This is a genomic window from Krasilnikovia cinnamomea, from assembly GCF_004217545.1.
Taxonomy (GTDB): domain Bacteria; phylum Actinomycetota; class Actinomycetes; order Mycobacteriales; family Micromonosporaceae; genus Actinoplanes; species Actinoplanes cinnamomeus.
In genome coordinates this window covers 7,119,461-7,350,146 of the sequence record NZ_SHKY01000001.1, presented here as the reverse complement: position 1 = coordinate 7,350,146, position 230,686 = coordinate 7,119,461, and the positions used below count along the sequence as shown (strand labels likewise).

192 protein-coding genes, 1 tRNA gene and 3 pseudogenes (2 of these 196 cut by a window edge) are annotated in these 230,686 nt (G+C 72.9%); 103 read left to right on the top strand and 93 right to left on the bottom strand.

Annotated elements, in window-relative coordinates; genetic code table 11:
- From pgi to EV385_RS32400, 10 genes are all read left to right on the top strand, one after another.
- On the top strand, positions 1-519 hold the end of the coding sequence (gene pgi / locus EV385_RS32445; protein WP_130512905.1) for a glucose-6-phosphate isomerase. It extends 1,113 nt beyond the left edge of the window; the window shows 519 of its 1,632 coding nt (coding positions 1,114-1,632); its start codon lies beyond the left edge, outside the window; its stop codon occupies positions 517-519.
- Between the two features lie 72 nt (positions 520-591).
- Positions 592-1,716: a winged helix DNA-binding domain-containing protein gene (locus EV385_RS32440; protein ID WP_423203144.1), complete on the top strand. Its 1,125-nt coding sequence runs from the start codon at positions 592-594 to the stop codon at positions 1,714-1,716.
- A gap of 110 nt (positions 1,717-1,826) precedes the next feature.
- Positions 1,827-3,182, top strand: coding sequence for a carbohydrate-binding protein (locus tag EV385_RS32435; protein ID WP_207230037.1), 1,356 nt, complete (start codon positions 1,827-1,829; stop codon positions 3,180-3,182).
- 215 nt (positions 3,183-3,397) lie between these two features.
- Entirely contained in the window at positions 3,398-4,492 is a 1,095-nt protein-coding gene (locus tag EV385_RS32430; protein WP_130512903.1) for an LLM class flavin-dependent oxidoreductase, read from the top strand.
- Positions 4,489-5,139, top strand: a complete 651-nt coding sequence (locus EV385_RS32425) for an FMN reductase (protein WP_130512902.1) — start codon at positions 4,489-4,491, stop codon at positions 5,137-5,139. Before EV385_RS32430 ends, EV385_RS32425 begins: the two co-directional genes overlap by 4 nt.
- Before the next feature lie 11 nt (positions 5,140-5,150).
- Complete coding sequence (locus tag EV385_RS32420) at positions 5,151-5,720, top strand: histidine phosphatase family protein (protein WP_130513713.1); 570 nt, start codon at positions 5,151-5,153, stop codon at positions 5,718-5,720.
- 103 nt (positions 5,721-5,823) lie between these two features.
- Positions 5,824-6,825, top strand: a complete 1,002-nt coding sequence (locus tag EV385_RS32415) for a LacI family DNA-binding transcriptional regulator (RefSeq protein ID WP_130512901.1) — start codon at positions 5,824-5,826, stop codon at positions 6,823-6,825.
- Between the two features lie 141 nt (positions 6,826-6,966).
- Positions 6,967-7,809, top strand: coding sequence for a hypothetical protein (locus tag EV385_RS32410; protein ID WP_130512900.1), 843 nt, complete (start codon positions 6,967-6,969; stop codon positions 7,807-7,809).
- Between the two features lie 177 nt (positions 7,810-7,986).
- The gene (locus EV385_RS32405; protein WP_130512899.1) at positions 7,987-10,779 is read left to right on the top strand and encodes a helix-turn-helix transcriptional regulator; all 2,793 of its coding nucleotides are present in this window, start codon (positions 7,987-7,989) and stop codon (positions 10,777-10,779) included.
- Between the two features lie 159 nt (positions 10,780-10,938).
- Entirely contained in the window at positions 10,939-11,187 is a 249-nt protein-coding gene (locus EV385_RS32400; protein ID WP_130512898.1) for a hypothetical protein, read from the top strand.
- A gap of 60 nt (positions 11,188-11,247) precedes the next feature.
- On the opposite strand, the gene EV385_RS32395 is transcribed toward EV385_RS32400, so the two are convergent.
- Both EV385_RS32395 and EV385_RS32390 read right to left on the bottom strand, forming a co-directional pair.
- On the bottom strand, positions 11,248-12,255 hold the full coding sequence (locus EV385_RS32395; protein ID WP_130512897.1) for a TerC family protein: 1,008 nt from the start codon (positions 12,253-12,255) through the stop codon (positions 11,248-11,250).
- An 82-nt stretch (positions 12,256-12,337) separates the two neighbouring features.
- Complete coding sequence (locus tag EV385_RS32390) at positions 12,338-13,111, bottom strand: dioxygenase family protein (protein WP_165449682.1); 774 nt, start codon at positions 13,109-13,111, stop codon at positions 12,338-12,340.
- Positions 13,112-13,499: 388 nt separating this feature from the next.
- On the opposite strand from EV385_RS32390, the gene EV385_RS32385 reads away from it, so the two are divergent.
- The 5 genes from EV385_RS32385 to iolB all read left to right on the top strand — a co-directional run bounded on the left by EV385_RS32385 (position 13,500) and on the right by iolB (position 18,784).
- Positions 13,500-14,150 carry a GOLPH3/VPS74 family protein gene (locus EV385_RS32385; RefSeq protein WP_130512896.1) on the top strand — a complete coding sequence of 217 codons (651 nt, stop codon included), beginning with the start codon at positions 13,500-13,502 and terminating at the stop codon, positions 14,148-14,150.
- A 36-nt stretch (positions 14,151-14,186) separates the two neighbouring features.
- Positions 14,187-15,713: an APC family permease gene (locus tag EV385_RS32380; RefSeq protein WP_130512895.1), complete on the top strand. Its 1,527-nt coding sequence runs from the start codon at positions 14,187-14,189 to the stop codon at positions 15,711-15,713.
- A gap of 43 nt (positions 15,714-15,756) precedes the next feature.
- Positions 15,757-16,353, top strand: a complete 597-nt coding sequence (locus tag EV385_RS32375; protein WP_130512894.1) for a GNAT family N-acetyltransferase — start codon at positions 15,757-15,759, stop codon at positions 16,351-16,353.
- A 133-nt stretch (positions 16,354-16,486) separates the two neighbouring features.
- Positions 16,487-17,728: an MFS transporter gene (locus tag EV385_RS32370; protein WP_130512893.1), complete on the top strand. Its 1,242-nt coding sequence runs from the start codon at positions 16,487-16,489 to the stop codon at positions 17,726-17,728.
- A 123-nt stretch (positions 17,729-17,851) separates the two neighbouring features.
- Positions 17,852-18,784 (top strand): 5-deoxy-glucuronate isomerase, encoded by a 933-nt coding sequence (gene iolB / locus EV385_RS32365; protein ID WP_130512892.1) that lies wholly within the window; start codon positions 17,852-17,854, stop codon positions 18,782-18,784.
- A gap of 6 nt (positions 18,785-18,790) precedes the next feature.
- Here iolB and EV385_RS32360 read toward each other — a convergent pair whose 3' ends face one another.
- Together EV385_RS32360 and paaI are read right to left on the bottom strand one after the other, a co-directional pair.
- Positions 18,791-19,450: a TetR/AcrR family transcriptional regulator gene (locus tag EV385_RS32360; protein WP_130512891.1), complete on the bottom strand. Its 660-nt coding sequence runs from the start codon at positions 19,448-19,450 to the stop codon at positions 18,791-18,793.
- Positions 19,447-19,860 carry a hydroxyphenylacetyl-CoA thioesterase PaaI gene (paaI, locus tag EV385_RS32355; protein WP_130513711.1) on the bottom strand — a complete coding sequence of 138 codons (414 nt, stop codon included), beginning with the start codon at positions 19,858-19,860 and terminating at the stop codon, positions 19,447-19,449. Before paaI ends, EV385_RS32360 begins: the two co-directional genes overlap by 4 nt.
- A gap of 97 nt (positions 19,861-19,957) precedes the next feature.
- Here paaI and paaN point away from each other — a divergent pair, with 97 nt between their 5' ends.
- The 11 genes from paaN to EV385_RS32300 all read left to right on the top strand — a co-directional run bounded on the left by paaN (position 19,958) and on the right by EV385_RS32300 (position 30,089).
- The gene (gene paaN, locus EV385_RS32350) at positions 19,958-21,643 is read left to right on the top strand and encodes a phenylacetic acid degradation protein PaaN (RefSeq protein WP_130512890.1); all 1,686 of its coding nucleotides are present in this window, start codon (positions 19,958-19,960) and stop codon (positions 21,641-21,643) included.
- Positions 21,636-22,856 (top strand): thiolase family protein, encoded by a 1,221-nt coding sequence (locus tag EV385_RS32345; RefSeq protein ID WP_130512889.1) that lies wholly within the window; start codon positions 21,636-21,638, stop codon positions 22,854-22,856. Before paaN ends, EV385_RS32345 begins: the two co-directional genes overlap by 8 nt.
- Positions 22,856-23,638 carry an enoyl-CoA hydratase/isomerase family protein gene (locus tag EV385_RS32340; RefSeq protein WP_130512888.1) on the top strand — a complete coding sequence of 261 codons (783 nt, stop codon included), beginning with the start codon at positions 22,856-22,858 and terminating at the stop codon, positions 23,636-23,638. Before EV385_RS32345 ends, EV385_RS32340 begins: the two co-directional genes overlap by 1 nt.
- On the top strand, positions 23,635-24,498 hold the full coding sequence (locus tag EV385_RS32335; RefSeq protein ID WP_130512887.1) for a 3-hydroxyacyl-CoA dehydrogenase family protein: 864 nt from the start codon (positions 23,635-23,637) through the stop codon (positions 24,496-24,498). The genes EV385_RS32340 and EV385_RS32335 overlap by 4 nt, the downstream gene beginning before the upstream one ends.
- Positions 24,495-25,436, top strand: a complete 942-nt coding sequence (paaA, locus tag EV385_RS32330; RefSeq protein WP_130512886.1) for a 1,2-phenylacetyl-CoA epoxidase subunit PaaA — start codon at positions 24,495-24,497, stop codon at positions 25,434-25,436. Before EV385_RS32335 ends, paaA begins: the two co-directional genes overlap by 4 nt.
- Positions 25,429-25,725: a 1,2-phenylacetyl-CoA epoxidase subunit PaaB gene (gene paaB / locus EV385_RS32325; protein ID WP_207230036.1), complete on the top strand. Its 297-nt coding sequence runs from the start codon at positions 25,429-25,431 to the stop codon at positions 25,723-25,725. The genes paaA and paaB overlap by 8 nt, the downstream gene beginning before the upstream one ends.
- Before the next feature lie 7 nt (positions 25,726-25,732).
- The gene (gene paaC, locus EV385_RS32320; RefSeq protein WP_130512885.1) at positions 25,733-26,644 is read left to right on the top strand and encodes a 1,2-phenylacetyl-CoA epoxidase subunit PaaC; all 912 of its coding nucleotides are present in this window, start codon (positions 25,733-25,735) and stop codon (positions 26,642-26,644) included.
- Complete coding sequence (gene paaD / locus EV385_RS32315) at positions 26,641-27,144, top strand: 1,2-phenylacetyl-CoA epoxidase subunit PaaD (RefSeq protein ID WP_207230035.1); 504 nt, start codon at positions 26,641-26,643, stop codon at positions 27,142-27,144. Before paaC ends, paaD begins: the two co-directional genes overlap by 4 nt.
- 1 nt (position 27,145) lies before the next feature.
- The gene (gene paaE / locus EV385_RS32310; RefSeq protein ID WP_130512883.1) at positions 27,146-28,204 is read left to right on the top strand and encodes a 1,2-phenylacetyl-CoA epoxidase subunit PaaE; all 1,059 of its coding nucleotides are present in this window, start codon (positions 27,146-27,148) and stop codon (positions 28,202-28,204) included.
- 112 nt (positions 28,205-28,316) lie between these two features.
- On the top strand, positions 28,317-29,339 hold the full coding sequence (locus EV385_RS34705; protein ID WP_207230034.1) for a methyl-accepting chemotaxis protein: 1,023 nt from the start codon (positions 28,317-28,319) through the stop codon (positions 29,337-29,339).
- A gap of 114 nt (positions 29,340-29,453) precedes the next feature.
- Positions 29,454-30,089: an SAM-dependent methyltransferase gene (locus EV385_RS32300; RefSeq protein ID WP_242625196.1), complete on the top strand. Its 636-nt coding sequence runs from the start codon at positions 29,454-29,456 to the stop codon at positions 30,087-30,089.
- Between the two features lie 129 nt (positions 30,090-30,218).
- On the opposite strand, the gene EV385_RS32295 is transcribed toward EV385_RS32300, so the two are convergent.
- The 10 genes from EV385_RS32295 to EV385_RS32250 form a co-directional block, all read right to left on the bottom strand.
- Entirely contained in the window at positions 30,219-30,968 is a 750-nt protein-coding gene (locus tag EV385_RS32295) for a maleylpyruvate isomerase family mycothiol-dependent enzyme (protein ID WP_130512882.1), read from the bottom strand.
- A 125-nt stretch (positions 30,969-31,093) separates the two neighbouring features.
- Positions 31,094-31,552: a hypothetical protein gene (locus EV385_RS32290; RefSeq protein ID WP_130512881.1), complete on the bottom strand. Its 459-nt coding sequence runs from the start codon at positions 31,550-31,552 to the stop codon at positions 31,094-31,096.
- Between the two features lie 16 nt (positions 31,553-31,568).
- Entirely contained in the window at positions 31,569-32,741 is a 1,173-nt protein-coding gene (locus tag EV385_RS32285) for an acyl-CoA dehydrogenase family protein (RefSeq protein WP_130512880.1), read from the bottom strand.
- Between the two features lie 43 nt (positions 32,742-32,784).
- Positions 32,785-33,822: a YeiH family protein gene (locus tag EV385_RS32280; RefSeq protein WP_130512879.1), complete on the bottom strand. Its 1,038-nt coding sequence runs from the start codon at positions 33,820-33,822 to the stop codon at positions 32,785-32,787.
- Positions 33,822-35,375 (bottom strand): long-chain-fatty-acid--CoA ligase, encoded by a 1,554-nt coding sequence (locus tag EV385_RS32275; protein WP_130512878.1) that lies wholly within the window; start codon positions 35,373-35,375, stop codon positions 33,822-33,824. Before EV385_RS32275 ends, EV385_RS32280 begins: the two co-directional genes overlap by 1 nt.
- The gene (locus tag EV385_RS32270; RefSeq protein WP_130513707.1) at positions 35,372-35,956 is read right to left on the bottom strand and encodes an RBBP9/YdeN family alpha/beta hydrolase; all 585 of its coding nucleotides are present in this window, start codon (positions 35,954-35,956) and stop codon (positions 35,372-35,374) included. Before EV385_RS32270 ends, EV385_RS32275 begins: the two co-directional genes overlap by 4 nt.
- A gap of 2 nt (positions 35,957-35,958) precedes the next feature.
- Complete coding sequence (locus EV385_RS32265) at positions 35,959-37,284, bottom strand: MFS transporter (RefSeq protein ID WP_130512877.1); 1,326 nt, start codon at positions 37,282-37,284, stop codon at positions 35,959-35,961.
- A 115-nt stretch (positions 37,285-37,399) separates the two neighbouring features.
- Complete coding sequence (locus EV385_RS32260) at positions 37,400-38,452, bottom strand: beta-keto acid cleavage family enzyme (RefSeq protein ID WP_130512876.1); 1,053 nt, start codon at positions 38,450-38,452, stop codon at positions 37,400-37,402.
- A gap of 29 nt (positions 38,453-38,481) precedes the next feature.
- Positions 38,482-39,387 (bottom strand): TauD/TfdA dioxygenase family protein, encoded by a 906-nt coding sequence (locus EV385_RS32255; RefSeq protein WP_130512875.1) that lies wholly within the window; start codon positions 39,385-39,387, stop codon positions 38,482-38,484.
- Positions 39,388-39,408: 21 nt separating this feature from the next.
- A complete protein-coding gene (locus tag EV385_RS32250; protein WP_130512874.1) occupies positions 39,409-40,395 on the bottom strand; it encodes a quinone oxidoreductase family protein in 987 nt (328 codons plus the stop codon).
- Between the two features lie 167 nt (positions 40,396-40,562).
- Between EV385_RS32250 and EV385_RS32245 the strand changes: the two genes are divergently transcribed.
- Complete coding sequence (locus tag EV385_RS32245; protein WP_130512873.1) at positions 40,563-41,576, top strand: AraC family transcriptional regulator; 1,014 nt, start codon at positions 40,563-40,565, stop codon at positions 41,574-41,576.
- On the opposite strand, the gene EV385_RS32240 is transcribed toward EV385_RS32245, so the two are convergent.
- The 3 genes from EV385_RS32240 to EV385_RS32230 form a co-directional block, all read right to left on the bottom strand.
- Positions 41,562-42,869: an MFS transporter gene (locus tag EV385_RS32240; protein ID WP_207230031.1), complete on the bottom strand. Its 1,308-nt coding sequence runs from the start codon at positions 42,867-42,869 to the stop codon at positions 41,562-41,564. The genes EV385_RS32245 and EV385_RS32240 overlap by 15 nt on opposite strands.
- Before the next feature lie 57 nt (positions 42,870-42,926).
- Positions 42,927-44,282 (bottom strand): MFS transporter, encoded by a 1,356-nt coding sequence (locus tag EV385_RS32235; RefSeq protein WP_207230030.1) that lies wholly within the window; start codon positions 44,280-44,282, stop codon positions 42,927-42,929.
- Positions 44,283-44,564: 282 nt separating this feature from the next.
- A complete protein-coding gene (locus EV385_RS32230) occupies positions 44,565-46,163 on the bottom strand; it encodes a methyl-accepting chemotaxis protein (protein ID WP_130512871.1) in 1,599 nt (532 codons plus the stop codon).
- A 137-nt stretch (positions 46,164-46,300) separates the two neighbouring features.
- On the opposite strand from EV385_RS32230, the gene EV385_RS32225 reads away from it, so the two are divergent.
- Positions 46,301-47,161 (top strand): ABC transporter substrate-binding protein, encoded by an 861-nt coding sequence (locus EV385_RS32225; protein ID WP_165449681.1) that lies wholly within the window; start codon positions 46,301-46,303, stop codon positions 47,159-47,161.
- Positions 47,162-47,180: 19 nt separating this feature from the next.
- Here EV385_RS32225 and EV385_RS35865 read toward each other — a convergent pair whose 3' ends face one another.
- The 8 genes from EV385_RS35865 to EV385_RS32185 are packed head-to-tail and all read right to left on the bottom strand — an operon-like array spanning position 47,181 to position 52,702.
- Entirely contained in the window at positions 47,181-48,152 is a 972-nt protein-coding gene (locus EV385_RS35865) for a 3-oxoacyl-[acyl-carrier-protein] synthase III C-terminal domain-containing protein (protein WP_130512869.1), read from the bottom strand.
- Positions 48,145-48,396: an acyl carrier protein gene (locus EV385_RS32215; protein WP_165449680.1), complete on the bottom strand. Its 252-nt coding sequence runs from the start codon at positions 48,394-48,396 to the stop codon at positions 48,145-48,147. The genes EV385_RS35865 and EV385_RS32215 overlap by 8 nt, the downstream gene beginning before the upstream one ends.
- A complete protein-coding gene (locus EV385_RS32210) occupies positions 48,389-49,003 on the bottom strand; it encodes a ferritin-like domain-containing protein (protein ID WP_130512867.1) in 615 nt (204 codons plus the stop codon). The genes EV385_RS32215 and EV385_RS32210 overlap by 8 nt, the downstream gene beginning before the upstream one ends.
- Entirely contained in the window at positions 49,000-49,587 is a 588-nt protein-coding gene (locus EV385_RS32205) for a 4'-phosphopantetheinyl transferase family protein (RefSeq protein ID WP_130512866.1), read from the bottom strand. The genes EV385_RS32210 and EV385_RS32205 overlap by 4 nt, the downstream gene beginning before the upstream one ends.
- Positions 49,574-50,671, bottom strand: a complete 1,098-nt coding sequence (locus tag EV385_RS32200; RefSeq protein ID WP_130512865.1) for an SDR family oxidoreductase — start codon at positions 50,669-50,671, stop codon at positions 49,574-49,576. Before EV385_RS32200 ends, EV385_RS32205 begins: the two co-directional genes overlap by 14 nt.
- Positions 50,668-51,552 carry an aminoacyl--tRNA ligase-related protein gene (locus EV385_RS32195; protein ID WP_130512864.1) on the bottom strand — a complete coding sequence of 295 codons (885 nt, stop codon included), beginning with the start codon at positions 51,550-51,552 and terminating at the stop codon, positions 50,668-50,670. The genes EV385_RS32200 and EV385_RS32195 overlap by 4 nt, the downstream gene beginning before the upstream one ends.
- On the bottom strand, positions 51,549-51,815 hold the full coding sequence (locus EV385_RS32190; RefSeq protein ID WP_130512863.1) for a hypothetical protein: 267 nt from the start codon (positions 51,813-51,815) through the stop codon (positions 51,549-51,551). The genes EV385_RS32195 and EV385_RS32190 overlap by 4 nt, the downstream gene beginning before the upstream one ends.
- Positions 51,812-52,702: a diiron oxygenase gene (locus EV385_RS32185; protein WP_130512862.1), complete on the bottom strand. Its 891-nt coding sequence runs from the start codon at positions 52,700-52,702 to the stop codon at positions 51,812-51,814. The genes EV385_RS32190 and EV385_RS32185 overlap by 4 nt, the downstream gene beginning before the upstream one ends.
- A gap of 167 nt (positions 52,703-52,869) precedes the next feature.
- Between EV385_RS32185 and EV385_RS32180 the strand changes: the two genes are divergently transcribed.
- The 3 genes from EV385_RS32180 to EV385_RS32170 all read left to right on the top strand — a co-directional run bounded on the left by EV385_RS32180 (position 52,870) and on the right by EV385_RS32170 (position 57,076).
- Entirely contained in the window at positions 52,870-53,805 is a 936-nt protein-coding gene (locus EV385_RS32180; RefSeq protein WP_130512861.1) for a DUF3419 family protein, read from the top strand.
- Complete coding sequence (locus EV385_RS32175) at positions 53,802-55,250, top strand: DHA2 family efflux MFS transporter permease subunit (RefSeq protein ID WP_242625195.1); 1,449 nt, start codon at positions 53,802-53,804, stop codon at positions 55,248-55,250. Before EV385_RS32180 ends, EV385_RS32175 begins: the two co-directional genes overlap by 4 nt.
- Positions 55,251-55,351: 101 nt before the next feature.
- On the top strand, positions 55,352-57,076 hold the full coding sequence (locus EV385_RS32170; RefSeq protein ID WP_130512860.1) for a N,N-dimethylformamidase beta subunit family domain-containing protein: 1,725 nt from the start codon (positions 55,352-55,354) through the stop codon (positions 57,074-57,076).
- A 32-nt stretch (positions 57,077-57,108) separates the two neighbouring features.
- On the opposite strand, the gene EV385_RS32165 is transcribed toward EV385_RS32170, so the two are convergent.
- On the bottom strand, positions 57,109-59,490 hold the full coding sequence (locus EV385_RS32165) for an MMPL family transporter (RefSeq protein ID WP_130512859.1): 2,382 nt from the start codon (positions 59,488-59,490) through the stop codon (positions 57,109-57,111).
- Positions 59,491-59,649: 159 nt separating this feature from the next.
- Here EV385_RS32165 and EV385_RS32160 point away from each other — a divergent pair, with 159 nt between their 5' ends.
- The 10 genes from EV385_RS32160 (at position 59,650) to EV385_RS32115 (ending at position 69,290) form a co-directional block, all read left to right on the top strand.
- Entirely contained in the window at positions 59,650-60,954 is a 1,305-nt protein-coding gene (locus EV385_RS32160; protein ID WP_130512858.1) for a flavin-containing monooxygenase, read from the top strand.
- A gap of 11 nt (positions 60,955-60,965) precedes the next feature.
- Positions 60,966-61,823, top strand: a complete 858-nt coding sequence (locus EV385_RS32155) for a hypothetical protein (protein WP_130512857.1) — start codon at positions 60,966-60,968, stop codon at positions 61,821-61,823.
- Complete coding sequence (locus EV385_RS32150) at positions 61,820-62,317, top strand: hypothetical protein (RefSeq protein ID WP_130512856.1); 498 nt, start codon at positions 61,820-61,822, stop codon at positions 62,315-62,317. The genes EV385_RS32155 and EV385_RS32150 overlap by 4 nt, the downstream gene beginning before the upstream one ends.
- Positions 62,310-63,872: an amidophosphoribosyltransferase gene (gene purF, locus EV385_RS32145; RefSeq protein WP_130512855.1), complete on the top strand. Its 1,563-nt coding sequence runs from the start codon at positions 62,310-62,312 to the stop codon at positions 63,870-63,872. The genes EV385_RS32150 and purF overlap by 8 nt, the downstream gene beginning before the upstream one ends.
- Positions 63,869-65,668: a fatty acyl-AMP ligase gene (locus EV385_RS32140; protein ID WP_130512854.1), complete on the top strand. Its 1,800-nt coding sequence runs from the start codon at positions 63,869-63,871 to the stop codon at positions 65,666-65,668. Before purF ends, EV385_RS32140 begins: the two co-directional genes overlap by 4 nt.
- The gene (locus EV385_RS32135) at positions 65,655-65,951 is read left to right on the top strand and encodes an acyl carrier protein (RefSeq protein ID WP_130512853.1); all 297 of its coding nucleotides are present in this window, start codon (positions 65,655-65,657) and stop codon (positions 65,949-65,951) included. The genes EV385_RS32140 and EV385_RS32135 overlap by 14 nt, the downstream gene beginning before the upstream one ends.
- 35 nt (positions 65,952-65,986) lie before the next feature.
- On the top strand, positions 65,987-66,289 hold the full coding sequence (locus EV385_RS32130) for a DUF6506 family protein (RefSeq protein ID WP_130512852.1): 303 nt from the start codon (positions 65,987-65,989) through the stop codon (positions 66,287-66,289).
- A gap of 185 nt (positions 66,290-66,474) precedes the next feature.
- Positions 66,475-68,136, top strand: a complete 1,662-nt coding sequence (locus tag EV385_RS32125) for a substrate-binding domain-containing protein (RefSeq protein ID WP_130512851.1) — start codon at positions 66,475-66,477, stop codon at positions 68,134-68,136.
- A 94-nt stretch (positions 68,137-68,230) separates the two neighbouring features.
- Complete coding sequence (locus EV385_RS32120) at positions 68,231-68,851, top strand: RNA polymerase sigma factor (RefSeq protein WP_130512850.1); 621 nt, start codon at positions 68,231-68,233, stop codon at positions 68,849-68,851.
- Positions 68,826-69,290: a hypothetical protein gene (locus EV385_RS32115; RefSeq protein ID WP_130512849.1), complete on the top strand. Its 465-nt coding sequence runs from the start codon at positions 68,826-68,828 to the stop codon at positions 69,288-69,290. The genes EV385_RS32120 and EV385_RS32115 overlap by 26 nt, the downstream gene beginning before the upstream one ends.
- Before the next feature lie 29 nt (positions 69,291-69,319).
- Here the strand turns inward: EV385_RS32115 and EV385_RS32110 are convergent, their stop codons facing one another.
- Positions 69,320-71,977 carry a CHAT domain-containing protein gene (locus EV385_RS32110; protein WP_130512848.1) on the bottom strand — a complete coding sequence of 886 codons (2,658 nt, stop codon included), beginning with the start codon at positions 71,975-71,977 and terminating at the stop codon, positions 69,320-69,322.
- Positions 71,978-72,151: 174 nt separating this feature from the next.
- Here EV385_RS32110 and EV385_RS34155 point away from each other — a divergent pair, with 174 nt between their 5' ends.
- The 3 genes from EV385_RS34155 (at position 72,152) to EV385_RS32095 (ending at position 74,257) form a co-directional block, all read left to right on the top strand.
- Positions 72,152-73,432: a S8 family peptidase gene (locus tag EV385_RS34155; RefSeq protein ID WP_165449679.1), complete on the top strand. Its 1,281-nt coding sequence runs from the start codon at positions 72,152-72,154 to the stop codon at positions 73,430-73,432.
- Positions 73,433-73,474: 42 nt separating this feature from the next.
- Complete coding sequence (locus EV385_RS32100; protein WP_130512847.1) at positions 73,475-73,849, top strand: hypothetical protein; 375 nt, start codon at positions 73,475-73,477, stop codon at positions 73,847-73,849.
- 171 nt (positions 73,850-74,020) lie between these two features.
- The gene (locus EV385_RS32095; RefSeq protein WP_130512846.1) at positions 74,021-74,257 is read left to right on the top strand and encodes a hypothetical protein; all 237 of its coding nucleotides are present in this window, start codon (positions 74,021-74,023) and stop codon (positions 74,255-74,257) included.
- Between the two features lie 34 nt (positions 74,258-74,291).
- On the opposite strand, the gene EV385_RS32090 is transcribed toward EV385_RS32095, so the two are convergent.
- From EV385_RS32090 to EV385_RS32080, 3 genes are all read right to left on the bottom strand, one after another.
- Positions 74,292-75,281: a hypothetical protein gene (locus EV385_RS32090; RefSeq protein ID WP_130512845.1), complete on the bottom strand. Its 990-nt coding sequence runs from the start codon at positions 75,279-75,281 to the stop codon at positions 74,292-74,294.
- Between the two features lie 159 nt (positions 75,282-75,440).
- On the bottom strand, positions 75,441-76,475 hold the full coding sequence (locus EV385_RS32085) for a PIG-L family deacetylase (protein WP_130512844.1): 1,035 nt from the start codon (positions 76,473-76,475) through the stop codon (positions 75,441-75,443).
- Between the two features lie 31 nt (positions 76,476-76,506).
- Positions 76,507-77,592, bottom strand: coding sequence for an SGNH/GDSL hydrolase family protein (locus EV385_RS32080; protein WP_130512843.1), 1,086 nt, complete (start codon positions 77,590-77,592; stop codon positions 76,507-76,509).
- Positions 77,593-77,774: 182 nt separating this feature from the next.
- Here EV385_RS32080 and EV385_RS32075 point away from each other — a divergent pair, with 182 nt between their 5' ends.
- Positions 77,775-78,182, top strand: coding sequence for a VOC family protein (locus EV385_RS32075; protein WP_207230029.1), 408 nt, complete (start codon positions 77,775-77,777; stop codon positions 78,180-78,182).
- Between the two features lie 50 nt (positions 78,183-78,232).
- Positions 78,233-78,877: a nitroreductase family protein gene (locus EV385_RS32070; RefSeq protein ID WP_130512842.1), complete on the top strand. Its 645-nt coding sequence runs from the start codon at positions 78,233-78,235 to the stop codon at positions 78,875-78,877.
- Here the strand turns inward: EV385_RS32070 and EV385_RS32065 are convergent, their stop codons facing one another.
- From EV385_RS32065 to EV385_RS32050, 4 genes and pseudogenes are all read right to left on the bottom strand, one after another.
- A complete protein-coding gene (locus EV385_RS32065) occupies positions 78,878-79,675 on the bottom strand; it encodes an energy-coupling factor ABC transporter ATP-binding protein (RefSeq protein WP_130512841.1) in 798 nt (265 codons plus the stop codon).
- Positions 79,672-80,385: a cobalt ECF transporter T component CbiQ gene (cbiQ, locus tag EV385_RS32060; protein ID WP_423203143.1), complete on the bottom strand. Its 714-nt coding sequence runs from the start codon at positions 80,383-80,385 to the stop codon at positions 79,672-79,674. Before cbiQ ends, EV385_RS32065 begins: the two co-directional genes overlap by 4 nt.
- Positions 80,386-80,388: 3 nt before the next feature.
- A pseudogene (locus EV385_RS32055) lies at positions 80,389-80,777 on the bottom strand (PDGLE domain-containing protein); the annotation flags it as partial.
- Entirely contained in the window at positions 80,774-81,496 is a 723-nt protein-coding gene (locus tag EV385_RS32050; protein ID WP_130512838.1) for an energy-coupling factor ABC transporter permease, read from the bottom strand. The gene EV385_RS32050 and the pseudogene EV385_RS32055, both read right to left, overlap by 4 nt.
- 233 nt (positions 81,497-81,729) lie before the next feature.
- Here EV385_RS32050 and urtA point away from each other — a divergent pair, with 233 nt between their 5' ends.
- The 5 genes from urtA to urtE are packed head-to-tail and all read left to right on the top strand — an operon-like array spanning position 81,730 to position 86,372.
- Entirely contained in the window at positions 81,730-82,947 is a 1,218-nt protein-coding gene (gene urtA, locus EV385_RS32045) for an urea ABC transporter substrate-binding protein (RefSeq protein WP_130512837.1), read from the top strand.
- A 19-nt stretch (positions 82,948-82,966) separates the two neighbouring features.
- Positions 82,967-83,842: an urea ABC transporter permease subunit UrtB gene (gene urtB, locus EV385_RS32040; protein ID WP_130512836.1), complete on the top strand. Its 876-nt coding sequence runs from the start codon at positions 82,967-82,969 to the stop codon at positions 83,840-83,842.
- Positions 83,839-84,942: an urea ABC transporter permease subunit UrtC gene (gene urtC, locus EV385_RS32035; protein ID WP_130512835.1), complete on the top strand. Its 1,104-nt coding sequence runs from the start codon at positions 83,839-83,841 to the stop codon at positions 84,940-84,942. The genes urtB and urtC overlap by 4 nt, the downstream gene beginning before the upstream one ends.
- Positions 84,939-85,688 carry an urea ABC transporter ATP-binding protein UrtD gene (gene urtD / locus EV385_RS32030; RefSeq protein ID WP_130512834.1) on the top strand — a complete coding sequence of 250 codons (750 nt, stop codon included), beginning with the start codon at positions 84,939-84,941 and terminating at the stop codon, positions 85,686-85,688. Before urtC ends, urtD begins: the two co-directional genes overlap by 4 nt.
- Entirely contained in the window at positions 85,689-86,372 is a 684-nt protein-coding gene (gene urtE, locus EV385_RS32025) for an urea ABC transporter ATP-binding subunit UrtE (RefSeq protein WP_130512833.1), read from the top strand.
- Positions 86,373-86,572: 200 nt separating this feature from the next.
- On the opposite strand, the gene EV385_RS32020 is transcribed toward urtE, so the two are convergent.
- On the bottom strand, positions 86,573-87,766 hold the full coding sequence (locus EV385_RS32020; protein WP_130512832.1) for a collagen-like domain-containing protein: 1,194 nt from the start codon (positions 87,764-87,766) through the stop codon (positions 86,573-86,575).
- Positions 87,767-88,217: 451 nt separating this feature from the next.
- Here EV385_RS32020 and EV385_RS32015 point away from each other — a divergent pair, with 451 nt between their 5' ends.
- A complete protein-coding gene (locus tag EV385_RS32015) occupies positions 88,218-88,508 on the top strand; it encodes a DUF1540 domain-containing protein (RefSeq protein WP_207230028.1) in 291 nt (96 codons plus the stop codon).
- A gap of 109 nt (positions 88,509-88,617) precedes the next feature.
- On the opposite strand, the gene EV385_RS32010 is transcribed toward EV385_RS32015, so the two are convergent.
- On the bottom strand, positions 88,618-88,860 hold the full coding sequence (locus tag EV385_RS32010) for a hypothetical protein (RefSeq protein WP_130512831.1): 243 nt from the start codon (positions 88,858-88,860) through the stop codon (positions 88,618-88,620).
- 44 nt (positions 88,861-88,904) lie between these two features.
- Positions 88,905-90,434, bottom strand: a complete 1,530-nt coding sequence (locus EV385_RS32005) for a two-component system sensor histidine kinase NtrB (RefSeq protein ID WP_165449678.1) — start codon at positions 90,432-90,434, stop codon at positions 88,905-88,907.
- A 374-nt stretch (positions 90,435-90,808) separates the two neighbouring features.
- On the opposite strand from EV385_RS32005, the gene EV385_RS32000 reads away from it, so the two are divergent.
- The 4 genes from EV385_RS32000 (at position 90,809) to EV385_RS31985 (ending at position 93,660) form a co-directional block, all read left to right on the top strand.
- Complete coding sequence (locus tag EV385_RS32000; protein WP_130512829.1) at positions 90,809-91,348, top strand: DUF1269 domain-containing protein; 540 nt, start codon at positions 90,809-90,811, stop codon at positions 91,346-91,348.
- Between the two features lie 30 nt (positions 91,349-91,378).
- Complete coding sequence (locus EV385_RS31995) at positions 91,379-92,398, top strand: hypothetical protein (RefSeq protein WP_130512828.1); 1,020 nt, start codon at positions 91,379-91,381, stop codon at positions 92,396-92,398.
- Between the two features lie 167 nt (positions 92,399-92,565).
- On the top strand, positions 92,566-93,102 hold the full coding sequence (locus EV385_RS31990; RefSeq protein WP_130512827.1) for a hypothetical protein: 537 nt from the start codon (positions 92,566-92,568) through the stop codon (positions 93,100-93,102).
- A gap of 141 nt (positions 93,103-93,243) precedes the next feature.
- Complete coding sequence (locus EV385_RS31985; protein ID WP_130512826.1) at positions 93,244-93,660, top strand: hypothetical protein; 417 nt, start codon at positions 93,244-93,246, stop codon at positions 93,658-93,660.
- 13 nt (positions 93,661-93,673) lie between these two features.
- On the opposite strand, the gene EV385_RS31980 is transcribed toward EV385_RS31985, so the two are convergent.
- Positions 93,674-94,582 carry a metallophosphoesterase family protein gene (locus EV385_RS31980; RefSeq protein ID WP_242625193.1) on the bottom strand — a complete coding sequence of 303 codons (909 nt, stop codon included), beginning with the start codon at positions 94,580-94,582 and terminating at the stop codon, positions 93,674-93,676.
- 129 nt (positions 94,583-94,711) lie between these two features.
- Between EV385_RS31980 and EV385_RS31975 the strand changes: the two genes are divergently transcribed.
- Positions 94,712-95,353, top strand: a complete 642-nt coding sequence (locus EV385_RS31975; RefSeq protein WP_130512824.1) for a 4'-phosphopantetheinyl transferase family protein — start codon at positions 94,712-94,714, stop codon at positions 95,351-95,353.
- Positions 95,354-95,408: 55 nt separating this feature from the next.
- Complete coding sequence (locus EV385_RS31970; RefSeq protein ID WP_130512823.1) at positions 95,409-95,969, top strand: DinB family protein; 561 nt, start codon at positions 95,409-95,411, stop codon at positions 95,967-95,969.
- 4 nt (positions 95,970-95,973) lie between these two features.
- On the opposite strand, the gene EV385_RS31965 is transcribed toward EV385_RS31970, so the two are convergent.
- The 8 genes from EV385_RS31965 to EV385_RS31930 form a co-directional block, all read right to left on the bottom strand.
- Entirely contained in the window at positions 95,974-98,682 is a 2,709-nt protein-coding gene (locus tag EV385_RS31965) for a cation-translocating P-type ATPase (RefSeq protein WP_207230027.1), read from the bottom strand.
- Between the two features lie 7 nt (positions 98,683-98,689).
- Complete coding sequence (locus EV385_RS31960; protein ID WP_130512822.1) at positions 98,690-98,872, bottom strand: aquaporin; 183 nt, start codon at positions 98,870-98,872, stop codon at positions 98,690-98,692.
- 70 nt (positions 98,873-98,942) lie between these two features.
- Positions 98,943-99,458, bottom strand: a complete 516-nt coding sequence (locus tag EV385_RS31955) for a hypothetical protein (RefSeq protein ID WP_130512821.1) — start codon at positions 99,456-99,458, stop codon at positions 98,943-98,945.
- A 130-nt stretch (positions 99,459-99,588) separates the two neighbouring features.
- Positions 99,589-100,143: a Uma2 family endonuclease gene (locus tag EV385_RS31950; protein ID WP_242625192.1), complete on the bottom strand. Its 555-nt coding sequence runs from the start codon at positions 100,141-100,143 to the stop codon at positions 99,589-99,591.
- A gap of 87 nt (positions 100,144-100,230) precedes the next feature.
- The gene (locus EV385_RS31945) at positions 100,231-101,439 is read right to left on the bottom strand and encodes a globin domain-containing protein (RefSeq protein ID WP_130512820.1); all 1,209 of its coding nucleotides are present in this window, start codon (positions 101,437-101,439) and stop codon (positions 100,231-100,233) included.
- Between the two features lie 104 nt (positions 101,440-101,543).
- Entirely contained in the window at positions 101,544-102,008 is a 465-nt protein-coding gene (locus EV385_RS31940) for an NUDIX domain-containing protein (protein ID WP_130512819.1), read from the bottom strand.
- A complete protein-coding gene (locus EV385_RS31935; protein WP_130512818.1) occupies positions 102,001-103,137 on the bottom strand; it encodes an MAB_1171c family putative transporter in 1,137 nt (378 codons plus the stop codon). Before EV385_RS31935 ends, EV385_RS31940 begins: the two co-directional genes overlap by 8 nt.
- Complete coding sequence (locus EV385_RS31930) at positions 103,130-103,690, bottom strand: toxin (RefSeq protein WP_130512817.1); 561 nt, start codon at positions 103,688-103,690, stop codon at positions 103,130-103,132. The genes EV385_RS31935 and EV385_RS31930 overlap by 8 nt, the downstream gene beginning before the upstream one ends.
- Positions 103,691-104,006: 316 nt before the next feature.
- Here EV385_RS31930 and EV385_RS31925 point away from each other — a divergent pair, with 316 nt between their 5' ends.
- The 3 genes from EV385_RS31925 (at position 104,007) to EV385_RS31915 (ending at position 105,691) form a co-directional block, all read left to right on the top strand.
- The gene (locus tag EV385_RS31925; RefSeq protein WP_130512816.1) at positions 104,007-104,471 is read left to right on the top strand and encodes a helix-turn-helix domain-containing protein; all 465 of its coding nucleotides are present in this window, start codon (positions 104,007-104,009) and stop codon (positions 104,469-104,471) included.
- 63 nt (positions 104,472-104,534) lie between these two features.
- Positions 104,535-104,855, top strand: coding sequence for a PadR family transcriptional regulator (locus tag EV385_RS31920; protein ID WP_242625191.1), 321 nt, complete (start codon positions 104,535-104,537; stop codon positions 104,853-104,855).
- Positions 104,852-105,691: a hypothetical protein gene (locus tag EV385_RS31915; protein WP_130512815.1), complete on the top strand. Its 840-nt coding sequence runs from the start codon at positions 104,852-104,854 to the stop codon at positions 105,689-105,691. The genes EV385_RS31920 and EV385_RS31915 overlap by 4 nt, the downstream gene beginning before the upstream one ends.
- A 66-nt stretch (positions 105,692-105,757) precedes the next feature.
- Here EV385_RS31915 and EV385_RS31910 read toward each other — a convergent pair whose 3' ends face one another.
- The 5 genes and pseudogenes from EV385_RS31910 to EV385_RS31890 all read right to left on the bottom strand — a co-directional run bounded on the left by EV385_RS31910 (position 105,758) and on the right by EV385_RS31890 (position 113,676).
- Positions 105,758-106,825, bottom strand: coding sequence for an ABC transporter ATP-binding protein (locus tag EV385_RS31910; protein ID WP_130512814.1), 1,068 nt, complete (start codon positions 106,823-106,825; stop codon positions 105,758-105,760).
- A gap of 167 nt (positions 106,826-106,992) precedes the next feature.
- A pseudogene (locus tag EV385_RS31905) lies at positions 106,993-108,474 on the bottom strand (ABC transporter permease); the annotation flags it as partial.
- A gap of 92 nt (positions 108,475-108,566) precedes the next feature.
- Positions 108,567-109,607, bottom strand: coding sequence for an iron ABC transporter substrate-binding protein (locus EV385_RS31900; protein WP_242625190.1), 1,041 nt, complete (start codon positions 109,605-109,607; stop codon positions 108,567-108,569).
- 54 nt (positions 109,608-109,661) lie between these two features.
- Complete coding sequence (locus EV385_RS31895; protein WP_130512811.1) at positions 109,662-112,340, bottom strand: non-ribosomal peptide synthetase; 2,679 nt, start codon at positions 112,338-112,340, stop codon at positions 109,662-109,664.
- A 34-nt stretch (positions 112,341-112,374) separates the two neighbouring features.
- Complete coding sequence (locus EV385_RS31890) at positions 112,375-113,676, bottom strand: acyltransferase family protein (protein ID WP_130512810.1); 1,302 nt, start codon at positions 113,674-113,676, stop codon at positions 112,375-112,377.
- Positions 113,677-113,870: 194 nt separating this feature from the next.
- Here EV385_RS31890 and EV385_RS31885 point away from each other — a divergent pair, with 194 nt between their 5' ends.
- The 3 genes from EV385_RS31885 to EV385_RS31875 all read left to right on the top strand — a co-directional run bounded on the left by EV385_RS31885 (position 113,871) and on the right by EV385_RS31875 (position 117,753).
- On the top strand, positions 113,871-115,172 hold the full coding sequence (locus tag EV385_RS31885) for an extracellular solute-binding protein (RefSeq protein WP_165449677.1): 1,302 nt from the start codon (positions 113,871-113,873) through the stop codon (positions 115,170-115,172).
- Positions 115,169-117,109, top strand: coding sequence for a putative bifunctional diguanylate cyclase/phosphodiesterase (locus EV385_RS31880; RefSeq protein WP_130512808.1), 1,941 nt, complete (start codon positions 115,169-115,171; stop codon positions 117,107-117,109). Before EV385_RS31885 ends, EV385_RS31880 begins: the two co-directional genes overlap by 4 nt.
- 83 nt (positions 117,110-117,192) lie before the next feature.
- The gene (locus EV385_RS31875) at positions 117,193-117,753 is read left to right on the top strand and encodes a DUF2087 domain-containing protein (RefSeq protein ID WP_130512807.1); all 561 of its coding nucleotides are present in this window, start codon (positions 117,193-117,195) and stop codon (positions 117,751-117,753) included.
- Positions 117,754-117,812: 59 nt separating this feature from the next.
- Here EV385_RS31875 and EV385_RS31870 read toward each other — a convergent pair whose 3' ends face one another.
- Positions 117,813-118,190 (bottom strand): hypothetical protein, encoded by a 378-nt coding sequence (locus EV385_RS31870; protein ID WP_130512806.1) that lies wholly within the window; start codon positions 118,188-118,190, stop codon positions 117,813-117,815.
- 394 nt (positions 118,191-118,584) lie between these two features.
- Here EV385_RS31870 and EV385_RS31865 point away from each other — a divergent pair, with 394 nt between their 5' ends.
- On the top strand, positions 118,585-120,567 hold the full coding sequence (locus tag EV385_RS31865) for a SpoIIE family protein phosphatase (RefSeq protein WP_130512805.1): 1,983 nt from the start codon (positions 118,585-118,587) through the stop codon (positions 120,565-120,567).
- Positions 120,568-120,646: 79 nt separating this feature from the next.
- On the opposite strand, the gene EV385_RS31860 is transcribed toward EV385_RS31865, so the two are convergent.
- Positions 120,647-123,937, bottom strand: a complete 3,291-nt coding sequence (locus EV385_RS31860; protein ID WP_130512804.1) for an Ig-like domain-containing protein — start codon at positions 123,935-123,937, stop codon at positions 120,647-120,649.
- 272 nt (positions 123,938-124,209) lie between these two features.
- Here EV385_RS31860 and EV385_RS31855 point away from each other — a divergent pair, with 272 nt between their 5' ends.
- Positions 124,210-125,961, top strand: coding sequence for an alpha/beta hydrolase (locus tag EV385_RS31855; RefSeq protein ID WP_341273983.1), 1,752 nt, complete (start codon positions 124,210-124,212; stop codon positions 125,959-125,961).
- Between the two features lie 5 nt (positions 125,962-125,966).
- Here the strand turns inward: EV385_RS31855 and EV385_RS31850 are convergent, their stop codons facing one another.
- A complete protein-coding gene (locus EV385_RS31850) occupies positions 125,967-127,172 on the bottom strand; it encodes an FAD-dependent monooxygenase (RefSeq protein ID WP_130512802.1) in 1,206 nt (401 codons plus the stop codon).
- Positions 127,169-127,321: a hypothetical protein gene (locus EV385_RS34150; RefSeq protein WP_165449676.1), complete on the bottom strand. Its 153-nt coding sequence runs from the start codon at positions 127,319-127,321 to the stop codon at positions 127,169-127,171. The genes EV385_RS31850 and EV385_RS34150 overlap by 4 nt, the downstream gene beginning before the upstream one ends.
- A gap of 29 nt (positions 127,322-127,350) precedes the next feature.
- Between EV385_RS34150 and EV385_RS31845 the strand changes: the two genes are divergently transcribed.
- Positions 127,351-129,453, top strand: a complete 2,103-nt coding sequence (locus tag EV385_RS31845; RefSeq protein ID WP_130512801.1) for a DUF8189 domain-containing protein — start codon at positions 127,351-127,353, stop codon at positions 129,451-129,453.
- Between the two features lie 84 nt (positions 129,454-129,537).
- On the opposite strand, the gene EV385_RS31840 is transcribed toward EV385_RS31845, so the two are convergent.
- From EV385_RS31840 to EV385_RS31810, 7 genes are all read right to left on the bottom strand, one after another.
- A complete protein-coding gene (locus EV385_RS31840) occupies positions 129,538-131,046 on the bottom strand; it encodes a glycosyltransferase family 39 protein (RefSeq protein WP_130512800.1) in 1,509 nt (502 codons plus the stop codon).
- A complete protein-coding gene (locus tag EV385_RS31835; protein WP_130512799.1) occupies positions 131,043-133,892 on the bottom strand; it encodes a stealth conserved region 3 domain-containing protein in 2,850 nt (949 codons plus the stop codon). Before EV385_RS31835 ends, EV385_RS31840 begins: the two co-directional genes overlap by 4 nt.
- A 90-nt stretch (positions 133,893-133,982) precedes the next feature.
- Entirely contained in the window at positions 133,983-135,035 is a 1,053-nt protein-coding gene (locus EV385_RS31830; RefSeq protein WP_130512798.1) for a hypothetical protein, read from the bottom strand.
- Positions 135,032-136,891, bottom strand: a complete 1,860-nt coding sequence (locus tag EV385_RS31825; RefSeq protein WP_130512797.1) for a stealth family protein — start codon at positions 136,889-136,891, stop codon at positions 135,032-135,034. The genes EV385_RS31830 and EV385_RS31825 overlap by 4 nt, the downstream gene beginning before the upstream one ends.
- Positions 136,892-137,248: 357 nt before the next feature.
- The gene (locus tag EV385_RS31820) at positions 137,249-138,181 is read right to left on the bottom strand and encodes a hypothetical protein (RefSeq protein ID WP_130512796.1); all 933 of its coding nucleotides are present in this window, start codon (positions 138,179-138,181) and stop codon (positions 137,249-137,251) included.
- Positions 138,182-138,322: 141 nt separating this feature from the next.
- On the bottom strand, positions 138,323-139,885 hold the full coding sequence (locus EV385_RS31815; protein WP_165449675.1) for a methyl-accepting chemotaxis protein: 1,563 nt from the start codon (positions 139,883-139,885) through the stop codon (positions 138,323-138,325).
- Positions 139,886-140,047: 162 nt separating this feature from the next.
- Positions 140,048-140,752 (bottom strand): PilZ domain-containing protein, encoded by a 705-nt coding sequence (locus tag EV385_RS31810; RefSeq protein WP_130512794.1) that lies wholly within the window; start codon positions 140,750-140,752, stop codon positions 140,048-140,050.
- Between the two features lie 465 nt (positions 140,753-141,217).
- On the opposite strand from EV385_RS31810, the gene EV385_RS31805 reads away from it, so the two are divergent.
- The 15 genes from EV385_RS31805 (at position 141,218) to EV385_RS31735 (ending at position 163,839) form a co-directional block, all read left to right on the top strand.
- Positions 141,218-142,552, top strand: a complete 1,335-nt coding sequence (locus EV385_RS31805; protein WP_423203142.1) for an MFS transporter — start codon at positions 141,218-141,220, stop codon at positions 142,550-142,552.
- 150 nt (positions 142,553-142,702) lie between these two features.
- Positions 142,703-144,091, top strand: coding sequence for an MFS transporter (locus tag EV385_RS31800; protein ID WP_130512793.1), 1,389 nt, complete (start codon positions 142,703-142,705; stop codon positions 144,089-144,091).
- 115 nt (positions 144,092-144,206) lie between these two features.
- A complete protein-coding gene (locus EV385_RS31795; RefSeq protein WP_130513697.1) occupies positions 144,207-147,878 on the top strand; it encodes a nitrate reductase subunit alpha in 3,672 nt (1,223 codons plus the stop codon).
- Complete coding sequence (gene narH, locus EV385_RS31790; protein WP_130512792.1) at positions 147,878-149,551, top strand: nitrate reductase subunit beta; 1,674 nt, start codon at positions 147,878-147,880, stop codon at positions 149,549-149,551. The genes EV385_RS31795 and narH overlap by 1 nt, the downstream gene beginning before the upstream one ends.
- The gene (narJ, locus tag EV385_RS31785; RefSeq protein WP_130512791.1) at positions 149,548-150,192 is read left to right on the top strand and encodes a nitrate reductase molybdenum cofactor assembly chaperone; all 645 of its coding nucleotides are present in this window, start codon (positions 149,548-149,550) and stop codon (positions 150,190-150,192) included. The genes narH and narJ overlap by 4 nt, the downstream gene beginning before the upstream one ends.
- Positions 150,189-150,932: a respiratory nitrate reductase subunit gamma gene (gene narI, locus EV385_RS31780; protein ID WP_130512790.1), complete on the top strand. Its 744-nt coding sequence runs from the start codon at positions 150,189-150,191 to the stop codon at positions 150,930-150,932. Before narJ ends, narI begins: the two co-directional genes overlap by 4 nt.
- Before the next feature lie 157 nt (positions 150,933-151,089).
- Complete coding sequence (locus EV385_RS35860; RefSeq protein ID WP_130512789.1) at positions 151,090-152,178, top strand: methyl-accepting chemotaxis protein; 1,089 nt, start codon at positions 151,090-151,092, stop codon at positions 152,176-152,178.
- Between the two features lie 70 nt (positions 152,179-152,248).
- Positions 152,249-152,773 carry a SigE family RNA polymerase sigma factor gene (locus EV385_RS31770; protein WP_130512788.1) on the top strand — a complete coding sequence of 175 codons (525 nt, stop codon included), beginning with the start codon at positions 152,249-152,251 and terminating at the stop codon, positions 152,771-152,773.
- Positions 152,770-153,405 (top strand): hypothetical protein, encoded by a 636-nt coding sequence (locus tag EV385_RS31765; protein ID WP_130512787.1) that lies wholly within the window; start codon positions 152,770-152,772, stop codon positions 153,403-153,405. The genes EV385_RS31770 and EV385_RS31765 overlap by 4 nt, the downstream gene beginning before the upstream one ends.
- The gene (locus EV385_RS31760; protein WP_130512786.1) at positions 153,402-154,469 is read left to right on the top strand and encodes an amidoligase family protein; all 1,068 of its coding nucleotides are present in this window, start codon (positions 153,402-153,404) and stop codon (positions 154,467-154,469) included. Before EV385_RS31765 ends, EV385_RS31760 begins: the two co-directional genes overlap by 4 nt.
- 190 nt (positions 154,470-154,659) lie before the next feature.
- Positions 154,660-156,267 carry a cache domain-containing protein gene (locus EV385_RS31755; protein WP_165449674.1) on the top strand — a complete coding sequence of 536 codons (1,608 nt, stop codon included), beginning with the start codon at positions 154,660-154,662 and terminating at the stop codon, positions 156,265-156,267.
- 159 nt (positions 156,268-156,426) lie between these two features.
- Entirely contained in the window at positions 156,427-158,457 is a 2,031-nt protein-coding gene (locus tag EV385_RS31750) for a SpoIIE family protein phosphatase (protein WP_165449673.1), read from the top strand.
- Positions 158,458-158,985: 528 nt separating this feature from the next.
- Positions 158,986-160,263 (top strand): helix-turn-helix domain-containing protein, encoded by a 1,278-nt coding sequence (locus EV385_RS31745; protein WP_165449672.1) that lies wholly within the window; start codon positions 158,986-158,988, stop codon positions 160,261-160,263.
- Between the two features lie 268 nt (positions 160,264-160,531).
- Positions 160,532-162,109 (top strand): methyl-accepting chemotaxis protein, encoded by a 1,578-nt coding sequence (locus EV385_RS31740; RefSeq protein ID WP_130512782.1) that lies wholly within the window; start codon positions 160,532-160,534, stop codon positions 162,107-162,109.
- Between the two features lie 152 nt (positions 162,110-162,261).
- Positions 162,262-163,839: a methyl-accepting chemotaxis protein gene (locus EV385_RS31735; RefSeq protein ID WP_130512781.1), complete on the top strand. Its 1,578-nt coding sequence runs from the start codon at positions 162,262-162,264 to the stop codon at positions 163,837-163,839.
- 30 nt (positions 163,840-163,869) lie between these two features.
- Here EV385_RS31735 and EV385_RS31730 read toward each other — a convergent pair whose 3' ends face one another.
- Positions 163,870-166,104, bottom strand: coding sequence for a molybdopterin oxidoreductase family protein (locus EV385_RS31730; protein WP_130512780.1), 2,235 nt, complete (start codon positions 166,102-166,104; stop codon positions 163,870-163,872).
- A 119-nt stretch (positions 166,105-166,223) separates the two neighbouring features.
- Positions 166,224-167,021 carry an AlbA family DNA-binding domain-containing protein gene (locus EV385_RS31725; protein ID WP_130512779.1) on the bottom strand — a complete coding sequence of 266 codons (798 nt, stop codon included), beginning with the start codon at positions 167,019-167,021 and terminating at the stop codon, positions 166,224-166,226.
- A gap of 106 nt (positions 167,022-167,127) precedes the next feature.
- On the opposite strand from EV385_RS31725, the gene EV385_RS31720 reads away from it, so the two are divergent.
- A complete protein-coding gene (locus EV385_RS31720; protein WP_130512778.1) occupies positions 167,128-167,739 on the top strand; it encodes a class I SAM-dependent DNA methyltransferase in 612 nt (203 codons plus the stop codon).
- Positions 167,740-167,789: 50 nt separating this feature from the next.
- Here EV385_RS31720 and thpR read toward each other — a convergent pair whose 3' ends face one another.
- Positions 167,790-168,371, bottom strand: a complete 582-nt coding sequence (gene thpR / locus EV385_RS31715) for an RNA 2',3'-cyclic phosphodiesterase (protein WP_130512777.1) — start codon at positions 168,369-168,371, stop codon at positions 167,790-167,792.
- 167 nt (positions 168,372-168,538) lie between these two features.
- On the opposite strand from thpR, the gene EV385_RS31710 reads away from it, so the two are divergent.
- Positions 168,539-169,399: a M15 family metallopeptidase gene (locus tag EV385_RS31710; protein WP_242625188.1), complete on the top strand. Its 861-nt coding sequence runs from the start codon at positions 168,539-168,541 to the stop codon at positions 169,397-169,399.
- Between the two features lie 151 nt (positions 169,400-169,550).
- Positions 169,551-172,205: a glycoside hydrolase family 3 N-terminal domain-containing protein gene (locus EV385_RS31705; RefSeq protein ID WP_130512776.1), complete on the top strand. Its 2,655-nt coding sequence runs from the start codon at positions 169,551-169,553 to the stop codon at positions 172,203-172,205.
- A gap of 22 nt (positions 172,206-172,227) precedes the next feature.
- Here EV385_RS31705 and EV385_RS31700 read toward each other — a convergent pair whose 3' ends face one another.
- Positions 172,228-173,610 carry an NADP-dependent succinic semialdehyde dehydrogenase gene (locus EV385_RS31700; protein WP_130512775.1) on the bottom strand — a complete coding sequence of 461 codons (1,383 nt, stop codon included), beginning with the start codon at positions 173,608-173,610 and terminating at the stop codon, positions 172,228-172,230.
- Between EV385_RS31700 and EV385_RS31695 the strand changes: the two genes are divergently transcribed.
- From EV385_RS31695 to phoU, 5 genes are all read left to right on the top strand, one after another.
- The gene (locus EV385_RS31695; RefSeq protein WP_242625187.1) at positions 173,567-175,000 is read left to right on the top strand and encodes an amidohydrolase family protein; all 1,434 of its coding nucleotides are present in this window, start codon (positions 173,567-173,569) and stop codon (positions 174,998-175,000) included. The genes EV385_RS31700 and EV385_RS31695 overlap by 44 nt on opposite strands.
- A 12-nt stretch (positions 175,001-175,012) precedes the next feature.
- On the top strand, positions 175,013-176,392 hold the full coding sequence (locus EV385_RS31690; protein ID WP_130512774.1) for a type I glutamate--ammonia ligase: 1,380 nt from the start codon (positions 175,013-175,015) through the stop codon (positions 176,390-176,392).
- A gap of 41 nt (positions 176,393-176,433) precedes the next feature.
- Positions 176,434-176,781 carry a PadR family transcriptional regulator gene (locus EV385_RS31685; RefSeq protein ID WP_242625186.1) on the top strand — a complete coding sequence of 116 codons (348 nt, stop codon included), beginning with the start codon at positions 176,434-176,436 and terminating at the stop codon, positions 176,779-176,781.
- Entirely contained in the window at positions 176,778-177,857 is a 1,080-nt protein-coding gene (locus EV385_RS31680; protein WP_130512773.1) for a hypothetical protein, read from the top strand. The genes EV385_RS31685 and EV385_RS31680 overlap by 4 nt, the downstream gene beginning before the upstream one ends.
- Positions 177,858-178,010: 153 nt before the next feature.
- Positions 178,011-178,652, top strand: a complete 642-nt coding sequence (phoU, locus tag EV385_RS31675; RefSeq protein ID WP_130512772.1) for a phosphate signaling complex protein PhoU — start codon at positions 178,011-178,013, stop codon at positions 178,650-178,652.
- Positions 178,653-178,699: 47 nt separating this feature from the next.
- On the opposite strand, the gene selB is transcribed toward phoU, so the two are convergent.
- The 5 genes from selB to EV385_RS31650 all read right to left on the bottom strand — a co-directional run bounded on the left by selB (position 178,700) and on the right by EV385_RS31650 (position 186,170).
- The gene (gene selB, locus EV385_RS31670) at positions 178,700-180,604 is read right to left on the bottom strand and encodes a selenocysteine-specific translation elongation factor (RefSeq protein ID WP_130512771.1); all 1,905 of its coding nucleotides are present in this window, start codon (positions 180,602-180,604) and stop codon (positions 178,700-178,702) included.
- A gap of 1 nt (position 180,605) precedes the next feature.
- Positions 180,606-181,913, bottom strand: a complete 1,308-nt coding sequence (gene selA / locus EV385_RS31665) for an L-seryl-tRNA(Sec) selenium transferase (RefSeq protein WP_242625185.1) — start codon at positions 181,911-181,913, stop codon at positions 180,606-180,608.
- A gap of 92 nt (positions 181,914-182,005) precedes the next feature.
- Complete coding sequence (locus EV385_RS31660; protein ID WP_130512770.1) at positions 182,006-183,721, bottom strand: alpha/beta hydrolase; 1,716 nt, start codon at positions 183,719-183,721, stop codon at positions 182,006-182,008.
- A 37-nt stretch (positions 183,722-183,758) separates the two neighbouring features.
- Complete coding sequence (locus EV385_RS31655) at positions 183,759-184,475, bottom strand: CPBP family intramembrane glutamic endopeptidase (protein ID WP_130512769.1); 717 nt, start codon at positions 184,473-184,475, stop codon at positions 183,759-183,761.
- A gap of 141 nt (positions 184,476-184,616) precedes the next feature.
- Entirely contained in the window at positions 184,617-186,170 is a 1,554-nt protein-coding gene (locus tag EV385_RS31650) for a CBM96 family carbohydrate-binding protein (RefSeq protein ID WP_242625184.1), read from the bottom strand.
- A gap of 224 nt (positions 186,171-186,394) precedes the next feature.
- Here EV385_RS31650 and selD point away from each other — a divergent pair, with 224 nt between their 5' ends.
- Positions 186,395-187,396, top strand: a complete 1,002-nt coding sequence (selD, locus tag EV385_RS31645; RefSeq protein ID WP_130512768.1) for a selenide, water dikinase SelD — start codon at positions 186,395-186,397, stop codon at positions 187,394-187,396.
- Between the two features lie 5 nt (positions 187,397-187,401).
- Here selD and EV385_RS31640 read toward each other — a convergent pair whose 3' ends face one another.
- Positions 187,402-188,976, bottom strand: a complete 1,575-nt coding sequence (locus EV385_RS31640; RefSeq protein WP_242625183.1) for a tetratricopeptide repeat-containing diguanylate cyclase — start codon at positions 188,974-188,976, stop codon at positions 187,402-187,404.
- Between the two features lie 131 nt (positions 188,977-189,107).
- Between EV385_RS31640 and EV385_RS31635 the strand changes: the two genes are divergently transcribed.
- Positions 189,108-189,326: a hypothetical protein gene (locus EV385_RS31635; RefSeq protein ID WP_130512767.1), complete on the top strand. Its 219-nt coding sequence runs from the start codon at positions 189,108-189,110 to the stop codon at positions 189,324-189,326.
- A gap of 1 nt (position 189,327) precedes the next feature.
- On the opposite strand, the gene EV385_RS31630 is transcribed toward EV385_RS31635, so the two are convergent.
- The 6 genes and pseudogenes from EV385_RS31630 to EV385_RS31600 all read right to left on the bottom strand — a co-directional run bounded on the left by EV385_RS31630 (position 189,328) and on the right by EV385_RS31600 (position 196,246).
- Complete coding sequence (locus EV385_RS31630) at positions 189,328-189,837, bottom strand: hypothetical protein (RefSeq protein WP_130512766.1); 510 nt, start codon at positions 189,835-189,837, stop codon at positions 189,328-189,330.
- Between the two features lie 313 nt (positions 189,838-190,150).
- Positions 190,151-190,244: transfer RNA gene (locus EV385_RS31625), tRNA-Sec, on the bottom strand.
- A gap of 137 nt (positions 190,245-190,381) precedes the next feature.
- Entirely contained in the window at positions 190,382-191,320 is a 939-nt protein-coding gene (gene nrfD, locus EV385_RS31620) for an NrfD/PsrC family molybdoenzyme membrane anchor subunit (protein ID WP_130512765.1), read from the bottom strand.
- Positions 191,321-191,364: 44 nt separating this feature from the next.
- Positions 191,365-192,279, bottom strand: a complete 915-nt coding sequence (locus EV385_RS31615) for a 4Fe-4S dicluster domain-containing protein (RefSeq protein WP_130512764.1) — start codon at positions 192,277-192,279, stop codon at positions 191,365-191,367.
- Positions 192,275-195,535: pseudogene (gene fdh, locus EV385_RS31610) on the bottom strand (formate dehydrogenase); the annotation flags it as partial. The gene EV385_RS31615 and the pseudogene fdh, both read right to left, overlap by 5 nt.
- 60 nt (positions 195,536-195,595) lie before the next feature.
- Positions 195,596-196,246, bottom strand: coding sequence for an adenylate kinase (locus tag EV385_RS31600; RefSeq protein WP_130512761.1), 651 nt, complete (start codon positions 196,244-196,246; stop codon positions 195,596-195,598).
- 167 nt (positions 196,247-196,413) lie between these two features.
- On the opposite strand from EV385_RS31600, the gene pepN reads away from it, so the two are divergent.
- Together pepN and EV385_RS31590 are read left to right on the top strand one after the other, a co-directional pair.
- Positions 196,414-198,846 carry an aminopeptidase N gene (gene pepN / locus EV385_RS31595; RefSeq protein WP_130512760.1) on the top strand — a complete coding sequence of 811 codons (2,433 nt, stop codon included), beginning with the start codon at positions 196,414-196,416 and terminating at the stop codon, positions 198,844-198,846.
- 49 nt (positions 198,847-198,895) lie between these two features.
- The gene (locus tag EV385_RS31590; protein WP_130512759.1) at positions 198,896-199,780 is read left to right on the top strand and encodes an LLM class F420-dependent oxidoreductase; all 885 of its coding nucleotides are present in this window, start codon (positions 198,896-198,898) and stop codon (positions 199,778-199,780) included.
- Positions 199,781-199,870: 90 nt separating this feature from the next.
- Here EV385_RS31590 and EV385_RS35855 read toward each other — a convergent pair whose 3' ends face one another.
- The 8 genes from EV385_RS35855 to EV385_RS31550 all read right to left on the bottom strand — a co-directional run bounded on the left by EV385_RS35855 (position 199,871) and on the right by EV385_RS31550 (position 214,825).
- Positions 199,871-201,925: a GGDEF domain-containing protein gene (locus EV385_RS35855; RefSeq protein ID WP_130512758.1), complete on the bottom strand. Its 2,055-nt coding sequence runs from the start codon at positions 201,923-201,925 to the stop codon at positions 199,871-199,873.
- 136 nt (positions 201,926-202,061) lie between these two features.
- Positions 202,062-204,104 carry a GGDEF domain-containing protein gene (locus EV385_RS35850; RefSeq protein ID WP_165449670.1) on the bottom strand — a complete coding sequence of 681 codons (2,043 nt, stop codon included), beginning with the start codon at positions 204,102-204,104 and terminating at the stop codon, positions 202,062-202,064.
- Between the two features lie 94 nt (positions 204,105-204,198).
- The gene (locus EV385_RS35845; RefSeq protein ID WP_130512756.1) at positions 204,199-206,289 is read right to left on the bottom strand and encodes a GGDEF domain-containing protein; all 2,091 of its coding nucleotides are present in this window, start codon (positions 206,287-206,289) and stop codon (positions 204,199-204,201) included.
- Between the two features lie 137 nt (positions 206,290-206,426).
- The gene (locus tag EV385_RS31570; RefSeq protein ID WP_130512755.1) at positions 206,427-207,167 is read right to left on the bottom strand and encodes an EAL domain-containing protein; all 741 of its coding nucleotides are present in this window, start codon (positions 207,165-207,167) and stop codon (positions 206,427-206,429) included.
- 157 nt (positions 207,168-207,324) lie between these two features.
- Positions 207,325-210,864 carry a Neogenin gene (locus tag EV385_RS31565; protein ID WP_130512754.1) on the bottom strand — a complete coding sequence of 1,180 codons (3,540 nt, stop codon included), beginning with the start codon at positions 210,862-210,864 and terminating at the stop codon, positions 207,325-207,327.
- Between the two features lie 102 nt (positions 210,865-210,966).
- Entirely contained in the window at positions 210,967-211,893 is a 927-nt protein-coding gene (locus EV385_RS31560) for a sensor histidine kinase (protein WP_130512753.1), read from the bottom strand.
- 59 nt (positions 211,894-211,952) lie between these two features.
- Entirely contained in the window at positions 211,953-214,199 is a 2,247-nt protein-coding gene (locus EV385_RS31555) for a hybrid sensor histidine kinase/response regulator (RefSeq protein WP_130512752.1), read from the bottom strand.
- Positions 214,200-214,312: 113 nt separating this feature from the next.
- The gene (locus tag EV385_RS31550) at positions 214,313-214,825 is read right to left on the bottom strand and encodes a hypothetical protein (RefSeq protein ID WP_130512751.1); all 513 of its coding nucleotides are present in this window, start codon (positions 214,823-214,825) and stop codon (positions 214,313-214,315) included.
- Between the two features lie 195 nt (positions 214,826-215,020).
- Between EV385_RS31550 and EV385_RS35465 the strand changes: the two genes are divergently transcribed.
- Genes EV385_RS35465 through EV385_RS31535 form a run of 3 tightly spaced genes read left to right on the top strand, consistent with a single transcriptional unit; the run spans position 215,021 to position 220,440 of the window.
- The gene (locus EV385_RS35465) at positions 215,021-215,524 is read left to right on the top strand and encodes a hypothetical protein (protein ID WP_242625182.1); all 504 of its coding nucleotides are present in this window, start codon (positions 215,021-215,023) and stop codon (positions 215,522-215,524) included.
- Between the two features lie 27 nt (positions 215,525-215,551).
- Complete coding sequence (locus tag EV385_RS31540) at positions 215,552-219,340, top strand: hypothetical protein (protein ID WP_130512750.1); 3,789 nt, start codon at positions 215,552-215,554, stop codon at positions 219,338-219,340.
- On the top strand, positions 219,337-220,440 hold the full coding sequence (locus EV385_RS31535) for a metallophosphoesterase family protein (protein ID WP_242625181.1): 1,104 nt from the start codon (positions 219,337-219,339) through the stop codon (positions 220,438-220,440). Before EV385_RS31540 ends, EV385_RS31535 begins: the two co-directional genes overlap by 4 nt.
- Before the next feature lie 7 nt (positions 220,441-220,447).
- On the opposite strand, the gene EV385_RS34145 is transcribed toward EV385_RS31535, so the two are convergent.
- Positions 220,448-221,056: a 2'-5' RNA ligase family protein gene (locus EV385_RS34145; RefSeq protein WP_165449669.1), complete on the bottom strand. Its 609-nt coding sequence runs from the start codon at positions 221,054-221,056 to the stop codon at positions 220,448-220,450.
- A gap of 215 nt (positions 221,057-221,271) precedes the next feature.
- On the opposite strand from EV385_RS34145, the gene EV385_RS31525 reads away from it, so the two are divergent.
- The gene (locus tag EV385_RS31525) at positions 221,272-221,913 is read left to right on the top strand and encodes a hypothetical protein (RefSeq protein ID WP_130512749.1); all 642 of its coding nucleotides are present in this window, start codon (positions 221,272-221,274) and stop codon (positions 221,911-221,913) included.
- A 24-nt stretch (positions 221,914-221,937) separates the two neighbouring features.
- Here EV385_RS31525 and EV385_RS31520 read toward each other — a convergent pair whose 3' ends face one another.
- Together EV385_RS31520 and EV385_RS31515 are read right to left on the bottom strand one after the other, a co-directional pair.
- The gene (locus EV385_RS31520; RefSeq protein ID WP_130512748.1) at positions 221,938-222,456 is read right to left on the bottom strand and encodes a DUF6879 family protein; all 519 of its coding nucleotides are present in this window, start codon (positions 222,454-222,456) and stop codon (positions 221,938-221,940) included.
- Positions 222,457-222,569: 113 nt separating this feature from the next.
- Positions 222,570-222,983, bottom strand: a complete 414-nt coding sequence (locus tag EV385_RS31515; protein WP_130512747.1) for an NUDIX hydrolase — start codon at positions 222,981-222,983, stop codon at positions 222,570-222,572.
- Positions 222,984-223,230: 247 nt separating this feature from the next.
- Here EV385_RS31515 and EV385_RS31510 point away from each other — a divergent pair, with 247 nt between their 5' ends.
- From EV385_RS31510 to EV385_RS31495, 4 genes are all read left to right on the top strand, one after another.
- Complete coding sequence (locus tag EV385_RS31510; protein ID WP_130512746.1) at positions 223,231-224,589, top strand: hypothetical protein; 1,359 nt, start codon at positions 223,231-223,233, stop codon at positions 224,587-224,589.
- Entirely contained in the window at positions 224,586-225,146 is a 561-nt protein-coding gene (locus tag EV385_RS31505; RefSeq protein WP_130512745.1) for a flavoprotein, read from the top strand. Before EV385_RS31510 ends, EV385_RS31505 begins: the two co-directional genes overlap by 4 nt.
- A 62-nt stretch (positions 225,147-225,208) precedes the next feature.
- A complete protein-coding gene (locus EV385_RS31500) occupies positions 225,209-225,439 on the top strand; it encodes a hypothetical protein (RefSeq protein WP_130512744.1) in 231 nt (76 codons plus the stop codon).
- A 36-nt stretch (positions 225,440-225,475) separates the two neighbouring features.
- Positions 225,476-226,132 carry a DUF2461 domain-containing protein gene (locus EV385_RS31495; protein ID WP_130512743.1) on the top strand — a complete coding sequence of 219 codons (657 nt, stop codon included), beginning with the start codon at positions 225,476-225,478 and terminating at the stop codon, positions 226,130-226,132.
- Between the two features lie 3 nt (positions 226,133-226,135).
- Here EV385_RS31495 and EV385_RS31490 read toward each other — a convergent pair whose 3' ends face one another.
- From EV385_RS31490 to EV385_RS31475, 4 genes are read right to left on the bottom strand one after another with little or no spacing between them, the layout of a single operon-like run.
- A complete protein-coding gene (locus tag EV385_RS31490; RefSeq protein WP_242625180.1) occupies positions 226,136-227,278 on the bottom strand; it encodes a glycosyltransferase family 4 protein in 1,143 nt (380 codons plus the stop codon).
- Positions 227,275-228,084 carry a glycosyltransferase family 2 protein gene (locus tag EV385_RS31485; protein ID WP_130512742.1) on the bottom strand — a complete coding sequence of 270 codons (810 nt, stop codon included), beginning with the start codon at positions 228,082-228,084 and terminating at the stop codon, positions 227,275-227,277. The genes EV385_RS31490 and EV385_RS31485 overlap by 4 nt, the downstream gene beginning before the upstream one ends.
- Positions 228,085-228,112: 28 nt before the next feature.
- The gene (locus EV385_RS31480) at positions 228,113-229,258 is read right to left on the bottom strand and encodes a glycosyltransferase family 4 protein (protein WP_130512741.1); all 1,146 of its coding nucleotides are present in this window, start codon (positions 229,256-229,258) and stop codon (positions 228,113-228,115) included.
- A gap of 18 nt (positions 229,259-229,276) precedes the next feature.
- Positions 229,277-230,569 (bottom strand): lipopolysaccharide biosynthesis protein, encoded by a 1,293-nt coding sequence (locus EV385_RS31475; RefSeq protein ID WP_130512740.1) that lies wholly within the window; start codon positions 230,567-230,569, stop codon positions 229,277-229,279.
- 109 nt (positions 230,570-230,678) lie between these two features.
- Here EV385_RS31475 and EV385_RS31470 point away from each other — a divergent pair, with 109 nt between their 5' ends.
- Positions 230,679-230,686, top strand: partial view of a hypothetical protein gene (locus tag EV385_RS31470; RefSeq protein WP_130512739.1) — the start only. 733 nt of this gene lie beyond the right edge of the window; only the first 8 of its 741 coding nucleotides appear in the window; its start codon is at positions 230,679-230,681; its stop codon lies off the right edge, out of view.

The following is a 230,686-nucleotide window of genomic DNA, read 5'->3' as shown; positions in this document are numbered from 1 at the left end:
ACCGGGGAGATCTTCTGGGGTGAGCCCGGCACCAACGGCCAGCACGCGTTCTACCAGCTCATCCACCAGGGCACGAAGCTGATCCCGGCCGACTTCATCGGCTTCAGCCAGCCGAACCACGACCTCGGCGAGATGCACGACCTGTTCATGTCGAACTTCCTCGCGCAGACCGGCGCGCTGGCCTTCGGCCGCACGGCCGAGCAGGTGCGGGCCGAGGGCGTGCCCGAGGCGCTGGTGCCGCACAAGGTCATGCGGGGCAACCACCCCACCACCACGATCCTCGGCCGCGAGCTCACCCCGGCCGCGCTGGGCCAGCTGATCGCCCTGTACGAGCACATCGTGTTCACGCAGGGCACCATCTGGGAGATCAACCCGTTCGACCAGTGGGGCGTGGAACTGGGCAAGGTCATGGCCAACCAGCTGGCGCCGAAGCTGACCGCGCCCGAGGCGCCGCCCGCCACCGACGACTCGTCGACCAACGCGCTGATCGCCCGCTACCGCGCCCAGCGCGGCCGGTAAGAACTGAGAAAGGGCGGCCCGCATCGGGCCGCCCTTTCTGTCGGTACCGCGTCGTAGGCTGCCGCCGTGAAGATCTCCGCAGCCGACGCCCTCGATTTACGTACGCGCAGCCTGCTGCTGCGCGCGCATCCGGCCGGGTCCCCGGGTGACGTGGCCGGGATCGTGGAGTGGTTCGGCGCGATGCAGGCGCAGGACCTGGCGAGCGGGCAGTGGTCGCTGGGCGCCCGGCTGCCCGGCAGCACCCTGGCCGACGTGACCGCGGCCCTGGAGCGCCGCGAGGCGATCCGCACCTGGCCGATGCGGGGCACCGTCCACCTCGTCCCACCCGCCGACGCGCACTGGATGCTCGACCTCATGGGCGTGCGTGCCCTCGCCGGGGCCGCCAAGCGCCGGGCCTTCCTCGGGCTCGATGAGCGCACCGCCGAGCGCAGCGTGGAGGTGCTGGGCGCCGCCCTGGCCGGGGGAAACCGGCTGACCCGGTCGCAGTGCATGGCGGCACTGGCCGACGCGGGCGTCGAGGTCGAGGGTCAGCTGGGCTACCACCTGCTCTGGTATGCCAGCCAGCGCGGCGTCACCTGCATCGCACCGAACATCGGCAAGGAGCAGACCTTCGTCCTGCTCGACGAGTGGGTGCCCGCGCCGCGCCGGCCCACCCGCGAGGAGGCGCTCGGCATCATCGCGTTGCGCTACTTCCGCAGCCACGGCCCGGCCCCCCGCAAGGATTTCGTCGGCTGGACGGGCCTGACCGTGACCGACGCCAAGGCGGGCATCGCGGCGGCCGGGTCGGCCCTGGCCACGGTCGAGGTGGACGGGGCCGAGATGATCGCCGACGCGGCGCTGCTGGACGCGGGCACGGACCGGCTCGACGCCGCCACGGTCGATCGCGGCGACGAGTGGTGGGCGCTGCCGGGCTTCGACGAGTTCCTGCTCGGCTACAAGGACCGCTCGCTGATGGTCGACGACGACCACAAGCAGGCGATCATCCCGGGCGGCAACGGCGTCTTCCGGGCGACGATCGTGCGCGCGGGCCGGGTGGTCGCCACCTGGACCCGCACCCTGGGCCGCTCGGCGGTCGCCGTGGACGTGGTGCCCCTGGTCGCGCTGCGGGCGGGGGAGCGGCGCCGCGCCGAGCAGGCCCTGGAGCCGTACGCCGCGTTTCACGGCCGGCCGTTGCGGGTGCGCTGGCCACAGTCCTGACCAGCGGCCGAGACATCGCCGTCCGCGAATCTGTTAACAACCCTTGTAAATACTGTTCACAAACGTCAATATGTTTGGCACCAGCCTGGATCGCGGACTTCAGGAGTGCCATGAGAACTCGACGTCGGGCGTTCGCCCTGATAACCGGTGCGGCCATGACCATCGCGATGGCGGTGGCGGTCGCGCCCGACGGCATGGCGGCCGTCTCCGCCGGGGACGCCGCGGCGGTCGCGTGCAGCGCCACGGTGTGGGCGGAGGGCAACACGTACACCGCCGGCACCCAGGTGACCTACCAGGGCCACCTCTATCGGGCCCTGGTCACGCACACCGCCCACCCGGGTGCGGGCTGGAACCCGGCCTCGACCCCGTCACTGTGGACCGATCTCGGTGCCTGCACCGGCGGCACCACCCCGCCGACCACGACCCCGCCCACCACCACGCCACCGACCACCACCCCGCCGACGACGACCCCGCCGACGACGACCCCGCCCACGAGCACGCCGCCGACCGGCGGGACCTGCGCGGTGAAGTCCCGCCCGGCCGGCAAGGTCCTCGTCGGATACTGGGAGAACTGGGACGGCGCCAGCAACGGCGTGCACCCCGGCCTCGGCTGGATCCCGATCACCGACACCCGGCTCGCCCAGCACGGCTACAACGTCATCAACGCCGCGTTCCCCGTGATCCGCGCCGACGGCACGGTGCTGTGGGAGGACGGCATGGACGCGGGCGTGAAGGTCGCCACCCCGGCGGAGATGTGCCAGGCCAAGGCATCGGGCGCGACCATCCTCATGTCGATCGGCGGCGCGGCGGCGGGCATCGACCTGAGTTCCAGCGCGGTCGCCGACCGGTTCGTCGCGACCATCGTGCCGATCCTGAAGAGGTACAACTTCGACGGCATCGACATCGACATCGAGACCGGCCTCACCGGCAGCGGCAGCATCGGCACGCTGTCGGCCTCGCAGGCCAACCTCATCCGCATCATCGACGGGGTCCTCGCGCAGATGCCGTCGAACTTCGGCCTGACCATGGCCCCCGAGACCGCGTACGTGACCGGGGGCAGCGTGACCTACGGCTCCATCTGGGGCTCCTACCTGCCGATCATCAAGAAGTACGCCGACAACGGCCGCCTGTGGTGGCTCAACATGCAGTACTACAACGGCAGCATGTACGGCTGCGCGGGCGACTCGTACCAGGCGGGGACCGTGCAGGGCTTCGTCACCCAGACCCAGTGCCTCAACGCCGGCCTGGTCGTGCAGGGCACCACGATCCGCGTCCCGTACGACAAGCAGGTGCCCGGTCTCCCCGCCCAGCCGGGAGCGGGCGGGGGGTACATGAGCCCGTCGCTGGTCTCCCAGGCGTACGGCGCCGTCAGCGGGATCAAGGGCCTGATGACCTGGTCGGCGAACTGGGACGGCTCGCGCGGCTGGACGTTCGGCGACAACGTCCGGGCGCTGCAGGGCCGCTGAAACGGCCTAGTTCCGGTGATCTTGGGGACTTCGGGTTGGCAGCTGACCCGGAGTCCCCAAGTTCTCGGGCGGCTCGATGGGCCCGTGCTGGAGACTCGGCGTGAGGGCGCTCACCGTACACATCTTGTCTGACTGTGAAATAGTTGACGAGTCAAGGATGTTGTGCGGGGCAGTCCGGGGCGCGCCCGTCCCCGGCCCGAGGCTCAGGAGCGGTCATGCAGTTCGGGATCTTCACCGTCGGCGACGTCACGCCCGATCCGACCACCGGGCGGGCGCCCAGCGAGCACGAGCGGATCACCGCGATGGTGGCGATCGCCCGCAAGGCCGAGGAGGTCGGGCTCGACGTCTTCGCCACCGGCGAACACCACAACGAGCCGTTCGTGCCCTCCTCGCCCACCACCCTGCTCGGCTACATCGCGGGGCAGACCTCCACCCTGCTGCTGTCCACGGCCACCACGCTGATCACCACCAACGACCCGGTGAAGATCGCGGAGGACTACGCCATGCTGCAGCACCTGTCCGGCGGCCGGGTCGATCTCATGCTGGGGCGCGGCAACACCGGGCCGGTCTACCCGTGGTTCGGCAAGGACATACGGGCCGGCATCCCGCTCGCCATCGAGAACTACGCGCTGCTGCACCGGCTCTGGCGCGAGCACACGGTCGACTGGTCGGGCAAGTTCCGTACCCCGCTGCAGTCGTTCACCTCGACGCCGCGCCCACTCGACGGGATCCCGCCGTTCGTCTGGCACGGCTCCATCCGCAGCCCGGAGATCGCCGAGCAGGCCGCGTACTACGGCGACGGATTCTTCGCCAACCACATCTTCTGGCCGCCGTCGCACACCCAGCGGATGGTCGAGCTGTACCGCGAGCGCTTCGCCCACTACGGCCACGGCGACGCCGACCGGGCCATCGTCGGCCTCGGCGGGCAGGTGTTCATGCGCCGCAACTCGCAGGACGCGATCGCTGAGTTCCGGCCGTACTTCGACAACGCCCCGGTGTACGGCCACGGTCCGTCGCTGGAGGAGTTCACCGAGCAGACCCCGCTGACCGTCGGCAGCCCGCAGCAGGTCATCGACCGCACCCTGGGCTTCCGGGAGTACGTCGGCGACTACCAGCGCCAGCTGTTCCTGCTGGACCACGCCGGGCTGCCGCTCAAGACCGTGCTGGAGCAGCTCGACCTGCTCGGCGAGATCGTGCCGGTCCTGCGCCGCGAGTTCGCCGCGCGCCGGCCCGCGCACGTGCCCGACGCGCCCACCCACGCGTCCCTGCTGGCTGCCCGCTCGCAACCGGAGGAGGTCACCGCATCATGACCGAGCGCACCGAGCGCAGGACCGGCGGAATCAGCCGGCCGGAGCGCACCCTGGTCGTGGTCAGCGCGGGGCTGACCCGGCCCTCGTCCACCCGCCTGCTGGCCGACCGGCTGGCCGCCGCCACCGTGGCGGCGGCCGACCGCGACGGCGCCCGGCTGACGGTCCGCGTGATCGAGCTGCGCGAACTGGCGCACGACATCACCAACCACCTGCTCACCGGCTTCGCCCCGGCGGCCCTGGCGGACGCCCTGGAAGCCGTGGCACACGCGGACGCGCTGATCGCGGTCACGCCGATCTTCAGCGCCAGCTACAGCGGGCTGTTCAAGTCGTTCTTCGACGTGCTGGAGCCCGACACGCTGGCCGGCAAGCCGGTGCGGGTCGCGGCGACGGCGGGCACCGCCCGGCACTCGCTGGCGCTGGAGCACGCCCTGCGGCCGCTGTTCACGTACCTGGGTGCGGTCGTCGTGCCGACGGCCGTGCTGGCCGCCAGCGACGACTGGGCCGGCGCGCAGGCGCAGGGCCCGCTGCGGGCGCGCATCGACCGGGCGGCGGGCGAGCTGGCGCGGGAGGCGGCCCGCCGCCAGCCGGCCGTGGTCGCCGACCCGTTCACCCTGACCACCTCGTTCGAGGAGCTGCTGGCAGGCTGACACCCATGACCATGGAGCGGATCGTGCTGATCCGGCACGGGCAGACGCCGTGGAGCGCGGCCGGGCGGCACACGTCGTACACCGACGTCGAGCTGACCCCGGCCGGGCAGGACCAGGCCCGGGCGCTCGGTGCCCGGCTGGCCGGGCACCGCTTCGCCGCGGTGCTGTGCAGCCCGCGGGCCCGGGCCCGGCGCACCGCCGAGCTGGCCGGGCTGGCCGTCACCGAGGTCACCGACGACCTGGCGGAATGGCACTACGGCGAGTACGAGGGGATCACCACCGCGCAGATCCACCAGACGCGGCCCGGCTGGTCGCTGTGGACCGACGGGTGCCCCGGCGGGGAGTCCCCGGAGCAGGTCGGCGCCCGGCTCGACCGGGTGCTGGCGCGCGCCCGTACCCTGCTGGCCGGCGGCGATGTCGCGCTGGTGGCGCACGGCCACGCGCTGCGGGTGGCCGGTGCCCGCTGGATCGGCCTGCCGCCCAGCGGGGGCGGCCGGCTCCGGCTGGACACGGCCACGCTGTCCGCGCTCGGCTTCGAGCACGGCGCCGAGGTCCTGGACACCTGGAACGCCGCCGGCTGAGCGCCCCACATCGACCGCCCGCGTCGCCGCCGACGCAGGTCAGTACCGTGGACCCGTCGCCCGGCGCGGGCGGCGGCCGGGCACGGGAAGGAACGGCGGGCGCATGGCCGACGACAGGGTCCGGCGGGTCACCAGCGCGGACGTCGCCCGCGAGGCGGGAGTGTCCCGCGCCACGGTCAGCTACGTCCTCAACGACACTCCACACCAGAGCATCCCGGCGGAGACCCGGCGCCGGGTGCTGGAGGCCGCCGCGCGGCTGGACTACGCGCCCTCGGCGGCGGCCCGGACGCTGCGCAGCGGGCGTTCCGACGTGGTGCTGTGCCTGCTGCCCGACTGGCCGGTCGGGCCGGAGGTCGGCGCGCTGCTCGGCAACCTTTCCGCCGCGCTGGCCCGCCGGGGGATGACGTTCGTGGCGCACCCGTCCACCCGCGAGGACCGGCCGATCGCGGAGATCTGGAAGGCGATCACCCCGGCCGCGGTGCTGGCGTTCGAGGACCTGTCGGCCGCCGAGATCGCGGCGATGCGCGCCGCCGGGGTGGCGTCGCTGGTCGCGCTGCTGGGCCGGTCCCGGCGGCGCCCCGGCGAACTCGAGGTGCCGCAGCAGCGGGTGGGCCGGCTGCAGGCCGAGCATCTGGCCGCGCTCGGGCACCCGCGCCTCGGGTACGCGTACCCCGACGACCCTCGGGTGGCCATCTTCGCCGAGCCGCGCCGGGACGGGGCCCGGGCGGCCTGCGCGGGGCTGGGACTGCCCGCTCCGGTGAGCCGTACGGTGCCGCTCGACGGTGCCGCCGCGGCGGCGGTGGTGCGGGACTGGCGCGACGCCGGGGTGACCGCGGTGTGCGCGTACAACGACGAGGTGGCGCTGGCCGTGCTGGCCGGGCTACGCGCCTGCGGCCTGACCGCGCCGGGCGACCTCGCGGTCATCGGGGTGGACGACATCGTCGCGGCCCGCCTGGCCGACCCGGCGCTGAGCACGGTCACCACGGACCAGGCGGCGCTCGCGGAGTACCTGGCCGCGACGATCGTCGAGGTGATCCACGGGCGGCCCGCCCCGCCGGGACCGGGGGAGGACATCACCCGGGTCGTGCGGCGCGCGTCGACCTGAGCGCGCCTGTCACCCGGAAGGTCACCAGCACCCTCGCTTGTCGACGTTCGACCTCCGGGACCGGCCCGCCTGACTACCGTGGGCGGCGAAGCACGCGATCCCTTCGGCGAATCGGGGCCTCGGATGGCATCGTGGCGGGCCGTGGCGGCTGTGGTGAGTGCGGTCGTGCTGACCGCCGCGGGTGCGGTGGCCGGCACCGCGGTGGGCGCGCCGGCCCGGGCGGCGGCGCCGGGGCGCGCGATGTGGCTGTGGAACCGTGCCGATCCCGCCACGGTCATCACCTGGGCCACGGACCACGACGTGCGGGAGATCTTCACGTACGTCGAGCCCAACGTCGCCGCCAGCGGCGACCTGACGCGGCTCAAGGACCTCAAGAAGCGCGCCGACCGGGCCGGTATCACGCTGTCGGCGCTCGGTGGCGAGCCGGGCTGGGTGTTCGACATCGAGGGCGCGCGGGCCTGGCAGAAGTCCGCGCTCGGCACCAAGCTGTTCGCGCGCAGCCACGTCGACGTGGAGCCGTACGCGCTCAACGCCTGGAGCACCGACCAGCCGGGCACGGTGGCCGCGTTCGTCGCGTTGCTCGACGCGCTACAGGCCGACGACGCCCGGCCGCTCGAGGTCGACGTGCCCTTCTGGTACGACACCATCCCGTTGGAGGGCGGCACGCTGGCCGACGCGGTGCTGGCCCGCGTGGACGCCGTCACCGTGATGAGCTACCGCGACACCGCCACCGGCCCGAACTCGATCATGGACGTGGGCGCCGACATGCTGCTGCGCGGCGGCGCCGCCGGGATCCCGGTACGGCTGGCCGCCGAGACCGCGTCCCTGCCGGACTGCCCGTACTGCACCTTCTTCGAGGAGGGCCAGCAACGGCTGGCCAACACGTTGGACGACGTGGACGTGGCCGCCGCCGGCTACCCCGCGTTCGCCGGCATCGCCGTGCACCACTACGGATCGTGGAGCACGCTGCGGGACTCCCCGTAGTCGCGACATCCTGCGGCACAGGGCGCCGGGAACCGGAAGAAGAACGAGAACAAGAACACGCTGTGACAAGATCGACGGATCGCTCTATGCAAAATCATTGATGTGACACGGCGCCTCTTCCTAGGCTGAGAGCGATCAGCCATCGGCCAACCTGGGGAGACGGCCCTGGATACCCGCATGCAGCCGGACGAGACCGCCCTGTTCGGGCGGGCGTCGCTGCTGGCGGCGATCGCGGGCCGCCTCGCCGCCGGGGGCGGCGTCGCGTTGCACGGCCCGGCCGGCATCGGCAAGACCGCCCTGCTGGACGCCGTGAGCGCCGCCGCCACGGCCCGGGGGGACCTGGTGCTGCGGCTGCGCCCGGCGCGCACCGAACGGGCCGTGCCGTACGCGGGCGTCGCCGACCTCGTCGACCAGGTCCCGCCGCCCGCCGCCGCGGCCCTGCCCGGCGCCCAGCGGGCCGCGCTGGCCGCCCTGCGTCAGGGCGTGTCCTCCCGGACCGCGGGTACCGTGCTGGCCCGCCGTCTCGTGCTGCCGCTGCTGCTGGCCCAGTGCGCGCGGCTGGCCCCCGTGCTGCTGGTGCTCGACGACGTGCAGTGGCTGGACGCCGAGTCCGCCGAACTGATCGGCTTCGCGATGCGTCGCCGCCCCGGCCCCCGGGTGCGGGTGCTGGCCGCGCAGCGCCTGCCGGACGCGGCGGGGCGGCGCCGCGCCGTACGGCTGTGCCCGGCGCCGGTCAGTGAGCTGGCGGTGCCGCCACTGTCCGCCGACGACCTGACCGCCCTGCTGGAGGCCCACGGTCTGCCCTGCCGCACGGCCAGCCGGTTGCACGAGGCCAGCGGCGGCAACCCGTTCCTGGCGCTGGCCCTGGGCGCGGCGATGCCACCCGGCCCGGCGTGGCGGCCGGCGCCCCTGCCCGAACCCGCGCGCGCCCTGCTGCGCGAACGGGTCGCGGCGCTGCCCGCCGAGGTCGCCGACACGCTGCTGCTGGCGGCGCTGGCCACGGAGCCGACGGCCACCGTGCTGATCCGGGCCGGGCGCGAGGACGCCGAGCGGGAACTGCGGCTGGCGGCGGCCGCGGGCGCGGTGGAACTGGACGGCGACGCCATCCGGTTCGTCCCGCCCGCGCTGGCGCAGGTGCTGGCCGAGGATGCGGGCGCCGCCCGGCGCGCCGCGGTGCACGGCGCACTCGCGGCGGCGGCGGTCGGCGCCACGGACGCCGTGCGGCACCGGGCGCTGCAAAGTGGCCGGCCCGATTCCGAGGTGGCCCGCGCCCTGGCCGCCGAGGCGCAGCGGGCCGCGAGCCGCGGCGCCGGTCGCAGTGCCGCGGAGCTGTACCTGCTGGCCGCCGACCGGTGCCCGCACGCGCTGGCGGCGCACCGGCTGGACTGGCTGGTGGCCGCCGCCCGCACGGCGGCCACCGCGGGCGCTCCGGCGCTGGCCGGGCGGGCCGCGGAGGCCGTGCTGGCCGCCGAGGCGCCGCCCGAGCACCGGGTCCGGGCCCGGCTGGTCCTGCTCGACCTGGCCGGGCAGGCCCTGGCCGACATGGGGGAGATGTTCGCCGCGGCCCTGGTGGAGGCGGGCGACGATCCCGGGCTGGTGGGCCCGGTGCGGCTGCGGCTGACCTGGGCGGCGATGGTGGCCGGCGACCTGGACGCGACGATCGCCGAGGCCGGGCGGACGGTCACCGCGGCCCGGCTGGCCGGCGACCCCACCACCGAGGCGATGGTGCTGAGCACGCTGGCTCAGGCGCAGCGGCTGCGCGGCGAGCCGGAGTGGACGCGCACCCTGCAGCGGGCACTGGCGCTGCCCGCCGATCAGGTACCGGGCTGGCTGCATCTCGGGCCGCGGTACCTGGCCGCCCGCTTCGCCATGGTCGACGACCGGCTCGACGAGGCGCGCGCCGACCTGCTGCGGCTGCTGGCGGTCGCCGAGCAGGACCGTACGGGCGAGGCGCTGGTGGAGGTGCTGCGCAGCCTGTCCGAGGTGGCCACGCGGGCCGCGCGCTGCCGGGACGCGCTGCGCTACGCGCACCGGGCGGTGGCGTGCGCCCAGCGGGCGGGCCTGAGCCCCGGACCGACCTGGTACACCGCCGCGGTGGCGGAACTGGCCGGGGGCAGCCTCGCCGCGGCGGCCGGTTTCGCCCGGCGCGGGGTGCGCGCCAGCGAGCAGGAGGGCGACAGCATCTATCTGCTCCGCAACCTGCACGCGCTGGGCCAGGCCGAGCTGCGGGCCGGGAACACGCGGGCCGGGGTGGACGCGCTGCGCCGGCTGCGCGACCTGGAGTCGGTGGGTGCGACCGATCCGATGATCGTGCGCTGGCACGGTGATCTCGCGGGTGGGCTGGCCGCCCTGGGCGAGCACGCGGAGGCCGCCGCCACGCTCGCCGAGGCCCGGGCGGCGGCGTACCGGCTGGCGGGGGCGCCGGGCATGGCCGGGTATCTCGACCGGGCCACCGCCGTGGTGCTCTCCGAGAGCGGGCAGGCCGACTCGGCGGTGGTGCTCTCGGCCGCCGCGGCGCGGCACTTCGAGCAGCTGCGGCAGCCGATCGAGCAGGCGCACGCGCTGCTGGTGCAGGGCGGCGCGGAGCGGCGTCGCCGCCGGTACGCCGCGGCCCGGGTCGCGATCGGGGCCGCCCTGACGATCTTCCTGCAGGTCGAGGCGAAGCCGTGGGCGGAACAGACGGAGCGGGCCATGGCCGGCACCTCCACCCCGTTGACCGGCACGACCCCGGCCGACCTGGGACTGACCTCGATGGAGGCGCGGGTCGCGGCGATGGTCCGCGACGGGGCCAGCAACCGGGAGATCGCCACCCGGCTGTTTCTCAGCGTCAAGACCGTCGAGGCCACCCTCACCCGGGTCTACCGCAAGGTCGGCGTGCGTTCGCGTACGCAGCTGACGTCGCGGCTGACCGGACTGGGGCCGATGACGGGCGCCGTGGCCGGGCCGGTGCGGCCCGCAGTGGACGCCTGACTTACGCAGGGTGACCTGCCGCACAGGGTCACGTGGTGGCTGTCACCCCCGTAGCGAGAGTTTTACCTGGCTGATGCAGGGAAGAACGATTCCGGGTCGATTGTTGAACCCACAGGCAACGATGCCTCGCCGATAACCCAACGTGAGGAGGGCTCTTTCATGGACTTCGCGACCCGGATCCGTGCCGCCCAGCTCCGCCGGGCGCACCGCCGGATCGAGCGGAACGCCCGGCGGGAACTCGAGACGGAACTCGCGGCGGTTGTGACCCCCGCGGAGCGGACCGAGCTGGCGGTGACGCTGAACCGGCACCGCCCGCAGGAGGTGTGGGAGATCCGCGAGATCCTCGACCGGCAGGACCAGGCGCGTCAGCACCGCGCCAGCGGCCCGGGCGGCCTGCGCGCCGCCTGAGTGCCGTACCGATCAAGGACGCCGCACCGCCCCGGCCATGGTGGCCGGGGCGGTCTGCGTTCAGTGTTCGGCGGGCCGCTGGTCGCGGGCGTGGCTGCGAACGCTGCCCGCGTGCGCGATGGCGTCCGGGTCGCGCCGTACCTTGATCAGACTCGCCACCGTCGTGATCACCAGGACCGCCACGATGACGGCCAGCGACACCGGGGTGCTGATCTCCGGGATCTGTGGGCTGATCGCGGTGTGCGCCCAGTGCAGCACCAGCTTGACCCCGATGAACGCGAGGATCACCGACAGGCCGGTGGACAGGTACACCAGCCGGTCCAGCAGGCCCTTCACGAGGAAGAACAACGCCCGCAGGCCGAGCAGCGCGAACGCGTTGGCCACGAAGACGATGTAGGCGTGTTGCGTGACCCCGAAGACGGCCGGGATGGAGTCCAGCGCGAACAGCAGGTCCGTGCTGCCGATCGCGATGAGGACGATGAACAGCGGGGTGGCCACGCGCCGGCCGTCGACGCGGGCGAACAGCTTGCCGCCGACGTACTCGTCGGTGACCGGCAGGATCCGCCGGGTGGCCCGCACGAGGGCGTTGTCCTCGATGCTGGGGTCCTCGTCGCGGTGCCGGAACAGCTGCACCGCGGTCCAGATGAGCACCAGCCCGAAGATCAGGAACATGAAGGAGAACAGCGACAGCAGGGTCGCCCCGAGCGCGATGAAGATCACCCGCAGCACCAGGGCGATGATGATGCCGAACGTCAGCACCTCCTGCTGGTACTTCTCCGGTACCGCGAAGGTGCTCATGATGATGACGAAGACGAACAGGTTGTCGACCGACAGGCTCTTCTCGACGATGTAACCCGCGAAGTACTGCGCCCCCAGGTCCCAGCCGGCGACGCTCGCGAACACCAGGCCGAAGGCGACCGCGATGGCGATGTAGAACACCGACCACGCGGCGGCCTCGCGGAAGCCGACGACGTGTGGGCGCAGAATGCCCATGGTCAGATCCAGCGCAAGCAGCGCGACGATGACCGCTATGGTCAGCGTCCAGCCGAGCGCGGTGACCTCCAACATGATCGGCGAACCTCCGGGCATCGAGACGTCAGATGCCACCGATTTTCCCGGTTCCCGCTGGGAAAACCCTGAAAGTCCGTGGTCAGGCCATGATCAGCGAGCGTTTCGCGAGGCCCATCCAGAAGCCGTCGATCGGCTGCCCGGGGGCCCGCTCCGGATCTCCGGAGGCGCCCAGGGCCAGGAACACCGGGGCGAAGTGTTCGATCGTGGGGTGGGCGTAGGGCATGCCGGGGGCCCGCTCGCGGAAGTCGGCCAGCTCGTCGACCGCCCCGCGGGCCAGGGTCTCGGCCGCCCAGGAGTCGAACTCGCGCGACCAGCCGGGGGCGGGGGCGTCGGTCCGGAAGTCGCGCAGGAACGGCAGGCCGTGCGTGGTGAAGCCGGAGGCGACGATGAGGACCCCCTCGTCGCGCAGCGGGGTCAGCCGCCCGCCGAGCTCCAGCAGCCGGTCCGGCTCCAGGGTGGGCAGCGACATCTGCAGCACGGGGATGTCGGCGTCCGGATACATGACCTTGAGCGGGACGTACGCGCCGTGGTCGAGACCGCGGTCGGTGCGGGCGACCGTCTCGGTGTCCGGCATCAGCGCGGCCACCCGGTCGGCGAGCTCGGGCGCGCCGGGGGCCTGGTACTGGACCTGGTAGTAGCGGGGGGCGAAGCCGCCGAAGTCGTACACGAGGGGGACCGGGGTGGTGGCGCCCAGCATGAGCGGCGCCGACTCCCAGTGCGCCGAGGCGACGAGGATCGCGCGGGGGCGGGGCAGCCCGGCGGCCAGGGCCTGCAGCTGGGCCACCCACAGCGGGTCGTCGGCCAGCGGGGGCGCGCCGTGGCTGAGGAACAGCGCGGGCATGTGGGTGTTCATGACAAGTCCTTCAGGTTGACGCTTCAACTAAACCGACAGTACGCCGGTTTATTTGATTCGTCAACTAACGCCGCCTTGATCGCGTCGCTCGCGTGAAGTTCCTGTTACGCCCACCGCAACAGTTGCCGGCGGCTGCCTATCCCCGCAGCTCCGTGCGGGGTGTCGACGTTCATCTACGCAACGTCCACATCGGACGCCCGATCTGTCCGCCGTGGACATTGCGCACTGCCAGTGGCGCTGGCATGCTACGCGATGTCGCGCGGGGACAGCGCACCGTGATGAAGGGATGGACACACCCGGCCCGGGGCGGCCACCGACGCGGCGACGAACCGTACCTGCCGACGCACCGCCCGCCGGGCGGCGACAGCCGGCCGAGAGGAGACGGGCAGTGGCGTCACCGCCGCAGCTACCACTCGCCGACGACCTGTTCCTCGCCGCCCACGACACCCCGCGCGGCCGGTGCCTGCTCAGCCCCGCCACCCTCGGCCTCGGCCTGGCCGCCGGCCTGCTGGCCGAGCTCATCCTGTGGCGGCGGCTGGACCTGCGCGACGGGCGGATCACCATAGTGGACGACCGGCCCACCACCGACGCCGCCACCACGGCCGTGCTGGAACAGCTCATCCGGGAGCCGCAACACCGGCAGGTCCGCGAATGGATCTCGTTCCTGGCCACCGGGGTCGCCACCGACCTGGTCGCCCGCCGGCTCAGCCGCGCCGGGCTCGTCCACCGCCACGAGCGGCGCGGGCTGCGGGGCCACCGGGTCACGTACGTGCCGGTGGACAACGCGGTCGCGGGCTGGCCCGGCAGCCGGGTTCGCACGGCGGTCGGCCGCGGTGAGCTGCTCGACATCCCCGACCTCGTGCTGGCCGGGCTCATCCTCGCCACGGGCCTCGACCAGCACCTGCTCGTCACGTACGACGCTCGCGAGCGTGAGCACCTGTTCGACCAGCTACGCCGCCGGCTGCCGGCCATGCTCCAGGAGCTGGTCGGGCACGCCGAGGCCGCGGTGGGCGACGCCGTGATGGCCCGCCGCGCCTGACACCCACCCATCCCTCACCCCCTGCTGGAGACGCGCGTGTCCACCACCGCAACCACCACCGCCCCGGCGGTCAGCAACCTCTCCACCGCCCTGGCCCGCGACCGCCTCGGCGTCGCCGCCGTCGTGTTCTTCGTGATGTCGGCGGCGGCACCCCTCACGGTCGTCGCCGGCGTGGTCCCCACCGGCCTGGCCGTCACCGGCCTCACCGGCATCCCGGTCGCGTTCGCCGCGGTCGCCCTGGTGCTGGCGGTGTTCTCGGTCGGCTACGTGGCCATGGCCCGGCACATCGCCAACGCGGGCGCGTTCTACGCCTACGTCTCCCGCGGGCTGGGCCGCCCGCTGGGCGTCGGCGCGGCGTGGGTCGCGCTGGTGGCGTACAACATGTTCCAGATCGCCGCGTACGGCGGGTTCGGCGCGATCGCGGCGCCGCTGTTCGCGGACTGGTTCGGCGTCGACGTGCAGTGGTGGGTGCTGGCGCTGGGCGCGTGGGCCCTGGTCGCCGTCCTCGGGGTACGCGACGTCGCGGTCAACGGAAAGGTGCTGGCCACGCTGCTGGTCGCCGAGATCGTGCTCGTCGTGGCGTTCGCCCTCGCGGACGTGAGCTCTCCCGGGTTCCAGCCCGCCGCGGCCCCGCTCGACCCGAGCGGCCTGGTCGGCGCGGGAGCGGGCGCCCTGCTGGTCATGGCGGTCACCGGGTTCGTCGGCTTCGAGCAGTCCGTGGTCTTCAGCGAGGAGTCCCGCGACCCCCGGCGCACCGTGGCGCGGGCCACCTACCTCGCCATCACCCTCATCGCCGTCCTGTACGGCTTCGCCGCCTGGGCGATGATCTCGGCGGCCGGTCCCGAGGCGGTGAGCCGGGCCGGTACCGAGGGTCCCGAGCTGTTCTTCAACCTGGCGGCCGACCGGATCGGCACCCTGGCGCTGCACCTGGGCCACGCCCTGTTCCTGACGTCCCTGATCGCCGCCATGATCTCCTTCCACAACATCATCGCCCGGTACACGTTCTCCCTCGGCCGCGAAGGGGTGCTCCCGCGCGCGTTCGGCCGGACCGTGCCGGGCACCGGCGCGCCGAAGAACGGCTCCCTGGCGCAGTCCGCCCTCGGCCTGGTGGTCATCGGGCTGTACGCGTTCGCGGGCTGGGATCCGCTGGTCCAGCTGTTCTTCTGGGGCGGCACGGGCGGCGGCATCGGAGTCCTGCTGCTGATCACGCTCACCTCGGTCGCCGTGCTCGGGTACTTCGCCCGCCAGCCCGCCGGCGAGGACGCCTGGCACCGGGTCGGCGCGCCACTGATCAGCACCGCGTTGCTGCTGGTCATGACGTACCTGGCGCTGACCAACATCGCGATCCTGTTCGGCGTGGCGCCCGGATCCGCACCCACCTGGGTGGTGCCGCTGGCCTTCGGGACCGTCGCCCTGGTGGGGGTCGCGTGGGCGCTGATCCTGCGCACCGCCCGCCCCCAGGTGTACGCCGGGATCGGCTTCGGCGCCCGCAGCGTCACCGCGGCCCCGCGCGGCTTCGCGGCGGTCCTCGGACAGGCCGGCGAGCAGGAGGCAAAGCGGTGAGCGCGACAGTTCCGGCCCGGCCCGCACAGCCGGAGGCCCGGCGATGAACGCGGCGATCCGCCCGGCCGCCGCCGCCGAACTCAGCGCCGTGGGTGCCCTGGTCGCGCTGTCGTTCGACCGGCTCGACGCCAACCACTACCTGGTTCCGGACGGCGGTGACCGGCTGCGCGTCATGGGTGACTACTTCACCCTGTACACCGAGCACGCCGCCGGGCACGGCCGCGTCGACGTGGTGCCCGGAGCCGACGGCCCGGCCGCCACGGCGGTGTGGTTCGACCGCACCGGCAAGACGCCCGAGCCGCCGTCGTACCATGCCCGGCTCGCCGCGCTGGCCGGGCCGTACCTGGAGCGGTTCCGGGCGCTCGACGAGCTGTTCGACACGCACCACCCGGACGAGCCGCACTGGCATCTGGCGTTCCTGGCGGTGCACCCGGGTGCGCAGCGCCGGGGGCTGGGCGGGGCGCTGATGGCGCACACCCACGCCGAGCTGGACGCGGCCGGGGTGCCCGCGTACCTGGAGGCCACCAACGGCGACAACGTCCGGTTGTACCGGCGGCACGGCTACACCGACATGGCGACGTTCGAGATTCCGCTGCCCGACGGGACGCCGTTCTTCCGCATGTGGCGGCCCGCGTCCTGATCCTGGGCGCCGACCCGGGAGAACGGCCGTTCTCCCGGGCGGCCCGCCCTCGACGGTGCGGACCCCTCCGGCCACCGGTCCCGGTGATCGACCATCATCAGGGGATCAGCCGCGGCGGAAGGACACCCTCCTGATGGCCACCACCCACGTCGAGTCGACCGCCGACCTTGCGGCCCTGCACCGCCGCACCCTCGCGGTCGTCATGGCGTCCCAGGTGTTCAGCGGCGCCGGACTCGCCGCCGGCGTCACCGTCGGCGCATTGCTGGCGCAGTCGATGCTCGGCACCACCAGCCTGTCCGGCCTGCCCTCCGCCCTGTTCACCGCGGGTTCGGCGGCCGCCGCGCTGCTGATCGGACGCCTGTCGCAACGCCTCGGCCGGCGCGCCGGCCTGACCGCGGGCTACCTGGCCGGGGCACTCGGCGGGGTGGGCGTCGTGCTCGCCGCCAGCCTCGACAACGTCCCGCTGCTGCTGGTGTCGCTGCTGGTCTACGGCGCGGGCACCGCCACGAATCTGCAGGCCCGGTATGCCGGTGCCGACCTGGTCGGGCCGGACCGGCGCGGCCGCGCGGTCAGCGCCGTACTCGTCGCCACCACCCTGGGCGCGGTCGTCGGCCCCAACCTGGTCACGGTCACCGGCCGCGCCGCCGAACAGTGGCACATCCCCGCGCTGGCCGGGCCGTTCGTGCTAGCCGCCGTCGGCTACGGCATCGCCGCGGCGGTCCTGTTCGTCCTGCTGCGGCCCGACCCGCTGCAGGTCGCCCGAGCCCTGCCCGGGGGTGAGGCCGTCCCGGGGCCGGGCGATTCACCGGGGCGCTCGCCGCGGTTCAGGGCGAGCGTCACCGCGGGCGCCGCCACGATGGTCCTCACCCAGCTGGTCATGGTCGCGGTCATGACGATGACTCCGGTGCACATGCAGGACCACGGCCACGGGCTCGGCGCCACCGGCCTGGTCATCGCCGTCCACATCGCCGGGATGTACCTGCCGTCGCCGATCACGGGTGTCCTCGTCGACCGGGTCGGGCGCATCCCGGTCGCCGTGGCGTCCGGCGTCACGCTGCTGGCCGCCGGCGTCGTCTCGGCGACCGCACCCGAGTCCTCCGTAGCCCTGCTCACCCTGGCCCTCGGGCTGCTCGGCCTCGGCTGGAACCTCGGTCTGGTCTCCGGCACCGCCATCGTCACCGACGCGGCGCCCCCGAGCACGCGGGCGAAGACCCAGGGCACCGTCGACCTCTGCGTCGCGCTGTCCGGCGCCGGGGGCGGCATCGCCAGCGGCATGATCATGAGCGCGACCAGCTACGCCACGCTGTCGGTCATCGGCGGCGTGCTCGCGCTGGCGGTCATCCCGTTCGTGGCGTCGAGCGGCCGGCGCCCGTAGCTATTGACGCGGCGGGCCGGGACGCTCTTACATCGATGTCAGTGAGGGCGTACGTCTGACCTGCCCCCCATTCCGGCGTGCCGGCCGCGCTCAGCTCACCCGACCGTCCTGGAAGGGAACCGGATGCCCCCGGACGACGCACCGCGCGAGATCGGCCCTCTGGTGCCCCGGGGCAGTACCGGGCAGCCGCCGTTCGAGCTGGTCGTGACACCGGAGTCGGCCGGCTGGCGGTACTGCGGGCTGCGCGTGCTCGACCTGTCGGTCGGCACCCGGGCGACGTTCACGACCGGCGCCGACGAGATGCTCGTCCTGCCACTGGCCGGTGGTTGCGACGTCACCTGCGACGACGAGCGGGTCACGCTGACCGGCCGCGACTCGGTGTTCTCCCGGATCAGCGACTTCGCGTACCTGCCGCGGGAGGCGACCGTCACGGTGCGCGCCCCCAGCGGCGGCCGGTTCGCGCTGCCCGGCGCGCGGGCGAGCCGCCGGCTGCCGTTCCGCTACGGGGCCGCCCAGGACGTCGCGGTGGAACTGCGCGGCGCCGGTCAGGCCAGCCGCCAGGTCAACAACGTCTGCACCCCGGAGACCTTCGACGCCGACCGGCTCATCGTGTGCGAGGTGATCACGCCCGGCGGCAACTGGTCGTCGTACCCGCCGCACAAGCACGACGAGCCGCGCCCGGGGGAGGCGCCGCTGGAGGAGATCTACTACTTCGAGGTGGGTGCGTCGCCGTCCGGCGCGGCGGGGGTGGGATACCAGCGCGCGTACGGCCACCCGGACCGCCCGATCGACGTGTGCGCCGAGGTGCGCGGCGGCGACGCCGTGCTGATCCCGTACGGATGGCACGGCCCGACGATGGCCGCGCCCGGCTACGACCTGTACCACCTCAACGTCATGGCCGGGCCGGGTCAGCGGCGGTGGCTGGCCTGCGACGACCCGGCCCACGCGTGGGTGCGCGCCGCCTGGTCCGGCCAGCCGGTCGACCCGCGCCTGCCGATGACCTCCGCGACGGCTCGCCGGCGCCGCCGGCCCGGCCCGGCGAGCGGACTCCGGTAGCCGAGCTCAGGGCCGGGTGCGCAGCCCGTCGAAGGCGATCGCGGTGATCGTGTCGGCCAGCGGCTCGGCGGCGCCCCGGGCGGGGCTGTACCACTCGATGAGCGAGTTGACCATGCCGAACAGCAGGCGGGCCGCGGTCGCGGGGTCCACGTCTGGGCGCAGGGCGCCGTCCGCCTGGGCCTGTTTCACGAGATCGGTCACGATCGCGTCGAAGACCCGGCGGCGCAGCAGCGCCTGCTGCTCCACGGCCGTGTTGCCGCGCACCCGCAGCAGCAGCGTCACGTACTCCAGCCGGTCGGCGAGCACCAGCACGCTGCGGCGGATCAGCAACTCCAGGCGTTCGATCGCGGGGGTGTGCCCGGCGCGGACCTCGTCGGCGGCCTCGAACAGCCCGTCTAGGGCGTGGTCGACCGCCATGCGCAGTAGCTCCTGCTTGCTGCTGACGTGGTGGTAGATGCTCGACTTGGTGATGCCGAGGCGTTCGGCCAGCTCGCCCATGCTGGTGGCCTCGTAGCCGCGTTCGTTGAACAGCCGCACGGCGGCGGTGAGCACGGCGTCCTGGTCGTGACCGGGGCGCCCGCGGCGGGGCCGGGCGCCCTCGCGCGGGATCCGCTCGGCACGCGGGAGCGGGGAACGCGCCGGCGGGTTGCCGGCGGCCCCGGTCATCGGGGCGCCCCGGGCGCGCGCACGACGTGGCTGCGGCCGCGGAACTCGGCCACCACCTCGTCGGTGCCCTCGCGGGTCACGGTGACGTCGTAGATGCCGGTGCGGCCCTGCCGGACGCGTTCGCGGGCCTGCGCCACGAGCACCTCGCCCGTGCGGACCGGCCGCAGGAAGGCGATGTCGGCGCCGGCGGCCACGGTGACCGGGCCGTGGCTGTTGCAGGCGCAGGCGAACGCGGTGTCGGCCAGCAGAAACACGAATCCCCCGTGGGCGATGTCGTGGCCGTTCACCATGGCTGGAGTGACCGGCATCCGGACCTCGGCGGCGCCGTCGGCGGCCCCGATCAGTTCCATGCCCAGGCCGCGCGAGGCGGCGTCGCGGTCGAACATCTCGTGCGCTGCGGTCCGTGCCATCCTCACCCGCTCTCCCTCGGCTGGACATCCGAAACCCTTGATAACCAACCGACCGGACGGTAGATATTTAGGGTAAGCCAACACCTCAGGAGGCCAGATGACAACCCCCGCCGATCTCTACGAGCAGCATCGCGAGCTGCTGGATCAGGCGATCGCCGCGGCCGGCGCCCGGGACTACTGGTCGGCTTATCCCGAATCACCCAGCAAATCCGTGTACGGGGAGGACGCCGCCCCCGCCGGTGAGCGGGCGTTCACCGCCCTGCTCGGCAAGCAGTTCCCGATCGAGGTTCCCGGCGCCACGGGCACCGTCTCCACGGAGCGCTCGCCGTACGGGATCGAGCTCGGCGTGAGCTACCCCCGGGCCGACCCGGCCGCCCTGGTCGCGGCGGCCCGCGCCGCGACCCCGGGCTGGCGCGCCGCGGGTCCGTACGGGCGGGCCGGGGTCGCCGCCGAGATCCTGCGCCGGATCAACGCCCGCTCGTTCGAGCTGGCGCACGCGGTGCAGCACACCACCGGCCAGGCGTTCGTCATGGCGTTCCAGGCGGGCGGCCCGCACGCCCAGGACCGCGGCCTCGAGGCGGTGGCGTACGCGCTGGCCGAGACCACCCGCGTCCCGGTCGTCTCCACCTGGGCGAAGCCGCAGCGCGGTGGTGAGCCGCTGCGGCTGGCCAAGACCAGCACGGTGGTCGGGCGCGGCGTCGGCCTGGTGATCGGGTGCAACACCTTCCCCACCTGGAACGGCTACCCCGGCCTGTTCGCCAGCCTGGTGACGGGCAACCCGGTCATCGTCAAGCCGCACCCGGGCGCGGTGCTCCCGCTGGCCATCACGGTGCAGATCGCCCGGGAGGTGCTGACCGAGGCCGGCCTGGACCCCAACGTGGTGACCCTCGCGGTGGAGGAGCGCGGCGACGGCATCGCCGCCACCCTCGCCACCCACCCGGACGTCCGGATCGTCGACTTCACCGGCTCCAGCGAGTTCGGCAACTGGCTGGAGGCCAACGCCCGTCAGGCCGTGGTCTACACGGAGAAGTCCGGCCTCAACACGGTCGTCGTGGACTCCACCGACGACTACAAGGCCATGCTGCGCAATCTGTCGTTCTCGCTGTCGCTCTACAGCGGCCAGATGTGCACCACCCCGCAGAACTTCCTCGTGCCGGCGGGCGGCTTCGACACCGACGCCGGGCGGCGCAGCCCCGACGAGTTCGCGGCCGACCTGGCCGCGGCGCTGGACAAGCTGCTCGGCGACCCGAAGCGGGCCGCGGGCACGCTCGGCGCCATCGTCAACGAAGGGGTGCTGGCCCGGATCGCCGAGGCGGGCTCCGCCGCCGGGGTCGTGCACCCCTCCACCGCGGTCGCCGACGAGCAGTTCCCGAACGCGACCATCCGCACCCCGGTGGTCGCGCGACTCGACGCCGCCGACGAGAAGATCTACACCCGGGAGTGGTTCGGCCCCGTCTCGTTCGTCATCGCCACCGAGTCCACCGCGCACAGCCTGCGGGTGTTCACCGAGACGGTGCGCCAGCACGGCGCGCTGACCGCCGCGGTGTACTCGACCTCTCCGCAGGTCGTCGAGCAGGCCCGGGAGGCCGCCCTGGACGCGGGCGTGCACCTGGCGGAGAACCTCACCGGCGGGGTCTTCGTCAACCAGACCGCGGCGTTCAGCGACCTGCACGGCACGGGCGCCAACCCGGCCGCCACCGCGTCGCTGACGGACGCGTACTTCGTGACCGGCCGCTTCTTCACGGTGCAGTCGCGCCACCACGTCGAGGCCGCTGATGCCTGAGGCGTTCCTGGTCGGCGGGGTCCGCACGCCGCAGGGCCGCTACGGCGGCGCCCTGGCGGGCGTGCGCCCCGACGACCTGGCCGCCCTCGTCGTCGGGGCGGCCGTGCGGCGCGCCGGGGTGCCGGTCGACGCCCTCGACGAGGTGGTGCTCGGCGCGGCGAACCAGGCCGGCGAGGACAACCGCAACGTCGCCCGGATGGCGGTGCTGCTGGCGGGCCTGCCGGACGCGGTGCCCGCGTACACGGTCAACCGGTTGTGCGCCAGCGGCCTGACCGCGATCGGCGCGGCCGCGCAGGCCGTCCGCGCCGGTGACGCGGACGTCGTGGTGGCCGGTGGCGTCGAGTCGATGACCCGCGCCCCGTGGGTGATGGCCAAGCCGGGCACGCCGTGGGCGCGCCCCGGCGAGGTCGCCGACACGTCCCTGGGCTGGCGTTTCACCAACCCCCGGTTCGCGGAGGCGGACCGGGCGGTGCCCGGCGACGCGGGCCCGGAGCAGCGCCGGGTGACCCTGAGCATGGGTGAGACCGCGGAGGAGGTCGCCGCCCTGGACGGGATCTCCCGCGCGGACAGCGACGCGTTCGCGCTGCGCAGCCACCAGCGCGCCGTGGCCGCGATCGACGCGGGCCGCTTCGGCGACGAGGTGGTGCCCGTGCCGGTGACCGGCGGCGAGTTCGGCACGGACGAGATCCCGCGCCGCGACACCAGCCTGGAGCGCCTCGGCGCCCTGCGCCCGGTGTTCCGGCCCGGCGGCGTGGTCACGGCCGGAACGTCCTCGCCGCTGTCCGATGGCGCGGCCGCCGTGGTGGTGGCCAGCGCCGACGCGGTCCGCCGGTACGGTCTGACCCCCCGCGCCCGCGTCGTCACCACGGCCAGCGCCGGCGTGTCGCCGCAGCTCATGGGCCTGGGCCCGGTGCCGGCGACCGAGCAGGCCCTGGCCCGCGCGGGCTGGCAGGTCGGTGACCTCGACGCGGTCGAGCTCAACGAGGCGTTCGCGGTGCAGGCCCTCGCCGTCATCCGTCGCCTCAAGCTCGACGAGGACCGGGTCAACGCCGACGGTGGGGCGATCGCGCTCGGTCACCCCCTGGGCTGTTCCGGTGCCCGGCTGGCGGTCACCCTGCTGGGCCGCATGGAACGCGAGAACGCCCGCCGGGCCCTGGCCACCCTCTGCGTGGGCGTGGGCCAGGGCGTGGCGATGCTGCTGGAGCGGCCCTGATGACGGCCACCGGAGCGACCGCCGCCCACGACGCCGCGTCAGCGTCACCGGGCGGCACCCTGCTGGTCGAGGAGCTCGCCGACCGGGTCGTGGTCACCCTGCACCGGCCCGAGGCGCGCAACGCCATCAACGCCGCGATGGTCCGCGACCTGCACCAGGTCTGCGCCGCCCTGGAGGAGCGGCCCCGGCTGCTGATCCTCACCGGCCACGGCGGCACGTTCGCCGCCGGTGCGGACATCGCCGAGCTGCGCGAACGCGGCCGCGACCAGGCGCTGCAGGGCATCAACAGCCGGCTGTTCGACCGGATCGCCCGGCTGCCCATGCCCACTCTCGCCGCGGTCGACGGGTACGCCCTGGGCGGCGGCGCGGAGTTGGCGTACGCCTGCGACCTGCGGCTGGCGTCTCCCTCGGCGACGTTCGGCAATCCGGAGCCGGGGCTGGGGATTCTCGCCGCCGCCGGGGCGTGCTGGCGGCTGCGGGACCTGCTCGGCGCGTCGGTCGCCAAGCAGGTGCTGCTGGCCGGGCGGCGGCTTTCCGCGGACGACGCGTACCGGCTGGGGCTGGTGGCGGAGGTGGTGCCCGCCGAGGAGCTGCTCCCGCGCGCGCACGCCCTGCTCGACCGGATGGCCCGCAGCGGCCCGCTGGCGCTGCGGCTCACCAAGCTGGTCGCCGACGCCTCCGGGGCCCACCCGGTCACCGACGATCTGGCCCAGGCCATCCTGTTCGAATCCGATGACAAGCGCGCCCGGATGGACGCCTTCCTGACGGGAGAGCGGCCGTGAACGCCGTACCGAAGATCCTCGCGGTGGTCGGCGGCGGCCGGATGGGTGCCGGGATCGCCCAGGTGTTCGCGGCGGCCGGGGCCACCGTCACGCTCGTGGAGCGGGACCCGGCGGCCGCCGCGGCGGCCCGCGAGCGGATCGCGACCGGACTGCGCCGCGCCGCCGAGCGGGGCCGCCTCGCCGACGACGCCACGGTCGTGCTGGACCGCGTCGAGGTGGCGGCCGAGGTGGCCGCCGTGCCCCCGGCCGCCGAGCTGGTCATCGAGGCCGTCCCGGAGGACGCGGCACTCAAGACGCGGGTGCTGGCCGCCGCCGAGGCGGTGGTGGGCGAGCACGCCGTGCTGGCCACCAACACCAGCTCGCTGTCGATCGGCGGCCTCGCCGACGGTCTGCGCCATCCCGAACGCCTGGTCGGCATGCACTTCTTCAACCCCGTGCCGGCCAGCGACCTGGTGGAGGTCGTGGTCGGGCCGCGCACCGCCGACGCCGTCCGCGACGCCGCGGTCGGCTGGGTGGGTGCCCTCGGCAAGACCGAGGTGGTGGTCCGTGACTCACCCGGCTTCGCGACCAGCCGCCTCGGGGTGCTGCTCGGCCTCGAAGCCATCCGGATGCTGCAGGAGGGCGTCGCTTCCGCCGAGGCCATCGACCGGGCCATGGAGCTGGGCTACCGGCACCCGATGGGCCCGCTGCGCTCGACCGACCTGGTCGGCCTCGACGTGCGCCTGGCCATCGCCGAGCACCTGCAGCGCGAGCTGGGGGACCGGTTCGCGCCGCCGCAACTGTTGCGGGACAAGGTCGCCCGTGGCGAACTCGGCCGTAAGAGCGGGCAGGGCTTCTACACCTGGGGGGAGGCGCGATGACGACCGATGCGCAAGAGCGGGTCTTCACCGAGACCATCGAGAAGGATCAGCGGGTCGAGCCGCGCGACTGGATGCCGGACGGCTACCGCAAGACGATGATCCGGCAGATCGCGCAGCACGCGCACTCCGAGATCATCGGAATGCAGCCCGAGGGGGAGTGGATCACGCGGGCGCCGTCGCTGCGGCGCAAGGCGATCCTGCTGGCCAAGGTGCAGGACGAGGCCGGGCACGGGCTGTACCTGTACTCGGCGGCCGAGACCCTCGGCGCCGACCGCGGCGACCTCACGGTGCGGCTCATCGAGGGCCGGCAGAAATACTCGTCGATCTTCAACTATCCGACGCTGAGCTTCGCGGACGTCGGGGTCATCGGCTGGCTGGTCGACGGCGCCGCGATCTGCAACCAGGTGCCGCTGTGCCGCAGCTCCTACGGGCCGTACGCGCGGGCCATGATCCGGATCTGCAAGGAGGAGTCGTTCCACCAGCGGCAGGGCTACGAGCTGCTGCTGACCATGATGGGCGGCACCGCGGCGCAGCGGGCGATGGTGCAGGACGCGGTGGACCGGTGGTGGTGGCCGTCGCTGATGATGTTCGGGCCGCCGGACGCCGACTCGCCCAACACCGCGCAGTCGATGGCGTGGAAGATCAAGCGGCACACCAACGACGAGCTGCGGCAGCGCTTCGTCGACATGACCGTGCCGCAGGCGCAGGCGCTCGGCGTCACCCTGCCCGACCCGGATCTGCGCTGGAATCCCGAGCGGGAGCACTACGACTTCGGCGCGGTGGACTGGTCGGAGCTCAAACGGGTGATCTCCGGCGACGGGCCGCTCAACCGGCAGCGGATCGCGCGGCGCCGCGAGGCCCACGAGGACGGCGCCTGGGTTCGTGAGGCGGCGGCCGCCCATGCCGCGAAGCGCGGAGGAGGCGCAGGCAATGACTGACGAGATCCGGCACGAGTGGCCGCTGTTCGAGGTGTTCGTGCGCGCCAAGCGGGGCCTGAACCACGTGCATGTCGGCTCGCTGCGCGCCGCCGACCACGAGATGGCCCTGCACCACGCCCGGGACCTGTACACCCGCCGCAACGAGGGCGTCAGCATCTGGGTGGTGCGCGCCGACCAGGTGGCCGCCTCCCAGCCGGGGGAGAAGGAGGCCTTCTTCGCGCCCAGCGGGGACAAGGCGTACCGGCATCCGACGTACTACTCCATTCCCGAGTCCGTACCGCACATCTGAGGCCGCCATGGGTTTCGACGTCGCCTACGAGGCGCTCACCGATCACGAGGACGATGCCCGCTGGGCGTACGGGACGGGCTTCGCCGACCCGCTGTCGGGGGTGGACACCGCCGTGCCCGACGGCGCTGACCGGGAGCGGCTGGCCGCGTACTGCCTCATGCTCGGCGACGACGCGCTGATCATGTCGCACCGCCTGCAGCAGTGGGTGACCCGCGCGCCGGAACTGGAGGACGAGCTGGCACTGGCCAACATCGGGCTGGACCTGCTCGGCCAGGCGCGGCTGCTGCTGACCCGGGCCGGGCAGGTGGAAGGGGCGGGGCGCGACGAGGACGCGCTGGCGTACCAGCGGGGCGCGCCGGAATTCCGCAACGTGTGCCTGGCCGAGCGGGCGGACGACGACTTCGCCCACCTGGTCGCGCGGTTGCTGGTGTTCGCGACGTGGCGGCTGGCGCTGTTCGACCGGCTGGCCGCCACCCGTGACCCCATGCTGGCCGCGATCGCCGCCAAGGGCGTGAAGGAGCTGACCTATCACCGCGAGTGGGCGGCGCAGTGGGTGGTGCGGCTCGGCGACGGCACGGCGCTGTCGCACGAGCGCATGCGGGCCGCCGCCGACGCGGTGGCGCCGCTGACCGGTGAGCTGTTCCGGCCGCACCCGGTCGAGTCGGACCTGGCGGCGGACGGTCTCGCGGTCGACCCGGCGGGGCTGCGCGGCGAGTTCGACGCGGTCCTCACCCAGGTGCTGACCGCGGCGACGCTGACCGGCACCGTCCCGACGGCGCCGGCCGGCGTGGCCGCCGCGCCGGGCGGGGCCGTCTACTCCGGGGCTGCCGGGCGGCACGGCGAGCACACACCGGCGCTGGCCGAGATTCTCGACGAGATGCAGGCGCTGGCCCGATCCGTGCCCGGGGGTGCCTGGTGAGCGCCCCGACGGTCACCGCCGCGGCCGTGGCGGCCACGGTGACCGACCCGGAGCTGCCCCAGCTGACCCTGGCCGACCTCGGCATCCTGCGCGGCGTCGAAGAGGTGGGCGGCCAGGTCCTGGTGACCGTCACCCCCACCTATTCGGGGTGTCCGGCGATGGAGGCGATCCACGCCGACCTGCGGGCCGCACTGCGCGACGCCGGGTTCGCCGACGTCGAGGTGCGCACGGTGCTGACGCCGGCCTGGACCACCGACTGGATCACCGAGGCGGGCCGGGCCAAGCTCGCCGCCGCCGGGATCGCGCCGCCCGGCCCCGCGCCCCGGCGCTCCAGCGGTCCGGTGCCACTGGTGCTGGGCTCCCGTCCCGGGGCGGTGCCGTGCCCCCGGTGCGGGCACACGTCCACCGAGCAGGTGTCCGCGTTCAGCGCGACCGCCTGCCGCGAACTGCGCCGCTGCCCCGCCTGCCGGGAACCGTTCGAGCACGTGAAGGAGATCTGACGTGGCCGCTGGCGATTTCCACCGGCTGCGGGTGGCGGCCGTGGAGCGGCTCTGCGCCGACGCGGTGGCGGTCACCTTCGACGTGCCGCCCGAGCTGGCTGACGCGTACACGTTCCGGCCCGGGCAGTCGCTGACCGTCCGCCACGCGGTCGGGGGCGCCGACGAGCGCCGCACGTACTCGATCTGCGCCCCGGTCGGCGCCGCGCCGCGCATCGGGGTGCGGGAGGTGCCCGGCGGCCTGGTGTCCCACTGGCTGGTGCACGAGGTGCGCCCGGGCGACGAGGTGGAGGTCGCCGGGCCCTCGGGCACCTTCACCCCGGACGTCGAGGCCGGCGGCCGGCACGTGCTGATCGGTGCCGGCTCCGGCATCACCCCGCTGCTGTCCATCGCGGCGTCGCTGCTGAGCCACTCCGACGCCCAGGTCAGCATCCTGTACGGCAACCGCCGGGCCGAGACGGTGATGTTCGCCGAGGAACTGGCCGACCTGAAGGACGCCCACCCGTCCCGGCTGGAGCTGATCCACCTGCTGTCGCGCGAGGCCCGCGAGGTGGAGTTGCTGAGCGGGCGGCTGGACGCGGCGAAGCTGCGTACGCTGCTGCCCCTGCTCATCGACGTGGCGGGGGTGGACCACTGGTGGCTGTGCGGGCCGTTCGGCCTGGTCGCGGACGCCCAGCACGTGCTCGGCGAGTTCGGGGTGGCGTCGGAGCAGGTCCACCGGGAGTTGTTCTGGGTGGACGAGGCGCCCCCGGAGCCGGTGCGCGGCGAATCCACCGTCGCCGGCCCCAGCAGCGAGGTCACGGTCGTGCTGGACGGCCGCTCCACCACGGTGACGGTGGCCGAGGACGCCACGATCCTGGAGGGCGCCCAGCGGTCCCGGCCGGACCTGCCGTTCGCCTGCAAGGGCGGGGTGTGCGGCACCTGCCGCGCCCGGGTGGTCGAGGGCGACGTGCGGATGCGGCGCAACTTCGCGCTGGAGCCCGCGGAGGTCGCCGCCGGGTACGTGTTGACCTGCCAGTCCACCCCGACGTCGGCCAAGGTGATCGTGGATTTCGACGACTGATCCAGCCGTTGATCCAGGGCGGGAAAACGCTCAAGCGTGACCCCGCCGCAACCGATGGATAACCCGGAGTCGGCCACAGGGTGGTGCCGGCCGCGAAGTCGGGAGTGTCCTCATGGCTGTCTCGTTGCTCGCCACGGTGGCGGCTCTCGCCCTCATCGGCCTCGCCGTGGTCGTCCGCGGTGACCGGCAGCGGCGGGCCGCGCTCGCCCACACCGCGGAGGTCCTGGAGCGGGCGGTGGCCGGCGACCTCGCCGTCCGTGCCGAGCTGCGGGGCCGTGGCGAGGCCGCACGCGCCACGGCCGCGGTCAACGGGGTCCTGGACGCGTTCGCCGGGGTGGTCCGTGAGGCGGGCGCCGAGACGACCCGGCTCTCGACCGCCGCGGTGCGGCTCGGTGACCTGGTCAACGAGCTGGTCACCGGGGCGCAGAGCTCGGTGCAGGCGTCCGGCGACATCCTGCGCGCCTCGCAGGAGGTGTCGGAGAACATCTCGACGCTCGCGTCGGGCTCCGAGGAGATGGGCGCCAGCATCCAGGAGATCTCCCGCAGCGCCTCGGAGGCCGTCACGGTCGCCGCCGCCGCGATGGCGGCCCAGGTCGACGCCAGCCGCATCATGACCAAGCTCGGCGAGTCGTCCGCGCAGATCGGCGACGTCGTGCAGGTCATCACCTCGATCGCGGAGCAGACCAACCTGCTGGCCCTGAACGCCACCATCGAGGCCGCCCGCGCCGGTGAGATGGGCAAGGGCTTCGCGGTCGTCGCCAGCGAGGTCAAGGACCTGGCTCAGGAGACCGCCAAGGCCACCGAGGACATCACCGCCCGGGTCGGCACCATCCAGGCCGACACGTCCGGCGTGGTCTCCTCGATCACCGAGATCGGTGAGGTCATCGACCGGGTCAACGGCTACCAGACGACCATCGCCAGCGCGGTCGAGCAGCAGCACGCCACCGCCGGGATGATGACCGGCAGCATCGTCGCGGCGAGCGCCCGGGCCGGCGAGATCGCCGAGGCCATGGCCGTCATCGCGCAGACCCGGACGAGCGCGACGGCCACCATGGAGGAGACCGGCGTGGTCGCCCAGGAGCTCAAGTCCGCGGGTACGGCGCTGCAGTCGGCGGTCGGCCGCTTCAAGCTCTGAACCGAGAACCCCCGGTCCCGGCCGTCGACCCGCACGGGTCGGCGGCCGGACTTCGCTTTTGCCGGTTCGGCACGGCAGGTTGGCGTACCGGCCGCGACGGCGCACGCTGCCTTGGTGAGCGACGAGAAGATGTGGGACGACCGGTACTCCGGCAGCGACCGGGTGTGGAGCGGCCGGCCCAACGACGCGCTGGTGCGCGAGGTTGCCGACCTGACCCCGGGCACCGTCCTGGACCTGGGCTGCGGTGAGGGCGGGGACGCGATCTGGCTGGCCGGGCACGGCTGGCGGGTGACCGCGGTGGACATCTCCCGGGTGGCGCTGGCCCGGGCGGCGGAGCACGCCGCGGCGGCCGGGGTGGCCGATCGGGTCACGTTCGAGCACCGCGATCTGGCCGCCGGGCTACCGGAGGGGGCCTACGACCTGGTGTCGGCGCAGTTCCTGCACTCGCACGGGGACCTGCCCCGGGAACGGATCCTGCGGGAGGCCGCCGCGCGGGTCGCCCCGGGCGGGCTGCTGCTGGTCGAGGGGCACGCCGATCCGGCACCCTGGGCCGACCGCCACGACCACGGCGACCTGCGCCTGCCGAAGCCCGCCGAGGTGCTGGCCGATCTGCGGCTCGCCCCGCACGAGTGGGAGGTCCTGGTGTGCGCGGAACACGACCGGGTGCAGGACGGCCCCGACGGACGGCCGGTGACGCGCACCGACAGCACCGTGAAGGTCCGCCGGCGGGCCGCGGCGCCGCCGTCATGACGGCATCGACATCATCGTGCGGATCCGCGCCCTCTCCGACCCGGCGGAGCTGCAGACCACGAAGGTCGACCAGACCTGCGTGGCGTGGATCCGCCGTACCGCCTGACCGGCCGGTGGCGCCGGTGGCCGTCAGAATCGGGAGTTCGCGCACCACCGGTCGAGCAGGGCCGCGTCGCCGTGGCGGCTGGCGCCGGACCCGGGCCGGCCGTACACGAACAGCAGCAGTTCCGCGGCGCCCGCCCGGACGGTCGCGTGCGCGGTGCCGGCGTCCGGATCGAGGCCGAAGCCGTCGGGGCGCAGGCGCACCGCCCACTGCCGGTCCAGGTCCGCGCACTCGAAGCGGATCACGTCGTCGGCGCCGCGCAGCCCGGCCACGTGCGGGGCGAACGGCGTGGCGTACGGCAGGTTGGTGAGGAACTCGTCGACGCCGTCAGCGGCCAGGACGGGGTCGATCTCGGCGGGCAGGCCCAGCGCCTGTTCCGCGTCGACGCGGTGGACCAGGGTCTCCAGCAGCATCCGGCGGGCCCAGAACCGGGCGTGGTGGTCGGGGCCCCACGCCCACATGGGCGCGTCGGGGTCGGTGTCCCGCAACACCTGATCGGCCGCCGCCGCGCCCTCGGCCAGCCAGTGCGGATACCGCGCCGGGTCGGCCGGCAGGTCCGGGTCGATCTCGGGGCGGGCGGGCCGTTGCTGCGCCAGGTCGCGCAGCAGCACGGTGAACCATCGCTGCAGGTTCCCGGTGTGCCGCAGCAGGTCGGCGAGGGTCCAGTCCGGGCAGCCGGGCACCGGGGTCGCCGGAGCGGCGCCGGTGGTGGCCCGCACGAGGCGGTGCGTCTCCCGGTCGATCGCGGTGCGGTAGGTGACATACGACAAGCTCATGACCGCCTGCCTTCGCGGGTGGTGGACCGGTCTGCCCGGCCGCGGCTGCCCTGACGCTGCCACCGGCGCCACCGGGCGCGATCACACGCCCCGGCGAGTGTGACGGCCGCCCCTTCCGCGCGCCGCTACCGCAGCAGGCTGCTGAGCCGGGCGGCGGCCGTGCCGTCTCCCGCGGCCAGCGCCTGCTGGCACACGCTCGCGGCCTCGGCCACGCGGCCCTGCCGTGCGAGCAGGTCCACGAGCCGCCGGCGGGCGCGCTGCTCGCCGTCGGCGGCCGCCTCGCGCCACAGCCGTTCGGCGGTGCCCAGCTCACCACGCTGCTCCATGAACACCGCGAGGTGGATGCGGGCCAGCGAGTCACCGGCCTCGGCGGCCGCACGCCAGATCTGCTCGACGTCGCGGTCGCGGCCGAGCCGCTCCAGCAGCTCGACGAGCCGGAACCTGGCGAACCGGGCGAGCTGCTCGGATCCGCACAGCGCGCCGCGCCACAGCTGCTCGACCTCGGCCAGCCGTCCCGACTCCTCCAGGCGGTCGGCCTCCCGCGACAGGGTGAGCGGGTCACCACTCGTGAGGGTGCTCGTCATCGCCGTACCTCCGGGCCTAGGCTCCGCCGCGAGCCAGCAGCTGGCGCGCCATCACGACCCGCTGGATCTGGTTGGTGCCCTCGTAGATCTGGGTGATCTTGGCATCGCGCATCATGCGCTCGGCCGGGAAGTCCTGCGTGTAGCCGTATCCGCCGAGCAGCTGCACCGCGTCGGTGGTGACCCGCATCGCCACGTCCGAGGCGTGGCACTTCGCCGCCGCGCCGAAGAACGGCAGGTCCGGATCGTTGCGCTCGGACTTGGCGGCGGCCACGTACACCAGCTGCCGCGCCGATTCGAGCGCCATCGCCATGTCGGCCAGCATGAACTGGATGCCCTGAAAATCGGCGATCCGCTTGCCGAACTGCGACCGTTCCCGGACGTAGTCCAGGGCGCAGTCGAGCGCGCCCTGGGCGATGCCGACGGCCTGGGCGCCGATCGTGACCCGGGTGTGGTCCAGGGTCCGCAGCGCGATCTTCAGACCTTCGCCGGGGGCGCCGATGATGCGGTCGGCCGGGATCCGTACGTCGTCGAAGTGCAGCTCGCGGGTCGGCGATCCCTTGATGCCGAGCTTGCGTTCCTTCTCGCCGAAGGAGAATCCGGGGTCGGACTTCTCCACGATGAACGCGCTGATGTTGGCGCCGCGCCGGCCGTCCGGATCCGTCACGGCCAGCACGGTGTAGTACTCGGAGAAGCCCGCGTTGGTGATCCACGACTTCTGGCCGTTGAGGATCCACTCGTCACCGACCAGGGTGGCCCGGGTCTTCATGGAGGCGGTGTCGCTGCCGGCCTCCCGCTCGGACAGACCGTACGAGAAGGCCGCCTCCCCCCGGGCCAGCGGGGCGAGGTACCGGTGCTTGAGCTCCTCCGAGCCGCCGAGCATCAGGGGCAGGCTGCCCAGCTTGTTGCAGCCGGGAATCAGCGACGAGGTGGCGCAGACCCGGGCCACCTCCTCGATCACGATGCAGGTCGCCAGGGCGTCGGCGCCCACGCCGCCGTACTCCTCGGGCACGTGCGGAGCGTGGAAGTCCGTAGCGACGAGTGCGTCGTACGCGGCCTGCGGAAAGGTGGCCGTCTGATCCACCTCGGCCGCGTGCGGGGCGATCTTGTCTTCGGCGACGGCCCGCACCGCCTCACGCAGGGCCTCGTGGTCCTCGGAGATCCGGAACAGGTCGAAGTCGGGCTTGCTCATAGGTGGTCTTCCCATCAGGTTCTGCGGTGGGTGGGGGCCGGGGTCATCCGTGGACGAAGAGCAGGGTCGCGCCGAGCGCGACACCGGTGACGAAGATCGTGGATACGGCGCCGAGCGCGATCGCGCCCGGGCTGCGGCGTACCAGCGAGGTCAGATGCACGCTGGCGCCCATCCCGAACAGGGCCGCGCCGAGCGCGGTGATCTGCAGGATGCGGATCCAGTCCAGCGCCACCGGGGGTACGACGCCGGTGCTGCGTACCGCGGCGCAGGCGAGGAAGCCGACGACGAACAGCGGCACCAGCGGCGGGCGCTTGACACCCGTACCGGTCAGCGGCGAACGGAGCCGCTTCACGACGCTGACCCCGGCCACGACCGGCGCCAGCAGCAGCACCCGGGTGAGTTTCACGATGACCGCGATGGTGACGACCGCGGCCCCGGCGGGGCTCGCGGCGGCGACGACCTGACCGACCTCGTGTACGCCCACGCCGGTCCAGACGCCGTACTGGATGTCACCGAGGCCGAGCGGTCCACGCAGCAGCGGGTACGCGACCAGCGCGAGCGTGCCGAACAGGGTGATCATCGCGATGGCGGCGGTCACGTCCTCGTCGTCGGCGTCGGCGGTGTCCTCCATGGCCGCGATGGCGGACGCACCGCAGATCGCGACGCCGGTGCCGATGAGCAGGCTGCGCGCCCCGCCCAGCTTCATCCGGGTGCCCAGCCAGATGGTGAACAGCAACGTCGACAGCAGGGTGCCGGCCACGATGGCGATGACCGGTGCGCCCAGTGCCAGGATGGCGCCGATCGACACGGAGAACCCGAGCAGCATCACCCCGGCCCGCAGCAGCCGCTTGGTCAGGTGGCCGAGCGCGACCCGGCACCTGCCGGGCAGCACCCGCAGGTTCGCGGCGGCGACCCCGAGGGCGACCGCCCAGGTGAGGATGCCCACCGCGGGCACGAGGTGGCTGAGCAGCAGCGCGCCACCGAGGCCCGCCGCGGCGGCCACCAGGCCGGGGATCAGCGTGGTGGCCGGATGGTGCCGGGGTGGGGCCGGAACGGCGACGTCGACGTTCACGGCGGTCATCACCGACCGGCCAGCTCGCGCTTGAGGATCTTGCCGGTGGCGGTCATCGGCAGGGATTCGACGAACTCGACGATGCGCGGGTACTTGTAGGCCGCCATGTTCTGCTTGCACCAGGCGATCAGCTCGTCCTCGGTGATCTCACCGCCGCGGATGACGAACGCCTTGACCTCCTCGCCGTGGACCTCGTGCGGCACCCCGACGACCGCGACCAGGGAGACGGCCGGGTGGGTCAGCAGCACCTCCTCGACCTCCCGGGGGTACACGTTGAAACCACCCCGGATGACCATGTCCTTGGCCCGGTCGACGATGTAGTAGAAGCCGTCCGCGTCGCGCCGCGCGAGGTCGCCGGTGCGGAACCAGCCGTCCCGGGTCACCTCGGCGGTCGCCTCGGGCCGGTTGTAGTAGCCCTTCATGATGTTGTGCCCGCGGATGGCGATCTCGCCGACCTCGTCGGTGCCCTCGATCGTCTTCCAGTCGGGGTCGATCAGCTTCACCTCGACGCCCCAGATCGGCACGCCGATCGAGCCGGGCCGCGGGTCGCGCTCCGGGTCGCTGAACGTGGCCACCGGCGAGGTCTCGGACAGGCCGTACCCCTCCAGGATCTGGACCCCGAACCGCTCCTTGAACTGCTTGATGATCTCCACCGGGAGCGAGGCGCCGCCGGAGACGGCCACCCGCATGTTGCGCGCGATCTCCGCGACGTCGACCCCGTCGTGCAGCGCGCCGAGCAGGCCCCAGTACATCGTGGGCACCCCGGCGAAGAACGTGATCTTCTCGCGCTGCAGCAGTTCGACGGCCTGGTCGGCCTGGAACCGTGGCAGCAGCACCAGCGTGGAGGCGACCGAGATGCCCGCGTTCATCTGCACCGTCGAGCCGAACGAGTGGAACAGCGGCAGCGTGATCAGGTGCCGCTCGTGCGCGGTGGCCAGCGACCCGAACAGGCGGTTGCAGGTGAGCGCGTTGAACATCAGGTTCGCGTGCGACAGCTCGGCGCCCTTCGGCTGCCCGGTGGTGCCGCTGGTGTACAGGATCACGGCGGTGTCGGTCTCGCTCGTGCCGACCGTGGCGAACGTCGCGGGCTGCTCGGCGAGCGCCTGCCCCAGCGTCCGCACCCCGTCGATCGGCGACGCGGCGGCCGGGTCGGCCGTGATGAGGAAGAAGTGCTCGCAGCCCGGCGTCTGCTCGAACCCGGCGTGCCCCTCGGCGCCCATCGGCAGATCCGCCGTGCCCTCGAAGCACACGTACGCCTTGGCCTGCGAGTCGGCCAGGTGGTAGGCGACCTCGCGGCCCTTGAGCAGCACGTTCAGCGGGACGACGACCGCGCCGGCCTTCAGGATGCCGTAGTAGACGACCGGGAACTGCGGCAGGTTCGGGCAGGACAGCGCGACCTTGTCGCCCGGCTGCACACCGTGGGCGGCCAGCAGCGCGGCCACCTGGTTGGCGGCGGCGTCGAGCTGGGCGTACGTGAGCCGGGTGGCGCCGAGCACGACGGCGTCGCGGCCGGGGTGCCGGCGGGCGCTGTCCTCCAGCAGGGTGGCCAGGTTGAGGGTCATCGCGGGACCTCCATGGTGCACAGTTCGGTGATCAGGGGTTCGGCCTGCGGCCAGTCGCCGTAGCCGGACGCGGGGTTGAGATGGCCGACCGGGCCGATCTCCTCGATCCGGCTGCCCCACGCGGCGGCCATCGCCCGGACCCGTACCGGGTCGCCGAGCGTGTCGTTGCTGCTCAGCGCCACGATGCTGGGGAACGGCAGCGGCTTGAGCGGGATCGGCAGCCAGCCCAGCCCGGCCAGGGTGGCAAGCGTCGGGTATTCCGCCGGCAGCTCCGCGGCCAGGTCGGGCGGCGTGGCCAGCAGCGCTCCCCGGATCCGTCCGGGGACCGACTCGGCGTGGCGGGCCGCCCAGTGGATGGTCGTGATGACCCCGCCGCTGTGCGCGACGATCACCACGGGTCCGTCGGCGGATTCGATCGCCTGGTGCAGGTCCACGACCCGCTCGTCGAGGCTCGGGTTCCGGCGTCCGAGCGGCGGCACGGGCCGCACGTTCGGCGTGGCCGCGGCGAGCCGGGTCTGCCAGTGCTCCTCGACGTGCCCCCGGAGCCCGGGCACCGTGATGATCACGGTGCCCGGTTCCATCGTCACTTGGCGCCTTCGGCCGCGGCTGCGGCGTCGAGCTTCCTGATGCTGGACGGGTACGCCTGCCGTCCCGCGATGAGCAGGACGATGGCGGCCACGGCCACCAGCGGGACGTACTTCATGGCGGTCTCCAGGCCGAACCGGTCGGCCAGGATGCCGGTCACCAGCGGGCCGGCCGCCAGGCCGAGCAGGTTGTTGAAGAAGGTGTACGTGCCGAACGCGGTGGCCCGGATCGACTCGTGGGTCAGCCGGGCCACCATGGCGCCGGTAGGACCGGTGGTGCCGGCGGCGAAGAAGCAGCCCACGGCGATCAGCAGCATCTGCAACCCGCCCGGCTTGACCGCCGTGAACGCCGCGCCGAGGCAGGCGACGCTCACGGCCGAGAAGACGATGGCGGAGGTCCACTTGCTGATCGGCCGGGTCTTGCCGAGCCGGTCCGTGACCACGCCGCAGACGATCATGCCGGCGCCCATGACGAGGATGAACAGCGCGGCGAGCTTGGCCGCCTTGTCCGCCGGCATCGCGTAGCTGCGGCCGAAGTAGCTCGGCAGCCAGGCGAACAGCGAACCGGCGATGAACAGCTGCAGGCCGCCACCGAGGTACGCCAGGATCACCGCGGGGGTGGAGAACAGCGTGGAGAGCTTGGCCCGCTGCTGCCCGGCGGCCAGCTTGGGCCCGGTGTCCGCCCCGTCGTCGACCTTGTGGGCGGCCAGCTTGCGCTCGGTGATCCCCACCCAGTACATCAGGGCGAGGACGAGGCCGAAGATGCCCATGGCCGCGAACGCCCACCGCCAGCCGAACTGCACGGCGATCACGCCGCCGAGCGCGACGCCCAGCACCGAGCCGAACGACCCGCCCGCCATGAACGCCCCGGTGAGCGACGCCCGCCGGTTCGCGGCGAAGACCGCGAGAACGATCGCCAGGCCAACGCTGCCGTACGCGGCCTCACCGACGCCGATGAGGAACCGGGCGCCGAGCAGCTGCCCGTAGCTGGCGGCGACCGCGCAGCCGATCGTGGCGAGGCTCCAGAGGATCGCCATGGCGACGATGGACTTGGCCCGGCCCCAGCGGTCGCCGACCAGCGACAGCGGTACCGCCAGCACCCCGACGGTGAGGGCGACGATGCTGGTCAGGCTGCCGAGCTGGGTGTCGGTGAGCCCCCACTCCTGCTTCAGGAGGGGGAATACCGCCGAGAGGACCTGCCGGGACATGTAGTCCGACAGCAGCAGTCCGAAGGTGAGCGTGAAGACGACCCACGGGAAGATCCGGCGGGTACGCGCGAGGGGAGTAGCCGGGGCGGTGACACCTGCACTGACTTGCATGGCCATGCGTCGCTCCAAGGGATGTGCCGAGTTGGGGGTGATGGGGGATGGCCTTGGGGAACGAGCGGTCGTGGGGTGCGGTGGACCCGCACCCCACGCGGTGCAGAAGAGCGGTGAAGCGTCAGGCGTGGAAGGTGAAGCCCAGTTGGCCGGGCTTGCGGTTCGGCGCGAAGCCGAGCTTGGCCAGCGCCTCGTCGGCGCTGTCCCAGTACTCGCCGATCTTGTAGATGTCGCGTGCTTCCTTGCCATCGGCCACCTTGCGGCCGAGCTCATCGGCGATTCGGACGAGCTTCTCGACCTGGCGTACCGAGGTCATCTTCTCGCCCTTGAGGCCCCAGAGGGTGTCCTCGTTGCCGCAGCGGGTGTGCAGTCCCATGGCGATCGCCATGGTGTTGATCGGCAGCACCGCCCGCATGATCGATTCCAGGGTGAGGATCGCGCCGTCCGGGACCCGGCGGATGAACTCCATCATGTTGTAAGGGTTGGGACCGTCGAAGCCGCCACCGATGGAGACCCACGTGACGTTGAGGGGTCCGGTGTAGACACCGCGGCGCACGAGCCGCTCGACGGTCTCCAGCTGGGCGACGTTGGCCAGCTGGAAGTGCGGCTGAATGCCGGCGGCACGCAGTCGCTTCAGGTGCTCCTCGACCCAGGCCGGTTCGGCCGGGACGACCATGTTGCGGAACGCCTCGTGCAGGGCGGGCCGCTCGAAGGAGGTGCCGGCGATGTCGTCGGCGGTCATCAACTCCACGATGTTCATCTGGTTGGTGTTGATGGCGATGGTGACCTGGTCGGGGGCCGGGTCCAGGGTGGTCAGCAGGTGCCGGGCCTCGTCCTCCAGCCACTTGGCCGCCTCACCCTCGTTCTCCGGGGTGAAGGAGATCGAGCCGCCGATCTGCAGGATCATGTCCGGCACGGCCTCCCGGATCCGGCCGAGCAGCTCGTTGAACATCGACATCCGCTTGGAGCCCTTGCCGTTCAGCTCGCGGACGTGGATGTGCAGCACGGTGGCGCCCGCGTTGTAGCAGTCGATCGCGGCCTGGACCTGCTCGTCCATGGTGACCGGGATGTCCTCGGGGAAGTCGCCGGGCTCCCATTCGGGACCGTACGGTGCGGCGGTGATGACCAGCTTCTCCTGGGTCTCGGGCCACAGCGAGTCGTCGAGGAAATGCATGGGAGTCTCCTAAACCGGGGTGGGTTGGATCAGAACGTCTTGTCGCCGATGACTCCGGCGCGCTCCATCTTTCGGACGGCGGGCCAGTAGTCCTGGACGGCGTAGTGCTGGGTGTTGCGGTTGTCCCAGATCGCGAAGCTGTTCGGCGTCCAGCGCCAGCGCACCTGGTACTCGGGGACGGACGCCTGGCGGATCAGGTAGTTGAGCAGCTCGCTGGCGCCGGGGGCGTAGTCGTAGCCGAACCGCACGTTCGCGGGCGTGTGAAAGTTGGTGAAGTGCGTCGTGAACGCGTTGACGAACAGCACCTTCTCGCCGGTTTCCGGGTGGGTGCGGACCACCGGGTGCTCCGCGTCCGGGAAGCGCTCGTGCAACGCGAGCCGCTGCTCGATCGGCATGTTGGCGCCGAAGGACGCCTCGATGCTGTGCCGCGCCCGCAGTCCCGCGATGCGCTGCTTCACGTCCTCGGGCAGCCGCCGGTACGCCTCGGCCATGTTCACCCAGATCGTGTCCCCGCCGACCGCGGGACCCTCGACCATGCGCAGCACACAGCCCATCGGCGGGGCCTCGCGCCACGTCGCGTCGCAGTGGTACGCGTTCTCGTAGTGCTCCGCCGGGCTGTCCAGGTCCTTGTAGATGCGCACCAGGCCGGGGTGGTCGGGGTCGCTGCCGGCGACCGGGTGGTCCTCCAGCGACCCGAACCGCTCGGCCAGCATCACGTGCTCGGCCCGGCTGATCGGCTGGTCGCGGACGAACAGCACCTTGTGCTTCAGCAGCAGAGCCTTGAGCTCGGCGAACAGGTTGTCGCTGCGCGCCACCTCGGCGAGGTTCACGTTGCGCAGCTCCGCACCGATGTGCACGGTCAGCGGATGCGCCTCGATGGAGCCCGCGGGCAGCGTGACGTCCGGTCGCGTGTCCTGGTCGATGATGTCCGTCATGGGGGGTCTCCCAACGTGGTGTCAGTTGCCTGCTTCGAGGCTGAAGACGGAGGAGCCGATGCTGCGGCCGGATTCCAGGTCCCGGTGGGCCTGGACGGCGTCCTCCAGCGCGTACCGCTGGTTGATCTCGATCGTGATGCGCCCGGATCCGACGTGGTCGAAGAGTTCGCCGGCGAGCTCCGCGCGTTCGGTCTCGTCGGCGATGTAGTCGGCCAGCGCGGGGCGGGTGACGAACAGCGAACCCTTGACCGCGAGCTGCATCGCGTCGATCGGGGGGATGGGGCCGCTGGCCGTGCCGAAGCAGACCAGCAGCCCCCGCCGCTGGAGCGAGTCCAGCGACTGCGCGAAGGTGCTGGCCCCGATGCTGTCGTAAACCACCGGCACCCCGTGGCCGTCGGTGAGTTCACGCACCCGGGTAGCGATGTCCTCGCGCCGGTACACAATGGTGTGGGTGCAGCCGTGGCGGCGGGCCACCTCGGCCTTCTCGTCGGTGGACACCGTGCCGATGACGGTGATGCCGAGCAGCTTCGCCCACTGGCAGAAGATCAGGCCCACGCCGCCCGCGGCGGCGTGCAGCAGGACGGTGTCGCCCGCCTTCAGCGGCGCGATCCGCCGCAGCAGGTAGGACGTGGTCAGGCCGCGCATGGTCATGGCGGCGGCGGTCTCGAAGGAGATGGCATCCGGCAGCTTGATCAGCGGTGCCACGGACATCACCCGCTCGGTGCTGTACGCGCCCAGCGGGCTGCCGGTGTAGGTGACCCGGTCGCCCTCGCTGAACCCGGTGACCCCGGGACCGACCGCCTCGATGACGCCGGCCGCCTCGACCCCCATACCGGCGGGCAGGGCGGCGGGGTAGAGGCCGCTGCGGAAGTACGTGTCGGCGAAGTTCAGCCCGACGGCCATGTGCCGTACCCGGACCTCACCCGCTGCGGGCGCGCCCACCTCGACCGACTCCCACCGCATGACCTCCGGGCCACCGGCGGAGTGGAAGCGGATTGCCTTCGCCACGTGCTGCCTCCTTACGAAGCGGCGGGAGGATCCCGCCGAGGGGTACTGCGCGGGGTCCCTATCGGCCACGGGGGCCGTGATGGAGGCAACAGTAGGCGTGATAACCGCCACATGCTTTACTCCTTGGGACACATTTCTTATCCCTCGGGGACAGGAGGGCGGGTACTTTGAAGCCTTCTATCCGGTATGCGTCACTTAGTGGGTACCTCCAGCTCACGCAATCGCTCGGCGCCGACCCGGCCGCCCTGATGCACGCCGTCGACCTCGACCCGGCCGACCTGGCCACGCCCGACAAATGGGTGCCCGTCGTCCGGGTCGCGCGGCTGCTGGAGCTGTCGGCCCGCGCCTGCGGCCACGCCGACTTCGGGCTGCGCCTCGCGGAGTTCCGGCGGCTGTCCACGCTCGGCCCGCTCAGCGTGGTCCTGCAGGGCGAGCCCACCCTGCGTGACGCCCTGGGGCTGCTGATGCGCTACGAGCACAGCTACAACGAGGCGCTGCGGATCCGGGTCGCCGAGACCGAGGGACTGGCGACCATCCGGCTGTGGTTCGAGATGGGCGAACCCGCCCCGTCCACGCAGGCCGAACAGCTCGCCATGGGAGCCCTGTACGGCATCATCCGCGAGGTGCTCGGCCCCACCTGGCAGCCCCTGTCCGCCTGCTTCACCGACCCCGCCCCGCCGGATGTCGGCACCCACAACCGGATGCTCGGCGGACGGGTGCACTTCGGCCACGGCTTCACCGGCCTCGTCCTGTACGCCAAGGACCTCGACGCACCGAACGTGCTGGCCGGCCCCGATTCCGGGACCCACATCGACGAGCTGCTGGCCGCCCTGGCCGCGCCCCGCGGCGCCTCCACCGCGGACCGGGCCCGGGACCTCGTGGAGATGCTGCTGCCGACCGGGCGGTGCGGGGTCGACGAGGTCGCCCGCACCATGGGCATGGACCGGCGGACCCTGTACCGGCATCTGGCGGCCACGGGGGAGACCTTCACCTCCATCGTGGACTCGGTCCGCGCCGGCCTGGCCGAACGGTACCTGTCCCTCGCGCGCTACCAGCTCACCGAGATCTCCGTGCTGCTGGGCTTCGCCGCGCCCAGCGCCTTCTCCCGGTGGTTCCGCCACCACTTCGGTGAGAGCCCCCGCCAGTGGCGCAAACGCCGGGCGGACCTACCCGCGCCGTAGGCCCGTGACCGGCGACCCGCCGGCCGGGTTCGCCGGGCCGGCGCCGGCCGGGTCCGCGCCCAGTCGCCGCAGGCTGGACGGATAGGCGCGCCCGCCGATCAGCAACGCGGCGATGGCGGGCACCGCGGCCACCGGCACGTAGCGCATCGCGGCCTGCAGGCCCAGCCGGTCCGCGAGCATGCCGATCACGATCGGGCCCACGGCCAGTCCGAGCACGTTGTTGAACAGGGTCAGCACGCCGAACGCGGTCGCCCGGACGTGGTCGGGGGTCAGCCGGGCCACCACCGCGCCACAGGGCCCGGTCGTACCGGCCGCCCAGAAGCAGCCCGCCGCGAGCACCACCAACTGCAACCCGCCGGGGCGCATGAGGAAACCGGCGGCCAGCAAGCCCAGTGACAGCGCGGAGATCACGACCGCCGTGCTCCAGATCCGGGCGGGCCGGTCCCGGCTGACCCGGTCGGCGATCACCCCGCCGCCGATCATGCCGGCGCCCAGGATGAGGATGAGCAGCGACGCGACGCCGGCCGCGCGCGAGGGCGCCATCGCGTGCACGCGGTGCAGGTAGCTGGGCAACCACGCGACGAGCGCGGCGGCGACGAACAGTTGGGTGCCGCAGGCGACGTAGGCCATCAGCACCGACGGGGTGGCGAACACAGTGGACAGCCCGGCACGCCAGGGCCGCTCCGCGGAGCCCGGTCCGGCGCCGGGCTCGGCCACCCGGTGTGCCCGCAGCCGGTCCTCGTCGACCAGGATCGCGTACCCGGCCGCGAGGATCAGGCCGAAGGCACCCATCGCGGCGAACGCCCAGCGCCACCCGAACTGCGCCGCGATCGCGCCACCGACCGCCACGCCGAGTACCCCGCCGAACGCGCCACCGGCCGTGAACGCGCCGGCCAGCGACGCGCGCCGGGTCGCGGGGAACACGGAGAGCACCACGGCGAGGCCGACGCTGGCGTACGCGGCCTCGCCCACGCCGATGAGTACGCGCGCGGCCATCAACTGCCCGAAGCCGGCGGCGAAGGCCGAGCCGACCGTGGCGAGGCTCCAGGCGACCGCCATCACGATGACCGCCCGGACCCGCCCCCACCGGTCGCCCACCATCGACAGCGGTATCGCGAAGACGCCGACCATCAACGCCACGATGCCCGTGAGAGCGCCCAGCTGGGTGTCGGTCAGCCGCCAGTCCGCCTTCAGATACGGGAAGACGGCGGCGAGCACCTGCCGGGACATGTAGTCCGACAGCAGCAGCCCGAACGTGAGCAGGAAGACCAGCCGCGGGAAGTGCCTGGACACCCACGAACGGACACCGTCCGATGTCGCCGCCATGCCGATGTCAGCCGGGCCGAGCCGTCACCGCTGCCCGCCGGGCACGGACTGCCCTCCAGGACCGGCCGTCTCCCGGTGACCCGTGCCCTCGTCGGCGCTCATCCGCCGCAGGTCCGCCGGGAACAGGAGGCGCCCGCCCACCAGGGCGACGATGGGCACCAACGCGAGCAGCGGGATGATCTGCAGGGCGCTCTGCAGGCCCATCCGGTCGGCGATCATCCCGGTGACGATCGGGCCGAGGGCCAGCCCGAGCACGTTGTTGGACGTGGTCAGGAAGCCGAACGCGGTGGCCCGGATGGACTCGTGGGCCAGGTGCGCCACCACCGCGCCCATGGGGCCGTTGGTCGCCCCGACGAAGAAGAAACCGACCGCGAGCACCAGCAGCTGCGTCCCGTCCGGGTCCATGGCGAAGCCAGCGCCGAGGAATGCCATCGACAGCACCGAGAAGACCGCCGCGGCCGTCCACGGGCGCAGCGGCCGGTTCCGGCTGACCCGGTCGGCGATGAAGCCGCACGTGATCATGCCGATGGACATGACGAGGATGAGCAGGGACGCGAGGCCGGCCGCGCTGCGCGGCGCCAGCTCGTGCACCCGGTTGAGGTAGCTCGGCACCCACACGACGATCGAGGCCGCGACGAACAGCTGCATGCCGCTGGCGAAGTACGCCACCACCAGCGAAGGCTTGGAGAACAGCGTGCCCAGCCCGGCGCGCCGTTGTCCCGGCCGGAGCCGCGGTGCGACGCCGACGTCGGTGACCCGGTGCGCGCTGAGGTCGCGGTCGGTGATCAGCACCGCGTACATGGCGGCGAGCACGAGGCCGAGGACGCCCATCGCGGCGAACGTCCAACGCCAGCCGAACTGGGCGGACAGGATGCCGCCGAGCGCCACACCGAGGACCGCTCCGAGCGAGCCACCCGCCATGAACGTCCCGGACAGGGCCGCGCGGCGGCCCGGGGCGAACACGGACAGCACCACCGCGAGGCCGACGCTGGTGTACGCGGCCTCCCCGATGCCCATCACGGCACGCGCGGCGAACATCTGCCCGTAGCCGGCGGCGAGCGCCGAGCCGATGGTGGCGATGCTCCAGAGCACCGCCATCGCGACGATCGCCCGGGCGCGCCCCCACCGGTCGCCGAGGATCGACAGCGGCACGGCCAGCACGCCGACCATGAGGGACACGATGCTCGTCAGGACGCCGAGCTCCGTGTCGGTCAGCCCCCAGTCCGACTTCAGGTACGGGAAGATCGCGGCCAGCACCTGCCGGGACATGTAGTCCGACAGCATCAGCGCGAAGGTGAGCGTGAAGACCACCAACGGGAAATGCCGGGATACCCAGGACTGGTGGGACGACGGCGCCAACACGCCAGCGGTTGCGGCCACGGTGTGCTCCCTGATGGGTCGAAGGTCGCCACGCACGGCGGAACAGATACAGGTGATGCCGTAACAGTCACGGCGGCGGTCGCCAGGAGTCGGCGGAATGGGTGCGATCTACGGTGTCCGGGTCGTCACCCGCGCTGAGACAGGGCACCAGCTTACTGCTGGGATTCTGCGGCGCGGCCACCTTCGCGAAACGCGCGCAGTCCGGTGCGAACGCAGAGCGCCGCCACGGCATCAGCCGTGGCGGCGCGTTGTCACGGCGTCCCTACGGGACGCCCGGTGGGATCAGTCGAGGCGGAACTCCCGGACGAGGTTGCGCAGCTGGACCGCCAACCGGGCCAGGTCGGTGGCCGCGTTCTGGGTCTCACCCGCGCCGATCCTGGTCAGCGACGCATCCTGCATCACGGCCTGCAGTTCGCCGGAGATGCCGTCCACCGCGGTGACCGCCTGGGACACGCTGTCGGTGATCTCGGTCGTGGCCCGGGTCTGGTCCTCGACCGCGACGCCGATGACGTCCTGGGTGCCGTTGATGTCACCGACGATCCGGGCCACCTCGGCCGTGGCCTGGCGCATCGCCTGCGAGTCGCGCTGAATCGCATCGATGCGCCGGGAGATGTCCTCGGTGGCGGCGGCGGTCTCCCGAGCCAGGTCCTTGACCTCCCCGGCCACCACCGCGAAGCCCTTGCCGTACTCGCCGGCCCGGGCGGCCTCGATGGTGGCGTTCAGGGCCAGCAGGTTGGTCTGCTCGGCGATCGAGTTGATCAGCTTGACCACGTCGCCGATCTCGGCGCTCGACGTGTCCAGCTGCTCGGCCAGGCGGCCGGAGGTCTCCGCGGCCGCCGCGGCGTCGGCGGTGATCCGCCGGGCGTCCGTGGTCCGCGCGGCGATCTCCCCGATCGAGTCGCTGATCCGCCCCACCCCGGAAGCGGCCGACCCGACGACGGTGTGCACCGTCCCGGCCGCCGCGGCCAGGTTGTCGGTACGGGCCACGGTCGCCTGCGCGCCGTCGGTGAGGCTCGCGCTGGTCGCGTGCAGCTCCTCGGAGGCGCTGCTCAGGGTCGCGGCGGCCTCGTCGAGGTCCAGGACGGCCGAGCGGACGTTGTCCGTGGCGCGACCCATCGCGACCGTCAGCTCGGTCAGCTCGTCCGACCCGGTGATCCGGGGGTGCACCGACAGGTCCTTGGCGGCGATGGCGTTGGCCACGTGCAGGCAGTCCGCCAGCCGGCGGCCGATGTGCCGGGCCAGCACCACGGCGGAGCCGAGCAACAGGACCGCGGCCAGCACGCTCGCGGCGATCGTCAGGGTACGGGCGGAGCTCTGCACCGCCTGGGCGTCGAGGCGCGCCTGCTGCGACTCGGCCGCGATGGCCGCCTCGACCGGCTTGAGCGCGGTGACCAGGGCATCCGAGGCGCCCTGGAAGGCGGGCAGGGCCGCCCGCGCCTTGTCCTGCGCCGGGTCGGTGACCCCGAGGTTCGCGAGGCTCACCAGCCGCTGGCTCAGGGTGATGAGCTGCTCGACCTTGTCGTCCAGGCCGGCGGACGCCTGGCGCACCGAGGCCGGGGTGGTGTCGGCGTGCAGGGCACCGATGCTGTCCCGCAGCGTCGAGGCGTCACCGCCGAGCCGGTCCAGGGCCGCCCGGCGCTGCTCCGCCGTACGGGCCACCATGGCGGACAGCACGTCGCCGCGCAGCACGGCCTGGGCGGCGGCCACCGCACGGTCGGCGCGTTCCGCGTCCGTGGCGCGCTGCAGCCGCTCCTGCGCCTGCTGCTGCTGGGCCGCGGCGAACAGCCCGATCCCGCCCACGGCGAGGACCAGGACGAGCCCGGCGACGGCCAGCGCGACGATCTTCCGGCCGAGGGTCAGCCGTGGTAGTGCCCGAAACATGAACTCCCCCAACCCAGTGTTTCTCCACCACTCGAATCGGTTGGTCTGAGCATTTCTTGAGGATTGGAACTCCTCAACTGCCGTCACGCGCCGCCGATTGGCCAGACAATTCCGCACCGTGCGGTAGAGGAGGAGACGTGCGCCTCAGACCCGCCCTTACGACGCTCGCCGTCGTGGCTGCCATCATCGCCGGGAGCGCCACCTATTCGTCGGCGGCCCCGACCCGGCCGAAGACTGCCGCCGCCGCCGTGCCCGCCGACGTGCGCAAGGCCGGCACCCTCGTCGTGGCCTCGGAGATCGCCTACCCGCCCTTCGAGTACTACGACGACCAGAAGAAGCCGCAGGGCATCGACGTCGACCTGGCCAACGCGCTGGCCGACCGGCTGCACCTGCGCCTCGACTTCCGCAACGTCGCCTGGGACGACCTCATCCCCACCGTCGCCGGCCACAAGGCCGACGCGATCATGTCCGGGATGACCGACAACGCCGAGCGGCAGAAGCAGCTCACCTACATCGACTACCTGATCGAGGGCTCCCAGGTCGTGGTGGCCAAGGGCAACCCGCGGCAGATCTCGGGCATCGACGGCATCTGCGGCCAGCGGGTCGGCCTGCAGGCCGACACCACCCAGGACGACCTGGCCAAGGCCCAGGCCGAGCTGTGCGCCGCCGCCGGGCGCCCCGAGCCGACCATCACCGGCCTCGGCTCGGGTGAGGCGTACCCGCTGCTCAAGGCCGGCAAACTCGACGCGATCGTCGACGGCTACACCAGCGCCGCCGCCCAGGTCAAGGACGGCAACGGCGCGTTCGAGCTGGCCGGGGTGCAGGTGGAGGCCAGCCCCATGGGCATCGGCCTGGCCCGGGACCGTAAGGACCTGCGCCACGCCGTCCAGCTCGCCCTGCGCGAGATCATCGCGGACGGCACGTACCTGAAGATCCTCGACAAGTGGGGTCTGCGGGCCGAGGCGCTGACCACCGCCGCCATCGACGGCGGGGTCTAGCACCGCGCCGGGCCCGGGTCTACGACCCGGGCCCGGGCTGCACTTGCAGCACCGCGCATTGAAAGTTCATGCCGTACCCCGCGACCGGCAGCACCAGGCGCTGACCCGGGGTCAGGCGGCCGGTGGCGTCCAACTCCGCCAGGTTGATCAGGTTGTCCCCGGCGATGACGTGGCCCAGCCGGGCCGTGGCCGGGCGGTGCAGGCGCTGCTCCGGCAGGCCCAGCAGCCGCCCGAGGATCTCCACGGCCCGCACGTCCGTGTTCTGCGGCACCAGCCAGTCCGCCTCGGCCGGTGCCATCTTCACCTCGTCGCAGGCCTGGCGCACCACCTCGCAGGTGTTGCCGAAGTAGCTGCCGACCACCTCGTCGTCGACCGCCTCGGCCAGCGCCCCGTTCGTCACGTGCCGCACCGACAGCAGCCCGAACCGGCCCGGCGCCCGCGACACCACGCAGCCGACCGCCCCGTCGGACACCAGGTTGTAGGTCTGCTCGTAGCGCGCTCCCGCCGGGAAGCGGTCCGCGGTCACCACCACCACCGGGTCCAGGTCGGGCTCCGCGACCAGCAGCGCCCGGGCGATCCGCAGGGCGCCCAGCAGCCCCGTGCAGCCCTGCTGGCCCACACCGACCGCGATCGCGTCGTCCCATCCGAACTCCGCCTGCAACCGGCTGGCCGGATAGCGCATCAGGTGCTTGACGTCCCCGGTGGCCGCGAACTCGGCGGTGCTGCCGCTGTTGGCGTTGCCGGGCAGGCAGGTGGCGTAGACGATCGCGCCGACGCGGTCCAGCCGCTGCCGGATCGGCGTCAGGGCCCGCACCGCCAGGTCGAACGCGTCGGTGTCCGGGCCGCACACGTGGTGGGTGTCGAAACCGGCGGCGCGCAACTGCTCGGCCGTGCCGACCGTACCCCCGGCCGCGACCGTCGCCTCGACGGTCCGGGTCTGCTCGCCCAGCGCCCAGCTGATGTGGTCGATGCTGACCTGCGGGTCAGTCATCCCGCCCCGCCCGTTCGTGGATCAGCCGGGCCAGGTCGCCGACCGTGCGCAGCGCCCGCATCTCGTCGTGGCCGAACCGGACCCCGTACATCTCCTGCAGCTCGATCACCAGCTCCACCAGCGCGAACGAGTCGACCGGCAGCGCGGCGATCTCCATGTCGGCCGGGACCGGGCCGGGCTGGCCCAGGATCTCACCGATGCGCTGGAACAGGATCTCGTCGTCGTGCGTACGCAGCTCAGGCACGCCGGCTCCCCTCGTCGAACAGGAAATTCACACGGTCGGAGTGTTCGGCCAGGGTGGCCGCGTACACGGCCTCGTCGGCCTCGGTCATCCGGCGCAGGGTCGCCGCGATGTGGTCCCTGCCGTACTCGGGTTCCATCGCGATCAGCTCGTCGCGTACCCATTTCACGTGCCACCGCTCGTCCTCCATGATCTTGCGGAGGGTCTGCGTGACCAGCGGATGCTGGTCGGGCACGGTCAGGTGCCGGGCGTACTGGCGCATGACGCGCTGTTCGAAGACCGAGGTGATCGCGAGCACCTCCATCAGGTTGGCCGGCAGCCCGGTGGCCGCCAGGTACTGGTCCTGGTACGCGGCGCCCAGCGGCTGCGGCTTCTCGCCGAGCTCCTCCAGGCAGTCCGTCCAGTAGCGAGCGTGCTGGGCCTCGTCGGCGAAGTGCCGGGTCAGGTCGCTGTGCACCGGGCCGGGCCGCTGCGCCCGGGCGAGGCGGCCGAAGAAGAGCGCGCCGCTGAGCTCCGAGATGCGGTAGAAGCTGAGCAGCCAGCGCTGGGAGTCGCCCGCGCTGCTGGTGGCGGGCGCCAGCGACGTGGGCGCGGGACGTGCCGTCGTCATGCGGTTCTCTCCTCGTGGACGGCCACGGACACCAGGTGCCCGGGCAGCTCGACGGTGCGGTACCGGAACCGGGACCCACCCCGGGTGGCGTGACCGGACCAGGCGGCGGGCCGGCACAGCTCGTAGTCGGCCAGGATCCGCCCGGCGTTGCCGGTGTCGGCCTTGAAGACCGCCTCCTTCACGGTCCACAGTCGCAACAGGACATGCGGCGGCGCCGCGCCGAGCCGGGCCCGCTCGGCCGAGGTCAGGAACAGCCGGGCGATGCCGGGGTTCACCGGCCGTACGGCTTCCAGGTCCACCCCGATCCCGGTGCTGGTCCGGGCGCCGACCGCGACGGCCACCCCGGCGCTGTGCGTCAGCGTCATGCGCGGATGCGGCAGCACCAGCCGGTCGGTGTCCACCCGCTCGCCCAGGCGGTCGGCGACCCGGCGCAGCGCGGCCCGGCCGAGCCGGTGCTCCCTGCGGTGGGCCGCCCCCGGGCCGTCGTCACCGGCGGGTGCCCGTCCGGCGACCGACACCTCGAACTCGGGCCCGAGCAGGGCGGTCAGGGCCGCCTCCAGGCGGGCGGGGTCAGCGGCGTACATCCGGGCTCCTCGCGTCGGCCAGCAGGTTCCGGCAGGTCGCGGCGAGCAGCGCCGCCGCGTCCAACGGCCGGTGGTCCGGCAGCAGGGCGCGCAGGCGGTCGTTGGCCACGTCCTTGGCGACGTACAACTGGGCGGCGAACGGCAGCAGGCTGGTCAGGGCCTGACCGAGCACACTGGCGCCGAAGCTGCGGGAACTGTCCGCCAGCAAGGTGTACGAGTGCAGGTCCGCGTACTCGGGACGGGCGACGCGGCGGCGCGCGAAGCCCGGGTCCGCGCCGAAGACGTCGAACGCGACGTCCATCGTGCGGGCCAGGGTGAGCGAGTCCGCCGCGCGGTCTGCGACGTGGAACACGCCCGTGGCGGACTGGCTGACCGCCGCCGCGGCGGCGCGCGCCGTGACGTCGGCCGTGGTCAGGTAGACCGGGGTGTCCGGCAGCCCGGGCATCAGGCCGAGCAGGCCCAGGCGCAGCAGCCGCAGCGTGTTGTGCACCGCGTTGTGCTGCCCGGCCCGGCCCGACTCGTCGTCCGCCAGCACCGTGGCGACCCGCAGCACGCTCACCGGCAGGTCGGTCTGCCCGAACGCGTACGCCTCCGCCGCCCACTTGGACCGCTCGTACGCGTTGGCGAAACCGGCGGACGGCACCGGCGCGGGCAGTTCGGTGATCGGCCCGGCCTGCAGGCCCGTCGCGTACAGGGAACTGAACAGGCACACCGAGTCCAGCCGTGGGCAGCGGCGGGCCAGTTCCAGCAGCCGGGCCGTGCCCGCGGTGTTCACCCGCTGCGCGACGTCGTGCTCGACCGTGAACGAGGTGACCGCCGCCGTGTGCACGATCGCGGTGAGATCGCCGGTGGCGACCCCGGCGAACGGGTCGTCGCCGGACAGGTCACCGCCGGTGTACCGGACCCGGTCGGCCGCGCCGGGCACGTCGCGCAGCAGCGGCGCGACCTTGGCCCGCGCCTCGGCGGCCGTGCCGGCCCGCGCCCAGAGCAGCAGCGGGCGGTCGGTGTGGGTGAGCAGGTGGCGCGCGACGTGACGGCCCAGGTAGCCGTTCGCGCCGGTGACGAGGATCCGGCCGTCAGTCATTGCGGCCCTCCAGCGGATCGGGCCAGCGGATCGGGCCAGCGCAGCGGGTCCGGTCCCCACCGCTCGGCGACGACGGCCAGCCAGCGTTCCAGGCCGAACGCCACGCAGCCGGTGTGGGCGGTGGCGTCGCCCCGGCCGAGGTCGAACGCGGCGCCGAAGTGGTCGTGGTGCAGGTTCACCGACGCGATGGCGAGCGTTCCGGCCAGCGCCTCGTGCTTGACGGGGTCGAGCTGCTGCATCAGGTGCGCGCCGCTGTCCTGGGGCCGGAAGAACGGGTCGGTGGCGACCTCCCACGGCCCCGGCACGCCGAGGCGCTCGCGCAGCGTGTCGACCGCCGTGCGGCCGCGGTCCAGGAACTCGCGGACCTCCGCCGCCGAGCCCACGCAGACGACCTCCCGCATGGTGAACGCCCACTGCCGGCGCAGCGGCTCGAACCGCTCCTCCCGCCGGTAACAGGTCGCCACGGTGGTGACCAGCGTCGGCCGGTCGGCGCGGTGCTCGCGCAGCATCGCGTACACCGGGTAGCAGGCCGCCGGGGTCAGCGCGTGGCGCATCGGGGCGAGCCCGGTGACCGGCACGGTGCCGTCGGCGCCGAGGGCGTACCCGTCGACGAACCGCTGCACCTCGGCCTCGTCGGCGGGCAGGGTGGCGGGCATGGTGACCAGGTGCGGGAACGCCGTGAAGTACCCCATCCGGTCCAGGTCGGCGGCGGGCACCAGCGGCGGGAACTGATGCTCGGTGGCACCCCAGCCCACGGCCAGCTCGGCGACCGCCCGGTCGAGGCGGCGCAGCCAGCTCAGCGCGGGCCCGGACACCACGCAGGTGCCGTGCGCGGCCACGGTCACGCCGTCGGGCAGCCGTACCGTCGTCGGCGCGCTCATGGCCGCACCCCCGCGGCGGCGTCCTGGCCGAAGAAGGCCCGCACGATGGTGTCGATGTCGGTGAAGGCGCCCGGCGCCAGGCTGCGCGGGTCGACCGGGGCCGCCCGCAGCTCCTCGATGAGCAGCAGCAGCTCCACGACGTGCAGGGAGGTCACCAGGCGGGTGGAGATCAGCGGGGTCTGGTCGGTCAACGTGGCCGGGTCCAGGTCCGGATTGCGGACCGCCACCCACTCCCGCAGCGCGGTACGCACCTCGGCGCTCATCGGGCGCCCCCCACCAGGACGCCGTGCTTGTGCAGGAAGCGCAGGCACCGGCGGCTGATCGCGGCCCGGTGCGCCTCGGCGGCCGGGTCGGCGAACGCCTCGGCGGCCAGGCGCCACGGCTCGTCCAGCCCGGCGTCGGCGTACGCCTGCGGGTTGTAGAAGGTCCGCCACACCGCGTGCACGTATCCGGCCAGTGCCGCCCGGATCTCGTCGAGCAGCGGCTGCGGCCACTCCCGCAGGCCGTCGGCGAACAGGCGCAACACGACCCGCCGGCCGAACGCCAGGTGACGGCGTTCCTCGCGGTGGTGGTCGTGGTTGATCCAGCGGGCGACCGCCACGAGCCGGTCGTCGGCGGCCATCCGGATGTTGAGGCAGTCCACGATGTCCTCGAAGATCATGACCCGGGCGAAGAACAGGAAGTCCGCGGCCTGCGGCGGATCCTGCGCCAGGGTGAGCATCCGTTCCGGGTAGATCCGGCCCGCGTACGACTCGCAGAACCGCGTGAAGTACGCGCTGTGCCGCTCCTCCTCCTCGATCATCCGGGCCAGGTAGGGCGCCATGAACGCCGTGGCGGGGGAGTCCAGGCGGGCGCGGAGCCCGTCGATGAGCAGCCGCTCGCCGTGGATGTTCTGGCTGTAGAAGTTCACCGCCTCCCAGAAGCTCAACGCCCGCCGCTGCGCGTCGCTCAGCTCGGGCCAGCGCGCGGTGGCGTACAGCGAGACCAGTTCGGGGCTGGTGAACCACTGGTGCCGGTCCAGCGTGGCCGCCGCGGGCCAGGGCCCGGGGGACGGCTGGTGTTCGCGCGCCGACTCGGCGCACAGGTGCTGCACGAGCTCGCCCAGTCGGGCGTCCGCCGGGCGCGGTGGCGCGGCAATGGGGTGGGTCATCTGCGGATCTCCCGGTCGGGTCGTCGTGGCCGCCGGCCGTGGGGCCGTCGGGGTAGAGGAGCGTGCCGACCCGCCGGTGATACGGCCACAACGCGACGTATCCACGGGCCCCCCGAACGCATCTGTTTCGCCAGACGTACCCGCTGGCAGCAAGCAACGGAGGAGACATGACGCAGCTCGACGCCGTCCCGGCACTCGGCCACCCGGCGCAGGCGCCCGGCTGGCAGCCGGACCAACGGGCCGGGGGACACAAGCTGATCTTCGGCCGGATGTACGAGGACAGCGACGTGGAGCGCACCGTGCTCCCACGCCACGGGCGCATCCTGTGCGTCGCCTCCGCGGGCGACACCGCCCTCGCCCTGGCGGCCGACGGACGGCAGGTGACGGCGGTCGACGCCAACCCCGCCCAGATCGGGTACGTGCGGGAGCGGATGCGCGGCGCGCCCGCCCGGCCGGGCTCGACGGAGCGGCTGCTGCACCACGCCCGGCGCGTGCTGGCGGGCGTGGGCTGGCGGCGTACCGATCTGGCGGCATTCTGCGAGCTGGCGGACCCCGCCGAACAGCTGGCCCACTGGCGGATGCGTTTCGACAACCGCCGGTTCCGGCTGGTGCTCGGCGCGGCGCTGGGCCCCGCCGGGGTCCGCGCCGGCGGCTTCGGCGCCTTCACCCGGGCCGCGTCCGGCCCGGCGCGCCGCTTCGACCTGGTCGTGCGGCAGCGCCTGGAGCGCGGCCTGGGCCGACACCCCAACCGCACCAACCCTTACGTACGGGGTCTGCTGCTGGGCGAGGCGCCGCCGCCCGCACCGGCGGTCGACGCCGACCGTCTGGAACTGGTCTACGCGGACGTCGCCGCCTACCTGGAGTCCGTCCCGGCGGGCAGCTTCACCGGGTTCAGCCTGTCCAACGTCCTCGACGCGGTCGGTCCCGCGTACGCCGCGCGGCTGCGCGCCGCCGTGCACCGGGCGGGCACTCCCGGCGCGGTCGCGGTGTGGCGCAGCTTCGGCCCCGGCGACGGCCGCCCGGCCGAGCAGAAGTGGGCCGCGCGCGACCGCGCCATGCTGTGGGGCAGCCTGCGGGTCGAGCGGATCGGTACGGCCGCGTGAGCGGCGCCGCCCCGCACCGCCGGTGGTGGGTTCTCGCGCTGGTCTCGCTCGCGCTGTTCATGGTCACCCTGGACAACCTCGTCGTGACCACCGCGCTGCCCAGCATCCGGACCGGCCTGTCCGCGTCCCTGCCGCAGTTGGAGTGGGTGGTCAACGCGTACACGGTGTCGTTCGCGGTCCTGCTGCTGCTCGGCGCGGCGCTCGGGGACCGGTTCGGGCACCGGCGGATGTTCGTCGCCGGGCTTGCCGTCTTCACCGCGGCGTCGGCGGTGGCCGCGGCCGCGTCCAGCGCCGAGGTGCTGATCGCGGCGCGCGCCGTGCAGGGCGCCGGCGGGGCCGTGGTGCTGCCGATCAGTCTGACGCTGCTGGCCGGGGCGTTCCCCGGGCGGCAGCGGGGCCTCGCGTTCGGGGTCTTCTCCGGCGTCAGCGGGCTGGGGGTGGCGTTGGGCCCGGTGGTCGGCGGGGCGATCACCCAGGCCGCCTCGTGGCCGTACATCTTCGCCGTGAACGTGCCGGTGGGCATCGTCGGATGCCTGGCGGCGCCGTTCGTGCTGGCCCGTGGCGCGGGACCGGCGCGGCGGCTCGACCTGCCGGGCGCCGCCCTGGTCACCGGCGGCCTGGCCGGGATCATGGTGGCGCTGGTCGCCGTACCGGAGCACGGCTGGACCTCCGGGCGGGTGACCGGCCCGCTGGCCGCCGGGGCGGTGCTGCTGGCCGGGTTCGTGGCGTGGGAGCGGCGGGCGCCCGAGCCGATGCTGCCGCTGCGGTTCTTCGCCAACCCGGTGTTCACCGCGGTGAACCTCGCGGGGGTGGCGATGTACTTCGGCATGTTCGGCGCCATCTTCCTGCTGGCCCCGTTCCTGCAGACCGTGCAGGGACACGAGCCGCTGGCGGCGGGCCTGCGGATCCTGCCGTGGACGGTGATGCCGCTGGTGGTGTCGCCGTTGGCCGGGATGGTCAGCGAGAGGTGGGGGGCGCGGCGGCTGATCGGCGGCGGGCTCGTCCTGCAGGCGCTCGCGCTGGGCTGGCTCGCGTGGGTGCTGACCCCGCAGTTGTCGTTCGCCGCCCTGCTCGTGCCGGCCGTACTGGGCGGCGCGGGGATGGCGCTGGTCTACCCGCCCGCGGCGAGCGCGGCACTGGGTGCGGTGCGGCCGCACGAGGCCGGTGCCGCTTCCGGCGCCATGAACGCGCTGCGGGAGGCGGGCGGGGCGTTCGGGATCGCCGTACTGGCCTGGGTGTTCACCGCCAACGGCGGTGGCACGGCGTCCGGCGCCTATGTCTCCGGCCTGGTGCCCGCGCTGGCGGTGGGGGCCCTGGTGCTGGCGGCGGGCGCGGTGGCCGCCTGGTGGCTGCCCGGCCCCGCCGCGCCTGCCGCCGCGCCGCCGGTGCCGCAGGCCGCGGCGCCCCGGCCGGTTCCCGTGGAGGTGGTCGGCGGGGCGGTCTGAGGGCACCCGAACGGCACCGGTCTCGGACCGGATCGTGCCACCGATGCATTTCATCGTGGCAGGACCCGAACTCCGCCTGGTCGTTCGTGAGGGATTGAGAAGTGCGTGTCCTTGCCCGGGTGGCCTTCGCGGTCGCCGTGTCGTCCCTGGTCGCCATGTCCGGTTTCGTCGCGACCATCACCGCGTCCGCCGCCGCGGCGGCACCGGTGCCGTGCAAGGCACGACCCACCGCAACCGGGTACGTCAAGGCCGAGAACCGCCGTGCCGGCTCCACCGGCTGGCGCTACACCGCGCGGGTGAAGACGAGGCTGCAGGCGTTCGCGGACGTGACTTCGGTGCGGTGCGGTAACAGCGTGCACCTGATGGTGTCCACCCGGGCGCCGAGGGCCACCGTGACCGCCTGGCGGATGGGCTACTACGGCGGCGCGGGCGGGCGGGCCGTCTACACGTCCCGGGCGTTCCGGACGAAGCTCCAGCCGGCCGCGGTGATCGACCGGGCGACCCGTACCCCGCGAGCGCCCTGGCGCGTGACCACCTCGATCCACATCGACGGCCGGTTCACTCCCGGCTCGTACCTGCTGAAGATCACCGACAGCCGGGGTGGGCAGGCGTTCGTTCCGCTGACCGTCCACGACCCGCTCTCGCGGAGCCCTCTGGTACTGATGTCCGAGCCGCTGACCTGGGCCGCCTACAACGACTGGGGCGGCGCCAGCTCCTACCGGGGTGCGACCGGGAACGCCAGCCGGTCCCTGGTCGCGTCGCTCGACCGGCCGTACGCCGGCAACCACGGCATGGCCGGCTACCTCACCGACGAGTACCCGCTGGTCCGGCTCGCCGAGCAGCGCGGGCTGGACGTCGCGTACGTGACCGACGTGGACATCGATGTCCGCCCGGAGCTGCTGCGGCGGCATCGCGGGATCCTGCTCGGCGCGCACGCGGAGTACTGGACCCGGCGGATGCGCGCCGGCTTCGACGCGGCCCGCGACGCCGGGGTGAACCTCGCTCTGTTCGGCGCCAACACCGCGTACTGGAGCATCCGGATGATGCGCTCCAGCTTCGGCGCGAACCGCGCCTTCGCGATCTACCGCGAGGCGGGCCGCGACCCGAAGGCCGCCACCAATCCGGCCGCCGCGACGATCCGGTTCCGTCACCTGCCGGGCATGCCGCCGGAGAGCACGCTGTTCGGCCAGTCCTACCAGGGCTGCCCCGGCCACGACGGCGACCTGGTGGTCACCGCCCCCGACTGGCCGTTCCCGGCGGACACGCCGCCGGGAACCGTCCTGCCGAAGGGCGTGCGGCGCGAGTTCGACCGGGTCGACCCGGACGCGCTGCCGCCGGACGCCTCGGTGCAGATCCTCGCCGGCGCGGCGATCCAGGGCTGCCACGGCAACGCCAACAGCACCTACCACGCTCACGTCACCTACTACACGTCCGGTTCCGGCGCCGGCGTCTTCGCGGCCGGAAGCCTCGGCTGGGTCTGCCACCTGTACGGCACGACCTGCAGGTACGGCGGCACCACGGCCGCACGGACCCGCTCGGTGTTCACCGTCACCACGATCAACCTGATCTCCGCGATGGCCCAGGGCCCGCTCGGAACTACCCACCCCAGCCGGGCAACCGACACGTCGATCCCGCCGGAGGCCTTCGACGCCGGCAACAGCACCGTCTCCGGCGACGCCGAGCAGGACGGCGGCGAGGGCTCCCAGCCCGTGACCCGGGCGGACGGCGAGGGTCCCGGTACGCCGGTCTCCTGGCTGCCCGCTCCGGTCGCCACCGACGACCTCTGGCCGGGGCCGCGGGACACGCGGGAGCCGACGGCCGGGTGAGGCGGGCCGACCGTCCACAGGCGACCGCGGGCCTACGGCTCCGGCGAGGTGGCTCCGGTAGTGACCGCCGGCCTCGTGTGGTCGGTGGGTGCGGCCACCCGCCGGAGTCCCTCCGGCCCGGCAGCCGTTGGCGGGCCGCCGGGGACGCCCTGGTCCGGCACGGTGGCCTTGACCGGGGTCGGCGGCAGCAGCGCGGCCAGCCACTTCGGCAGCCACCAGTTGCGTTCGCCCAGCAGCACCAGCGTCGCTGGCACGAGTAGCAGCCGTACCACGCTCACGTCGAGCAGCACGGCGACCGCCAGCCCGAAGCCGATGGCCTGGATCGGGATCAGCGTGGTGAACGCGAACCCGCCGAACACCACGATCATGATCGCGGCGGCGGGCCCGATCACTCCCGCCGTCCCGGTCACGGCCCGCACCACGGCGTCCTTGGTCGAGTAGCCGTCCAGGTGTGCCCGCCGGACCGCGGTGAGCAGGAAGACCTCGTAGTCCATGGACAGGCCGAACAGGATGCAGAACAGGAACAGCGGCAGGAACACCTCGACGTAGCCGGGAGCCTGCACCCCCAGCAGGGACGCGCCGTGCCCGTCCTGGAAGACCCACACCAGGACGCCGTACACGGCCAGCACCGAGGCCAGGTTCGTCACCACCGCCTTCAGGGCGATGGGCAGGCTGCGGAACGCGACCATCAGCAGCACGAACGACAACACCAGCACCAGCGCGATCACCTTGGGCACGCTGCCGCCGACCTGCGCGTTGAGGTCGACGTTCTGGGCGGGTTCGCCGCCCACGAGCACCGTGGTCCCGGCGCCCGCCACCTCGGGCAAGGTGGCCCGCAGCCGGTGCACCAGGTCGATCACCTGCGCCGACTGGGGTCCGTGTTTGGTCGCCACGGTCAGCGCCGCGACCCGGCCGTCCGCGCCGATCTGCGGCGGCGCCACGTCCACGACCTCCGGGTCGGTGTGCAGCCGGGCCGACAGGGCCCGGGCGACGCGTTCCACACCGGCCCGGGTGTCGGGGGCGATGGGGGCGGCGTCGCGGCCGCCGGTGGCGCTCGGCGCGGCGACCAGCACCCGCAGCGGCCCGGCCCGGCCCGCGCCGAAGCCGTCGGCCAGCCGCTGCGCGGCCACCCGGGGGGCCGCGTCGGCGGCGAGGATGTCGGGGCCGGAGGTGCCCAGGCGCAGGTGCAGCGCGGGCAGCGCCAGCAGCGCCAGCAGGGCGACCGTCGCGCCGACCACCCACCACGGGCGGCGCACCGGCAGGCCGACCACGGCCCGGAGGCGGCCGGCCCGGGGCTCGTCGTCGTACGTGCGGCGGCCGAGCCGTCCGGGCAGCCGCAGCGCGTTGACCCGGGTGCCGAGCATCGCCAGCATGGCGGGGAACAGGGTCAGCGCGGCGGCCGCGGCCACCGCCACCGCGATCATGGCCCCGAGCCCCATCGACCGGTACGCGGGCACGTCGACCAGCTGCGTACCGGCCAGCGCCACCACGACGGTCAGCGCGGACACCAGCACGCCGTGCCCGCTGTTCCCGAGCGCCTCCCCGACCGCCTCCTGCGGCGTCAGCCCCTGGGCCAGGGCCCGGCGGAACGGCCGCAGCACGAACAGCGCGTAGTCGACGCCGACGCCGACCGCGATCATCGTGGCGAGGTTCTGGGTGAAGATGTTCACCGTGGTGTTGGCGGCCAGCACCGAGATGAGCGCCAGCCCCACGCTGGCCGCGATCCCGGCCAGCGCCAGCGGCAGCAGGGCCGCCACCGCGCTGCCCAGCGCCAGCAGCAGGATCGCCAGCACCAGCGGCAGCACGATGCGTTCGGCGGTGGCCAGGTCCTCCGAGCCGGTCTCCTGGAACGCCGCGTAGAACGGGGCGTCGCCGGTCATCGCGCCGTCGGCCGGGGTGCCCTGCAGCGCCCGGTCCACCGCCTCCTGCAGCTCGGGGGCGTGGGCGTATGCCGCGTCCTGCGGCTCGTTGATGCCCACCTCCACGACGGCGGTGCGCCGGTCGGGGGAGACCTGGCGGGTGGTCAGGGGATCGGAGACCTCCGCTACGCCGGGGCTGGCGGCCAGCGCCGCGCGGACCCGGGTCAGCGCCGCGGCGTACCCGGGGTCGTCGATCGTGGTCCTGTCGGAGTGCACCACGAGCACGCTGGTGCGGTCGAAGCGCTGGGGCAGCGCCTGCTTCTCCAGCGCCGCCACCCGCGCCGAGCCGGAACCGGGGACCTCGAATCCACCCGCGGTCAGGTTGTCGGACAACTGACTCAGCGCGGGCACCCCGGCCAGCACCGCCACCAGCCACAGGCCCAGCACGAGCCGGCGGTGCCGGCCGATCATCCGGCCCCAGGCGGCGAAGCCCGGGCGGGGTAGTACCCGCCGCCCAAGGTTGCGAGGTGCGGTGTTCGTCGCGGTCCGCGTCACGATGTCTCCTTCCGGCCGGTGGCCCGCACTGGCAGAGCCACGGGCGGCGGTCGGTGATACGTCAGGTCGGCGGCGGTATCAATCGGGCGGCCCGGCCATCTTCCTCCTGCAGACGCGCCCCGTCGGACGCGCCGAATCCAGTGAGAGAGCCGGGAGCCAATGAGTACGAGCATTGACCTGCGGGACCGCTACGCCGTGATCGGTGCCGGCCCGTCCGGGCTGGCCGCCGCCAGGAACCTCATGGCCGAAGGGGTGGCCTGCGAGGTGCTCGAAGCGCATGACGGCGTGGGTGGCATCTGGGACCGCGCCAACCCGCGCAGCTCGGTGTACGCCAACACCCACACGATCACCTCGAAGAAGGTGACCGAGTACCCCGACCTGCCGCTCGACGACGATCTGCCGACCTACCCGCGACACGACGCGATTCTGGACTACCTGCGAGCGTACGCCGCGCAGTTCGACCTGATGCCGCACATCCGCTTCGGTCAGGAGGTCACCGAGGTGACCCCGGACGGCGAGCACTGGATCGTCCGGACCTCCGACGGCACCAGCCGCCGCTACCGCGGGGTGGTGCTCGCCAACGGGCACAACTGGTCACCCCGGTTCCCGCGGTACGAGGGCGGCTTCGACGGCGAGACGATGCACTCGCGTGACTACGACACCGCCGCGGACTTCACGGGCAAGCGGGTGCTGGTGGTGGGCGCGGGCAACTCCGGCTGCGACATCGCGGTGGAGGCCGCACAGACCGCCGAGTCCGTGGCGATCAGCATGCGGCGCGGCTACTACTTCGTCCCGAAGTACATCCTCGGCAAGCCCGCCGATCAGGTCGGCGACGCAAGCCAGTCGCTGCGCCTGCCGATCGGGCTGGTCCGGCGCGTGTACAAGCTGGTGCTGCGCGCCACGGTCGGCCGCCCGCAGGACTACGGCCTGCCCGTGCCGGACCACAAGCTGCTGGAATCCCCGCCGATCGTGAACTCGCTGCTGCCGTACTACGTGGGCCACGGCCGGGTGAAGGTCCGCCCGGAGATCAAGGAGCTGCACGGCGACAAGGTCGAGTTCACTGACGGCCAGGTCGACGCGGTCGACGTGATCGTCTACGCCACGGGCTTCCAGGTGGAGCTGCCGGGCCTCGACCGCGCGCATCTGAGCTGGCGCGACGGCCGTCCCGACCTGTACCTGAACGCCTTCTCCCGCCAGCACGACAACCTGTTCGTCGCGGGGCTGACCGACGGCACCGGCGGCCACTTCCCGACGGTGGATCTGCAGACCAAGGTGATCGCGAAGTTCATCGCCGGCCGCGATCGCGGCAGCGCGGCCGCCGCCGAGCTGGCCCGGCGCAAGGCCGACGAGCATCCCGACGTCAGCGGCGGGATCAAGTTCATCGACTCGCCGCGCAGCCTCACCCAATTCGAGCTGCACACCTACCTGCGCCAGCTGCGCCGCCACCTCGACGACCTGTCCTGAGGAGTACACCGATGACCGTCACCGACAAGGCGACCGCCGGACCGCTGGCCGACGTGGTCTTCGAGGTCCCGTACAGCAGTGTCAGCCAGTACTACGAGTACTACGGCGACGCGCCCGCCCCAGCCGTGTACGGCCTGTCGTGCGTCTGGCAGACCTTCGAGGTCGGCCGCCGCCTCGAGGCCGCCGGTCACGGCCCGGTCCGCTACCTGGTGGACGGGCGGCACGTGGCCGCGGTGACCACCACGGCGGACGGGATGGACGTCTACGACCCGTACCTGCTGCACCTGGAGCCGTTGCGGCTGCGCCGGGCCGACGCCGGGCCCAACGGCACCGTGACGGCCGTGCGGGAGGCGGTCCCGTTCCGCAGCACCGGCGCGGGGGAACCCGCGCCGGGCCGGGTCCGGGCGGTGTGGACGCCGAAGCGTAACCGGCTGCGCCTGGAGTACACCCGGTTCAGCCCGAGCCGCGGGCACCACGTCGTGTCGCGCATGTTCACCTTCGCCACCGACCGGGTGCTGGGGGCCGTGCCACCACCGGCCGAGGTGGTTCGCCCGCTGCTGCTGCACCCCGAACAGAACAACCTTTCCGTACGGGTCGTCGACCGCGACCTGGGGCTGCACGAGCTCGTCTACCCGCTGGCCGCCTCCGCCGGGCCGCCGCACCGGCGGGACCTGCTGACCCGCGACAACGAGGGCCGGTGGGCTCGGCACGGCCGCCGCGACTTCGACACCTCGCTGGGCGCCATCGCCGACACCCTGGCGGTGAGCACCTCCGAACTCGTCGACTTCGTGCTCGGCGGGGTGGACATCTACCGCCGGATCGTCCCGGCAGACCTTGAGATCGCGCCGTACTCACTGGAGGACGAATGACATCCTTTTTCCTCGCCGGGCTCATGCAGGGCTCCCGCGACGGCAACGACACCGCCGACCAGTCGTACCGGGGTGACCTGCGCGACCTGATCCTCGCGCACCGGCCGCAGGCGACCATCTTTGATCCGGGCGAGCTGATGGCGCAGTGGCTGTCCGCGGACGCCGACGAGCTGCGCCGCAGTCACGGCGAGCTGGCCACCGCGTCGGTGCTCACCCGTACCCGGCTGGCGCCGCCGGTCAACCGTCTGATCACCACGTTCCACGACCTGGTGGGGCTGGCGGCGACGGCCGACGTCTGCGTGGCCTGGCTGCCGGGGCACGAGGCCAGCATGGGCACGGCGGTGGAGATGTACGCGGCGCACCAGGCGGGCCGCCACGTCGTCGCGATCACCGAGATGCGGCAGAACCTGGCCGTGCTGGCGACCGCCACCCACATCGTGCCGACCCTTGCGGCGTTCGCCGAACTGCTGGCCTCGGGGGCGCTGGATGCCTAGCGGACAGGGCCTGGTGCCCTCGGACGGCCACGCCCGTCCCCGCGACGCGTGCGGGGTGGTCGGCGTGCTCGCCACGGCCCCGGCAAGGGCCGCCGACACCGGGGTGGCGGCGCGGGCCTATCAGGGGCTGGCCGCCCTGCAGCACCGCGGCGACCAGAGCGCGGGCATCGCGGCCGGTGCGGCGGGCCGCCGTACCGGCCGGGTAGCCGGGCCCGGCCCGGTCCGCGAGGCCCTGGCCCGCGCCGACGTCGACGCCCTGCGCGGCGACGTCGCGGTGGGCCACGTCCGGTACGCCACCGCCGGCGGCCTGGGCACCGCCAACATCCAGCCGATCGAACGGCAGGTCGGCGGCGTCTGGTTCGCGCTGGCCCACAACGGCAACCTGGTCGCCGCGCCGCAGCCCGCGGACGGCAGCGACCTGGAGCCCGGGGCCAGCGACAGCCTGACGGTCGCGACCCTGCTGGCCGAGGCGCTCGCGGGGGGCGCCTCGTCGTTCGAGCAGGCGCTGTGCGATCTGCTGCCGAAGCTGACCGGGGCGTACTCGTTCGTGCTGACCGACGGACGGAGCCTGTACGGGCTGCGCGACCCGAAGGGCCTGCGGCCGCTGTGCCTGGGCCGGGGCGGCGACGCCTGGGTGTTCGCCTCGGAGACCCCGGCGCTGATGGAGATGGACGCCGACTTCGTCCGCGAGGTGGAGCCCGGTGAGCTGGTCGTGGCGGACGCGTCGGGGATCCGCTCGGTGCGCCCGTTCCCGCCCGAAAGCGTCGAGCACCGGCTGTGCCTCTTCGAATTCGTGTATTTCAGCCGCCCCGACGGGGATCTGTATGACCGGTCCGTGTACCTCACCCGGTGGCGGGCCGGTGCGGCACTCGCCGTACACGCTCCACTCCCGCTGGACGAGACCCGTCCGGAACGGGAGGTGCTCGTGCTACCCCTGCCGGACTCGGCGATCCCGGCCGCGGAGGGGTACGCGGCGCGCAGCGGGCTGCCGTACGGCGAACCGCTGGTGCGCAACCGCGAGCACGGCCGTTCGTTCCTGGCGGCCGCGCAGGGCGAACGGGAGCGGCGGGCCGCCTCGAAGTTCCGGCTGATCCCGGAGCTGGTCCGCGGCAAGCGGCTCGTCGTCGTCGACGATTCGCTGGTGCGGGGCACCACCACCCGCGCCGTCACCGCCCAGCTGCGGGCGGCCGGCGCCGCGGAGGTGCACCTGCGCATCGCCTCGCCGCCGTGGCGGTGGCCGTGCCCGCTCGGCATCGACGTCGGCAGCCACGGCGAGCTGGCGGCGGCCACCTCGACCCTGTCCGCGATCCGCGACGAACTGGGCGTGGACAGCCTCAACTATCTGCCCTTGGATCAGCTGCTCGACGCGGTCGGCGCGCCCGCCGGTCAGTTCTGCACCGGCTGCCTCACCGGGGACTACCCGGTGCGGGTGCCCACGGTGCCCGGCCAGCGTCCCGACGACGTTCTCGTTCCCGCGCCGGCCGGCTGCGTCAGCCGGACCGTCGCGCACCGCACCGCCAACCACCGAAGCATTCGGAAGGAACCTCAACGATGACCAGTGACACGTTCACCCGACCCGTCGTGGCGGCGGATGCCGCCCGCCCGTCGACGCTGATCCGGTCGCTGCCGGCCACCGTGCACGAGGAGGCGGTGCGCAACCCGGAGCGCACCGTGCTGACCGCCCTGGACCGCGACGGGCAGACCGCCGAGGTGCTGACCTGGGGCGAGCTGGACCGCGAGGCCCGCGCCCTGGCGGCGGACCTGCGGGCCGTGGCGGCGCCCGGTGACCGGGTGCTGGTGCCCGCGATGCCGGACCTGCGGTTCCACGTCGCGTTCCTGGCCTGCCTGTACAGCGACCTGGTGGCGGTGCCGGTGCCGCCGATCCGGCCGGCCGGGCTGCGCTCGGCCGCCAACGGCAAGCGGGCGAACCGGCTGGACCGGCTGCTGGCGATCTGCGCCGACGCCGAACCGGTCGCGGCCGTGGTGCCCGGCGCGGTGGTGGACGCGCTGGCGCAGGTCGCCGCGGGCGAGCCGGTGCTGCGCCGGATGCACCTGATCGCCGCCGAGCCCCGGGACACGGACAACCTGGTCGACGTGCCGGGGTGGGTGGACTCGAACGAGGTCGCGTTCCTGCAGTACACCTCGGGTTCGACGGCCGCGCCGCGCGGCGTCGTGATCACGCACGGGGCGATGCTGGCCAACCAGCGGATCATCGCCGGGCACCTGCAGGTCACGTCGGAGTCCACGGTGGTCAGCTGGCTGCCGGTGTACCACGACATGGGGCTCTGCGCCGGGCTGCTGCAGCCGCTGTACGTCCGCGCCCAGGCGATCGTGATGGCGCCCGAGACCTTCATGGTGCGCCCGGAACGCTGGCTGCGGGCGATCTCCGGCCGCCACGACGTGATCTCCCCGGCGCCGGACTTCGCGTACGCGCTGTGCGCCGCCCGCATCGAGCCGGAGGTCCGCCGCGAGCTGGACCTCAGCGGCTGGCGGGTGGCCCTGAGCGGCGCCGAGCCGGTCCGCGCGGAGACGATGCGCGCGTTCATCAAGGCGTTCGCCGTCAGCGGCCTGCCCGAGACCGCACCGACCGCCGGGTACGGCCTGGCCGAGTCGACGCTGTTCGTCAGCGGCGGCCGCGCCGACGAGCCGCTGAAGGTGGGCCGCTTCGACCGCGAGGAACTGGCCCACGCCCTGGCCAGCGCCGCCGGACCCGACGCGCCCGCCGCCGAGGTGGTGGGCTGCGGCGCCACGGCCGCCGAGGTGGAGGTCGCCGTGGTCGATCCCGTCACGTTCCGGCGGTGCCGTCCCGGGCAGGTCGGGGAGATCTGGGTGGACTCGCCCAGCAACGGGGTCGGGTACTGGGGTCAGCAGGAGAGCAGCCGTGAGATCTTCGCGGCGGAGCTGGCCGACGAGCCCGGCCGGGGCTGGCTGCGCACCGGCGACCTGGGCTTCCTGGAGGAGGGCGAGCTGTACGTCACGGGCCGGCTCAAGGACGTGGTGATCATCCGGGGGGCGAACTACTACCCGCACGACTTCGAACGGCTGGTGCAGGCGTCCGATCCGCTGCTGGCGGGCGGGATCGCGGCGGCGTTCGGCGAGGCCGGTGCGGACTCGGTGACCGTGGTCGCCGAGGTGGCCCGCGACGTCACCGAAGCGGAGGCGCAGGCGCTGACCGTGGCGGCGGCGCGGGCGGTGGCCGAGCACCTGCCGGTGGCCACCGGCATCGTGCTGGTGCCGCGGGGCAGGGTGCCGCGTACGACCAGCGGGAAGGTGCGCCGCGGCGAGTGCGCGACGCACCTGGCCCAGGGCACGCTGCCGGTGCTGGCGAGGTGGCCGCGTGCGGCCGCGTGAGGTGGGCGCCGCGCTGCCGGCGACCACGGCGGGGAATCCCGGTGTTTCCACCGCGGCGGTCGTAGCGTGGCTGCGTACCCATCTCGGCGACACCCTGGGCGTCGCGCCCGACTCGCTGGACGGCGACGCGCCGCTGGCGGTGTACGGCATGACGTCGCTGGTCAGCGCGATGCTGCTGGCGGACCTGGAGGATGAGTTCGACATCGCGGTGGATCCGGCCGACGTCCCGCCCGACGTGTCCCTGATCCAGGTCGCCGAGATCGCCGTGGCCGCGCAGGCGTAGGCCACGGCAGGCGGAGCACACACCAGGAGGAATGGATGCCACTGGAGCGTTTCGGGTTCATCGTCACCGGGGCCGGGCTCGATCCGGACAAGCACCGCGCCTCGATCCGCAGCGACGCGTTCGACGGGATCATGGTGGGGGTGAGCCGCCCGGAGCAGGGTGTGGCGGTCGCCCGGGCCCTGGTCGCCGACGGGATCCAGCTCATCGAGCTGTGCGGCGGATTCGGGCCGGTCTGGACGGCCAAGGTCATCGAGGCCATCGACGGCGCGGTGCCGGTCGGTTCCGTCGGCTACGGCCCCGAGTCGATCAACGGCATGCACGCCCTGTTCCCGGACTGAGAAGCACCGATTCACGCGGGGGCCAGGACCACGTCGTCCTGGCCCTCGTCGTTTCTGCTGTCGATCGGCCCGCGCGTGTCCGCGACCGGATGTATCAATGCGCCCGCTCGGCCATCTTGCTCAACGGATGCCCGGCACGCGCCGCGCTCCGCAGGCGAATCCGGTGAGAAACGAGGAGTCCTCCGATGAACGCAGCGCCCCGCCCGGCCCGCGCCAGGACGTGGTTCCGCGGCGCGCGGCTGTACGCCGCGGTTTCCGTGCTGGTGGTGCTGACCGGGGTGTTCGCGGCGACCCGGGTCGGGCAGGGCGCCTCCGGGTGCGCCGAGCCCCGGCCGGTGTTGCAGGTCGCGGCGGCCCCGGACATCGCCGGTGCGGTGGGCGAGGTCAGCCGCCGGCTGGTCCGCGTGGCGGGCCGCTCCGGCTGCTTCTCGGTCGCGGTGACCGCGCGGAGCTCGGCCGAGGTCGCCGACGCGGTGACCCGCGCCAGCGCCCGGCCGCCGGACGTGTGGATCCCCGAGTCCACGGTGGTGCTGCGCCGCTTGGGCGCCGACGTCGTGGGCCGCCCGGATCCGGCCCGGTCCGTGGCCACCAGCCCGCTGGTGCTCGCGGTCTCCCCGGATGTCGCGGCCCGGCTCGGCGGTGCCCGGCCCTCGATCGACGATCTGGTCGCCGCGGCGGGCGGGGACCGGCCGGTGGCGCTGCGGCTGCCCGAACGCGGCTCGGCGGCCACCGCCGGGGCCGTGCTGTCGCTGCGGGGCGCGGTCGCGCGGCGGCCCGACGCGCGGGCCGCGCTCACCGGAGTGCTGCGCACCGCCGAGCCGGACGCCGCGCCGGCCGCCCTGACCCCGGCGGCGCTGGCCAAGGGCCACGCGGCGGCGCCGATGACGGAGCAGGCGGCGTGGGCCGCCCGGAGCGCGCTGGTGCCGCTCTACCCCCGGCGGGCCGGGTTCGTCTTCGACTACCCGTTCACGGTGCTCACCCTCGACGGCTACCGCCAGCAGGTCGCGGGGCTGCTGTTCGACGCGCTGCGCGGCGCGGCCGGGCAGGAACTGGTCACGGCGGCGGGCTTTCGCGACGTACGGGGCCAGGCCGGTGCGCCGCTGGCCGGCTGGGGTGCGCCCGGCCCGGTGCCGGCGTCCGCGCCGGACGACGCGGCGCTGCGCGGGGTCGACCGGATGCTGGACACGGTACGGCGTGACGCGCGCCTGCTGGCCGTCCTGGACGTGTCCGGGTCGATGGGGCGCGCGGTCGAGGGCCTGCCCGGCGCCACCCGGATTGACCTGGCGAAGCAGGCCGCGGAGCGCGGGCTCGCGCTGTACCCGGACAGCACCGAGGCCGGGCTGTGGATCTTCGCCACCGATCTGACTCCCACCACGGACTACCGGGAGCTGGTCCCGGTCGCGCCCCTGGCCGCCGGCTCGGACGGCACCGGCAACCGGTTCCGCCTGGTCGACGCGCTGACCGGTGTGCGCCCCGTCCCCGGCGGGAACACCGGGCTGTACGACACCACGCTCGCGGCGGTGGGCGCCGTGCGGCAGGGCTGGAACCCGCGCAAGGTCAACGCGGTCATCCTGATCACCGACGGGGCGAACGACGACCGGCACGGACTGAGCCGCGCCGCGCTGCTGGCGGCGTTGCGGGCCGGGCAGGCCACCGGTCGGCCCGTACCCGTGATCACGGTGGCGTTGGGCCCGGACAGCGACGTCCGGGCGCTCGCGAGGATCAGCGCGGCGACCGGCGGTGCCTCGTACGTGGCCCGCGATCCTCGCGATGTCCGCGAGGTCTTCCTGGACGCCCTGGGCCAGCGCGCCTGCCGGCCCGACTGCGCCCCGGCGCCGACCCGCTGACCCGCTGACCCGGGAGGAAAGCCATGCAACCGGCATACGGGACAATAGGATGTGAAGCCTTGTCGACCGCCCTCGTCAACGAGGAGGTAAGGGCATGGACGACGCGAATCCCATCGGCGCCCTGGTGGCGGCCGCGGGGAGCGGCGACTCCACCGCCTGGGCGTCCCTGGTGTCCCGGTACACCCCGCTGGTGGCATCCGTGATCCGCGATCACCGGCTGCGCGGCAGCGACGCCGAGGACGTGGGCCAGACGGTGTGGCTGCGCCTGGTGGAGAACCTCGGCAAACTGCGGGAACCGCAGGCCCTGCCAATGTGGATCATCACCACCACCCGCAACGAGTGCCTGCGGCTGATCCGCAACAGCAAACGCATGCGCCCCTTCGACCCCACCGACGAACGCGGGGCCGTCGAGGCCACCGACACGGCCCAGCCGGACGAACGGCTCCTGGAATCGGAACGCCATCGCGCCCTGCTGGCGGCGTTCGCCGAGTTGCCCGAACACCAGCGGGAACTGATGCTGCTGCTGGTCGCCGACCCGCCGGTCCCGTACGCGGAGATCAGCCAGCGGCTGGGCATCGCGGTCGGAAGTATCGGTCCCACCCGTGCCCGGGCACTGCAACGGCTGCGGGAGAGCTCCTCCATCGCGCGGTACCGCGACTCAGGGTCGCACGACAAGGAAGGTGGTCGACGTGGCGTCGCAAGCCTGGAACGATGACGAGCTGCTGCTGCAGGATCTCGCGGCGGCGCTGCGGACGGCGCAACCCCTCACCCCGGCGCTCCAACGGGCCGGTGAGGCGGCGTTCGCGTGGCGCACCATCGACGAGGAGCTGGAGCTGGCCAGCCTCGTCTTCGACTCCGTGCTGGAGCCCGAGCTCGCGGCGGTCCGCGGCCCGGACGTGGAGAACTACCGGACCGTGCTGTTCGAGGGCCGGTCGGTCTCCGTCCAGGTGGAACGCAGCGGCGACGTCGTGGTCGGTCAGGTGATGCCGCCGCAGCCCGGCAAGCTCAGCGTCGAGGGCGCCAACGGGCACATGGCCAGCGTGGACGTGGACGAGCTCGGCTGCTTCAGCCTCGACGAGCTGCCCGCCGAGCCGATCAGACTGCGCTGGGAGGCCGACGCCACGCGCCTGGTCACCGGCTGGATGCGCTTCTAGCGGCACTCAGGCCAGCCCGGCAGCGGCACTCAGGCCAGTCCGGCGCCGAGGCAGACGAATCCGGCCGCCGCGGCCAGCGGCAGAATGCCCTGCGCCCGAGTCCGTTCCTGGGCGGACGCGAGGGCCTCGGCGGGCGTCCGGCCCGCCAGCAGTTGCGCGTGATACGCCCGCATCAGCGGCGCCGTCTCGCCGTCGGGCACCGGTACCACCGGCGCCACCAGCGTGGTGGTGCCCTGGCTGAGCAGCGCGGCGGTCAGCCCCAGCACCTCCTCACCGGCGACCACGTGCGAGCGCCCGGTGTCGCAGGCCGCCAGCACCACCTGATGTGGCGGGCTCGGCAGCAGCTCCAGGTCGTACACCGTGTACGGGCCGTCGGCCAGCCGCAGCGCCGAGAACAGCGGATTGTCCGAACGCAGGTGGCCGTGGGCCGCCACATGCACCAGTCCCGCCCCGCTCATCGCGGCCGACACATGGGTCGCGTCGGCCCGCTCCTCGAACAGCCGCACCGATCCGGGGTACAGCTCCGCGACCGCCTCGGCCTCGTCGCGCGCCCCCGGCAGCCCGGGACCGGCGACCACCACCACCCGGGGCGAGGGCGCGGCCCCGGTCCGGCGCGCCGAGCGGTACCACCGCGCCGCCGACGGCGCGACCGTCACCGGCCGCCCCACACACGAGGGCAGGACGGACCAGGGCAGCGACTGCAGCGGCCCGGTCGGCACCACGACCAGCGGACGGTCCCCGATCAGCCGCGCCAGCGGGCGCATGAGGACGCGGTCGAAGCCGTCGCGGACCTTCTCCAGCACGGCGGCGGCCGCCATCGCGCTGACCTTCGGGGTACGCGCGTTGGCCATCCGGTGCAGGGCGAACGGCAGGTGCCGCAGGCCGGCGTGGACCTCGGTGAGCGGGCCGAGCCGGGTGAGCCGGGCCCGGCCGTCGACCACGGTGACCGCGTGCAGCTCGTCGTCGAGTTCGACGTACTCGATCAGCGCCGCCGGGCCCAGCACGGCCGCCAGCTCGTCGATCTCCGGTGGCGAGGCGCCGCCGCCGCAGCCGGACGCCGCCGCCTTGCGGCAGTGGTCGCGGATCCGGCGTTCGGTGGCCACCTGGTGCTGCACCAGGGCGGAGGTGGGGCGTCCCGCCCCGCGGTGCTGGTCGATCTCGGTCATGGTCGCGCGCAGGTCGGCCAGCATCCGGGCCAGCACCGGATCGGCCGGCGGGTGGACCGGGCGCAGCAGCACCGAGACGGCACGGCCCCGCTCGGTCCACTGGTAGACCCCACGGGCGTTGCCGGCGGCCAGACTGATGCTGACCCCGAGGCGGGCCAGCGCGCCGCGATGGGCCGACACGTGCGCGCGCAGCTCCGTGGCCCCCATCGTCGCCTGGTGCTCCTCCAGGATGCGCAGGCCGGCGGAGAGCGCACGCAGCGCACCGTACGGGCGGCCGCCCGCGCGGCGCAGCATCGCCTCGGCCAGCCACGCGCGGGCGCGCACGTCGGCCGGACCGGCCGTGCGGGCCCGGCTGGCCAGGCACAGGTCGCGCTGGGCCAGCCCCGGCTGGCGGCGTTCCAGGGCGAGCCGCCCGGCGATGACCCGGGCTTCCAGCGCGGGCACCTCCCAGCCCGCCGCGGCCAGTTCGTCGGCCGAGCGGCGCGCCTGCCCCGAGGTGACCCGCGCCGGGTCGCGGACCATCCGCGCCTGCAGCCGGGCGTGCCGGGCCAGCGCCAGCCACTGGTGGCGGCCCTGGCGGCGGAATTCGCGGACCGCCCGGTTCGCGGCGTCCTCCGCCGTGCGCAGGTCGCCCTCGACCAGGGCCACCGTGGACAGCAGCAGGCGCGCCTCCGGCAGGTGGATCCGCCGCTGCTTCGAGTACGCGTGCACCGCCGCCTCGGCGGTGGCCCGGGCCTCCTCGACCAGCCGTACGGCCAGCAGCACCTGGGCGCGGTCGACCAGCAGCGAGCCGACCTCCAGGCCGAGCCCGCGGTAGCGGTGTTCGGCGCGTTCGAAGAACTCCAGGGCCGCGGGCACCTCACCCTTGCTGGCCTTCAGGCAGCCGAGGTTCTGTTCCACGTACGCGCGGGGCAGTTCCAGGCCGTGCCGCTCGCACAGGCGCAGCGCGGTGAGCAGATCCGTCTCGGCGGCGGCGAACGCGCGCCGTTCGAGGTGCAGCAGGCTGCGGTTGCTCAGCGCCCGGGTCTCCCACTGGGCGTCGCCGAAGCGGCGCAGCAGCGGCAGCGCGGGGCGTACCGCTTCGAGGGCCTCGTCGACGCGGCCCATCTCCTGCAGGATGGCGGAGCGCTGCACCATCGCCCGGGCGGCGGAGACTCCGCTGAGCTCCCGCAGCGCGCCGTCGATCTCCCGGAACGCGTGCAGGGCGCGCCCGCGCAGGGCCAGCGCCGAGGCCAGGCTCATCCGGGCCTCGCCGGCCAGTTGCGCCGATCCGGCGCGCTGGGCGGCGGAGAGGGAGCCGCGCAGCTGGGTCATGGCCTCGTCGAGGTCGCGCAGCTGGATGGCGGCGACCCCGTGGGCGCGCCGGGCCACGCTCAGGTCGGCCCAGTCGCCGGTGTGCAGGGCGGCGCGTTCGGCCTCCATCGCCAGCCGGCGGGCGTGGCCGGGCTGCACCGTGGCGAGCCGCATCGCCTCGGCCGAGGGCGCCTCCGCCCGGCTGAGGAGTGCAGGTGCTGCGGTCATCGGGCCATCACCGTCCCGCGGAAGCGTTGGGTGAAGGATACGCGCCAGGATCTGTCACAAACAGTACTTATCATGCCAGGTCGCCCATCAGTCAGTAGCCTGGACCGTGCGCCCGAGCGCCCGTGTACTGAGGGGTTGATGACGTTGACGCAACAACGGCTGGATGAGGTCATAGTGGCTCTGCCGCACCTGGACACGGTGCTGAGAGCGTTCGACGTCGCCCGCAAATGGGATGACCGGCCGGGCGACTCGCGGCCGCTCTACACCGACCCGGAGGGCGCGGACCGCAGCACGGCACTCGGGCTGGCCCGCGTCGCCGTCACGGACATGAACGGCCTCGCCACCGCCCTGGAGGGGTGGGCCGACAGCGAGGGCGCGGGCCCCGTGTTCAACGGTTTCCCCCGCCCCGGCGCGGACGCCGACCCCCTCGACCGGGTGCTGTGGAGTCTGCGCGCCGGGTTCGGCGCCCAGTACTGCAACTGGACCCCGACGGTCGGCAAGAACCGCGTGGTCGGCTGGGTGCCCGGCAAGCAGAACCCCGACGGCGGGGACGGCGGCGTCGGCGGCGTCGGCGAGGTCTCGCACGGCGGCGGCAAGCCACCCCAGGCCCTGCGGACCGTCCCCGCCTGGGCCAACGACCTGCCCGTACGGCGGCCGACCGGGGTGCAGGTCGGCGTCGTCGACACCAGCATGGTGGCCCACGACAGCCTCAGCGGGTTCTGGGTCGGCCCGGCCGAGATCCGCCGCCCCGTGCACGCCGAGCAGGGCCACGCCACCTTCATCGCCGGCCTGCTGCGCCGCTACGCGCCGGGCGTGACGCTGCAGATGCGCCCGGTCCTCGACGCCGACGCCGCCGCCACCGTGTGGGACGCGGCGCTGGCCATCGTCGAGGCCGGCCAGGCCGGGATCGACGTGCTCAACCTGTCGTTCGTCTGCTACACCGCCGACGCGCACGCCCCGATGGTGCTCACCGCCGCTCTGGAGCGGCTCGACCCGGACACGGTCGTGGTGGCCGCCGCCGGCAACCACGGCTACCTGCCCGACGGCAACCGGCGCAAGGCGGCCTGGCCCGCCGCGTCGCCCGACGTCGTCGCGGTCGGCGCCCTCAGCGCCCGCAACGACGGGCAGCCGGCCAGTTTCTCCCCGGACGGCCCGTGGATCGACGTGCTGGCCCCGGGGGAGAACCTGGAGAGCACGTTCATGGACGGCACCGTGCAGGTGTGGGAGGACCCCGACGGCCCCGGCCCGGCCAAGCCGGAGCGGCGGCCCGAGACGTTCAACGGGTACGCGGTGTGGAGCGGGACGTCCTTCTCCTCCGCCCTGGTCAGCGCCGCGATCGCCGAGCGGACCGTGCCCGGGCGGGTGCCCGCCCGCAAGGCGTGGGAGGACCTGCTGGACGGGGCCCGGAACGCGGCCACGGGGGCACCCGTACCCCTGACGCTCCCGCGGGACTGACCGCGGGATTCGAGACCGGCACGACAGAAGGGTACGCAAGGGGTGGAAGCGGCCGAGGGTGGAAAGATCTTCCGGGAAGCCTGGATCGAGGGGGTCCAGAACTACTTCCAAGGTGAGCCGAGAACCTCCGACATCGCGCCGTGGGAGGAACTGCAGGAGTGGGAGCAGGTCAGCGCCGCGTCGGTCTTCGCGGCGATCCGGGAGTTCGTCCTCGCCAGCGGGGGAGGCACCGCGAAGCTCAGCCGCGCCCAGCGGGGCCGGTTCGTGGCGCTGTGCTGGATCGCGCAGGTCCACCGGCATTTCGCGGCGCCCCGGCCGAGCTACCTCGCCGACTGGGACGAGTTGCCGGCCTGGCAGCAGCAGACCGACGCCGACATATTCGACCTGATCGAACAGGAGGTGCTGGCGTCGGCGTGACAGGTGCGGCGAACGACGTACCAGGCATACCCCGGCTGATCGTCTGATACTCGCCGCTGGTTGGGGGTAAGGATAGGGATTTCTACGGATGTGCGGGCCCGGGCCACGGGCGCACGCTGTAACCGTCAACCCATCAACCATCGGAACACTTTCCCGAGGAACGTGATCACGATGAGTCTCACCGACCAGGCCGCCGCCCTCTTCGCCAGCGGACTTCAGCCGTCCGAGCACCCGGGTCACGCCGGGGTGGCCGCCGCGATCCGCGCCAGCCTGCTCACCAACGGCGGAGCGCCCGGCTGTGCGGCAGTCGTGGCCGTCGAGTACGGCGAGCACCCCGAGATCGCCGCCGCGCGGATGCGGTGGGCGCTGCGGACCGTCACCGCCGAGCGGGTCGCCCTGGCCGCCTGACCGGCGTCACGCCCGGATCCCGGGCGCGACCGGCTCAGGCGACCAGCAGCGCGGTGCTGAACGGCTCCCTGCGTGCCCGCAGGTCGGCGTACGCGGCCACCACGAGCGGGGTCACCACGACCCCCGCGACCAACGATCCCAGCTGGCTGAGCACCGTCGAGGTCACCGACCCCGCGATCAGCGCGCCGGTGCCCGCCACCGTTCCCGGGGACCCCAGCATCGCCGCCACCGCGCTCAGCGCGACGAAGGGCAGAGCGACGCCGAAGCTGAGCACGACGGCGGTGGCGATCCGGCCGACGGCGACGCCGATGTCGGTGTGGAAGAGGCGGAAGCACCGGCCGATGCCCTCACCCGGCTCGAACAGCACCACCATCGGAAGCAGGACGAACACCGCCCCGACGTACAGGATCGGCACGAAGCAGGCCAGCAGCGCCGCGAGGCAGATCAGGCCGGCCACCAACGACCATCCGATCAGCGCGGGTACGCGCGGCAGCACGCCGCGCAGCGCGGTACCCACCCGGGGCACGCCGCCGGTGGCCACGATGACCGCCAGCCGTGCCGTCACCAGCGTGCCCACGGACGTGACCAGATACGACGCCAGCAGCCCCAGCGTCGAGACGCCCATCGGGATGAACAAGCTGGCGAAGCTCTGCTCGTCGAAGCGGGCCGGGTCGTCGATGACCCGGGCCGTCGCCAGGTCGGCGAAGAGCTGGGCCGGGATCAGCAGCACCAGCGCCGCGACGGCGACGATGGCCTGGCACAGCAGCAGGGGCCGCCAGCCGCGCCGGACGACCGCGAAGCCGCGCTGCCACCAGCCCGCGTAGCTGTCGCTGACCAGCGGGTCCGCCGGGTCGAACCAGGGCTGGCCGTACGGCAGGCCGTGGCCCGCGGCGGCCCGCGCCGGATCCCAGCCGACGCCGGGGAAGCTGGGCAGCCCCCCGAACGGCTGCTGCGCGGCGGCCGGCGGTTGCGGCGGCTCGTCCGGGCGCTCGTGGGGCGGGCCGGACTCCGGCGGCTGGGACATGGCGGTTCACTCCGGTTGATCGTGGGGCGCCGGGCAAAGATAGTCGGATCGGCAGCCGCCGGATTCGCCGGAACGGCCCCAGCCGGTCGCCGGGCAGGCGCCCCGTCCTGGCCGAACAGCGCCGGGCGCGGCAAGTGGCGCCGGCCGCGCCGGTCGAGGTCAGGGGCCGGCGGGCGCGGCGTCGGCCGGAACCGGCGGTGTGGCCAGCGCGTCGGGATGGGGCGGGGCGGTGGTCCGGTGCTGCCGGGCGAACCACGACCAGTACGGCTTCTTCCGGCACGCCTTCTCGGTCTTGCAGACGGACGCGTCGTGCGGCGCGTACGCGAAGAACACCGCCCGCTTGGCCCGCGCGGCGATCGGGGACAGGTTCGCGGGCTCGGCCGAGATGGGATAGCCCCGGTAGCCGTACAGCCGGTGGGCGGTGGCGTAGGAGAGGTGCGCGGTGTACGTCACGTACCCGGCGGAGATGTGGTCGCCGTGGTCCCCGCGCCCGTAGCGGGCGGAGTAGTCGAGGGTCCGGACCACGTCCGGGCGCCAGGTGCGCATCGCGGCGCCCACGGTCTCCACCAGCCCGTCCCTGGTGTACGCGGTGCCGGAGTCGATGCTGTGGACGGCCGGGATGGTGCCCTTCCAGAGCTTGGCGATGGTCTCCCAGTCGTGGTTGGCGTACCCGTGGCCGTCGGGCAGGCGCAGGAACAGCAGGGAGATCTTGCGCCCGACGAGCGCGACCCGGGTGATGCGGTGCCCGGCCAGCGTGACCGGCCGGTGGATCCACCGGTTGGGCACCCCGGCCATCGTGGCGTACGCGGCCATCGCGCCTGCCTCCCGGCCGCGCCAGTAGGCGACCGAACGCCCGGCGTCGCCGGCGGTCAGGAACAGGGTGACGATGCACCGTCCGGCCCTGATGTCGGTCCGCAGGTCCGGGTTGACGAACAGGATGTCGTCGTCCTGGTGGGCGACCACCTGCATCGAGGTGGCGGGGCACACGCCGCGGGGCGTGGACGCGGCCCGGGTGACCGGCGCGGCGGGTGCCGGGGCGGGCGCGGCGCTGACCGGTGCCGCCGGGTCCACGCCGGGGGCGGCGGTGGCGGGCCCGCCCGCGAGCGTCGCCGACACCCCGAGCACGCCGACGACCAGCAGGGACAGCTGGGCGCGCACGGCGCGACGGACCGCCCCGGCGCGGTAGCGAGACATCACAGTGGACTCCTGACCAGGGGTGGGGTGCTCAGTAGGTGACCCATCGGGTGACGCGCCGGGTCCTGGTCGCGTACGTCGCGGCGACGTGCACCCGGACCGTCCTGGTGACGTAGGTGCCGTCGGCCCTCTTCACCCGCCTGGTCCGGTACGCGTAGTGGGCGGGCACCGCGACGACGCGGTGCTTCCCGACCACGGAGCGGCGGACCTGCCAGACGCGCGTCGTCCGGGTCACGCCGTGCACTGTGGAGCGCACCGGGCGCAGGTGGGTCCAGGCGCAGCCGACCCGGTTGCCCTTCCCGCCCGGCAGAACCCTCAGCACACATCGGTACGCCCGGGTGGCCCGGTACGGGTTGGTCCCTTCCGGCCAGCCCGGCGCGGCCATGCCGTACACCGCGCGCAGCGCCCGGTACCAGTTGAAGGCCATCTTGGCGTAGCCGAAGTCGTGCGGGTGCACGCTGTCGCGCAGGTCGATGCCGCCGATGGAGGACTGGTCCACAAGGTGCACCCGCGCACCCTTGCCCGCCACCACGCGCGGGACGGCGGCGTTGAAGGCGGCGATGCGCGTCCGGTAGCCGGCGAGTCTCGCGGACGGGATTCTGGCGACGAAGATCTCTGCGGACGGGCGGGCGGCCCGGATCTGGTCGATCAGGGCCGACAGGCGCGCCGGTGCCCCGGCCACGTCGACCTTGCGCACCATGTCGTTGGTGCCGATCTGCAGCAGCACGACGTCCGGCCGCTGGGTGGCCAGCCATCGGTCGGCCTGGGCGGCGATCTGCTGGATGGTCCAGCCGGGGTGGCCTTCGTTGTCGCGGTCCGCGCCGCGGCCGGAGGCCTGGGAGCCGACGAAGTCCACGCTCAGGCCCGCGGCGGTCAGGCGCCGCCGCAGATCCTCCCGGTACGAGTCCACGGTCAGCGATCCGACCCCGTAGGTGATGGAGTCCCCCAACGGCATGATCCGCAGCGGCGCCGCCGCGACCTCGCCCGGCTGAGTGCCGTCGCTCGAACTCGGCGTCACCGCCGCCGAGGCGGCCGGGACCGCCCCGGCACCGGTCGCCAGGCACACGGCCAGCGCCCCGGCCACCGCGACCCGCCGCAGCGGCGATCGTCGGGCCATGACCATCCGTTCTGTCTCGTCCGGGTCGGGGCGACGCCGCCGCGCCGGGCGGACCCATTTCCTCCGTCACGATCGGCAGCGGGACGGCCGTGCCAAGCAGCCACCCGTCCCCGCGGGTTGCCGCCCGGGTGCCGTCCGGGTTGCCCCGCCGCCCGAACCGGACAGGTGTAGCGTTCGGCGGCGTGACGCCCCCCGTGCCCGGTGCGCTGCACCACATCGAGTTGTGGGTGCCCAACCTGGAACGCGCGGTCGCCAGCTGGGGCTGGCTGCTGTCGGCGCTGGGGTACACGGCGTTCCAGGACTGGCCTGCCGGGCGCAGCTGGCGACTCGGGGACACCTACCTGGTCCTCGAGCGGTCACCCGACCTGACGCCCGGTGGCCACGAGCGCCGCCGGGCCGGGCTCAACCATCTGGCGTTCCACGTCGAGGACGCCCGCCGCGTCGAGGCGCTGGTGGCGGAGTCGGCCGGGCACGGCTGGCGGCTGCTGTTCCCCGACCGCCACCCGTACGCGGGCGGCGAGCGGCACTACGCCGCCTATCTGGAGGACGCGGACGGCTTCGAGGTCGAGCTCGTGGCCATCGCCGGATGAGTTCGCGGGCCGTGCGGTCTCCCCACCACGCGCGATGCCATGATCGGGTCATGACGCTGCCCCTGACCCCGGACGAGCTGCTCACCACCACCCGCACGGTGCGCAAGCGGCTGGACCTGTCCCGCCCCGTGCCGCTGGAGCTGATCCGCGCATGCGTGGAGATCGCCCTGCAGGCGCCGTCCGGCTCCAACGAGCAGTCCTGGCACTTCATGGTCGTCACCGACGCGGACAAGCGCGCCGCCGTGGGGGAGATCTACCGCCAGCAGGTCGCCCGCTACGCCGACTCGAGCCGCTTCGCGGGCCGGATGTTCGCCGACCGGCCCGAGCGCTCCGCGGTGCAGCAGCGCGTCGGCGACAGCGTGCTGTGGCTGGGCGAGCACATGGGCCGGGTGCCCGTGCTCGTCATCCCCTGCCTGCGTACGGGCAAGCCGGTGCCGCAGGGCAACCAGGCCGGGTTGTGGGGGTCGCTGCTGCCGGCCGCCTGGAGCTACTGCCTGGCCGCCCGGGCGCGGGGGCTGGCCACCGCGTGGACGACGCTGCACCTCGGGCAGGAGGCCGAGGTGGCGCGGATCCTGGGCATCCCCGACGGCGTGCACCAGGGTGCGCTGCTGCCGACCGCGTACTTCACCGGGACGACGTTCCGGCCCGCCAGGCGCGAGCCCGTCGAGTCGGTGTGGCACGAGAACACCTGGTGATCAGGGCACTCGCGCGCGCGGGATCCGGGTGGGCGGGCTGCCGCGTTGCGCGGCGGCCACCGCCGGGTCGAACCCGAACGGCAGCTCCAGCCGGTGCCGGTGCAGCAGCTCCGGGTCGGTCAGCACGTCCTCGGTCGGCGCGTCGGCGGCGATCCGGCCGCCGTCGAGGATGACGGAGCGCTCGCACAGCTGCAGGGCGTACGGCAGGTCGTGGGTCACCATGAGGATGGTGATCGGCAGGCCTTCGAGGATCTCGGCGAGTTCCCGGCGGCTGGCCGGGTCCAGATTGGACGACGGTTCGTCGAGGACCAGCACGTCGGGCCGCATGGCCAGCACGGTGGCCACCGCGACCCGGCGGCGCTGCCCGAACGACAGGTGATGCGGGGCCCGGTCGCGGTAGTCGGCCATGCCCACCGCCGTCAGCGCCCGCGCGACGCGGTCGTCCAGTTCCGCGCCCCGGAGGCCCAGGTTGATCGGCCCGAACGCGACGTCCTCGGCGACCGTGGGCATGAACAGCTGATCGTCGGGGTCCTGGAAGACGATGCCGACCCGGCGCCGGATGTCGGCGAGCCGGGCCCGGTCCGCGGGGTCCACGGGCAGCCCGGTGACCGTGACCGTGCCCGCCCCGCCGTGCAGGATGCCGTTGAGGTGCAGCACGAGGGTGGTCTTGCCGGCTCCGTTGGGGCCGAGCAGGGCGACCCGCTCGCCCTGCCGCACGGTGAGGTCGACGCCGCGCAGGGCGACGCTGCCGTCGGGATAGGCGAAGTGCAGGCCGTCGATGCGCAGCGAGGGCGTCATGACAGCACCGCCGTCACGGCGATGCCGGTGGACGCGGCCGGAAGCAGCGCGGCGGCGATCCAGTGGGCCCGGGGTGCCCGGTCGTCGCCGGGGCGGGGCAGCCGGCCGGTGTAGCCACGGGACACCATGGCGAGGTACACCCGCTCGCCGCGCTCGTACGCCCGCAGGAACAGCGAGCCCACTCCGACCGCGAACGCCCTGACCTGCCAGAGGAAGCGCGGATCGTAGCCGCGCGACAGCCGGGCGATCCGCATCCGGCGGGCGTCCTCGGTGAGCACGTCCAGGTAGCGCAGCATGAACGTGGCGATCAGGGTGAACACGTCGGGGCAGCGCAACCGGTCCAGGCCGAGGATCAGGTCGCGCATCGTGGTGGTCGCGGCCAGCAGCAGCGAGGCCAGGACGCCGAGGGTGCCCTTGGCGACGATGTTCCACGCCCCGTACAGCCCGTCGACGGACAGCGACATCCCCAGCCAGTCGACGCGTTCCCCGTGCCCGGCGAACGGCAGGGCGACCGCCAGCAGCACGAACGGCAGCTCGATCGTCGAGCGTTTCAGCAGCCACGGCGCGGGAACCCGGGCCGCCGCGGCGACCAGAGCCAGCAGGACGGCGTACCCGGCGAACGCGGCGAACTCCGTCCGGGGGGTCAGCACCACGACGATGGTGAACGTCAGCACCGCCACGATCTTGGTCTCGGCCGCCAGCCGGTGCACCGGGCTGTCCCGGGGCAGGTGCAGCGGGTGGGCGTGGCCCGCACCCATCAGGCCTCCTGCCGGCGCCGCCGGGCCATCCAGAACAGGCCGCCACCGGCGGCGAAGGTGATCAGCACCCCGGCCACCCCGGACAGCCCGGTGGACAGGTACGCGTTGTCGATGCCCCGGATGCCGTAGTCGGCCAGCGGGCTGCCGGCCATCTGGTGGTCCTGTTCCTGCTGGGCCATGCAGGTGCCGCCGGTGATCTCGTCGTCGGCGTTGACGGTGCAGCCCTCGCGGGCGGTGGCGTCGAGGCCGTCGGGGCTGCCGGAGGCGAAGTTGCTGACCACTCCGGCGAGCAGCAGGGCGACCAGCAGGCCGCCGGCGAGGAACCAGCCGAGTCGCTTGCTCACGGGGTGGCCGCCTTCCGGGAGGGTGCTTCGGGTTGGGTGACCGGCGCGGCGGGGGTGCGGAAGCGGCGCAGGGCGTACACCAGGTCGGGCCGGATCCGGGCGACCGTGGCCACCGTGGTGGCGGCGATGAGGCCCTCGCCGATGCCGATGAGGATGTGGACGCCGGCCAGGGTGCCGGAGACCGCGGGCAGCGACAGTTGGGTGGTGCCGCCGAGCGCGTATTCGAGGACGAAGCCCTGGGAGGTGGCCACGACGCTGACGACGGAGGCGATCAGCGCGGTGGCGGCGAGCCCGCCCGGGGTCTTCGGCAGCACCTTCAGCAGCCCCACCACCAGCAGGTATCCGGCGGCCGTACCGATCAGCGCCATGTTGGTGATGTTCAGCCCGAGGGCGGTCAGCCCGCCGTCGGCGAACAGCAGGCACTGCACGATGAGTACGGTCGACACGCACAGCGCGCCCACCCACGGCCCGACCAGGATCACCGCGAGGGTGCCGCCCAGCAGGTGCCCGGAGACGCCCGGCAGGACCTGGAAGTTGAGCATCTGCACCGCGAAGATGAACGCCGCGACGAGCCCGGCCATCGGCGCGAGCCGCTCGTCCAGGTCGGCCCGCGAGCGCCGGACGCAGAACGCGAGAGCCGCCACCGCGAACACCGCGAAGGCGCCGGACACGGGGCCGTCGACGATCCCGTTGGCGATGTGCATCGCCCGCACGTCCATGCTGCCTCCCGGGCAGATCGGGGTGGAGAAGCCTCCGACTGGCCTCAGCATATTAGGCGATCTTCGCTGTTGCAAAAGCTTGGCAATTAGCGGCGAGGCGCCGTGAACTCACACTCTGCGTGAGGGCTCAGTGAGGTTTGCGTAACGTGTTGGACATCACCACGGTCGGGCCGTGAAATCGCGGCGTCCTAGCTTTCCGGGTACCCCGGTTACTGGCTGAGAGGACGTCCTGCATGTTGAGAGTTCTCGGTCGATCGTGGACCGTTGCCATGGCATTGACCGTCACCGCTGTCCTCGCAGGTTGCGCGGATGATCCGGTGGCGAGCGGAGCGAATTCGAATACGATCAAGGTCGGCATTCTGCACTCACTCAGCGGCACGATGGCCATCAGTGAGGTCACCGTCCGCGACGCCGAACTGCTGGCCATCGAGGAGATCAACAACTCGGGCGGCGTCCTGGGCAAGAAGATCGAACCCGTCGTCGAGGACGGCGCCTCCGACTGGCCCACCTTCGCCGAGAAGGCGCAGAAGCTCATCTCTCAGGACAAGGTCGCCACGGTCTTCGGCGGCTGGACGTCGGCCAGCCGCAAGGCGATGCTGCCGGTCTTCGAACGCAACAAGGCGCTGCTGTGGTATCCGGTGCAGTACGAGGGCCTGGAGAGCTCGCCATACATCTTCTACACCGGGGCGACCACCAACCAGCAGATCGTGCCCGCCCTCGACTACCTCAAGCAGCAGGGCAAGAAGCGGGTCTTCCTGGTCGGCAGCGACTACGTCTTCCCGCGCACCGCCAACAAGATCATCAAAGCGTACGCGGCCGCGAACGGCATGCAGATCCTCGGCGAGGAGTACACCCCGCTCGGGCACACCGAATACTCCACCGTGGTCAACAAGCTCCAGCAGGCCAAGCCGGACGCGGTGTTCAACACCCTCAACGGCGACAGCAACGTGGCCTTCTTCAAGCAACTGCGCAGCGCCGGGATCACCGCCGCCACCATGCCCACCGTCTCGGTCAGCGTGGCCGAGGAGGAGGTCGTCGGCATCGGCCCCGACAACGTCGCCGGTCACCTCGTCGCGTGGAACTACTACCAGACCACCGCCGGCCCGGCCAACGACAAGTTCGTCAAGGCGTTCAAGGCCAAGTACGGCGCCACGAAGGTCACCTCCGACCCGATGGAGGCCGGCTACAACGCGGTGTACCTGTGGGCCGAGGCCGTCAAGAAGGCGGGCAAGACCGATGTCGAGGCGGTCAAGAAGGCCGCGGGCGGCATCGTCATCGACGCACCCGAGGGCAAGGTCACCGTGGACGGCGAGAACCAGCACGTCTACAAGACCGCCCGCATCGGCCTGATCCAGCCCGACGGGCAGATCAAGGAGGTGTGGAACTCCGGCCAACCGATCAAGCCGGACCCGTACCTCAAGGGCTACAGCTGGGCCACGGGACTGTCCTGACGGCGGAAGGCGTCCGACCATGGCGGTGCTCAACCAACTGGTCATCGGCGCGAGCATGGCGGCGGTGCTGCTGCTCGTCGCGCTCGGCCTGACCTTCACCTTCGGCCAGATGGGCGTGATCAACATGGCCCACGGCGAGTTCATCATGGCGGGCGCCTACACCACGTACCTGGTGCAACCGGTGGCCGGGACGCTCGCCGTCCCGGCCGCCCTCGTGGTGGCGTTCGTGGTGGCCGGGCTCATGGGGCTGCTGCTGGAACGGCTGGCGATCCGCCGCTTCTACGGCCGCCCGCTGGACACCCTGCTGCTCACGTTCGGGGTCAGCCTGATCCTGCAGCAGCTCGCCCGCGACATCTTCGGCGCACCGAACGTCCAGGTCACCGCGCCGGGCTGGCTCACCGGCGGGGTCGACCTCGCCGGCGTACGCCTGCCGTACAACCGGATCTTCATCCTGCTGGTGGCGGTCGGCTGCGTGGTGGCCATCGGCCTCTACCTGACCCGCACCGGGCACGGCAGCCGGATGCGGGCCGTCATGCAGAACCGCCAGCTCGCCGCGGTCAGCGGGGTGGCCACCGGACGGGTCGACCAGACGACCTTCTTCCTCGGCTCCGGGCTGGCCGGGGTCGCCGGGGTGGCCCTGACCCTGATCGGCCCGGTCGGGCCCAACCTGGGCACCTACTACATCGTGGACGCCTTCCTCATCGTCGTCGCGGGCGGGCTGGGCCAGCTGCGCGGCGCCGTGCTGGCCGCGCTCGCCCTGGGCATCCTCAACAGCTACGTCGAGTTCTGGACCGACGCGAGCCTCGCCAAGGTGGTGGTGTTCATGGTCATCGTCGCGTTCCTGCAGGTACGACCCCAGGGCCTGTTCGTGCTGCGTACCAGGGCGCTGTCATGAGGGCACGCTGGTCCGCGCCCGCCGCGTACGCGGTCACGGCGATCCTGCTCCTCGGCGTCGCCCCGCTGGTGCTGACCCCGTTCCGTCTGGACCTGCTGGGCAAGTACCTCTGCTACGCGATCGTCGCGGTCGGCATCTACCTGGCCTGGGGCGGTGGCGGCATGCTGACCCTCGGGCAGGGGGTGTTCTTCGGCCTCGGCGGCTACGCCATGGGCATGCACCTCAAACTCGTCGAGGCCGGCGCGGGCAACCTGCCCGACTTCATGGTGTGGAGCGGGGTGGAACGGCTGCCCGCGCTGTGGGCGCCGTTCCGCAACCCCGCCTTCGCCCTGGCCATGGTGGTGGTGCTGCCCACCGCCGTGGCCGCCCTGCTGGGCCTGCTGGTGTTCCGGCAACGGGTGCGGGGCGCGTACTTCGCGGTGCTGTCGCAGGCCCTGGCCGCCGCGTTCGTCATCCTGCTGGTCGGCCAGCAGGGTCTGACCGGCGGCACCAACGGCCTCACCAACGTGCAGTACTTCTTCGGCCTCGACCTCTACGACCCGGCCCAGAAACGCATCGTGTACGCCATCGTGGCCCTCACCCTGCTGGCGGCCATCGCCCTGGCCTGGCAGCTGTCGCGCAGCCGGTTCGGGCGGCTGCTGGTCGCCATCCGCGACGGCGAGGACCGGGTCCGTTTCCTCGGCTACGACCCGGCGATCGTCAAGACCGCCACGTTCGCGGCCTCCGCCGCGCTGGCCGGGATCGCGGGTGCCCTGTTCGTGCCCATGGTGGGCATCCTCAGTCCGGCGGACCTCGGCGTCGTGCCGTCCCTGGAGATGGTGGTGGCAGTGGCCATCGGCGGCCGGTTCTCGCTGGCCGGCGCGGTCGGCGGCGCGATCCTCTACAACTACGCCAGCACCACCCTGTCCGAGCAGTTCCCGTCCGGCTGGTTCTACCTGCTGGGAGCGATGTTCGTCGCGGTCATGATGTGGGCGCCGCGCGGCCTGGCCGGGCTGCTCGCGGACGCCGCAGCGGCGCTGCGGCGCCGCTCGGCCGCCACGGTGCCACGCGCGAAACCGGACGCGGTTGCGGTGCCGGTCGGCGCGGGGGAGGGATCATGAGCGGAGATCTCACGGTACGCGGACTCACGGTCGACTTCGACGGCTTCCGCGCGCTGTCCGATCTGGACTTCACCGTACGGGCGGGGGAGCTGCGCTTCCTCATCGGCCCGAACGGCGCGGGCAAGACGACCCTGGTCGACGTCATCACCGGGCGCACGAAACCCGCCGGGGGATCGGTGCGCTTCGACGACCACGAGCTCGTCGGCCGCCGGGAACACCGGATCGTGCGGCTGGGCGTCGGCCGTACCTTCCAGACCTCGGTGGTGTTCGAGCAGCTCACCGTACTGGAGAATCTGGATCTGGCGGCGAGTTTCCGCCGCCGCACCGCCGGGCTGCTGCGCCGCCGGCGCGGGGTCGCGGCCGGCGTCGCCGCCGCGCTGGAGACGACCGGCCTGGCCGCCCTCGCCGACCGGCCCGCCGGGGTGCTCTCCCACGGCCAGCGGCAGTGGCTGGAGATCGGCATGCTGCTCACCCAGCGCCCGCGCCTGCTGCTGCTGGACGAGCCGGTGGCCGGGATGAGCCGGGTCGAGCGGGACCGCACCGGCGAACTGCTGCGCGAGATCGCCCGCGAGCACACCGTGGTGGTCGTGGAGCACGACATGGAGTTCCTGCGCCGCTTCGCCAGCACGGTGACGGTGCTGCACGAGGGCCGGCTGCTGTGCGAGGGCGATGTGGCCACCGTGCGCGCCGACCCGAAGGTCCAGGAGGTCTACCTGGGCCGCTCGGGTGAGGAGGTGGCCGCGTAGATGCTGGCCGTCGAGGATCTGGACGTGGCTTACGGCCGGGCGCAGGTGCTGTTCGGGGTGTCGGTGCGGGCCCGGCCGGGCGCGCTGGTGTGCGTCATGGGCCGCAACGGGGTCGGCAAGACCACCCTGCTCAAGGCGATCATGGGGGTGCTACCGGCCCGCGCCGGCCGCGTGCTGTTCGACGGCGAGGACGTCACCCGCCTGCCCACCCACGAGCGGGTCCGCCGGGGGCTGGGCTACGTGCCGCAGGGCCACGAGACGTTCCCGCAGCTCACCGTACGGGAGAACCTGTTCGTCACGCCGTGGGCCACGCGGGCGGCGGTCGACGAGGCACTCGACCTGTTCCCGGCGCTGCGCCCGCTGCTGCGCCGCCGCGCGGGGTTCCTCTCCGGCGGCCAGCAGCAGCAGCTCGCGATCGCGCGGGCGCTGGTCTGCCGCCCGAAGCTGCTGCTGCTGGACGAGCCGACCGAGGGCATCCAGCCGTCGATCATCCGGGAGATCGAGCAGGCGGTGCACCGGCTGCACACCGAGGCGGGGCTGGCGATCCTGCTGGTCGAGCAGTACCTGGACCTGGCGCTGCGGCTGGCGGACCAGTACGTGATCCTCGACGCGGGGGAGGTGGTCCGCGCGGGCGACCGCGACGACCTGGCCGACCCCACGGTGCACCACCTGCTGGCCGTCTGACCGGAGTTCCTGAGGCTGTCGTACCCGCTCCGCATCAGGCCATGGACCGGAAGATCGACCTGATTCCCGTTCCGGTCACCGGTGCCGACCGGGCCAGGCAGTTCTACGAGAAGTCGGATTCCACGCCGACCACGACGATGCGGCACCGGCTGCCGAGCCGGTACCGCATCGTCGTGTGCTTGTGTGCCGGGCGCCGAGTGTCAGCTGGCGGTGGCGCAGATGGCGTAGGCGGTCACGGTGGCGCTGCCGGTGCCGGACTTCGTGACGGTCCACGTCGTCGCCGACGACGGGTAGCTGGCGCCGAGCGCCGAACTGCCCGAGATGTCGCCGCCGCCGCCGATGACCTTCTTGCCGGCGGGGCACGTCGCGACCGCGGTGTTGGTACCCGAGTTCGAGACCGTGACGATGCCGCTCACCCCGTTGGCGCCGGCCGGGCCGGTGGCGCCGGTGTCACCCTTGGGGCCGGTCGCCCCGGTGTCACCCGCCGGACCAGCGGGACCAGCGGGACCAGCCGGGCCAGCGGGACCAGCCGGGCCGGCCGGGCCGGTGTCGCCCTTCTCGCCCTGCGGTCCTTCAGGACCGGCGGGGCCAGCGGGACCGGCCGGGCCGACTTCGCCCTGCGGTCCCATCGGGCCCTCGGGTCCCATCGGGCCCTGCGGTCCGACCGCACCCTGCGCCCCTACGAGGGAGGCCAGGAAGTCTTCCACGGTGCCCTCGGCGTTGCCGTCCAGCGAACGCCACACCTCGTACGCCGAGGCGCCGGTCGCGCCGGTGTCACCCTTCCCGCCGGCCTCGCCGCGCTCACCCACCAGCGAGATGAGGAAGTCCTCGACCGTCCCGGTGTGCGTCTCGGCCCACAGCTCGTACGCGGACTTGCCGTCGAATCCCTGGGCGCCCTGCGGGCCGACCAGCGACGCGAGGAAGTCTTCGACGCTGCCGGTGTGCGTCTGAGCCCACAGCTCGTACGCGGACAATCCGGCGGCCCCGTCACTGCCGGCGGCGCCCGCCGGACCCTGCGGCCCCATCGGCCCCATCGGGCCGGCCGCGCCAGTGGCGCCGATCGCGCCCGTGGCGCCCGTGGCTCCGGTGGCCCCGATAGCGCCCGTGGCCCCGATAGCGCCCGTGGCGCCCGTCGCGCCGGTCAGCCCCTGCGGGCCGCGAGCTCCGGTCGGTCCCACCTTGTTCCAGGAGATCAGGGTCTCCGCCGACGTGCAGCGCTTCCCGCCGGCAAAGTTGATCATCCGCATGGCGCCGGTCTTCTTGTTGCTGCAGGCGTAGATCAATTTCGTCGCGGAAGCCTGCGCGCTCGCGGCTGCGGCGGCACCGCCGCCCGCGGCCAGCAGGAGCACGGAAGCCGATGCGGCGATGGCGATGCGCTTCTTCGGGAGATTCATCAGCGGGGGGCCTTCCTGGCGGGGGCGGGTGGCTCGGGTGAAATCACGCTACGTGATGATATGTCCGGCTCGGAAGCTCTGCGTAGTTGAAATGGCCGTTCGGCCGGGGGTGACCTCGCCAACGGGGCCGCCCGAAGAGTGGCTTCCAGGGACAAAGCACGTGTCTCCCGATCTCATGGTGGATCGGCGAATACCCACAGTGATGGCTCTTGTGTGCATGGAGTGAGGAACGGGGTCGTGCAGCGGTCGACCTGGGCGCCCCTGTCCCGCTGGGCCGGCCACTCGCGGTGAAGCCCGGTGGCCTCCCGCCCGCCGTGCGGGCGAACGGCCGTCCCAGGCACTGTGGTCACAGTGGTTGACCGGTTGCACCAAAGCCGGGATCTGGCCGGAGGCCCGTGGTTCGCGGACGGATAGTGGGAAGGACCAGGGGCCACCGGAAGGAGGGGTTGTCGTGACCGACACGTTGCAGATGCCGCTGGTGCACGAATGCACGGTGACCGGCTGCGGGTACAACCACGGCGGATGCCACGCCTTCGCGATCACCATCGGCCGCGAGAACGCGAACTGTGCCACCTTCATCGACACCGCGGCCAAGGGTGGCCTGGACAAGGTGATCGCCCAGGTCGGTGCCTGCATGCGGACCGACTGCCGGCACAATTCCGAGCTGGAGTGCCGCGCGCCGTCCATCCGCGTCGGGCCCGGCCAGGACCAGGCCGACTGCCAGACGTACGAGCCGCGGTGAGGCCGACGGCCGTTTACCCGTAGGAACGTGAAGCGCCGCCACGGCGGGGGTGCCGTGGGCGGCGCTTCTGTTCGTCCTCACGCGGGTTGCCCGCGATGGCCTGCGTGCCCTATGGCGGATGCTCACGCGCCGCGCGCTGGTGTGGTGTCGGGGGTCGTCGTGGGGCATCGGCCGCCGTTGCCGCCAGCACCGGGCCGACCACGACCAGCCCGAACAGCATCAGCTGCGGCGGCGTCAGCAGCTGCGCGACGCCGGACAACAGGACGATCAGGACGGACAGCGACAGTACGCCGACCCGCCACCACCGCTGGGTGAGCGAGCCGCGGGTGCGCGGCCGTTCCCCGTCCTTCATCAAGCCCCCAGGTGCGGTGGCTTTGACGCTCGGGTGGAGACGGATCAGCGGATCGGCAGTTCGGCGGGATCGGAGCTGCCCGTGGTGGCCGAGGTGTCCGTGCCGGTGTCCGCGATGCTCAGCGGCAGCAGGATGCGGAAGGTGCTGCCGACGCCAGGTTGGGTGGCGAGGGTGATGGTGCCGCCGGCCTCGGTGACGATGCCGTAGACGGCGGCGAGGCCGAGCCCGAGGCCGATGCCGCGTTCCTTGGTCTTGGTGGTGAAGAAGGGCTCGAAGGCGTGGTCGGCGATGTCGGGGGGCATGCCGGTGCCGGTGTCGGTGATGTTGAGGCGGGCGTGGGGATGAGGGCTGTCCTCGATGGTGGTGGTGCCGCTTTCGATGATGATCATTCCGCCGTCGGGCATGGCGTCGCGGGCGTTGATGGCGAGGTTGAGTAGTGCTTGTTCGAGGCGGGCGCGGTCGGCGCGGATGGGTAGGGGTTGGGGGTGGAGGTGGGTGATGAGTTCGATGTTGGCGCCGATGGTGCGGTCGAGCAGGGTGCGGGTTTCGGTGATGACGGTGTTGAGGTCGATGGTTTCGGCAGTGGTGGGTTGTTTGCGGGCGAAGACGAGGAGTTGGCGGGTGAGGTCGCGGGCGCGTTCGGCGCTGGCTTTGGCGCGGGTGAGGTCGTGGTGGGTGTCGGGGTCGGTGGTTTGTTCGAGGGCGAATTCGAGGTAGTTGAGGTTGATGGCGAGCAGGTTGTTGAAGTCGTGGGCGATGCCGCCGGCGAGCTGGCCGAGGCTTTCGAGGCGTTCGGCGCGGGCGGAGCGTTCGAGGATCTGTTCGCGTTGATCCTGGGCGCGTTTGAGGGTGGTGATGTCCCGGTCGATCGCGGCCATGCCGACCACGGTCCCGTGCCGGTCCCGGATCGGCGAGACGCTGGTCGACACATCGAGGTAGGTGCCGTCGCGGCATAGCCGCCGGGTCTGGAAATGCGAGATGCGACCTCCCTGCCTGATGTCTTCCATGATCTGGGGGAAGATGGCTGCCCGCTCGGGCGAAAGATAGCCGTGGACCGGCTTTCCGATCATCTCCGTGGCGGCGTAGCCGTACATCCGCTCGGCGCTGGGGTTCCAGGAGACGATGATCCCGCTCATGTCCATGGCGATGATGGCGTCCTCGGAGGATTCGATGATCGTGGCGAGCGTGGACTCGTACGCCGCTCCCTGGTTGGCGCGGCGTTCCAGGACGTGCTGGCTGTAGGCGACGGCCACGCTGAGCACCGTCATGCCGACGATCACCCAGAGGCGTACCTGCTGGTAGGTAGTGCCGCCGAGGCCCTCCCAGGAGGAGGTGGCCCAGGCCGTCACCCAGGCGAACGCGCCGACGGCGGCCACCGCCCACGGGCGGGCCGAGGCCGCCGCCAGCACCGGACCGGCCGCGATCACCAGCCCGAACGCGGTCAGTTCGCGGGGCGTGGCGAGGTCCACCAGGCTGGCCATGATGATGATCAGTACGGAGAACGACACCACCCCGACCCGCCACCAGCCATGGGTGAGCGAGCCGTGTTCCCGCCGCCAACTCTCGTACCGCATGCAGCCCCCCGGGCCCAGCGCCGACCTCCCGGAATCTCCGACACGGCATTGGCGCGGACGCCGAGCCGTCCGGCTTGCTCCCCGGCCAGCCCGTTCGCCCAGCAGACCTGATCTGCTCAGGATGGCACGCGGGGCCCGGTAGCCCGGCGAACTTGCCAATTCCGGGCGGCCGGGCCTCGTCACGGTCGATATGGCGGGCCGTCGAGAAGCCGCGGCGCTGGGATCCGGCTCTCCCGGCCGCCCAGTCATCTCCCCGGGATGAGGGCGGCAGCCCCGCCCGGGCGCCACAGTGATCCCAGGCCGTGCGGGCCGCCCTCGGCCGGTCCCTTGGCGCCCGTGTGGTGCCTGGCCGTTCCGAGAATCGGAGGTAGGAAATGGCTGTCGACACGTTCCTCGCCTATGTCGGGGTGTACTCGAGCGTTGACGACGCGGAGGCGGACTACGACTTCGTGAAGGACCTGCACCGCAAGGTCGGCCTCATCGACGCCTACGACGCCGCGGTGGTCGAACGGCGGACCGACGGCAAGACCAGGATCGTCAAGCGGCACGAGACCCCCACCCGGGTCGGCGGTGTCCTCGGCGGCGGCGTCGGGCTGGCGACCGGCCTGGTGGTGGCGCTGTTCCCGTTCGCCGCGATCGGCGGCGGCCTGCTGGCCGCGACCACCGGCGGCGGGGCGGTGCTCGGCGCCGTCGCCGGACACGCCGCGGCCGGAATGAGCCGGCACGACCTCAAGGAGCTCGGCGAGCATCTCGACGCCGGCCAGGCCGGTCTCGTGGTGGTCGCGGTGTCCGACATGGGCGCCAAGGTGCAGGAGGCGATGCGCCGCGCGCAGAAGGTCGAGGCCAAGCAGCTCAAGGCGGACACCGCGGAGATCGAGCAGGACGCGAAGGCCGCCGACGGCGCGTCGGCCTGACGCGCGGCCGGTGACGTGCAGGAGCCGCGCATGCGATCCCCCCGCGACCGCCGCCGGGCGGCCACCGCCGGCACCCTGATCGGGTTCCTCATCGCGACGACGCTCGGCCTGGGCGCCTGCGGCGACGGTGAACCGGCGATCCGGCCGTCGGACCGTACCTCGCCACGGGCCACGGAGTCACCGGCCGAGGGCGACGCCGAGGGTGTACCCACCTCGCCCGGGCGGACGACCCGCAGCGAAGCCGCCCAGCCGACCCGGTCGCGCCAGTCCGAGCCGACCACGGCGAGCGCCGAGGCCACGACCCGCCCCACGACAGCCGGTACGCCGTCGCCGACCACCAGGACCCCCACGACCGCGACGACCACCCGGACGACGACGGCCGCTACGACCACCCCGCCGCCCGAGACGACCGCACCGGCCGAGGTCACCCCACCGGCCGAGACCACGCCGCCGAGCACGCCCCCGCCGACGCCCACCGTGGGGCAGTCGCCGGCCGCGGCCGCCGGATCGTCGACCGGGCCGGTGTTCTGGCTGGTGCTGATCGCGCTGGTCACGGCGGCCATCGTCGGCGGTGTCCTGGTGTACCGGGCCCGGCGGACCTCGGCCTGGGACACCGAGGCCCGGGCGTTGGAGGCCGAGACCAGCGGCGTCACCGACATGCGGCTGCCGTCGGTGCTGGCGACCACGGAGGTCGGGCCGCGCGGGCTGGCGTGGCCGCCGGTGCGGGCGAGCCTCGTCGATCTCGCCGTCGGGTGGAACCGCCTGGCCGAGCAGGCACCCGGCCAGCCGCGCCGGGACTGGTCGGCGCGGCTCGGCGGGCTGCTCCAGGAGTTGATCTCGGCCCTGGACGCGGAGAATGAGGCCCTGGCCGGCGGGGGCGACTGGACGCTGTTGCGTCCTCGGGTGGATCGGGCGGAGCAGGCGCTGCGCGCCGTGCTCCAGCAGTCACCGGAGGCGCACCCGCCGGGCACGCCCCCACCGAACGGGCCCCCACCGGAGTGGCCCCCGCCGAGCGCGCCGCCGACCGCACCGGGGCCGCCGCCCCGCTGACATCATCCGCCCCACATGAATTCGCCGGGTCGTCTCGTCCGGGGACACTCCGGACGAGACGACCCGCCGTGCTCACCGAGCGTGGCGGATCGTTGCCTCGTCCCCTGGCCTCGCGCGGGCCGCCGCGGGCCCGTATCCTGCGGCTCGCGCAATCTTGGGGAGGAAGCATGTACGAGCAGCAGCCAGGTGCCGGGCAGCCCGGAACGTACCCGCCGGCCGGGCCGCCGCAGGGTGGCGGCGCGGGCGGCGCGATCGCCGTGACGCTGAAGTACCACCCGATCGGGTTCCTGCTCGGGCTCTTCAAGCCGCCGGTGCACCTCAACGGCCACGAGGTCGCCACGGGCTGGGGCCGGCACGTGATCCCCGTACAGCCGGGGCAGCACCACCTCCACATCCACGTGCCGTACCTGCTGCCGAGCCGGATCGGCAACGCGGACCTCGCCGTGCCCGTGCAGCCCGGCCAGACCGTCGAGCTCGAGTACCGGGCGCCGATGGTCGCGTTCATGAACGGTGCCCTGGGGGCGCCGCCGCAGAAGTACCCCGGCATGGCGGTGACGATCGTCCTGCTCGTGATCGCGTTGATCATTCTGCTCTGCGTCTGCGGTGGCTTCATCGCCGCGGCGACGAGCGGATCCGGCTCCTCCTCGATGGGGCTGCCCACGCTCGACGCGGCCCGGACGGTGGCAACCGGGTTGCTCTGCTGACTCCGGGGTATCTGGCTCTCAGGTTCGCCGCTGCCACGCCGTTGGTGGGGTCAGGTGGGGTCGAACGCCCCGCCTGACCTGCTGATGACGTGCGGGACGCCACCGGGCGCTCCGGCCCGCGATCCCTCGAGGAGGTGCCCGATGTCGGCTCGTAACACCCCGCGGACCCCGCGGCAGACCGGCACCGGCGCGACCGCGGTGCGCGCGCTGCACGACGCCGCCGCCCTGCTGCTCACTGGCCACGAGGGCATCCGCACCGAGGTCTTCCACCCCGAGTCCGGCGTCGCGGTGATCCTGCCGTCGGGCTACCGGTGGCACGTGCACCTGCCGCACACCGGCGCCATCGACATCGCCACCTACCACGCCGTGCTGTGCGGCCCGGACGCGGCCGCCGTGCCCGCCGCGCCGCTGATCACCCTGGCCAACGTCGAGGACCTGGTCAGCCTCGTGACCGCCTCGCACGCGGGGCCGGTCGCGAAACTGATCGACATCGACCTGCTGGCCCGGCTGGAGATCGACCTGTTCGACCCCGACACCCTGCTCGACGAGGGCGTCTGAACCACGGCGGGCCTCAGGGTGTGGCACCCCGCAGGGACTGCCGCATCCGGCGCAGATCCGCGCCCGGGGAGATGGTCCGGACCGGGTCGGGAATCTCGCCGCGCCGGCGCCACTCCCGCGGGTAGCCCAGCGACACCTCCTCGTAGCGCACTCCGTCGTAGAAGGTGGTGCGGGGGATGTGCAGGTGCCCGTAGACGACCGTGACCGCGCCGAACCGCTGGTGCCAGTCCCGGGTCCGGGTGGTGCCGCACCACTGGGCGAATTCCGGATACCACAGGATGTCGGTCGGCTCCCGGACCAGGGGATAGTGGTTGACCAGCACCTTCGGTAGGTCCTCGGGCGCCTCGGCGAGCCGGCGTTCGGTCTGCGCGATCCGGGCGGCGCACCACGCCTCCCGAGTCGGATAGGGGTCGGGGTGCAGCAGGATCTCGTCCGTGCACACCACCCCGGCGTCGTGCGCCAGGCGCAGCGAGTGTTCCTGCGAGGTGGCACCCGGGGCGCGGAACGAGTAGTCGTACAGCGTGAACAGCGGGGCGATGACCGCGGCGCCGTCGTCGTCCTCCCAGACCGGGTACGGGTCCTCCGGCGTGGCGACGCCCAGCTCCCGGCACAGCTCGACGAGCAGGCGGTAGCGGGCCACGCCCCGGGCCTGCACCGGATCCTGCCGCGGTGTCCACAGCTCGTGGTTGCCCGGCACCCAGATCACCTTGGCGAAGCGGGCGCTGAGCAGGCGCAACGCCCACTCGATGTCGGCGAAGGTCTCGGCGACGTCGCCCGCGACGATCAGCCAGTCGTCCGCGTTGCCGGGGCGCAGCTCCTGAACGAAGGCGCGGTTCTCCGCGTACGCGATGTGCAGGTCGCTGACGGCGCGCAGCCGGGCGGGCGCGGTCACGATGGCCGGGCGATCGGCGGATTCACCCACCGAGACTATGCCGCCCGGTCGCGGCGGGTACACCCCTACCCCGCCGGATAGGGGTTCCGCTGGCGGTGCGGCAGGGCTAGCCTGCGCCATCAGCGTCTGCTGTGGACCGGCGGGGGAGGGACAAAGGCAATGACCGACCTGCTCGGCGCGATCGTGCCGGATCACGTCAGCTGGGCGCAGACCCGCGACGACCGCGGCGGCGACGAGCTGTTCCCGCAGGAGCGCGCGGTCGTCGCCCGCGCCGTCGCCAAGCGCCGTACCGAATTCGCGGCCGTACGGTGGTGCGCCCGCGCCGCGCTGGCCCGCCTCGGGGTCGCGCCCGAACCGATCCTGCCCGGCGTGCGGGGCGCCCCCGGCTGGCCCGCCGGGATCGTCGGCAGCATGACGCACTGCGCCGGGTATCGCGCCGCGGCGGTGGCGCGCCGCGGCCCCGTCCGTACGATCGGGGTGGACGCCGAACCGGCCGCCGCCCTGCCCGACGGCGTGCTCGACGCGATCGCGCTGCCCGAGGAGGCCGCGATGGTGGCCCGCCTGGCGGCCGCCGACCCGGCGGTGCCGTGGGACCGGCTGCTGTTCTCGGCCAAGGAGTCGGTCTACAAGGCCTGGTTCCCGCTCGCGGGCACCTTCCTGGAATTCCACCAGGCCCGGCTGAGCGTCGACGCGCAGGCCCGCGAGTTCACCGCCGAGCTGCTGGTGGCCGGGCCGGTCGACCGGTTCACCGGCCGTTGGCTGTGCGCGGACGGCCTGATCCTGACGGCCATCGTCGCGTAGGGACACGCGCCGGAATGAGGTTGGCCGGATCCGTCGCGTCGGCGAGGGTGGGGGGATGACGAGTCAGCCGGTGGCCGGTTTCGAGGGAATGTGGGTGCGCGCCGAGCAGGACCCCCGGGCGTCGAGCAACCCGGTCGGTGAGCTGGCGACCATCCGTGAATACCTGTCCAACCAACGGCTCACCCTGGCCATGAAGTGCGAGGGCCTCTCGCCGCCGCAACTGGCCGCCCGTTCGGTGCCGCCGTCCACGATGAGCCTGCTCGGTCTGATCCGGCACATGGCCCGGGTGGAGCACCACTGGTTCCACCGGGTGCTGCAGGGCCATCTGGACGTGCCGCGCATCTACTGGTCCCCGGAGCACTTCGACCTCGACTTCGACGAGGCGACCGCCGACCAGGCGGTGGTCGACGAGGCGTTCGCGGAGTGGCGCGCGCAGATCGCGGCCGCGGACCGGTGGCTGGACGGGCCGGTGAACCTCGACACGACGTCGCCCACGCCGCGCGGCGAGCGGCTCAGCACCCGCGACATCCTCCTGCACATGATCGAGGAGTACGCGCGGCACTGCGGCCACGCCGACCTGCTGCGTGAGTGCGTCGACGGGCGTACCGGGCTGTAGCGGCTCACCGGCGGCGGCGCAGGACCAGCTTGCGCAGCTCCTCCAGCCACAACACCAGCGAGCCCGCCGCCACGCACACCAGGAACTGGGCGGCGCTCAGGTGGGACGCGTCGAAGAAGTGCTGCATCCACTCCACCTTGACGATGGCGAGCTGCGCGACCGCGACGGCTCCGACGGACAGCCAGAGGTAGCGGTTCGAGAAGAAGCCCGCACCGAACGCGGAACTGTGCTCCGCCCGCGCGTTGAACACGTTGAACAGCTGGGCCAGCACGAACGTCGTCCACCCCATCGTCGCCGCGGTCGCGGCGTCGTACGCCTGCCCCGCCCACCCGATGATCCCGAGGGTGCTGGCCCCCATGATGGCGGCCAGCCACAGCAGCACCCGTAGCCGCCGCGCGGGCAGGATCTGGGTCCGTTTCGGCCGCGGCGGCTCGGCCATGGCCTGCGGGCGGGGCCGGTCGACGCCGAGCGCCAGCGCGGGCGGGCCGTCACAGATGAGGTTCACCCACAGGATCTGGATCGTCGTGAAGGGAGCCGCCATGCCCAGCAGCGTCGCGGACAGCACGGTCAGGATGGCGCTGAGGTTGGTCGACAGCTGGAAGCGGACGAACTTCACGATGTTCTCGTAGATCGTGCGTCCCTCACGCACGGCCGAGACGATCGTGGCGAAGTTGTCGTCGAGCAGGATCATGTCGGCGGCTTCCTTGGTGACCTCCGTGCCGGTGATCCCCATCGCCACGCCGATGTCCGCCTGCTCCAGCGCGGGCGCGTCGTTGACCCCGTCCCCGGTCATGGAGACCACCAGGTCGTTTGACTGCAACGCCCGCACGATGCGCAGCTTGTGCTCGGGGGCGACCCGGGCGAACACCCCGATCTCGCGGACCCGGGCGGCGAGCTGCCGGTCGTCCATGAGTTCCAGGTCGGATCCCCGGACGACCTCGCCGGTGATGCCCAGCGCCCCGGCGATGGCGCGCGCGGTCGTCGGGTGGTCGCCGGTGATCATCTTGATCGCGATGCCGGAGCGGTGCGCCGCGGCGATCGCGTCCCGGGCCTCGGTGCGGGGCGGGTCGACGATGCCGACCAGCGCGAGCAGTGCCAGGCCGCTCGCGGCGCCTTCCGGGTCGCGTTCCAGGTCGGCCCCGGCGCGGGTGATCCACCCGCCCGCCGCCGCGAGCACCCGCTGGCCCTGGGCGGCGAGGCGGTCCGCGGCGGCGCGGACCGCCTCGCGCCCGGCGTCGTCCATGGCGGTGCGTACGCCGTTGCGGTCCACGACGCGGTCCACGCGCTCCAGCACGCTCTCCACCGCGCCCTTGACGCACACCAGGATCAGCCCCTGATGCTCCCCGGAGCGGTCCTCGTGGAAGGTCGCCATGTACTTGGTCGCCGAGTCGAACGGCACCTCACCGACCCGGGGAAAGCGCTGCCGGGTACGGTCCACATCCACCCCGGCCTTGCCGCCCAGCACGACCAGAGCCCCCTCGGTGGGGTCGCCGATGCAGGCGCCGTCGCGGATCACCGCGTCGTTGCACAGCACCATCACCGCCGCGACCTGCCGCAGATCGGGCACCGGACGGTCGAACTCGGCGGTGGTGATCCGCCCCTCGCCGGAGTACCCCTGGCCCTCGATGGTCAGTTCCTCGCCGCCGTGCAGCAGGGTTCGGGCCGTCATCTGGTTGAGGGTGAGGGTGCCGGTCTTGTCGCTGCAGATGACCGACGTCGAACCGAGGGTCTCCACCGCGTGCAGCCGCTTGACCACGGCCCGCCGTTTCGCCAGGCGGCTCATGCCCACGGCCAGGGTCACCGTCACGGTCGCGGGCAGCGCCTCGGGGATCGCGGCGACCGCCAGCGCGATCGAGCCCACCACCAGTTCGTGCCACGGCGTTCCCTGGGCGAGCCCGATCAGCAGCAGCACCAGCACCGCCGCCCCCGCGATCAGCGCCAGCCGGTGACCGAGCTGGGCGGTCTGGCGTTGCAGCGGCGTCGGCTCGGGCTCGACCTCGGACATGAGCGCGGCCAGCTTGCCGATCTCCGTGTCCATCCCGGTCGCGGTGACGATCTCCTCCGCCCGCCCCGCCGTGACCGCGGTGTGGGTGAACGCCATGTCCGTACGGTCGCCGAGCGCCGTGTCCTGCGCGACCGGCGCGGTCCCCTTGTCCACGGGCACCGCCTCGCCGGTCAGCGCGGCCTCGGCGACCGCGAGCCGGAAGGCCCCCGCCAGCCGCCCGTCGGCGGGCACCGTGTCGCCCGCCTCCAGCAGCACCACGTCGCCGGGCACCAGCTCGTCGGCGGGGATCTGCTGCACCGCGCCGTCGCGGCGGACCCGGGCCTGCGGCACGACCAGCGCCTGGATCGCGGCCAGCGACTGCTGGGCCTGGCGTTCCTGCCAGAAGCCGAGCAGGCCGTTGAAGACGAGCAGCACGGCGATGAACGCCGCCTCCTCGATCTCGCCGATCGCCAGCGACAACACCGCCGCGCCGAGCAGCACCAGGATCAGGCCGTCGGTGAACTGCGCCAGCAGCAGCCGCCACCACGGTGCCGGTGGGGTCGAGCGCAGCGCGTTGGGTCCGTACCGGGCCTGACGGTCGACCACCTGGGTGGCGGGCAGGCCCTGTGCGACGTCGACGCCCAGCGCCTGGGCGACGTCGTCGACCGCCATCGCGTGCCAGCCGCCGCGGCCCGCGGTGGGCGCGTCGGATTCGAGGTGGAGGGTCATCTCTCTCCTATTCGAGGTGCCCGAACGCGTACGCCATGGTCGGCACCGTGAGGCCGAACGCGAGGACGACCCCGAGGATGCCGATGCCCACCTCGGGGAAGGTGGCGGTGAGCACGGCGCTGCCGCACCCGCCCAGCACCAGCCAGAAGGTGGCGATGAACTCCGCCGTGAGCCGCCGGGAAAGGGCCATGTTGATGATCCTCGCTCGCCGATGGCGTGTCCCGCGCCGCATTCCACCAAAGGAGCGGGGCCCGCGGATGTCAGCCGAGGTGTTGGCGGTACTCGGCGAGCACCCGCCGCAACGCCCGGGGTCCCGGGCAGAGTTCACCGACGTCGACGCGGAAGCCCGCGCCCTGCGGCAGGAGCTGCACCGGCGGGACGTTGCCCTGCGGCGCGGACGTGGACACCTGATCCAACGCGACCGGGACCACGTCGAGCACCGCGAACAGGCCCCGGTGGCGCACGACCGCGCTCGCCACGTTGTCCCAGGCGACGAAGATGGGCACCCCGCCCTGGGCGAGTTCGATGCCGGCGTCGCAGACCCGGACCCACACGGGCCGGTGCCACCGTGCGACCGTGCTGACGAGGCCGCAGCACGTGGGGAAGGCCAGCACGAGGAGCAGACCCCAGTCGGGGGCGGGTACCGCACCGAGGAGCGCGCCGCACGCGGTCAGCACCAGGGCCACCGCCGTGGTGAGGATCGCGACGACGACGAGGGCGGTCGACCAGCGCCGCGTGCGGAACAGCACGCTGCGCTCGATGATCACTTCCGCCATGCGCTGAAGTACAGCAGCCGCCCGCCAACCGGCGTAGATCCGAACGGTCAGCTTGATCGACTACCCGGGCGGCCATCCACCATGGGTGATAGTGCGGGCACTCACCGCGACGCGGTCGCCGGCCGACGCGTCAGCTGAGGCCGTGCTCGGCGGTGCCGGTGTGGAGAAGCCAGGCGAGCGGCATGGTCGCCCGCACGGCGTAGCGGTCGCCGTCCAGGTGGTGCATGGTGACGGTCTGGGCGGGATCCTGGTCGACCATCCAGTACTGGGGGATGCCGGCGGCTGCGTACTCGGCGCGCTTGGTCACGGTGTCGATACCCTCGGAGCCCGGCGAGACGATCTCGACGACCAGTAGTACGTCGGTGACCGGCAGCCAGACGCCGTCGGCCTGCGCCCTGCTCCACACGATCAGATCGGGGATCCGTCCACCGACTCCACCATCGCGACCGGGGATTCGCAGCCCGACCGCCTGGGCGATCCGGTCCGCCGGGACACCACCCGTGGCGAGCCACACCATGAGCCGGGTCGCGATGATCGCATGGGCGTACCCCGGCGGCGGCATGATCGAGAGGACTCCCTCAGGGCTGATCTCGTACCGGTGATGGTCGTCCGCGGCCATCATCGCCGTCAGGTCGTCGAGCGACACGACCGGTGGCATGTACCTGCCGACAGCCTCAGCGCTCATGCGGGCATCGTACTGGCATTGGCGCGGTGGGGCAGGCCCGGACGGTCCGGCCCGGTCCGTGCCACCTCGCGGATCCCGTGCGGCTGCTCAGTCGGTGTTCGCCAGCCACAGGTCGGGGCCGAAGATCTCGTACCGGATGTCGCGGGCCGGCACGCCGCGCTCGATGAGCGAGCCGCGGATCGCCTGCATGAACGGCAGCGGGCCACACAGGTAGCAGATCGCGCCCTCGGGCAGCGGCACCCGGGACAGGTCCATCGTCCCGGCGAACACGTCGGTCAGGGGCAGCTCGGTCTCGGCGCCGCGTTCGTACCAGACGTGCACCGACGCGCCGGGCAGCGCCGCGATGTCGCCCACCACCTGCCGGCGCAGCGCGAAGGACCGCTCGTCGAGGTCGGCGTGCAGCACCATCACGCGGGCGGTGGAACCCGTGGCGGCCAGATGGGACAGCATCCCGGCCATCGGGGTGATGCCGATCCCGGCGCTGGCGCAGACCACCGGCCGGGCGGCGTCGCCGAGCACCACGTCACCGTACGGCGGGGACAGGGTCAGCTCGTCACCCACGTCGATCGTGTGGTGCAGCAGGCTGGACACCTCCCCGTCGGGCAACCCGTCGCCGTGCACCCACTTGACCGTGAACTGGCAGTTCCGGCCGTCATCGGCGCGGGTGAGGCTGTACTGGCGGGGCTGGCGCATCCCGTCCGGCATCGTCAGCAGCACCGTGACGTACTGGCCGGGCAGCGAGGTGGGTGCGGGGAGCCCGTCGACCGGCGTCACGACGAACGTGTTCACGTCGGCGGTCTCGGCGATCTTGTGTTCGACCCGCCAGCGGCGCCAGGTGGTGTCGGGTTGCACCCCACGAGCGCTGTAGAGGTCCCGCTCCACGTTGATCAGGGCGTTGGCCATCAGCCAGTACACCTCGTCCCACGCGGCCGCCACGGCCGGGGTGACGGCGTCGCCGAGCACGTCGCCGATGGCCCACATCAGGTGGTCGTGCACCACCTTGTACTGCTCCGGCTGGACGCCCAGCGAGGCGTGCTTGTGCGCGATCCGGGACAGCAACTGCTCCGGATGCCGGTCGGGGCTGGTCACCAGCGCGCTGGCGAACGCCGCCACCGAGCCCGCCAGCGCCTGCGGCTGGGTGCCGGCGGCCTGGTTGCCGCGGTTGAAGGTGCCGTCGAGCAGTTCCGGGTGCTCGGTGAACAGATGCCCGTAGAACCGCTGGGTGATGGTGCCGATGTTCGCCCCCACGACCGGCAGGGTCGCCTCGATGATGGGCCGAGCGGTGTTCGACAACATGCGCAGGACTCTCCCCCCGTGGACACCGCACATGCTCGCACCGGGCGGGCCGTTCGGCGGGCGGGACACGGGACCGTTCATCCGTTCGCGGTCGGCCGGCCGGTTCAGCGCGCGTGCATGGCCTCGGCGAGCTCGACGTACCGTGTGTGACCGGCGGCGCGGGCGGCGACCACCTCGGTCATCAGCGCCCGTTGCGGCGCGGACAGCATCTGGTCCGCCTCGTCGGGGTCGACGAAGGCGTGGCGGGCGAGTTCGCCGGGGTTCAGCACGATGGCGTCACGCTGCCGCGCGTCGAGCACCCCGCCGTCGAAGACGAAGTAGAGCTTGCCGTCCGGCCCGGCCGGGGTCCACGCCGCCACCAGCAGCGCGCCGACTCCGACGATCAGGCCCAGCTCCTCCCGGACCTCGCGCAGGCAGGCCGCCCGCGGCGTCTCGCCGGTGTCGACCCCACCGCCCGGCAGATTCCAGAACTGCTTGTACGTGGGGTCGACGAGCAGCACGCGCCCCTGGTCGTCGAAGAACACCGCCCCGGCCGAGACCGTGGGGCGGGCGGGCAAGGACTCAGGCATGATCCAGTTCCCTGGTGTCGGTGGCGTGTGCGAACGACCGACTCACCGCGACCAGCCAGGCCAGTTCGTGCCCCCGTGCCTCGTGCCGCTCCTCGCCGGCCGGTACGGCGAACGTGCGGCCCTCGCTGTGGTTGCGCAGCCCGTCGCGGATCGCCCGGGCCTCGGCCTCCGCGCGCCGGCGCAGGTCCGGCTCCGGTTCGGGGTACGGGTCCGCCACGTACGGCCGCAGCGCCAGCCGCCCGTCCCAGATCTCGACCATCCGGCGGTACAGCCGGTAGTCCAGGTCACCGACGGCGGCGACGTCGCCGTGCGGGGAGCCGTGCAGCGCGATCTCCGGGAAGGCCCGGTGCAGCGCGGACCACAGCGGTTCGAGGGCGCGGTAGGCGCCCCGCTGTTCGAGCCTGGTACGCGGCCCCCAGCTCGGCATGGTGAGCCCGGCGAGGAACACGATCAGCCCGGCGGTGGCGAACGGTTCGGCGATGTCGACCAGCGGGTCGGCGTGGACGCCGGCGGCGAGCAGCACCAGGTAGCCGCCGCGGCAGACGCAGTAGCCGAAGCTGAGCAGGGCGCCCACGGAGGTGATCCGCAGCCCGCGGCGCAGCCAGGGCAGGTCCTGCGCGAGCGCGGCGAACTGCCCGGCCCGCCAGGCGATCACCAGCAGCCCGCTGCTGAGCGCCAGCAGGAAGAGGGTGAGATACCCCAGCATCAGGGTCTGCCCGGCGTGGGTCTTCCAGAAGTGGATCGTGTAGCGGTCGTGGATCGGGGCCAGCAGGATCAGCGTCGCCATGGTGGCCAGGACGATCAGCCCGGCCACCAGCTGCATCCGGGCCCGCCGCCTGGCCCGGCGCGCCGGATAGCGCCAGTAGGCCAGCAGCTGCAGGGCGAAGACGCTGAACAGCACCATGCAGGAATGGATGAGCAGCTTGGTGAGGTTGGGTACGCCCAGCGCCGCGTCGATCGGCTGGTACACCGGCCCGACCGTCAGGGTGAACGCCACGGCGGCGAAGCCGAACGCGGCGGTCATGGCCCGCAGTGCGGGGTTGGACCGGTCGTGGCGCAGGTGGTTCGCCTTGTAGGCGAAGGCGATCCAGCCGGCCAGGGCACCGACACCGTAGATGAGGTCATGCATCGGGCGGCCGTCCTCGCCGGTGCGGTGGGAGCAGGGCCTGCTCCAGTCGGATGGTGAGCTCGCTGGTGCCGCCGGGCTCCGGCGGGGTCCGGCTCACGCGGCTCAGCAGCAGCGACGCCATGACCTCCGCCTCCTGCTCCTGTGCGTCCGGGTAGTGGGCGCGGTGCAGCATGGCGCGCACCAGGGCGGGATCGAGATCCGGGAACAGTGCCCGCGTGTCCGGCCCGCGCCGGGTGTCCACGGTGGAGTGTCCGCAGATCAGGTGGGCGAGTTCGTGCGCGATGATGTGGTCCTGGTGCATCCGGTTCGTGCCGGCCTCGTACGCGATGAGGTCGACCTCCGGCAGCGACAGCCAGATGCCGCACGGGCCCGCCTCGGGCAGGGGGAGGGGGATCAGCCGGATCGGCCGGTTGCGTCGCCGGCCGAGCTGCTGGCACAGGGCGGCCATGGTGGTGGCGGGAGTCAGGTCGAGATCCGTGAGCCGGGCGGCGCAGCGGCGGCGCAGGACGCGGAACCGCCAGGCGGCCTTCCACTGTCGAGCTGCCAGGACCATGCGCTGAGTCCCATCGGAGTGGACACCCGCCGGCGATGAGAAGGTGATGTGGCCGGCTCCCACGGGGGAAGGAGTCGGCCACATCGATTTGTCACTATACAAGACGGGGCGGGCGCAGCGAAACAGGGGCACGGCATGTCGGCACGCAGGGAGCGGCCGGCATCGGGCACCCCCGTGCTGCCGATGCCGGCCGGCGCACGCGGTCGCGTGGGACCGTGCCGACGACATCCCCTTCGTCCGTCCACACTGGCTAACGCTCGGAGTCCACCATAGCGAACGACCCCCGCTTGTCAACGCGGATGGTACGGTGCATTCCATGCCGGATGTTCACGACAGCGAACGCGGGGGTCGGCCGGTCACGGGATCGCTGGCACACCGGATCGACTACCTCTTCAAGGCCGTCCAGCCGAAGGGGCGCGAGTACAGCTATGAAGAGGTCGCCCGGGGATGTGAGGCCCTGACCGCCGGCACCTTCTCCAAGACGTACGTCTGGCAGCTGCGTACCGGTCAGCGCGACAATCCCACCAAGCGCCACCTCGAGGCCCTGTCGGCCTTCTTCGGCGTGCCCGTGGCCTACTTCTTCGACGATCAGGTCGTCGAGGATGTCAACGCGCAGCTCGCCCTCGTGCTCGCGCTGCGCGACGCCGACGTGCGGGACATCGCGTTGCGCGCGGTGCATCTGGACGGTGCCGGTCGGCGCTCGCTGGCCCGCATCGTCACCGAGATCAGCCGCCTGCAGCGGTCCGGGGCGGACGGCGCCACCGCGCCCGAGTCGGGGTGAGCGCGCCTCGGCCGCATGGGCCGGGGCTATGCAGAACTAGGAATAGCTATATAGAGTACGGTCATGGCTGAGTTGCGGATGACCACTCCGCGCCTGCTCGTGCTGCAGGCGCTACTGAACGATCTCGACACGGAACGGTACGGTCTCGACCTCGCCAAGGAGGCGGGACTCGAACCCGGCACCATCTACCCCATCCTGGTCGCGTTCGAGAACGCCGGCTGGCTCACCAGCCGCGCGGAGGACATCGACGTGCACGCCGAGGGCCGCCCCCGGCGGCGCTACTACCGGCTCACCCCCGCCGGAGCGGACGCCGCCCGCGCCGCCCTCGCGAAGGCCGCCCAGCGGCGGACCAGCCGCGCCACCTCCGGGCGGCTGGCGTGGTGACCGGTACGCCCGCCGCGCGCCCCGCCGCGCCGGGCCTGCGCCGCACCGACCACGCCGCGCTCCGCCTGCTGGCCGCGCTGCTGCCCGCCGGGTTCCGCGACCGGCAGCACGCCGAGTGGACCGGCGACCTGCTGGCCCTCGCGGACAGCGCCCCGCAGGACCGCCGCCGGTACCTGATCGGCGCGGCCCGCACCCTGCCCAGCCTGCGCCGCCTCGTCCGCCACGGCGGCGCGGGCGGCACGCCCGTCGCGCTGCCCGGCGGTGTCCGCGACACCGCCGCCCGGGTGCTGCTGCTCGGGCTGCTCTGGCCGATCCTGTCGTGGCTGCTCTGGATTCCCGCCCGCTACTACGGTTTCGACATTCCCGGCCGGCTGGAGCGCGGCAACCACGAGTTCCTCATCGACCCCAAGACGGTGTGGCCGCTCGACGGCACGCCGGGCTGGCTGGATGTGATCTGGCTGGTGCCGCATCTCGGCGCCATCGCGGCGACGTTCGGGCCGTTCCTGCTGACGATCGTCGCGCTGGTGGGCGGCACCGCCACCGCGTTGCGCCACGGGCGCCGGCCCGCGCACCTGGGCGCCCTCGCCCTCATCGGACTGTTCGCGGCGTTCCTCGGCGCCGTGCTGTTCGTCATGTCGATCGCCTGGGACCTCCCGACCAGCGATCCCATTCTGGTCGCGCTCGGCGTCGCGGCCGTCGCCCTGGGTGCCACCACCCGTACGCTGCGCCGCCGGGCCCGGGCCGGACTGATCGCGCTCGGCCTCGCGATCATCCCCCTGCTGGTGTCCTTCCACACCGCCGCCGGTCACGACATGTACGTCTGGTTCGCGGACTGACCCGGGCTCACCCCACCCCACCCGCCGGGAAGTCGACCCGCGTCCCGGCCGAAGGTCGCCGCGCGGTCAGTCCGTGGCGGGCAGTGCCTCGGAGCGCCACGCCCGGACCGCGCCGTGGATGGTGATCCGTACCTCGGTGCCCGCGCCGATCGGGGGGCCGTCGTTGAGCCGGCGTGACTGCAGCTCGGTGCCGTCGTCGAGGCGTACCAGGGTGAGGGTGTCGTGGCCGTGGAAGTCGTGCCGCAGCACCCGGCCGGTGACCTGACCCGCCGAGCCCGCCTCGACCGGGCTCAGACGGACCTGTTCCGGTCGCAGCAGGACGGTCACCGGGCGGCCCGCGCCGGCACCGGCGTCGCCGTGCAGCGGCGCCGCACCGAGCGCGGTGTGCGCCCGGCCCTCCCGGACCACGCCGGGCACCAGCATCGCGTCGCCGACGAAGCGGGCGACCCAGCTGTCGGCGGGGGACGCGTACACCTCGGCGGGCGGGCCGTCCTGCACGGCGGTCCCGTCCCGCATCACCACCACGTGGTCGGCCAGCGACAGCGCCTCACCCTGGTCGTGGGTGACCAGGATCGCCGTGGCGCCGTCGGCGCGCAGCGCGGCCCGTACGTCCTGGCGCAGGCTGGCCCGCAGGCCGGCGTCCAGCGCGCTGAACGGCTCGTCCAGCAGGACCAGCCGTGGCCGGGGGGCCAGCGCGCGGGCCAGGGCGACGCGCTGCTGCTGCCCGCCGGACAGCTCATGCGGCATCCGGCGCTGATAGCCGTCGAGCCCCACCAGGGCCAGCACCTCGTCGACCCGGCCGTCACGGCGGGTGGCCCGGTCCAGCCCGTACGCGACGTTCGCGGCGACGGACAGGTGCGGGAACAGTGCACCCTCCTGCGGCACCAGGGCGACCTGGCGCCGGTGGGCGGGCACGTGCGTGCGTCCCGCCGCGACCACCGTGCCGGCCACCCGGATCTCGCCCGCGTCCAGGCGTTCCAGGCCCGCGACGCAGCGCAGCAGGGTGGTCTTGCCGCAGCCGGAGGGCCCGAGCACGGCGGCCAGCGCGCCCGTCGGCACGGCCAGGTGCACGTCGGCCAGGGCGGGTACGGCGCCATAGCTCTTGCGCGCCGCGGTGACGGTGAGGGCGGTCATCGGGCTCCTCCCGGGCGGGCGGTCGGTGCGGGCAGATCGTCGCCGGTGACCGCGGCCGAGGCCGAGGTCGGCGGTGCGGAGGTCGGCGGTGCGGAGGTCGGCGGTGCGGAGGTCGGCGGTGCGGAGGTCGGCGGCGCGGCATGGTATCCGGCCGCGCCGCGCGGTCCCAGTGCGCCGGAGCGGGCGGCGAGGAACCAGGCGGGGACCGCGGACAGGGCCACCAGCAGCGCGGCGTACGGGGCGGCGGCCGCGTACGCCGCGACGCCGGTGTGCGTCCACAGCTCGGTGGCCAGGGTGTCCATTCCGGTCGGTCGCAGCAGCAGGGTGGCCGGCAGTTCCTTCATGCAGGTGAGGAACACCAGCGCGGTGCCGGCGGCCAGACCCGGCGCGACCAGGGGCGCGGTGACCGAGGCGAACGCGCGCAGCGGTGAGCGTCCCAGGCTGCGCGCGACGTCGTCGAGCACCGGCGGGGCCTGCGTCGCCGCGGCGCCGACCGCGGCCACGGCCAGCGGCAGGAACAGCGCGGCGTACGCCAGGGTGAGCAGCCAGCGGGTCTGGTACAGCGGGTACGCCACGTGGACGCCGAAGAAGACCAGCGACAGCCCGATGACCACCCCGGGCAGGGCGTGGGTGAGGTAGCTGAGCCGCTCGACCGTCGACGCGACCGGGCCGGGCGCGCGGGCCGCCAGCAGCCCGATCGGCAGGGCCAGCAGCAACGTCAGGGCGGCGCCGGCGGCGGAGACGCTCAGCGAGTTGCCCGCGGCGGTGGCGATCTCCGCCAGCGAGCCGGGCCGGGACACCCCGGCGGCCAGCCGCCGGGACAGGTTCAGCGCCGGTACGCCCAGTGCCAGCGCCGACACCCCGGCCAGCAGCGCCGCGGCGGGCCAGCGCCACCGGCCGAGCGGGACGCGGGTGTGCGGGCGGCGGGCACCCGCCCCGACCGGGGAGTACCGGGCGCCGCGCCGCCGGGTGGTGGACTCGGCCGCCAGCAGGACCGTGGTCAGCACGACCAGGACGGTCGCCAGTACCAGCGCGCCGGTGCGGTCGAAACCGAGCTCGAACGCGGTGAACACCGCCCGGGTGAAGGTGTCGGTGCGCAGCAGCGCCACGGCGCCGAAGTCGGAGAGTACGTACAGCGCCACCAGCAGCGCGCCGCCGGCGATCGCCGGGCGCAGCTGCGGCAGGGTCACGCTGCGGAAGGTTCGCCACGGATGGCGGCCGAGCGAGCGGGCCACCTCCTCCTGCGCCGGGTCCGCGCGGTGCAGCGCGGCCGCGACCGGCAGGAACGTGTACGGGTAACAGCACAGCGTCAGCACCAGGGCGCTGGCCCAGAAGCCGGTGAAACCGTCGACCGAGGACATCCACGCGAACGCGGCGATGTACGTCGGCACCGCCAGCGGCAGCGCGGCCAGCACGGCGAACACCCGCGCGGCGGGCAGGTCGGTGCGGGTCACCAGGAACGCCGTGGCGACCCCGAGCACCGTGCACGCGGCGGTCACGACGGCGGCCAGGCCCACGCTGAGCGCCGCCAGCCGGGCGACGCGGGCGGTGAGCAGTTCGGCGGCGATCCGTTCGCCCCCGGCCTGACCGGCGCGCAGCATCAGGTACCCGAGCGGCAGGAGCGCGACCAGCAGGGCGACGCCCGCCATGGCCAGCAGCAGCGGGCGCGGGGCCCACCGCCGCGCGGCCCGCCGCCAGGCGGGTGCCGCCGTGGCGTGCGGGCGGGGGACGGTCGAGGTGCTCAGGGCGTCAACCCCGTCTCCTTGATCAAGGCGATGCTCTGCTCCAGCGACTCCAGGTCGTTGAGGTCGATGGCGGGCGCCTTGAGCTCCGCCAGCGGCGGCACGTACGAGGGCGCGGGCGCGCCGCTGGCCAGCGGGTACTCGAACGTCTGCTGGGTGAAGTACTGCTGCGCCTCGGGCCCGAGCAGGTAATCGACCAGGGTGCGGACGTCCGGGTCGTTGGCGGAGCGGCGCAGCACGCCGAGCCCGGAGACGTTGACCATGGCGCCGGTGTCGCCCGCCGCGAAGAAGTGCAGCTTCGCGTTCAGCTTCTCCGGGGTGGTGCCGCGCTCCTTGGCGATCTCACCGAGGTAGTAGTGGTTGACCAGGCCGGCGGGCACCTTCCCGGCGTCGACGTCCTCGACGATGGCGATGTTGTTCTCGCGGATCTGCGGGTTGTTGGTCTTCAGCGCGGTGAAGAACTCCTTCGCCTTCTGCTCGCCGTGCTGCACCCGGACCGCGGTGACGAACGTCTGGAACGAGGCGTTCGTGGGGGCGATCGCGATCTTGCCGGCCCAGCGCGGGTCGGCCAGGTCGAAGACGGACTTGGGCAGCTGCTCCTTGGCGATCAGCTTCGGGTTGTAGACCAGCGCCCGGGAGCGCGCGGTGACGCCGACCCAGTTGCCGTCCTTGGCGCGGTACGCCTCGGGCACCTTCGCGGTGACCTCGGCGGGCAGCCCGGCCAGCAGGCCCTTCTTGTTCACCGCCCCGAGCGCGCCCGCGTCCTGGGACAGGAACACCTCGGCGGGGGAGCGCTCGCCCTCCTCGGCCAGCTGCGCCGCCATCTGGGCGGTCGTGCCGTACCGGGCCTTGATCTTGATGCCGGTGGCCTGGGTGAACTTGTCGAGGATCGGCTTGACCAGCGTCTCGTTCCGGCCGCTGTACAGCATGACCGTCTTGTCGCCGGGCTCGTTCGCGGGCTCCCCGCCGCATGCGGCGACGCCCGTGAGCAGCGTGGCGCACAGCGTGGTCGCCAGGGCGGAACTTGCACGACGGGGCACGGGGTTCTCCTTCACGGAACGGCGTTTCGGGGCCGAAGTTAGCAGAGCCTAACCTCAGGTGACCAGGGCGGTTGCGGGCGGGGAGGCGGCCAGCCGCCCCCGAGGGCGGGGCAGGCACCGGGTGGCCCAGCCGACCAGCGTGCCGAACAGCACGCCCGCGGCCAGGCAGGCCGCCAGCGCCAGCAGCCGCGAGTACGACTGCAGCAGCGGATAGACCTGCCAGTGGATCAGGTAGATGTACAGCGAAGCCCCCGCCAGCACGCTGGCGACCCGGTTCAGCGCCGCCACACTCGGCAGCCGCGGCAGCCAGGTCAGCAGCAGGAAACCCGTCACGATCACGGCCTCGCGCAGCGGATTGCCGAAGTAGCCGACCACCGCCGTCACACCGACCACGGCCAGCAGCGACCGCTGCCACCACGCGGTGGCCTTGGCCGCCGCCCAGCCCAGGGCGAAGAACCAGAACAGCAGCACCGGGGTGGCCAGGTTGTCCCACGGCGACAGCGGCAGCAGCCCGTACCGGACGGTCAGCCCGGCGGCCAGCAGGGCCAGCGGCAGCGCGAACGGCCCGCGACGCTCCCACCGGTCCACCACCGGCAGCGCCAGCAGCGCCAGCAGTGCCAGCAGCGTGTAGACCAGGGTCTCGACGAACCAGTAGTTGCGCTGCGGGCCGGTGCGCGGGCCCAGCGCCTCGTTGAGCAGCAGCACGTTCTGCCAGCCGTACCGGTGGTCGAGCAGCGCCACCAGCGCCAGCAGCAGCGACGACGGCACCGCGATGCGGGCCACCGAGGCACCCAGGTGGCGTAGCCGCCGTCGCCGCGCGATGTCGGTGAGATGGAACCGGGCGAAGTTGAATCCCGCCACCGCCAGCAGCAGGTGGGCGCCGCCGCGCACGGTGAACAGCTCGATGTGGGAGCCGACGATGAGCACGATCGCCGCGGCGCGCAGTGCCACGACGGTGTCCAGGGTGCGCCGGCGTCGCGGTACGGCCGGACGGGCGCCGTCGCGTAGCCGGCGGATCGGCATGGTGTGCCAGCCCGCCGGCAGCGGCCCGAGCAGCTGCTCCAGGCGTACGGACATCTCGACGTACGACAGCGAGTCGCCACCCAGGCCGACGAAGCTGCTGTCGTCGGTCACGTCGCGCCGGTCCAGGATCTCCGCGAACAGCTCGCGCAGCCGCGCCCCATCGTCCTCGGCCACGGTGGCCGGACCGACACTGGCGGCCGCGGCGACGGCCGGTCGGGTCGCCGGGCCGGGACCGGCGGCCGGTCGGGTCGCCGGGCCGGGATGGCCCGCCGGTCGGCCGTCGCCGCGGCCGGGATGGCCCGCCGGTCGGGTCGCCTGGCCGGGGTTGGCGGCCAGCGCGGCGACCGCCGGGACGTCCACCTTGCCGGAGGCCAGCCGGGGCAGTTCCGGCAGTGCCAGCACCCGCACCGCGCGCGGCGGCAGGGCGCAGCGGCTCGCGATCAGGCGCGGCAGCTGCTCGTCGCGCCCGCTCTGCTCGACGACCACGACCAGTTCGTTCTCGGAGGCCACGCAGCACGCCCGGACCCCGTCCGCCTCCAGGCCCGCCTCCACCCGCTGCAGGTCGATGCGTAACCCGAACACCTTCGCGAAGCGGCTGCGCCGTCCGACGATCTCGAACAGGCCGTCCTCGGTGCGCCGGGCCAGGTCGCCGGTGCGCAGTTCCCGCACCGTACGGCCGAGGCGCAGGTCGGCGGGGGTCTCGGCGTACCCGAGCATGACGTTGGGTCCGGTGTAGACCAGCTCGCCGACGTCGGCGCCGGGCAGGTCGTCGACCGGCGCGAGGCGCAGGTCGCCGCCGGGCACCGGCACACCGATCGCGGCGGGGCTGGTCAGCGCCCGGTCCGGCGGCAGGTACGCCATCCGCGCGGTCGCCTCGGTCTGCCCGTACATGACGAACAGGTCGAAGCCGCGGCGGCGGCCGAGCTGGGCGAAGTGCCGGACCTGCTCCGGGGCCATCCGCCCGCCCGCCTGGGTGAGGTAGCGCAGGTCGGGCAGGTCCATGGCGGCGAAACCGACGCGTTCCAGCAGGGTGAAGGTGTACGGCACCCCGGCGAGGCTGGTGCCCCGGGCCCGGCGGAACAGCTCCCAGAAGCAGGTGTCCGCCACCGAGAGCCCGGTCAGGACGAGCCCGGCGCCGCGCACCAGGTGGCTGTGCAGCACGGACAGGCCGTAGCAGTAGTGCAGCGGCAGGGTGGTGGCCGCCCGGTCGGTCGGCCGGATGCCCAGGTAGTCGGCGATCGACTCGGCGTTGGCGCGCAGGTTGTCGTAGGAGAGCCGGACCAGCTTCGGTGACCCGGTGGAGCCCGACGTGCTGAGCAGCAGCGCGAGCTCCGGGTGCAGCTCGTGGGCCGAGCCGTCGCGGCGTTCGGTGCACTGCCAGCGGCCGCGCCGGGTGCGGCAGACCACGTCCGGGTCGTACGCCGCGGTCAGCGACCCGATGACCGCGTCGTCGTCCGGGGTCAGCAGCACGGCGTGGCCCGCCGCGAGGGCGCCGAGGTAGCCCACCACCGCGTCGACAGAGTTCGCGCCCGCGACCAGCACCAGGCGCCGGCCCGTGCCGAGGCGGCGGGCGGCCCGCTCGACCCGTTCGGCGAGTGCGGCGTACGAGATCTCCTCGTCCGCCGTGACCAGGGCGGTCCGGTCGCCGAACGCGGCCAGGTCGCGGCCCAGCAGCGGGTGCGCGGCGGTGCGGTCGAGCGGGGGCGGCATGGCGCCGACCCTAAGCTAAGCCTTGCCTAACTACCTAATCCACGACGTCCGCTGTCTGGCGGGGCTCGGCTCGCGAGCGCTGATCCGGCACCGCCGCTGTGGCGTCCGTCACCGCGGTCCCCGTCTCGCGGGTCGGACCGGCAGGTGTACGAGCTGCGGGGCGGCGCCCGGCGGGCGGGCCCGCGCCGTACCGTCGGTCGGGGCGGCCGAACCCGGCGAAGGCGGCCTTCAACCGGCCGCGCAGCACGGCGGCCAGCGGACGTTCGATCAGGCGGTGCAGCAGCCAGGACGCCAGCAGCATCACCGCAAGCACCAGGGCCAGGGTGAGATAGCGTGGGCGCACGTCGCGCATCGCGTGGATGATCGTCCACCCGATGTTCTCGTGCAGCAGGTAGAACGGGTAGGTGAGCAGTCCGGCCGTGGTCAGCCACCGCCCCCGGACCCACGACGTCCAGCCGAGCGCGACCGCCGCCATCACCGCGAAGAACAGCGTGAGCAGGCCGACCGCGACCTTCGACGACAGCGGCCGCTGCACGTCGTCCGCGCTGACCCCGATCACCCGCAGCATCATGTTGTGCTGCGCCAGCAGGTACGAGAAGACCACCAGCCCCCAGAGCAGGATGTCCGACCCGAAACGGTGGATCAGGTAGAAGGCGATCCCGGCCACGAACAGCGGCGCGTACTGCGGCATGAGCATCGTGGCGATCAGCGGCTCGTCGGCCCGGGTGGCGAGCACGGAGGCGATCAGCCAGGCGTAGCAGAAGATCACCGTGCGGCGCAGCGTCAGCCCACGCCACACCAGCAACGAGAACAGCAGGTAGAACCGCGCCTCGACCCAGAGGCTCCAGTAGACCCCTTCGACCTGGGCCACGTGCAGCGGCCGCTGCAGCATGGTCAGGTTGAGCAGGATCTCGGACGGGGTGCGGGGCTCGACCACCATCGGCCAGATGAACAGCACGGCGGAGGTGATCAGAACCCCCGCCCAGTACGCGGGGAAGAGCCGCACGATCCGGGACCGGAAGAAGTCCCCCGTGCTGCGGCCCCAGCAGCTCATGCAGATGACGAAGCCGCTGATCATGAAGAACAGCTCGACGCCCATCCAGCCGAACGAACTGATCTCGCGCAGGCCCGGGAAGGCCGTCGCCGAACCCACCCCCCAGGCGCGTTCGACGCTCGGTTCACGGCCGGTGTAGTGGAAGAACGCCACGAAAAGGGCGGCGAACAGCCGGAGGCCGTCGAGCGCGACCAGGCGGCCACCGCCGGACGCGGGCCGCGCTCCGGCCGCCGCGGGCACGGGTGCTTGCGGAGCACGCCGCCACCCCAGGTTGATCAGCATGGCGGGTAACCCTACCGATCCGCGCCACGCCGCCCGCCCCCACACCGGGTCACGTCCGGCTGACTAAAGGCTGCTACCCCCCGGCCGATTGATGAGGCGCCGGTCATGCGGTCGGCGATGGGCGGGTGAGGGTGATGATGACCAGGACCGTGACTCGATGCCTGAGGCCGATCGCATTGCTGGTGGTGCCGCTGATGCTGGCGACCGCCGCCTGCGGCAAGCGCGCCGAGAACACCGCCGCACCCACCGGGTACGCCGCGTCCGCGCCCCCCGTGACCATCAAGTTCTGGTTCATGCCGAACGGCCTGGACGCGCACAAGGCCATGCAGGCCGAGGCGGACCAGTTCCACCGCCTGCACCCCAACATCACGGTGCAGCTGACCATGCTCGACTGGGCCGCCGCGCTGAACCGGATCAGCGCCGCCGCGGCCGGCGGAGACGCGCCCGACGTCACGCAACTCGGCACCACCTGGGTGGGCGGGCTGTCGCAGACCGGTGCCCTGGCGCCGTACTCCGACGCGGAGCTGAACTCGTTCGGCGGCCGGGCGTCGTTCCTGCCGGCGAGCTGGACGGCCACGAAGCTGGTCGGCAGCGACGCGGTGACCGCGGTGCCCTGGTTCGTCGACATCCGGGCCCTGTTCTACCGCACCGACGTGCTGCGCCGCCTGGGCCTGGACCCGGCGAAGGCGTTCGAGACCTGGGACGCCATGGAGCGGACCCTCGCCGCGATCAAGCGGGAAGGCAAGATCACGCCGCTCGGGCAGCCCGGCAAGAATGACTGGAACGTGGTGCACAACGTGGCCCCGTTCATCTGGGGCGCGGGCGGGGACCTGCTGTCCGCCGACGGCAGGACGCCGATGCTCTCCACCCCGGAGTCGGCCGCGGGCATCGACTTCTACCAGCGCCTCATGGGCACGTACAACAAGCGGGATCTGCTGGCGAAGAACTCCGACGCCGCCGTCGCCGCGTTCGCCGACGGGCAGACCGCCGTCCTGTTCCACGGCCCCGACTCCGTGGCCACCTTCCGCGCCGACACGAACCGGCCGGGCCTGCGGGCCGGCTGGGCGACCGCGCCGATGCCGGCCGGCCCCAAGGGCCGGTACACGTTCCTGGGCGGCAGCGACCTGGCCGTCTTCAAGGGCTCGGCGCACCGGGGCGCCGCCCTGGAATGGGTACGGTTCCTCACCGGCGCCCAGAGCCAGGAACGGTACGTGGTCGGCGAGCTGGGCATCTGGCCCGCCCGTACGGAGGTCATGCGCAGCACCCGCCTCGACGCCGACCCCGCGTACCGGGGCTTCGTCGACGGGCAGCGTGACGGTAGGCAGTACCCGGCGGTCGCCGCGTGGGTGGACATCGAGGCGGCGCTGACGAAGGACTTCAGCACGCTCTGGGAGACCATCACGCATACCGGGGCCCCGCTGCCCGAACAGCGCCTGCGCGCCCTGCTGCGCACCGCGGACGACGACGTCCGCAACGCGATCCAGCAAGCGTCATGATCAGCGCCCTCCGGCACGGCTGGCGCCATAACCGCTGGGCGAACGTCCTCGCGGCCGTGCTGGTCGTCCTCGCCCTGGTCACCTACGTCAACATCATCCAGCACCGGCGGGGCATCGCGGAGAACCAGACCTCGGCGCGGCTGCAGAGCCTGGTCCTGCTGCTCAACGAGGAGAGCTCGTTGCAGTGGAAGACGCTGGCCGATCCGAGCATCCGGGCCCGGGTGGCCCGCGACACCGGCGCCATCCGGGGCCGGGAGAGCCAGGTCCTCACCCGGCTCGCGGCGACCATGCCCGCCGCCACCAGCCGCGAACTGGTCGGCCTGATCAGCGACTACCACGCCGTCCTCGACGAGCAGCAGGACCTGCTGATCGTGGACAACACCAACGAGGCCATCAAGGTCGAGCGCAGCAAGACCGGCCCGCAGCTGCGGGCGCTCAGCGACCGGATCGGCGAACTGGCGGAGACGGCCGCCGCCGAGGCCGGCAAGGCGTCCGCCACGGCCAACTACGTCCTGGTCGTCGCGATGATCCTCACCGCCGCGATGATCGGCGCGCTGTTGCGCCGTTTCGACCGGGCCCACCGCGCCGCCGCCGCCTCCGCCGCGGAGCTGCTGCGCCAGGAACGCGCGGCGTTGCAACTGGCCAACGAGAACGCCGCGACCATCCGGCATCAGGCGGAGCACGACGCGCTCACCGGTCTGCCCAACCGCAAGCTCTTCATCGAACGGATGCAGCAGGCCCTGCGGGCCGGGGAACCCGCCGTCATGTTCGTCGACCTCGACGATTTCAAACGCATCAACGACAGCCTCGGCCACGCCGCGGGCGACGCGCTGCTGGTCGAGGTCGCCGCGCGGCTGCGCGGATCGGTACGGGACAACGACACCGCGGCCCGCCTCGGCGGCGACGAGTTCGCCATCCTCATCGAGAACGGCGGCGCGGACACGGCGATCTCGGTCGCCCAGCGGATCATCGAAGCGCTCGCCGAGCCGGTCGACACCGGCGGCACCCAGGTCCTCACCCGCGGCAGCGTCGGGATCGCGGTCGCCGGGCCGGACCGTGACGGCACCGACCTGCTGCGCCAGGCCGACGTCGCGATGTACGCGGCCAAGAACCGGGGCAAGGGCCGGTTCGTCGTCTTCGACCAGTCCATGCAGGACCGGGTGCGCAGCCGGGTCGGGCTGGAGGTCGATCTGCGTCGGGCGCTCGAGACCGACGAGATCCACCTCGCCTACCAGCCCATCGTCTGCCTCAACAGCGGCGCCATCGTCGGGGCGGAGGCGCTGGTCCGCTGGACCCACCCGAGCCAGGGGATGCTGTCCCCGGCGGCGTTCCTGCCGGTCGCCGAGGCCAGCGGGCTGATCCTGCCGCTGGGCCGGCGGGTACTGGAACTCGCCTGCGCGCAGGCCACCCGGTGGCTGGCCGACCGGCCCGGCAACGACTTCGTGATCAGCGTGAACCTGTCCGTGCACCAGTTGCAGCACCGGGGGATGGTCGAGGAGATCTGCGCCGTGGTCGACGGGGCCGGGCTGCCGCCGGCCGCGCTGATGCTGGAGATCACCGAGTCGGCGATGGTGCACGACGGCGAGCTGGTGGCGACCCAGGTGGAACGGCTGCGTGCGCTCGGCTTCGGAGTGGCCCTGGACGACTTCGGCACGGGCTACTCCTCCATCACCCACCTGCAGCGGTTCCGGGTCGACCAGCTCAAGATCGACCGGTCGTTCGTGGCCGCGGACGACGGGGTGTGCGAGGCCGTGCTGCGCCTGGCCGAACTGCTCGGCCTGGAGACCGTCGCGGAGGGCATCGAGACCGCGGAGCAGGCCCGCCGCGTCCGCGACTTCGGCTGCAAGTACGGCCAGGGCTACTGGTTCGCCAAGCCGGTTGCGCCGGAGGCCTTCCAGGAACTGCTCAGCGCTCCCGCCCGGGTGCTGGCCGCCTGAGCTGACCGGCGAGTCCGGCGCCGGCGGCCGCCTGGCGCGGATATCGGATGCGCCGCGCCGCGAGGTCTTCATACGCTGGTGCGATGTCCGTGCCAGCCGCCCGTGCCGCCGATGTCCTGGCCCAGCTGTCCAGCCCGACGAAACTGCTCGCCCTGGCCGAGCTGACCAGGCGCGGCGAGCAGGGTGCCACGCTCGCCGAGCTGAGCTATGCGCTCGATCTGCCCCTGCCGAAGACGGGGGACGCCTGCGCCCGGCTCGTCGCCCTCGGGCTTGCCACCGGGACGGGCGACGGCGTCTACCGGGCCCGGCCCGAAGGCCTGCGGGAGGCGGCCGCCGCGGTCGACCGGCTCCAGCCGATCGCGCCGCTGCTGGCCGGCTATCCACGGCTGCGCCCGTATTTCTCGCACGGGCGGCTCACCAGCATGCCGCCGACGCTGAGCGACCGCACCCCGCTGCTCGGCGAACTGCTCGCCCGGTTCCTGGATCTCGACGGCCTGCACGACGAGGACGAGATCAACCACCGGCTGGCGGAGGTCACCGACGACGTCGCCGGGGTGCGCCGGATGATGGTCGACACCGGCTGGCTCGAGCGCGACCGCGCCGGCACCACGTACGGGCCGGGCCGGGCGCTGCCGGTCGGCTGACACGGCCGCCTCTCCCGGGGCGCTCGGCCACCTGCACCTCGGTGGTGAGCCGGACGCTCCTAGGCCGCCAGCAGGAAGCGGGCGGGCCGGGCCGGCAGCGGGATGATCTCGGCGGTGGGCTCGGTGCACCGACCGGCCGTGGCGCTGGCGGTGCCGCCGCGTACGGTGGCGCCGTTGGCCCGCGCCCAGACGGTGACGAAGTCGTCCGCCTCGGCCGGCTCCGCGCTGTCCAGCAGCGCGGTCAGGGCGTCGCGCAGCGAGCGCAGTCCGGCGGCCGTCATGGGGACCCGAACGGTGGCGTGGTCGCCGACCCGCAGCGCGTACGGGTAGGCCTCGTCGGTGGTGGCCTCGGCGCGGACCAGAGGGCGACCGGCCTGCTGTCCCGGCAGGTTCGCGTGCGATGCGGTCTGGCGGATTCCGGTGTCCTCGGTGCGCATGTCCCAGAGTCCCTTCCGACGTGCGGAGCCTTCTCGTGGTCTTCTTCACCGTGCCGGTGTGCCGTAGCGGGACCCGGTGCGCGCGGGTCGCCACCCGGTTGCACCGGCTCCGGGCCCGGCCGCGCTCCGACGGATCCCCGGAGCGCGCGGCCGGGCTTTTCCGCCGGGCGGGCGAACGCGCGACCGGTTGCAGCGGCCCTGATCAATACCGGGTGGTCGCCCTGGTGGCCGCCCTACCCGTCAGGCCGTGGGGTTACCCCCGGCCCGCGACGGTTCGCACGGGCGCTGTGTCGTGATAGGAACGCGGGTACCGCGGCCCGCACTCAGCCCGGTCGCACACCGGCGTGCCGCGTTCGCCGGGCACAAGGGTGACCGGCGGACCGGTGGAGGGCTCATGGCGAGTGTGCCGAGGCGCGACGGAGACTGGGCCGGCGAGGTCGGGGACGCCGACACCGTACGGGCGGTCTTCGACGAGATGCCGGTGCTGCTGCTCGGCATGGCGGGCCCGGAGCATCGCATCGTGGCCGCCAACGCCGCGTTCCGGGCGACCACGGGCCGCACCGGGCACGTGGGCCAGACCCTCGTCGAGGCCTTCCCGGAGATGAAGGGCCAGCAGGTCTACGAGATGTACGACCGGGTGTACCGGACCGGCCAGCAGCAGGTGGCCCGGGAATGGCACGTGCAGATGGACGTCGAGGGCGTCCGGACGGACGGGTACTACGACTTCACGGTCACCCCGTGGCGGGGCCCGGACGGCGAGATCGTCGGCACGACGCTGGTCAGCCTGGACGTGACGCAACGGGTGCTCGAACGGCAGGCCGCGCAGGAACGCGCCGAGGTCGCCGAACGCCGCTACGCCGCCGCCCGCGACACCATCGTCACCCTGCAGCGGGAGCTGCTGCCGGCGGGGCTGCCGGTGCTGCCGGGCGCCCGGCTGGCCGCCACGTACCTGCTGGCCGACGCGGACACGGCGGCCGGTGGCGACTGGTTCGACGCCGTCGCGATGCCCGGCGGGCGGGTGGCGCTGACCGTGGGGGACGTGGTGGGCCACGGCGTCGCGGCGTCGGCGGTGATGGGGCAGCTGCGCGCGGTCCTGCAGGACCGCTTGCTGGGGGACGGGGACATCGCGGGGGCGCTGGCGGCGGTGGATCGGCTGGCGCGGCGCACCCCGGGGGCGCGGGCGGCGACCGTGTGCGTGGCCGTGCTCGACCCGGCCGACGGGGCGGTCACGTACTGCACCGCCGGGCACCCGCCGCCGCTGCTGATCAACGGGGACGGCCCCGGCCGGTACCTGCCCTCGACCGGTGCGGGGCCGCTCGGCGGCGACGCGACGTTCCCGGTGGGCACGGCCCGGCTGGCCGAGGGTGACCTGCTGGTGCTGTTCACCGATGGGCTGATCGAGCGGCCCGGCCGCGACCACGCCGGCAGCCTCGTCGAGGTCGCCCAGGTCGCCGCGGACGCCGCCGCGGACCGGGTGCTGCTCGGCTCCGGGCTGTCCGCGGTGCAGCGGGTGTGCACCCAGACCCTGGAGCTGCTGGTGCGCCAGGCATCGCACACCGACGACGTGACGATGCTGGCGGTGCAGCGGGTGGCGCCGCCGCCGCCGCTGCGGCTGCGGCTGCCCGCCCGGCCCGGGGTGATCGCGCAGGCGTACCGGGCCGTCGGCGGATGGCTGCAGCAGCTCGGCGTGGGTTCGCAGGACGTCTCCGCGATGCGGCACGCCGTGGGGGAGCTGGTCACCAACTGCGTCGAGCACGCGTACGCCGGGCAGGAGGCCGGGGAGGTCACGCTGGCGGCGGAGCTGGCGCCGGACGGCGCGGCCCGGATCGAGGTGTCCGACCAGGGGCGCTGGCAGGAACGGCCACCCGCGACGAGCGGGCGGACCGGCGGTCTCGGTCTGGTGCTGGCCGACCAGCTCGTCGACTCCCTCCGGCTGCGTCCGTCCGCGCACGGCACGACCGCCGAGATCCGGCATGCCTTGAGTACGCCGGGCCGCCTGCTCACCCTCGACGAGGTCACCGCCGGTGTCCCGGGTGTCCGCCCGCCGCGCGACTCCGACCTGCTGCTGATCCTGGACGAGCCGTCCGCCCCGGGGCCGCGTGTCCGGGTCGACGGCCCGATCACGGCCGCCACCGCCGGGCAACTGACCTCGGCCCTGCAACGGCTGACCCGGCACGGTACCCGGTCGCTGACCGTCGACCTGACCGGTGTCACGCTGCTGTCCAGTGTGGGCGTGGCGGGGTTGCAGGACGCGCTGCGCCGCAGCCGCGAGCACGGCGGACTCCTGCGCCTGTACGCCGCGCCGGGCAGCCCCGCGCAGCACGTCCTCGCGTTGACCGCGCTGGCACACACGTCGGCCGACCCCGCGTCCGGGTAGCCGGGCGGCGCATATCCGGACGGGTCCGCCGTCCCCGGCTGTCCTGGCCGGGGGTCGGCGGACCCGTCCGTGTGGGAGGTCAGCTCAGGCTGGTGAACCCGTCCACGACGACCTTCGGGCGATCCGGGGTGCCCACCGCCACGATCTTGAGGGTGTGTTCACCCGGGGTGGTGGTGCCGGCCCACAGCACCTGCTTGTCCAGGGCCGTGGTGGCCTTGGTGTCCACGGTGGCCACCTTCCTGTCGTCGAGGTAGACGTACGCCACGCCGTACCCGGTCGCGCTGCGCGAGCCGATCCAGGCGGCCTGGGTGCCGGTGAAGCTCCAGCTCACCGACGCGTTTGCCGCCGTGGTCGTGCGGGCCGCCCCGTCGAGGTAGCCGGCGGCCTGCGCCACCGCCCACGTACCGGCGAACTGGCCCGCCGATTCTGCGGCCGAGGTCAGGCTGACCTCACGGGTCCCCACGGCCGAGTTGCCGGCGCAGTCGGTCGCCGTCACCGTCACGGTGGCCGACGACGCCCGGGGCAGCATGGTCTCGACCCGGACGGTGCCGGTCTTGCCCGTGACCTTCGGCGTGCCGTCGACGGCGACGGTGACCGCGCAGATCGCGCTCGGGTCGGTGGCGGTCGCCGTCACGATCACCGGCACACCCGCGCCCGCAGCGCCCGCCCGCAGCGTGACGGCCGGGGTGGAGACGGTCGGTGCGGTCCGGTCCACGGTGATGGCGACCACCGCCGAGGCGCTCGTCAGCCCGCTCTTGTCCACGGCGACCACCTTGAGGCTGTGCGGTCCGGCGTCCAGCGACACGCTCGCGCTGGTCGTGGTCGACGTCGCCGCCGTCACGCCGTCCACCTGCACCTCGTAGTGGTCGAGGCCGCCCGGGTCCACGGCCGCCGCCCAGGTGACCGTGGTGCTCTGCGCGCTGATGGCCGCGTTGGCCGCCGGTGCGGTGATCTTCGCGGGAGTCGGCGCCGTCGGGGTGGCCGTCACGGTGACGCCGAGTGCGTCGGCGTCCGCCGAGGGCAGCCCGTTGCCGTTGATCGCGACCACCTTGATCCGGTGTTCACCGTCGGGTACCGGTACGGAAGCCGACCTGACCGTGCCCAGGGTCCGCATGACCTCGACGTCGTCGACCAGCACCGCGTACTTGCCGATGCCTGACTGGGCGTCGGTCGCCGTGGCCCACGTGATTCGGGCGAGGTTGCCGGTGAACGTGCTGACCGCGGGTGGGGCCACCTTGGGCTGGGTGGGCGCGGAGGTGTCCAGGGTGCCCTTGGCGACGATCACGGCCGAGGCGTTGCCGACCGAGTCACGGGCCCGGACGCCCAGCTGGTGTGCCCCTTCGGTGGCCGCGCCGGTCGCCAGCGTCCAGGACGTCGCGCTGCCCGCCAGCCCTTCGCGGACCACCCCGTCGACGAGCACGTCGTACCCGGCGGCCGCCTGGGCGGGCGGCGTCCACGAGATCTTCGTGCCCGACGCGTCGTTGGTGATCGTGGGCTTGGTCGGGGCGGGCACGGTGGCCTTGGCCAGCACCACGGTGCGGGCGTCCGCTGCGGAGCGGTTGCCGACCTTGTCGACGGCCACCACGGACAGCGTGTGCTGGCCGTTGAGGGCGGTCCCGGGCAGGGTGACCGTGGCGGAGGTGGCCGCGCGATCGGCGGTGCCGACCTTCGACTTGTCCAGGAACAGCTCGTAGCGGTCCAGGCCGGCGCCGTCGTCGGTGGCGGCGCTCCAGGCGAGGCGGGGCGCGTTGCCCACGGTCGCCGCGTTGCTCGGCGTCGTGAGGGCCGGGGTGCTCGGCGCGGTGTTGTCCCCGCGGACGGTCACCGTCGGGCTGGCAGCACTCACCTTGCCGACCTTGTTCACGGCGGTGACGCTGACGGCCACGGTGCCGGTGAGCGCGGGCACGCTGAGGCTGGGGGTCTTGGTGACCGTGGTCTGGCCGTTGATCGAGACCCGGTACTCGGCGACGCCCGATTCCGCGTCGGTCACCGCGGGCCAGGAGAACTTCACCGGCCCGGCGACGTACTCGCCGGACTTGGCGGTCCCGGTGACGGTCGGGGCGGCCGGGGTGGACGGGGCGGTGGTGTCGTTGTAGATGTTGCCGACCCGTACCCGGGCGCCGCTCGCGGTGACCTCTTCGACGGTCAGCGTCAGTAGCGTGCCGGGGATCGCCCACGCCTTGCCGACCGGCATCGCCCGCGAGTCCGCGACTGCCGGGTTCATGTTGAGGCTTCGCGAGTCGATCTTGTCCGTCAGCCGCTGGTGGACCTGGACCCCGGCCCAGCCGGCGGGCAGACCGGCGTCCCGGCCGGTCTGCGGCCGGTAGTCCACGTACAGCGTGGAGCCGGTCAGCGGGATCTTCAGGGCGCGGGTCTGCGAGACCGAGGTGATCGGGGGCAGCGTGACGACCGTGCCGTCCACACCCACCGCGGGGTTCGTGAGGGCGCCCAGCACGTCGGCGAGCGCGGAGTTGAGGTTGTAGCCGTCGCCGCCGCGGCCGAAGCCCATCACGTCCCGGTCGTCGTACTCGCGGACGGTGCAGCTGGCGCTCAGCGGCACCGAGCCGCAGGTGGCGGCGTTGGCGTGCGACAGGCCCAGGTTGTGGCCGAACTCGTGTTCCCAGACGTCCGGCGCGGTGGTGCCGTCGATCCAGATGTTGCCGCCGCCGACCGAGCCCAGGCCCGCCCAGGAGCAGCCCATCCGGGGCCAGTACAGCAGCACGTGGTTGCGCAGGGTCGCCCCCGACACGCCGGTCGCGGCGAGCGCCGCGTTGGTGGCCGCGCCGTAGTCGTTGCACGACGCCGGCTTCGGGATGACCGTCCAGTCCCGGACGTCGATCGTGCTGATGGTGATCCCGCCGTCGGTCTGCGCGCTCCAGTACGCGGCGACCTTGTCCGCGGTGGCGCGCAGCGTGGTGGTGGTCTGCGCGTCCTTGGCGCCCCAGTACACCGGCACCACGGTCAGGCTGTGTGCCCCCGCGACCGACGCCGCGATGGGCGCGACGCCGCCGGCGGCGGTGGTGCTCAGGACGGTCGCCTGGCCGGTGGCCACCGCGGCCGCCACCTCGGCGGTGGTGTCGGCGCTCACCGGCGCGGAGACGGTGACCGCGACCTCGGCGCCGCTGGCCAGGCCCGCGGTGGTTCCCGCGGGCAGCCGCACGATCGTGTCACCGATGGTCACCATCGCGGTGGGCGCGGCCGACGTCCCCGGAGCGGGGCTGATGTCGTCCGGCAGCACCTGGGTGTAGGTGCCGAGCACGGTCGTCGTGTAGGCGGCCGGGGCGGCGGCCAGCGCGGCGGTCGGCATGAACATCATGCCGCCGACGGCGAGAGGCGCGGCCGCGGCGTGCGCAAGCAGGCGAACGATCATGAGCTCTTCATCGGATCGACCGGGCGCCGCCTTGACGCAATGCCACCTAAAGATCAGCTCAAGATGACCTCAAGATGCATCCTGTTTCCCGCAGGTCACGTGCGGGCGACCGCATCCGGGTAATGCCCTCCGGCGCGACCGGAACCGGGTACGTTCGCCAACGGAGCAAGCAGAAAGGCGCGCGCATGTCCCTGCGTCCCGCAACTGTGCCGCCTTCCGGCATGCCCTCGCCACGGACAATCTCGCGACGGCCCCTCGGCATCGTCGCGGCCGTGCTCGCCACCTTGCTTGCGGCGCCGGTGGCACCCGCCGCCGCGGCCGTCGGCGCACCGACCGATCGCACCAGCGCGCTCGAGGCCCGGCGCGTGGACGGAGTGCCCACCCCCGGCCTGGACTGGTACCGCTGCCTCGACTACGCCGAGTGCACGACGGTCGACGTGCCCCTGGACTACGACCAGCCCACGGGCGCCCAGGTGGAACTGGCCGTACTCCGGGTCAAGGCCCGCGACCAGCGCCACCGGATCGGCACGCTGTTCGTCAACCCGGGCGGCCCGGGCGGCCAGGGCACCGCGATCGCCTACTTCGCGCCGTACTTCCTGGGCGACAGCGTGCTCGACCGCTTCGACATCGTCGGCTTCGACCCGCGCGGCATCGGCTTCAGCGACAACGTGAAGTGTTTCCGGTCCCCACGCGAGCAGAGCGCGACGCTGGCCGGGCTCAACGTCCCGTTCCCCGTCACCCGGGCGCAGGAGAAGGCCTACGTCACCTCCGCCGAACAGTACGGCCGGGCGTGCTCCAGCACGGGGCGCCCGCTGAGCGGCGCGATGTCGACCGCCCAGGTCGCCCGGGACATGGACGTGCTGCGCCGCGCGGTCGGCGACCAGAAGCTGACATATCTGGGCTTCAGTTACGGCACCGCGCTCGGCCAGTACTACGCCAACATGTTCCCCGACCGGGTCCGCGCGCTGGCCCTCGACGGGGTCATCAACCCGATCTCGTGGACCGGCACGGCCGCCACCCGCGACACCATCCTCGACGACCGGCTGCGCTCGGCGGACGGGGCGTACAAGGCGCTGCACGAGATCCTCGTGCGCTGCGACCGGGCGGGCGGCACCGCCTGCGTGTTCGCGCTCGGCGACCCGGTGGCCAACTTCGCCCTGATCGCCCGCCGGCTGCGGGCGGAGCCGCTGGTCTACGAGGACCCGGACCTGGGCACCACGACGGTGACCTACGCCGACTTCGTCGCCAGCACCCTGGTCATGCTGTACGACCCGGCCGGCTACGACGGCATCGTCACCATGGCGCTGAACCTGCTGCTGCTCACCGAGCCACCGGCCGGCACGGACGCGGCGGCACGGCGCCGGGCCCGGCACGCGCTGGCGGCGCAACTGCACGGGCTGCGCGACCGGCGGCCGGGGCGCGACTTCCCGTACGACAACAGCCTGGAGGCCTTCCTCGGGGTCACCTGCACGGACACCCAGAACCCCGCGGACGCGGCGGGGTGGCCCGCGCGCGCCGCGCACTCCGACCGGCGGGCGCCGTACTTCGGGCGGGCGTGGGCGTGGGGCACCGTGGCGTGCGCCCGCGACAGCTGGACGGTGCGCGACGAGGACGCGTACACCGGGCCGTTCGACCGGCGCACCAGCGCGCCCGTGCTGTTCGTCGGCGACTACTACGACCCGGCCACCAACTACCGGGAGGCGGTCAGCGCGTCGAAGCTGCTGCCCGGCAGCCGCCTGCTGTCCAGCGACAGCTGGGGACACACCGCGTACGGCACGTCGGCGTGTGTGACCGACGCGGTGGACGCGTACCTGGTGCGGCGGGAGTTGCCCCCGGCCGGGACGGTGTGCACCGGTGACATCCAGCCCTTCGCCGGGGTGCCGGCCGCCGCCCAGGGCGCCGCCACCCACCCCGCGCCGGGCGCCGAAGCGTTCACCGTGCGCCCGCACCCGGCCAAGAACGCGCCGAAGAAGCTCCCGCCGGTCGACGCGCGCCTTCCGGGCGTCGCGGGGCTCGGTCGCTGAACCGCTCAGCCGTACCGTTTGAGCCGCACCGCGCTCAGCGCGCGGACCGGGCCGCCCTGCAGTGAGAGCAGGCCGCGCTGCAGCGGCGCGGGCAGCCTCGGCAGCAGCCACGCCCCGCGCGGGGTCAGCCACGCCTGCTGAGCGGTACGCGGGATCAGCGTCTTCATCATGGCCGGCCCCATGGCGTGCCCGCGCCGCACCAGCTCACCGATCTCCCGCTCGTACGCCGGGAACGCGGTGTCGTGGTCGCCGTCGGCGGCGCGCAGCTCACCGGCGAGGACGTACGCGCCGACCACCGCGGTGCTGGTGCCGCCGCCGACCGCCGGGCCGGGGGAGTAGCCCGCGTCGCCGACCAGCGTGACCCGCCCGCGCGACCAGGTGTCCATGACGACCTGGCTGATCGAGTCGAGGTAGAAGTCGTCCGCCGCGTCCAGCTCGGCCAGCAGGCGCGGCACCTCCCACCCGTCGCCCGCGAAGCTCTCCCGCAGCAGCGTGCGCTGCCGGTCGAGGTCGCGGTGGTGGTAGTGGAACTCCTCGGCGCGCCGGAACAGGAACGTGGCCCGCGCCGCCCCGGTCTGCCAGACGGGGTAGAGGCCCGCCAGCCTCCCGGGCGCCAGGTAGGTCAGCATCCGGCCGTCCAGCCGCAGATGGTTCGGCACGGTGTACACGGCGAGGTAGCCGCCGATGTAGCGGCGGAAGCGCCCCGCGTCGCCGAAGGTCAGGCCGCGCACGTTGGAGTGCAGGCCGTCGGCGCCGACCACGAGGTCGAAACGGCGGGCGGGCCCGCGTTCGAAACTGACCCGGACGCCGTCGCCGGAGCTGTCCATGGCCTTGATGGAGTCGCCGAAGACGTATTCGACGTCGTGGCGGGTCGCCTCGTACAGGATCGACGCCAGCTCGCCCCGCATGATCTCCACGTGCCGGTCGGCGATCATGCCCACCAGGCCGCGCATGTCCACGTCGATCGGCGTCCGGCCCGGCCGTACGAACGAGATCTGCTCGGTCCGGGTCCGCGCCTCGGTGACCGTCGGCAGCAGGCCCATCCGGTCGACCACGTCGACGGCGGGGCCGAACAGGTCCACGGCGTGCCCGCCCAGGCCCCGGCGCAGCTGCGGCGTCCGCTCGACCACGGTCGGCTCGAATCCGAACCGGTGCAGCCAGTACGCCAGCGTCGGACCGGCCACGCTGGCGCCCGAAATGAGCACCTTCACGGGTGCACCGTACCGCCGCCGGGTGCCCGCCCGGCGGACACGGCGCCGGTTCGCCGCGAGCTGGCAGCGACCTCGGTGAATGCCGTTACCACCCCGGCGGTGACCTGCTGGTAGATTTCCGGCGCGTGGCGGACCGGTTGCCCGCGCATCGGCTGGGACTGTGGTGAAACGGGGGCTCATGAGAGCGGCGATCTCGCGGCGGAGTTTGATCATCGGCTCCGCCCTGGGTGGCGCGGCCGCGGTCACCGGCCTCGGCGTCGCGCTGGGCCACCGCCGATCGGCCCCGGCCGGCGACGATGATCCCGTCGTTCCGGTGCCGGCCAACCAGGTGCACGTGATCGCCCACCCCGACGACGACCTGTACTTCCTCTCCCCGGACCTGTTCCGGGCCATCGACGGCGCCGGTCGCCTGGTGACCATCTGCCTCACCGGCGCCGAGGCCGACGGGAAGAACGTCCTCGACGGCGACCCGGCCGCGGCCACCACACCGGTCAGGTTCCCCGAGTACGTGGCCGCCCGCTACAACGGCCTGCGCGCGGCGTACGCCCGGCGCGCGACCGGGGATCCGGCCAGCCCCTGGGATCACACCAGGCTGGTCCTGGCGTCCGGCGCCGTGGCCGAACTCTGCACGCTGCGGGCCGCGCCCCGGATCCAGCTGATCCTGCTGAACATGTGGCAGGACGGGGGCCGCGCCCCGGGCGGCCGGCCGGCCCGGCTCCGTACGCTGTGGACCGGCGAGACGGACGAGCAGCCGGTGATCACCGTGCCCGGTTCGGCGGCGACTGGCGCCCGGCCGTACACCCGCGCCTCCCTGTTGAAGACCCTGGTCGAGCTGCTGGACCGCTACCAGCCCACGCTGGTGCGGACCCTGGACCCCGACCCCGACCACCAGGTGCACGACGCGGACCGCCCGCAGTATTCGGACTTCGGGGATTTCTCCGATCACATCGACCACACCCCGGCCGGGCTGTTCGCGTGGGCGGCACTGCAGCAGTGGTGCGCCGCCGGTCCACGCCGCGTCCTGGTCGAGAGCTACCGGGGCTATTACAACCGGCGTTGGCCGGTGAACCTCAGCCGTGCCGAGACGCTGGAGAAACTGACCTACGTGACCACCTACGGTGGCGGTGACGGCCGTCGGTGCGACATCCCGGCCGGGTGCGGCGACTACAAGGTCGGCAAGCCGGTCTCGATGGTCGGGTACGGCCAGGGCACCCACCACCGGTACGCGGTCGGCGCGAGCTGGCTGACCCGGGGCGCCGACGGGCGGCTGGCCGCGTTCGGTGTCGTCGGCACCCGGGCGGCGGTGTGGACCGAGGGGGCGGGCGGGAACTGGAGCCGGCCCCAGGTGCTCGACGGCGCGGGCCTGGTGCCGTACACGGCCGCCGCGCAGTCGCCGGACGGGCGGTGGCACATCTTCGGCGTCCGGATGACGCTGGCGGCCACGGACCGCGCCCAGCGGCGCGACCTGGTGACCGCCGCGCAGGTCGAGCCCGGCGGCACGTTCGGGCCGTGGACGTCGCTGGGCAATCCGGCCGACACTCCCGGCGCCGACCCCATCCGGCGGCGGGGTATCGGCATGCCGGTGGTCGCGGTCAACCAGGACGGCCGCGTGCAGGTCTTCGTCCGCAACTTCTTCGGCGGGGTGTGCACCCGCGCGCTGAGCGCCACGGGCGGCTGGGGCGCCTGGACCGACCTGCGCGGCTCGGACACCCAGGACGGGCTGGCCGCCGTGACGACCAAGGGTGGCCGGATCCAGCTGTTCGCCAGCACGCATGAGGGCATCCGGACCTGGTTGCAGCGCAAGGCGGGCGGCGCCGGCTTCAAGCAGGACCGGCTCGACGTGCCGGCGCCCGCCGGGCCACCGACCGTCGTACGGCTGCCCGACGGGCGGCTCGTGCTGCTGGTCCGGCAGGCACACACCAGCAACGTCCTCGCGTACCTCCAGCAGGGCGCGAAGCGCGAGTGGAACACCGAGCCGATCGACCTCGGCGGGCACGGCGGCTACGGGCCGCTGTCCGCGGTGGCGTACGGCGACGACATGCTGGCGATCAGCCAGCGCAACGACGAGGGCCGCACCAGCCTGACGCTGCGCTACACGGCGGACCTCGCCGACGGGCAGTGGAAGCGCACCGGCCCGCAACTCGTGCACGCGCCCTCGGTGGGGGTCGACGCCTCCGGCGCTCTGGTGCTGGGCGCGTTCACCGCCGACGGGGGTCTGTGGACCGCCCGCCAGGACGGCACGGGCGCCACGATGGCGTTGCAGGCCTGGCGGTCGGTGTAGCCCTCAGCCGGGCGCGACGCGCTGGGCCGGCGCCACGGGCGCGGTGAGCTGCCTCAGTTCGCCGTCGATCGCGCGCTCCACCGGTCAGCGCTGGTAGACCGCCGCGGTGCCGCTGTACACGCGCCAGGTCTGCTGCAGCCGGAATCCGGCGTCGCGCAACGCGTCCCGCTTCTCGTCCTCCAAGCCGGAATCCGGTTCGTCGCGGCAGTCGCCGTCGCAGAACACCCAGATCCGGACGGCCCGGCCGATGCACTCCTTCGGCTTGCGGCACTCCGGGGCCTCCAGCGTGCCGGCTTCCGCCACGGTGCCGGTGGCCAGGACGTCGTCGAGGTGCAGGCTCGGCGCCAGGTAGTAGCCGAGCCCCTCGCGGATGCGGCCCCAGTGCGGGTAGAACGCCGCGTCACCCGGGTCGCTGTTGACGGCGACGATCTGCGCGAGCGCGCGGTAGTCGATGTCGTCGTGGCCGTTGTCCGCCCGTACCTCGAGATTCTGTTGCAGGCCGAACAGCATGATCGCGGTGAGCGCCGCGACGGCCTGGACGCGCCCGATCCGGGCCAGCGTCGCGCCCGCCAGCATCGCCCAGCCCGGCAGCGTGAACAGGACGTACCGCGGCACCCAGAACGGCGCGACGCTCAGCGACGCGGCCGCGAGCGCCAACATCGGCAGCACGGCCAGCGCCAGACACAGCACGCTCGCCCGTACGCTGCGGCGCAGCGACAGCAGCGCGAGCACGACGACGGCGGCGCCCACCGAGGCGTTCAGGAACAGATCCTCGTGCCAGCGCCCGGCCAGTTCCCAGTCCAGCTCGGGGATCCAGTCGACCTGGCCGCGCTGGCGGGCGACCACGAGGGTCAGTGGCAAGAGTGTCAGCACCGCCGCCGTGGTGGCCCCGAGCCACTGGTACGCGACCGCCCGGCGGCCCGTCCAGAACAGGTAGCCGACGAACGCCGCGTGGGCCAGCAGCACGTCCAGGGCGAAGAAGTGTGCCGCACCGACCAGCAGGATCGAGCCCGCGTAGGCGGCCCAGCGCGTCCACCGGGGCTGTTCCACGGCCCGCAGCAGCAACAGCGTGGCCAGCAGGGTGGCCGCCATCGCCCCGGCGTACGGGCGGGCCTCCTGCGCGTAGCGCGACACGGCGGGCACGAGGGCGAAGACGAGGCCGGCCAGCAGACCGGCCCGCCGGTCGAACAGCCGGGTGCCGAGCTGCGCGACCAGCGCGGCGGCCGCCGCCATCGCGAGAACCGACGGGAGTCGCAGGGCGAAGGCCGAGGTGCCGAACACCTTCACCCAGACGTGCATGAGCGCGTAGTACGCGCCGAAGACCGCGTCGACGCTGCTCTCCAGGCGGATCTGGTCGCGCAGCGACCGGGTCGCCGCGCTCAGGGTCGCCATCTCGTCGCGCCACAGCACCGGCCGGCCGATCCGCAGCAGGCCGACCATCGCGGTCACCGCGGCGGCCAGGGCCGCGACCGGGATCCGGCTCAGGTATCCGCGGTATCCGCCGCGCCCGGTGGTGGCCGGGGTCGCGTCGGGAGCCTGGACGGCCGTGGACGTCCCCTGCCGGGTGGCGGCGGGCGCGAGGGAGCCGGTCATGCGGTGCACCGGCGGTTGCGGGGACTGCCCAGCTCGAACTGGCTGGCCACGGGGAAGTAGGCCTGCAGGAACGCGTCGATGAGCTGGCTCTGTTCGTCGTCGGGCACGTCGGCGTTGTGGAAGTCGTTGAGGCAGAACACGTCGTGCCCGCGGGCGAGCAGCATCCGGTCCAGCCGGGCGTGGTGCTCGCGCAGGCCCACGTTGACGAAGCCCACCTTCAGGTCGCCGCTGGTGACCGCCCGGCCGGTGATCAGTCCGTAGTAGTGGGCGAACGACGACACCAGGGAGATGTCGGAGGCGGCCCGGACCCGGCTGTGCATCGTGCGCTGGAACGGCTCGGCGAACTCCTGCTCGATCGCGGTCAGCGTGCCGCGCCGCAGCGCGTACGGGGCATGCAGCAGACCCTGGGTGAGCGTCTTGCCGAAGCGGTCGTTCAACAGATCCCGGTTGTTCTTCGCCGCGGTGATGTTGAACTCGTCGTCGTCGCTGATCGGCGTCGGGTCGACCAGCGTCGGCGAGGTGAAGAACTTCGGCAGCCCGCCGGGGGTGAAGAAGGTGTCGGGCCGGACGGTGCGGCCGATGAAGAAGTCGTCGTTGAGGTAGAGGAAATGCTCGGCGAGGCCGGGGATGTGGTGCAGCTGGCTCTCGATGGCGTGCGAGTTGAACGTGGGCAGCGCGGCCGGATCGGTGAAGATCTCCCGGTGGTCGACGACCTTCACCCGCGGGTGGTCGAGGTCCAGCCATGCGGGGCGCTGGTCGTCGGTGACCAGCCAGATGTTGCGCACCCACGGCGCGAACAGGTCGAGCGAACGCAACGAGTAGCGCAGCTCGTCGCGGGCGCGGTAGCGGGCGGAACCCTCGGCGGCGTCGGAGGTGCCGTCCGTGGACGCGCCGGCCGTCCCGAGCCGGTCGCTGCGCTTGGCGCGCCACGCGGGGTCGTTGCCGTCCACCCACGTGTAGACGACGTCGATGGGGAAGTCGACGTCGTTCACCATGGTCCGGGTGAACGGCTCCAGGGTCGGGTACCGCCGGTCCTGCACGTGCGCCGACGCCCGGGTCGTCGCGGCCTTGGGCACGGAGTATCCGACCGGGGTGCGGCGGACGGCCCGCAGCCGGGTGCCGTCCTCGGACTCGTCCCAGAACTCGACTACGCAGCCGTACACGCTGCCGAAACGCAGGGTCCGGCCGGAGGTGACCACCGGCTCGAAGACCCGTACCGCCCGGGAACGGTCGGCGGCGACCAGGCCGGGCAGCTCGATCACGGGTTTGACGCCGAGGCCCCGGCCGCGCTGGTCGAGGAATTCGCCGTAGGCGGGCCGGTCGGTGCCGTACCTGGTGAGGGCGTCCATCGCGGCGTCGCGGTCCGTCGCGGCGACCCCCACGGTGTGCGTCGCCCAGGGCTTGGGCACCAGCCAGAAGTCGACGTCGGCGGCCTCGAGCGCGTCGGCCGCGAAGGCGAGGTTGCGCGCCGCGACGTCCGCCGCCGACAGATCGTCCTCGACGCGGGTGAGCTGCGCGTTCGACCACACCAGACCCGGGACGGACTCCTGGACGGTCGCCGCCCAGGTCTCCACGTCGGCGCTCTGGCTGCCCGCCACGGGGGCGGTGTCCCGGGCGCCGGCCGCGGCCCGCTGCGCCCGGAAGGCGGCCATCCGCCGCAGCCGGCGGTCCCGCCAGCCCGGCTGCGCCCGCTCGGCGACCAGGTCGGTGTAGAGCTCCTCCCAGCGGCGCATGATCGGGTCGATCTCGAACCGTGCGGTGTGTTCCAGCGCCGCCTCGCCCATCCGGTGGCGCAGTTCGGCGTCGCCCATCACCTTGCTCAGCGTGGCGGCGAGCTGGTCGGTGTCGTCCGGCGCGACGAGGAAGCCGGTTTCACCGTCGCGGATCAGTTCCCGCGGCCCGTTCGGGCAGTCGTACGCGACGACCGGGACGGCGGCCGCCATCGCCTCCATGATGACCAGCGGGAAACACTCGGTGCGGGAGGTCAGCAGCGCGATCGACGCCTTCGCCCACTCCTGGTCGAGCACGGGGCTGTTGCCGGCGACCTGGACCCGGCTGCCGAGGCGGTGCGCGGCGGCCTCCCGGCGGATCCGGTCGGCCTCGGGGCCGTCACCGTAGAACCGCAGCACCCAGCCGGGGTGCTCGGCGGCGATCGCGGCGAAGGCCCGGACGGCATGTAGCGGCTGCTTCTCCGCGGTGAGGCGTCCGGCCCAGAGGATGGTGTCGGTCGCCCGGCTCGACAGCGGCCGGTAGCCCGGCTCCAGCGTGTTCGCGATGATCTCCAGGCGGGGAGCGGCGTCCTGCAGGAGGTTGGCGAACCAGTCCCGGGTCGGCTGGGAGAGCAGCACCACGGCGTCGGCGCGGGGCGTGAAGATGCGGAACGGGCCGCCGGACGGGCCGCGCAGCTCGGTGACCCGGTGCTCCTGGTGTACGAGTGCGGCCTGCGGCGCCAGGGTGGCGGCGACGGCCAGCAGGGCCGGCGTGCTGGACACGATGACGTCGGTGTCCGAGGCCGGCAGGACACGCTCCAGCTCGAGGTCGGCGAGCGCGTTGAAGGCACCCTCCCAGCCCGGGTCCACCAGGGTGCTCGGCGACTCCGCGAGCGCCCGGCAGGTCTGCTCGTCGAGGGCGTCGTTGTGGATGGCGCGCTGGATCTGCGTCGTGGCGTCCACGAGGTACGTCATCCGGACCCGGTCGTCGACCTCGAACGCCGGCGCCGACCGGGTCTTGAAGACGCTGACGACCTCGACGTCGTGCCGCTGGGCCAGCCAGCTGGCCTGGCGCAGGATCATGCGCTCGGTGCCGCCGACGGCGTCAGCCCAGGTGAGCAAAAACGTGATCTTCATGCTGCCACTTTCCGAAGCTTGCGATCCGCGCGAGTACGGCCGCCGGGTACGTGGTCCGGGCCGGCCGACCCGGAACCGTTGGTCTGTTCCTCAGTCAGTACGTGTCCGTGCCCCGGCCGGGATGATCTCCGGGTCGTCGGATGCCGGGCGGGGGGCCGGCGCGGACGCGAGCCGCAGGCAGGCCAGCACGAGATGACCGCGCGGGGTGAAGTACGGCCGGACGCGGACGGCCACGCCGCTGCCGACCGAGACGATGCTCGTCGGTGGGCGCAACACCGTCTTGGGCCGGGTCAGGTCGGTGAGCACGCTGTTGAGCCGCACGGTGCGCCCGTCGGCGATCAGGTGCAGGTCCCACAGCCGTTCCTGCGTGGTCACCGTCTCCGCGAGCCGCTGCACCGGCAGATCAGCGAAGATCCGGTCGCCGTCGAGCGTGGTCGTCACGGTGTGGGTGGCGCCGTCGTCGCGCAGGGTGAACCGCAGCTCCGGTGCCCGGCCGTACCGGAATCCGGTGGTCCGGATCTCCAGCGCGTTACCGGTCCAGCCCGCGCGGATGTCGACCACCTCGGCGAGGCGTCCCGAACGCCGCACGGTCAGGCCGGTCCGGCCGTCCGGGAGCGTCATCACCTCGTACCTGCGGCCGGTGCGGGGGCACAGCGGCGCCAGCATGGTCGGGCCGTCGGACGGCCAACGCGGTTCGGGCGCGCCGATCAGGGGATGGGTGCTGCGCCTGCCCGCCGCGTCGGTGATCACGCAGGAGAGCTGCCACTGGCCCTCGGTGTGCACACCGACGCCGTCCTCGCCGAGCAGGACGGTCGCGGACAGGCGGACCACGCCGTCCTCGACCGTCCGGATGCGGGCGGGGGCGGTGTGCCGGTGCCGGCGACCGGTGAAGACGATCGCCGCGTCGCGGGGCGGGGTCGCCGTGCCGGCGGGCAGCGCGATGTCCAGGTTCAGCGTCCGGCCGTCGAGGACGGCCGCGTAGCGCACGTCGGCGGTGTTCCTCAGTGGCCGGGTCGGCAGCAGCGCACGGGCGGCCTGCCACGCGGTGGGCAGCGCACCCGCGCTTCGCCGGGCCCGGGCGGCGATTTTGCGCATCACTCCCGGCCTGCCGGACGCGGGGCCGATCGGTGCTGCGGGTTTCACGCTGACTCCTGCTTCTGCCGCCGGCTGCCGGTCTCGCCGCGCCCCGGGGATTCGTCGACGGTGGACGGCGTGGCGGAACGCGTCTCCGCCGCGGCGGCGGCGAGCTGCCGGGGCAGGACCGGCTGGCCGGCCCGCCCGGCCCTGGCCAGTTCGGTGGCGCTGAACTCCGCCCGGGCGGCCGCGACGTCGTCGGGCAGTTCGAAGGGGGAACGGAACGGGAAGTACTGCGGCAGGAAGCCCTCCATCATGGCCTCCTGCTCGCCGAGAGCCACCGTCGCCGAGTCGGTGTCGTTGAGGCAGAAGACGTCGCAGTGCCGCCGCGCCAGCAGGAACGCGAGCTGGACCGGCGTCGACGGGTGCGCGAGATCGGCGTACGTGTACTTGATCTGACCCGGCACGGCCCGCCCGGTCAGGTACGACCAGTAGTGCTGCAGCGACGACGGGATCGACAGGTCCTCGGGGTGCCGGAACGGGTGCGACGCGGTCTGCAGCACGTCCTCGGAGTACGTGTCCTCGATCTCCTGCAGCACGCTCTTCTGCAGCGGGTACGGGACGTGCTGCATCTTCTGGCTGATGGCGCGGCCGAACCGCTCCAGGATGTGCCGCCGGTTGTTCTTGCCGGCCGCGGTGACCGGCGCGTCGTAGATCGTGGCCGGGCCGGCTTCGAGCTGCGCGGACGACAGGAAGAACTTCGCGATGCCGTTGGCGTGGAAGAACGCCGTCGGTGCGATCGGCCGGCCGATGAACATGTCGTCGTTGAAGTAGATGAAGTGCTCGGCGAGGCCCGGAATGAGGTGCAGCCGGGATTCGATGGCGTGCGAGTTGAAGGTCGGCAGCACGCCGGTGTCGCCGAACAGCTCGCGGTGGCTGACGACGGTCAGCCCGGGCGCGGAAGCGTCCAGCCACGGCGGGATCTGGTCGTCGGTCACCAGGTAGATGTGCCTGATCCACGGGGCGAAGGAGACGATCGAGCGCAGCGCGTACTTCAGTTCGTCGCGGCTGATGAACCGGGAGTGGTTCGTGGCGATCGTGTTGATCTTCTGGTGGCCGAATGCCGTGAGGGCGGCGTTCTTCCGTTCCCGCCAGTCCGGATCGTCGCCGTCGACCCAGGTGAAGACCGCGTCGATGGGGAAGCGGACGTCGTCGGGCAGCGGGACGGCGAACTCCGACCGGGAGCGGTACCGGGCGCCGCCGTCGGGCGGCAGCATGCTGTTGAGGGCCGCCGCCTCCACCTGGGCCGGCTCGCCCTGCAGGGGCAGTGTGCTGGCCACCCGGTTGCGCCGGGGGCCGACGATCGTGGCGGGCTCGCCGAGCTGGCTGGGCACCTCCCGCCAGAGCTCGATCTCGCAGGCCGAACCACTGCCGAGGACCGTGGTGCCCCTGGGGTCGGTGATCGGGAAGTGGACCTGGATGCCGTTCCTGAGGTGCCGTCCGGCCCGGAAGCCCTCGTCGTCGATCCGGCCCACCAGCACCTGAGCCCCGCGCAGTTGCTCATCGGTACGCAACGCGTCGAGCGTCCGCTTACTGTCCGTAGCATTGACTGCAACAACGCTGTGTGTGTGCTGCAGCGGACGCACGCAGAAGTAGTCAATTCCGGCACGGTCCAGGGCCCCGGTCACCACGTCCAGGTTCTGCCGCCACGCCGCCGCCGGGGTCATGTCGTTCACCACGCGGGCGCGGATGGTCCGGCCCCGGTCGCGCGCGCGAATGAGGGCACCGGGCTGCGCGGGGCGGCCCAGCGCGCGCTGGCGCGTGAGCCGGCGCACCAGCCAGAGTTGCCGGTGGGGCGGGAGCACCTCCAGCATCCGCAGGCGGTGGCTCTTCGGCAGCAGTCGGTAGAGCCGGAGGGCGATCATTCCGCGCTCTCCGGGGTGACGTGACACATCTCGGTCGGACCCCCGTTACGTCTGCCACTTTCCGTGGTGGGCCCCGAATCTAGTAACTAGACGCGAGTGAAACAAACTCGTCTCTCTACGTGACTAGCTCATGGTGATCGGGTGACAGAGATGCCCGAAAAGTCGGGGTGACATGTCCGCGCTTAAGCTGATTTAGATGCGACGCGCTGACACGGAGAGCCCTGGGGGGAATCGACCGGTCGTAACGTATGAATGCGTATAAGAGCGATTAGCCTGATTGGCTGGACCGCGCCTCGCCAACCCGACAGCGCGCGACGAATCGGGTACGGAGCGCCGATCCGCCCGGCGGGTGCCCCGTCAGGCCGGGTCGGTGCCCGCCGCGGCGACCGGCCGCGGCAGCTGCTCGATGGTCTGCACCGTCCAGAACACGGCGAACAGCAGGGCCACGGCGATCTCGAGCCAGAACAGCGCGAAGGCATTGACGATCACCAGTACGGCACCGGCCACCGCGACCACCACCATGGCCCACGCGATCCAGGCGTACCGGTCGAAGCGGTGCGGCGGCCGGACCAGGACACCGCCCGCGGCCCTCAGTGTCCGCGCCACCCCTGCGGCGCCGCCGGACCCGGTGCCCCCGTGCCGCAGCGCGTTGGCCACCGTCACCACGATGATGCACAGGAACAGGCCGATCGCGGAGACGTAGTGGGCGTAGTCGACGAACCACGAGACGCTCACCGCGAACGCGACACCCGCCGCCGCGTACGCCGTCGCGGCCACCGCGAACGCCCACCGGAAGCCCCGGCCGGTCGCGCCGTCGCGGCGCGCGAACAGCACCGCGGCGACCAGCCCGAGCAGGCCCACGGCCAGCAGCGCGACCATGTTGTTCTCCACATTGGCCCGGGTGGCGTCGGCCAGCGCCAGGACCGTGGGGCAGTCCGCGCCGCCCGCCGCCTTCTCGGTCATCAGCGGGCCGGCCGCGTCCGCGCAGGCGTCGACCGCGGTGCGGTAGTCCTCGCCCCGGGAGGTGGGCACGATCGCGACGACCGCGGCGCACATGCCACCCAGGTTCAGGAACATCTCCTCGACGCCGGTGGTGCCCTGCAACGCGATCATGCAGACGGCCATGCCGATGAGCGCGCCGACGAAGATCGCCTGGGCGGGGGTGTAGTAGTAGGCGCTGACCGAGGCCAGCGGGTGCAGACCCTGCTTCGCGGTCTGGAAGAACACCGCCACCCCGAGGCAGAGCAACAGGCCGACCAGGGCGGAGCGCAGATACCGGTACGACTTCACGAACCTGTCGCTCTGCCGTGGATACTGCTGCTGCGGATTCAACCCGGCCCCCGGTCACCTGCTGCCGCCGGGCCCGTGACGGTGGTTCCGACGTGACGTCGTGGACCTCAACGACCGGCGGCGGGCCGGGTTATGCGGGACCTAGACGGTGAACTCGGCGATCGCCGTGTGCAGCGCCGTGCTGGCGGCGGCCAGTTCCGTCGCGGTCCCGGCGGCCTCCTCGACCTCGCGGGCCGTGTTCTCGGTCGTCTCGGCCAGCTCGGCGATGGTGGCGGCGATCTGATCGCTGCTGTCCGCCGCCTCGTTCAGGCTGTCGTTGATCAGCCGGGTGGCGTGGGTCTGCTCGTCGATCGCGGTCGCGACGGTCTCCTGGAAGTCGTCGATGCGGCGGATGACGTCGCTGATGGCGTCGATGGCGTGGATCGCCGAACCGGTGTCGGTCTGGATCGTGCGGACCTTGCCGCTGATGTCGCCGGTGGCCCGGGCCGTCTCCTGGGCGAGGTCCTTGACCTCCCCGGCCACCACGGCGAAGCCCTTGCCCTGGTCGCCGGCGCGGGCGGCCTCGATGGTGGCGTTCAGCGCCAGCAGGTTGGTCTGGGCGGCGATGCCGTCGATGAGCGCGACGATGTTGCTGATCTCGGTCGACGAGGTGCCGAGCCGGGTGATCGTGGCGGCGGTGTCAGTGGCGGTGGTGACCGCCTCGCTGGCGATCTGGGCGGCCGCCTCGGCGCTGGAGCCGATGCGGGCGATCGCGGTGCCGACGTCGCCGCTGCCCGCCACGACGGTGCGCAGGCTGGTGCGGACGTTGTCCGCGGCGCCCGAGACGTCCGTGGCGCGGCGCCGGGCCTGGTAGGCGGAGGCGGCCATGCGTTCGGCCACACCGGACAGCCGGCCCGACAACTCGGCCACCGCCCCGGCTCCGGTCAGTACCTGCCGCATCGCGGTCTGCAACGCCTGCCCGCTGGCGTCCACGGCGGTACCAAGGGCGCCCAGCTCGTCACGGCGCTGCACTCCGGTGCGCGCGGTCAGGTCACCCTCCGCCAGCCGTCCGAGGGTCTGCGTCACTGTGCGCAGTGGACGAACGATCGAGCGGGTCACGGCCACCGCGGCTGTCACGGCCAGCAGGACGGCCGCGGCGAGGGTGCTGCCCAGCATCACGTTGCCCATGGTCCGGGCCCGCGCCGCCTCGGCCTTCAGCGCGTCCGTACGGGCCTGGGTGGACTCGCGTACCCGGTCGTTGATCTCGATGCTCCTGGTGTACGCGTCGTTGGAGACACCCTCGTTGATGCTCTTGAGCGCCTCGGCCCGCGCCGCCAGCGTGTCCTGGCGCAGCAGGGTCACGATCCGGTCGTCGTCGACGAAGAAGCCGTCCCAGATGCCGCGCAGCTTCGCCACCTCGGCGTGCTCGGCGGCGGTGAACGGCGCCTTCTCGGCCGCGTCGATCGCCGCGTACAGGGCGTCCTTGGCCTCCAGCTCGCCCGCGCGGTTGTACGACTTCGGGTCGGTGGCCGCGACGCCGCCGACGACCGAGGCGTCAGCGATGAGCAGGCCCTGCCAGCCGGTGACGTCCGCGACCTCGTAGATGAACTGCTGCATCGCCTCGCGCGCGGTGCTCAGTTCCGCGATGCGCTGCTCGACCTCGTTCTGCGTGTGCATGCCCTGCCACCCGGCGGTGGCGGTGGCCGACAGCAAGGCGATCAACAAGGCGAAGCAGACGGCAAGTCGATGGCCTACCCGCAGGCGACTGAACATGACGGCTCCAGAATGGTCGTACGAATTGCATCGACCATCGGCCTGCGGCGGGGTGACCTTTGCCTTGTCGCGGCGCCGGTCCGGTGTTCTTGGTTACTACCCGCAGCCGTCGTGCTACGCGGCGCCCTGCTGGCGGCGGCGCGCCAGCTCCTCGCGCTGGACGTGGAACACGTGCGCGGCCAGCCGTTCGTGGCACGCCTCTTCGACCTCGGAGAAGTCCGCCCGGACCATGCTGCCCGGCTCGTCCTCGATGATCTCGGAGACGGTGCCGGTCAGGGTGAGGGCGCCGTCGGGCAGGTTGAGCCTGATGTCCACCTTGGCGGGGGCGTTCAGCTGCCCGTTGGTCGCCTCGAGGACCGCGGCCATCCCGCCCGCGGACAGGTTGATCGTGTTCCCGGAAAGCCACTCCTCCTGCTCGGGCAGGCGGACGAAGACCGGCAGGTTGGTGCGCACCCGGATCCACCGGCGCCGCTGCTCGTGCACCACGTCGCCGGACACGACCAGGTTCCAGGCCGTCGGGGTGGTCGAGGCGACGGTGACCGCGACGTGGCGCAGGCCGGTGTCGACCGGCCACTGCAGGGTCACGGTCGCGTCGTCGGCGGGCTTCTCGGCGCCACCCGTGTTCGTGATCACGAGGCGGTTGTCATCGACGATGGCCACCGTGCCGTGGATCGTGGCCGCGTGGGGCTCGTCGGCGGTGGCGACCAGGATCGTGGCATCGCTGCCACGGCGGCACAGCAGACTCTCGGCAGCGTCCGGCTCGAGGTCGGGGTCGACCTCGTCGACTCCGCCTTTGCGCTTCAACCAGTCCCAGGCCACGTCCTGTCTCCTCGCCGTGGTTTGGCGATCCCTTTCCGGACGGCGGGCCGTGGGCCACGGTCCGCCGGCCGTGCGGTCCGCCGCTTGCCATCGAGGGAACGCTGACCGTCGCCCTCGAGCTACGAAATCGGTTCTCGGCCGGGCGAGATGAGGAGTTCACCGGCGCGAGTGGGGGAGGCCACCGGCGCCCGCCTTCCGTGCCCGGCCACCGGCGGCGATGTGCTGCCAACGGTGCTGATGTGACCGCTGTGACCAGGTCGGACGTGGGGTGCGGTCCGGCGCGCCACGCACGGAGCAGAAGTCCCGTTCCGGTCATGACTTTGGTCCCGCAAGCCGGTGCCCATGCGGCCATGTAGTTCGGATTTCGCTGATCGATTGTTGAGGGCGGAGAGCCCCCAGAACGGTGGCTCGACTAAATCTCGGGAGCGGATCGACATGAGCACTGCGGCTGAACGGCCACCGGCCATCGCTGTGCAGGCGGAGCCGCGGCGACGCGGCCGCGAATGGCTCGCCGTCTGGGACCCGGAAGACGAGCGGTCGTGGGACAGCAGGCTCGCCTGGCGAACACTCGGCATCACGACGTACAACCTCACGTTGGCGTTCATCACTTGGTTCCTGGTATCCGCCATCGCGCCGCGGCTGAACAATATCGGTTTCGGGCTCAGCGTCAGCGAGCTGTACTGGCTCGCCGCGATGCCCGGACTGGCCGGCGGAATGCTGCGGCTGGTCTGGATGTTCCTGCCGCCGATCCTCGGAACCCGCAAGCTCGTGTCCCTGTCCACGCTGCTGCTGATCATTCCACTGGCCGGATGGGGCTGGGCGGTGCAGGACAGCTCGACGTCGTACCCGGTGCTGCTGGCCCTGGCGTTCCTCTGCGGCATCGGCGGCGGTGTGTTCTCCGGCTTCATGCCGAGCACGTCGTACTTCTTCCCCCGGCGTAAGCAGGGCGTCGCGCTGGGCATTCAGGCGGGCATCGGCAACTTCGGCGTCAGTGTCGTGCAGTTCCTGGTGCCGTGGGTGGTCGGGTTCGCGCTGCTGGGCACCGCGTCCATCGCCCCGGAGACGGTCGTCAAGCCGGCCAAGGGGCTGGGCGACTCCATCTGGCTGCACAACGCCGGCATCGTCTTCATCCCGTGGGTGATCGCCGGTGCGGCGCTGGCCTGGTTCTTCCTCAAGAGCGTCCCGGTGCAGGCGAGCATGAGCCAGCAGTTGGACATCTTCCGCAACAAGCACACCTGGATCATGACCGCGCTCTACGTCATGACCTTCGGGGCGTTCTCCGGATTCGCGGCGCAGTTCGGCCTGCTGATCAAGAACCTGTACGGCGGCTTCCCGGGCGCCCCGGACCCGCTCGCGTTCGCCTTCCTCGGCCCCCTGGTCGGCTCGGCCGCGCGGGTGGCATGGGGGCCGCTGTGTGACAAGTTCGGCGGCGCCGTCTGGACCGTGGTGGCCGGCGTAGGTATGACGGTCTCGACGATCTTCACCGCGCTGTGGCTGTCACCGGCCTCGGTCGGCGAGTTCAAGTGGTTCGTCGCCGGCATGCTGGGGATCTTCTTCTTCGCCGGGGTCGGCAACGCCTCCACGTTCAAGCAGATGCCAATGATCTTCGAGCGGCGGCAGGCGGGTGGCGTGATCGGCTGGACGGCCGCGATCGCCGCGTTCGGACCGTTCCTGTTCGGTGTCGGCCTCGCGAGCATCTCGCCGGTGGTGTTCTTCGGCGGCTGGACGGTCTTCTTCACCCTCTGCGTGTGGCTGGCCTGGCACTTCTACGCCCGCAAGGGCGCCGAACGCCCCAGCTGAGGCAGCGGGTCGCCGCAGGGCGACCGGCCGTACCCCGGGCACGCGACGGCACGGTGCGGCAGCCCTGCGGCCTCACCGGCGGGCCGCGGACCGCAGACCGCGCGGCCAGGTTCACCGAGATGTTCGACCAAGAGTGGGAGACGAAGAGTCATGACCGCCACATCCGGCACCGCCGACCCGGCGGATGAGCAGGTGCGCCCGAGTGCCTGGCCCCGCGGCGCGCTGTCGGTGCTGAGCCTGTCCACGATCGGCTTCACGCTCATGTTCGCGGTGTGGCTGATGTTCGGCGTCCTCGGCATCCCGATCCGCGCCGAGTTCGGCCTCACCGACGTGCAACTCTCCTGGCTGTCCTCGCTGGCGATCCTCAACGGCGCCGCCTGGCGGCTGCCCGGTGGCGTGCTGGCCGACCGGGTCGGCGGCAAGATCGTCTTCACCGCGCTGCTGCTGTTCACCGCGATCCCGGCATACCTGGTCTCCCAGGCGCACAGCTACGGCGCCCTGCTGCTGTACGCCTTCCTGGTCGGGTTCGCGGGCAACAGCTTCACCGTCGGCATCTCCTGGGTGTCCGCGTGGACCCCGCGCGAGCGGCAGGGCTTCGCGCTCGGCGTGTTCGGCGCGGGCAACGTCGGCGCCTCGGTCACGAAGTTCATCGGCCCGGCGCTCATCACGGCCGTACCCGTGGTCGGCTGGGCGGGCGGGCTCATCCCGGGCGGCTGGCGCTTCGTGCCCTTCCTCTACGCGGTGCTGCTGGTGCTGATGGGCGTGGCGGTGTGGTTGTTCGCGCCGCGCCCCGACCGCCGACCCGGTCAGCACCGGCCGTTGGGGGAGATGCTGCGCCCGCTGCGGCAGATGCGCGTATGGCGGTTCAGCCTGTACTACGTGGTGGTCTTCGGGGCGTACGTCGCGCTCGCTGCCTGGCTGCCCAAGTACTACGTGGATGTGTTCGGGGTGCCGCTGTACCAGGCCGCCCTGCTCACCGCGCTGTTCATCTTCCCCGCCAGCCTGCTGCGCCCGCTCGGCGGGTGGCTGGCCGACCGCTACGGCGCCCGCCGCGTCATGTACGGCGCGTTCGCCACGATGCTCGTCTCGACGCTGTTCCTGTCCATGCCGTACGGGCACATCGTGCTCTACGTGCCGACCAGGTACGAGGCGGACGGCGTGCGTGAGGTGCTGCCGTACGAACTGGGCCTGCTGCCGTTCACGATCGGCGTGGTCGTCATCGGCATCGCCATGGGCGTCGGCAAGGCGGCGGTGTTCAAGCACATCCCGGAGTACTTTCCGGAGGATGTGGGTGCGGTCGGCGGCCTGGTCGGCATGCTGGGTGCGCTCGGCGGGTTCGTGTTGCCCCCGCTGTTCGCCTACACCCAGGAGTGGACGGGCCTGCCGCAGAGCACGTTCTTCATCCTGTTCGTCATCACCGCCGTCAGCGCGCTGTGGATGCACCTCACCGTGATGCGCATGCTCAACGCCCGCAGTCCGGAGCTGGCCCGGGAGATCGAGCCGGACGTGACCGCCCCCGGCCCGGGCCGCGGGCGGTGATCGGCGTTTCCGGGCGGTGTCCACCCGCCCGGGGCTAATGTGTCGATCAGGGCTGCTCTGCGAAGAGAGGTGACCCGTGACGACTCGACCGGACACGGCCGCGCATCCGGCGGGGCTGGACGATCCCCTGACCGACGCGCTCGTCTCGACCCGCCGGTTCTTCACCCGCGGCGAGGTCTCGCCCGACCGGCGGGCGCTGTACCAGGTGGGTGGGCGGCAGGCGGACACCTTCTACCGGGACCGCTGGTCACACGACAAGGTGGTCCGCTCCACCCACGGCGTCAACTGCACCGGCTCCTGCTCATGGAAGGTGTACGTCAAGGACGGCATCATCACCTGGGAGTCCCAGCAGACCGACTACCCGAGCGTGGGCCCCGACCGCCCCGAGTACGAGCCGCGCGGCTGCCCGCGCGGCGCCGCCTTCTCCTGGTACACCTACTCGCCGACCCGGGTGCGCTACCCGTACGTGCGCGGGGTGCTGCTGGAGATGTTCCGGGCGGCGAAGGCCGCCCACGGCGGCGATCCGGTCGCCGCGTGGCGGGAGTTGGTGAGCGACCCGGAGACCGCCCGCCGGTACAAGTCGGTGCGGGGCAAGGGCGGCCTGGTGCGGGCCACCTGGGCGGAGGCGACGGAACTGATCGCCGCCGCGCACGTGCACACCATCAAGGCGTACGGTCCGGACCGGCTGGCCGGGTTCTCCCCGATCCCGGCCATGTCGATGGTGTCGCACGCGGCCGGAGCGCGGTTCTACAACCTCATCGGCGGCGCGATGCTGTCGTTCTACGACTGGTACGCGGACCTGCCGGTGGCCTCCCCGCAGATGTTCGGCGACCAGACCGACGTGCCGGAGTCCGGCGACTGGTGGGACGCCGGATACCTGATCATGTGGGGCTCGAACCTGCCGGTGACCCGCACGCCGGACGCGCACTGGATGGCCGAGGCCCGCTACCGGGGCCAGAAGGTCATCGCGGTAGCCCCGGACTACGCGGACAACGTCAAGTTCGCCGACGAGTGGCTGGCCGTCCAGCCCGGCACCGACGGCGCGCTGGCCATGGCCATGGGCCACGTCGTGCTGAAAGAATTCTTCGTCGACCGGCAGGTCGAGTACTTCACCGACTACGTCACCCGCTTCACCGACCTGCCGTTCCTGATCACCCTCGAGGAGGCCGACGGCGGCGGGTACCGGCCCGGCAAGATGCTCACCGCCGCCGACCTCGACGAGCATGCCGACTCCGAGCACGCCGCGTTCAAGACCGTGCTGCTCGACGCGGACGGCACCCCGCTGGTGCCCAACGGCTCGCTCGGCTTCCGCTACGGCGAGACCGGCCAGGGCCGCTGGAACCTGGATCTTGCCGGGGTGCGGCCCCTGCTCAGCGTGGACGGCGGCGACGAGCCCCCGGTCGAGGTGCTGCTGCCGCGCTTCGACGGCGGTTCGGGGCAGGCCGGGCCGATGCGCCGCGGCGTGCCTGTGCGCCGGGTCGCGGGACGGCTCGTGACGACGGCCTTCGACCTGCTGCTGGCCCAGTACGGGGTTCGCCGTGTCGACCTGCCCGGCCAGTGGCCCGCCGGGTACAACGACGCGGAGCAGCCCTACACCCCGGCGTGGCAGGCGGCCATTACCGGCGTGCCGGGGCCCGCGGCGGCGCGCATCGCCCGGGAGTTCGCGGCCAACGCCGAGCAGTCCCGCGGCCGTTCCATGATCATCATGGGGGCCGGGACGAACCACTGGTTCCACTCCGACACCATCTACCGCTCCTTCCTGGCGCTGACCACCATGACCGGCTGCCAAGGGGTCAACGGCGGCGGCTGGGCGCACTACGTGGGCCAGGAGAAGGTCCGCCCGATTACCGGGTACAGCGTGCTCGGCACGGCCGCGGACTGGTCCCGGCCAGGCCGCCAGATGATCCAGACCGCGTACTGGTACCTGCATACCGACCAGTTCCGGTACGACCCGTTCTCCGCCGCCACGCTCTCCACCGGCCAGGACGGCGGCGCGTTCGCGGGCATGAGCACGGCCGACGTGATCGCCGCTTCGGCGCGGATGGGCTGGATGCCGTCGTACCCCACGTTCGACCGCAACCCCCTGGAACTGGCCGACGAGGCGAAGGCCGCCGGAGTGCCGGTCGCCGACCACATCGTCGGCCTGCTCAAGGCGGGAGAGTTGCGGTTCGCGTGCGAGGACCCGGACGCGCCGGAGAACTTCCCCCGCATCCTGACGGTGTGGCGGGCGAACCTGCTCGGCTCGTCCGCCAAGGGCAACGAGTACTTCCTGCGGCACCTCCTGGGCACCGACCACGCCGTGCGCGCCGACGAGGCTCCGCCCGGGGTCCGCCCCCGCGACGTGCGCTGGCACGACGAGGCACCCACCGGCAAGCTCGACCTGCTGGTGTCGCTGGACTTCCGGATGACCTCCACCACGGTCTACTCCGACGTGGTGCTGCCCGCCGCCACCTGGTACGAGAAGCACGACCTGAACACCACGGACATGCATCCGTTCGTGCACTCGTTCAACCCGGCCATCGCCCCGCCGTGGCAGACCCGTACCGACTGGGACGCGTTCATGGCGATCGCCGGGGAGTTCTCCCGGCTCGCCGCCACCCACCTGGGCACCCGCACCGACGTGGTCGCGGCCCCGCTGCTGCACGACACCCCGGACGAGCTGGCCAACCCGCACGGCCGGGTCCGGGACTGGAAGACCGGCGCGACCGACCCCGTCCCCGGGGTGAGCATGCCGAAACTCGTACCCGTCGAACGCGACTACGCGGCCGTGGCGCAGAAGATGGGTGCGTTGGGCCCGCTGCTCGACACCCTGGGCGCCACCACCAAGGGCGTGACCTTCGACGTCGGCCGCGAGATCGACTACCTGCGGCAGAAGAACGGCACCGTGCGCGGCGGGGTCGCCGACGGGCGCCCGTCGATCGCCCGGGACGTGCAGGCGTGCGAGGCGATCCTCGCCCTGTCCGGCACCACCAACGGGCACCTGGCCACCCAGGGCTTCCGTACCCTCGAAGGCCGCACCGGGGTCAAGCTGGCCGACCTGTCCGCCGAGCACGAGGGCAAGCAGATCACCTTCGCGGACACCCAGTCCCGGCCGACCCCGGTGATCACCTCCCCGGAGTGGTCCGGGTCGGAGTCCGGCGGCCGCCGCTACTCACCGTTCGTCATCAACGTCGAACGGCTCAAGCCGTGGCACACCCTGACCGGGCGGCAGAGCTTCTACCTCGACCACGACTGGATGGCGGAATTGGGGGAGTGGCTGCCCGTCTACCGGCCCCCGCTGAACATGCACGCCCTGTTCGGCGAGCCGTCCGTCGGCGATACCGGCGAGCTGGGCGTCACGGTGCGGTACCTGACCCCGCACAACAAGTGGTCGATCCACTCCGAGTACCAGGACAACCTGTTCATGCTGTCGCTCTCGCGCGGCGGACAGAGCATCTGGATGTCCAAGGAGGACGCCGCGAAGATCGGCGTTGCGGACAACGACTGGGTGGAGGCGGTCAACCGCAACGGCGTCGTGGTGGCTCGCGCGGTCGTGTCACACCGCATGCCCGAGGGCACGGTGTACATGCACCACGCCCAGGACCGACTCATCGACGTGCCCCGCACCGAGACCAACGGGCGCCGGGGCGGCATCCACAACTCGCTGACCCGGCTGCTGATCAAACCCACCCACCTGGTCGGCGGGTACGCCCAGCTGTCGTTCGCGTTCAACTACCTCGGCCCCACCGGCAACCAGCGCGACGAGGTCACCGTGATCCGCCGCCGCGCACAGGAGGTGCAGTACTGATGCGGGTCATGGCGCAGATGGCGATGGTGATGAACCTCGACAAGTGCATCGGGTGCCACACCTGCTCGGTCACCTGCAAGCAGGCGTGGACCAACCGCACCGGCGTCGAGTACGTCTGGTTCAACAACGTCGAGACCCGCCCCGGGCAGGGCTATCCGCGCCGCTACGAGGACCAGCAGACCTGGCGCGGCGGCTGGAAGCTGAACCGCCGGGGGCGCCTCGCGCTCAAGGACGGCGGCCGGTTCCGCAAGCTGTTCACCATCTTCGCCAACCCGAAACTGCCCGCGATCGGTGACTACTACGAACCCTGGACGTACGACTACGAGACGCTGACCAGCGCCCCGCTGCAGGAACACACCCCGGTGGCCCGCCCCAAGTCGCTGATCTCCGGCAAGGACATGAAGATCTCCTGGTCGGCGAACTGGGACGACGACCTCGGCGGCGCACCCGACCACGGCGACAAGGACGTGCTGCTGGCCGGGATCGCCGACAAGGTGCGCTTCGAGTTCCAGCAGACGTTCATGTTCTACCTGCCGCGCATCTGCGAGCACTGCCTCAACCCGTCCTGCGCCGCCTCCTGCCCGTCCGGGGCCATCTACAAGCGGGCCGAGGACGGGATCGTCCTGGTCGACCAGGACCGGTGCCGGGGCTGGCGGATGTGCGTCACCGGCTGCCCGTACAAGAAGGTGTACTTCAACCACCGCACCGGCAAGGCCGAGAAGTGCACATTCTGCTTCCCGCGCGTCGAGGTCGGCATCCCCACGGTCTGCTCCGAGACCTGCGTCGGGCGGCTGCGCTACATCGGCCTCATCCTGTACGACGCGGACCGCGTCCTCGCGGCCGCGTCCACCCCCGACGAACACGGCCTGTACGAGGCGCAGCGCCAGGTCTTCCTCGACCCGCACGATCCCGCCGTCATCGCCGAGGCCGAACGCGCCGGCATCCCCCGCGACTGGATCGACGCGGCCCAACGCTCCCCGGTGTACGCCTTGATCAACAGGTACCGGGTCGCGCTGCCGCTGCACCCGGAGTACCGCACCATGCCGATGGTCTGGTACATCCCGCCGCTGTCCCCGGTCGTGGACGTGGTCCGCGACACCGGCTACGACGCCGAGGACTCCGGGAACCTGTTCGCCGCGATCGAGGCGCTGCGCATCCCCGTGGACTACCTGGCCCAGCTGTTCACCGCGGGCGAGGTGGCCCCGGTGGACGCGGTGCTGCGGCGGCTGGCCGCGATGCGCTCGTACCTGCGCGACATCAACCTGGGCCGCGACGCCGACGAGTCCATCCCCGCCGCCGTCGGCATGACCGGCGAGCAGATGTACGACATGTACCGGCTTCTGGCGCTCGCCAAGTACGACGAGCGGTACGTGATCCCGCCCGCGCACGCCGAGCAGGCGCACCAGCTGGAGGAACTCGCCACCGGGTGCAGCCTGGACTACGAGGGCGGGCCCGGCATGGGCGGCTCCGGCCCGTTCGGCGAGTCGTCCGGCGGCGCCGCCCCCATCGCCGTGGAGAACTTCCACATGCTGCGCGAGCGCCAGACCGGCGACACCATCGTCGACCCGGGCGACAAGGTCCGCCGGGTCAACCTGCTCAACTGGGACGGCAAGGGCCGCCCCGAAGGGCTGTTCCCGCCCCGCCCCGACGATGGACCGGAGCAGGGCTCATGAAGGCGGACGCGCTCGCCCGGGCGTGGCAGGCCCAGTCGCTGCTGGTCGGATACCCCGACGAGCAGCTCTACGCCCGGCTCGGCCTGCTGGACCGGGTCGCGGCCACCCTGGACGACCCGGTGGGCGGGCCTCTGCGGCGCCTCGTCGCCCACCTGGCGCGCACCGCCCCCGCCCGGGCCGCCGCCGACTACGTGGCCACGTTCGACCACCGCAAACGCTGCTGCCTGTTCCTCACGTACTACGCCCACGGCGACACCCGCAAGCGGGGGATGGCCCTGCTGCGGCTCAAGCAGACGTACGCGGCGGCCGGCCTGCGCCTGGTCGACGACGAACTGCCCGACCACCTCGCCGTGCTGCTGGAGTACGCCGCGACCGACCCACGGCAGGGCCGCGCCCTGCTGGCCGAACACCGGGCGGCGATCGAACTGCTGCGTCTGGCCCTGCGCGACGCCGAATCCCCGTGGGCCGGCGTCCTCGACTCGGTGTCGGCGACGCTGCCGCCGCTGGGCGCGGACCTGCGGGCCGCGGTCGCCCGCCTCGCCGCCGAGGGCCCGCCCGAGGAACAGGTCGGGCTCGCCCCGTTCGCGCCCCCGGAGTACATGCCCGACCCGAGGCTCACACCGCAGGGGGCGTCGCGATGACGACCGATCCGCACAGCACCCTCAACATCCTGCTCTGGGTGGTCGTCCCGTACGTGGCCATCACCGTCTTCGTGGCCGGGCACGTGTGGCGCTACCGGTACGACAAGTTCGGCTGGACGACCCGCTCGTCGCAGCTCTACGAGCGGCGCCTGCTGCGCATCGGCAGTCCGCTGTTCCACTTCGGCATCCTGCTGGTCGCCGTCGGCCACATCGGAGGCTTGCTCGTCCCGGAGTCGTGGACCGACGCGGCCGGGGTGAGCGAGACCGCCTACCACGCCGTCGCGGTCGGCCTCGGCACGGTGGCCGGCTTCTGCACCCTGGCCGGTGCCGCCATCCTCGTCTACCGCCGCCGAACGGTCGGCCCGGTCTTCTCCGCCACCACCCGCAACGACAAGATCATGTACGTGCTCCTGGTGGGCACGATCGTGCTGGGCCTGGGCACCACCGTGCTGGGCAACCTCACCGCACACCCGCACGACTACCGGCTGACCGTGGCGCCGTGGTTCCGGTCGATCTTCGCGCTGCACCCGGACCCGGGCCTGATCCTGCAGGCGCCGATCGGTTTCCGGATTCACGCCCTATGCGCGTGGGCGCTGTTCGCGTTCTGGCCGTTCAGCCGGCTCGTGCACGTGTTCTCGGCGCCGCTGGGGTATCTCACCCGCCCGTACATCGTCTACCGCAGCCGCGATGCCCAGTTGGGCAGCCGCCCCGGGCGGCGCGGCTGGGAGCGGGTGCCCTGACTGGCCGCTCAATGCCCCGAAGAGCTGATTCGACCGGTTCGGCCCGCCGCCGCCGGTGCCGACCGGCAAGGGTGGCAAAAATGTGGCGCGAAGTACTGGCCTCGGTTCCGGACCGGCCGATTGTTTCCCCGTCCGATAGCGAGTTAGGGGAGTGCAAGTGGCGCGGTTCGGGTCATTCAGCAAGGGCGAGTCCGTGCACCCGTTGGTGGGTTCGGCCGACGCGATGCGGGCGGTGCTCGCGGCCCTTCCGGCCGTCATCATCGTCGTGGACGACAACGGAGACGTCGTCTGGCGCAACGAGCTCGGCACCAAACTCATGACCCGCGTCGCCACCGAGCGGGGACCGGCGGCGCTGCAGGCGCTGCGGGACACGTTCAAGAAGGTGGTCAAGGAGGTCACCGACTTCCCGTACACCGAGACCCGCAAGATCGAGGGCGGCGAGATGGACGTGTACGCCGAGGTCATCGTCGACCGCATCCCCGGCGGCGGGTACGTCGCGACCTGGGGTGACGTGACCGCCCGGGAGCACTCCGCCGCGGTGACGTCCGAACTCGCCTCCGACCTCGACGGCGCGGTGCACTCGCTCAACAACCTGGGCGACCACCTCGCGGCCGCCTCCGGCGACACCGCCGAGCAGGCGCACCTGATCTCGCAGGGCTCCGCCGAGATGACCGAGAGCATCCGGGAGATCTCGTCGCGGGTCAGCGCCGCGGCCGCCGACACCGGCGCGGCCGTGGAGTCGGCCCGCAACGCCGCCGAGACGATGGTCCGGCTGCAGGAGTCCAGCCGCCAGATCAGCGACGTCACCAACCTGATCACCTCGATCGCCGACCAGACCAAGCTGCTGGCGCTCAACGCGACCATCGAGGCGGCCCGGGCCGGGGAGAGCGGCAAGGGCTTCGCCGTCGTCGCCGGTGAGGTCAAGGACCTCGCCGCGCGCACCGCCGAGGCGACCCAGCAGATCATCGCGATGGCCGACGCCATCCAGGGCGAGAGTTCGCAGGTCGACGGCGCGATCGCCGGCATCGTGGAGCTGATCGACCGGGTGGCCGAGCAGCAGACGATGATCGCCGGGGCGATCGAGGAGCAGACCGCCACCACCGCCCAGATGTCCGGCGGCGTGCGCTCGGTCGCGGAGTCGGTCCAGGCGTCGGCGCAGGCGGCGGAGACCGTCCGCGCGGCGGCCGGGGCGATCAGCGGCCAGGTGGAGCGGCTCGGCCAGGTCGTGGTGAGCCGGGCCTGGTGACCTCGCCGCCACGGCGGCGCGAAAATTCTTGGATCATGGGTGCACATCCGCAGGGTCCGCGTACGTCTTCATGGATGTGACCTTCGAGCAGTTCGCCATAGCCCGGATACCGAGCCTGTTGCGCTACGCGATCGTCCTGACCGGCGATCGTGACCTCGCCCAGGACATCGTGCAGGAGGTGCTGGCCCGGGCCCAGGTCAAGTGGCGGCGGATCACCGGCGCCGACTCGCCCGAGGCGTACGTCCGCCGGATGGTGCTCAACGAGTACCTCTCCTGGCGGCGTAGCTGGGCGGCGCGCAACGTGCACGCCGTCGGTGAGCGGCTGGTGGAGCTCGACGACGCCCGGGGCGGGGCACCCGACCACGCCCAGGGCGTCGTGGACGCCGACGCGCTGTGGCACCGGCTGGCCACGCTGGGCCGCAAACAGCGCGCGGTGCTCGTGCTGCGCTACTACGAGCATCTGGACGACGACGCGATCGCCGAACTGCTCGGCTGCTCACCTGCCACGGTGCGCAGCCACGCCTCGAGGGCACTGAAGAACCTCCGGCTGTCGTCGGAGCGACCCCACATGATCCACGCCCAGGAGGCGTCGTGACCCACCTTGAAGAGCAACTGCGCGGGGCGTTCGAGGCCCACGAACACCCGACTCCCGACCCGGGGGCGGTCTACGCCCGGGTACAGCAGCTGTCCCGTACGTATCGGCGGCGCCGTCGTGGCGTCCAGGCCGCGGGCGGTGCCGTGCTGGGCGCCGGCCTGATCGCGGGCGCCATCAACCTGCCCACCCTCCTGCCCGGCCGCCCCGCCGACGGGGTGAGCATCGTGCTGCCCGCCGCCGCGCCCTCGGCGTCGGCGTCCAGCGCGCCGTCCGGGGCCGAACTGCAGCGGGAGTTCGACGCCTACTTCTCGGCCGGCTACGACTACGACGACGCGGTGAAGCTCGCCAAGCTGTGGAACTCGACGGGCGACATCGGCTCGGTCAAGGCCGAGGCCGGGCGGCGCCTGCTGGCGGGCCAGACCCTGCCGTTCGCGCCGACCCCGGGTGGTGCCGTCACCAGTGCGCCGCCCAGCAGGGAGCAGTCGCAGCTCGACGCGTTCTTCGGGGCGGGCTACGACTACAACGACGCCGTGAAACTGGCCAAGTTGTGGCGTCTGCCCGATCCGTACTCGGCCAAGGTGGCCGCGGGCAAGCGGCTGCTGGCCGGCGAACCCCTGCCGATCAAGCCGTGACCGCACGGCTGCACCGGCGAACCGGGTTCGAGATCGAGCTGATGGCCCCGCCGGGCCGCAGCCGGCGCACCCTCGCCCGGGAACTGGCCCGCCGGTACGGCGGCTCGGTGCGCCCGGTGTGGCATCACGACAGCGAACCGTCCCTGGTCCCCGGCCTGGGACGGTTCCTGCACCTCACCCAGGGCTTCGAGGTACGCGACGGCGGCGGCGCCCCGCTGTGCACGCTCGTGGACGACGTCACGCTGCTGGCCGACCTGGACCCGCGGGCCCCCGCCCGTCCCGGCTGGTTCCGGATCCTCAGCGACGACCCCCGGCTGACCCGGCTGATCGCGGCGCACAGCGATCCCGGCGGCACCCTCGACGCCGCGCTGGAGGCGACGGCGCGGCTGTGGCGCAGCCCGGTGCAGCGCCACGGCGACGTGTACCGGCTCGACGACCCGGCCGGCGTGACGATCGCGCTGGCCGCCCCGCTGGGCGGGGAACGCGAGCGCCCCTGCGAGATCGTGACCCCGCCGCTGACCGGCGACCACCGGGCCGCGCTGGAGCGGCTGCTCGGCCCGGCCCGCGACCTCGGCTTCACCGTTGCCCGGGAGGCCGCGGTCCACCTGCACGTCGACGGTGCGCCGTTCCGGTCGGCGCCCGCCCTCGCGAACCTGATCCGGCTGTTCGCGCACTGGCGGGAGCCGCTGCGCGCGCTGCTGGGGACAAACCCGGCCTGCCGCCGCCTCGCCCCGCTGCCGCACGCCCTGGTCGCGGCGGCCGACGGCGCCCCGACGTACGGGGATCTGCGCCGGGCGGCGGCCGACGGCGGCCTGACCAAGTTCTTCGACGTCAACCTGACTCAACTGCTGACCGACACCCCGGTGCGGGACACGGTCGAGGTGCGCATCCTGCCCGGGGCGATCGACGCGGACGCCGTGCTCGACCGGGCCGGTGTGGTCGAGCTGCTGCTCGAACGCTGCCTCGACCCCGTACCGTTCCCGGCCGCGCCCGCCGATCCGGCCGCCGCGGTGTCCGCGCTGATGGAACACGCCGCCGGGGTGCTGGCCGCCCGGCCCGGCTGATTCCGCACCGGTGGTGGGGGTCACGGAAACCACCGGAGGGAAATCGTCCGCTGTGGCGGGCCGGGTCCGATAGGCGTGATCGTGTCCGCACGCTGCGTGGATCAGCACCTCATCCAGCGCGTGCGCACCGGTCCCATCCCCCCAACGGGCCACTCCGGCGTTCCCGCCGGGTATGAAGGAGAACTCCCCGATGAATGCTGTGACGATGCGGTTGCGGCAGCTCACCAAACCCGGCGTGACCGCGCGCCTGGCCGTCATGATCCTGCTCGCGTTGACGAGCATCGTGGCCGTGGTGATCTCGTCGCTCGTCACGACCCGCGACAGCCTCATGGCCGAACGCAAGCTGCAGACCCGCCATGTCGTCGAGGCCGTCACCGGCGTCGTCAACGGCTACATCGCCAAGGAGGCCACCGGCGAGCTGACCCGTGAGCAGGCCCAGCGCCAGGCCATCGCCGCGGTGCGGACCCTGCGCTACGCCGGCGACAACTACCTCTGGATCAACGACATGACCCCGCGCATGGTCATGCACCCGATGAAGCCCGAACTCAACGGCCAGGACCTGACCGGCAACACGGACCCGACCGGCAAGCACCTGTTCGTCGAGATGGTCGACGTGGTCAAGGCGGACGGCGCGGGCACGGTCGAGTACTACTGGCCCAAGCCCGGCAAGAAGGACCCGCAGCCAAAGGTGTCCTATGTGCAGGGCGTCCCGAACTGGGGCTGGGTCATCGGCTCCGGCGTGTACGTGGACGATGTGGACGCCGCAGCCGCCGCGCAGGCCCGCACCACGGGCATCGTCGGCGCCATCGGCCTGCTGCTGCTGACGGTCACGGCGTGGCGCATCGTGCGCCGCATCTCCTCGGCGATCGGCCGGATCCGGCGCACCCTGCAGCGGGTCGCCGCGGGCGACCTCACCGCCCGCGTCGACCTCGACGGCAACGACGATCTGGCCCGCATGGCGGCCGCCGTGGACGCCGCCGTGGCCAACAACCGCGCCGCCATCGGGCAGTTGCACGACGCCGCCGAGGCGGTCGCCGCCAACAGCGCCCAGCTGGAGGCCGCCAGCGCCGAGATCAGCACCGTCACCGCGGACACCGCGCAGCAGGCGAAGCGCATGAACGCCACCGCGGAGGGCGTCGCCGTCCAGGTCGGCACCATGGCCAGCGGCGCAGAGGAGATGCACGCGTCCATCGCCGAGATCGCCAGCAGCGCCGCCGACGCCGCCCGGGTCACCGCCGACGCGGTCACCGCCGCGGACTCGGCCAGCGCCACGGTTTCCCGGCTCGGTGCCTCCAGCGCCGAGATCAGCGACGTGATCGCGCTGATCGACTCCATCGCCAAGCAGACCAACCTGCTGGCCCTCAACGCCACGATCGAGGCGGCCCGCGCCGGTGAGCAGGGCAAGGGCTTCGCGGTCGTCGCGACCGAGGTCAAGACGCTGGCCAACGCGACCGCCGAGGCGACCGCGGAGGTCGCCGCGAAGATCACCGCGATCCAGGAGGACACCGGTTCGGCGGTCGAGGCGATCGGCGGGATCACCGCCGTTATCGACAAGATCAGCGACTACCAGATCACCATCGCCGCCGCCGTGGAGCAGCAGGAGACCACGACCAACCTGCTGTCCAGCGGCACCGCCAGCACCAGCGGTCAGGTGTCCGACATGAACGCCGTGATCGGGGAGGTGGCCGGAGCGGCCGGCTCCGCGGCCACCCACGCCGAGCAGGTCAGCGTCGCGGCGGCGGAACTAGCCGAACTGGCCGGTTCCATCCGTACGCTGACCACCCGGTTCACGGTCTGACGGCGGGCGGCGCCTACCGCACCCTCCCCCGTGGGGTGCGGTAGGCGGGTGGTGATGGCGACCCCCCACCCGGGTGGCAGGCCGAAGGTCAGGGGTGAAGACGGCGACCGGCCGGGCCGGGACGGCTACCCTGATGCGCATGTGCCGCAGGGGCCGATGATGAGCAGCGAGGCACGCGCTGGGGAGCCGTCTGCGGACGTCGTGGCCCTGATGGAGGCGGATCCGCACGGCTGCGCGCTCGCGACGGCGGTGCGCGACGCCGGCGGCGGCATCGTGGACTTCACCCTCACCTACCTCAACGAGGCCGGCTGCCGGTTTCTCGCCCGGCCCCGCGCCGAGCTGGTCGGGCGGACGTACCGGGAGCTGTGGCCGGAGACGGTCACGGACGGCACGCTGCCGCTGTACCGGCGCGTGGTGGAGCAGCGGGTGCCGGCGGTCCGGACGGTGTACTACGACCGGACGAACCTGACCGGTCATTTCGAGATCCGGATCGTGCCGTTCGGGGACGGGTTCGTGGCCCGGTTCGTCGACCTGAGCAAGCTGACCATGGGGTCGCAGACCGAGGGCGGAACCCGACTGTACGACGCGCTGGACGCGGCGTTCGACGGGTTCACCCTGCTGCGCGCCGTCCACGACGACTCCGGCATGATCATCGACTTCGTCTGCGACTACACCAACTACATCGGCGCCAAGCTCGCCGGGCGCACCGTCGAGGAACTCATCGGGCACCGCATCGTCGCCGACTTCTCCGGCGATGGGGAGGTGCAACTGTTTCCGTACCTGCGGGAGGTCGCCGAGACCGGCGAGATGTGGCACCAGCAGATCACCGCGCCGAGCACGGCGCCGGTCTGGGAGCTCAAGGCCGTCCGGGTCGGCGCCGGGATCGTCGCGGTGTCGTACCGCGACGTCACCGAGTCGGTGGATTACCAGCGCCAGCTCGAACGCAGCGCGGCCCAGGCCAGGGCGGCGGCGTACTGGACAAGCGCGTTGCAGGCCGTCACCGCCGCGCTGGTCGCCGCGAGCACCGCCGAGGAGGTGTACCAGGCGATGGGCACCGTCGTGCGCCCGTCCGCCCGCGGGCACGGCCTGGCCGTCCTGTTGATCGAGCATGGCCGGCTGGTCCTGCGCTACCACGCCGGGTACGAGGAGCACGTCGTGGACCAGCTCAGCGAGCTGCCGATGACCCACCCCTACCCGGCCACCATGGTCGCGGCCACCGGGCAACCGCGCTACCTGTGCTCCCCGGAGGAGTTCGCCGCGGCCCAGCCCGACCCCATGCGCGCCATCTCCGGTGGCGGCCGCCACGCGTGGGCGTTCCTGCCGCTGAGCACCGCCGGGCAGGTCCTCGGGACCCTGGTGATCGGGTACCGCGAGCCCCGCCAGTTCGACGACGACGAGCGCGCCAACCTGGTGGCGTTCAGCGGCCTGGCCGCCCAGGCGTTGCAGCGGGCCCTGCTCTACGAATCCCAGCTGTCGATCGCCGCGGACCTGCAGCAGGCGCTGCTGCCCGACCCGCTGCCGGCCCTCGACGGTGCCCGCCACGCGGTGCGCTACCTGCCCTGGACACGCGGCGCCGACGTCGGCGGCGACTGGTACGACGTGATCCACATCGACGCCGACCGGGCCGCGGTCGTCATCGGCGACGTCGCCGGGCACAGCTCCCAGGCCGCCGCGACGATGGGGCAACTGCGCAGCGCGCTGCGCGCGTACGCCGCCGACGGGTACGGCCCGGCGGACGTCATGCGCCGCGCCAACGAGCTGCTGCTGCGCTACGAACCGGACGCCATGGCGTCGTGCTGCTATCTGGAAGTCCACCTGCGGGACCACACCGCGATTGCGGTCCTGGCCGGTCACCCGCCGCCGATCTGCTGGGCCGGGGGAACGGCCGAACCGTTGGATCTGGAACCGGGACCGCCGCTGGGCATCCGGCACGCCGAGTACGTGGATGTCACCGTGCCGCTGCCCGCCGGGTGCAGCCTCGTGCTCTACACCGACGGCCTGATCGAGGACCGCCGTTTCACCGTCGACCAGGGACTGGCGGAGTTGTGCGACGCGGTGTCGTCGGCCCCGACGCAGGAACCCGGCGGCCTGCTGGACCACATTGTCCGCGCCAACGTCGGCCCGCACCCCCGGACCGACGACGTCGCGATCCTCGTCCTCACCATCGACCCGGCACCGACCGACAACTGACCGGAGGGCTGCGTCGTCCCGTCATGCCGGTTCGGCCGCGATGATCCGCTGCACCGCCGTGTTTCTTGGGTACGTTCCGAGAAGACGCCCGGTCGTGGCGGGTCCGGTCCGCTGGTAGGCCCTCCACCCGCCGTGCCGGTCCTGGTGGATCCAACCGACAAGGACGCCGTCGAGGCGAACGGCGAACCCGCCAAGCGGGCTGCGGACGAGATCGACCCCAGCGGGGAGGGCCGCGTCGTGCGGCTCCGGGAGACGATCACCAGGTGCCGCGCTCACGCGGAACCCGTCGTGTCTGCCGTGACGATCTGTTTCCGGGCGTACGCGATGAGTCGGAGAGCTGGCAGCGTGCGCATCCGTCCTCCTTGGTCGATTGTGGACGCGGTGCCGACACCCCTCGGGGTCCTGCGCGCCCACCAGTCGCGGTGGTTCACTGGAACCACCGTGGCGCAGCGACGGCAGCGGGTCAGCGTTGCTTCACTGCGGCACGTGGTGCGGCAAACGGTTGCGGCAACCCCGGAAGGGATTCAGGTGGACGGTCTGGACGGTGCCGCCCTGCGGCAGCTCCGAGAGAAGGCGCACGTCAGCCAGGCGACCGTCGCCCGGGAAGCCGGGGTGTCCGTCGGCCATATCAGCCGAGTCGAGACCGGCAGCCGGGCAGTCTCCCCGGCGGTCGTCACCGGCTACGAGAGCGCTTTGAAGGTCCGCCTGCGTGGCGCCGCTGTGCCCCACCGGGAACCGGACGGGGCTAGGCTGGCGTCGTACGGAACCGGTGAGGAAGCGGACACCATGAAACGACGCGCGTTCACCGCCGCTGTCGCCGCGATCGCAGCGGGAGGGCCGCTGGGGGAGCCGGTCAGCAGGGCTGTCGCCGCGCTGGGGTCGGCCACGATTCCCCACCGTGTCGGCCTGCCCGATGTCGTACAGGTGGAGCAGGCCGCCGACATGTTCACCACCTGGGACCTGCGTTTCGGCGGGGGCCTGGCGCGGGAGATGGCCCGTACCCAGCTCCGCTGGGCGGTCGGGCTGTTGCCTGCGCACATGAGCCAGCCGGTCCGTGATCGGCTCAATTCGGCGGTCGGCAGTCTCGCCGAACGCGCCGCATGGTCTACTTTCGACGCCGGTGAACAGGATGGTGCCCGTACCCTCTTCAAACTGGCGTTGTACGCCGCGACCGACGCCGACGACAGCGATCTGCGCGCTCACATCCTGTCCGACGTCGCAACGCAGCAGTTGTACCTCGGATCGCCGCACGAGTGCCTGAAGATCATCCGCATGGCCGAAGGCGACGACCGCGTCAGCCCGGCCGTACGCTTCGCGCTGCACGGCGTCAAGGCGCGCGCGTTCGGAGCCCTGGCGGACGCGGACGGCACGCGGCAGCAGATCGGCCTCGCCGAGGACGCATACGCCGACGTGACTCCCGAGACCACGCCCGAGTGGATGACCAGGTTCCTGAACGACGCTCACGTCGACAGCGTCACCGGCCAGGCCGCGTACTCGTTGGCGGCCGCGACCGGTGCCTTCAGCGACGACGCCGGGGAACGCCTGAGCCGAGCCGTACGCGGCTTCACCGGTGGCCGTGCCCGCGCCGTCGCGCTGTGCGCGACCCGCCTGGCCGCGCTGCATTTCCGGGCCGGGCATCTGGCGGAGGCCGACCGTGCCAGCCGGGTCGCCCTGGCGGCGGTGCCGGGCCTGCGCTCGGCCCGCATCACCAGGGATCTGCGATCGATGCGCGCCGCCGCAGCCCGCCACCCTGGCGCCGGAGCGGTCACCGCCGACATCGACCAGGCCATCGCCTGCGCTGCTTGAGCGCGAAAGGTCGGACTGACGGGGAGGTCCTATCGGGTCAGAGCCATCCGACGGTGGCGGGATTTTCGGCGGCGCGCGGCCGAAAGGTCTGTCCATTGCGTTTCGTGCTGGACCTGTGGCCTGTGGCCTGGACGTTTACCGTCAGCGCTCCATGATCACCACGGAGGGTCGCCCCGATATGTGAGACGGCTCTCAGGCGTCCCGGCCGGTTGCCGATCGCTGTGGCACATGGCCGGGGCGTCCGGTCTCGTCACGGGGGAGCACGGAGATGGCAGGTCTCGCAGGCTGGGTCGGCAACCGCAAGGTGTCGACAAAGGTTCTCACGGTCGCCGCGGTGGCGATCGCCGGCACGGTGGTCACCGGAGCGGTGAGCCTCGCCGGGATCAGCGGCCTGCAGAGCACCCGTACGCAGGAGCTCAGCCGCGCCGTGCCGTACATCAACGAGCTGAACTCGGCCGCGCTCGCCGCCAAGGCGGCGGCCAACGACGAGCGGGGCTACCTGATCGCGGGTGACACGAAGTTCCGCGACGAGGCGCTCGGTCGCCAGAAGACGGTCAACGTGGACCTCGCCGGGGCGCGTTCCCGGGGCACCGCCAGCGAGCGGGCCACCATCGACGAGATCCAGAAGGCGATGGACGCCTGGTTCGCCGCGCTGCAGGCCGAGTTCACCACGTACGAGAGTGACCACGAGGCCGCCGTGAAGGCCGCCTTCGGCCCCAACCGGGAGCTGCGCAAGACGTACGAGACCAAACTGGCGGCCGAGATCAGCCGGGCCAACGACGCGCTGGTCGCGGGCAAGGACTTCGACGCCACCGTACGGGCGACCCGCTGGTCGATCGGCGTGGTGTTCGCGATCGCCGTGGCGCTGGCGGTGCTGCTGGCGCTCTTCATCGCCCGGCAGATCGTCGCCCCGCTGGGCCGGGTGTCGCGGGTGTTGCAGGCGGTGGCCGACGGCGACCTGTCCCACGACCCGGACGTCAACCAGAAGGACGAGCTGGGCAAGATGGCCGACATGCTGCGCCAGGCGATCGGAACTCTGCGCCAGACGGTCACGGAATTGTCCGAGCATTCCACCACGCTCGGCGGAGCCGCCCAGAACCTGTCGGACACCAGCCGGCACTGCGTGACCGACGCGCAGGAGGGTGCCCGCCAGTCCGCGGCGGTGGCCGACTCGGCGGCCACGATGTCGACCAACATCCACACGGTGGCGGCCGGCGCGGAGGAGATGGGTGCGTCGATCCGGGAGATCGGGCAGAGCGCCACGCATGCCGCCGGTGTGGCGGCGCGGGCGGTGGAGGTGACGGCGGACACCTCGACGGTGATCGCGCGGCTGGGTGAGTCGTCGACCCAGATCGGCAATGTGGTGAACGTGATCACGTCGATCGCGGAGCAGACGAACCTGCTGGCGTTGAACGCGACGATCGAGGCCGCGCGGGCCGGTGACATGGGCAAGGGCTTCGCGGTGGTGGCCGGTGAGGTGAAGGATCTGGCGCAGGAGACGGCGCGGGCCACTCAGGACATCGGTCAGCGGGTCGCGGCGATCCAGGAGGACACGGCCGGCGCGGTGGCGGCGATCGCGGAGATCAGCGAGATCATCGGGCGGATCAGCGAGTTCCAGACCACGATCGCGTCGGCGGTCGAGGAGCAGACCGTCACGACCAGCGAGATGACCCGCAACGTCACCGAGGCCGCCTCGGCGGGCGGCGCGGTCGCCCAGACCATCGACGACGTGGCGGGGGCGGTGGGCCGGATCAACTCCCGGGTCGACGGCGCCAGCCAGGCGGCGGGGCAGCTCGCCACGATGTCGGCGGACCTGCGCCGCATCGTGGACCGCTTCCAGCTCTGACCGCGCACCCGGCGTTCCCGAGCGGCGTCTCGTGAACGCCGGGTGAATTCTCTCAGCCACGTGCCGGGAGGGTCAGCCCGCTGCGCTACCTGCCGATCGCTGTGAAACGAGACCGGGTCCATCCGGTCGTCGGTCACGGGGGAGCACGGTAGATGGCAGGTCTGGCTGGGTGGGTCGGCAACCGTAGGGTTTCGACGAAGGTTCTCACGGTCGCCGCGGTGGCGATCGCCGGCACGGTGATCACCGGCGTGATCAGTCTGGCGGGCATCAGCGGCCTGCAGAGCACCCGGACTGAGGAGCTCAACCGGGCCGTGCCGTACATCAACTACCTGAACAGCGCGGCGCTGGCGGCCAAGGCGGCGGCCAACGACGAGCGGGGCTACCTCATCGGCGGGGACGTGAAGTTCCGCGACGAGGCGCTGGGGCGCCAGCAGAAGATCAAGGAGGCACTCGCCGGCGCACGCAGCCTCGCGCAGGGGGCCGACCGGGCCACCATCGACAAGATCCAGAAGGCCACCAGCTCGTGGTTCGTGGCGCTGCAGGCCGAGTTCACGATCTATCCCAGTGATCACGCCGCCGCGCTGACCGCGGCGTTCGGCCCCAACCGGGAGCTGCGCAAGGCGTACGAAGCAATGTTCTCGGCCGAGATCGCCCGGGCGAACAAGGCCCTGGTGGCGGGCAAGGACTTCGACGCCACCGTGACCGCCACCCGGACCTGGATCGCCGTGGTCTTCGCGGTCGCGGTCGCGCTGGCGGTGCTGCTGGCGCTCTTCATCGCCCGGCAGATCGTCGCCCCGCTGGGCCGCGTGTCGCGGGTGCTGGAGGCGGTGGCCGACGGCGACCTGTCCCACGACCCGGACGTCAACCAGAAGGACGAGCTGGGCAAGATGGCCGACATGCTGCGCCGGGCGATCGGCACGCTGCGCCAGACGGTCACGGAGCTGTCCGACCATTCCACCACCCTGGGTGGAGCGGCCGACGGGCTGGCAGAGGGAAGCCGGCAAAGCGTCGCCGACGCGCAGAACGGCGCGCGGCAGTCCGCGGCGGTGGCCGACTCGGCGGCCACGATGTCGACCAACATCCACACGGTGGCGGCCGGGGCCGAGGAGATGGGTGCGTCGATCCGGGAGATCGGGCAGAGCGCCACGCATGCCGCCGGTGTGGCGGCGCGGGCGGTGGAGGTGACGGCGGACACCTCGACGGTGATGGCACGGCTGGGTGAGTCGTCGACGGAGATCGGGAACGTGGTGAACGTGATCACGTCGATCGCGGAGCAGACGAACCTGCTGGCGTTGAACGCGACGATCGAGGCCGCGCGTGCGGGGGACGCGGGCAAGGGCTTCGCGGTGGTGGCCGGTGAGGTGAAGGATCTGGCGCAGGAGACGGCGCGGGCCACTCAGGACATCGGTCAGCGGGTCGCGGCGATCCAGGAGGACACGGCCGGCGCGGTGGCGGCGATCGCGGAGATCAGCGAGATCATCGGGCGGATCAGCGAGTTCCAGACCACGATCGCGTCGGCGGTCGAGGAGCAGACCGTGACGACCAGCGAGATGACCCGCAACGTCTCCGAGGCCGCCTCGGCGGGTGGCACGGTCGCCGAGACGATCGACGCCGTTGCCGCCTCCATGCGGCGGATCACCGCGGGTCTGGGCGACGCCGACCAGGCCGCGGGTCAGCTCGCCACGATGTCGGCGGACCTGCGCCGCATCGTGGACCGCTTCACGCTCTGAGCGTGCGTGATCGGGACGCGGGCCCGCCCCTCAGGGCCGGCCCGCGGCCTTGACCTCCACCGGGATGCCGTTGAGCACGCTGTTGCCCGACAGCGGGTCGATCGCGAACTCGTCGGTGAGCACGTTGCTGTTCACCCCCGGGTGGGCGGCGGCGACCGCCATCCGGGTCCCCGGCAGGTCATGACCCCACCCGTGCGGCAGGCTCACCACGCCCGGCATCACCCGGTCGGTGACCTCCACCGGCGCCGACACCGAGCCGGCCCGCGACACCACCCGGGCGTCGTCGCCGTCGGTCAGCGCCAGCCGGGCCGCGTCGTCGGGATGGATCTGCAGCGTGCACCGGTCGCGTCCCTTCACCAACGCCGGCACGTTGTGCATCCAGCTGTTGTTGGAACGCAGGTGGCGGCGGCCGATGAGGACCAGGTCGTCGCGCTGGCGGTCCAGGGCGGCGCGGAGCCGTTCCACGTCCGCCGCGATCGGCGCCGGGCACAGCTCGACCGTGCCGCTCGGGGTCTGCAGCACCTCCGGGATGCGCGGGCGCAGCGGGCCCAGGTCCACCCCGTGCGGCTCGGCCAGCAGGCGGGCCAGCGACAGCCCGTCGGGCCGGGCACCGAAACCGTCACCGTACGCGCCGGTGCGCAGCGCCACGTCGAGCAGGCGCTCCGCGGGATGCTCGCCGTCCACCATGGCCCGCAGCTCGGCCACCGTACGCTCGGCCGACGGCGCGGCGGCCACGACCCGCTGCAGCGCCTGTTCCAGCATCCGCTCGTGCAGCACCGCCGGGTCGGCGTCGGCGCCCTGGCCGGTGACCAGCAGCGTGAGCCGCGCCAGGATGTCGCACTCGTCCATCCCCCCGCCGTCGGCGGGCAGCACCGGCGGCGAGTACGCCGCGAAGTTGCGCACCGCCAGCGCCAGGAACGAGAAGTCGTAGTGCCCCTTGCGGGCGGCGTCGGTGGGCGGCAGCACCACGTCGGCGTGCCGGGTGGTCTCGTTCAGGTACGGGTCGACGCTGACCATGAAGTCCAGCCCGGCCAGCGCCCGGTCCAGCCGCCCCGAGTTCGGCGTGGACAGCACCGGGTTGCCGGCCACGGTGACGAACGCCCGGACCTGCCCGTCGCCCGGCGTCTCGATCTCGTCCGCGAGCGTGGCGACCGGGAACTCGCCCTTGACCTCGGGCAGCCCCCGGACCCGGCTGTGCCAGCGGCCCACCGTGAACCCCTTGCCGCCGGAGCGCGCGTGCGGGCGCAGGTGCGCGGCCAGCGGGAACATGACCCCGCCGGGCCGGTCGAGGTTGCCCGTGAGCACGTTGACGACGTCGACGAGCCAGCTGGTCAGCGTGCCGAACTCGACCGTGCAGGTGCCGATGCGGCCGTACACCGCGGCGGTGGGTGCGGCCGCCAGTTCGCGGGCGAGGCCGCGGATCCGCTGCGCGGGCACCCCGCACGCCGCCGCCACCCGTTCCGGGGTGAACGGTTTGGCCAGCTCACCGACCTGGGACAGGCCCGTGACATGGCCGGCGAGCGCGCCGAGGTTAACCAGGTGTTCGGTGACCAGCGTGTGCACGATGCCGAACAGCAGGTACGCGTCGGTGCCCGGCCGGATCGCGACGTGCTCGTCGGCGTGCTCGGCCGTCCGGGTCCGGCGCGGGTCGACCACGATGAACCGGCCGCCGCGCGCCTGCAGCGCCTTGAGCCGGCCGGGGAAGTCCGCCGCGGTGGCCAGGCTGCCGTTGGACTCCCACGGGTTCGCGCCGAGCATCAGCAGCAGATCCGTACGGTCCACGTCGGGCACGGGGATGGCCAGGGGGCTGCCGTACAGATAGCCGCAGGACACGTGCTTGGGCATCTGGTCGACCGTGCTGGCGGAAAAGATGTTGCGGCTGCCCAGGGCACGCAGCAGCGGCGAGAGGTAGAGCCCGCCGGCCATCGTGTGCACGTTGGGGTTGCCCAGGTACACCGCGACCGACTGGGGGCCGTGGCGCTGCAGGATCGGGCCGAGTCCCGCCTCGATCGCGCGGAACGCCTCCGCCCAGCTGACCTCCTCGTGCCGCTCGCCGCGGCGCACCAGCGGGCGGCGCAGCCGGTCCGGGTCCGCCGACAGCTGCCCGAACGTGGCGCCCTTGGGGCACACGAAGCCGTGGCTGAAGACGTGCGCGGAGTCGCCGCGCGCCGCCACGATCCGGTCGTCGGCGACCGTGAGCTCCAGGCCGCAGGCCGCCTCACACAGCGGGCAGGTCCGGTACGCCGTACGGGTCTCGCCGGGCATGGTGTCACCAGCCTTCCGGGCCGCCACACCGCGGCCCACGCCTTGTTACCCGCGGGTATCGTGCCACGGCCGGGCGGGGGTGTCACCAGCCGGCCGCATTCCCGACCTCGCGGCGGGGGTCAGACCGTGCCGGGACGGCCCCGCAGCGCCTGGCGTCCCCAGCGGTCGACGCAGTAGCTCAGCGCGTCGTCGAGGGCCAGTTCCCGGGTCGAGTTCCCGACCCGCACGTACAGGGTGACCGGCTGGCCCTTGCCGGGCCGCAGGAACACCGGGTGCGCGGCGGGCGGGGCGGTGACGACGCAGACGTCGTGTCCGTCCACGGCGGCGAAGCTGACCTGGATGGCGGCGCAGGCGGGAGCGCCGATGCAGGCGATGAGCATGTCGCGCAGCCACAGCTCGAAGTAGTCCCGGTTCGGCGCCTTGATCAGCGGATAGTCGTCCTCGATGCCGGTGATCGTGCCGTCGTCGGCGACGCCGATCAGCAGGATGCCGCCCTCGGCGTTGAGGAATCCGGCCACCGACTTGGCGATGACCTGCTCGACGCGTTCGTCGCGCTGCCGGGTGTGCCGGTTGTAGCGGGCCGACGACTTGAACTCGATGTGGTGGGACTCGCCACCGGCGATCAGCTCGGGCACCGTCCCGCGTGGCAGCCGCCGCCGGGCCTGCCAGCGTTCCATCCCCAGTAGTGCCGCCACGGTGACGCCGACCGCGACCGCCCCGGCGACCACCGGCAGCTGACGGTCCGCGCTGCGCCCGACGCCGCCGACGACGCTTCCGCAGGCCGCGCCGAGCAGCCCGGCGACGACGGCGTCGGACCAGGACAGGCTGATCCGGCTGCGCAGCACGAGACGTCCCAGCGCGCCCAGACCCAGTCCCAGACCGATCGCGACGAGAATCGCCCACGTCTGGTACGCCATGATCCCCTGACCTCACGACTCGGACAGTGATCATCCTGTCACGCTGCGGCGTGCGGCGGGGGCGGCTCGCCCGGGCCACCCGCCAGGGGTCGGGCACAATCGCGGGGTGACACGAACGCAGGGTGACGCCCAGGCGCCACACCAGACGGCCTCGCTCGACCACTTCACCAACCTGTACCTGGCCAAGGACGACCCGTGGGACACCGCGACCAAGTGGCACGACCAGCGCAAGTACGCGGTCGCCGTGGCGAGCCTGCCGCGCGAGCGGTACCGCCGCTGCTACGAGCCGGGCTGCTCGATCGGGCTGCTGACCCGCCTGCTGGCGCCGCGCTGCGACGAGATCCTCGCGGTCGACTGCGTCAGCGCCGCGGTGGAGCAGGCCGCCGGCGCGGTCCGCGAGTTTCCGCACGTCCGGGTCCGGCAGGCGATGCTGCCCGCCGACCTGCCGGACGGCACGTTCGACCTGATCGTCGTCGGTGACCTGCTGTACTACCTGTCCGCCGGGGACCTGCGCGCCCTGCTCGACGGCCTGTTCGACCGGCTGGAGCCGGGCGGTGACCTGGTGGCGGTCCACTTCCGCGACCGGCAGGGCGGCAACTACGACGGCTTCAACGTGCACGAGACCCTGGCCGCGCGGCCGGGTCTGCGGCGGCTGGTCCACCACGAGGACGAGTGGTTCGTGCTGGACGTGCTGCGCCGCGAGACCCCCGAGACCTGAGCGGCCCGTCCGGTCGTGCACCCTCGGCCGCCGGGCGCAGCGGCGCACCCTCAGGCGAGCGGCCAAGCGCTGAGATGGTCGTACGTCGGTTGCGGGCCGAGGTGGCTGCGCACCAGCACCATGCTGTCGACCGACCACTGCGGACCGTGGTATCCGGCCAAGTCCTCCCGGTCCGCCGCGACCTCGGCGGGGTCCAGCCTCTCGCCCGGCCGGGCCACGGTCAGGTGCGGCTTGAACGGCCGCTCATCGTAGGGCAGCCGGTCGCGTTTGAACTCCCGCCGCACCTGCTTCGACAGCCGCTGCACCGCGTCGAGGTCGCCGTCCACGCCCACCCACAGCACGGTGAACCGCCCCCGCCCGAACCGGCCGCCACCGGACAGGCGCAGCCGGGGCGCACCAGACCCGGCCGCCCGCCAGCCGTCCGCCGTGCGCCGCAGCGCCTCGGACACCGCCGGGGCGCGCTCGTCGGGCACCTCGCCCAGGAACGCCAGCGTGACGTGCCAGGTCTCGCGCCGGGCCAGCCGGATGTTGACGCCCTGCCGTGCCGCCGCGCTCACCCGCAGCCCGTCGAGCCGCAGCGCCAGGTCGTCGCACACCTCCGGCGGCGGGTAGGCCGCGACGAACAACCTCATGGCAGCACAGTACGGCTCAGGTCGGCGACGCGGGTTTCCCGCTTGTGGTGGGAGGTCCACGTCCACCGGTCGACGCTGGCAACCGCACCCGTCCGTGGGTCGCCCCATGGGGTGAGTTCGCTGGTTCGGTCGCCGTCACCGGCGCGGTCGTTCGTAGCGTCGGCCCCGTGCCGAAGTCATTGTTGATCATGGCGACCGTGCTGCTGCTCGCCGGTCCTGCGGCGGCCGTGGCCACTCCCGCCGCCGCTGCCGCCGGGCCCGCCGCGGCCACTCCCGCCACCGCCGGGCCCGCCGCGGCCGGGACCGCCCGCCGCTCGGTGTGGCATGTGGTCGCGCCCGGCGAGACCATGGCCGGGATCGCCGCCGCCAACGGGCTGCGGGTCGCCGACGTCGGCCGGTGGAACCAGATCGTCCCGCCCTACCCGGTGCACGTGGACGAGACGTTGCGGCTGACCCCGCCGACCTCCCGCATGCCGAGCTGGCGGACCCGGGTCGAGCCGGTCACCCCCGAGTCCGTGAGCTGGAATCCGGCCTACCGGTGCCCTGTGCCGCCGCAGGACCTGCGCCGGATCTGGGTGTCCTACATCGACTTCCGCGGTGAGTACCACGACGGCAGCATCGTGATGCACAAGAACCTGGTGACGCAGACCCAGCAGGCGTTCGCGACGTTGTTCCGGTGGCGCTTCCGGATCATGGCGATGGCCCCGCTGTGGCTGAACCTGCCGGGCCAGACCGACACCAGCATCGCGACCTCCGGGTACGCCTGCCGCCGCGTCGCGGGCAGCCGGGTCTGGTCGCAGCATGCGTACGGCGTGGCGATCGATCTCAACCCGCTGCAGAACCCGATGGTGCGCGGCGCCCTGCTCGACCCGCCCGCCGCCGGGCGCTGGGTACGGCGCAACCAGTACCTGATCGGCATGGTGCACGCCGAGGGCGCGGTCCGCGCGCTGACCGGCAACGGGTTCGCCTGGGGCGGGCGGTGGCGCACCCTCAAGGACTACCAGCACTTCAGTACGACCGGCCGGTAGCCGGCCGCTCGGGGCATGGGCGCACCATGACTCCCATCGGGGTAGGCACCGCCGCGAAACGTACCCGTCATATTGACCTCACCGGAAGTGATTGAGCAGTATCGGGCGGTGATGCCCCTTGGTGGGCCGGAAGACCTCGAAGGAGGACGGCATGCGCCCACGGTTCCCGTCGCCGCACCACGTCGTCCGGCGTCGCGTCGCGGGTCTCGCCGCGGCCGTGCTGGCGGTCTCCCTCGGCCCCGCGCAGGCGACGTCGCGGCCCAGCGCGCAGACCGTCACCGTCGCCGCCCAGCAGCCGGTCTACCGCGCCGCCGAGGGCGGCCAGGCGGCCGTCGCCGTCGTCGTCACCACCTCGGACGGCAGCCCCCTGGCCGCCCCGGCGTCGGTGCGCTACGCCACCGGCTCCGGCACCGCCACGGCGGGGGTGGACTTCCCGGTGACCGACGGCACCCTCACCTTCCCCGCGGGCAGCGCGTCCGGCTCGGCGCAGCGGTTCACCCTGGCCGTGCCGCGCGACGGCGCCGCCGAGACCGCCGAGACCGTGCCGGTGAGCCTGCGCGCGGCGGCGGGCGCGACGGTGACCCGGCAGCCCGTCGTGATCATCGACGCCAACGGGCTGCCGTACCTCGACGCCGGGCTCGGCGTCGAGCGCCGGGTGGCCGACCTGCTGGGCCGGATGAGCCTGGCCGACAAGATCGGGCAGATGACCCAGGCCGAGCGCGCCGCGGTCGCCAAGGACCCCAGCCTGGTGGCGCAGTGGCGGCTGGGCTCGGTGCTGTCCGGCGGCGGTTCCGTGCCGACCCCGAACACCCCGGCCGCGTGGGTGCAGCTGGTCAACACCCTGCAGTCGTACGCCCTGAGCACCCCCCTGCAGATCCCCATGATCTACGGCATCGACGCGGTGCACGGGCACGGCAACGTGTCCGGCGCGACGATCTTCCCGCACAACGTGGGGCTGGGCGCCAGCCGCGACCCGGCCCTGGTGCAGGACGTCTACCACGCCACGGCCGCCGAGGTGCGGGCCACCGGCATCCCCTGGAACTTCGCCCCGTGCCTGTGCGTCTCGCGCGACGAGCGGTGGGGCCGCGCGTACGAGAGCTTCGCGGAGGATCCGGCACTGGTGGCCCGGATGGCCACGGCGGTGGACGGGCTGCAGGGCCCCGGCCGCTCCCGGCTGGCCGCCCCGGACGGCGTGCTGGCCACGGCGAAGCACTACGCCGGGGACGGCGACACCGAGTACGGCACCGGCTCCGGCAACTACACCATCGACCAGGGCGTCACCGTGACCGACCGGGCCGACTTCGCCCGCGTCGACCTGGCGCCGTTCCGGGCCGCGGTGCGCGAGCACGGCGTGGGCAGCGTGATGCCGTCGTTCTCGAGTGTGGACTGGACCGCCGACGGGGTCGGCAACCCGGTCAAGATGCACGCCAACCGGGAACTGATCACCGGGGTGCTCAAGCGCGACATCGGGCTCGACGGATTCCTGGTCTCCGACTGGGAGGCCATCCACCAGCTGCCGGACCCGGCCGCCCCGGCGGGCGAACCGAAGCCGACCGCCGGGCAGGTCCGCGCCGGGGTGAACGCGGGCACGGACATGTTCATGGAACCGCACACCGCCGCCCGGTTCCAGCAACTGCTGCGCGACGAGGTCACCGCCGGGCGGGTGAGCACGGCGCGGATCGACGACGCGGTGCGGCGCATCCTGCGCGCCAAGTTCGCGCTGGGGCTCTTCGAGCATCCGTACGCGCCCGCCGACCGGCTCGGCGAGGTCGGCAGCGCCGCACACCGCGCGCTGGCCCGGCGGGCGGCCGCCCAGTCCCAGGTGCTGCTGAAGAACCGGGGGCACGCCCTGCCGCTGCGCCCCGACGCGCGGATCTACCTGGCCGGGCGTACCGCCGACGACATCGGCAACCAGGCCGGCGGCTGGACGCTCGACTGGCAGGGCCGCTCCGGGGCCGCCTTCGCGGGCACCACGATCCTGGCGGGCATCCGCGAGGTGGCGCCCCGGGCCACCGTCACGTTCAGCGCGGACGCGTCCGCCCCGACCGCGGGCGCCGACATCGGCGTGGTCGTGGTGGGGGAGACCCCGTACGCGGAGGGGTACGGCGACGTGGGCGGCCCCGCCTGCACCTGGTGCACCCCGCCGCAGGCCGAGCCGAAGTCGCTGAGCCTGCAGCCGGGCGACCGGGCGGTGGTCGACAAGGTGTGCGCCGCGCTGCCCACCTGCGTGGTGCTGCTGGTCTCGGGCCGCCCGCAACTGGTCACCGACCAGCTCGGCGACATCGACGCGCTGGTCGCATCGTGGCTGCCCGGCGGCGAGGGCGCCGGGGTGGCCGACGTCCTGTTCGGCCGCCGCCCGTTCACCGGACGGCTGCCGATGACCTGGCCCCGCACCGCCGACCAGGTGCCGATCAACGTGGGCGACACCGACTACCGGCCGCTCTTCCCGTACGGATGGGGGCTGCGCACCGATCCGGGCCGCGACCGGGTCGCCTCGGCCGGGGGCGCGAACCCGGCCCCGACGCTCGCCGCGCTGCTGGCGCCCGGCCGGTGGCAGCCCGACGCCACCCTGCGCGCCGACGCGGACACGGTGGATGTGGCGCGGCGGGCGCTGACCGCGCCGGGGACCACCGCTGCGGGGCGCGACGCGGTGCTGTCCGTGCTGCGCGACGCCGCCCAGGCGCGGGCGGAGGCCGGGGGCGCACCCCCGCGGTGGGCGGCGCTGATCGCCGACGCCGACCACGCGGAGGCGACCGGCGCGCCCGGCCGCTCCGGCGCCCTGCTGGCCCAGGTGATCACCGGATAGCCGGGCCGGTGCCTCCCGGGCATCAGGACGGGGCGCCCACCCAGACGGTCTTGAGGTTGCAGAATTCGCGGATGCCGGCCGCCGACAGCTCCCGGCCGTACCCGGAGTCCTTGATCCCGCCGAACGGCAGCTGCGGGTACGAGGTGACCATGCCGTTGACGAACACCGCCCCCGCCTCCAGGTCGGTGATCAGGCGCTCCTGCTCGGCCGGGTCGCTGGTCCAGGCGTTGGCGCCCAGCCCGAACGGCGTGGCGTTGGCCAGCGCGACCGCCTCCCGGTACGAGTCCACCCGGTACACCGCGGCGACCGGGCCGAACACCTCCTCGGCGAACATGCGCATCTCCGCCGTGACGTCGGTCAGCACCGTCGGCGGGTAGAACCAGCCCGGTCCGGCGGGTGGTTCGCCGCCGCAGCGCAGCGTGGCGCCCCGGCCGACCGCGTCGCGGACCAGCGCGTCCACGTCGCTGCGGCCCTGCCGGGTGGCCAGCGGCCCCACGTCGGTGCCCGCGGCCGCCGGGTCACCGACCCGCAGGCCCGACATGTGCGCGACGAACCGGTCCACGAACGCGTCGTACACGTCGGTGTGGACGATGAACCGCTTGGCCGCGATGCACGACTGCCCGTTGTTCTGGCAGCGGGCCGTCGTGGCCACCTGGGCGGCACGGTCCACGTCCGCCGAGGGCAGCACCACGAACGGGTCGCTGCCACCCAGCTCCAGCACGGTCTTCTTCAGCGCCTGCCCGGCCCTGGCGGCGACGGCCCGGCCCGCGGCCTCGCTGCCGGTGAGGGTCGCCGCGCGGACCCGGGGATCGCTCAGCACGTCCGCGACCGCCTCCGACCCGATCAGCAGGGTCTGGAACGCGCCCGCCGGGAAGCCCGCGCGGGTGAACAGCTCACCCAGGTACAGGGCGGTCTGCGGGACGTTGGACGCGTGCTTGAGCAGGCCGGTGTTGCCCGCCATCAGCGCCGGGGCGGCGAAGCGCATCGCCTGCCACAGCGGGAAGTTCCACGGCATGATCGCCAGCACCGGACCCAGCGGCTGATACCGGGCGTACGCGCGGGCCGCGCCGACCGCCCCGGCGTCGGCCTGCTCGTCGGCGAGGAAACCCTCGGCGTGCTCGGCGTAGAACCGGCAGGCCGCCGCGCACTTGAGCACCTCCGCCCGGGCGGCCGGCAGGATCTTGCCCATCTCCAGGGTGACCAGGGCCGCCAGGTCGTTCTGGTCGGCCTCCAGCAGCTCCGCGGCCCGGCACAGCCACGCCGCCCGCTGGGCGAATGTGGTGGCGCGCAGCGCGCGGAAGGCGCTCACCGAGCGGGCCAGCGCGGCGTCGATCTGCTCGGCCGGCATCGGGTCGAACTCCTTGATTACCTCGCCCGTCGCCGGGTTCGTCGTCGCGATCGCCATCCGGCACACCCCTTCCCCTCGTCGCCGGGTTGCCTACCCGTGCCCCGCCGCCAACCTGTGGAGTTCCCCGCTGGGCCGTTCCCATTCGACACCAGCGCGGATCGCCGCGCCCGGCCGGGTGGGGCGGCGAGTCCCCGCCGCGATCGAGGCGCGGGCGCGGGACAATCTGCGCGCGGACGCGGTGAAGGGCCGATCAGGGGCGGCGATGCTGGAAGGCGTACGGCTGGTGGATCACCACTGTCACGGCGTGGTGCGCGGGCCGCTGGACCGCGCGGCCTTCGAGCTGCTGGCCACCGAGTCCGACCGGCCCGCCCCGCCGGGATGCACCACCCTCGACTCGCAGCTCGGCTTCGCCATCCGCCGCTGGTGCGCCCCGCTGCTCGGGCTGGCCCCGCACGCCCCCGCCGAGGACTACCTCGCACGGCGCGACCAGCTCGGACCCGCCGAGGTCAACCGGCGTCTGCTCGGCGCGGCCGGGGTCGCCACGTTTCTGGTCGACACCGGCTTCCGGGCCGGGGACCTGCTGACCCCGGCCGAGCTTGGCGCGGCGGCCGGTGCCTCGGCGGCGGAGGTGGTCCGGCTGGAGGCCGTCGCCGAACGCGTCGCCGAGGGCGGGGTCAGCGCCGACGGCTTCGCCGCCGCGTACGCGGACGCGCTGGCCACCGCCACCACGGACGCCGTGGCGGTCAAGTCGGTGCTGGCCTACCGGCACGGCCTGGACATCGCGCCGGAGCCACCGACGGCCTCGCAGGTCCGGACGGCCGCCGGGCGCTGGCTGCGCCGGGCCGAGGCCGCACTCCCGCCCGGCCCGCGCGACGGGAGCCCGGGTGATGGGAGCCCGGGTGATGGGAGCCCGGGCGCCCGGGGTCTGCGGCTGGACGATCCGGTGTTGCTGCGGCATGTGCTGTGGGCCGGGGTGCAGCGCGGGCTGCCGGTGCAGATCCACACCGGATTCGGCGACCCCGACCTCGACCTGGCCCGCGCTGATCCGGCGCTGCTGACCGGCTTCCTGCGCGCGGTGGCCGACCGGGACGTCGCGATCATGCTGCTGCACTGCTACCCGTTCCACCGGCAAGCGGGCTACCTCGCCCAGGTTTTCCCGCACGTGTACCTCGACGTGGGGCTGGCGCTCAACCACGTCGGCGCGCGGGCGCCCGCGGTGCTGGCCGAGTCGCTGGAACTGGCCCCGTTCCACCAGGTGCTGTACTCCTCGGACGCGTTCGGGCTGCCCGAACTGCACCTGCTGGGCGCCGCGCTGTTCCGGGAGGCCCTCGCCGAGGTGCTCGACGGGTGGGTGGCGGCGGGCCGGTGGTCGGGCGCCGACGCGCGCCGGGTGGCGGACATGGTCGGCGCGGGCAACGCCGCACGGGTGTACCGGCTGGGCGACTGAGAGGAGCGGAGCATGTTCGCGGACCGGATGGGCGAGGGCGGCGCCACACGCGCGGAGGAACTGGCCGGACGGCTGCGCCTGGACGGCGTGCACGGCGTGGTGCTGCCGTACGTCGACACGGCCGGGGTGACCCGGATCAAGACCGTGCCGGTCGCCCGGCTGCCCCGGGCCGCCCGCTGGGGCGTCGGGATGTCGCCGGTCTTCGACGTCTTCCTCAGCGACGACTCGATCACCGCCACGGACCGGCTGGGCGGCCCTGACGGCGACCTGCGCCTGGTGCCCGACCTGGATCGGCTGACCGTCCTGGCGGCCCAGCCCGGCTGGGCGTGGGCGCCGGTCGACCGGTACACCCAGGCGGGGCAGGCCTGGCCCGGCTGCCAGCGCGGCTTCCTGCGGGCGATGACCGAGCGCGCGGACGCCGCCGGGCTGGGCTTCACCATGGCGATCGAGGTGGAGTGGGCGCTCGGCCGGGCGGGCACGGACGAGTTCGTCGCGGCCTGCGCCGGGCCCGCGTACGGTGCGACCCGGCTGGTGGAGTTGAGCGACTACGCCCGGGACCTGCTGTCCGCCCTGGACGCTCAGGGTGTCGAGGTGGAACAGCTGCACCCGGAGTACGCCGACGCCCAGTTCGAGCTGTCGGTCGCGGCCCGTGACCCGGTGGGCGCCGCCGACGACAGCCTGCTGGTACGCCAGACGATCCGGGCGGTGTCGCACCGGCACGGGCTGCGCCCGTCGTTCGCCCCGTCCGTGCTGGCGGGCCGGGTGGGCAACGGCGGCCACGTGCACCTGTCCGCCACCCGCGACGGCCGCAACCTGTTCACCGGTGGCCCGGGTCCGCACGGGCTGACCGCCGAGGCGGAGGCGTGCGCGGCGGGCATCCTGGACCTGCTGCCCGCGTTGCTGGCGATCGGCGCGCCGTCGGTCGCGAGCTACCTGCGGCTGGTGCCGTCGCACTGGGCGGGGGTGTTCGCCTGCTGGGGCCACGAGACCCGGGAGGCGGCCCTGCGCCTGATCACCGGGAACGCGGGCGCGGAGGACTCGGCGGCCAACCTCGAGGTGAAGTGCGTCGACCTGGCCGCCAGCCCGTACCTGCTGCTCGGTGCGCTGATCGGCGCGGCGCTCGACGGGCGGCGCCGGGAGCTGCGGCTGCCGCCGCCGGTTACCGGCGACCCGGCCCGGTTCGCCGCGGACGACCTGGCCGGGCGGGGGATCCGGCGGCTGCCGACGAGCCTGGACGAGGCGGCCGACGCCTTCGCCGCCGCGCCGCCGCTGCGGGAGGCGCTGGGTGATCTGCTGGCCGACGCGGTGCTGGCGGTGCGCCGGGCGGAGGCGCAGCGCCTGCGCGGTGCGTCCGACGAGGAGGTGGCGGCCGCGCTGCGGTGGATCTACTGACCTGTCTTGCCGGATATCTTGTTAGGCAATATATTGTGGTCATGGCTGCCAGGGCGATGACCGAACCCGCGTTCTTCATCCTCACCGCGCTGGTCGACGCGCCCCGGCACGGCTACGGCATCGTCGGCGAGGTCGTCGACCTGTCCGGCGGCCGCGTCCGCCTGAAGATCGGCACGCTGTACGGGGTGCTCGACCGGCTCGTCGCCGACGGCCTGGTCGAACTCGACCGCGAGGAACCGCACCAGGGCAGGCTGCGCCGCTACTACCGGCTCACCGACTCGGGTCTCGACGCGCTGAGCACCGAGGCGACCCGGCAGGCCGCCAACGCCGAGGCCGCCACCCGGCGGCTGGGCGCACACCGCGCCGCCACCGCAGGAGGAATCGGATGAGCAGTCTGCTGGAGCAGCGGTACCGCACGGTGCTGCGGTTGCTGCCCGCCGACTACCGGCAGGCCTGGGGTGACGACATGGTGGCCTCCTTCATGCAGGCCGCGTACGCCGCCGCCCCCGAGGACCCCGAGGGCGTGGAGATCAGCCGGCCGAGCTTCGCCGAGGCGGCCAGCATCGCCGCCCTGGCGCTGCGCCTGCGCCTCGGCGGGTCCGGCGCGGCCCCCCGCCCGTTCTCCTGGGGCGAGGCGGTACGCCGCGTCGCGCTGATCGGGCTGCTGGCCCAGGCGGCCGGCGCGCTGTCCGGCGTCATCCTGCTGACCTGGGCGCTCAAGCAGCTGCCGGGCGCCATGCCGTTGCCCGACGCGACGCCGGCGTTCGGGGGCAACCGCTGGCTGGCACTGTGGAGCTTCACGGTTCTGCTGTGGCTCCCGGCGTACCTGTCGGCGGTGCACGGCCATCACCGCGCGGCCCGCCTCCTGGCCGCGGTGGCCTTCCTGCCCGTGCTGGTCGGCGGCGTCCTGACGATGACCGACGCGGCGCAGGGCGGGGTCACCGCCACGCGGGTGGCCTGGCTGGTCTTGCCCGCCGTGCCGCTTCTCGCCCTGGCCGCCTTCGGCCCGGACGCACCGCGGATGCGCACCCGGCCGTGGCTGATCGCGCTGCCCGTCGGCACGGTGGTCCTGGTCGCCGTCGGACTGGCCGCCCAGCCCTGGCCGGGCCGGGAGCAACTGGTCCTGGCGCTCGCCGACTGGCCCGGGCTGTGGTCCGCCGGGGTGACGGCCGCCGCCGTGGCCTGCCTGAGCGTCGGACGCCGCGACCGCCTGCCGGTCTGGCCGCTGGCCCTGGCCCTGCTGGTGCCGCCCGTGCTGGCCCTGCGGGTGATCACCGTGCTGGACTACGTACGCATGGGCGCCTACACCCACGACACGGCCGTGGCGGTCACGATCGGTGTGATCCAGAGCGTGGTGCTGGTGACGGTCGGTGCCGTGCTGGCGGGCACCGCCGCCCACCGGCTGCGCCGCCTGCCCGCCCCCACGGACACCGCCCACCACCACACCGCCGCGACGACCGGCTGACGGCATCCCCCGCGAACCGGTGGGAAATCGTCTGAAAGGATCCAACGTGGACGACACCCACCCTGTTGCGGACCCGCCCAACCCCCGGGACCCTGATCCGGCCCTGCGCTGAATTGGGCGGACGCCGCAGCGCCAGGAGAGGCGGCGAGCGCGATGCGTGAGGACTTCCAGGACGAACTCACCCGGGTCAACCGCACGCTGGTCACGATGGCGAAGGCCGTGCGGGAGGCGATGCGGCAGGCCAGCAGCGCCCTGCTCACCTCCGATCACACGATGGCCCAGCAGGTGACCGCCCGCGACGCCGAGATCGACGTGCTCTACCGCGTCGTCGAGGACCGGGTCTACGACCTGGTCGCCCGCCAGCAGCCGGTCGCCGGTGAGCTGCGCAAGGTCCTCACGGCGTTGCAGGTGGCCGCCGACCTCGAACGCATGGGCGACCTGTCCGTACACGTGGCCCGCGCCGCGCTGCGCCGGCACCCGGCGCCCGCGGTCGTGCCGGAGCTGGCCGACCTGTTCCGCGAGATGAGTACGGTGGCCGACGGGCTGGCCGCCAAGATCGTCTCGGCGCTGGCCGACCAGGACGCGGTGCTGGCCGCCCAGCTCGACCGCGACGACGACGCCATGGACCACCTGCACCGGGAACTGTTCAGCGTCATGCTCAGCCCGCGCTGGCCACTGGGTGTCGAGGCGGCCATCGACGGCGCGCTGCTGGGTCGCTACTACGAGCGGTACGCCGACCACGCCGTCAACGTCGGCCACTTCGTGGTCTTCCTGGCCAGCGGCAAGGACGACTGAACCCCGGCAACGATGTGGAGTCCGGGTCAGCAGTGAACCCGAACTCTTCAAGATCGGCGACTCTCGACGACCGCCGCCACCTGTCGGCGGTCGTCGGGCAGGCGGTGGGTGAGGCCGCGGGCGTCGAGCAGTTGCAGCAGCGGCACCGCCACCCGGCGGGTGGTGTCCAGCGCCTGCCGCGCCGCGCTCAGCGTGAACGGCTGGGGCAGCCCCGCCAGCACGCCCGCCGCCCGCTCCGGCGTTCCGGCCCGCAGCACCACCTGGTCGGCCAGCCGCACCACCAGCCCGGCACGCACCGCCGCGGCGAGTTGCCTTGCTCCCAGGCCCAGCTCGGCCAGCCGGTGCGCCTCCGGCGCCGCGTACGGCCGCCCGCCGAGGTCCGCGAACGCGGTGTCGACGAGTGTGACCAGCTCCGGCGGCACCCCGGCCGTCCCGGCGGCGACCCGCCCGCCCCGCACCACCAGCGGCGGCTGGACCAGGGCGCCGACCAGCGCCCGGTCCGGCAGGCCGAGCAGGTGCCGCAGCGCCTCCGCCGGAATGCCCGGCTCCCACGGGCGCTGACCGGCGTACCGGTCCACCTCCTCGGCCAGCCGCTCCTGCAGCCGCGCCCAGTGCCGCCGATCCACCAGCCATTCACCGGCCGCCACGGGAGCCTCGACGGCGCCGGCTCCCGCCATCGCAGGACCGGCCTTCGCGCCGGGTCTCGTCATCGCGCCGGGTCTCGCGTCGGGTCTCGTCATCGCGCCGGGTCTCGCGTCGGGGGACTCACCCGCGGGTCGTTCGTCGGCGCCGGGCACGCCCATCGCGGCCAGGTCGGCGCGGCGGGCCAGCAGGCGGCGGCGCAGCTCACCGGCCAGATCGGCGGTGCCGTCCATCCCGGACAGTTGCGCCGCCCGGGCCGCCGCCGCGCCGCGCCGGGCCAGCCCCGGCGGCGCGACGTCGAGGACGGTCACCCCGCCCGCGACGTACCGTCGGCCCGGGTCGCGCAGCAGCGCCCGGTCGCCGATGCGCAGGGGCAGCGCGCCACCGAGCCGCAGCCGCGCGGTGTCGGCCCCGAGCGGCCGCACCCGGACCGGTACGGCCGCCGCCCCGGTGTGCAGCGTCAGCGTGGCGGGCAGTGCGGCGACCGGGCCGCCGTGCACCCGTACGTCGATCAGGTCGGTGCCGCGGAACCGGCCGGGGGTCAGCAGCGCGCCGCCCCGGCCGACGGCGGCGCGTTCGACGCCGCGCAGGTTGACCGCGACCCGGGCCACCGCGCCCACCTCGTCCACGGGTACGCCGAGCGCCTGCAGCCCGCGTACCCGCACCGGCCGGTGCGCGCCGGTGAGTTCCAGTTCGTCGCCGGTGCGCAACCGCCCGGCGCCCAGGGTGCCGGTGACCACCGTTCCCGCGCCCTTGATCGTGAAGGCCCGGTCGATCCACAACCGCACCGGCGCCTCCCGGTCCGGCTCCGGCAGCCGGGCCACCAGCCGGTCCAGCGCGGCCCGCAGCTCGTCCAGGCCCGCGCCGGTGACCGCGCTGACCGCCACCGCCGCCACGGTGCCCAGCGCGGTCCGGCCGATCTCGGCCCGCGCCTCGGCGACGGCGGGCCCGGGGTCGGCGAGGTCGGCGCGGGTCACCACCAGCAGCCCGTGCCGGACCCCGAGCGCGTCGAGCGCGGCCAGATGCTCCGCGGACTGTGGCATCCAACCCTCGTCGGCGGCGACCACCACCATCGCGGCGGGCACCGGGCCGACCCCGGCCAGCATGTTCGGCACGAACCGTTCGTGGCCCGGCACGTCCACGAACGCCACCGTGGCGCCCGAGGCCAGTGTCGTCCAGGCGAAGCCCAGGTCGATGGTCATGCCGCGGCGGCGTTCCTCGGCCCAGCGGTCCGGTTCCATCCCGGTCAGCGCGCGCACCAGTGTGGACTTGCCGTGGTCGACGTGCCCGGCGGTCGCGACGACGTGCACCTCAGCGCCCCGCCACGGCCCGTACGGCGGCCACCAGCGCCGGGTCGGCGTCGGGGGGCACGCAGCGCAGATCCAGCAGCAGGCGGCCCCGCTCGATGCGCCCGACCACCGGGGTGGCGCCCTGGCGCAGCGGTGCCGCGTACTCATGGGGCAGCGACAGCGCCCACGACGGCAGCTCGGCCTCCGGCGCGCCGCCCCCGCCGACCACCGCGACGGATTCGACCACGGTGACGTCGATCCCGGCCGCGGCGAGCGGCGCCCGGGCGCGTTCCGTGCGCGTACGCAGGGCGCCCGGATCCGCGCGCAACGCCCGCCAGGTCGGTGTCTCCGGTCCCGTCACGGTGGCCTGCAACGCGGCCAGGGTGAGCTTGTACACCCGCAGCGCGCGGGCCAGCGGGTGGCGGCGTAGCCGCTCGACCACCGCGCGTTCGCCCAGCAGCAGGCCCGCCTGCGGGCCGCCGAGCAGCTTGTCACCGCTGGCGATGACGAGGTCGGCGCCCGCGCGCAGGGTGCTCGCCGCGTCCGGCTCGTCCGGCAGCAGCGGCTGCGGGGCCAGCAGGCCGGAACCGATGTCGGCGACCACGGGTACGCCGAGCCCGGTCAGCCCGGCCACCTCGACGGCGCCGGTGAAGCCGCGCACCACGAAGTTGGACGGGTGCACCTTGAGGATGAAGCCGGTGTCCGGGCCGACCGCGTTGGCGTAGTCCGCGCGGGTGGTGCGGTTCGTGGTGCCCACCTCGCGCAGCCGGGCGCCGGTGGACACCAGCAGCTCGGGCAGCCGGAACCCGTCACCGATCTCGACCAGCTCGCCACGGCTCAGCACGATCTCGCGGCCCGCGGCCAGCGCGGTCGCGGCGAGCACCAGCGCGGCCGCGCCGTTGTTGACCACGTGCACGTCCTGCGCGTCGGGGACCGCCGCCGCCAGCGCGGCCAGCGCCGAGCGGCCCCGGCGGGCGCGGCGTCCGGACGCCAGGTCCAGCTCGACGTCCGTGTGACCGGCGGCGGCCGCGACGGCCGCGCGGGCGGCCTCGGACAGATCTGCCCGCCCGAGGTTGGTGTGCAGCACGACGCCGGTCGCGTTGAGCACCGGCCGCAGCCCGCCCGGCGTGGGCGGCAGCGCCGCCACGGCGGCGTCCGGGACCTGCTCCGGGGCCAGCTCGCCCGCGCGGGCCCGCTGCTGGGCCGCGGCCACGGCCGCCCTCACCGGGGTACGGCCCAGCCGCGCGACCGCGTCGACCAGGCGCGGATCCGTCAGCACCGCATCGGTACGCGGCACCCGCCGTCGCGGGTCCACCGTGGCCTCCGGCACGCGCCGCCTCCTTCACCGCCGAGGCGACCGGGCGTCCGCCTCGGACAAACCGTAGCCGCGGCGGCGCGTGGGTCCGGTACCGCCGGGCCCGCTCAGTCGTCCTTGATGCCCGCGACGATCGCGGTCAGGTCCGCGGTGCGCTGCGGCGTCCACCCGTCCGGCGGGGCGATGGCGGCCCAGGCGTCCACCGGCGCCGCGCCGTAGCTGTGCCCGTGCCCGGCGGGCACCCCGGTGGAGAACGCCATGTCCGCGGTCACCTGCCAGAACGTCACGAACGGGTACCAGCGCATGGCGGGGGACACGTCGCCGCCGCGCGGCTCCGCCAGCCAGTCGGGCCGGTTGACCATCAGCTTCGGCGACCACCACACGATCGGGTCCGACGGGTGCTGCAGGTACACCACCCGTGGGTTCTCCCAGGCGTCCGGCGGGTTGGCCAGGTCGGTTGCCGGGTCACCGGCGAAGCGGACCGTGGCGCCGTGCTCGTAGACGGGCAGGATCTCGGTGCTGCCCGGGTCCCGGTCGGCGACGTACTCGCGCCACAGTTCGTTGCGGTTGGGCGGGCCGGTCAGCAGCATCCCGTCGACCCGGTTGCGGATGTCGTCCGCGCCGCCGAACGCGGACTCCGCACCGAACGAGCCGAGGCTCTCGCCGAACACCAGCAGCTTCGGCCGCTGGTTCAGCGGCAACTTCGACCATTCGCCGTACACGGCGTTGAACAGGTCGCGGCCCGCCGCCCGGGCGCGTTCCTTGTCCACCAGGAACGAGATCCAGCTCGGCAGGTACGAGTACTGCATGCTCACCATCGCGGTGTCGCCGCCGTACATGTACTCCAGCGGCTCGATCGCCTGCTCGTTCACCCAGCCCGTACCCGTCGTGGTGATCACGACCAGGACCTCGCGGTCGAACCCGCCGGTGCGCTGCAGTTCCCGGACCGCCAGGGCGGCCCGGTCCCGGGAGTCCGCGGCCGAGTCCAGCCCGGCGTACACCCGGATGGGGTGACGGACGCCGAGGCCGCCGAAGGCCCGCAGCTCGTCGTCGCTCGGGCCGCCCGAGACGAAGTTGCGGCCCTGCTTGCCCAGCGACGCCCAGGACACCACGGAGCCGGGGCCGCCGGACCGTGTCGGATCCTGCGGCGCGGCGACACCCGGCTCGGTCTCGCCGTTGATCTCCTTGAAGCTGTTGTCCGTGACGGTGAACAGCCCCTGCAGCACCACCCCGTTGAACACCCCGAGCGCCAGCGCGATCACCACGAGGCCCGCGATCACGGCGGCGGTGGACGCCGGGATCCACCGGCCGAGCAGCCGCCCGGCGGCGCGGGCCCCATCTCGCAGCAGCCGCATCAGCCCGACCAGACCCGCGCCGGTGAGCGCGGCGATCGGCAACACCACGAGGAACCCGGGCTGCGGCGGCGGGTCCATGCCCATCAGCCGGTAGACGTCGTGCTGCCAGCCCGAGCCGAGGAACATCATGACCACCACCGCGATCGCGGCGAGACCACCGAGGACCTGCCAGGCGAACCGCTCGGGGTGCGGCAACGGCCGGTTGACCAGCTTGCCGGCCAGCCACGCCGCCAGCACGCCCAGGCCGTACCCGATCGCCGCGGAGATCCCGCTGATCAGGCCCTGCAGCACGAACCCGCGCGGCAGCAGCGACGGGGTCAGCGACAGGCAGAACAGCGTCACCGCCCCGACCGTCCCGACGAAGCCGTAGTGCCACCGGTGCAACAGCCGCCACCACCAGCCACGTCGCGGCGCCGCCGGCTGTGCGGACTCCGCCTTGGTTTCCGTACGGGGTGTCGCGGCCGTCATCGCGTCCTCGCCCTCCTCGGTCCTGCCATGCCCGCCCTCACCGCGCCACCACCGCCGTGACGAGGACGCCCAGCCCGTTGATCGCCCAGTGCAGTCCGGCGGGGGCCAGCAGGCTCCCGCTGCGCCGCCGCAGCTCGCACAGCACGGCGCCGGCCGCAGCGGTGAACAGGACCGCCCCCAGCACCGCCAGCACCTGCCCCGTCCGGCCGCTACCGACGAGCGCGGTGACCGCCGGATTGACCTTGTTGAGGCGCAACGACGGCATCACGTGCCACAGCCCGAACAGCCCCGACGACACCAGCGTGGCCAGGGTCGGCCCCCGGGCGACGCGCACCAGCCCCCACAGCACGCCCCGGAACGCCACCTCCTCGAACAGGACCGTGCCGAGCGGGATCACCACGAACGCGGTCAGCAGCGCCGCGCCGGGGCCGTTGTCGTAGCGCTCGTCACGGAACGCGTCGCGGGTGGCGGGCAGCAGGGCCGCGACGACGTACACCGCGGCGACGGCGGCCGCGCACACCCCGGCGTACGCGGCGCCGCGCCGCCAGGAGTCGCGGCCCAGGCCCACGTCGTCCGCGCTCAGGCCCGCGGCACGGGCCCACAGCAGCAGCAGGAGGGCGCCGACGGGTCCGGCGACCAGCATCGAGTGGGCCGGCCCGTACCGTCCGATCAGGGAGACGGCCACCATCAGCGCGACAGCCCCGGCCACGGCGGGGGCGATCGCCACCCGGCGGGTCGAGGGCTGGGCTGTCATGCGTCAAGCCTGGTTGCGGCCGGGTGCGGCGGGATCACCCCCGCGGGATGATTGCCGCGCCCGCACCCTGGTGACCGCCGCGGGGCGGACGCGACGAGCCGCCCGGCGCGGTGCCGGGCGGCTCGTGGTGCTGCGGGTGGATCAGGCGATCTTCACGTCGAAGATCTTGTTGGCTGCGAGGGCCCTGAACGCGGTCAGGCTGCTGGGGGTGGAGTCGACCGCGATGTTGCGGTCGCCTTCGTTGTCGGCGGCGGTGTCGAAGTAGACGACGGCCTTGACCTTCGGGTGCAGGGTCAACTCCGGAAGCACGGTGTTGAACGCGGCGGACTTGTCGGTGGGGTACTTGACGCGGTGGTACATGCCCCACTCGGCCAGCATGATGGGCTTGCTGGGGTGGTTGGTGACCGACCAGTCGTAGAAGCCCAGGCCGCCGCCGGTGGGCTGGCGGTCGAGGAGGTCACCGAAGTCGCCGTAGTGGTAGTAGCCCTTCTCGACGCTGACGTAGGAGTCCAGGCCGATCCAGTCGACGACGTCGTCGCCGGGGTAGAGGTCCTTCCACCAGGACTGGGCCATCCACTTCTCGTTGCCCATGTAGGCCAGCACGTTGATCGCGTTGGTGACGCCGTTGGCGCGCAGCCGCTCGATGACGTGGCGGTACATGTTGGCGTAGTCCTTGGCGGTCATCCCGGACCCGGCGGTGGGGTTGACGTCGTTCTCCGGCTCGTGGTGCAGGGCCAGGTAGAACTTCTGCTGGTAGTTGGCCTTGACGTACTTGGACCAGTTGTCGATGCGGGTGTCCTGCTGCCCGGCGGCGACCTTGGCCCAGGTGGTGCCGTAGGCGACCTTCCAGTTCAGCAGCAGCACGCGGGGCTTGGCCGGGTCCTGGGTCATCGCGATCTCGGCCTTGGTGGGGAACTGCTCGTCGCCCTTGTGGTAGGTGTGGAAGATCGCCGCGGTACGGCCGGTCTTCGCCTCCCAGTCCTTGAGCGCCTGATCCCGCGGCGTGCTGGTGAAGCCACCGGCGGCGGCACCCCACAACACACCACAGCTGGGCACCAGCAACGCGTCGGTCACGCACTCCTGGGTCGGCGGCGTGGTGGGTGGCGTGGTCGTGGGCGGCGTGGTCGTCTGCGCGCTGGTGGTCACGGCGAGCTGCGGGCCGCCGGCCTTGTTCTCCGCCGAGCGCAGCCGCGTCACGTCCTTGGCGGACGAACGCAGCGCGAACGCGTACGTGCCGGGCTTGGTGACCACCTTGCTGAGGTCGAGGCTCAGGTCCTTGCCGGTGGCCTTGATGGTGCCGACAGTCGCGCCGATCGCCGGCGCGGTGGCCGCGGACAGCTTCTTCTCGGTCCACCCGGTGTTGGTGACCCGGCTCACCGTGAGCGACCCGGACGGCAGGCTGTCGGCGGCCAGCTTCAGCTGCGCGCCGGTGACCTTGGTGCCGGCCGGCACCACGAACTTCAGGTAGCCGACCTTGGTGTCCCTGCCCAGCTTGCCGACGGCGATCTTCTCGTCCTGGCCGAACACGGTGGTGCGGCGTGCGCTGGAGGTGTAGGCGTCGTCGGTGGCGGCCAGCTTGAGCTGCTTGCCCGCCGGTGCGGCGTGCGCGGTCATCGGGGCGGACAGCGCGGCTGTCGTACCCGCCAGCACCGCACCCACCACGGCAACGGACTTCTGCACCTTCCTGCGGTTCACAGTGAATCTCCCCCGTCGGTCCGGCCGCTTGTCAGCCGGGCACGTGAACGAGATTCCGTTTGCGCCGGTGCGCCCTGCGGTCCCGCACGGGTGCCGCCAGGTTGCGTCTCATACCTTCAGCCGGTCACGCCCCCCAGCCGGCCTGGCGGCCGTCATCGAACGGGCACCGTGGTCACCGCCGCCTTTCGCGCGCCCGGAAGCGTGTCGTGTGCGAGGGTGCCACCGTGACGACGACACGGCTGACCCAGTACGCACACGGCGGTGGCTGCGCCTGCAAGATCCCGCCCGGGGAGTTGGAGGCGGTGGTCGCCGGGCTGACCGGCGAGTCGGCCCCGGCGGGGGCGGGGGAGTTGCTGGTCGGGCTCGACGACGGCGATGACGCCGCGGTGGTCCGCCTCGCGGGCGGTACCGCGATCGTCGCCACGGCCGACTTCTTCACCCCGGTCGTCGACGACCCCTTCGACTGGGGCCGGGTAGCGGCCGCCAACGCACTCTCCGACGTGTACGCCATGGGCGGTACCCCGGTCGTCGCCGTGAACCTGCTGGCATGGCCCCGCGACGTGCTGCCGATGGACCTGGCCGCCGAGGTGCTGCGCGGTGGCCTGGCGATGGCCCGCGAGGCCGGCTGCCACCTGGCGGGCGGGCACAGCGTCGACGATCCGGAACCGAAGTACGGCATGGCCGTCACCGGCATGGCCGACCCGCAACGGCTCATCCGCAACGACGCCGGGACCGCCGGCACCCCGCTGACCCTGACCAAGCCGCTGGGCATCGGTGTGCTCAACAGCCGCCACAAGGCCACGGGCGAGGCGTTCCCGCAGGCGGTCGCCGCGATGACGGAACTGAACCGGGCCGCGTCGGCGGCCGCGCTCGCCGCCGGGGTGGTGTGCGGCACGGACGTGACCGGGTTCGGGCTGCTCGGCCACCTGCACAAACTGGCCCGGGCCAGCGGCGTCACCGCCCGGCTCGACGCGGCCGCGGTGCCGTATCTCGAGGGGGCCCGGGACGCGTTGGCCGCCGGGTACGTCAGCGGCGGCACCCGCCGCAACCTGGACTGGGTGCGTCCGTACGCGGACACCGCCGGGGTCGCCGAGCAGGAGCTGCTGTTGCTGGCCGACGCGCAGACCTCGGGCGGGCTGCTGGTGGCGGGCGAGCTGCCCGGCCATCCCGTCGTCGGCGAGCTGATCCCGGCCCGCGCGGACGGCGTGACCCTGATCGTGCGCTGACCGGGCTAGACCGGGTTCTCCGATTGTGTGCCCGCGATGACGCGGTTGCGTCCGTCGCGTTTGGCGGCGTAGAGGTTGCGGTCGGCGGCGGCGAGGGTGGCGGTTTGGTTGGGTGGTGAGGTTTCGTCGGCGGTGGCTGCGCCGATGCTGACGGTGACGGGTAGGCCGCCGGTGATGTCGTGCCAGTCGTGTCCGCCGATAGCTTGGCGGATGTCGTCGAGGATGGTGGTGGCGGTGGTGAGGGGGGTGGCGGGGAGGGCGAGGAGGAATTCCTCGCCGCCGAGGCGGGCGACGAATCCGTGGGGGACGGCGGCGGTGAGGCCGATGTTCAGGAGGTGGGCGACCTGGATGAGGACCTGGTCGCCGGTGTCGTGGGAGAGTTGGTCGTTGATGCGTTTGAAGTGGTCGATGTCGGCGATGGCGAGGGTGAGTTCGGGGTCCTGGGTGATCAGGGTGAGGAGTTCCTCGTCGGCGTAGCGGCGGTTGTGGAGGCCGGTGAGGGGGTCGCGGCGGGCCTGTTCGCGGAATCGTTCGGCTTGTTCGCGGGCTTCGGTGGTTTCGAACATGGCCTGCCGGGCCTGTGCCTGGGCCTCCCGCTCCCGTGAGCGCAGGCCTTCCCGGGCCGCGAAGAACACTTTCAGCTCAGCGAACGCGGCGGCGTTGTCGCCGCGGGCGGCGTGCAGGTCGGCCTGTTCCTTGTGCACCTGAACCAGCAAGGCGTGCAGCCCGAGCTCGGCGCCCAGCTCACGGCAGGCGTCCAGGCTCTCCTGCGCGCGGACCAGGTCACCGAGGCCGCGCCGGGCCTGGGCAAGCGTGAGCTGGTAATAGGCCAGGTCGCCGACGTGCTCGACAAAGCCGGCCTCGTACCGGGTGATGCAGGTGAGCATCGTCTGCTCGGCCGCGGCGTACTCGCCGTTGGCGGTCTGCACCTCGCCGACCGTGTGCAGGGTCGGGGGATCAAGCGCAAGACCGTGCGCGTCGGCATTCGCGATCATCCGGCCGATGACCTCGCGGGCGCGGACAAGATCTCCACATTCGTGTTCGTAGGAGGCCCAGTTGTTGAACAGGATTCCCAGCAGCTCCCACTGCTGCGTCTTCCGGGCGATCTCCTCGGCCTGCCGGTAGCGCAGCCGTGCCGCGTCCATCGCGCCGGTTTCCGCCAGGGCGTCGCCCAGCCTGGCCCGATGCCAGACCTGCATGAACACGGTGGCGGTCTCGTCGAGCAGTTCGACCGCGCTGACCGAGTGTTCCAGCATCTTGGCGGCGTCACCGGAATACTGGTGAATGGTCGCACCCGCGGCGTAGGCGCGGGCCTCCAGCCGGCGCTCGCCGTGCTCGGCGGCCCACTGCTGGACGTCGTAGATCACGCGGGCGACCTCGGTGATCTCGCCGATCCGTACGCCCATGCGGGCGCGACACAGCCGGGCGCGCATGACCAGGCCGTCGTCGCCCAGCGCGGTGGCCTGTTGCTCCAGCTCGACGGCGGCGGCGAGGGCGGCCGCAGCGTCGGAGATGAACTCCTCCTCCATCGCCAGCAGGGCAGCCGACAACGCCTCGGCATCCAGCGCGCTACCGCCCATCGATCCACCCCCGGCCAGTCCTCTTCCTTCTCCCATCGGCCCCGGACAGCGACCGCTGAGACCGTGCGTCAGCCTGGGGGATCAGTCGGCCTGGTACCCGGCGGGCGGGCGTGAGCCGTAGGGTGGGTCTCATGGGCAGACGTTGGAACGAGCTCAGCCAGGGACAACGCGGGTTCATCATCCTGGCGGCGGTCGCCGAGAGCGCGATCAAGGCGGCCATGCTGATTGATCTCAAGCGGCGCCCCGCCGATCAGGTCCGGGGGCCGAAGTGGCTGTGGGCCTCCAGCGCGCTGGTGAACTCCGCCGGGATCCTGCCCGCCGCCTACTTCATCGTCGGCCGCACACGGTAGGTCAACCGGGCCGCTGTTCCACCTTGTCCGGCCAGATCGGGGCGGACCAGCCACCCGTCCGTTGCCGGCAGTCGACCCGCAGGTATGTGGGCTGAATATCCTCCGAGAGCCAACGCACACCGATGACCAGTTCGTCGGGCGGCGGTTCGATCCACGTCCTGATCGTCAGCCGGGAATGGGCTTCGTCGGCGCCCAGCGTCCAGATGCTCAAGCCTTCGTCCTCCACATTCCAGGTGAGTGACCGGAACTCGCCAGGCGCACCCGATCCGTACGAGATCGCGGGATCGGCGCGCTGTGGATCCGTGGCGCCGCGCAGCGGCCGTTTCTCGGCGCCGGGCTGGCGCAGCAGGAACTCGGTTTCGATTTTGATGCCCTCGTCGTAGCCGACCATCGACCGGAGCAGGATGGCGGCGCTGTCCGACCTGCCGAGAACGGCGTCGGACCGTAGAAGCGTCCCGCGCGACGCCGGCGGTGGGTGTTCGGTGATGCGAACGTCCTGGTTGGGCTCCATTGGGTGCACGATAGAGCCTATGGGCGGTAATAGGAGGCCCCGCCAGCCGTCCGGATGAGGGCTGCCGGGGTCTGTGGATCAAGTGCAGACGCCGGGCGGGTTGTAGCTGCTACCGCTCGTGGTGCCGCCGGTCAGGCTTCCCGAGATGGGCGATGATGAGCTGCTTCGCTGCCAGGTGTAGTAGACGACTCCATAGTCGCTGTACGTGTAGTGATAACCGCACCGCAGGCCCGTCCTGAAGAAGTGGGCGGTGCCCTCGCAGGTGCACCACGTGAGCGCGTACGCGCAGCTCAACCGGGGTGCGGGCAAATCAGCGGAGGCGGACGGGAATCGAACCCGCCCGGCCCGGATACCGGGCCGCACCGGTTTTGAAGACCGGGAGGGGCACCAGCCACCTGAACGCCTCCGCGCACGACCCTACCGTCCGCGCCCCCGGCAGCACGGAGATGATGTGGCCGCGGCGGGCTGGAAACGCAATCGCCCTCTCCGGCGAGTGACCGGCCATCCGGACCGGCGAGCCGGGGCCGTCGACGACAAGCGCGGGTCAGGGCTCAGGCCTGCGCTGCGCCAGGCGTTCGCGCTGCGGCACGACCGTGTACTTCGGATCGCGGGCCGAGGCGACACCGCCCTCGAAGATGCCGAACCGGGTCAGCACCGACGCCCCCAGCAGCGACAACCCCGACAGGGCGGACACCACGCGGCTGCGACGGCCGAGCAGCCCACCGGCGACCCCGAGCGCGGTCAGCACCCGGCCCGCCCGCAGCAGCCGGCCCGGCCGCCCCTGCGCGTACGGTTCGCTGAGAATGCCCTTGGTGGTCTCCACCCGGTGCGCGCCGTAGAGCTCCAGCGCCGCGCCGAGCACCGCGAGGCGGCGCGCGGGCCCGGCCTGCGCGCACGGCGCCGCGATGAGACCGACCCCGGCGCCGCTGGCCAGGGCGCTGCCCGCGAACACGAACGGAAGTTCCGGGTACGCCGCATGCCAGCTCGGCGTCGCCGTGTCGGCCAGCAGCACCGCCGTGTACGTGGCCAGCGCGGGCGCGAGCGCGGCGGCGCCGTACCCGCCGGCCGTGCCCACCGGCGGTAGCAGGCGGCGGGCCGGTCCGAGCGGTCCGCGCGTGGGCAGCAGGGGCGCCGCCTCGGCCACGGCGGCCGTGCTCGCGGCCGCCCCGAACGCGGTGAGGATCCACGTGCCCATCGACATCGGCGAGGTCGGCTTCGCGACCCGCAGCATGTGGTGGAACCGGTCCGGGCGGCCGAGGTCGTTGATCAGGAAATACGTGCTGGCGCCCAGCGCACCCAGCGCGCTCAGGCGTCCGGCCCGGCGCAGGGCTGGCCGCCCGGTGGCCTGCCCGCCCGCCGCCAGCAGCGCGGACCCGGCGGCGAGGCCGCCGGTGAACAGGTACGCGGCGATGTCGTGACGCCACACCGGCGCCTTGACGATCGGCCTGCCGTAGTACGAACGGAACTGGGCGGGCGGCACCATCGACCGGTCCCCGCCACCGCGTCGCGCGTCGCTGCCGCGCGGGTTCACGGGCGCCGCCGGGTGGCGAAGGCGACCAGCACCGAGGCGACCATGGCGGCGGCGGCGACCCCGGCCTGCTTCCACATGGCGGGCAGGTCGCGGGTGCTGACCACCGGGTCCGGCGGCAGGCCGTACACCTCGGGTTCGTCGAGCAGCAGGAAGAACGCGCCGTCGCCGCCGACCCCGTCGTCGGGGTCGTTGCCGTACAGCCGGGCCTCGGCGACGCCCTGGTCGTGCAGGGCCGTCACCCGCCTTGCGGCGCGCTCGCGCAGCTCGTCCAGCTCGCCGTACTGGATGGACTCGGTGGGGCAGGCCTTCGCGCAGGCCGGGGTCTGCCCGTCGCCGATGCGGTCGTAGCACAGGGTGCACTTCCAGGCGCGGCCGTCGTCCGCCCGCTGGTCGATGACCCCGTACGGGCAGGCGGGGATGCAGTAGCCGCAGCCGTTGCAGATGTCCTCCTGCACGACCACGGTGCCGAACTCGGTGCGGAACAGCGAACCGGTGGGGCACACGTCGAGGCAGCCCGCGTGGGTGCAGTGTTTGCACACGTTGGACATCATCAGCCAGCGGAAGTCCGTGCGGGGCGCGTCGGGGGTGCGCCCGGGGAGGTCGCGCTGCGGCATGCCGAGGAACTGCGGGCCGGGCCGTTCGGCCGCGGTGTCGGGGGGCGTGCCGGGCTGTTCGATGAAGGCGACGTGCCGCCACGAGTTCGCGCTCAGCCCGCCGGTGTTGTCGTATGACCGGCCGAGCAGGTCGAAGCCGTCGTCGGGGACGTGGTTCCACTCCTTGCAGGCGACCTCGCACGCCTTGCAGCCGATGCAGACGCTGGTGTCGGTGAAGAAGCCCATCCGGGGCGGCGCGTGCACCCAGCCGGCGTCGGGTGCGGGGTCCAGCGGTCCGTACAGTCGGTTACTGCCCATCGTCGGCGTCCTTGGTCACGATCGGGGTGTGGTGGTCGGGTGTGAGCCCGGCCCGCCGCCGGTAGTCACGCACCAGGTCGAGCAGGGCCGGGCCGGTGGGGCGGCGGCCGGGCCGGATGTCGCAGGTGCCGACCTTGCTCTCCTGGATCAGTACGTTCGGGTCCAGGGTGATCCCGAACAGGTCGTTGGCCGAGTCGCCGGTCACCAGACCCTCGCCGCCCCAGTGGTACGGCATCCAGATCTGGTGCACGGTCCGGCCCTCGATGCGCAGCGGCACCAGCCGTTCGGTCACCAGCACCCGCGCCTCGATGGCCGCCCGCGCGGTGACCACGTGCGCCCAGCCCAGGTGCGCCAGCCCGCGCTCGGCCGCGAGCTGCGGCGACACCTCGACGAACATCTCCGGCTGCAACTCCGACAGGTACGCCAGTTGCCGGCTCATGCCGCCGGCGGTGTGGTGTTCGGTGAGCCGGCTGGTGCTGAACACGTACGGGTACACCTCGGTGTGGCGTTGCGGCGGGCTGGGGTTGAGCGGGTTGTCCGGCCGCTCGTACGTCTTGCGGGTGGGGTTGGCCTGCTGGGTGTAGAGCGGGTTGCGCACCACCGACTCGACCGGCTCGTAGTGCGTGGGCAGCGGGCCGTCGATCAGGCCGCTGGGCGCGTACAGCCAGCCTTTGCCGTCGCCCTGCATGATGAACGGGTCGTCGCCCGCGATGGCCGCGACCCCGCTGGCGCCCGGCGGGGGCCGGTACGACGGTGGCTTGGTCTTCTCGAAGTCGGGCACGTCGTAGCCGGTCCACGCGCCGGCCCGGGGATCCCACCACACGTACTTCTTGCGTTCGGACCAGGGCTTGCCGTCGGGGTCGGCGGAGGCGCGGTTGTAGAGCAGCCGCCGGTCGGAGGGCCACGCCCAGCCCCACTCGCGGGCTACGTAGTCCTGTTCGGTGCGGGGTCTGCGGCGGGCGGCCTGGTTGACGCCGTCGGCGTAGACGCCCGAGTAGATCCAGCAGCCGCAGGCGGTGGAGCCGTCGGCGGCCAGGGCGGTGAAGTTCGGCAGCGGCGCGCCGCTCGCCACGTCGTACCCGTTGATCTCCTTGAGGATGGCGTCGGCGCTGGGCTCGTCGCCGCGCGGGCCCTGCAGCGGGTAGTCCCAGGCGAGGTTGCGGACGGCCTGGTCGCGGGGGGCGGTGGAGTCGGCCAGCCGGTCCCGGACGAGGCGGCCGAGGTGGTAGAAGAACCACAGCTCGCTGCGGCAGTCGCCCGGCGGCTCGACCGCCTTCTCCCGCCACTGCAGCAGCCGCTGGGTCTGGGTGAAGGTGCCCTCCTTCTCCACGTGCGACGCGGCGGGCAGGACGAACACCTCCGTGCGGCACTGCTGCGGCACGATCTCGCCGGTGGCCACCTCCGGGCCGTCCTTCCAGAACGTGGCGCTCTCGATGAGGAACAGGTCGCGCACCACCAGCCAGTCCAGGTTGGCCATGCCGAGGCGCTGGGCGCGGCCGTGCGCCGAGCCGACCGCCGGGTTCTGGCCGAGCAGGAAGTACCCCTTGATCTTCCCGTCGATCATGTCCAGCACCTGACGGTACGTGCCGTGGTCGCCGGTGAGCCGGGGCAGCCAGTCGAAACCCCAGTCGTTGTCCGCGGTGGCGGCGTCGCCGAAGTACGCCTTGAGCAGGCTCACCGCGAACGCCTCGGCGTTGGCCCAGAAGCCCTTCTGCCGGGGGTGGCGCATCGCGTCGATCCACTGCCGGAACGTCGCGTGCCGCTCGTGGTGTGGCATCGGCAGGTAGCCGGGCAGCAGGTTGAACAGCGTCGGAATGTCCGTGGAGCCCTGGATGCTGGCGTGCCCGCGCAGCGCCATCACCCCGCCGCCGGGGCGGCCCATGTTGCCCAGCAGCAGCTGGATGATCGCGCCGGTGCGGATGTACTGCACGCCGACGGAGTGCTGGGTCCAGCCCACGGAGTACACCAGGGCGGTGGTGCGTTCCCGGCCGGAGTTGGCCGTCCACGCCTCGCACACCGCCAGGAACTGCTCCTGCGGCACCCCGCACACCTGCTCCACCACCTCGGGGGTGTAGCGGGCGTAGTGGCGTCTGAGGATCTGGTACACGCAGCGCGGGTCCTGCAGGGTCGGGTCGCGGGGCGCGTCGGCGGGGATCGGCGGGCCGTGCGACTCCTGTTCCAGGCCGGACGCGGTCTCCCGGTCGTCGTGCGCGTCGCCGGGTTGCTGACCGTGCTGCTCCTGCCCGGCGTACGTCCAGGTGCTCTGGTCGTAGGTGTGGGTTTCCGGGTCGTATCCGGAGAACAGGCCGTCGAGGTCCTCTGTGTCGCGGAAGTCCTCGCTCACGATCATGGACGCGTTCGTGTACGCCAGCACGTACTCCCGGAAGTCCTTCTCGTTGCTCAGGATGTAGTTGATCACCCCGCCGAGGAAGGCGATGTCGGCGCCCGCGCGCACGGGCACGTAGCGGTGCGCCAGCGCGCTGGTCCGGGTGAAGCGCGGGTCGATGTGGATCACCGTGGCGCCGCGGTTCTTCGCCTCCACCACGTACTGGAAACCCACCGGGTGGGCCTCCGCCATGTTGGAGCCCTGGATGATGACGCAGTCCGCGTTCGCCAGATCCTGGAGGAATCCGGTGGCCCCGCCACGGCCGAAGCTGGTCCCCAGACCGGGGACGGTGGCGGAGTGTCAAATGCGTGCCTGGTTCTCGATCTGGATCGCCCCGAGCGCCGTGAACAGCTTCTTGATCAGGTAGTTCTCTTCGTTGTCCAGGGTCGCGCCGCCCAGGCTGGCGAAGCCCAGCGTGCGGTGCAGCGCTCGGCCGTGCGCGTCGGTGTCCTCCCAGGTCGACTCACGGGTCGCCAGCACCCGGTCGGCGATCATCCGCAGCGCGGTGTCGAGCTCCAGCTCCTCCCAGTCGGTCCCGTACGGCCGCCGGTACAGCACCTTGCGCAGCCGCCGGTCGCTGGTCACCAGGCTCTTGCTGGCCGAGCCCTTGGGGCACAGCCGGCCCCGGGAGATCGGGCTGTCCGGGTCGCCCTCGATCTGGGTGACCCGCCCGTCCTTGACGAAGATCCGCTGCCCGCAGCCGACCGCGCAGTACGGGCACACCGAGCGGGTCACCGAGTCCGCGGTCTGCGTACGCGGGCTCAGCGCCCGGGTCCGGGGCGACTGCGCCGCCGCGCCCCGGCCCAGCGGGTCGGTGCCGGTCAGCTGCCGGTACACCGGCCAGTCGCGAATCCACGTGCGCAGACCCATGCACCGACCCTAGATCAGATCGCGGTGCCCCGCACGGCGGCGCCCGGCGCGGCTGCACCGTCAGTGGCTGCCGAACGCCTTGCCCAGCCCGGTCAGGTCGATGGACTGCCGGGCCGACTCGGGCACCAGGTTGACCAGCGGGCGCATGGCCTCCAGGGCGGTGAGGATCTGCCGGGCCACCCGCTCCACCGGCTGCATCGCGTCCACCGCCACCAGGATGCCGCGCTGGTCGTACCAGTCCACGATCGGATGGGTGACCTCGTGGTAGATCGCCAGGCGGCGGCGGATGACCTCCTCGGTGTCGTCCGTGCGGTGCTGCAGCGCGGCCCGGGCCAGCAGGCGGCGGACCAGTTCGTCGTCGTCGGCGACCAGGTGCAGCGCGACGTTCGCGGTCATGTCGAGGGTGCGGGCGATCTGGTAGATGGCCCGGGCCTGCGTCATGTTGCGCGGCATGCCGTCGAGCACGTACCCACGGCCCTGGCGCTTGGCCTCCTCCACCGCGCCGCGCACGATGTCCAGCACGATCTCGTCCGGAACCAGCTCGCCCCGGTCGAGGCAACCCTGCACCGCCCGGCCCAGCGGGGTGCGGCGCGCCACATGGTCGCGCAGCAGATCTCCGGTGGCGATGTGCGGCACGTCGAAGTGGGTGGCGATCAGCGCCCCCTGGGTGCCCTTGCCCGCTCCGGGGGGCGCGACCAGCAGGATCCGCATGACGTCGTCCTTCCCCGGTGCGCTCGCCCCGGATCATAACGGTCGGGTGCGAGGGCGCCGGGCATTCGCCGACCCGGCCGCAAATTGTCTGACGTGTAGGCGAGGGTGGTGGCACGATCGGCGCACCGATGTCCCGCGGATCGACGGGACCGATCCGAGGAGGACCGTTGACCACCCCCAGTCTCACCCAGGCGGAGGCCGAACGCCGCGCCGCCCTGCTGCGGGTGCAGGGCTACGACATCGCGGTCGACCTCACCGACCTGCCCACCGGGCCACAGGTCCGGTGCGTGTCCACCATGACCTTCACCTGCACCGAGCCCGGCGCCGAGACGTTCGTCGACTGCGCGGCCGCGGTCGTCGCCGCCACCCTCAACGGTGCGCCGCTGCCCCCGGCCGCCCACGGCCGGATCACCCTGCCCGACCTCGCCGCGCACAACACCCTGCGGGTGCAGACCGTGCAGGAGCACACGAGCGACGGGCCGGGCGTGCACCGGGCCGTCGACCCCGCCGACGGCGAGGTGTACGTGTGGACGACGTTCGAGCCCGACGAGGCGAGGTACGTCTGGGCCTGCTTCGACCAGCCCGACCTCAAGGCGCCGCACGCGTTCACCGTGACCGCCCCGGCCACGTGGACGGTCCTCAGTAACACCGGCGACCCGCGCGTCGAGGACCTCGGCGCCGCCCGGCGCTGGACGTTCCCGCCGACGCCCGCGCTGTCGCCGTACAACACGGTGGTCAACGCGGGGCCGTTGCACGAGCTGCGCCGTACGGTGGGCGGCCACGACCTCGGCCTGTACGCCCGCCGTTCGCTGGCCGCGGTGCTGGACCGCGACGCCGACGAGATCTTCACCGTGACCGGGCAGGGGCTGGCGTTCTTCGCCGACGCGTTCGCCATGCCGTTCCCGCAGCGCAAGTACGACCAGGTCTTCATGCCCGAGTTCGGCGGCGCCATGGAGAACTACGGCTGCGTCACCTGGTCCGACTCCTGGCTGCGGCGGGTCACCCCCACCCCGGCGGAACGGGAGAGCCTCGCCTGCGTGCTGCTGCACGAGATGGCGCACATGTGGTTCGGCAACATCGTCACGATGCGCTGGTGGGACGACCTGTGGCTGAACGAGGCGTTCGCCGAGTTCGCCTGCTACTGGGCCGCCACCGGCGCCACCCGCTACACCGACGCGTGGGCCGGACTGCTGGCCGGGGAGAAGCTGGCCGCCTACCTGGCCGACCAGGGCCCGACCAGCCACCCGATCCGCCAGCCCGTGCGCGACGTCGCCGAGGCGGCGTCCATTTTCGACGACATCACCTACCCCAAGGGCGCGGCGGTGCTGCGCCAGCTCATGACGTACGTGGGGGAGGCGGCGTTCACCGCGGGCATGCGGGCCTACTTCGCCCGGCACGCGTGGGGCAACACCACGCTGCAGGACCTGATCGACGCGCTGGCCGCCGCGTCCGGCCGCGACCTCGGGCCGTGGCGTACCGGGTGGCTGGAGACGGCGGGCACCGACCGGCTGACGCTGGACCGCGACGGTGACGCCCCGGTGCTGGCGGCGCGGGGGCCGGAGGGGCCGCCCCGGCCGCAGGTGCTGGCCGTGGGCGCCTACCGGCGCGGCCCGGCGGGCCTGGAACGCACCGCGCTGGCCGAGGTGGAGGTGCGCGGGCCGCGCACCCCCGTGGGCCTTCCGTCCGGCGCCGACCTGTACCTGGTCAACGACGACGACCTCACGTTCGCCACCACCCGGCCGGACCCCGCCGGGCGGGCCGCGCTGCTGGCGGCGGCCGCGCAGCTACCCACCGCCGTGTCGCGCGGGGTCGCCGTGGCCACCGTGTGGGACATGCTCACCACGGGCGAGGCCGACGCCGCCGAGGCGGTGCGCTGCCTGACCGCGGTGCTGGCCGTGGAGACCAGCGACGCGGTGATCGAACCGTACCTGCGGCTGGCCATGGACGCCGCCGAGTGGTGGGCCCCGGAATCGCGCCGCGCCGCGCTGACGGCCGAGGTGGCCGAGGTCTGCGCACGGCTGGCCGGGCAGCCGGGCCGCCGCCGGGTGGGGTTGCGCGGGCTGGCCCGTACGGTCGCGGATCTCGCCTCGGTGGCGCGGCTGCGCGACGAGGCGAACGACGATGTGGACCTGCGGTGGCGGGCCCTGATCCGCGCCGCCGCGCTGGGCGGCGACACCGCGCGGGAGGCCGAGTCGCTGCTGGCGCGCGACCCCGATCCGGACGCCCGGTTCCGGGCGCTGGCGGTACGCGCGGCCACGCCGGACGCCGGGGAGAAGGAGGCGGTCTGGCAGGAGCTGGCGGTGCGGCGGTCCGTGCCGATCGGCTCGGTCCCCGCCGTCACGACGGCGTTCTGGCAGCCCGGCCAGGACGGTCTGCTCACCCCGTACGCGCAGAAGTACCTCGCCCTGCTGCCCGAGATGCACCGGGGCGGGATGGTCCCGGCGATGTTCTACGCCCACCGGCTGTTCCCGATGGTCGGTGTCGGCACCGAGTTCCTGCCCCGGGCGCGGGCCGCTGCCGCGCACGCCGCCCCGGTGGTGCGCAAGACGCTGCTGCAGCGCGCCGACGAGGTGGGCCGCATGTTGCGGGCGCGTTCGTGAATCCGTCGGCGTCCCGGCAGCGGCCGCGATCATTAGGTAGGTTGCTGGCATGAGTGTGCGCTTCGGGGTCTTCGTGCCGCAGGGATGGAAGATGGACCTGGTCGAGATCGCCGACCCGGTCGAGCAGTACGAGGCGATGACCGCCGTCGCGCGGGCCGCGGACGCCGGACCGTGGGACTCGGTGTGGGTGTACGACCACTTCCACACCGTTCCCACCCCGACCATCAACTCGGTCTTCGAGTGCTGGACGGTCACCTCCACACTTGCCCGCGACACGAGCCGGGTCCACATCGGCCAGATGGTCAGCTGCAACGCGTACCGCCAGCCCTCGCTCTACGCCAAGATCGCGTCCACGGTGGACGTGGCCAGCAAGGGCCGCTTGTACGCCGGTCTCGGTGCCGGATGGTACGAGCACGAGTGGAAGGCGTACGGCTACGAGTGGGTCGACACCCGCGAACGGATGGGCGCGTTCCGCGAGGCCGTGCAGATCGTGCACCGGATGTGGACCGAGCAGCGGCCGTCGTTCTCGGGCAAGTACTACTCGATCGACGCGCCGATCAACGAGCCGAAGGGGGTGCGCAAGCCGCACCCGTCGTTCTGGATCGGCGGCGGCGGCGAGCAGGTCACCCTGAAGCTGGTCGCCAAGTACGCGGACGCCTGCAACGTCGGCGGCGGCGACCCGGAGCTGATCTCCCGCAAGCTGGGCGTGCTGCGCCGCCACTGTGACGACCTCGGCCGCGACTACGACCGGATCATCAAGTCGACCACCCTGGAGCTGGATCTGACGGAGCCGCCGCAGGACACGATCGGGCGCGTCGAGCGCATGGTGGAGGCGGGCGCCGACTACGTCATCGTCTACGTGCCCCGGGTGGCGTACGACCACGAGCCGATGCAGCGCTTCGCCACCGAGGTCATTACGCAGTTCGCGGGATAGCGCCCGGGGCGGGGGAGCGGGGCTGAGTCGCGCAAGGGGCCCGATGCCCTGCCGCGTTGCTGGCGGTCACCGCGATCACCCAGGCCACGGTCACGCTGACCGCGCGCTGAGCTGCGGCGTGGCCACCCGCCGGGGTGGGGCGCCGCGGCGGCGGACCACCTTCTCCGCGTACAGGTGGGTGTCCGCGTGCGCGTACAGGGCGGCGAAGTCGGTGCCGTCGGTGCCGTTCGCGGCGATGCCGAGGCTGGCGGGGCTGCGGGCGGCCAGCGCCGAGCGCAGCCGCTGCGCCTGCGCGTGCACGTCCGCGGCCGGGATCAGGGCCACGAACTCGTCGCCGCCGAGGCGCCCGACGACCGACCCGTCCGGCGCGTGCGCCGTCAGGGTGGTCGCGACCCAGCGCAGCAGTTCGTCGCCGGCGGCGTGCCCGGCGGTGTCGTTGAGCGTCTTGAAGCCGTCCAGGTCGAACAGCACCAGCCCCATCGTCCGGCCGGGGCGCAGCAGCGTGGCGCAGCGGTCCTCGAACCCGCGGCGGTTGAGCAGGCCGGTCAGTGCGTCCGTCTGCGACAGGTCGGTCAGCCGGCGGCGCCGGCGGGCGCTGTCGCGGCCCTGAGCGGCGCAGGCGGCCGCGACGGCGCCGAAGCCGAGCAGATGCATGGCCGTGTACCACGCTCCGGGGGCGCCGACCGTGGCCCCCACCACGAGGTACGCGGTGGCGTTGAGCGCGAGCAGCGGCAGCGCCACCCGCAGCTGCGCGCCGAGGGCGATCAGCGGCATCGGCACCAGCATGCCGAGGCCGGTCGCCGACGAGACGCCGCCGTCCAGCACCGGCACGGTGACGGTCAGGGCCAGCATCAGGGTGCCGTGGATCGCCATCAGCAGCCGGATCCGCGGGGACCGGCTCAGCCGGTGTGCCGCCGCGACGAACGCCAGGCCGTAGACCAGGCCGAAGGCACACACGGCGGCGATGGCCAGCCGCTGCGGCGCCAGCTGGGCGAAACCGGCCGCGTAGAGGAGGCCGACCAGGTTGTCGGAGACGCACAGCCAGCCCACGTCGGCGATGGACCGGCGGCGGCGTTCGGTGCGGGTGACCCGGGTGGTGGTGGGGGTGGCGGTGTGCTTGCGGGCTTGTTCGACGTGGCGTTGGGCGGGGGTGCGGCCGGTGCGGGTGGTTTTGTCGGCGTAGGCGCGGGCGTCGGCGAGGCGGCGGAGTTCTTCGACGGTGGTGGCTTCGGTGGGGCAGGTGGCGTAGCCGAGGCTGGCGGGGGCGCCGGTTTCGAGGGCGGTGCGGAGTCGTTCGACGATGGCGGGGGCGTCGTCGGGTCCGGTGCCGGTGAGGAGGGCGCCGAATTCGTCGCCGCCGAGGCGGCCGACGAGGTCGGTGTCGCGTAGGGCGTTGTTCATGGTGCGGGCGGTGGCGGTGAGGACGTCGTCGCCGGCTTGGTGGCCCCAGGTGTCGTTGATGAGTTTGAATTTGTCGAGGTCGGTGAGGATGAGGGTGACGGGTTGGCCGGTGCGTCGGGCTTGTGCGACGGCGTGTTCGAGTTGTTCGTCGAAGCCGCGGCGGTTGAGGCTGCGGGTGAGGGGGTCGACGCGGGAGACTTCGGCCAGGCGGCGGCGCAGTCCGGCCAGCGCGGCGGCATGCCGCAGACACAGGAACGAGACCCCGCCCAGCCCCAGGGTGTAGACGACCGCGTACCCGGCGGGGGCGGGGCCGCCCAGCAGGGCGACCGTCCAGTAGGCCACCACGGCGAAACCGGCGGCGACCGTGAACACCCGGGGCGGCATCATGATCGCGTAGAAGACGACACAGACCGGCACGAGTGCCCCGAGCGGGCTGGCGATGCCGCCGTCCATCAGGCTCAGCGCGGCGGCGCCGGCCAGATTGACGACCAGGCCGGCGGCCTGCACCGCGACCCGTGCCCGGGCCCGGGCGATCCGCGGCACCGCACGCCAGGTGGCGGCGGCGACCGCCAACATCACGGCGGTCACGGCGAACATCACCGGCCGGGCCGGTCCCGGGGTCGCCGCGAGATAGAGCGCCACGACGACCGGGGCGGCCACGGCGAGCAGGCTGCTGGAACGCACTGTCGCCGCGCGCACGTCCCCACGGGTACGCGGCGCGTCGGCGCTTGCGTCAGCGTGCATCGGCGACCATCCAGGCAGCGTTGGGCAGCGGGCGCTGCCTGGTTCACCTATCGCCTGGACACAGTTGATGTTGAGCGGATCTTGACCTTCACTTGCGTACGGCGGGGGGACCCCGACTGGCGGTGTCCGCGATCACTCAGGTGACGGTGACGCCGGCCACGTCCTGGGCGGCGCCGCGGCGGCGTACCGCCTTCTCCGCGTACAGGTGGGTGTCGGCGTGCGCGTACAGCTCCGCGAAGCCGGTGCCCTCGGAGTCCGGCACGGCGACGCCGACACTGGCCGCGGTGCGCGGCGCGAGCGCCGCACGGAGTTCCTCGGCAACCGCCTGGGCGTCGGCACCGGGGATCAGCGCCACGAACTCGTCACCGCCGAGGCGCCCGACGACCGACCCGGGCGGCGCGTGCGCCGTCAGCGTGGTCGCCACCCAGCGCAGCAGTTCGTCGCCGGCGGCGTGCCCGGCGGTGTCGTTGAGCGTCTTGAAGCCGTCGAGGTCGACCAGCACCAGGCCCACCGGGTCGCCGCCGCGCAACCGGTCGGTGATCCGGTCCTCGACACCGCGGCGGTTGAGCAGACCCGTGAGCGCGTCCGTCTGCGACAGGTCGGTCAGGCGGCGGCGCCGCTCGGCGCTGGCGCTGCCCTGGACGGCGCAGGCCGCGGTGACGAGGCCGAAACCGACCAGGTGCATGATCGGGTACGCCAGGCCGGGGTTTCCGACCGTCGCCGCCAGCGCCAGGTAGGCCGCGGCGTCCAGGGCGAGCCAGGGCACCGCCACCCGCAGCCGCGCGCCGAGCGCGATCAGCGGCATCGGCGCCAGCATGCCCACGCCGGTCGTCGAGGCCACGCCGCCGTCCAGCAGCGGCACGACGATCGCCAGGGCGAACAGCAGCACCGCGTTGAGCGCCATCATCGGGCGCACGTACGCCGAGCGGCTCAGCCAGCCGGCACCCGCGACGACGCCCACGCCGTAGAGCACGCCGAGGGCGCACACCACGCCGATGGTCAACCGGTGCGGCGAGTGCGTGGCGAACAGGGCGGCGTACACGACGGCGACGGAGCTGTCGGCGGCGCACAGCCGGCCCATGTCGGCGATGGACCGGCGGCGGCGTTCGGTGCGGGTGACCCGGGTGGTGGTGGGGGTGGCGGTGTGCTTGCGGGCTTGTTCGACGTGGCGTTGGGCGGGGGTGCGGCCGGTGCGGGTGGTTTTGTCGGCGTAGGCGCGGGCGTCGGCGAGGCGGCGGAGTTCTTCGACGGTGGTGGCTTCGGTGGGGCAGGTGGCGTAGCCGAGGCTGGCGGGGGCGCCGGTTTCGAGGGCGGTGCGGAGTCGTTCGACGATGGCGGGGGCGTCGTCGGGTCCGGTGCCGGTGAGGAGGGCGCCGAATTCGTCGCCGCCGAGGCGGCCGACGAGGTCGGTGTCGCGTAGGGCGTTGTTCATGGTGCGGGCGGTGGCGGTGAGGACGTCGTCGCCGGCTTGGTGGCCCCAGGTGTCGTTGATGAGTTTGAATTTGTCGAGGTCGGTGAGGATGAGGGTGACGGGTTGGCCGGTGCGTCGGGCTTGTGCGACGGCGTGTTCGAGTTGTTCGTCGAAGCCGCGGCGGTTGAGGCTGCGGGTGAGGGGGTCGACGCGGGAGACTTCGGCCAGGCGGCGGCGCAGTCCGGCGAGTGCGGCGGCATGCCGCAGACACAGGTACGACACCGCACCCATGCCCAGCGTGTAGACGACCGCGTAGCCGGCCGGGGCGGGCCCGCCCAGCAGCGCCGCGGTCCAGTAGGCGACGGCGGTGAGGGCGGCGGCCACGGCGAACATCCGCGGCGGCATCATGATCGCGTAGAAGATGACGCAGCTGGGCAGCAGCACGCCGAGCGGGCTGGCGATGCCGCCCTCGAGCATGGTCAGCGCACAGCTGCCCACGATGTTGACGACCAGGGCCGCGGCCTGCACCCCGACCCGGGCCCGGGACCGGGCGATCCGCGCCGCCGCCCACCACGTGGCGCCCGCGAAGGCGGCCATGGCCGCCACGACGCCGATCACGACGGGGCGGTGCGGCCCGTGCGGCGTGGCCGCGACGTAGAGGCCGATGACGGCGGGGACGAGCAGGGCGCGCCGGCTGCTGGAGCGCACGATCGCCGCGCGCGCGTCCGCGCGGATGCGCGGCGCGTCGGCGTCGAGGTCAGCAGGCATCGTCGACCATCCAGGGAACGGGCGGGGCGGCGTCAGCGCCGCCACGCTCATCCATCGCCCGCGCGCGCGGGATCTTTACGATTCGTCCGCCGGGCTACGCGGCCGGTCGCGGCAGCCGGGAGCTGCCGCAGCGCCGGCTCGGATCCGGGTCGGCGACCCGCGCCGGGACCGTGACCGGCGCCGCGGGCCGGCGTGTCGCCTTCTCCGCGTACAGTTCGGCGTCGGCGTGGGCGTACAGCGCGGGGAAGTCCGCACCGTCGGAGCCCAGCGCGGCCGTCCCGACACTGGTGGCGGCGCGTGGCCCCAGCGCGGCCCGCATCCGTTCCGCGTGCGCCCGCGGGTCCGCCGCCGGGATCAGCGCCACGAACTCGTCGCCGCCGAGGCGCCCGACGACCGATCCGGGCGGCGCGTGCGCCGTCAGCGTGGTCGCCACCCAGCGCAGCAGTTCGTCGCCGGCGGCGTGCCCGGTGGTGTCGTTGAGCGTCTTGAAGCCGTCGAGGTCGAACAGGGTCAGGCCGACCGCCTGGCCGGGGTGCAGCAGTCTGGCGGCGCAGTGCTCGAACCCGCGGCGGTTCAGTACGCCGGTGAGCGCGTCGGTGTGGGACAGCTCGGTCAGCCGGCGACGGCGCCGGGCGCTGTCGCGGCCCTGGATGGCGCAGGCCGCCGCGACCGAGGCGAAGCCGAGCAGGTGCAGGACGGCGTACCAGCCGCCGGGTGCGCCGAACGTCGCCGCCACCACGAGGTAGCCCGCGCCGTTGAGCACCAGCAGCGGCAGGGCCATGCGCAGGTGCGCGCCGAGCGCGATCAGCGGCATCGGGGCCAGCATGCCCAGCCCGGTCGCCGACTCGACACCGCCGTTGAGGATCGGCATGGCGGCGGTCATGGTCAGCATGAGGATGCCGTGCAGCGCCATCAGCAGCCGCGCGCGCGGGGACCGGCTCATCCGGCCGGCCGCCCGGACGAACCAGACGCCGTACGCGAAGCCCACGGCGCAGAGCACGGCCATGTGCAGCCGGTGCGGCTGATGTTGGCCGAAGCCGACCGCGTACACCATGCCGACCGCGGTGTTGCACGCGCACAGCAGGCCCATGTCCGCGATGGAACGGCGGCGGCGTTCAGTGCCGGAGACCCGGGCGGCCGCGGGTGCGGCACCGAGCTCCCGGGCCCGCCGTACGTGTGTCTCGGTGGGGGCGCGGCCGGTGCGGGCGGTCTTGTCCGCGTACGCGCGGGCGTCGGCGAGGCGGCGCAGCTCCTCGACGGTGGTGGCCTCGGCGGGGCAGGAGGCGTAGCCGAGGCTGGCCGGGGCGCCGGATTCCAGGGCGGCGCGCAGCCGTTCCACGATCGCGGGCGCCTCCTGCGGGCCGGTGCCGGTGAGCAGCGCGCCGAACTCGTCGCCGCCCAGGCGTCCCACCACGTCGGTGTCACGCAGCGCGCCCCGCATGGTGCGTGCCGTGGCGGCGAGCACGTCGTCGCCCGCCTGGTGGCCCCACGTGTCGTTGATCTGTTTGAAGCGGTCCAGGTCGGTGAGGATCAGGGTGACCGGCTCGCCGCCCCGGGCCAGCTCGACCGCGTGTTCCAGGCGCTCGTCGAAGCCGCGGCGGTTCAGGCTGCGGGTGAGCGGGTCGACGCGGGTCACCTCGGCCAGGCGGCGCCGCAGCGCGGCGAGGGCGGCGGCGTGCCGCAGGCACAGGGTCGAGACGCCGCCGAGGCAGAGCGTGTAGACCACGGCGTAGCCGGCGGGGGCGGGCTCGCCCAGCAGCGCCACGGCCCAGTATTCCAGTGCGGCCAGCACCGTAACGATCACGAACGCCCGCGGCGGCATCATGATCGCGTAGAAGGCGACGGAGATCGGCACGAGCGCCCCGAGCGGGCTGCGGATGCCGCCGTCGAGCAGGCTCAGCGTGGCCCCGCCGGTCAGGCTGACGAAGACGCCCGCGGACTGCACCGCGACCCGTGCCCGGGACCGGGCGATGCGCGCCGCCGGACCCCAGGTGGCGCTCGCGACCGCGATCATCACGGCGATGACGCCGAACATCAGCGGCCGGTGTGGCTGGTGTGGCGTGGCCAGCAGGTACAGGGCCACGACGGCCGGGGCGATGATGGCGCGGACGCTGCTGGTGCGCACGATCGCCGCGCGCGCGTCCGCGCGGGAGCGCGGTGTGGCGGCGATTGCGGCAGCGTGCATCGTCGAACCATTCAGGCAGCGGGTGGGCGGCGGGATCGCCGCTATGCTCATCCATCGCCCGGCCCCGGTGGGGGTTGAGCGGATCTCACCGTCAAGTGTCTGAACTTTTCGACCGGGCCCGGCGATCGCCGGTCGCGCTACGCCGGGACCGCGATCTGCGCCGTCGGCAGCGGGCCCGGCGACCCCATGTAGAAGCCCTGGCCCAGCCGCACGCCCAGCCCGCGCAGCTTCTCGTGCTCGGCGAAGGTCTCGATGCCCTCGGCGATGAGCATCGCGCCGATGTCGTCGGCGAAGCTGACCAGCGAGCGGGCCAGCGCCCCCCGCACCGGGTCGGTGTCGATGCCCCGGGTCAGGGTGATGTCCAGCTTGATGATGTCCGGGCGCAGCTGCAGGATGTGGCTCAGGCTGGCGAACCCGGCACCGGCGTCGTCGACGGCGATGAGTACCCCGGCGGCGCGCAGCTCGTTGGTGACCTGCACCAGCGCCTCGTAGTCGTGCACCTGGGTGTGCTCGGTGAGCTCGACCCCGATGCCCCGGTCGGCGTGGGCCAGCAGCGTGTTGATCACTGTCGGGTTCATCAGCGCCTCGACGGACAGGTTCGTGCTGAGCCAGGCACCGGCCGGGATGTGGTCGAGGCTCAGCAGGGCCTGCTCGATCGCCAGCAGCTCCAGCTCCACGCCGATGCCCGCATCGCTGGCGGCCTTGAACGCGTGGACCGGGCTGATGAAGTGCGGGTCGAAGCGGGCCAGCGCCTCGTACGCCTTGACGGTCCCGTCGTACAGCTCGACGACGGGCTGGAAAGCCATCTCGACGGCCTGGGCGCTGAGCACGTGGCGCGCCGTGCGGTCGGCGGGGAGCGGGGGCAGCGTGACGGTCATGCCGGGTAGATCGGCGGGCCAGCTCAACGCAGGCTCTGTGGGCTTTCAAGAGGGCGACAAGCTTGACAGCGGATCCTCAGGAACCCGGGTGCCCCGCACATGCCGGAGCCGGGGCCCGTACGGGCCCCGGCTCCGGTCTGCCGGTTGCGGTCGGCGGTTAGTTCTGCCGGTCCAGCACGGCCGCCCAGTACATCAGCGCGGCCGCGTTCGCCGGCGTCACCGTGGGCTTCTTGCCCAGGGCCTCACCCAGCACCTTCAGCGAGTACAGGGCGAACTGGCCGTGGTCGAGCTTGTTGTCCAGGTCGGTGAGCGTTCCGCGGTTCGCCGTGGCCAGGTACTTGTGGGTCAGTTCCTTGAGCCAGGCGACGGTCGGCTTGACGGTGTAGCTGATCGTCACCGGCTTGGCGGCGTTGCCCGCCTTGTCCTTGGCGCCGACGCAGGTGACCGTGTAGCCGCCGCGGTCGTTCAGGTCGATCGTGGCCTCGGCCTTGGTGCCCACACCCGAACCGGAGTCCGCGGTGGCGCAGCCGACGGTCGGCATGACGTCCGGGCCGTACTTGACGCCGTCGCTGGCGCCGGTGATGGTCACCGTCGGCGCGGTCCGGTCCACGTTGATCTTCGTACGGGCCGTGCCGGCGTTGCGCGCCTTGTCGCTGCCGGTGCCGGTGACGGTCTGGTCGGCGCCCTCGGCGCTGACCTTCTCGTCGGCCGGGCAGGCGGCCACCCCGGACAGGTTGTCCGTGCAGGTGTACTGCACGGTCGGGGCGGTGCGGTACCAGCCGTCGGCGGTGGCCTCGCCGACCACGGTGGCGGTGATCGCCGGGGCGGTCAGGTCGACGTTGACCTCGACCGACGCGTTGGCGGTGTTGCCCGCCTTGTCCGTGACGGTGCCGCTGATCGCCTGGCCGGTGCCGTCCGTGGTGACCGTACGGTCGGCCGGGCAGCTGGCCACACCGGAACCGGTGTCCGTGCAGGTGAAGTGCACGGTCGGGGCACTGCGGTACCAGCCGTCCGCGCTCTTCTCCCCGATCACCGTGGCGGTGATCACCGGGGCGGTCAGGTCGACGTTGACCTTCGCGTCGGCGCTGTCCGGGTTACCGGCCTTGTCGGTTCCGGTGCCGGTGACGCTCTGGCCGGCGCCCTCCTTGGTGACCTGCTGGTCGGCGGGGCAGGCGGCCACGCCGGACAGCACGTCGGTGCAGGTGAAGCGCACGGTCGGGGCGGTGCGGTACCAGCCGTCCACGCTCTTCTCACCGGCGACCGTGGCGGTCACCTCCGGGTTCGTGAGGTCCACGTTGACCGTGATCGCGGTGCTGGCCGGGTTGCCGGCCTCGTCCGCGCCGGTGCCGCTGATCCGCTGGTTGGCACCCTCGGCGGTGACCGGGATGTCGGCGGGGCAGTTGGCCATGCCGGAGGTGGCGTCGGTGCAGGTGAAGTGCACGGTCGGGGCGGTGCGGTACCAGCCGTCGGGGCTGGCGTCGCCGACGATCGCGGCCGTGATGCTGGGCGCGGTCCGGTCGACGTTCACCGTGACGGTGACCGCGGCGGTGTTGCCCGCCCGGTCGTACGCGATGCCGAGCACGTCCTGGTTGGCGCCGTCCGAGCCGACCACCTTGTCGGCGGGGCAGCTCGCGATGCCCGAGCCCAGGTCGTCGCAGGTGAAGTGGATCGTCGGGGGCGTGGTGTACCAGCCGGCCGCGTTGGCCTGGCCGACCACGGTCGCCTTGATCTGCGGGACGGCCTGGTCCACGTCGACGGTCACGGCCGCGGTGGCGGTGTTGCCGGCCTTGTCGGTGACGGTGCCGGTGACCTGCTGCTTGCCGCCGTCGGTGTACACCGGCTGGTCCGCGGGGCAGTTGGCCACCCCGGCACCCGAGTCGGTGCAGGTGAAGTGCACGACCGGGGCGCTGTGGTGCCAGCCGTCGGTGTTGGGCTCACCGACCACGGTCGCGGTGATCTGCGGGGCGGTCCGGTCGAGGCTGACCATGACCGACGCGGTCGCGGCGTTGCCGGCCTTGTCGGTGGCGGTGCCGCTGACCGTACGGTCGGCGCCCTCGCCGTCGACCTTCTGGTCGGCCGGGCAGTCGGCGATGCCGGAGCCGGTGTCCTTGCAGGTGAAGTGGACCGTCGGCGGGGTGCGGTACCAGCCGTCGGGGCTGACGTCGCCGATCACCTTCGCGGTGATCTCGGGGGCGTCCAGGTCCACGTTCAGGGTCAGGGTGGCGGTGGCGGTGTTGCCGGCCCGGTCGATCGCCGTGCCGGTGACGGTGCGGCCCACGCCGTCCGTGTTGACCTTCTCGTCGGGCGGGCAGCTCAGCAGCGTCGAGGAACCCTCGTCGGTGCAGGTGAAGTGGACGGTCACCGTGCGGGTGTACCAGCCGTCTCCGTTCGCGTCACCGGACACGCTCGCGGTGACCCGCGGCGCGATCTGGTCGATGTTCAGCGTCACCGGCACCGAGGCGGAGTTGCCCGCCTTGTCGAACGCGGTGCCCACGATGGTCTGGCCGGCGCCGTTGGTGCGGACCGTGACGTCGTCCGGGCAGGTGGCGATGCCGGACTGCGTGTCCGAGCAGGTGTAGTGGATGGTGACCGGGGCGCGGTGCCAGAAGTTGACCGGCTGCTGCGACAACGTGGCGGTGATCGTCGGCGGCGTCTTGTCGCTGCCCGACGGCGCGGTCGAGGCCGGCTGGCTCGGCGACGGCGAGGGGGCCGCCGTGGTCGGCGCCGTGGTCGGCACCGGGGAGGCGCTGGGCGCCGGGCTCGCCGCGGCGGTCGTGCCGTCCCAGACCGGGACCGTGCCCTTGAGCTGGTTGCTGCCGCCGTTGGCGTTGTACGAGCGGATCTCCAGGTTCCAGGCCTTGGTGGGGTCCAGCTTCAGCACGGTCGAGGTGGACGACGCGTCCACCTTGACCGTCGCCTGCATAGCCGTCAGGCCGTACTGGACCTGGTAGTAGGTGGGGGTGGGCTGGCCCGAAGGCGCCTTCCACGTCACGTTGGCCAGCTCGGGGGCGTCGGCCTTGCGCTCGACCACCAGGTTCGTGGGGTCGGCCGGGCGGTACTTGTCCAGCAGCGACTTCGCGGTCAGGCAGCCGCCGAACTCGTTCTCCGCGGTCACCTCGACGTTGTAGGTGCCCGCCGGGTCGACATCGAAGCGGAACGTACGGTCGGTGCTGCGCTTGTTGGCCAGCACCTTGTTGTCCGACAACCGGGTGAAGACCACGTGGTAGCCGGTCAGGGCGGTGTAGCCGGACCAGTTCGGGGCGTTCCAGGTCACCAGGCCGGTGGCGCCGTTGTCCTCGTGGCCGGTGGTCTGGCCCAGGACCGCGCTGGGGGTCAGCGAGCGCAGCGTGGTGTACCCGGTGCTGGTGGTCAGGCCGGCGGCGTCCGCGGCACCCACCCGGATCTTGTACGAGGAGCACGGGTCGGGGTTGTCCAGCGTGTAGCTGGTGACGTTCGCCGGCAGTGTGACGACCGACTGGACGTCACGGTCGACGATGTCGAGGGTGTAGTGGTCCGCGCCGGTGACCGGCTTCCAGGACATCTGCACCTTGTGCGGGTCGTCGCCCGCGCGCGCCACGGCAAACCCGGTGGGTGCGGCCGGCGCGGCGGCGGTGGCCACCCCGGGCAGCCCCGCGGTGGCCACGACCGCGCCGATCAGCGCGGCACCCATCGTGGCGGACAGTCGACTGACGTCCATGTGTGGCCTCGTCTCCCCTGTGAATCTGGTCGTCGCTCAGTTGATCGGCTCGCCACCTCAAGCCGGTCTCAAGGACGGGTCAGCGTGGGCGCAAGAATGCAGTCACTGCACCGCGAGGTGCTCCGTGCCCGGCTCGAACGCGTCCAGCGCGGCGGGCGTGGGCAGGGTGAGCCAGATGCGGGTGCCGTCGGTGAACGTCGGGTCGGCGCCGATCGCGCCGCCGTGGCGTTCCACGATGCGGCGGCAGATCGTCAGGCCGAGCCCGGTGCCCGGGTAGCCCTTCTCGGCGTGCGCCCGGTGCATCTCCCCGAAGATCGACTCGTGCTGGCCGTCCGGGATGCCGATGCCGGCGTCGGTCACCTCGACGCGCAGCCAGCCCTCGGCGCTCGCGCGGGCCGAGATGTGCACCCGGGCGGCCTCGCCGGGGCGCACGTACTTGACCGCGTTGGACACCAGGTTGTCGAAGACCCGGCGCAGCATGATCTCGTCGCCGCGCACCGCGGGCAGCGGGTCGACCGTGATCCGGGGTACCACCCCGGAGCGGTGCCGCACCTCGCTGGTCTGCGCGGCGGCGACCTCGGCGACCAGGGCGGTCAGGTCGACCGTCGCCACCTGCAGGTGGCCGCCGCGGGCCGTCGCGTACGTGAGCATGTCGTCGATCAGCGAGCGCATCCGTTCGGTGCCGTTGCTGATCTGCGTCACGAACTCGTCGAACTCGACCGGGCGCGGCACGCCGAAGTCGACGTGCGCCAGCAGCTGCGCGTATCCGCAGATGCCGGCCAGCGGGCTCTTGAGGTCGTGACTGATCTCCCGGGAGAAGGCCTCCAGCTCGGCCACGGACCGGGTCAGCTCCCGTACGGTCCGTTCGAGGTCGGCGTTGCGCTGGCGGGCGAGTTCCAGCTCGGCCTGCGCGTCGTCGTCGGCGGGGGAGCCGGGGTCCGCGGCGGGCACGGTGGACTCACGGTCGGGGTGGATCGTCTGCCGTCCCCGCCGCGCCCACTGCCGCCAGCTGCCGAACACGAGTCCCATATCGTTACCGTTCTCGCTGATGTGATCCGAAGTGACGTAGATCCTTTGCCGCCGCACGATCAGCCCGCGCGGCCGGCGTCGGCGAGGTAGCTGTTCATGGCCTGCACGGCACCGGCGACGGCGCGTTCGACCTCGGCGACCTCGGTGGCCAGCTCCTGCTCACCGGCCTCGGCGATGGCCAGTTGCTCGACCCGGGCGCAGGCCGACGCCAGCGGGTCCGCGCCGAGCAGGGCACTGGACGACTTGAGGGTGTGCGCGGTGGCCCGCAGCGCGTTGCGGTCCCGGCGGCGCAGCGCGTCGCTGAGCGCGGAGCGGCGCTCGTCCAGCTGGGACAGGAACGTGTTGACCGTGGTCACCACCAGGGACCGGTCGTCGAGCTGTTCCTCCAGCTCGCGCAGCTTGCCCAGGTCGACGCAGGGCGCAGGCGCCTCGACCTGCTCCGCCTCGGCCTCCGCCTCGGCCTCCTCCACGACCGGGGCCTGGTCGCTCAGGTACGGCTGCAGCGCCGCCCGCAGCTCCGGCAGGGTGATCGGCTTGCTGAGGTGCCCGGTCATCCCGGCCGCCAGGCAGCGCTCCTTGTCGCCGTGCAGCGCGGTCGCCGTCAGCGCCAGGATCGGCGTGGCGTTGCCCGCCGCCCGGATGATCCGGGTGGCCTCCAGCCCGTCGGTGCCCGGCATCTGCAGGTCCATCAGCACCACGTCGTACGGCTGGGCGCCGAGCACCGCCTCGGCGGCGGCGGCGCCGTCGGGGACCGCGTCGCACTCGACGCCGAGCAGCTCGATCATGCGGCGGAACACGTTGCGGTTGATGTCGTTGTCCTCGGCCAGCAGCACCCGGCCGCCGGCCAGCTTCGGCACGGTGATCGGCGCGCCGCGCACCCCGGTGCGCTCCAGGTTCAGCGCCGCGACGAGGCGCTTGAGCACCAGCGGGGCGGTGAGCACGCCGGGCTTGCGCACGATGCCGGTACGCGGGTCCGTCGTGCTGATCATCAGCGCCCGGCCGGTGGGCCCGACCGCCTCGATGATCGTGTCCACGCGCCGGTTCGCCTCGGGGTCGTGCGAGTCGTCGACCCACAGCACGGTGTCCACGTCGAGCTGGCGTACCACCACGTCGGCCAGCACGGTCGGCTTGGCCTGCGCCCCGGCGGTCTCCAGCAGCCAGCACAGCGCCTGCACCGAGCGCGGCGACGGGGCGATCACGGCGATCCGCCGGCCGGCCAGCGGCCGCGCCCCGTCCGCCTTGCGCGTGGTCGCCGGCTCCAGCGGCAGCCGGATCCGGAACTCGGAACCCTTGCCCAGCTCGGAGGTGACGTCGATGTCGCCGCCCATGCGGTGCACCAGCCGGGCGGCCAGGGCCAGGCCCAGCCCGGCACCCTCGTGGCGGCGCGCCGCCGACGAGTCGGCCTGCACGAACGGGGCGAACACCCGGGCCCGGTCCTGGTCGTCCATGCCGGGCCCGGTGTCGGAGACGGCCAGCACGTACGTGCCGTCACCCTCGCGGGCCGCGGTGATGATGACCTCGCCGTGCTCGGTGAACTTGACCGCGTTGCCGACGACGCTGGTGAGCACCTGCCGCAGGCGGTCCGGGTCGCCGAGCACGGTGGCCGGCATGTCGGGGCCCAGCGCGGCCAGCAGCAGGATGCCCTTGCTGCGGGCCTGCTGCTGCAGCGGCTCCAGGATGCCTTCCAGCAGCGGGCGCAGCGGCACCGGCCGCCGGTCGAGGTTGAGCCGGCCGGTCTCCAGCCGGGCGAGGTCGAGCAGGTCGTCGGTGAGATGCTTGAGGGCGTGCGTCGAGCGGTGCACGCCGTCGACGACCTCGCGCACGTCCTGCTGCAGCGGCAGGGCGCGCAGCAGGTCCACCATGCCGACCACGGCGGTCACGGGGGTGCGGATCTCGTGGCCGAGCAGCGCCAGGAACTGCGACTTGGCGCGGGCCGCGGCGTCGTCGGCGTTGGTGTCGACGGGCCCGACGACGCGCTGTTCGGTCGTCACGAGCCGGCGGTAGTCGCCGCAGTCGGTCTCCAGGTGCGAGATCCGTACGGTCTGCTGACCGGACGCGGCGCACTTGCAGCGCAGCACGACCGGCGGGGTGCCCGGGGTCAGGGTGCGGACCGCGTTGATCATCCCGGCGTGGGCCGCGCAGCCGGGTACGGACCCGGCCAGGCCGGTGCCCTCGGGCGCGTGCAGCGGGCCGTCCTGCTCGGATTCCCGCCACCGCGCGTTGGCGACCAGGACGCGTCCGTCCGGGTCGACGATTGCCGCCGGGCCGAGTACCGCCTCGACGAGCGTGCGCGCCGCAAATCCCATGCGCTGACCTTTCCGGGGAGCCGGACCCGGACGGGTCCGCGCACCATGTTGCGCAAGCGCGGGCGCGGCGCGGGGAGCGTTCGGTAGCGAATCAGGTGCCGTGCGGCCGGTCATCACGCGAAGCGCGCGGCGCGGTGGGTGCCCACGGTCGCCCGGCCCCGGCGGCGCAGCGCGGCCAGCCCGATGCCGGTCACGGCCAGCGCACCCAGCGCCCACGGGAGCAGGTCGACCGGGCCGCGCACGGCGGCGCTCGGCGGCACCGCGGAGACGAGTACGCGGGAGGCGCCCGAGACGGAACGGCCGATGACGATGATGCTGGCGCCGGACTGCCCCGCCGCGATCATCGACTCCGGGACGGTCACCTCGACCCGGCCGGTCTCGTCCGTGCGGGCCTGCTGGATCGGCTGGTCACCCAGGCGGACGTCCACCACCGACCGGGCCCGGTACGCGAAGCCCTCGACGCGCAGCTGCTCACCGTCGTTGACCCAGCTCAGCACCAGCGACTCCGGGCCGCCCTTCGGCGCCGCGGCGGCCGGCGCGGTGTGCGCCAGCAGGGCGGCGCACAGGCCGAGCGCCACAACGAGGAGGCTGAGGGCGGTCCGGGCGGAGGCGGTGATGATGCGCATGTCCCGAGGTTCGGCACCGCGCCGGACGCCTGCACCGACCCGAGGCAACCTTGCCTGCCGGTTGACCCAACCTTGAGCCCCCGACCCCGGCCTTGAGCATCCCCGGGCAACGCTCAGGGCGGGGCGGCCCTGGCCGATGGGGGAGAGCACGGACCAGGCCGGTCCGCCACCGCGCCGACGCCGAGGGAGGTCGCCATGTCGCTCGACCTCACCGACGCCCCGGCGGGTGGCGCCGCCGACGCCGCGCCGCTCACGGCGGCCGCCACCCAGGATGAGGTCGCCCGGCGGTACGCGGCCGTCATGGCGGAACGTGACGCGGCCACCGCCGTGGCGCACGCCCTCGCCGACATCCCCCGGGTGTCGCCGCTGCGGTACGCGACCGACGACGCCCCGGTGCCGTCGAAGCGGCCACCGGCGCGGCACCGCCGCCGGATCAGCCTGCGGGATCTGCCCGCGCTCGCCGACCGCTGCTGGCGTCCGCCGCTGGCCCTCGCGGTCGTGCTGTTCGTCGGGTGTGGCCCCGCCCATGCGTTCGGCTACACCGATGTCGTCTACTTCGCCGTACTCATCGGCCTGGCGCTCAGCGGATGCGCGGTCCCGCTGGGCCTGCTGGCGCTGCGCCACGCCCCGCCGATGAGCCCTCAGGTGGCCCACAGCTCGCAACCCTCAGAGCGGCCGCGCATCGGCCGATCAGCCTGACAAGCTCGATCGGAGGAGGACGGCAGCGTGCGGCGCATTCTCAGCCGTGCCAGCTGGCTGGCCGCGCGCCCGTACGTGATCGTCCTCGTACTGTCGTCGTTGATCGTCAGTCGCTGGTTCCGAACCGGCACGTTCATCGCGACCGGCGACATGGGCCCGTTCATCCGCCGTGGCTGGGCCCCCGAGGCGGCCTGGTCCTGGAACCACCAGACCACCGGCGCCGGGTCGGCCGGATACACCATGGCGCGCGGCTTCGAGTTCCTGCTGATCTGGGCATGCCGCGCGGTCGGGCTCACCGAGTACTCCGCGCAGTGGCTGTTCTACACCATCATCTACGGCCTGGTCGGCTTCGGCATCGCGTACCTGGCGGGCGCGTTCGTGCGCAGCGAGGTGGGTATCGTCGCGGCCGGGGCGTTCGGCGTGCTCAACGGGTTCTTCCTGACCCGGCTGCCGAACCCGCTGAACATCATCTCGGTGGGCTCGGTCGCGCTGATCACCGGCATCGCGATGCGGGTCGCGATGGGCCGCCGGGTGCCCACCCCGATCGCCGGTTTCGCGCTGATCCCGACCTCGTTCCTGGGCTTCAACCCGCCGATGCTGGTCGTGGCGTACGCCTGGGCCGTGGGCGGCACGCCGCTGCTGGCATGGCTGGTGCTCGGCCGCCGCGAGGCGGGGCGCCTGCTCTTCTGGTTCGTCAAGGCCGCGCCGTGGGCGATCCTGCTCAACGCGTGGTGGCTCATCCCGCTCGCCCAGGGCTTCACCGGTGGTGGTGGCGCCACCGCGAACGCCACCTTCACCGACCCCACGAACTGGTCCTGGTCGCAGATCAACAACTCGCCGCAGAACATCCTCACGATGGTGGCCAACTGGGCGTGGTTCCGGCCGCAGTACCTGCCGTTCGCCGCGGACCTGGACAAGCCCGCGTGGATCTGGATCCGCTACCTGCTGCCCGCCCTGGTGTTCCTGGCCCCGCTGCTGGCCCCGCGCCGGCTGCGCCGCCTGGCGTTCGGGCTGCTGGCCCTGATTCTCGTGTTCGTGTTCCTGGCCAAGGGCCTGCGGCCACCGCTGAACCAGATCAACCTGTTCCTGTATCTGCACGCGCCCGGCTTCTGGCTGTTCCGCGAGCCGATGAGCAAGCTCGGGCAGCTGCTGGTCTCGTTCTTCGGGGTCATGCTGGCGATCGGTGTGGAAGGCACGCTGACGTGGCTGCGTGCCTCGACCCGTTTCCGGCGGGTCCGGCCCCGGCGGCTGCCCGTCCTGGGCCGCATCCAGCTGGACTGGCCACGCCGGCTGACCGCCGCGTTCTCGATGACCCCGCTGGTGCTGGTGCTGGCGTACCCGTTCCCGCTCTACACGGGCGCGGTGATGCCGGACGAGCGGCCCACCCAGCCGTCCGCCCACGTCCGGGTGCCGCAGGACTGGTGGGACATGGCCGAGCGCATCGACGCCGACCCACGCCCCGGCAAGGTGCTCGTCCTGCCGCTGGACGACTACTACCAGATGCCCACGACGTGGGGCTTCTTCGGTGTCGACAGCATCGCGAACCTGCTCATCGAGCACCCGGTGATCCAGCCCAAGCCGGACGGCTACTTCGGCGACGGCGCCGGGTTCAGCGCCAACGTGCACGGCATCCAGACGGCGCTGCTGGCCGGTGACCTCACCGCCGTACCGAAACTGCTCGACGCGGTCGGGGCCAGCAAGGTGATCGTGCGGCACGACCTGGTGCGTGGCCTGCCGAACCGGTACTTCGCCGACGACCGGGTGCTGGCCGCCGCCATGGCCAAGGTGCCGGGGGCCGAGCTCGTCTCGGACGGCACCCTGCAGCTGTTTCAGTTCAACGGCGGCACCAGCCCGACCGTGCGCACCTACGACCGGGTGCTGGACGCGCCCGCCCGCGCCGACGCGGGCGCCGCGGTGCTGGCGACGGTCGACTCGCGGACGGCCATCGCCGCCCGCACCGACACCACCCCGATCGCCAACAGCCCGCGCATCGACGACACCGTCACCGCCACCCCCGACGTGGTGCACTGGCCCGTGCCCGCGGTCGACTCCGGCGCACCCACCACGACCGTGGACGTGGCCGCGGGCACGTACACCGTCGCCCAGCGGGCCCGGGCCGCGGCCGTGCTGACGCCGCGGATGGACGCCGCGAACCGCCGCCTGCTGCTGACGGACCCGACGGTGGTGAAGGTGGACGGCAAGCCGGTGTCGCGGCGCTCCGACCTGGCCGTGCCGCTGCCCGCCGGGCGCGAGGTCCTCGCCGTGCAGGCCGGCACCCGTACGGTGTCGCTGGACGGCTGGGGTCGCGCCGGGGTCGCGCCGCCGACCGTGCCGGTGGGCTCCGCCACGAAGCTGACCCTGCTGGCCGCGGCCAAGGCCAAGGCCGACGTCACCGACTACGCGCCGGTCTTCGACTGCAACAACTACGAGCCCCGGCCGTGGAAGGAGCTGCGGCTCCACCAGACGATCACCGACACCGCCCAGGGCCGTACGGTGCGGCTCAGCGCCGCCGACCACGCCGCCTGCACGAAGGTGGTGGTGCGCAAGGCGAAGGCCGGGCAGATCTACCGCATCCGGCTGGAATACCGGCACATCACCGGGTCCCGCCCGCAGATCTGCCTGTGGCAGGCCGGGGCGGCCGGGTGTGAGCTGAGTGCCCGCCCGGTGATCGACGACGAGTGGACCTCGTACGAGAAGGTCGTCACGATGGACAGCCTCTCCGACGAGCTGCAGATCATCCTGCACGCCGACGTCGGCGAGCGGCTCAAGGCCAAGACGGTCACCGAGTACCGCGGGCTGCGCGTCGACGCGCTGGAGCCGGTCGCCGAACAGACGGTCTTCCCGCCCGCCGTTCCCGAGACCAGGGTGAAGCTCACCGCCGGCAAGCACGAGCTGCGCGTCGACGGCGGCCTGGCCGGTTCGGTGCTGGCGCCGTTCGAGCCGCTGGAGGACTGCTTCCGCTACGACGACCAGACCGCCGAGCAGGCCGGGCTGGCGGCCGAGGCGGAGACCGGCGCGGACGGGGAGACCACCTACACCCTCAAGGCCATACGCCACCTGGCCTGCATCGGCTCGCCCGCCGCCGACATGGGCGCGTCGTCACTGTACGAGCTGTCCATGCAGGCCCGCAGCGTCGCGCTGCGCAACCCCAAGTTCTGCCTGTACCTGCGCGGCCCCGACCTGTGCCGCACGCTACCGGCGGTGTCGCTGTACCAGGGGTGGACGCCGTACGAGGCGCTGATCCCACCGGACCCGAACGCGGTCGAGACCCGGCTCTACCTGTACGGGTTGCGTGACCTCAAGGAGCAGCGGCAGTCCCAGGTGGAGTATCGCGGGGTGCGGCTGCGCCCGGTGGCCAGCCCCACCTCGGTCGTGCTGGTGCGCGACGACGCGGCCGGCGCCACCGCGACGGTCGACTACTCCAGGCAGAACCCGGCCCAGTTCACCGCGGCGGTCACCGCCTCCGGGAACACCGCCGTGGGGCTCGCCGAGAACGCCGCCCCCGGCTGGCTGCTCACCGGTGTCGAGGGGGCCCGCAAGGTCACCCTGCAGGGCTGGATGAACGGCTGGCTGCTGCCCGACGGCGGCACCGTGACCATGCGCTACACCCCAGCCAAGATCAGCCGGTACGCGCTGTACCTGCTGCCGGTCGCGGTCGTGGCGTCGATGATCTTCATGTACGTGTTCCGCCTGCCCGCCGGCCGCCCCGAGCTTTGGCCGATGCGGCACCGCCGCCGGTGGCGGATCGAACTGCTGTGGGCGCGCCGGCCGCGACTGCGCCCGATGCTGCGGATGCTGCGGAGGCGAGCCGGATGACCGACAACCCGACCCGGCCGACGACCGCGCTGGGCCACCGGTGGCTCACCGGCCTCACCGCCCTCCTGCGCCGTGGGCGCGGCGACGGCGACGCGCCGCCGCCGGGCGGTGACCCCGCCGCACCGGCGCCGCGCGGCCGCCGCCGGTCGCGGATGCTGCTCGCGCTGGCCGTGGTGCTCCTGCTCGCCCTGGGTGCGTTGCTGGGCCGCTGCTCGACCGACCCGGACTCGATCCGGGTGGCCGCGGTGGGTGACATGGCCTGCGATCCGGACGACCCCGACTTCGCCACCGGCGCGCACGACCACTGCCAGCAGAAGGCGGTCTCCGACCTGGCGGTCCGGCTGAACCCGGCCGTGCTGCTCGGCCTCGGCGACTACCAGTACGAGCTGCCCACCACGGACGCCTACCGCACCGTGTACGGGCCGAGCTTCGGGCGGCTGCAGGACCGCACCGTGCCGGTCTTCGGCAATCAGGAGTACAAGGTGCAGGACGCCAACACCTTCACCGCGTACTTCGGAAAGCAGATCAAGGACGCCAAGGGCTACTGGTCGCAGGACCTCGGCCGGTGGCACCTGGTCGTGCTCAACTCCAACTGCGCCGCCGTGGCCGGTGGCTGCGGCGCCGGTTCGCCGCAGGAGACCTGGCTGGCCGAGGACCTGAAGAACACCAAGAGCCAGTGTGTGATCGCCGCGTGGCACCACCCGCGCTGGTCCTCCGGCATCGGCGGCCCCGACCCGCGCACCGCGGACCTGTTCAAGACCCTCTACAAGTACAAGGTCGAGCTGGTGCTGTCGGGCCACGAGGCCGACTACGAGCGTTTCGCCCCGCTGAACCCCGACGGCCAGCAGGACCCGCTCGGGGTACGCCAGTACGTGGTGGGCACGGGCGGCCAGGCGCACTACCGGCCGGGTCCCGGCGACGGCGGGCGTGACGAGCACGGCAAGCTGTCGGAGAAGGCCGTCCGCCCGATCGGTGAGTTCGTGGACTTCGACCATCACGGGGTGCTGGAGCTGGAGCTCAAGCCGGACTCGTGGAGCTGGCGCTTCTACGCGGTCGGGGTCGGCAACCCGCTCGACAAGGGCGAGGAACCCTGCCACTGAGGGCCCGTCACAGGGGTACCCGCGCGAGTTCCTCCATCGCCACGGCCGACGCCGTCGGCGTGTAGCGCACCAGCGACAGGCTCGTCGCCTCGGCCGTCCCGAACGGCTGCTCGGTGCGGGCGCCGACGTACTCGGCCAGCTTCGTCTCGTCGACGGCGGGCGGCCGGAACACCACGACGGAGACGTGGGCGGTGGCCTGGATGCGGCCCGTGTCCACGCTCGGCACCCCGAACGGGCCGTGGGGGAGCTGGTCGGCGTGCAGACGCTCGCGCAGCGTCCACAGCGCGGCGTCGGGGAAGCCGCGCACGAACACCCCGCCCGGCGCCCCGCCGAGCCCCCGGTAGGTGACCCGGACCGGTCCGAGCCCGGCCGCGACGCGCGTGAGCTGGTCGACGTACCGATCGACCTGGGTCTGTGGCACCTCGTCCTGGAAGCCTTCCAGGCTGCGGATCGTGCAGTGCAGATCCTCGGGCCGGTACACCAGGTGCGCGGCCTCGCCCGCGTCGGCCAGGCCGGGCAGCTCCGCGGCGACCCGTTCGGCGACCGCGTCGTCGACGCGCAGCACCACGCTCAGGCCCCAGCGGGGATCGCCGTGCACCGGGATCGCGTCGGGCACGTGACTCCCGGTACGCAGCGCGGCCTCACCGGCCGCCCACAAACGGTCATATGTGCCGGTCAGCGTGGCTGTCGTCGCCTGAGGTGAATCTGGTGCCATGACTCCCCGTCGATGTCGCCGGTGCGATGCGGCTGCCGAGCCTAGCGTCCGGCGCCAAGGCAAAGGTGCTACAGCAGCCCGTCCCTCCTTTGGGCGACGCCGTCATGCTGGGTTGCATGGTCGGGTGGAAACGTACGCAATCCGGGTTGTACCTGCCGGTCGCCGAGCCGGGCGCGCCGGGCGCGCCCGCGACGTCGTCGAAGCCCTCGGACCGGGTGCAGGCCGCCGGTACGGCCATCGCCGCGCTCGTCGCGGCCGCGGCGCTGGCGGTGAGCCTCATGGCGCTGCGTGGTCAGCAGGAGGCGCAGGACCGCGCGGATCAGCGGTTCCAGCAACGGTATGCCGAACGGGTCGCCTGGTGGACCCGGCGGAACCCCGACGTGCTGGTCGTGCAGAACCGCTCGCCCGTGCCCGTTGTCGGCAACTCCGTGGTCGCCGGTTCCCCTGAACGCGGCGGTTTCCGTCCCCGGTTGCTGCCCACCAGCGACGTGCCACCGTGTACGGAACTGACCGTCGAGCTTCGCGTGGTCAGTCGATATCCGAGCGCTCCGGTGGCCACGACGGGCCGACCCGATCTGCCTGGCCTGTCCGTGTGGGAGGTGCGGGCCGTGCGCTTCCACGACCGGGTCGGCTTCTGGGAACGGGGTCCAGAGCGGCTCGTGCCGCTGGATCGGGACGCTGGCGAGCGCGACATCCGCGGTGGCTATCTGACCGGAACCACGCTGAGCCCGCTCGGCGACTGCGGCACCGACACCTAGCGCCTGTCATGCCGAGTCGGCCACTTAGACGGGGCGGTAGTCACGGTGGGGCGTCGAGAGCTTCCACACCCCATCGAAGGCTGATCGGCAGAGGCCGATGTCGGCCGGATCGGTGGAGGTCACCCGATCGGTGCCGAGCCCGCTCCCGGCATAGTGCAGGAAAACGACAAGCCGGTCATCGAACAGATAGAAGTCGTTGCCGGGGAGAGCCACCGGGGACACCAACGCGCGGGGAATCCAGCGGATGTCCTCTCCGGCGTCCACCATCGGCTGGGCGATGCTGTGCGACCACCGCTGATACTCGCTCAACGGTTCCGAAACAATCCGGGCGCGGCGTACAGTCCGGCCCTCGGCGACGTGCTTCCGGAGGGCCTTGCACCAGTCACCGAGCCAGCTCAAGTCGTCTGGTTCCCCTGCCACCCACTTCGCCAGGTGCGGCAGCTCCACCGCCGTGCCGTACGCGTCTCGCATTTCGAGGTGGTCAGCCGACCTCTCGAAGGCCCGGAGCAGCCGGTCGAACTCGGCTTCATCCAGCGACGGCACGATCCTCCTCGAAGAACTGAAGCATCCGGTCTGGGGACTCCACTCCGGACTCGGCCTCCGGGCCGTCCTCGGCGAATCTCAATGTCGGCCACCACCCGCCCGGCAGCGCATGGTTATCCGTTCACGTGCGCTTCAAGACGCGCGAACCAGTCGTGGATGGAGCGCCGATAACCGTCGGGCATGAGCAGGGCCGCGATCTGGTCGCGGCCAAACAGCCCGGCCTCCGTGTGCTCCGCGCTCACCGTCACCGGTGAGGCATCGCCGACGAAGCAACCGTAGGTCACGATGAGCACGTCGATGCCATCGCGGATGTGATATTGCCAGGCGTCGAGTATCGGGCCGACCTCGACGACCCAGCCGGTCTCCTCGCTGATCTCCCGGCCGACGCAGGTAATCGGATCCTCGCCGAGCTCCAGCTTGCCGCCGGGCAGTTCCCACTCCTGCCGTTCGTTGCGCAGCAATAGGACGCGGCCGCCGCGAACGCAGACGCCCTTGACGGAAACCGGAAAGGCGTGGGGCCGGTACATGTTCGCATCCTTCCACCGTCGGCCTTGTGCGGACCGTAGCACGGCGACGGCGCGGTGCGGCGCCGCCGGAAGCGAGCGCGTGTTGATCGGTTGAAACCCGGCGATCAACCATTGGGCGGCTGGTTGCTGGACGATCTGACATTCGTCGTTCCTGCGGTGCTCCCCAGCGCAGAGTGCAGACCAGGAGTCCTACGTAGGGTTACGATCGTTCGCGATGGTCTGCGGCTGGCTGCAGAGAGGACCTGCGATGACCACGGTGACCACGTGGACCGGCTGGGAGGCCAACGCCCTGCGTAAGGCACTCCGGATGACCGTGACCGACTTCGCTGAACATGTGGGTGCGGCACGACGCACGGTCGCCAAATGGAGCAGTCGTGGCAACGACATCCACTTGCGTGCGGAGATGCAGGCGGCATTGGACACTGTGCTGACGCGCGCGCCGGAGGAGGCGCAGGAGCGCTTCGCGCAGCTCAGGCTTTCAGAGGTGGACACTGTGTTGGCGCCGCGCGTCGAGCTCATCCCGGCAGTGGACGCAGGGGGGATGCTCGATTCGGGCGGAAGTGTGCTCGATCAGGACGGCGGCGTGCAGCGCAGAGGCCTTCTCGCCGGCGTGGCGATAAGCGGTGTCATTGCCACTCCGGCAGTCGCACGTCTCCTCGATGTCTTGATCTCGCCATCTAGCTGCGCGGATGGGCATCGCACGCCGTCGTCCCTCATGCAGGTCGTCGCAGGTGTCGCGCAGGCGAAGACCGACTATCAGGCGTGCCGATACGAGCGAGTGCTCGACCGGGTTGAGACGCTACTGCCCGTGGTGGATGCGACGCGGTCACAGCTACCGATGCGTGGTGATGCACGCACCCAGCTGAACGTGCTGGCCGCCGATCTGTACCACGTCGTCGGGAGCGTGCTGCTGAAGTACGGCGATCCGGCGATGGCCCTGATGGCTGCCGAGCGCAGCTCCCGGTGCGGCCAGGACAGCGGTGATCCGACCGCGATCGGGTCGAGCGCGAGGATCATGACGCATGCCTTGATGGGCAACGGTCACACCCGGCAGGCGGTGATGCTGGCGCAGCAGGCCGCTGTCGCCCTGGAGCGGGTCACGGGACTCGGCTCCAGGGCGTCATTGGCAATCTACGGGGCGCTCCTTCTGCGTGGCGCGATCGCCGCCGCGCGGGCAGAGGATCGCGATGTCGCGGGCACCATGCTGGACGAAGCCACGCGAGCCGCCGATCGGCTGGACGTCGACGGAAACGATCGATGGACCGGGTTCGGTCCGAACAACGTCCTGCAGCATCGTGTCAACGTGGCGCTCATTCTCGGCGATGCCGGTACCGCCCTCGACCACGCGCGGCGGGTCCGGATAGACAAGATCACACTCGTCGAACGGAAGGCGTCGCTGTTCGTCGACGTGGCACGAGCCTCTATGCAGTGGGGCCGTCGTGAGCAAGGGCTGTCAGCCCTGCGGACCGCCTACCGCATCGCGCCCGAGGAGATCCGTTCGCGGCCGGTAGTCCATCGCCTCGTCGAAGATCTCGCCGTCCTGTCCAGAGGACCCCTCCGGACCCACGTGCTCCAGTTCGCCGCCGACGCGGGCATTCGCCTGTGAACGGTGGCCATCTGCAGATATTCGTGTGCGGCGCTGGGCCTGCCACCGACATCGGCCGGTTGCTGAAGATCGCGCGCGGGAAGTCCTGGACGACATCGATCACCGCAACGGCGAGTGCGTTGGGTTTCATCGACGTGCTGGCAGTCGAGGAAATCGCCGGACAGCCCGTTCGCACGTCGTACCAGCAACCCGCTGCGGGGTTCCGGGTGTTGCCGGACGTTGACGCGGTGGTCGTCGCACCGGCCACCTACAACACGATCAACAAGCTGGCGTCCGGCACGGCCGACACCTATCCGCTGACATCGCTAGCGGAGCTCATTGGTCGAGGCGTCCCAACCGTGGTGGTGCCATTCGTCAACGCGGCCCTGGCTGCCCGTGCACCCTTCCGGCTCTCGCTGGTCAGCCTGCGGAAGGAGGGCGTACGCATCATTTCCGGCCCCGGCGAGGGCTGGGAGCCGCATCCGCCCGGCACCGGTGGTGAACGACAGCAACTGTTTCCGTGGCAGATGGCCTTTGACCTGGCCCAGGAGTTGGCTGAGCGGCATACGCACCGGTAGTGCACCGCCGGTGCACTACCGGGACATTTCCGGGCCTGTGGTGGTGGGATTGGCTGTCGGGCATGACAGTCGTCCTGCCCGACAGTGGGCACACCGCTGAGCGCCCGTCCTGGGACTGCCGGGCGTGTGGCAGGCCGTGGCCTTGCGATGCCGCTCGGGAGGGCCTGCGCGGCGAGATGGACCCGGTGGCCCTGGCGATCTACATGTGGGTCAACCTGGAGGAGGCCGTACGGGATCTGCCGCCCGGCCCGGCGCTGGAGCTGTTCGAGCGCTTCATCCGCTGGACCCGATGACGCGCGGACCCGACAGTGCTGGTGGTTGCCGGGGCGATGGCCGAGACTTCCCTGGTGGCGTTCCGTGGCTGGCCGAGTGAGGCCCTCGAGTTCTACGAGGGCCTGACCGCCGACAACTCGAAGACCTACTGGACGGCCCACCTGACCGTCTACGAGACCCAGGTGCGCGAGCCCATGACCGAGCTGCTGGCGGCCCTGGAGCCGGAGTTCGGGCCGGGAAAGATCTTCCGCCCGTACCGCGACGTCCGGTTCAGCAAGGACAAGTCGCCGTACAAGACCCACCTGGGGGCGTGGCTGGAGGCCGGTGGCTACATCCAGCTGTCCGCCGACGGGCTGGCGGCCGGCTCCGGCATGTACCAGATGGCCTCCGACCAGCTCGACCGCTACCGCCGCGCGGTCGCCGACGACCGCGCCGGCCGTGAGCTGACCACGGTGATCGAGGCGATCGAGCAGGCCCGGATCCACGTGCAGGGTCACGGCAGCCTGAAGACGGTGCCGCGCGGCTACCCGAAGGACCATCCGCGGCTGGACCTGCTGCGCCACAAGGGGCTGGTCACCTGGCAGGAATGGGCACCGGCGGCCTGGCTGGGCACGGCGGCCGCGCGCAACCGGATCGTCGACTTCCTCCGTACGAGCCGCCCGCTGCGCCGGTGGCTCGACGAGAACGTGGGGCCCTCGACGGTGCAGCGGTAGGGGTCAGGCCAGGGCGGTGGCGTACGCCTCGGCGGTGACGGCGGCGGCCCGGTCCCAGCCCAGCCGTTCGCGCACCGAACGCACCCCGGCGTCGGCGTAGCGCTGCCACGACGCCTCGTCGCGCAGCAGCACGGTCAGCGCCGATGCCAGCGCCGCCGGGTCCGCCGGTGGCACGGCCAGCCCGTTGACGCCGGGTTCGAGTACGGCCCGTACGCATGCGACGTCCGTGGCCACCACGGGCAGCCCGACGCTCATCGCCTCGGCGACCGCCATCGCGGGCGGCGAGGTGGTGTAGTCGAACTTGAACGGCCACGTGCCGACCTGCGCGGCGGCCAGTTCGGCCAGCAGGTCCTTGACGGGTTCGGTGACGACCTCGACCCCGTCGGCGTGTCCGGCGGCGGCGAGGATGGCGGGCAGCTCGGGGCGCGGGATCAGCAGCAGCCGCAGCTTCGCGTCGGGCACCTTGCTGCGCACCTGCGGGAACGCCGCCAGCAGCGTGTCCAGCCCGCGCACGCTCTCCGCCCGCCCGGCGAAGACGATCACCGGCTGGTCCGCGCGGTACGTGGCGCGCCGGTCGTCCTGCGGCGCCCCGGACGGCAGTCGCCGCACCTGCAGCCAGCGGCGTCCGCCGAGCCGCGCGGCCACCCGGGGGTCGGGGGTGAGCACGGTGCGGATGCCCGCGGAGCGCAGCGCGGCGACGGCCAGCGGCGGGGGCAGCAGGGTGGTCAGCGCGACGCGCGGCTGCAGCACGTTGGAGGCGCGCATCTCGGCCAGCGTGGCCCGCCGCCAGGCGCCGGGCCCGGGCACGGTCGGCCATGCGTACGCGGTGAGCACGGTCGGATGCCTGCGCAGCACGGTCAGGGCGGCCTGCAAGGGGCCCAGCGCGCCCGCGTGCAGGTGCACCAGGTCGGGGCGCAGCCCGTCGAGCACGCCGGCCAGCGCGCCGGTGCGCCCGACGGGGAACGTGGCGACCCGCCCGCCCAGTTCGTGCATGCTGGCGAACGCGTCGGCGCCGTCGTGGGCCCGGGTGGTCACGACGTGGTGCTCGCCGGGGACCCGCCGGGCGGTCTCGGTCACCGTGCGGCCCATGGCCTCGTGGCTGGAGAACTCCGCGATGACGTGGACGACCCGCGGTCCGTAGGTCACGACGTGCCCTGTGCCGCCCGGCTGTCCCGTACGCCCAGCAGCAGGCCACCGGCCTCGGTCAGCTTTAGGGTGGCCAGCCCGACGGTGAGCACCGGGTGGCGCAGCAGCCGGGTGGGCTGCTTGAGCAGGGAGGTACGGACGAACTTCCGCTTCCCCGTGTCAGCGTGCATACGGACATACTGGTCTATCCAGCGGCCGTAGTAGCGCTTCTTGGCGAAGGTGGCCCGCAGCTTGATGCGGCCCTCGTCGTGCCAGATCCAGGCCTCGACGCGGCCGACTTTCACCCCGGCCGCCCGGGTGCGGTCGGCCAGGTCCCAGTCCTCGGCGGCGGTCAGCGCCTCGTTCCAGCCGCCGAGCTTCTCGATGACCGGGCGGCGGAACGCGCGCGCGGCCTCGACGCCGGGGTCGCCGACGTACAGGTTCTTCTCCAGCTCGCGGCAGCGGGCCAGGAAGCCCTCACCGAACGAGCGCTCCGGGATGATCAGCGCGCCGACCTTCTCGTCGGCGGCGAACTTGGCGGCGATCTCCGTGGCGACGTGCGGTTCGAGGACCATGTCGGAGTCGATGAAGACCACCACGTCGCCGGTGCTGACGGCGGTGCCGCGGTTGCGCTGGGCGCTGCGTTCGGGGCCCCACTGCTCGAAGGTGTGCGCGAGGCGGCGGCCGATCTCGGCCGTACCGTCCGTGGAGCTGTTGTCGATCACGACGACCTCGACCTCGGGGTGGGTCTGGCCGCGCAGCGAGCCGAGGCAGGCCTCCAGGGTGCGGGCCGAGTTCCGGGTCGGGACGACAAAGCTGATCTTCATGCGGTGTGCTCCGTACGGGTTGTCAGGGTCAGGCGGCGCGGCGCAGCTCGGGCTCGACGGTCGTCGGCAGCGGCAGGGGTGTGGCCGCCGGCGCGGCGCCGGGCACCCGGGCGTGCGCGCACACCGCGTCGAGCAGCGTGTCGGCGACGTGGTCCCAGGAGTGCGCCCCGCCGTAGGGCAGCGGCTCGGGCCGGGTGGTGATCAGGCCCGGCATGAGTTCGACCAGCCAGCGGGCGAGCGCCTCCGGCTTCGGCGGGACGACCACGCCGCCCGCGGCCCGGGTGGAGTCGCGCAGGCCGGGCACGTCGTACGCGATGGTCGGGGTCCCCAGTGCGGCGGCCTCGCTGACCACCAGGCCCCAGCCCTCCCGGACGCTGGTGGCCAGGTGCACGTGGGCGCGGGCCATCCGGTCGTGCTTGGTGTGTTCGTCGACGCGTCCGAGGAATTCGATCCCGGCGGGGGCGGCGGCGCGCAGCCTGTCCAGTTCCGGTCCGCCGCCGATCATCCACAGGCGCAGGCCGGGCACCTCGCGGCGGGCGAGTTCCACCGCGCGCACGACGTCCCACGGCCGTTTGTAGCTGACCATCCGGCCGCAGAACACCGCGGTGGGGGTCTCCTCCTTGGCGACCTGCGGGGTCTGCGCCAGCGGCTCGAAGCCCTCCGGCACGACGGTGACGTCGCGGGCCCCGAACGCGGCCAGCGCGTCGCGGGTGGAGCCGGACACGGCCAGGATGGGGGAGTTCGCCAGGCGGCGCAGCCAGCGCGGCTCCAGCCGCAGCCGACCCAGGTACGACAGCGGGAACGGCGCGTTGTGGTGCCAGATCTCCTCGCAGGTCTGGTGCACCAGCGCGATCGTGCGGGCGCCGTCGTCGACCCACTCGTGGGCCATGAACGGCACCGTGTTCGTCTCGTCGACGACCACGTCGAAGCGGCCCCGGCCGTGGCGTTGCCACCAGCGCCGCGCCTCGCGGTACACGGTGAACCTGCTGCCCGCCCGGATCACCCGGTACCCGTCCACGACCTCCTCGGCGGGACGGCCCGCGACCGCGGCGGCGAACAGCGTCACCTCGTGGCCGGCGGCGACCCAGCGGCGCAGCACCTGCTCGGTGTAGACCTCGGCACCCCCGGATGCGGGGTGCGTCAGGTCACGCCAGTTCAGGACCAGGATGCGCATGCCAACCTTCTCGGCGCCCTAAGCCGTCCCATGGGCGGCTGCCCCGGCGGTCGCCGGAGTACCGGAAGAATCGGCGTGCGGTGATGGCAGTTGAGTGGTTCGCCGGGTCCACGCCCGGCCCTCGAGCATGGCGATCACCACTAGAGTCGGCACCAGCGCGGCGACCGAACCGGCCGCGATCTGCGCCGGTGAGTCGTGCCACAGCTCGATGAACACCACCTCCAGCACCGCGCCGATCCACGGCACGGCGATGGTGCGCCCGCCCCGGGCCAGCCCGGCGTGGGTCGCCAGCGTCACCACGCTGGTCAGCGCGGCGACCAGCGACAACGTGCGGACCAGGCCGGCGGCGTCGGCGTACCCGTCGCCGTAGAGCAGCCGCAGCACGAGCCACGGCACCGCGGCGATCACCGTGGCGCCCAGCAGCGCCGGGACGACCACCGCGGCGCCGCCGGTGAGCAGTGCCCGGAGGCGGTGCGGCAGCGGCCAGGCGGCGGCCAGCCGGGGGAAGACCGCCGACATGATGCCGGCCGGCAGCGCCAGCACGGTCTTGGCGACGGTGGCCGCGGCGACGTAGTCGCCGGAGCCGTCGCCGCTGAGGTGGTGGCGGGCCAGCAGCAGGTCGACCGTGGAGAACAGGAACAGGCCGGTCACCGCGACCCCGGCGCGCGCCACGGCGCGTAGCCGCAGCGCGGCGGCCGGGTCGGTGTCGGGGGCGGGCCGCAGCAGCGGCACCAGCGCGACCGCCAGCGCCGCGACCTCACCGGCGAGGGTGCCGACGAGGGCGCCGGTCACGCCGTACGGGATCACCAGCCCGAGGCCGAGCGCCAGCCGGGCCGCGGTGCTGGCCAGGTAGGTGGTGGCCACGGTGCCGACCTTGCGGTCGCCCAGCAGCAGGCCGCGGGCGGTGGCCAGGACGGCCGACACCACGAGGTACGGGGCCAGCAGCGCCGCGTCGGCCAGGGAGCCGAGGTGGAAGTACGCCTGCAGCCCCGGCGCGACCGCCAGGACGAGCACCCCGGGCAGCAGCGACCACAGGGTGACCGCGCGCAGCGCCCGCATGCCGGTGGCGCGGCCGGGGCCGTGCCGGGCGACCAGGGCGGACGCGGCGGCCTGCAACGCGCCGAGCGGGACGCCGAGCATCACCATCGCGGACAGGACCGCGCCGAGCGCGCCGTAGCCGTCGGCGTCCAGCTCGCGGCCCACCACGGCGTGGAAGGCGAGGTTGCCGGCGCTCTGCACGAGAACGGCGATCGCGATGGGGCCGATCCCGCCCAGCAGGACGCGGGCCAGGCGGCTGAGGCTGGCGGTCACGCCGGTTCTATCGGCCGGAGCGGGCCCAACCTCAAGACCTGTTCAGAGCGTACGCAAGCTTGCATCACACAGCGTGACGATCGGGGGGTGACGGGCGCAAGCTGGTGGCATGGCACT

Coding starts and splice junctions, on each gene's coding strand:
- EV385_RS32435 (WP_207230037.1), top strand. CDS start 1,827: ATGAGAACTCGACGTCGGGCGTTCGCCCTGATAACCGGTGCGGCCATG.
- EV385_RS32430 (WP_130512903.1), top strand. CDS start 3,398: ATGCAGTTCGGGATCTTCACCGTCGGCGACGTCACGCCCGATCCGACC.
- EV385_RS32425 (WP_130512902.1), top strand. CDS start 4,489: ATGACCGAGCGCACCGAGCGCAGGACCGGCGGAATCAGCCGGCCGGAG.
- EV385_RS32420 (WP_130513713.1), top strand. CDS start 5,151: ATGGAGCGGATCGTGCTGATCCGGCACGGGCAGACGCCGTGGAGCGCG.
- EV385_RS32415 (WP_130512901.1), top strand. CDS start 5,824: ATGGCCGACGACAGGGTCCGGCGGGTCACCAGCGCGGACGTCGCCCGC.
- EV385_RS32405 (WP_130512899.1), top strand. CDS start 7,987: ATGCAGCCGGACGAGACCGCCCTGTTCGGGCGGGCGTCGCTGCTGGCG.
- EV385_RS32400 (WP_130512898.1), top strand. CDS start 10,939: ATGGACTTCGCGACCCGGATCCGTGCCGCCCAGCTCCGCCGGGCGCAC.
- EV385_RS32395 (WP_130512897.1), bottom strand. CDS start 12,255: ATGTTGGAGGTCACCGCGCTCGGCTGGACGCTGACCATAGCGGTCATC.
- EV385_RS32390 (WP_165449682.1), bottom strand. CDS start 13,111: ATGAACACCCACATGCCCGCGCTGTTCCTCAGCCACGGCGCGCCCCCG.
- EV385_RS32375 (WP_130512894.1), top strand. CDS start 15,757: ATGAACGCGGCGATCCGCCCGGCCGCCGCCGCCGAACTCAGCGCCGTG.
- EV385_RS32370 (WP_130512893.1), top strand. CDS start 16,487: ATGGCCACCACCCACGTCGAGTCGACCGCCGACCTTGCGGCCCTGCAC.
- iolB (WP_130512892.1), top strand. CDS start 17,852: ATGCCCCCGGACGACGCACCGCGCGAGATCGGCCCTCTGGTGCCCCGG.
- EV385_RS32360 (WP_130512891.1), bottom strand. CDS start 19,450: ATGACCGGGGCCGCCGGCAACCCGCCGGCGCGTTCCCCGCTCCCGCGT.
- paaI (WP_130513711.1), bottom strand. CDS start 19,860: ATGGCACGGACCGCAGCGCACGAGATGTTCGACCGCGACGCCGCCTCG.
- paaN (WP_130512890.1), top strand. CDS start 19,958: ATGACAACCCCCGCCGATCTCTACGAGCAGCATCGCGAGCTGCTGGAT.
- EV385_RS32345 (WP_130512889.1), top strand. CDS start 21,636: ATGCCTGAGGCGTTCCTGGTCGGCGGGGTCCGCACGCCGCAGGGCCGC.
- EV385_RS32340 (WP_130512888.1), top strand. CDS start 22,856: ATGACGGCCACCGGAGCGACCGCCGCCCACGACGCCGCGTCAGCGTCA.
- paaA (WP_130512886.1), top strand. CDS start 24,495: ATGACGACCGATGCGCAAGAGCGGGTCTTCACCGAGACCATCGAGAAG.
- paaB (WP_207230036.1), top strand. CDS start 25,429: ATGACTGACGAGATCCGGCACGAGTGGCCGCTGTTCGAGGTGTTCGTG.
- paaC (WP_130512885.1), top strand. CDS start 25,733: ATGGGTTTCGACGTCGCCTACGAGGCGCTCACCGATCACGAGGACGAT.
- EV385_RS34705 (WP_207230034.1), top strand. CDS start 28,317: ATGGCTGTCTCGTTGCTCGCCACGGTGGCGGCTCTCGCCCTCATCGGC.
- EV385_RS32295 (WP_130512882.1), bottom strand. CDS start 30,968: ATGAGCTTGTCGTATGTCACCTACCGCACCGCGATCGACCGGGAGACG.
- EV385_RS32290 (WP_130512881.1), bottom strand. CDS start 31,552: ATGACGAGCACCCTCACGAGTGGTGACCCGCTCACCCTGTCGCGGGAG.
- EV385_RS32285 (WP_130512880.1), bottom strand. CDS start 32,741: ATGAGCAAGCCCGACTTCGACCTGTTCCGGATCTCCGAGGACCACGAG.
- EV385_RS32280 (WP_130512879.1), bottom strand. CDS start 33,822: ATGACCGCCGTGAACGTCGACGTCGCCGTTCCGGCCCCACCCCGGCAC.
- EV385_RS32275 (WP_130512878.1), bottom strand. CDS start 35,375: ATGACCCTCAACCTGGCCACCCTGCTGGAGGACAGCGCCCGCCGGCAC.
- EV385_RS32270 (WP_130513707.1), bottom strand. CDS start 35,956: ATGGAACCGGGCACCGTGATCATCACGGTGCCCGGGCTCCGGGGGCAC.
- EV385_RS32265 (WP_130512877.1), bottom strand. CDS start 37,284: ATGGCCATGCAAGTCAGTGCAGGTGTCACCGCCCCGGCTACTCCCCTC.
- EV385_RS32260 (WP_130512876.1), bottom strand. CDS start 38,452: ATGCATTTCCTCGACGACTCGCTGTGGCCCGAGACCCAGGAGAAGCTG.
- EV385_RS32255 (WP_130512875.1), bottom strand. CDS start 39,387: ATGACGGACATCATCGACCAGGACACGCGACCGGACGTCACGCTGCCC.
- EV385_RS32230 (WP_130512871.1), bottom strand. CDS start 46,163: ATGTTTCGGGCACTACCACGGCTGACCCTCGGCCGGAAGATCGTCGCG.
- EV385_RS35865 (WP_130512869.1), bottom strand. CDS start 48,152: ATGACTGACCCGCAGGTCAGCATCGACCACATCAGCTGGGCGCTGGGC.
- EV385_RS32210 (WP_130512867.1), bottom strand. CDS start 49,003: ATGACGACGGCACGTCCCGCGCCCACGTCGCTGGCGCCCGCCACCAGC.
- EV385_RS32205 (WP_130512866.1), bottom strand. CDS start 49,587: ATGTACGCCGCTGACCCCGCCCGCCTGGAGGCGGCCCTGACCGCCCTG.
- EV385_RS32200 (WP_130512865.1), bottom strand. CDS start 50,671: ATGACTGACGGCCGGATCCTCGTCACCGGCGCGAACGGCTACCTGGGC.
- EV385_RS32195 (WP_130512864.1), bottom strand. CDS start 51,552: ATGAGCGCGCCGACGACGGTACGGCTGCCCGACGGCGTGACCGTGGCC.
- EV385_RS32190 (WP_130512863.1), bottom strand. CDS start 51,815: ATGAGCGCCGAGGTGCGTACCGCGCTGCGGGAGTGGGTGGCGGTCCGC.
- EV385_RS32185 (WP_130512862.1), bottom strand. CDS start 52,702: ATGACCCACCCCATTGCCGCGCCACCGCGCCCGGCGGACGCCCGACTG.
- EV385_RS32180 (WP_130512861.1), top strand. CDS start 52,870: ATGACGCAGCTCGACGCCGTCCCGGCACTCGGCCACCCGGCGCAGGCG.
- EV385_RS32160 (WP_130512858.1), top strand. CDS start 59,650: ATGAGTACGAGCATTGACCTGCGGGACCGCTACGCCGTGATCGGTGCC.
- EV385_RS32155 (WP_130512857.1), top strand. CDS start 60,966: ATGACCGTCACCGACAAGGCGACCGCCGGACCGCTGGCCGACGTGGTC.
- EV385_RS32150 (WP_130512856.1), top strand. CDS start 61,820: ATGACATCCTTTTTCCTCGCCGGGCTCATGCAGGGCTCCCGCGACGGC.
- purF (WP_130512855.1), top strand. CDS start 62,310: ATGCCTAGCGGACAGGGCCTGGTGCCCTCGGACGGCCACGCCCGTCCC.
- EV385_RS32140 (WP_130512854.1), top strand. CDS start 63,869: ATGACCAGTGACACGTTCACCCGACCCGTCGTGGCGGCGGATGCCGCC.
- EV385_RS32130 (WP_130512852.1), top strand. CDS start 65,987: ATGCCACTGGAGCGTTTCGGGTTCATCGTCACCGGGGCCGGGCTCGAT.
- EV385_RS32125 (WP_130512851.1), top strand. CDS start 66,475: ATGAACGCAGCGCCCCGCCCGGCCCGCGCCAGGACGTGGTTCCGCGGC.
- EV385_RS32120 (WP_130512850.1), top strand. CDS start 68,231: ATGGACGACGCGAATCCCATCGGCGCCCTGGTGGCGGCCGCGGGGAGC.
- EV385_RS32110 (WP_130512848.1), bottom strand. CDS start 71,977: ATGACCGCAGCACCTGCACTCCTCAGCCGGGCGGAGGCGCCCTCGGCC.
- EV385_RS32095 (WP_130512846.1), top strand. CDS start 74,021: ATGAGTCTCACCGACCAGGCCGCCGCCCTCTTCGCCAGCGGACTTCAG.
- EV385_RS32090 (WP_130512845.1), bottom strand. CDS start 75,281: ATGTCCCAGCCGCCGGAGTCCGGCCCGCCCCACGAGCGCCCGGACGAG.
- EV385_RS32085 (WP_130512844.1), bottom strand. CDS start 76,475: ATGTCTCGCTACCGCGCCGGGGCGGTCCGTCGCGCCGTGCGCGCCCAG.
- EV385_RS32080 (WP_130512843.1), bottom strand. CDS start 77,592: ATGGCCCGACGATCGCCGCTGCGGCGGGTCGCGGTGGCCGGGGCGCTG.
- EV385_RS32070 (WP_130512842.1), top strand. CDS start 78,233: ATGACGCTGCCCCTGACCCCGGACGAGCTGCTCACCACCACCCGCACG.
- EV385_RS32065 (WP_130512841.1), bottom strand. CDS start 79,675: ATGACGCCCTCGCTGCGCATCGACGGCCTGCACTTCGCCTATCCCGAC.
- EV385_RS32050 (WP_130512838.1), bottom strand. CDS start 81,496: ATGGACGTGCGGGCGATGCACATCGCCAACGGGATCGTCGACGGCCCC.
- urtA (WP_130512837.1), top strand. CDS start 81,730: ATGTTGAGAGTTCTCGGTCGATCGTGGACCGTTGCCATGGCATTGACC.
- urtB (WP_130512836.1), top strand. CDS start 82,967: ATGGCGGTGCTCAACCAACTGGTCATCGGCGCGAGCATGGCGGCGGTG.
- urtC (WP_130512835.1), top strand. CDS start 83,839: ATGAGGGCACGCTGGTCCGCGCCCGCCGCGTACGCGGTCACGGCGATC.
- urtD (WP_130512834.1), top strand. CDS start 84,939: ATGAGCGGAGATCTCACGGTACGCGGACTCACGGTCGACTTCGACGGC.
- urtE (WP_130512833.1), top strand. CDS start 85,689: ATGCTGGCCGTCGAGGATCTGGACGTGGCTTACGGCCGGGCGCAGGTG.
- EV385_RS32020 (WP_130512832.1), bottom strand. CDS start 87,766: ATGAATCTCCCGAAGAAGCGCATCGCCATCGCCGCATCGGCTTCCGTG.
- EV385_RS32010 (WP_130512831.1), bottom strand. CDS start 88,860: ATGAAGGACGGGGAACGGCCGCGCACCCGCGGCTCGCTCACCCAGCGG.
- EV385_RS32005 (WP_165449678.1), bottom strand. CDS start 90,434: ATGCGGTACGAGAGTTGGCGGCGGGAACACGGCTCGCTCACCCATGGC.
- EV385_RS32000 (WP_130512829.1), top strand. CDS start 90,809: ATGGCTGTCGACACGTTCCTCGCCTATGTCGGGGTGTACTCGAGCGTT.
- EV385_RS31995 (WP_130512828.1), top strand. CDS start 91,379: ATGCGATCCCCCCGCGACCGCCGCCGGGCGGCCACCGCCGGCACCCTG.
- EV385_RS31990 (WP_130512827.1), top strand. CDS start 92,566: ATGTACGAGCAGCAGCCAGGTGCCGGGCAGCCCGGAACGTACCCGCCG.
- EV385_RS31985 (WP_130512826.1), top strand. CDS start 93,244: ATGTCGGCTCGTAACACCCCGCGGACCCCGCGGCAGACCGGCACCGGC.
- EV385_RS31975 (WP_130512824.1), top strand. CDS start 94,712: ATGACCGACCTGCTCGGCGCGATCGTGCCGGATCACGTCAGCTGGGCG.
- EV385_RS31970 (WP_130512823.1), top strand. CDS start 95,409: ATGACGAGTCAGCCGGTGGCCGGTTTCGAGGGAATGTGGGTGCGCGCC.
- EV385_RS31965 (WP_207230027.1), bottom strand. CDS start 98,682: ATGACCCTCCACCTCGAATCCGACGCGCCCACCGCGGGCCGCGGCGGC.
- EV385_RS31960 (WP_130512822.1), bottom strand. CDS start 98,872: ATGGCCCTTTCCCGGCGGCTCACGGCGGAGTTCATCGCCACCTTCTGG.
- EV385_RS31955 (WP_130512821.1), bottom strand. CDS start 99,458: ATGGCGGAAGTGATCATCGAGCGCAGCGTGCTGTTCCGCACGCGGCGC.
- EV385_RS31950 (WP_242625192.1), bottom strand. CDS start 100,143: ATGAGCGCTGAGGCTGTCGGCAGGTACATGCCACCGGTCGTGTCGCTC.
- EV385_RS31945 (WP_130512820.1), bottom strand. CDS start 101,439: ATGTTGTCGAACACCGCTCGGCCCATCATCGAGGCGACCCTGCCGGTC.
- EV385_RS31940 (WP_130512819.1), bottom strand. CDS start 102,008: ATGCCTGAGTCCTTGCCCGCCCGCCCCACGGTCTCGGCCGGGGCGGTG.
- EV385_RS31935 (WP_130512818.1), bottom strand. CDS start 103,137: ATGCATGACCTCATCTACGGTGTCGGTGCCCTGGCCGGCTGGATCGCC.
- EV385_RS31930 (WP_130512817.1), bottom strand. CDS start 103,690: ATGGTCCTGGCAGCTCGACAGTGGAAGGCCGCCTGGCGGTTCCGCGTC.
- EV385_RS31925 (WP_130512816.1), top strand. CDS start 104,007: ATGCCGGATGTTCACGACAGCGAACGCGGGGGTCGGCCGGTCACGGGA.
- EV385_RS31920 (WP_242625191.1), top strand. CDS start 104,535: ATGGCTGAGTTGCGGATGACCACTCCGCGCCTGCTCGTGCTGCAGGCG.
- EV385_RS31910 (WP_130512814.1), bottom strand. CDS start 106,825: ATGACCGCCCTCACCGTCACCGCGGCGCGCAAGAGCTATGGCGCCGTA.
- EV385_RS31895 (WP_130512811.1), bottom strand. CDS start 112,340: ATGCCGCCCCCGCTCGACCGCACCGCCGCGCACCCGCTGCTGGGCCGC.
- EV385_RS31890 (WP_130512810.1), bottom strand. CDS start 113,676: ATGCTGATCAACCTGGGGTGGCGGCGTGCTCCGCAAGCACCCGTGCCC.
- EV385_RS31885 (WP_165449677.1), top strand. CDS start 113,871: ATGCTGGCGACCGCCGCCTGCGGCAAGCGCGCCGAGAACACCGCCGCA.
- EV385_RS31880 (WP_130512808.1), top strand. CDS start 115,169: ATGATCAGCGCCCTCCGGCACGGCTGGCGCCATAACCGCTGGGCGAAC.
- EV385_RS31875 (WP_130512807.1), top strand. CDS start 117,193: ATGTCCGTGCCAGCCGCCCGTGCCGCCGATGTCCTGGCCCAGCTGTCC.
- EV385_RS31870 (WP_130512806.1), bottom strand. CDS start 118,190: ATGCGCACCGAGGACACCGGAATCCGCCAGACCGCATCGCACGCGAAC.
- EV385_RS31865 (WP_130512805.1), top strand. CDS start 118,585: ATGGCGAGTGTGCCGAGGCGCGACGGAGACTGGGCCGGCGAGGTCGGG.
- EV385_RS31860 (WP_130512804.1), bottom strand. CDS start 123,937: ATGATCGTTCGCCTGCTTGCGCACGCCGCGGCCGCGCCTCTCGCCGTC.
- EV385_RS34150 (WP_165449676.1), bottom strand. CDS start 127,321: ATGCGCGGGCAACCGGTCCGCCACGCGCCGGAAATCTACCAGCAGGTC.
- EV385_RS31845 (WP_130512801.1), top strand. CDS start 127,351: ATGAGAGCGGCGATCTCGCGGCGGAGTTTGATCATCGGCTCCGCCCTG.
- EV385_RS31840 (WP_130512800.1), bottom strand. CDS start 131,046: ATGACCGGCTCCCTCGCGCCCGCCGCCACCCGGCAGGGGACGTCCACG.
- EV385_RS31835 (WP_130512799.1), bottom strand. CDS start 133,892: ATGAAGATCACGTTTTTGCTCACCTGGGCTGACGCCGTCGGCGGCACC.
- EV385_RS31825 (WP_130512797.1), bottom strand. CDS start 136,891: ATGATCGCCCTCCGGCTCTACCGACTGCTGCCGAAGAGCCACCGCCTG.
- EV385_RS31800 (WP_130512793.1), top strand. CDS start 142,703: ATGACCGCCACATCCGGCACCGCCGACCCGGCGGATGAGCAGGTGCGC.
- narH (WP_130512792.1), top strand. CDS start 147,878: ATGCGGGTCATGGCGCAGATGGCGATGGTGATGAACCTCGACAAGTGC.
- narJ (WP_130512791.1), top strand. CDS start 149,548: ATGAAGGCGGACGCGCTCGCCCGGGCGTGGCAGGCCCAGTCGCTGCTG.
- narI (WP_130512790.1), top strand. CDS start 150,189: ATGACGACCGATCCGCACAGCACCCTCAACATCCTGCTCTGGGTGGTC.
- EV385_RS31770 (WP_130512788.1), top strand. CDS start 152,249: ATGGATGTGACCTTCGAGCAGTTCGCCATAGCCCGGATACCGAGCCTG.
- EV385_RS31755 (WP_165449674.1), top strand. CDS start 154,660: ATGAATGCTGTGACGATGCGGTTGCGGCAGCTCACCAAACCCGGCGTG.
- EV385_RS31750 (WP_165449673.1), top strand. CDS start 156,427: ATGAGCAGCGAGGCACGCGCTGGGGAGCCGTCTGCGGACGTCGTGGCC.
- EV385_RS31740 (WP_130512782.1), top strand. CDS start 160,532: ATGGCAGGTCTCGCAGGCTGGGTCGGCAACCGCAAGGTGTCGACAAAG.
- EV385_RS31735 (WP_130512781.1), top strand. CDS start 162,262: ATGGCAGGTCTGGCTGGGTGGGTCGGCAACCGTAGGGTTTCGACGAAG.
- EV385_RS31730 (WP_130512780.1), bottom strand. CDS start 166,104: ATGCCCGGCGAGACCCGTACGGCGTACCGGACCTGCCCGCTGTGTGAG.
- EV385_RS31725 (WP_130512779.1), bottom strand. CDS start 167,021: ATGGCGTACCAGACGTGGGCGATTCTCGTCGCGATCGGTCTGGGACTG.
- thpR (WP_130512777.1), bottom strand. CDS start 168,371: ATGAGGTTGTTCGTCGCGGCCTACCCGCCGCCGGAGGTGTGCGACGAC.
- EV385_RS31705 (WP_130512776.1), top strand. CDS start 169,551: ATGCGCCCACGGTTCCCGTCGCCGCACCACGTCGTCCGGCGTCGCGTC.
- EV385_RS31700 (WP_130512775.1), bottom strand. CDS start 173,610: ATGGCGATCGCGACGACGAACCCGGCGACGGGCGAGGTAATCAAGGAG.
- EV385_RS31690 (WP_130512774.1), top strand. CDS start 175,013: ATGTTCGCGGACCGGATGGGCGAGGGCGGCGCCACACGCGCGGAGGAA.
- EV385_RS31685 (WP_242625186.1), top strand. CDS start 176,434: ATGGCTGCCAGGGCGATGACCGAACCCGCGTTCTTCATCCTCACCGCG.
- EV385_RS31680 (WP_130512773.1), top strand. CDS start 176,778: ATGAGCAGTCTGCTGGAGCAGCGGTACCGCACGGTGCTGCGGTTGCTG.
- phoU (WP_130512772.1), top strand. CDS start 178,011: ATGCGTGAGGACTTCCAGGACGAACTCACCCGGGTCAACCGCACGCTG.
- EV385_RS31660 (WP_130512770.1), bottom strand. CDS start 183,721: ATGACGGCCGCGACACCCCGTACGGAAACCAAGGCGGAGTCCGCACAG.
- EV385_RS31655 (WP_130512769.1), bottom strand. CDS start 184,475: ATGACAGCCCAGCCCTCGACCCGCCGGGTGGCGATCGCCCCCGCCGTG.
- EV385_RS31640 (WP_242625183.1), bottom strand. CDS start 188,976: ATGGGCGGTAGCGCGCTGGATGCCGAGGCGTTGTCGGCTGCCCTGCTG.
- EV385_RS31635 (WP_130512767.1), top strand. CDS start 189,108: ATGGGCAGACGTTGGAACGAGCTCAGCCAGGGACAACGCGGGTTCATC.
- EV385_RS31630 (WP_130512766.1), bottom strand. CDS start 189,837: ATGGAGCCCAACCAGGACGTTCGCATCACCGAACACCCACCGCCGGCG.
- nrfD (WP_130512765.1), bottom strand. CDS start 191,320: ATGGTGCCGCCCGCCCAGTTCCGTTCGTACTACGGCAGGCCGATCGTC.
- EV385_RS31615 (WP_130512764.1), bottom strand. CDS start 192,279: ATGGGCAGTAACCGACTGTACGGACCGCTGGACCCCGCACCCGACGCC.
- EV385_RS31600 (WP_130512761.1), bottom strand. CDS start 196,246: ATGCGGATCCTGCTGGTCGCGCCCCCCGGAGCGGGCAAGGGCACCCAG.
- EV385_RS31590 (WP_130512759.1), top strand. CDS start 198,896: ATGAGTGTGCGCTTCGGGGTCTTCGTGCCGCAGGGATGGAAGATGGAC.
- EV385_RS35855 (WP_130512758.1), bottom strand. CDS start 201,925: ATGCACGCTGACGCAAGCGCCGACGCGCCGCGTACCCGTGGGGACGTG.
- EV385_RS35850 (WP_165449670.1), bottom strand. CDS start 204,104: ATGCCTGCTGACCTCGACGCCGACGCGCCGCGCATCCGCGCGGACGCG.
- EV385_RS35845 (WP_130512756.1), bottom strand. CDS start 206,289: ATGCACGCTGCCGCAATCGCCGCCACACCGCGCTCCCGCGCGGACGCG.
- EV385_RS31570 (WP_130512755.1), bottom strand. CDS start 207,167: ATGACCGTCACGCTGCCCCCGCTCCCCGCCGACCGCACGGCGCGCCAC.
- EV385_RS31565 (WP_130512754.1), bottom strand. CDS start 210,864: ATGGACGTCAGTCGACTGTCCGCCACGATGGGTGCCGCGCTGATCGGC.
- EV385_RS31560 (WP_130512753.1), bottom strand. CDS start 211,893: ATGGGACTCGTGTTCGGCAGCTGGCGGCAGTGGGCGCGGCGGGGACGG.
- EV385_RS31555 (WP_130512752.1), bottom strand. CDS start 214,199: ATGGGATTTGCGGCGCGCACGCTCGTCGAGGCGGTACTCGGCCCGGCG.
- EV385_RS31550 (WP_130512751.1), bottom strand. CDS start 214,825: ATGCGCATCATCACCGCCTCCGCCCGGACCGCCCTCAGCCTCCTCGTT.
- EV385_RS35465 (WP_242625182.1), top strand. CDS start 215,021: ATGTCGCTCGACCTCACCGACGCCCCGGCGGGTGGCGCCGCCGACGCC.
- EV385_RS31535 (WP_242625181.1), top strand. CDS start 219,337: ATGACCGACAACCCGACCCGGCCGACGACCGCGCTGGGCCACCGGTGG.
- EV385_RS31525 (WP_130512749.1), top strand. CDS start 221,272: ATGGTCGGGTGGAAACGTACGCAATCCGGGTTGTACCTGCCGGTCGCC.
- EV385_RS31515 (WP_130512747.1), bottom strand. CDS start 222,983: ATGTACCGGCCCCACGCCTTTCCGGTTTCCGTCAAGGGCGTCTGCGTT.
- EV385_RS31510 (WP_130512746.1), top strand. CDS start 223,231: ATGACCACGGTGACCACGTGGACCGGCTGGGAGGCCAACGCCCTGCGT.
- EV385_RS31500 (WP_130512744.1), top strand. CDS start 225,209: ATGACAGTCGTCCTGCCCGACAGTGGGCACACCGCTGAGCGCCCGTCC.
- EV385_RS31495 (WP_130512743.1), top strand. CDS start 225,476: ATGGCCGAGACTTCCCTGGTGGCGTTCCGTGGCTGGCCGAGTGAGGCC.
- EV385_RS31485 (WP_130512742.1), bottom strand. CDS start 228,084: ATGAAGATCAGCTTTGTCGTCCCGACCCGGAACTCGGCCCGCACCCTG.
- EV385_RS31480 (WP_130512741.1), bottom strand. CDS start 229,258: ATGCGCATCCTGGTCCTGAACTGGCGTGACCTGACGCACCCCGCATCC.